General features: G+C 65.6%; 206 protein-coding genes, 3 tRNA genes and 8 pseudogenes (2 of these 217 running past the window's edge). 114 read left to right on the top strand and 103 right to left on the bottom strand.

Features of this window, described 5'->3' with window-relative positions; all coding sequences use genetic code 11:
* Window positions 1–62, top strand: partial view of a LuxR family transcriptional regulator gene (locus tag OVA06_RS17330; RefSeq protein WP_268160000.1) — the 3' portion only. It extends 274 nt beyond the left edge of the window; the window shows 62 of its 336 coding nt (coding positions 275–336); its start codon lies off the left edge, out of view; it ends in the stop codon at window positions 60–62.
* Between the two features lie 33 nt (window positions 63–95).
* On the opposite strand, the gene OVA06_RS17335 is transcribed toward OVA06_RS17330, so the two are convergent.
* The 5 genes from OVA06_RS17335 to OVA06_RS17355 form a co-directional block, all read right to left on the bottom strand.
* Window positions 96–1220 (bottom strand): glycerate kinase, encoded by a 1125-nt coding sequence (locus OVA06_RS17335; RefSeq protein WP_268160002.1) that lies wholly within the window; start codon window positions 1218–1220, stop codon window positions 96–98.
* Window positions 1221–1304: 84 nt separating this feature from the next.
* Window positions 1305–2114 (bottom strand): SDR family oxidoreductase, encoded by an 810-nt coding sequence (locus tag OVA06_RS17340; protein ID WP_268160004.1) that lies wholly within the window; start codon window positions 2112–2114, stop codon window positions 1305–1307.
* A 50-nt stretch (window positions 2115–2164) separates the two neighbouring features.
* Complete coding sequence (locus OVA06_RS17345) at window positions 2165–2617, bottom strand: hypothetical protein (RefSeq protein WP_268160006.1); 453 nt, start codon at window positions 2615–2617, stop codon at window positions 2165–2167.
* Window positions 2618–3121: 504 nt separating this feature from the next.
* A complete protein-coding gene (locus OVA06_RS17350) occupies window positions 3122–3922 on the bottom strand; it encodes a class I SAM-dependent methyltransferase (RefSeq protein WP_268160836.1) in 801 nt (266 codons plus the stop codon).
* A gap of 146 nt (window positions 3923–4068) precedes the next feature.
* Window positions 4069–4443: a DUF7793 family protein gene (locus tag OVA06_RS17355; RefSeq protein WP_056077110.1), complete on the bottom strand. Its 375-nt coding sequence runs from the start codon at window positions 4441–4443 to the stop codon at window positions 4069–4071.
* A 76-nt stretch (window positions 4444–4519) separates the two neighbouring features.
* Between OVA06_RS17355 and OVA06_RS17360 the strand changes: the two genes are divergently transcribed.
* The 3 genes from OVA06_RS17360 to OVA06_RS17370 all read left to right on the top strand — a co-directional run bounded on the left by OVA06_RS17360 (window position 4520) and on the right by OVA06_RS17370 (window position 8996).
* Window positions 4520–6211 carry an ATP-binding protein gene (locus OVA06_RS17360; RefSeq protein ID WP_442793565.1) on the top strand — a complete coding sequence of 564 codons (1692 nt, stop codon included), beginning with the start codon at window positions 4520–4522 and terminating at the stop codon, window positions 6209–6211.
* 20 nt (window positions 6212–6231) lie between these two features.
* Window positions 6232–7773 carry a putative bifunctional diguanylate cyclase/phosphodiesterase gene (locus tag OVA06_RS17365; RefSeq protein WP_268160011.1) on the top strand — a complete coding sequence of 514 codons (1542 nt, stop codon included), beginning with the start codon at window positions 6232–6234 and terminating at the stop codon, window positions 7771–7773.
* Window positions 7774–7937: 164 nt separating this feature from the next.
* Entirely contained in the window at window positions 7938–8996 is a 1059-nt protein-coding gene (locus OVA06_RS17370; protein WP_056077114.1) for an EAL domain-containing protein, read from the top strand.
* A 9-nt stretch (window positions 8997–9005) separates the two neighbouring features.
* Here OVA06_RS17370 and OVA06_RS17375 read toward each other — a convergent pair whose 3' ends face one another.
* Complete coding sequence (locus OVA06_RS17375) at window positions 9006–9251, bottom strand: DUF6480 family protein (RefSeq protein WP_268160014.1); 246 nt, start codon at window positions 9249–9251, stop codon at window positions 9006–9008.
* 135 nt (window positions 9252–9386) lie between these two features.
* Here OVA06_RS17375 and OVA06_RS17380 point away from each other — a divergent pair, with 135 nt between their 5' ends.
* Window positions 9387–9659: a hypothetical protein gene (locus tag OVA06_RS17380; protein ID WP_268160016.1), complete on the top strand. Its 273-nt coding sequence runs from the start codon at window positions 9387–9389 to the stop codon at window positions 9657–9659.
* Here OVA06_RS17380 and OVA06_RS17385 read toward each other — a convergent pair.
* The 7 genes from OVA06_RS17385 to OVA06_RS17415 form a co-directional block, all read right to left on the bottom strand.
* Complete coding sequence (locus tag OVA06_RS17385) at window positions 9656–10486, bottom strand: glycerophosphodiester phosphodiesterase (protein WP_268160018.1); 831 nt, start codon at window positions 10484–10486, stop codon at window positions 9656–9658. The genes OVA06_RS17380 and OVA06_RS17385 overlap by 4 nt on opposite strands.
* A 45-nt stretch (window positions 10487–10531) precedes the next feature.
* Entirely contained in the window at window positions 10532–10780 is a 249-nt protein-coding gene (locus tag OVA06_RS17390) for a hypothetical protein (RefSeq protein ID WP_261618894.1), read from the bottom strand.
* Between the two features lie 125 nt (window positions 10781–10905).
* Window positions 10906–11724, bottom strand: coding sequence for a Cof-type HAD-IIB family hydrolase (locus OVA06_RS17395; RefSeq protein WP_056077126.1), 819 nt, complete (start codon window positions 11722–11724; stop codon window positions 10906–10908).
* Window positions 11725–11733: 9 nt separating this feature from the next.
* Window positions 11734–13206: an FAD-dependent oxidoreductase gene (locus tag OVA06_RS17400; protein WP_268160021.1), complete on the bottom strand. Its 1473-nt coding sequence runs from the start codon at window positions 13204–13206 to the stop codon at window positions 11734–11736.
* Between the two features lie 54 nt (window positions 13207–13260).
* Window positions 13261–13671: an arsenate reductase ArsC gene (locus OVA06_RS17405; protein ID WP_056077134.1), complete on the bottom strand. Its 411-nt coding sequence runs from the start codon at window positions 13669–13671 to the stop codon at window positions 13261–13263.
* On the bottom strand, window positions 13668–14378 hold the full coding sequence (locus tag OVA06_RS17410) for an aquaporin (protein WP_268160023.1): 711 nt from the start codon (window positions 14376–14378) through the stop codon (window positions 13668–13670). Before OVA06_RS17410 ends, OVA06_RS17405 begins: the two co-directional genes overlap by 4 nt.
* Window positions 14375–14725, bottom strand: coding sequence for an ArsR/SmtB family transcription factor (locus OVA06_RS17415; protein ID WP_268160025.1), 351 nt, complete (start codon window positions 14723–14725; stop codon window positions 14375–14377). Before OVA06_RS17415 ends, OVA06_RS17410 begins: the two co-directional genes overlap by 4 nt.
* A 120-nt stretch (window positions 14726–14845) precedes the next feature.
* Between OVA06_RS17415 and OVA06_RS17420 the strand changes: the two genes are divergently transcribed.
* From OVA06_RS17420 to OVA06_RS17480, 13 genes are all read left to right on the top strand, one after another.
* Entirely contained in the window at window positions 14846–15277 is a 432-nt protein-coding gene (locus OVA06_RS17420) for a LexA family protein (RefSeq protein WP_056077140.1), read from the top strand.
* A gap of 26 nt (window positions 15278–15303) precedes the next feature.
* Window positions 15304–16584, top strand: a complete 1281-nt coding sequence (locus tag OVA06_RS17425; RefSeq protein WP_268160027.1) for a Y-family DNA polymerase — start codon at window positions 15304–15306, stop codon at window positions 16582–16584.
* Between the two features lie 70 nt (window positions 16585–16654).
* On the top strand, window positions 16655–17707 hold the full coding sequence (locus tag OVA06_RS17430) for a D-2-hydroxyacid dehydrogenase (RefSeq protein WP_091717259.1): 1053 nt from the start codon (window positions 16655–16657) through the stop codon (window positions 17705–17707).
* Between the two features lie 19 nt (window positions 17708–17726).
* Complete coding sequence (locus OVA06_RS17435; RefSeq protein ID WP_268160030.1) at window positions 17727–18464, top strand: fumarylacetoacetate hydrolase family protein; 738 nt, start codon at window positions 17727–17729, stop codon at window positions 18462–18464.
* A gap of 112 nt (window positions 18465–18576) precedes the next feature.
* A complete protein-coding gene (locus tag OVA06_RS17440; protein WP_056077148.1) occupies window positions 18577–19374 on the top strand; it encodes an IclR family transcriptional regulator in 798 nt (265 codons plus the stop codon).
* 171 nt (window positions 19375–19545) lie between these two features.
* The gene (locus OVA06_RS17445) at window positions 19546–20895 is read left to right on the top strand and encodes an MFS transporter (RefSeq protein ID WP_056077150.1); all 1350 of its coding nucleotides are present in this window, start codon (window positions 19546–19548) and stop codon (window positions 20893–20895) included.
* Window positions 20892–21806 carry an NAD(P)-dependent oxidoreductase gene (locus OVA06_RS17450; RefSeq protein ID WP_268160032.1) on the top strand — a complete coding sequence of 305 codons (915 nt, stop codon included), beginning with the start codon at window positions 20892–20894 and terminating at the stop codon, window positions 21804–21806. The genes OVA06_RS17445 and OVA06_RS17450 overlap by 4 nt, the downstream gene beginning before the upstream one ends.
* Window positions 21803–22573: an SDR family oxidoreductase gene (locus OVA06_RS17455; RefSeq protein ID WP_268160034.1), complete on the top strand. Its 771-nt coding sequence runs from the start codon at window positions 21803–21805 to the stop codon at window positions 22571–22573. The genes OVA06_RS17450 and OVA06_RS17455 overlap by 4 nt, the downstream gene beginning before the upstream one ends.
* Window positions 22574–22752: 179 nt before the next feature.
* Window positions 22753–23934: an ABC transporter substrate-binding protein gene (locus tag OVA06_RS17460; protein WP_268160036.1), complete on the top strand. Its 1182-nt coding sequence runs from the start codon at window positions 22753–22755 to the stop codon at window positions 23932–23934.
* A gap of 230 nt (window positions 23935–24164) precedes the next feature.
* Complete coding sequence (locus tag OVA06_RS17465) at window positions 24165–25112, top strand: matrixin family metalloprotease (RefSeq protein ID WP_268160038.1); 948 nt, start codon at window positions 24165–24167, stop codon at window positions 25110–25112.
* 92 nt (window positions 25113–25204) lie between these two features.
* On the top strand, window positions 25205–25927 hold the full coding sequence (locus OVA06_RS17470) for a VIT1/CCC1 transporter family protein (RefSeq protein ID WP_056077160.1): 723 nt from the start codon (window positions 25205–25207) through the stop codon (window positions 25925–25927).
* Window positions 25928–25976: 49 nt separating this feature from the next.
* Window positions 25977–26462: a hypothetical protein gene (locus OVA06_RS17475; protein WP_268160041.1), complete on the top strand. Its 486-nt coding sequence runs from the start codon at window positions 25977–25979 to the stop codon at window positions 26460–26462.
* A gap of 70 nt (window positions 26463–26532) precedes the next feature.
* A complete protein-coding gene (locus OVA06_RS17480) occupies window positions 26533–26790 on the top strand; it encodes a metal-sensitive transcriptional regulator (protein ID WP_056077164.1) in 258 nt (85 codons plus the stop codon).
* Between the two features lie 145 nt (window positions 26791–26935).
* On the opposite strand, the gene OVA06_RS17485 is transcribed toward OVA06_RS17480, so the two are convergent.
* The 4 genes from OVA06_RS17485 to OVA06_RS17500 all read right to left on the bottom strand — a co-directional run bounded on the left by OVA06_RS17485 (window position 26936) and on the right by OVA06_RS17500 (window position 29782).
* Window positions 26936–27331, bottom strand: coding sequence for a hypothetical protein (locus tag OVA06_RS17485; protein WP_268160044.1), 396 nt, complete (start codon window positions 27329–27331; stop codon window positions 26936–26938).
* Between the two features lie 85 nt (window positions 27332–27416).
* Window positions 27417–27914 (bottom strand): MarR family winged helix-turn-helix transcriptional regulator, encoded by a 498-nt coding sequence (locus tag OVA06_RS17490; RefSeq protein ID WP_056077167.1) that lies wholly within the window; start codon window positions 27912–27914, stop codon window positions 27417–27419.
* A gap of 92 nt (window positions 27915–28006) precedes the next feature.
* Window positions 28007–28945 carry a carbohydrate kinase family protein gene (locus tag OVA06_RS17495; RefSeq protein ID WP_261618880.1) on the bottom strand — a complete coding sequence of 313 codons (939 nt, stop codon included), beginning with the start codon at window positions 28943–28945 and terminating at the stop codon, window positions 28007–28009.
* Window positions 28946–28987: 42 nt separating this feature from the next.
* Window positions 28988–29782 (bottom strand): alpha/beta hydrolase family protein, encoded by a 795-nt coding sequence (locus OVA06_RS17500; protein WP_268160047.1) that lies wholly within the window; start codon window positions 29780–29782, stop codon window positions 28988–28990.
* Window positions 29783–29860: 78 nt separating this feature from the next.
* Between OVA06_RS17500 and OVA06_RS17505 the strand changes: the two genes are divergently transcribed.
* The 3 genes from OVA06_RS17505 to OVA06_RS17515 all read left to right on the top strand — a co-directional run bounded on the left by OVA06_RS17505 (window position 29861) and on the right by OVA06_RS17515 (window position 32382).
* The gene (locus OVA06_RS17505) at window positions 29861–30517 is read left to right on the top strand and encodes a cyclodeaminase/cyclohydrolase family protein (protein WP_056077169.1); all 657 of its coding nucleotides are present in this window, start codon (window positions 29861–29863) and stop codon (window positions 30515–30517) included.
* 133 nt (window positions 30518–30650) lie between these two features.
* Window positions 30651–31574 carry an AEC family transporter gene (locus tag OVA06_RS17510; protein ID WP_268160049.1) on the top strand — a complete coding sequence of 308 codons (924 nt, stop codon included), beginning with the start codon at window positions 30651–30653 and terminating at the stop codon, window positions 31572–31574.
* A 67-nt stretch (window positions 31575–31641) separates the two neighbouring features.
* The gene (locus tag OVA06_RS17515; RefSeq protein WP_268160051.1) at window positions 31642–32382 is read left to right on the top strand and encodes an SDR family NAD(P)-dependent oxidoreductase; all 741 of its coding nucleotides are present in this window, start codon (window positions 31642–31644) and stop codon (window positions 32380–32382) included.
* A gap of 118 nt (window positions 32383–32500) precedes the next feature.
* Here the strand turns inward: OVA06_RS17515 and OVA06_RS17520 are convergent, their stop codons facing one another.
* Genes OVA06_RS17520 through uriH form a run of 3 tightly spaced genes read right to left on the bottom strand, consistent with a single transcriptional unit; the run spans window position 32501 to window position 35982 of the window.
* On the bottom strand, window positions 32501–33490 hold the full coding sequence (locus tag OVA06_RS17520; RefSeq protein ID WP_268160053.1) for a ribokinase: 990 nt from the start codon (window positions 33488–33490) through the stop codon (window positions 32501–32503).
* Window positions 33487–34914: a uridine transporter UriT gene (gene uriT / locus OVA06_RS17525; protein ID WP_056077177.1), complete on the bottom strand. Its 1428-nt coding sequence runs from the start codon at window positions 34912–34914 to the stop codon at window positions 33487–33489. The genes OVA06_RS17520 and uriT overlap by 4 nt, the downstream gene beginning before the upstream one ends.
* On the bottom strand, window positions 34915–35982 hold the full coding sequence (gene uriH / locus OVA06_RS17530; protein ID WP_268160056.1) for a uridine-preferring nucleoside hydrolase UriH: 1068 nt from the start codon (window positions 35980–35982) through the stop codon (window positions 34915–34917).
* Between the two features lie 258 nt (window positions 35983–36240).
* Between uriH and OVA06_RS17535 the strand changes: the two genes are divergently transcribed.
* The gene (locus OVA06_RS17535; RefSeq protein ID WP_268160058.1) at window positions 36241–37278 is read left to right on the top strand and encodes a LacI family DNA-binding transcriptional regulator; all 1038 of its coding nucleotides are present in this window, start codon (window positions 36241–36243) and stop codon (window positions 37276–37278) included.
* On the opposite strand, the gene OVA06_RS17540 is transcribed toward OVA06_RS17535, so the two are convergent.
* Complete coding sequence (locus tag OVA06_RS17540) at window positions 37268–38743, bottom strand: M1 family metallopeptidase (RefSeq protein WP_268160060.1); 1476 nt, start codon at window positions 38741–38743, stop codon at window positions 37268–37270. The two genes, OVA06_RS17535 and OVA06_RS17540, sit on opposite strands and share 11 nt — an antisense overlap.
* A 312-nt stretch (window positions 38744–39055) precedes the next feature.
* Between OVA06_RS17540 and OVA06_RS17545 the strand changes: the two genes are divergently transcribed.
* The 3 genes from OVA06_RS17545 to OVA06_RS17555 all read left to right on the top strand — a co-directional run bounded on the left by OVA06_RS17545 (window position 39056) and on the right by OVA06_RS17555 (window position 41059).
* On the top strand, window positions 39056–40162 hold the full coding sequence (locus OVA06_RS17545) for a GTP pyrophosphokinase (RefSeq protein WP_056077185.1): 1107 nt from the start codon (window positions 39056–39058) through the stop codon (window positions 40160–40162).
* A 173-nt stretch (window positions 40163–40335) separates the two neighbouring features.
* Window positions 40336–40482, top strand: coding sequence for a lmo0937 family membrane protein (locus tag OVA06_RS17550; protein WP_156368333.1), 147 nt, complete (start codon window positions 40336–40338; stop codon window positions 40480–40482).
* Window positions 40483–40576: 94 nt separating this feature from the next.
* Window positions 40577–41059 (top strand): nucleoside deaminase, encoded by a 483-nt coding sequence (locus OVA06_RS17555; protein ID WP_268160063.1) that lies wholly within the window; start codon window positions 40577–40579, stop codon window positions 41057–41059.
* Between the two features lie 31 nt (window positions 41060–41090).
* Here OVA06_RS17555 and OVA06_RS17560 read toward each other — a convergent pair whose 3' ends face one another.
* Entirely contained in the window at window positions 41091–41768 is a 678-nt protein-coding gene (locus OVA06_RS17560; RefSeq protein WP_268160065.1) for a GntR family transcriptional regulator, read from the bottom strand.
* 107 nt (window positions 41769–41875) lie between these two features.
* On the opposite strand from OVA06_RS17560, the gene OVA06_RS17565 reads away from it, so the two are divergent.
* From OVA06_RS17565 to OVA06_RS17580, 4 genes are all read left to right on the top strand, one after another.
* Entirely contained in the window at window positions 41876–42634 is a 759-nt protein-coding gene (locus OVA06_RS17565) for a LamB/YcsF family protein (protein ID WP_268160067.1), read from the top strand.
* 74 nt (window positions 42635–42708) lie between these two features.
* On the top strand, window positions 42709–44058 hold the full coding sequence (locus tag OVA06_RS17570) for an MFS transporter (protein ID WP_268160069.1): 1350 nt from the start codon (window positions 42709–42711) through the stop codon (window positions 44056–44058).
* Between the two features lie 19 nt (window positions 44059–44077).
* Complete coding sequence (locus OVA06_RS17575) at window positions 44078–45763, top strand: carboxyltransferase domain-containing protein (protein ID WP_268160071.1); 1686 nt, start codon at window positions 44078–44080, stop codon at window positions 45761–45763.
* On the top strand, window positions 45763–47538 hold the full coding sequence (locus OVA06_RS17580; RefSeq protein WP_268160073.1) for an acetyl/propionyl/methylcrotonyl-CoA carboxylase subunit alpha: 1776 nt from the start codon (window positions 45763–45765) through the stop codon (window positions 47536–47538). The genes OVA06_RS17575 and OVA06_RS17580 overlap by 1 nt, the downstream gene beginning before the upstream one ends.
* Before the next feature lie 21 nt (window positions 47539–47559).
* Here the strand turns inward: OVA06_RS17580 and OVA06_RS17585 are convergent, their stop codons facing one another.
* A complete protein-coding gene (locus OVA06_RS17585) occupies window positions 47560–48546 on the bottom strand; it encodes an aldo/keto reductase (protein ID WP_268160075.1) in 987 nt (328 codons plus the stop codon).
* 109 nt (window positions 48547–48655) lie between these two features.
* Window positions 48656–49177, bottom strand: a complete 522-nt coding sequence (locus OVA06_RS17590; protein ID WP_268160077.1) for a hypothetical protein — start codon at window positions 49175–49177, stop codon at window positions 48656–48658.
* Between the two features lie 359 nt (window positions 49178–49536).
* On the opposite strand from OVA06_RS17590, the gene OVA06_RS17595 reads away from it, so the two are divergent.
* Entirely contained in the window at window positions 49537–50565 is a 1029-nt protein-coding gene (locus OVA06_RS17595; RefSeq protein ID WP_268160079.1) for a hypothetical protein, read from the top strand.
* Between the two features lie 93 nt (window positions 50566–50658).
* Window positions 50659–52071 carry a chaplin family protein gene (locus OVA06_RS17600; RefSeq protein WP_268160080.1) on the top strand — a complete coding sequence of 471 codons (1413 nt, stop codon included), beginning with the start codon at window positions 50659–50661 and terminating at the stop codon, window positions 52069–52071.
* A gap of 108 nt (window positions 52072–52179) precedes the next feature.
* Here the strand turns inward: OVA06_RS17600 and OVA06_RS17605 are convergent, their stop codons facing one another.
* Together OVA06_RS17605 and OVA06_RS17610 are read right to left on the bottom strand one after the other, a co-directional pair.
* A complete protein-coding gene (locus OVA06_RS17605) occupies window positions 52180–53076 on the bottom strand; it encodes an aldose 1-epimerase family protein (protein ID WP_268160082.1) in 897 nt (298 codons plus the stop codon).
* 31 nt (window positions 53077–53107) lie between these two features.
* Entirely contained in the window at window positions 53108–54730 is a 1623-nt protein-coding gene (locus tag OVA06_RS17610; RefSeq protein ID WP_268160084.1) for a xylulokinase, read from the bottom strand.
* A gap of 180 nt (window positions 54731–54910) precedes the next feature.
* Here OVA06_RS17610 and OVA06_RS17615 point away from each other — a divergent pair, with 180 nt between their 5' ends.
* The 4 genes from OVA06_RS17615 (at window position 54911) to OVA06_RS17630 (ending at window position 59387) form a co-directional block, all read left to right on the top strand.
* Window positions 54911–55888 (top strand): IS481 family transposase, encoded by a 978-nt coding sequence (locus OVA06_RS17615; RefSeq protein WP_268160086.1) that lies wholly within the window; start codon window positions 54911–54913, stop codon window positions 55886–55888.
* 505 nt (window positions 55889–56393) lie between these two features.
* Window positions 56394–57506, top strand: coding sequence for a tyrosine-type recombinase/integrase (locus OVA06_RS17620; protein ID WP_268160088.1), 1113 nt, complete (start codon window positions 56394–56396; stop codon window positions 57504–57506).
* A complete protein-coding gene (locus OVA06_RS17625) occupies window positions 57503–57841 on the top strand; it encodes a helix-turn-helix domain-containing protein (RefSeq protein ID WP_173160762.1) in 339 nt (112 codons plus the stop codon). The genes OVA06_RS17620 and OVA06_RS17625 overlap by 4 nt, the downstream gene beginning before the upstream one ends.
* Window positions 57842–57971: 130 nt before the next feature.
* Window positions 57972–59387, top strand: coding sequence for a site-specific recombinase (locus OVA06_RS17630; protein ID WP_268157586.1), 1416 nt, complete (start codon window positions 57972–57974; stop codon window positions 59385–59387).
* A 305-nt stretch (window positions 59388–59692) separates the two neighbouring features.
* Here OVA06_RS17630 and OVA06_RS17635 read toward each other — a convergent pair whose 3' ends face one another.
* Entirely contained in the window at window positions 59693–60400 is a 708-nt protein-coding gene (locus OVA06_RS17635) for a hypothetical protein (protein WP_268160090.1), read from the bottom strand.
* 127 nt (window positions 60401–60527) lie between these two features.
* Here OVA06_RS17635 and OVA06_RS17640 point away from each other — a divergent pair, with 127 nt between their 5' ends.
* From OVA06_RS17640 to OVA06_RS19815, 3 genes and pseudogenes are all read left to right on the top strand, one after another.
* Entirely contained in the window at window positions 60528–61613 is a 1086-nt protein-coding gene (locus OVA06_RS17640; protein ID WP_268160092.1) for an ATP-binding protein, read from the top strand.
* 320 nt (window positions 61614–61933) lie between these two features.
* Window positions 61934–63340, top strand: coding sequence for a plasmid pRiA4b ORF-3 family protein (locus tag OVA06_RS17645; RefSeq protein ID WP_268160094.1), 1407 nt, complete (start codon window positions 61934–61936; stop codon window positions 63338–63340).
* A gap of 488 nt (window positions 63341–63828) precedes the next feature.
* A pseudogene (locus tag OVA06_RS19815) lies at window positions 63829–64035 on the top strand (transposase family protein); the annotation flags it as partial.
* Window positions 64036–64040: 5 nt separating this feature from the next.
* Here the strand turns inward: OVA06_RS19815 and OVA06_RS17650 are convergent.
* The 4 genes and pseudogenes from OVA06_RS17650 to OVA06_RS17665 form a co-directional block, all read right to left on the bottom strand.
* Window positions 64041–65006 (bottom strand): annotated as a pseudogene (locus tag OVA06_RS17650) (IS481 family transposase); the annotation flags it as partial.
* A 233-nt stretch (window positions 65007–65239) separates the two neighbouring features.
* A complete protein-coding gene (locus tag OVA06_RS17655) occupies window positions 65240–65821 on the bottom strand; it encodes a HEPN domain-containing protein (protein WP_268160096.1) in 582 nt (193 codons plus the stop codon).
* A pseudogene (locus OVA06_RS17660) lies at window positions 65818–66804 on the bottom strand (DUF262 domain-containing protein); the annotation flags it as partial. The pseudogene OVA06_RS17660 and the gene OVA06_RS17655, both read right to left, overlap by 4 nt.
* Window positions 66805–67415: 611 nt before the next feature.
* Window positions 67416–67817, bottom strand: coding sequence for a MerR family transcriptional regulator (locus OVA06_RS17665; RefSeq protein ID WP_268160098.1), 402 nt, complete (start codon window positions 67815–67817; stop codon window positions 67416–67418).
* Between the two features lie 100 nt (window positions 67818–67917).
* Here OVA06_RS17665 and OVA06_RS17670 point away from each other — a divergent pair, with 100 nt between their 5' ends.
* The gene (locus OVA06_RS17670; RefSeq protein WP_268160101.1) at window positions 67918–68901 is read left to right on the top strand and encodes an aldo/keto reductase; all 984 of its coding nucleotides are present in this window, start codon (window positions 67918–67920) and stop codon (window positions 68899–68901) included.
* Between the two features lie 750 nt (window positions 68902–69651).
* Here OVA06_RS17670 and OVA06_RS17675 read toward each other — a convergent pair.
* The 4 genes and pseudogenes from OVA06_RS17675 to OVA06_RS17690 form a co-directional block, all read right to left on the bottom strand.
* Entirely contained in the window at window positions 69652–69954 is a 303-nt protein-coding gene (locus OVA06_RS17675) for a hypothetical protein (protein WP_268160869.1), read from the bottom strand.
* 53 nt (window positions 69955–70007) lie between these two features.
* A pseudogene (locus tag OVA06_RS19730) lies at window positions 70008–70268 on the bottom strand (transposase); the annotation flags it as partial.
* A gap of 1327 nt (window positions 70269–71595) precedes the next feature.
* Window positions 71596–72513: a patatin-like phospholipase family protein gene (locus OVA06_RS17685; RefSeq protein WP_268160103.1), complete on the bottom strand. Its 918-nt coding sequence runs from the start codon at window positions 72511–72513 to the stop codon at window positions 71596–71598.
* Window positions 72514–72587: 74 nt separating this feature from the next.
* Window positions 72588–73952, bottom strand: coding sequence for an MFS transporter (locus OVA06_RS17690; RefSeq protein WP_268160105.1), 1365 nt, complete (start codon window positions 73950–73952; stop codon window positions 72588–72590).
* A 43-nt stretch (window positions 73953–73995) separates the two neighbouring features.
* On the opposite strand from OVA06_RS17690, the gene OVA06_RS17695 reads away from it, so the two are divergent.
* Window positions 73996–74325 carry a hypothetical protein gene (locus OVA06_RS17695; RefSeq protein WP_268160107.1) on the top strand — a complete coding sequence of 110 codons (330 nt, stop codon included), beginning with the start codon at window positions 73996–73998 and terminating at the stop codon, window positions 74323–74325.
* Window positions 74303–76312 carry a flavin-containing monooxygenase gene (locus tag OVA06_RS17700; protein WP_268160109.1) on the top strand — a complete coding sequence of 670 codons (2010 nt, stop codon included), beginning with the start codon at window positions 74303–74305 and terminating at the stop codon, window positions 76310–76312. Before OVA06_RS17695 ends, OVA06_RS17700 begins: the two co-directional genes overlap by 23 nt.
* Before the next feature lie 403 nt (window positions 76313–76715).
* On the opposite strand, the pseudogene OVA06_RS17705 reads toward OVA06_RS17700, so the two are convergent.
* Window positions 76716–77059: pseudogene (locus OVA06_RS17705) on the bottom strand (transposase); the annotation flags it as partial.
* Between the two features lie 234 nt (window positions 77060–77293).
* Here OVA06_RS17705 and OVA06_RS19820 point away from each other — a divergent pair.
* Entirely contained in the window at window positions 77294–77743 is a 450-nt protein-coding gene (locus tag OVA06_RS19820; protein WP_442793566.1) for a transposase, read from the top strand.
* On the opposite strand, the gene OVA06_RS17710 is transcribed toward OVA06_RS19820, so the two are convergent.
* The gene (locus tag OVA06_RS17710; protein WP_268160113.1) at window positions 77631–78302 is read right to left on the bottom strand and encodes a GntR family transcriptional regulator; all 672 of its coding nucleotides are present in this window, start codon (window positions 78300–78302) and stop codon (window positions 77631–77633) included. The genes OVA06_RS19820 and OVA06_RS17710 overlap by 113 nt on opposite strands.
* Window positions 78303–79067: 765 nt before the next feature.
* Here OVA06_RS17710 and OVA06_RS17715 point away from each other — a divergent pair.
* Window positions 79068–79339: pseudogene (locus OVA06_RS17715) on the top strand (IS3 family transposase); the annotation flags it as partial.
* 521 nt (window positions 79340–79860) lie between these two features.
* Here OVA06_RS17715 and OVA06_RS17720 read toward each other — a convergent pair.
* Window positions 79861–81036: an acyl-CoA dehydrogenase family protein gene (locus tag OVA06_RS17720; protein WP_268160115.1), complete on the bottom strand. Its 1176-nt coding sequence runs from the start codon at window positions 81034–81036 to the stop codon at window positions 79861–79863.
* A 181-nt stretch (window positions 81037–81217) separates the two neighbouring features.
* Here OVA06_RS17720 and OVA06_RS17725 point away from each other — a divergent pair, with 181 nt between their 5' ends.
* From OVA06_RS17725 to OVA06_RS17740, 4 genes are all read left to right on the top strand, one after another.
* Window positions 81218–81784 carry a MaoC family dehydratase gene (locus OVA06_RS17725; RefSeq protein WP_268160117.1) on the top strand — a complete coding sequence of 189 codons (567 nt, stop codon included), beginning with the start codon at window positions 81218–81220 and terminating at the stop codon, window positions 81782–81784.
* On the top strand, window positions 81781–82668 hold the full coding sequence (locus OVA06_RS17730; RefSeq protein ID WP_268160119.1) for an HpcH/HpaI aldolase/citrate lyase family protein: 888 nt from the start codon (window positions 81781–81783) through the stop codon (window positions 82666–82668). The genes OVA06_RS17725 and OVA06_RS17730 overlap by 4 nt, the downstream gene beginning before the upstream one ends.
* Window positions 82665–83837 (top strand): CaiB/BaiF CoA transferase family protein, encoded by a 1173-nt coding sequence (locus OVA06_RS17735; RefSeq protein ID WP_268160121.1) that lies wholly within the window; start codon window positions 82665–82667, stop codon window positions 83835–83837. Before OVA06_RS17730 ends, OVA06_RS17735 begins: the two co-directional genes overlap by 4 nt.
* 105 nt (window positions 83838–83942) lie before the next feature.
* Window positions 83943–84647: a GntR family transcriptional regulator gene (locus OVA06_RS17740; protein ID WP_268160123.1), complete on the top strand. Its 705-nt coding sequence runs from the start codon at window positions 83943–83945 to the stop codon at window positions 84645–84647.
* Between the two features lie 259 nt (window positions 84648–84906).
* On the opposite strand, the gene OVA06_RS17745 is transcribed toward OVA06_RS17740, so the two are convergent.
* Complete coding sequence (locus tag OVA06_RS17745) at window positions 84907–85365, bottom strand: LytR C-terminal domain-containing protein (RefSeq protein ID WP_268160125.1); 459 nt, start codon at window positions 85363–85365, stop codon at window positions 84907–84909.
* Between the two features lie 233 nt (window positions 85366–85598).
* On the opposite strand from OVA06_RS17745, the gene OVA06_RS17750 reads away from it, so the two are divergent.
* Window positions 85599–86798 (top strand): IS110 family transposase, encoded by a 1200-nt coding sequence (locus OVA06_RS17750; RefSeq protein WP_268160126.1) that lies wholly within the window; start codon window positions 85599–85601, stop codon window positions 86796–86798.
* A 40-nt stretch (window positions 86799–86838) separates the two neighbouring features.
* On the opposite strand, the gene OVA06_RS17755 is transcribed toward OVA06_RS17750, so the two are convergent.
* From OVA06_RS17755 to OVA06_RS17780, 6 genes are all read right to left on the bottom strand, one after another.
* A complete protein-coding gene (locus OVA06_RS17755) occupies window positions 86839–87723 on the bottom strand; it encodes a helix-turn-helix transcriptional regulator (protein ID WP_268160127.1) in 885 nt (294 codons plus the stop codon).
* Window positions 87724–87774: 51 nt separating this feature from the next.
* On the bottom strand, window positions 87775–89124 hold the full coding sequence (locus tag OVA06_RS17760) for a cellulase-like family protein (RefSeq protein ID WP_268160129.1): 1350 nt from the start codon (window positions 89122–89124) through the stop codon (window positions 87775–87777).
* Window positions 89121–92420, bottom strand: coding sequence for a DUF5107 domain-containing protein (locus OVA06_RS17765; RefSeq protein ID WP_268160131.1), 3300 nt, complete (start codon window positions 92418–92420; stop codon window positions 89121–89123). The genes OVA06_RS17760 and OVA06_RS17765 overlap by 4 nt, the downstream gene beginning before the upstream one ends.
* 71 nt (window positions 92421–92491) lie before the next feature.
* Complete coding sequence (locus tag OVA06_RS17770; RefSeq protein ID WP_261618807.1) at window positions 92492–93343, bottom strand: pyruvate, water dikinase regulatory protein; 852 nt, start codon at window positions 93341–93343, stop codon at window positions 92492–92494.
* Window positions 93344–95746 (bottom strand): phosphoenolpyruvate synthase, encoded by a 2403-nt coding sequence (gene ppsA, locus OVA06_RS17775; protein WP_268160133.1) that lies wholly within the window; start codon window positions 95744–95746, stop codon window positions 93344–93346. It lies immediately after the preceding gene.
* A 158-nt stretch (window positions 95747–95904) separates the two neighbouring features.
* The gene (locus tag OVA06_RS17780) at window positions 95905–96294 is read right to left on the bottom strand and encodes a CBU_0592 family membrane protein (RefSeq protein ID WP_268160135.1); all 390 of its coding nucleotides are present in this window, start codon (window positions 96292–96294) and stop codon (window positions 95905–95907) included.
* A 217-nt stretch (window positions 96295–96511) separates the two neighbouring features.
* On the opposite strand from OVA06_RS17780, the gene OVA06_RS17785 reads away from it, so the two are divergent.
* The 3 genes from OVA06_RS17785 (at window position 96512) to OVA06_RS17795 (ending at window position 99841) form a co-directional block, all read left to right on the top strand.
* Window positions 96512–96958: a helix-turn-helix transcriptional regulator gene (locus OVA06_RS17785; RefSeq protein WP_268160137.1), complete on the top strand. Its 447-nt coding sequence runs from the start codon at window positions 96512–96514 to the stop codon at window positions 96956–96958.
* A complete protein-coding gene (locus OVA06_RS17790; protein ID WP_268160139.1) occupies window positions 96955–97374 on the top strand; it encodes a VOC family protein in 420 nt (139 codons plus the stop codon). The genes OVA06_RS17785 and OVA06_RS17790 overlap by 4 nt, the downstream gene beginning before the upstream one ends.
* 76 nt (window positions 97375–97450) lie before the next feature.
* On the top strand, window positions 97451–99841 hold the full coding sequence (locus OVA06_RS17795; protein ID WP_268160141.1) for an excinuclease ABC subunit UvrA: 2391 nt from the start codon (window positions 97451–97453) through the stop codon (window positions 99839–99841).
* A gap of 97 nt (window positions 99842–99938) precedes the next feature.
* On the opposite strand, the gene OVA06_RS17800 is transcribed toward OVA06_RS17795, so the two are convergent.
* Complete coding sequence (locus tag OVA06_RS17800) at window positions 99939–100904, bottom strand: alpha/beta hydrolase (RefSeq protein WP_268160143.1); 966 nt, start codon at window positions 100902–100904, stop codon at window positions 99939–99941.
* Between the two features lie 60 nt (window positions 100905–100964).
* Between OVA06_RS17800 and OVA06_RS17805 the strand changes: the two genes are divergently transcribed.
* The 4 genes from OVA06_RS17805 to OVA06_RS17820 all read left to right on the top strand — a co-directional run bounded on the left by OVA06_RS17805 (window position 100965) and on the right by OVA06_RS17820 (window position 103692).
* Window positions 100965–101537, top strand: a complete 573-nt coding sequence (locus tag OVA06_RS17805; protein ID WP_261618801.1) for an MOSC domain-containing protein — start codon at window positions 100965–100967, stop codon at window positions 101535–101537.
* A 243-nt stretch (window positions 101538–101780) separates the two neighbouring features.
* Complete coding sequence (locus OVA06_RS17810) at window positions 101781–102185, top strand: hypothetical protein (protein WP_268160145.1); 405 nt, start codon at window positions 101781–101783, stop codon at window positions 102183–102185.
* A gap of 159 nt (window positions 102186–102344) precedes the next feature.
* A complete protein-coding gene (locus tag OVA06_RS17815; RefSeq protein WP_268160147.1) occupies window positions 102345–103328 on the top strand; it encodes a trypsin-like serine peptidase in 984 nt (327 codons plus the stop codon).
* A gap of 142 nt (window positions 103329–103470) precedes the next feature.
* Window positions 103471–103692, top strand: coding sequence for a hypothetical protein (locus OVA06_RS17820; RefSeq protein ID WP_268160149.1), 222 nt, complete (start codon window positions 103471–103473; stop codon window positions 103690–103692).
* A gap of 234 nt (window positions 103693–103926) precedes the next feature.
* Here the strand turns inward: OVA06_RS17820 and OVA06_RS17825 are convergent, their stop codons facing one another.
* The 4 genes from OVA06_RS17825 to OVA06_RS17840 form a co-directional block, all read right to left on the bottom strand.
* A complete protein-coding gene (locus tag OVA06_RS17825; protein ID WP_268160151.1) occupies window positions 103927–105102 on the bottom strand; it encodes an MFS transporter in 1176 nt (391 codons plus the stop codon).
* Window positions 105099–105764, bottom strand: coding sequence for a GntR family transcriptional regulator (locus tag OVA06_RS17830; RefSeq protein WP_268160153.1), 666 nt, complete (start codon window positions 105762–105764; stop codon window positions 105099–105101). The genes OVA06_RS17825 and OVA06_RS17830 overlap by 4 nt, the downstream gene beginning before the upstream one ends.
* A 170-nt stretch (window positions 105765–105934) precedes the next feature.
* Window positions 105935–107212, bottom strand: coding sequence for an MFS transporter (locus OVA06_RS17835; RefSeq protein ID WP_442793586.1), 1278 nt, complete (start codon window positions 107210–107212; stop codon window positions 105935–105937).
* 194 nt (window positions 107213–107406) lie between these two features.
* On the bottom strand, window positions 107407–108264 hold the full coding sequence (locus OVA06_RS17840) for a LysR family transcriptional regulator (protein WP_268160157.1): 858 nt from the start codon (window positions 108262–108264) through the stop codon (window positions 107407–107409).
* A 69-nt stretch (window positions 108265–108333) separates the two neighbouring features.
* Here OVA06_RS17840 and OVA06_RS17845 point away from each other — a divergent pair, with 69 nt between their 5' ends.
* Window positions 108334–109284: an EamA family transporter gene (locus OVA06_RS17845; RefSeq protein WP_268160159.1), complete on the top strand. Its 951-nt coding sequence runs from the start codon at window positions 108334–108336 to the stop codon at window positions 109282–109284.
* Window positions 109285–109287: 3 nt separating this feature from the next.
* On the opposite strand, the gene OVA06_RS17850 is transcribed toward OVA06_RS17845, so the two are convergent.
* From OVA06_RS17850 to OVA06_RS17885, 8 genes are all read right to left on the bottom strand, one after another.
* Window positions 109288–110271 (bottom strand): cyclase family protein, encoded by a 984-nt coding sequence (locus OVA06_RS17850; protein WP_268160161.1) that lies wholly within the window; start codon window positions 110269–110271, stop codon window positions 109288–109290.
* A 14-nt stretch (window positions 110272–110285) separates the two neighbouring features.
* Window positions 110286–110522 (bottom strand): hypothetical protein, encoded by a 237-nt coding sequence (locus OVA06_RS17855; protein ID WP_268160163.1) that lies wholly within the window; start codon window positions 110520–110522, stop codon window positions 110286–110288.
* Between the two features lie 10 nt (window positions 110523–110532).
* Window positions 110533–111870: a TRAP transporter large permease subunit gene (locus tag OVA06_RS17860; RefSeq protein WP_268160165.1), complete on the bottom strand. Its 1338-nt coding sequence runs from the start codon at window positions 111868–111870 to the stop codon at window positions 110533–110535.
* Between the two features lie 77 nt (window positions 111871–111947).
* Window positions 111948–112727 carry an NAD(P)-dependent oxidoreductase gene (locus tag OVA06_RS17865; RefSeq protein ID WP_268160167.1) on the bottom strand — a complete coding sequence of 260 codons (780 nt, stop codon included), beginning with the start codon at window positions 112725–112727 and terminating at the stop codon, window positions 111948–111950.
* A gap of 44 nt (window positions 112728–112771) precedes the next feature.
* Window positions 112772–113401: an RraA family protein gene (locus OVA06_RS17870; protein ID WP_268160169.1), complete on the bottom strand. Its 630-nt coding sequence runs from the start codon at window positions 113399–113401 to the stop codon at window positions 112772–112774.
* 29 nt (window positions 113402–113430) lie between these two features.
* Window positions 113431–114441: a tripartite tricarboxylate transporter substrate binding protein gene (locus OVA06_RS17875; RefSeq protein WP_268160171.1), complete on the bottom strand. Its 1011-nt coding sequence runs from the start codon at window positions 114439–114441 to the stop codon at window positions 113431–113433.
* A 54-nt stretch (window positions 114442–114495) separates the two neighbouring features.
* Window positions 114496–115998 (bottom strand): tripartite tricarboxylate transporter permease, encoded by a 1503-nt coding sequence (locus OVA06_RS17880; RefSeq protein ID WP_268160172.1) that lies wholly within the window; start codon window positions 115996–115998, stop codon window positions 114496–114498.
* Between the two features lie 2 nt (window positions 115999–116000).
* A complete protein-coding gene (locus OVA06_RS17885) occupies window positions 116001–116510 on the bottom strand; it encodes a tripartite tricarboxylate transporter TctB family protein (protein WP_268160173.1) in 510 nt (169 codons plus the stop codon).
* A gap of 120 nt (window positions 116511–116630) precedes the next feature.
* On the opposite strand from OVA06_RS17885, the gene OVA06_RS17890 reads away from it, so the two are divergent.
* Window positions 116631–117431 (top strand): IclR family transcriptional regulator, encoded by an 801-nt coding sequence (locus OVA06_RS17890; protein WP_268160174.1) that lies wholly within the window; start codon window positions 116631–116633, stop codon window positions 117429–117431.
* A gap of 132 nt (window positions 117432–117563) precedes the next feature.
* Here OVA06_RS17890 and OVA06_RS17895 read toward each other — a convergent pair whose 3' ends face one another.
* Window positions 117564–119057, bottom strand: coding sequence for an FAD-dependent monooxygenase (locus OVA06_RS17895; RefSeq protein ID WP_268160175.1), 1494 nt, complete (start codon window positions 119055–119057; stop codon window positions 117564–117566).
* Between the two features lie 312 nt (window positions 119058–119369).
* Window positions 119370–119570 carry a hypothetical protein gene (locus tag OVA06_RS17900; protein ID WP_056077326.1) on the bottom strand — a complete coding sequence of 67 codons (201 nt, stop codon included), beginning with the start codon at window positions 119568–119570 and terminating at the stop codon, window positions 119370–119372.
* A gap of 291 nt (window positions 119571–119861) precedes the next feature.
* On the opposite strand from OVA06_RS17900, the gene OVA06_RS17905 reads away from it, so the two are divergent.
* Together OVA06_RS17905 and OVA06_RS17910 are read left to right on the top strand one after the other, a co-directional pair.
* Window positions 119862–121205: a glycosyltransferase family 87 protein gene (locus OVA06_RS17905; protein ID WP_268160177.1), complete on the top strand. Its 1344-nt coding sequence runs from the start codon at window positions 119862–119864 to the stop codon at window positions 121203–121205.
* 7 nt (window positions 121206–121212) lie between these two features.
* Window positions 121213–122490 carry a glycosyltransferase family 87 protein gene (locus tag OVA06_RS17910; RefSeq protein ID WP_268160178.1) on the top strand — a complete coding sequence of 426 codons (1278 nt, stop codon included), beginning with the start codon at window positions 121213–121215 and terminating at the stop codon, window positions 122488–122490.
* Here OVA06_RS17910 and mptB read toward each other — a convergent pair.
* Together mptB and OVA06_RS17920 are read right to left on the bottom strand one after the other, a co-directional pair.
* On the bottom strand, window positions 122487–124106 hold the full coding sequence (gene mptB / locus OVA06_RS17915) for a polyprenol phosphomannose-dependent alpha 1,6 mannosyltransferase MptB (protein WP_268160179.1): 1620 nt from the start codon (window positions 124104–124106) through the stop codon (window positions 122487–122489). The two genes, OVA06_RS17910 and mptB, sit on opposite strands and share 4 nt — an antisense overlap.
* Before the next feature lie 141 nt (window positions 124107–124247).
* Window positions 124248–124637, bottom strand: a complete 390-nt coding sequence (locus OVA06_RS17920; RefSeq protein ID WP_442793567.1) for a MerR family transcriptional regulator — start codon at window positions 124635–124637, stop codon at window positions 124248–124250.
* A 241-nt stretch (window positions 124638–124878) separates the two neighbouring features.
* Here OVA06_RS17920 and OVA06_RS17925 point away from each other — a divergent pair, with 241 nt between their 5' ends.
* Window positions 124879–126330, top strand: coding sequence for a SulP family inorganic anion transporter (locus OVA06_RS17925; RefSeq protein WP_268160840.1), 1452 nt, complete (start codon window positions 124879–124881; stop codon window positions 126328–126330).
* A 37-nt stretch (window positions 126331–126367) separates the two neighbouring features.
* Here the strand turns inward: OVA06_RS17925 and OVA06_RS17930 are convergent, their stop codons facing one another.
* Complete coding sequence (locus OVA06_RS17930) at window positions 126368–126784, bottom strand: hypothetical protein (protein ID WP_268160181.1); 417 nt, start codon at window positions 126782–126784, stop codon at window positions 126368–126370.
* Between the two features lie 98 nt (window positions 126785–126882).
* On the opposite strand from OVA06_RS17930, the gene OVA06_RS17935 reads away from it, so the two are divergent.
* On the top strand, window positions 126883–127623 hold the full coding sequence (locus tag OVA06_RS17935) for a hypothetical protein (RefSeq protein ID WP_268160183.1): 741 nt from the start codon (window positions 126883–126885) through the stop codon (window positions 127621–127623).
* An 87-nt stretch (window positions 127624–127710) separates the two neighbouring features.
* On the opposite strand, the gene OVA06_RS17940 is transcribed toward OVA06_RS17935, so the two are convergent.
* Window positions 127711–128739, bottom strand: a complete 1029-nt coding sequence (locus OVA06_RS17940) for a LacI family DNA-binding transcriptional regulator (protein ID WP_268160185.1) — start codon at window positions 128737–128739, stop codon at window positions 127711–127713.
* A 129-nt stretch (window positions 128740–128868) separates the two neighbouring features.
* On the opposite strand from OVA06_RS17940, the gene OVA06_RS17945 reads away from it, so the two are divergent.
* The 3 genes from OVA06_RS17945 to OVA06_RS17955 are packed head-to-tail and all read left to right on the top strand — an operon-like array spanning window position 128869 to window position 131920.
* Window positions 128869–130098 carry a Gfo/Idh/MocA family protein gene (locus OVA06_RS17945; RefSeq protein WP_268160186.1) on the top strand — a complete coding sequence of 410 codons (1230 nt, stop codon included), beginning with the start codon at window positions 128869–128871 and terminating at the stop codon, window positions 130096–130098.
* Window positions 130095–130793, top strand: coding sequence for a ThuA domain-containing protein (locus OVA06_RS17950; RefSeq protein ID WP_268160187.1), 699 nt, complete (start codon window positions 130095–130097; stop codon window positions 130791–130793). The genes OVA06_RS17945 and OVA06_RS17950 overlap by 4 nt, the downstream gene beginning before the upstream one ends.
* Window positions 130778–131920 carry a Gfo/Idh/MocA family protein gene (locus OVA06_RS17955; RefSeq protein WP_268160188.1) on the top strand — a complete coding sequence of 381 codons (1143 nt, stop codon included), beginning with the start codon at window positions 130778–130780 and terminating at the stop codon, window positions 131918–131920. The genes OVA06_RS17950 and OVA06_RS17955 overlap by 16 nt, the downstream gene beginning before the upstream one ends.
* Here the strand turns inward: OVA06_RS17955 and OVA06_RS17960 are convergent.
* Window positions 131917–133068: a GGDEF domain-containing protein gene (locus tag OVA06_RS17960; protein ID WP_268160189.1), complete on the bottom strand. Its 1152-nt coding sequence runs from the start codon at window positions 133066–133068 to the stop codon at window positions 131917–131919. The genes OVA06_RS17955 and OVA06_RS17960 overlap by 4 nt on opposite strands.
* A gap of 162 nt (window positions 133069–133230) precedes the next feature.
* Between OVA06_RS17960 and OVA06_RS17965 the strand changes: the two genes are divergently transcribed.
* From OVA06_RS17965 to OVA06_RS18010, 10 genes are all read left to right on the top strand, one after another.
* Window positions 133231–133467 carry a zinc-ribbon domain-containing protein gene (locus OVA06_RS17965; protein WP_056077355.1) on the top strand — a complete coding sequence of 79 codons (237 nt, stop codon included), beginning with the start codon at window positions 133231–133233 and terminating at the stop codon, window positions 133465–133467.
* Window positions 133468–133591: 124 nt separating this feature from the next.
* Window positions 133592–134950 carry a hemolysin family protein gene (locus OVA06_RS17970; RefSeq protein WP_268160191.1) on the top strand — a complete coding sequence of 453 codons (1359 nt, stop codon included), beginning with the start codon at window positions 133592–133594 and terminating at the stop codon, window positions 134948–134950.
* Window positions 134943–135983, top strand: a complete 1041-nt coding sequence (locus OVA06_RS17975; RefSeq protein ID WP_268160192.1) for a hemolysin family protein — start codon at window positions 134943–134945, stop codon at window positions 135981–135983. Before OVA06_RS17970 ends, OVA06_RS17975 begins: the two co-directional genes overlap by 8 nt.
* A gap of 283 nt (window positions 135984–136266) precedes the next feature.
* The gene (rsgA, locus tag OVA06_RS17980; protein WP_268160193.1) at window positions 136267–137424 is read left to right on the top strand and encodes a ribosome small subunit-dependent GTPase A; all 1158 of its coding nucleotides are present in this window, start codon (window positions 136267–136269) and stop codon (window positions 137422–137424) included.
* Between the two features lie 39 nt (window positions 137425–137463).
* A complete protein-coding gene (locus OVA06_RS17985; RefSeq protein WP_268160195.1) occupies window positions 137464–138171 on the top strand; it encodes an alpha/beta fold hydrolase in 708 nt (235 codons plus the stop codon).
* 115 nt (window positions 138172–138286) lie between these two features.
* Window positions 138287–139399, top strand: a complete 1113-nt coding sequence (locus OVA06_RS17990) for an agmatine deiminase family protein (protein WP_268160197.1) — start codon at window positions 138287–138289, stop codon at window positions 139397–139399.
* On the top strand, window positions 139396–141126 hold the full coding sequence (locus OVA06_RS17995) for an amidase (protein ID WP_268160199.1): 1731 nt from the start codon (window positions 139396–139398) through the stop codon (window positions 141124–141126). Before OVA06_RS17990 ends, OVA06_RS17995 begins: the two co-directional genes overlap by 4 nt.
* A gap of 204 nt (window positions 141127–141330) precedes the next feature.
* Window positions 141331–142182, top strand: coding sequence for a pentapeptide repeat-containing protein (locus OVA06_RS18000; RefSeq protein ID WP_268160201.1), 852 nt, complete (start codon window positions 141331–141333; stop codon window positions 142180–142182).
* Between the two features lie 151 nt (window positions 142183–142333).
* On the top strand, window positions 142334–143590 hold the full coding sequence (locus tag OVA06_RS18005; RefSeq protein WP_268160203.1) for an FAD-binding protein: 1257 nt from the start codon (window positions 142334–142336) through the stop codon (window positions 143588–143590).
* Between the two features lie 50 nt (window positions 143591–143640).
* Window positions 143641–143976, top strand: coding sequence for a hypothetical protein (locus OVA06_RS18010; RefSeq protein WP_268160205.1), 336 nt, complete (start codon window positions 143641–143643; stop codon window positions 143974–143976).
* A gap of 40 nt (window positions 143977–144016) precedes the next feature.
* On the opposite strand, the gene OVA06_RS18015 is transcribed toward OVA06_RS18010, so the two are convergent.
* Entirely contained in the window at window positions 144017–144613 is a 597-nt protein-coding gene (locus tag OVA06_RS18015) for a MarR family winged helix-turn-helix transcriptional regulator (protein ID WP_261618772.1), read from the bottom strand.
* A gap of 293 nt (window positions 144614–144906) precedes the next feature.
* On the opposite strand from OVA06_RS18015, the gene OVA06_RS18020 reads away from it, so the two are divergent.
* Genes OVA06_RS18020 through OVA06_RS18030 form a run of 3 tightly spaced genes read left to right on the top strand, consistent with a single transcriptional unit; the run spans window position 144907 to window position 146860 of the window.
* Entirely contained in the window at window positions 144907–145773 is an 867-nt protein-coding gene (locus OVA06_RS18020) for a hypothetical protein (RefSeq protein WP_268160208.1), read from the top strand.
* A complete protein-coding gene (locus tag OVA06_RS18025; RefSeq protein WP_268159574.1) occupies window positions 145773–146201 on the top strand; it encodes a phage holin family protein in 429 nt (142 codons plus the stop codon). Before OVA06_RS18020 ends, OVA06_RS18025 begins: the two co-directional genes overlap by 1 nt.
* Window positions 146198–146860: a DUF3618 domain-containing protein gene (locus OVA06_RS18030; protein WP_268159576.1), complete on the top strand. Its 663-nt coding sequence runs from the start codon at window positions 146198–146200 to the stop codon at window positions 146858–146860. Before OVA06_RS18025 ends, OVA06_RS18030 begins: the two co-directional genes overlap by 4 nt.
* 233 nt (window positions 146861–147093) lie before the next feature.
* Here the strand turns inward: OVA06_RS18030 and OVA06_RS18035 are convergent, their stop codons facing one another.
* Window positions 147094–147891 carry a LysR family substrate-binding domain-containing protein gene (locus OVA06_RS18035; protein ID WP_442793587.1) on the bottom strand — a complete coding sequence of 266 codons (798 nt, stop codon included), beginning with the start codon at window positions 147889–147891 and terminating at the stop codon, window positions 147094–147096.
* Between OVA06_RS18035 and OVA06_RS18040 the strand changes: the two genes are divergently transcribed.
* A complete protein-coding gene (locus OVA06_RS18040) occupies window positions 147890–148288 on the top strand; it encodes a DUF5997 family protein (protein WP_268160210.1) in 399 nt (132 codons plus the stop codon). The genes OVA06_RS18035 and OVA06_RS18040 overlap by 2 nt on opposite strands.
* Before the next feature lie 108 nt (window positions 148289–148396).
* Here OVA06_RS18040 and OVA06_RS18045 read toward each other — a convergent pair whose 3' ends face one another.
* From OVA06_RS18045 to OVA06_RS18055, 3 genes and pseudogenes are all read right to left on the bottom strand, one after another.
* Entirely contained in the window at window positions 148397–148777 is a 381-nt protein-coding gene (locus OVA06_RS18045) for a VOC family protein (RefSeq protein WP_056080143.1), read from the bottom strand.
* A 27-nt stretch (window positions 148778–148804) separates the two neighbouring features.
* Window positions 148805–149287 carry a hypothetical protein gene (locus tag OVA06_RS18050; protein WP_268160212.1) on the bottom strand — a complete coding sequence of 161 codons (483 nt, stop codon included), beginning with the start codon at window positions 149285–149287 and terminating at the stop codon, window positions 148805–148807.
* 2 nt (window positions 149288–149289) lie between these two features.
* A pseudogene (locus tag OVA06_RS18055) lies at window positions 149290–151801 on the bottom strand (molybdopterin oxidoreductase family protein).
* Between the two features lie 233 nt (window positions 151802–152034).
* Here OVA06_RS18055 and OVA06_RS18060 point away from each other — a divergent pair.
* Together OVA06_RS18060 and OVA06_RS18065 are read left to right on the top strand one after the other, a co-directional pair.
* Window positions 152035–152673: a hypothetical protein gene (locus OVA06_RS18060; protein WP_268160214.1), complete on the top strand. Its 639-nt coding sequence runs from the start codon at window positions 152035–152037 to the stop codon at window positions 152671–152673.
* Between the two features lie 54 nt (window positions 152674–152727).
* The gene (locus OVA06_RS18065) at window positions 152728–153330 is read left to right on the top strand and encodes a DUF6919 domain-containing protein (RefSeq protein WP_268160216.1); all 603 of its coding nucleotides are present in this window, start codon (window positions 152728–152730) and stop codon (window positions 153328–153330) included.
* A 185-nt stretch (window positions 153331–153515) separates the two neighbouring features.
* Here the strand turns inward: OVA06_RS18065 and OVA06_RS18070 are convergent, their stop codons facing one another.
* From OVA06_RS18070 to OVA06_RS18080, 3 genes are all read right to left on the bottom strand, one after another.
* Window positions 153516–154289: an SAM-dependent methyltransferase gene (locus OVA06_RS18070; RefSeq protein ID WP_268160218.1), complete on the bottom strand. Its 774-nt coding sequence runs from the start codon at window positions 154287–154289 to the stop codon at window positions 153516–153518.
* 95 nt (window positions 154290–154384) lie between these two features.
* Window positions 154385–154867: a pyridoxamine 5'-phosphate oxidase family protein gene (locus OVA06_RS18075; RefSeq protein ID WP_056080156.1), complete on the bottom strand. Its 483-nt coding sequence runs from the start codon at window positions 154865–154867 to the stop codon at window positions 154385–154387.
* Window positions 154868–154945: 78 nt separating this feature from the next.
* The gene (locus tag OVA06_RS18080; RefSeq protein ID WP_326493587.1) at window positions 154946–156391 is read right to left on the bottom strand and encodes a flavin monoamine oxidase family protein; all 1446 of its coding nucleotides are present in this window, start codon (window positions 156389–156391) and stop codon (window positions 154946–154948) included.
* Window positions 156392–156473: 82 nt separating this feature from the next.
* On the opposite strand from OVA06_RS18080, the gene OVA06_RS18085 reads away from it, so the two are divergent.
* From OVA06_RS18085 to OVA06_RS18095, 3 genes are all read left to right on the top strand, one after another.
* The gene (locus OVA06_RS18085; protein ID WP_268160220.1) at window positions 156474–157169 is read left to right on the top strand and encodes a TetR/AcrR family transcriptional regulator; all 696 of its coding nucleotides are present in this window, start codon (window positions 156474–156476) and stop codon (window positions 157167–157169) included.
* Window positions 157170–157282: 113 nt separating this feature from the next.
* On the top strand, window positions 157283–158410 hold the full coding sequence (locus OVA06_RS18090) for an L-talarate/galactarate dehydratase (protein ID WP_056080162.1): 1128 nt from the start codon (window positions 157283–157285) through the stop codon (window positions 158408–158410).
* 23 nt (window positions 158411–158433) lie between these two features.
* A complete protein-coding gene (locus OVA06_RS18095) occupies window positions 158434–159138 on the top strand; it encodes a FadR/GntR family transcriptional regulator (protein WP_268160223.1) in 705 nt (234 codons plus the stop codon).
* Here OVA06_RS18095 and OVA06_RS18100 read toward each other — a convergent pair.
* Window positions 159135–160055: a LysR family transcriptional regulator gene (locus OVA06_RS18100; protein WP_056080168.1), complete on the bottom strand. Its 921-nt coding sequence runs from the start codon at window positions 160053–160055 to the stop codon at window positions 159135–159137. The two genes, OVA06_RS18095 and OVA06_RS18100, sit on opposite strands and share 4 nt — an antisense overlap.
* A 131-nt stretch (window positions 160056–160186) precedes the next feature.
* On the opposite strand from OVA06_RS18100, the gene OVA06_RS18105 reads away from it, so the two are divergent.
* On the top strand, window positions 160187–161488 hold the full coding sequence (locus OVA06_RS18105) for a glucarate dehydratase family protein (protein ID WP_268160225.1): 1302 nt from the start codon (window positions 160187–160189) through the stop codon (window positions 161486–161488).
* A 41-nt stretch (window positions 161489–161529) separates the two neighbouring features.
* Window positions 161530–162513, top strand: coding sequence for a 2-hydroxyacid dehydrogenase (locus OVA06_RS18110; protein WP_268160227.1), 984 nt, complete (start codon window positions 161530–161532; stop codon window positions 162511–162513).
* On the opposite strand, the gene OVA06_RS18115 is transcribed toward OVA06_RS18110, so the two are convergent.
* From OVA06_RS18115 to OVA06_RS18140, 6 genes are read right to left on the bottom strand one after another with little or no spacing between them, the layout of a single operon-like run.
* Window positions 162485–163210 (bottom strand): sulfite exporter TauE/SafE family protein, encoded by a 726-nt coding sequence (locus OVA06_RS18115; RefSeq protein ID WP_268160229.1) that lies wholly within the window; start codon window positions 163208–163210, stop codon window positions 162485–162487. The genes OVA06_RS18110 and OVA06_RS18115 overlap by 29 nt on opposite strands.
* Complete coding sequence (locus OVA06_RS18120) at window positions 163207–164247, bottom strand: ABC transporter ATP-binding protein (protein ID WP_268160231.1); 1041 nt, start codon at window positions 164245–164247, stop codon at window positions 163207–163209. Before OVA06_RS18120 ends, OVA06_RS18115 begins: the two co-directional genes overlap by 4 nt.
* The gene (locus OVA06_RS18125; RefSeq protein ID WP_268160233.1) at window positions 164240–165382 is read right to left on the bottom strand and encodes an ABC transporter ATP-binding protein; all 1143 of its coding nucleotides are present in this window, start codon (window positions 165380–165382) and stop codon (window positions 164240–164242) included. Before OVA06_RS18125 ends, OVA06_RS18120 begins: the two co-directional genes overlap by 8 nt.
* Entirely contained in the window at window positions 165379–166386 is a 1008-nt protein-coding gene (locus OVA06_RS18130) for an ABC transporter permease (protein ID WP_268160235.1), read from the bottom strand. The genes OVA06_RS18125 and OVA06_RS18130 overlap by 4 nt, the downstream gene beginning before the upstream one ends.
* 8 nt (window positions 166387–166394) lie before the next feature.
* The gene (locus tag OVA06_RS18135) at window positions 166395–167324 is read right to left on the bottom strand and encodes an ABC transporter permease (protein WP_056080190.1); all 930 of its coding nucleotides are present in this window, start codon (window positions 167322–167324) and stop codon (window positions 166395–166397) included.
* Window positions 167325–167350: 26 nt separating this feature from the next.
* The gene (locus tag OVA06_RS18140; protein WP_268160238.1) at window positions 167351–168913 is read right to left on the bottom strand and encodes an ABC transporter substrate-binding protein; all 1563 of its coding nucleotides are present in this window, start codon (window positions 168911–168913) and stop codon (window positions 167351–167353) included.
* Between the two features lie 307 nt (window positions 168914–169220).
* Between OVA06_RS18140 and OVA06_RS18145 the strand changes: the two genes are divergently transcribed.
* The gene (locus OVA06_RS18145; protein WP_268160240.1) at window positions 169221–170171 is read left to right on the top strand and encodes a 2-hydroxyacid dehydrogenase; all 951 of its coding nucleotides are present in this window, start codon (window positions 169221–169223) and stop codon (window positions 170169–170171) included.
* A 154-nt stretch (window positions 170172–170325) separates the two neighbouring features.
* Here the strand turns inward: OVA06_RS18145 and OVA06_RS18150 are convergent.
* Window positions 170326–170408, bottom strand: a tRNA-Leu gene (locus OVA06_RS18150).
* A gap of 373 nt (window positions 170409–170781) precedes the next feature.
* Here OVA06_RS18150 and OVA06_RS18155 point away from each other — a divergent pair.
* Genes OVA06_RS18155 through pknB form a run of 7 tightly spaced genes read left to right on the top strand, consistent with a single transcriptional unit; the run spans window position 170782 to window position 180255 of the window.
* Window positions 170782–171525, top strand: coding sequence for an FhaA domain-containing protein (locus OVA06_RS18155; protein ID WP_268160242.1), 744 nt, complete (start codon window positions 170782–170784; stop codon window positions 171523–171525).
* Window positions 171522–172004 carry an FHA domain-containing protein FhaB/FipA gene (locus OVA06_RS18160; protein ID WP_268160244.1) on the top strand — a complete coding sequence of 161 codons (483 nt, stop codon included), beginning with the start codon at window positions 171522–171524 and terminating at the stop codon, window positions 172002–172004. Before OVA06_RS18155 ends, OVA06_RS18160 begins: the two co-directional genes overlap by 4 nt.
* 2 nt (window positions 172005–172006) lie before the next feature.
* The gene (locus OVA06_RS18165; protein WP_442793568.1) at window positions 172007–173710 is read left to right on the top strand and encodes a PP2C family protein-serine/threonine phosphatase; all 1704 of its coding nucleotides are present in this window, start codon (window positions 172007–172009) and stop codon (window positions 173708–173710) included.
* Window positions 173707–175095, top strand: coding sequence for an FtsW/RodA/SpoVE family cell cycle protein (locus OVA06_RS18170; RefSeq protein WP_268160246.1), 1389 nt, complete (start codon window positions 173707–173709; stop codon window positions 175093–175095). Before OVA06_RS18165 ends, OVA06_RS18170 begins: the two co-directional genes overlap by 4 nt.
* Window positions 175092–176552 (top strand): peptidoglycan D,D-transpeptidase FtsI family protein, encoded by a 1461-nt coding sequence (locus OVA06_RS18175; RefSeq protein WP_056080208.1) that lies wholly within the window; start codon window positions 175092–175094, stop codon window positions 176550–176552. Before OVA06_RS18170 ends, OVA06_RS18175 begins: the two co-directional genes overlap by 4 nt.
* Window positions 176549–178291 carry a protein kinase domain-containing protein gene (locus OVA06_RS18180; RefSeq protein WP_268160248.1) on the top strand — a complete coding sequence of 581 codons (1743 nt, stop codon included), beginning with the start codon at window positions 176549–176551 and terminating at the stop codon, window positions 178289–178291. The genes OVA06_RS18175 and OVA06_RS18180 overlap by 4 nt, the downstream gene beginning before the upstream one ends.
* An 11-nt stretch (window positions 178292–178302) precedes the next feature.
* Window positions 178303–180255: a Stk1 family PASTA domain-containing Ser/Thr kinase gene (gene pknB, locus OVA06_RS18185; RefSeq protein ID WP_326493588.1), complete on the top strand. Its 1953-nt coding sequence runs from the start codon at window positions 178303–178305 to the stop codon at window positions 180253–180255.
* A 34-nt stretch (window positions 180256–180289) separates the two neighbouring features.
* Here the strand turns inward: pknB and OVA06_RS18190 are convergent, their stop codons facing one another.
* From OVA06_RS18190 to OVA06_RS18200, 3 genes are read right to left on the bottom strand one after another with little or no spacing between them, the layout of a single operon-like run.
* On the bottom strand, window positions 180290–180931 hold the full coding sequence (locus OVA06_RS18190) for an aminodeoxychorismate/anthranilate synthase component II (RefSeq protein WP_012630758.1): 642 nt from the start codon (window positions 180929–180931) through the stop codon (window positions 180290–180292).
* Entirely contained in the window at window positions 180928–181098 is a 171-nt protein-coding gene (locus tag OVA06_RS18195; protein ID WP_012630757.1) for a hypothetical protein, read from the bottom strand. Before OVA06_RS18195 ends, OVA06_RS18190 begins: the two co-directional genes overlap by 4 nt.
* Window positions 181099–181100: 2 nt before the next feature.
* On the bottom strand, window positions 181101–181883 hold the full coding sequence (locus OVA06_RS18200; RefSeq protein WP_268160254.1) for a class E sortase: 783 nt from the start codon (window positions 181881–181883) through the stop codon (window positions 181101–181103).
* Between the two features lie 165 nt (window positions 181884–182048).
* On the opposite strand from OVA06_RS18200, the gene OVA06_RS18205 reads away from it, so the two are divergent.
* Together OVA06_RS18205 and OVA06_RS18210 are read left to right on the top strand one after the other, a co-directional pair.
* The gene (locus OVA06_RS18205) at window positions 182049–182300 is read left to right on the top strand and encodes a cell division protein CrgA (protein ID WP_268160256.1); all 252 of its coding nucleotides are present in this window, start codon (window positions 182049–182051) and stop codon (window positions 182298–182300) included.
* Between the two features lie 48 nt (window positions 182301–182348).
* On the top strand, window positions 182349–182957 hold the full coding sequence (locus OVA06_RS18210) for a DNA-3-methyladenine glycosylase I (protein ID WP_268160258.1): 609 nt from the start codon (window positions 182349–182351) through the stop codon (window positions 182955–182957).
* Between the two features lie 793 nt (window positions 182958–183750).
* On the opposite strand, the gene OVA06_RS18215 is transcribed toward OVA06_RS18210, so the two are convergent.
* On the bottom strand, window positions 183751–184629 hold the full coding sequence (locus tag OVA06_RS18215; RefSeq protein ID WP_268160260.1) for a rhomboid family intramembrane serine protease: 879 nt from the start codon (window positions 184627–184629) through the stop codon (window positions 183751–183753).
* Between the two features lie 9 nt (window positions 184630–184638).
* Entirely contained in the window at window positions 184639–185184 is a 546-nt protein-coding gene (locus tag OVA06_RS18220; RefSeq protein WP_261620472.1) for a peptidylprolyl isomerase, read from the bottom strand.
* Window positions 185185–185339: 155 nt separating this feature from the next.
* Here OVA06_RS18220 and OVA06_RS18225 point away from each other — a divergent pair, with 155 nt between their 5' ends.
* Window positions 185340–186326, top strand: a complete 987-nt coding sequence (locus OVA06_RS18225) for a hypothetical protein (protein WP_268160262.1) — start codon at window positions 185340–185342, stop codon at window positions 186324–186326.
* A 137-nt stretch (window positions 186327–186463) separates the two neighbouring features.
* Window positions 186464–187339 (top strand): glycosyltransferase, encoded by an 876-nt coding sequence (locus tag OVA06_RS18230; RefSeq protein WP_056080232.1) that lies wholly within the window; start codon window positions 186464–186466, stop codon window positions 187337–187339.
* Between the two features lie 19 nt (window positions 187340–187358).
* Here OVA06_RS18230 and OVA06_RS18235 read toward each other — a convergent pair whose 3' ends face one another.
* The 12 genes and pseudogenes from OVA06_RS18235 to dnaA all read right to left on the bottom strand — a co-directional run bounded on the left by OVA06_RS18235 (window position 187359) and on the right by dnaA (window position 200532).
* Window positions 187359–188297 (bottom strand): DMT family transporter, encoded by a 939-nt coding sequence (locus OVA06_RS18235; protein ID WP_268160265.1) that lies wholly within the window; start codon window positions 188295–188297, stop codon window positions 187359–187361.
* Window positions 188298–188389: 92 nt separating this feature from the next.
* Window positions 188390–188465 (bottom strand) — tRNA-Ala (locus OVA06_RS18240).
* A 72-nt stretch (window positions 188466–188537) separates the two neighbouring features.
* Window positions 188538–188654 (bottom strand): DLW-39 family protein, encoded by a 117-nt coding sequence (locus OVA06_RS18245; RefSeq protein ID WP_208858419.1) that lies wholly within the window; start codon window positions 188652–188654, stop codon window positions 188538–188540.
* Between the two features lie 68 nt (window positions 188655–188722).
* Window positions 188723–188796, bottom strand: a tRNA-Ile gene (locus OVA06_RS18250).
* A 98-nt stretch (window positions 188797–188894) separates the two neighbouring features.
* On the bottom strand, window positions 188895–189548 hold the full coding sequence (locus OVA06_RS18255; RefSeq protein WP_268160270.1) for a DUF3566 domain-containing protein: 654 nt from the start codon (window positions 189546–189548) through the stop codon (window positions 188895–188897).
* Window positions 189545–192175, bottom strand: a complete 2631-nt coding sequence (gene gyrA / locus OVA06_RS18260; protein ID WP_268160273.1) for a DNA gyrase subunit A — start codon at window positions 192173–192175, stop codon at window positions 189545–189547. Before gyrA ends, OVA06_RS18255 begins: the two co-directional genes overlap by 4 nt.
* Window positions 192176–192228: 53 nt before the next feature.
* Window positions 192229–194317: pseudogene (gyrB, locus tag OVA06_RS18265) on the bottom strand (DNA topoisomerase (ATP-hydrolyzing) subunit B).
* A 382-nt stretch (window positions 194318–194699) separates the two neighbouring features.
* A complete protein-coding gene (locus OVA06_RS18270; RefSeq protein ID WP_056080245.1) occupies window positions 194700–195257 on the bottom strand; it encodes a DUF721 domain-containing protein in 558 nt (185 codons plus the stop codon).
* On the bottom strand, window positions 195241–196449 hold the full coding sequence (recF, locus tag OVA06_RS18275) for a DNA replication/repair protein RecF (RefSeq protein ID WP_268160276.1): 1209 nt from the start codon (window positions 196447–196449) through the stop codon (window positions 195241–195243). Before recF ends, OVA06_RS18270 begins: the two co-directional genes overlap by 17 nt.
* Before the next feature lie 44 nt (window positions 196450–196493).
* The gene (gene gnd / locus OVA06_RS18280; RefSeq protein WP_268160278.1) at window positions 196494–197378 is read right to left on the bottom strand and encodes a phosphogluconate dehydrogenase (NAD(+)-dependent, decarboxylating); all 885 of its coding nucleotides are present in this window, start codon (window positions 197376–197378) and stop codon (window positions 196494–196496) included.
* A gap of 81 nt (window positions 197379–197459) precedes the next feature.
* Window positions 197460–198584 (bottom strand): DNA polymerase III subunit beta, encoded by a 1125-nt coding sequence (gene dnaN / locus OVA06_RS18285; RefSeq protein WP_056080255.1) that lies wholly within the window; start codon window positions 198582–198584, stop codon window positions 197460–197462.
* A 526-nt stretch (window positions 198585–199110) separates the two neighbouring features.
* Window positions 199111–200532, bottom strand: a complete 1422-nt coding sequence (gene dnaA / locus OVA06_RS18290) for a chromosomal replication initiator protein DnaA (protein ID WP_056080258.1) — start codon at window positions 200530–200532, stop codon at window positions 199111–199113.
* A gap of 470 nt (window positions 200533–201002) precedes the next feature.
* Between dnaA and rpmH the strand changes: the two genes are divergently transcribed.
* The 8 genes from rpmH (at window position 201003) to OVA06_RS18330 (ending at window position 206738) form a co-directional block, all read left to right on the top strand.
* On the top strand, window positions 201003–201140 hold the full coding sequence (rpmH, locus tag OVA06_RS18295; protein ID WP_003800212.1) for a 50S ribosomal protein L34: 138 nt from the start codon (window positions 201003–201005) through the stop codon (window positions 201138–201140).
* A gap of 41 nt (window positions 201141–201181) precedes the next feature.
* Entirely contained in the window at window positions 201182–201592 is a 411-nt protein-coding gene (rnpA, locus tag OVA06_RS18300; RefSeq protein ID WP_056080261.1) for a ribonuclease P protein component, read from the top strand.
* Window positions 201585–201977 (top strand): membrane protein insertion efficiency factor YidD, encoded by a 393-nt coding sequence (gene yidD / locus OVA06_RS18305; RefSeq protein WP_268160282.1) that lies wholly within the window; start codon window positions 201585–201587, stop codon window positions 201975–201977. Before rnpA ends, yidD begins: the two co-directional genes overlap by 8 nt.
* Before the next feature lie 15 nt (window positions 201978–201992).
* Complete coding sequence (gene yidC / locus OVA06_RS18310) at window positions 201993–202961, top strand: membrane protein insertase YidC (RefSeq protein WP_056080267.1); 969 nt, start codon at window positions 201993–201995, stop codon at window positions 202959–202961.
* On the top strand, window positions 202962–203528 hold the full coding sequence (locus OVA06_RS18315; protein ID WP_056080271.1) for a Jag family protein: 567 nt from the start codon (window positions 202962–202964) through the stop codon (window positions 203526–203528).
* A gap of 19 nt (window positions 203529–203547) precedes the next feature.
* Window positions 203548–204198: a 16S rRNA (guanine(527)-N(7))-methyltransferase RsmG gene (rsmG, locus tag OVA06_RS18320; RefSeq protein WP_268160285.1), complete on the top strand. Its 651-nt coding sequence runs from the start codon at window positions 203548–203550 to the stop codon at window positions 204196–204198.
* 89 nt (window positions 204199–204287) lie between these two features.
* A complete protein-coding gene (locus OVA06_RS18325) occupies window positions 204288–205355 on the top strand; it encodes a ParA family protein (protein WP_326493589.1) in 1068 nt (355 codons plus the stop codon).
* A 66-nt stretch (window positions 205356–205421) separates the two neighbouring features.
* On the top strand, window positions 205422–206738 hold the full coding sequence (locus tag OVA06_RS18330; RefSeq protein WP_268160289.1) for a ParB/RepB/Spo0J family partition protein: 1317 nt from the start codon (window positions 205422–205424) through the stop codon (window positions 206736–206738).
* Window positions 206739–212365: 5627 nt separating this feature from the next.
* Here OVA06_RS18330 and trxA read toward each other — a convergent pair.
* From trxA to OVA06_RS18355, 5 genes are all read right to left on the bottom strand, one after another.
* Entirely contained in the window at window positions 212366–212692 is a 327-nt protein-coding gene (gene trxA, locus OVA06_RS18335) for a thioredoxin (protein ID WP_015939073.1), read from the bottom strand.
* 37 nt (window positions 212693–212729) lie between these two features.
* Window positions 212730–213686 carry a thioredoxin-disulfide reductase gene (gene trxB, locus OVA06_RS18340; RefSeq protein ID WP_268160293.1) on the bottom strand — a complete coding sequence of 319 codons (957 nt, stop codon included), beginning with the start codon at window positions 213684–213686 and terminating at the stop codon, window positions 212730–212732.
* Window positions 213687–213884: 198 nt separating this feature from the next.
* A complete protein-coding gene (locus OVA06_RS18345) occupies window positions 213885–215522 on the bottom strand; it encodes an ABC transporter substrate-binding protein (protein WP_268160295.1) in 1638 nt (545 codons plus the stop codon).
* A 163-nt stretch (window positions 215523–215685) separates the two neighbouring features.
* Window positions 215686–217833 (bottom strand): murein biosynthesis integral membrane protein MurJ, encoded by a 2148-nt coding sequence (gene murJ, locus OVA06_RS18350; RefSeq protein ID WP_268160297.1) that lies wholly within the window; start codon window positions 217831–217833, stop codon window positions 215686–215688.
* Window positions 217834–217900: 67 nt separating this feature from the next.
* On the bottom strand, window positions 217901–218401 hold the full coding sequence (locus OVA06_RS18355) for an NUDIX hydrolase (RefSeq protein ID WP_056080292.1): 501 nt from the start codon (window positions 218399–218401) through the stop codon (window positions 217901–217903).
* Window positions 218402–218608: 207 nt separating this feature from the next.
* Here OVA06_RS18355 and OVA06_RS18360 point away from each other — a divergent pair, with 207 nt between their 5' ends.
* From OVA06_RS18360 to OVA06_RS18400, 9 genes are all read left to right on the top strand, one after another.
* Window positions 218609–220117, top strand: a complete 1509-nt coding sequence (locus OVA06_RS18360) for a CCA tRNA nucleotidyltransferase (RefSeq protein ID WP_268160299.1) — start codon at window positions 218609–218611, stop codon at window positions 220115–220117.
* Window positions 220114–220698 (top strand): histidine phosphatase family protein, encoded by a 585-nt coding sequence (locus tag OVA06_RS18365; RefSeq protein WP_045731238.1) that lies wholly within the window; start codon window positions 220114–220116, stop codon window positions 220696–220698. The genes OVA06_RS18360 and OVA06_RS18365 overlap by 4 nt, the downstream gene beginning before the upstream one ends.
* 605 nt (window positions 220699–221303) lie before the next feature.
* Entirely contained in the window at window positions 221304–221441 is a 138-nt protein-coding gene (locus OVA06_RS18370; protein ID WP_268160302.1) for a hypothetical protein, read from the top strand.
* Between the two features lie 50 nt (window positions 221442–221491).
* Complete coding sequence (locus OVA06_RS18375) at window positions 221492–222952, top strand: glycosyltransferase family 87 protein (RefSeq protein WP_268160304.1); 1461 nt, start codon at window positions 221492–221494, stop codon at window positions 222950–222952.
* Window positions 222945–224393 (top strand): phytoene desaturase family protein, encoded by a 1449-nt coding sequence (locus OVA06_RS18380; protein ID WP_268160306.1) that lies wholly within the window; start codon window positions 222945–222947, stop codon window positions 224391–224393. Before OVA06_RS18375 ends, OVA06_RS18380 begins: the two co-directional genes overlap by 8 nt.
* Window positions 224394–224494: 101 nt before the next feature.
* Complete coding sequence (locus tag OVA06_RS18385; RefSeq protein WP_268160308.1) at window positions 224495–226483, top strand: penicillin-binding transpeptidase domain-containing protein; 1989 nt, start codon at window positions 224495–224497, stop codon at window positions 226481–226483.
* Window positions 226484–226574: 91 nt separating this feature from the next.
* On the top strand, window positions 226575–228257 hold the full coding sequence (locus OVA06_RS18390; RefSeq protein ID WP_268160310.1) for an ABC-F family ATP-binding cassette domain-containing protein: 1683 nt from the start codon (window positions 226575–226577) through the stop codon (window positions 228255–228257).
* 92 nt (window positions 228258–228349) lie between these two features.
* The gene (locus OVA06_RS18395; RefSeq protein ID WP_268160312.1) at window positions 228350–229543 is read left to right on the top strand and encodes an MFS transporter; all 1194 of its coding nucleotides are present in this window, start codon (window positions 228350–228352) and stop codon (window positions 229541–229543) included.
* 27 nt (window positions 229544–229570) lie between these two features.
* On the top strand, window positions 229571–230686 hold the 5' portion of the coding sequence (locus OVA06_RS18400) for a bifunctional phosphatase PAP2/diacylglycerol kinase family protein (protein WP_268160314.1). The gene runs 381 nt beyond the window's last position; 1116 of the gene's 1497 nt are visible here — the first part of the coding sequence; the start codon lies at window positions 229571–229573; its stop codon lies off the right edge, out of view.

The following is a 230686-nucleotide window of genomic DNA, read 5'->3' on the forward strand; positions in this document are numbered from 1 at the left end:
TGGTGGTACTGATCGCGGTGCTGATCTGGAGCCGGCGCCGCAACAAGCCTTTCGTCGGCTGATCCACGCACCCGCCTGCGCTTGGCAGAGGGGGACTAAGCCCCTTCGAGGACCTGGCTGGTTGCCCAGGTGAGGTATTTGCCGGCGTTGGCAATGGCGTCTTCCGGGCTTGAGGCAACGTCCAGCAACTGGGCCGCCGCAACCACGCCGTGCCCGGTGAGGTCCTCGAGGGTCACCAGGATCCGTCCGGCCACCACAATGACGGGGATGCCACGTTCGCGGGCAGCCTCGGCAAGCGCGATGGGCGCCTTGCCGGTCAGCGACTGGGAATCCATGGACCCTTCGCCCGTGATCACCAGGTCTGCGCCGGCCAGCTCGCCTGCCAGGCCGGTCAGGCCGGCCACCAGCGCGAAGCCGCCTTCCAGCGTGGCGTCGGTGTAAGCGAGGAACGACGCCGGGAAGCCGCCGGCGGCGCCGGCGCCGGGGACGTTCACGTCCCGGCCTGTCGCCTCCCGCAGGACTGACGCCCAGTTGCGGAGGCCGGCGTCGAGCAGTTCAACGGCGTCATCGTCCGCGCCCTTCTGCGGTGAGAAGACGTGCGCGGCGCCGGTGGGCCCGTAGAGCGGGTTGCGGACATCCACGGCGATCCGGAAAGTGGTGGCAGGCAGCCGGGGATCGAGTCCGCTGGCGTCGAGCGAGACGACGTCGGCAAGCGAGCCGCCGCCGAGCGGCACCACGTTGCCGGCCGAGTCGAGCGGTTTGAGGCCCAGCGCACGCAGGGCGCCGCTGCCGCCGTCGCTCATGGCCGAGCCGCCCAGGCCGAGCACGATCTCGGTGGCACCTGCCTCCAGCGCTGCCGCGATGAGCTGGCCGCAGCCGTAGCTGTGGGCACGGAGCGCGTTTTCCGGCGTGGGCTCCATCTCCGCCAGGCCGGAGGCCTGTGCCGTCTCGATCACCGCGGTGACCTTGCCGGCGTCGTCCTTGCGGATGGCCCACGCGGCACCCAGCGGAGCGAGGATGGGACCCACCACGGCGTTGAGACGCTCTTCGTAGCCTGCTGCAACGGCCGCCTCCAGGGTTCCCTCGCCCCCGTCGGCAATGGGGAACTGGGTGGCCACGGCGTCCGGGTACACGCGGAGGGCGCCTTCCGCGATAGCCGCGGCCGCCTCAGCCGCGGTGAGTGAACCCTTGAACTTGTCCGGAGCGATCAGAATGCGCATCCGCCCATCATGCCAGCCCCGCGCCGGAAAGCGCTTGCCCAATCCGTCATACGGACAGTGGCGGCACTGCCACCGCGGGAAAGCTCAGCCCTGCCGCCAGTCGTGGCCGGTCAGATGGGACCCCGCCTGCGGCCCCATCTGCAGCATGCCGCCGTCCACCGCCCAGGAGGCACCGTTGACATAGCTGGCAGCAGGCGAGGCAAGGAAAGCGATGACCGCGGCAACCTCGCGGGCATCTCCGGGCCGGCCCAACGGAACTCCCGGCCGGTCCTTCGACGCCGGATCCTCGTTTTCCTGGCCTGTCATGGGGGTGGCAATCTCGCCGGGCGCCACGGAGTTGGCGGTGATGCCATGCTCGGCGAGCTCGAGGGCCAGCGTCTTCATGAGGCCGCCCAGCCCGTGCTTGGAGGCATCGTACGCGGCGGCGCCGACGCGCGGCTGGAATTCGTGCACGCTGGTGACGGCGATGAGGCGGCCACCCCTGCCGGCGCTGACCATGCGCCGGGCGGCCGCCTGCAGGCACACGAATGCTCCGTTGAGGTTGGTGTCCAGTGTCCGCATCCACGTGTCCACGTCCAGGTCAAGGAACTTGGTGCCATCACCGGCGCCGGCGTTGTTCACGAAGACGTCCACGCCGCCAAGCCCGTCAGCCAGTTCATTGACGGCCGCCGCGGCGCCCTGGAAGTCCGAGGTGTCGAGCTGCCGGACCAAGGCCTTTCGGCCCAGGGCACGGACCTCGTCGGCAGTGCCGTCGGCTCCGGCTTTGTCCGAGTGCCAGGTGACGCCGACGTCCAGCCCTGCCTGGGCCAGGGCCACCGCCGTGGCCTTGCCGATTCCGGAATCTGATCCGGTGACGATCGCGGTGGCGGGTATGAACAGGCTGGTGTCCTGCATGCGGCGGCCTTTCGGTGAGGGGTTGGCGGTCCTGCCGGACGGGCGCACTGTCAGGCGGGCCGGCGCAGTTCCTGCGGCGTGTACCCTTCGTCTGAGCGGCCGCCCGGAGCATCGGAGACGTCCGCTGTGTCGGCGTCGTCCCGGGTGTCCGGAACGGCCATCAGGGGGACGGCAAAGGTGACCACGGGGCGCGCTCCGGCGTCGTCAGCGGAGCGGATGGTAAGGCTCCTGGTGCCGGGCGGCACGGAGGGTGTGAAGATCTGGAGGTTCCGCGATCCCAGCGTGGCCGAGTCCTGAAGGGTGTATTCGGTTCCGAAGTGGTCCTGGAGGATGATGCGGGGCTGCGGGCCGCCGTCGGCAGCCATCTGGATGGTGACCACCAGGCCGGTGGCCCAGATCTCGACGGACAGGACGGTGAACGCCGTTGCGTCGGTGATGTGCCGGCCGTACGTGGGCGGCAGGAGCATCCCGAGGAGGGTGCCGGAGGGAATTATTTCTCGCATGGTTTTTTCCTGTGGGTCTTGCGTCCGCTGCCGCCGGATCGGCCCGGAAGGGTATCCCGGTGCTGCCTGTGCAGGGATGCGGGTGCGGCTTGGGCGCTTCCCGGGCCGGGTTTTCCGTCCTGGGAGTGGTTGCCTTTCGCTGCGCGGTTCCTGGTTGATGAAGGTGGGCCTGCCGTTTCGGTGGACTGGAAAGCCCCTCTAGGCAGGAATGGCGAGACTTTGCAATTCCGCCGCTGAAATCAATGCGGAGTGCTCCCGGCAGCCGCCGCGGCGTACTGTCCTGCATCTCCGCCACCTGTTGCGCATCGCGTTCCCCCTGCCATACGTTGGCCGCCCTTTCTTTGGGCCTCAACAGCCCCAGCTGCGTGATAAGTCTACTTACCATCAAGCCTCCGGTGGCTGGCGGCTGTCAAGGGGATGGCGGGGTTTCGGCGGGAACCCACAACTCCGGCGGCACGCACAGCGCTGGCACACCCGCGCGCGGAGGGCTATCTGTTGGCCCCGTCAGTGGCGCGTTTCCCCCGGGTGCTGCCGGGTCTCTCCGGATGGGCGCCGCGGGCGCAGGGCGGCCACATAGCCAGGCACCCGGCTTTGGCTCTCGACGCCGGTGACGGGGTTGATTTCGATGGCGGCGGAGCCCTCCTCCAGCAACTCCCAGGACGCAGGCGGCAGGGCGCGCGAGCGCTCCTTCGGGCCGAAGTGGCCGGGCATCGGCAGCCCGCGGATGGCCCGCTCCAGCGGAGCGGGGATGCTGCGCCGCGTGGCGCCCAGATGGGTCACGTACTCCACGGGGTTCCCCTGGAAATTGGTTTCCGCCAGGAACACCGTCCCCCGGTCCCCTGCCAGGACCCGCAGGTTTTCGGCCAGGGCCACTTGGTCTTCCGGCGACAGGACGTGCAGCACACCGCGGACAAAGACGTTGGCCGGCACGTCCACCAGGCCGGCACCGGCCCCGGGCGCCGTCATGTCGCGGACCTCAAAACGGACGTTGCCCGGGTTGCCGGGCTCCGCTGCAGCGCGGGCGGCCGCGTGCGCCGAAATGTCCACGCCGATGGCCTGCGGAAAATGCGCAGCGAGGGCACGCGTGAAGCTGCCGTGGCCGCATCCCACATCCACCACCGGCAGCCCGGTATCAAGGCGGCGGAGGATGAGGTCCCGGTAGCCACGGAACTCATGGTCGGTTCCGGCGTCCCAGAGCACCTCGCCGCCCGGCCCGGTAGCCGTGATCCCGGCCCAGTAGCGGTCCCAGGCGAGCGGCCGGTCCTTGGGTGCGGAACGGGACAGCCGGATAAGCCTGGGAAGCATCAGGTACTTCCGCCAGCTGGTCTTCACGGATTTTGCGGGGGTAGGCACGTGCCAAATATATGTCCTGAAGCCACTTCAGCCGCCGGACGTGCGGTGTCGGCGCGGCCGCATACCGGGCCGGACGCCGCCCAAGGCAGCGGTATGAGTCAGGCGTCGCGGACCAACCAGGCCATCGCTTCGGTCCGGGACGTGAAGAACCGCGTGGGGCACGGCAGCCTGCTCACGCCCAAGGCGAAGTTGGCCATGACCTTGTCCACGGGCGATGAGCCCAGGAGCGCAATCCGGGACGCCTGGCACGGCCGGCCAAACACGGCCCGGGCGCCGCGGCTGACCTTCTCGGTGGTGGCCATGTCCACCAGCATCGGACGCCGGGTGGACCCGCACATCTCATTGACCCGGCCCATGGCGCTCTCGGCGTCGGCCTCGCTGATCGATGCCCCGCGCGGCCATCGCAGCTGCAGGATCCCGCCCTCATCGAGGCTGAGGTCCCCTTTGACATGCTCCGCCGGCTGATGCGTCACTTTGTCCTCCCCCGCGATCTTTCTGGAGCCCCATGCCCCTCGTCCCCCTACAATGTACTCAACTGGGAGGGAAGGGGTGGTTGTGGCGTCTGACACGCCCGAAGTTTCGAGCGCGCCCCGCACCGTCGTCGTAGCGGACCCCGATGCCGCGAGGCTGGCTCAGAACACTTCGGCCCTCCGGAGTGCCGGCTACGCAGCGCACGCCGCCGGCGATGCCGCGAGCCTGGCCGGGCTTCTGGCGGAAGGCGAGCCGGCAGCCATCATCACGGACGCCACGCTGCTGCCCGGCCTCGAGACCGAGGCGCCCCTGCTGGTCATGGTCGACCTGGACGATCCCCTGCAAACATCCGTGCAGCCGCCGGGTATCCACGACTGCATCACCAAGCCAACCTCACAGCGGGAGCTGGTGCACCGCACCACGGCCCTGATCGACCAGGTGGCACGCCGCCGGGCGTCGAGGCAGGACGCCGAGGCCCTCCGCGAGCAGCTCCGCCTGGTGTCGGCCGCCGTACGCGCCACCAACGATCCCCGGGAAATTGCGCGCTGCGTGGTCGAGGGATTCGGCCGGACCTTCAAGGCGGACCACGTCCGGCTGGAAACCTTCGAGGACAACCGCGTTCCGCGCATCACCGCCGCGTGGGACAGCGACGGGCTGGAGCCATTGTCCGACGACGACCTGCCGGACGAGGATTCCGCGCGGCGGACCGCGGACCTGCTGTGGGCCGGCGCCGAGACCCTGTCCACGGATGCCGGGGACGCTGACGACGCCGAGCCCGCCCGGGTACGCGCCGACGGCGGGCACGCAGCGGACGGCGAGGCCCCGGCGTCGGGCATCTCAAACGCGGCATCAACGCTGGCGGTGCCCATGGGCGAGGGAAGCTCCTCACTGGGCATCATCTGGATTGCGTCGCTGGACAAACCGCGGAAATGGTCGCGTGCCGAACTCGGGCTCATCCAGCACGTTGCGGGCAACGCGGCCCACGGCCTGATCCAGAGCCACCTGATCAGCAGCCAGCAGCAGGTAGTGAAGCAGCTGCAGCAGCTGGACAAGGCGAAGACAGATTTCCTGGCCACCGTGAACCACGAGCTCCGGACACCGCTGACATCCATCATGGCCTACCTGGACATGATCCAGGAGAGCACCGAACAGCCCGGCTCGGCCGAGATCCACCAGATGCTGGACATTGTGGTCCGCAACACCGAGCGGCTGCGCACCCTCATCGAGGACATGCTCAGCGTCTCCCGCAACGGCCTCGACGACACCCTGATGCACCTGACCCCGGTCCGCCTCGGCCAGACCCTGGATTTGGTGGCCTCGGCGCTGCGGCCGCTGGCAAAACTGCAGAACGTGACCATCGCGCTGGATCCGGTTCCGGAGGACCCGGAGATCCTGGCCGACGAAATCCAGCTGCAGCAGGTCTTCACCAACCTGGTCTCCAACGCCATCAAGTTCACCCCCAGCGGCGGGCGCATCGAGGTGGGCAGTGAATCCCACGCAGCTGCGGACGGCAGCCGCTGGGCCACTGTCCGGGTTGCCGATAACGGCATCGGCATTTCCAGTGACGAGATCGACCATGTGTTCACCCGGTTCTACCGGGCGTCCAACGCCATGTCCGGTGCCATCCCGGGGACCGGACTGGGCCTGGCCATCACCAAGGACATCGTGGCCCGCCACGGTGGGACGATTGATGTGGCCTCCACTCTGGGCGCGGGGACCACTGTCACGGTCAGCCTCCCCCTCGATGCAGACCGCACCCAGTCCAACTGAGCAGGGGAAGGAAGAATCCGATGTTCGCGGATAACGATCCCCGGCTCAGCCAACTGCTGGACCACATAGTCCGGATCGCATCGGGTGACCTGGGCTCACGGGTTGAGGTCTCCCCTGCCCGCGATGAGCTGGACGCGATCATCATGGGCACCAATTTGCTGGCGGAAGACCTCCAGATCATTTACGAGGAACTGGAACAGCGCGTGCAGGTCCGCACCCAGATGCTGCACGAGGCACACCTCAAGATGCAGAAGATGGCCATGCAGGACCCGCTGACCGGGCTTGCCAACCGGTCGGCGCTGATCGACGCGCTCCGGGCCGCGCTGGATGCGGACACAGCAGCCGGGGAAGGGCCCGTGATCCTCCTGATGGACCTGGACGCGTTCAAGTCCATCAACGACTCCATGGGGCACACTGCCGGTGACCAGGTGCTCATCACGGTGGGCCAGCGGGTGCGGAACGCTGTGCGGGCCACTGACGTGGTGGCGAGGCTGGGCGGAGATGAATTCGCCATCGTGATGCCCGCCGTCGCCCCTGACCAGGCGGCCATCGTGGGGCACCGGATCCTGGCGGCGCTGGGCGAACCCATCGAACTGCCGGGCAAGAGCGTGCGCTGCGGGGCCAGCATCGGGTTGAGCGTCGGCTCGCCGGGCCAGACTCCGGAAGAGATGCTGATGGAAGCCGACGTGGCCATGTACGCCTCGAAGGCCGAAGGGCAAAACCGGCTGCACCGGTTCGAACCCGGGCTGCTGCTGGTCCGCCGGCTCCGCAGCCAGCTGGTGGAAGACCTGCGGGCGGCCATCAGGAACGATGGCCTGATGCTGTACTACCAGCCGGTGGTGGACCTGGTGTCCCGCCGGTTGGAGGGCGTGGAAGCCCTGGTCCGCTGGAACCACCCCACCCGGGGGTTCATCATGCCGGATGAGTTCATTCCGCTGGCCGAAGAAGCCGGCCTGATTTCGGAGCTGGGCAACTGGGTCCTCCGCACCGCCGTGCAGCAGCTGCGCGCCTGGATCGACGCTGCACTGGTGGACGGCGACTTCTCGGTCCGGATCAACATTTCCGCCACGGACCTGCAAAGCCTGCAGTTCATCGAGGACGTCAGGAACGTCCTCCGGGAGACGGGCGTCAAGCCTGAACAGGTGGTCCTCGAACTGACGGAAGTGGCCATCGTGAAAGGCAACGAGCTGGACCGCTACTCCCTGGCCGGGCTCCGCGGGCTTGGGGTGGGAATCGAGATTGACGATTTCGGCACGGGCTACTCGTCCATCAGCTACCTCCGGCGCCTGCCTGTGGACCGGGTCAAGGTGGACCGGTCGCTGATTTCCGGTTTGGGGACTGATCCGAGCCAGCCGGCACTGGTGGCAGCCGTCCTCCAGCTGGTCCGCGCCTGCGGCCTGGAGGCCGTCTGGGAAGGCGTTGAAACGGCAGAGCAGGCGGACATTCTGCGGGAACTCGGCTGCCTGAGTGCGCAGGGCTACTTCTTCAGCAGGCCCGTTCCGGCGGACGATATCCCCGCATTGCTCGCTGACCAGCAGGAAAGCGCTCACCGGCAGCCGTGAAAGTACTGCCTTTTTCACCCCACCCGATATACGATCATCGTGCGGGGGACGGTTTTCCGGCACCGCGGAAATCCGCCGTTGTCAGCACCAAACGTTAAGGCGTTCTAGAAATTGAACATAAATGGGCCAATGGGTCATTACTTCGTCAACTGGGGGCGTAGCTAATGTCGGTTCGTGTACAGGCATGGGGAATCATCGCCGCGGTCCTGGCGGACACCGATCCGTCCGGAGCCGCGGTCCGCCAGCGCCTCAGCAACAGCCTCGACGAGAATCCGGGCGTACCCGAGCGGGCGCTGCTGGAGTACCTGCTCGAGACCCGTCGCAGTGACGCCAACACCGAAGAGACGCTCGAGAGCGCGCGGCAGATGCGCCTGGCCCCGAACTCCATGCCGCCGAAGTTCGCGGAGCAGTTGGACGCCATCCGCAGCGTGTCCCGGATCAGCGCACTCCTGGAAAACCAGATGCTGATGACGGCGTTCCAGCCCATCTACGGGCTGGCCAACAAGAGCGTGGTGGGAGTGGAGGCGCTCTCGCGGTTCGTCAGCGACGACGGCGCCGCCGCCGAACTCTGGTTCGCGGAGGCAGCCGCAGTAGGCCTCGGCGCAAACCTTGAGTTCTCGGCGCTGGGTTCTGCTGCCGCCGCGGCGAGGGACCTTCCCACGGACCTGTACGTCTCCCTCAACATTTCGCCCACGTCCTGCCTGGACCCCCGGCTGCCGGAGCTGTTCGCGCACATCGACCTCCCCATCGACCGGGTGGTCCTCGAACTGACCGAAACCATCCCGGATGAGGAGTATGCGCAGTTCATCGCCGCCATTAATCCGCTCCGGGACAAGGGACTGCGAATCGCCATCGACGACACGCACTCCGGCGCCGGGGCACTGAGCCGCATGGTGCACCTGCGGCCGGACTTCCTCAAGGTTGGCCGGGACGTCTTCGGCAACGTGGACAATGACGGCCTCCAGCGGGCGCTGACCACCTGCCTGGTGGACTTCACGGACCAGATCGGCACCACCCTGGTGGCGGAGGGCATCGAAACCGTGGGCGAACTGAAGGTCCTGACGGAACTGGGCATCGACGCCGGGCAGGGGTACCTGCTGGGCAGGCCGTCCGTCCGCCCGCAGGACTGGGCGTCCTGGAACACCCGGCAGGACGCTGACGGCCTCAACCGCCAGCTGGCCGAGCCCGCCGGGCGCAGTCCGCAGGAAACCGAGCCCGCCTAGGCCACCTGCCTACTCGGAGTGGCCCTGGTCCCTGCTCATCTGGCCTTCGGCTGGCGGGGTCTCCCCCGGCGGCACTCCACCGCCGGGCTCAAGCCCGGTGATGTTGCCTTCGGCCGGGTCCGGGTTGGGCGAGTCCGCTGCTTCCGTGCTGCGCTGTTTCCCGAGGTCGTCCCGGGCCGCGCCGACGTCATTGGCACGGTCTTTGCCCGGCTTGTCCGGGTTGGCGGGGTCATTCTCCGGATGGTAGGTGCTCACGGTCCTTCGTCCTTCCGTTCGGGCTGCGGTCGGATGCCCCAGCTCTGGACTAATTGTAAGCATGCTGATAATTCTGGAAGGGTAGGGCCGGGCGGCCAGTGAGCGTTCCGGCACACGAAGGCAGAAGGAGCAGTCATGGGCATCGGCGACAGCATCGGCAAGGCAGCAGAGAACGCCATGGAGGATCTGGCCGGAACATCCGACCCCACGGAGAAGATGGACATTCCTGACCCTGCGGACCCCAATGATGACGTGGAGGTCCACTCCTCCCTCAGCGAGGGGTCCAACGCCATGGAAGCGGAAAAGCAGGAGGCGCCCGGCCTGAAGACTGGCGCCGCCCCTGATCCGGTGTCCAGCAGCCCGCTCGGCGGGGATTCCGGCGACACGGACCGCGAGGAGCGGGCTTAGCGGTTCGAGGCCTCGTCGGCGCCGCCCGGGCCGGGCCATTCGCCTCGCTCCACGAGCACCTGGCGCAGCAGGTCCGCCCGGTCGGTGACGATGCCTGCCACGCCGAGCTCCAGGAGCCGGCGCATTTCGGCGGGGTCGTTGATGGTCCAGACGTGGACCAGCAGCCCCAGGGACTCCGCGCGGCGCAGGAAACCGGGCGTAACCACCGGCACCGCGCCGTAGCGCACGGGCACCTGCAGCGCGTGCACGTCCCGCAGGACCCTCCGCATCAGCCAGCGGAACGCCGGACCGGGCAGCACGGGGCCCAGCAGCGCGAACAGGGCGTTGGATACGACGCCAGCGGACGAGGCAACCGGGCGGCTGAGCTGCTTCAGCACGGCCCGCCGCCGCCGGTCCGAAAAGCTGGCGATCAGTACCCGGTCGTGGGCAGCGTGGCGTTCGATGGCCTCGACGGTGCTGCGGACCGAGCCCCAGTCCTTGACGTCCAGGTTCAGCCGCGCGTCCGGCAGGGCCGTGATGAGTTCTTCGAAGGTGGGAATAGGTTCGCGCCCGCCGATCCGGGCACCGGCAACATCCTGGGCGGGAAGGTCGGCTACGCGTCCGCTGCCGTCCGTCACGCGGTCCAGGGTCCCGTCGTGGAAGAGGAGGAGCACGCCGTCGGACGTGGTGTGGACGTCCGTTTCGAGGTAGCGGCAGCCCAGCTCAGCGGCGGCGCGGAACGCCGCCATCGAGTTCTCGAGTCCGTCCACGGAAAAGCCGCGGTGGGCCATGGCGATGGGAAGCGGGGCGCCATCGGCGCCGGCGTGGTCGAAGAACGGCAGGCTCACAGAGTGAGCGTACCGGAGCCGGCCCACCCGCCCATGGCGGTGGCGTCAGTCCCCGTACGGAAGGATTTCCACGCCGTCGCTGCAGTGCAGCAGCGTCCGGCCGCGGCCACCATCGAGGTGGACCCACACGGCCGAATGGTCAGCCGTGATGGCATCCACCACGCCCGCGGCATCGAATCCGGGCGAGAGCTGGACGCGGACGCGGTCCCCCTGCCGGAGCTTCTTCCAGTGCGGCGCGGGCGTTGCCCTGCGCAGCGGTGCTTCAGCGGTCTGGTGTTTTGCGCTTCGTGCCATGTTGTCCCCTTTGCCGGCCGGAGAGGTGCCTGCCCTCCGCGCTTCACGCTACGGAACGAAGGTGAACGGCAAGTGAGCGCAACCTGTGAAAATGGCGGCAGGTGCACCACACGGGAACACCGGCGTCAGGAGTGCTGCACCCCAAGGGAAGCGAGGCGTTCCTCCAGGACCTGGGCCACGCCGTCGTCGTCAAAATGCGGTGCCTGCTGCCCCGCAGCACGGATGGCCTCGGGGTGGCCGCTGGCCATGGCGTAGCCGTGCCCGGCCCAGCGGAGCATCTCGATGTCATTGGGCATGTCGCCGAACGCCACGACGTCTGCCGCGCCGATTCCCAGCGCGGCCGCGTACTCGGCGAGGGTGACGGCCTTGTTGACGCCGGGGAGGGACAGTTCCAGCATGGCGACGCCGGGTGAGGAGTGCGTTGCTGCGGCAAGGTGCTCGACGGCGGGGGCCACCTCGGCGAGGAAGTCGTCGGGGGTGCCGTCGCGGACGATGGCAAGGAACTTGACGACGGCGTCATCCGCCGTGAGCGTCTCGCGCAGCGGCGCCGGGGTGAACTGGGTGAGCAGTTCGCTCGATTCGTTCTCGATGAAGCCGGGCTCAAGGTGGAATCCGCTGAGGGTTTCGGCGGCGAACAGCGCGGCGGGGCGGAGGTCCTTGATGATGCGGCGGATTTCCAGGACCGCGTCGATGGCCAGGGTGCGGGCGGACACCAGGCGGTCGGCTTCCAGGTCCCAGACCACCGCGCCGTTGGAGCAGATCACGCGGCCGGTGTGGCCCAGCTGTTCCTCGAGCGGGTGCAGCCAGCGGGGCGGCCGGCCGGTCACGAAGACGAGCTCCACACCGGCGGTGCGGCAGGCATGGAAGGCGCGGATGGTGCGGGGGCTGATTTTCCCGTCGTGCCCGAGGATCGTTCCGTCAATATCGCTTGCCACCAACCGCATGCTGCCAGTCTACGTGGGTTGACGGGAGGCGCCTGCGCTGGGGTTTGGCCGGGAGTCCCGCGGTTCCCCTACTACCGGCCCGTAGCGTAGCGCGGCGTTCCGGGGCAGGAGCATACTGGAAACGCCGCCCAATGAGAGGACGCTCGGCCTTGCGAGGCCGGTGGAAAATCCAACCGACACAGTGACAGGCTCCGGGGTTGCGCAGCAGGAGTCCGCCATTACCGCGTCGTTGTCCGGGATGCTGGTGGAGCAGACGCCGGTTTCGGGGAGTTCGAGTTCGATCGTGTCCGCGGCCATGCTGTCTCCGGCGAGGGCGGCGGCGATTGAGCGGACCTGTTCATAGCCGGTGGCCATCAGGAAGGTCGGGGCGCGGCCATAGGACTTCATGCCGGCCAGGTAGAAGTCCTTCTCCGGGTGGGTAAGGATCCTGGCACCGTGGGCCGGGACGGTGCCGCAGCTGTGAAAGTCCGGGTCGATCAGCGGGCCTAAGGCTTTGGGTGCGTCGACGGCGGGGTCGAGGTCGAGGCGCAGCTCGGTGAGAATGGACAGATCGGGGCGGAACCCGGTCGCCGGGATCACCCGGTCGGCCTCGACACGGCGGCCGTCAGCAGCGATGACCGTGACCGTGCCACCGTTCATGTCAATGCCGTTGGTGTGGAAGCCTGTGAGGAGTTGGACGGCCCGGGTATCGACGGCGGTGCGCAGCCGCGTGCCGAGCTGGCCGCGGGCGGGAAGCTGGTCAGCGTCTCCGCCGCCGTAGGCGCGGGCAGGGGTGTTGGCGCGGATGGCCCAGAAGACTTCGGTTCCGGGATTGGTCCGGGCGGTTCGGGCGAGGTCCAGGACCATGTTCGCGGCCGAGTGTCCGGAGCCGATGACCAGGGTGCGGCGTCCCGCGAACCCGTCACCGGAGACGTCAGGCAGCGGCCCGGTGATCAGCCCGGCGGCCCGGGCTTCGGCCTCACCGGGCGCGGGCAGCCCCCCTGATCCAAGGGGCGCAGGGGTGGTCCAGGTTCCGGAAGCGTCGATGACGGCGCGGGCCAGGATCTCTGTGGTGTCGCCGCTGGTGTGCCGGATGCGCAGGAGGAACGGAGCCTGGTCGCGGCCGGCGCTACGCCCTTTGTCCATGCCCTGCCGCGTGACGGCAACGACTCTGGCTCCGGTCCGGATCCGGTGTTTAAGTGCGGGGGTGGCGGCCAGGGGCTCGAGGTAACCGGTGACGATCTGGTGTCCGTAGGGCAGTGCGGTTGGACGGGGCGCTTCCCAACCAGTGGCCTCGAGCAGCCGGACGGCGGCGGCGTCGAGGTTGTACTGCCAGGTGGAGAACACCCGGACGTGGCCCCACGCGCGCACTGCGGCTCCGACGGTGGGGCCGGCTTCGAGGACGAGCGGTTCAAGGCCGCGTTCGAGCAGGTGCGCGGCCGCGGCCAGGCCGACGGGTCCGGCACCGATCACGGCGACCGGCAGGGAGTCCTGTGCTGTCATGCTGTCCTCATTTCAATCGTCGGCGCGCACTTACGGTGCCGTTCGGGTGGCGGGTTATGCGGTAGCCGGGGTCAGGGAGGCGATCAGCGCCTCGACCCGGGTCTTGATCTCGTCGCGGATGGGCCGGACGGAGTCGACGCCCTTGCCGGCGGGGTCTTCCAGGACCCAGTCTTCGTAGCGCTTCCCCGGGAAGTAGGGGCACTCGTCACCGCAGCCCATGGTGATGACGACGTCGGAACCTTTCACGGCCTCGGTGGTGAGGATCTTAGGGATCTCGGCGGACATGTCGATACCGACCTCGGCCATCGCCTCGACCGCGGCGGGGTTGACCTTGTCCACGGGCTGGGACCCGGCGGAGCGGACCTCAATCTCACCCTTGCCCAGGGTGGCGAGGAACGCGGCGGCCATCTGGGAACGGCCGGCGTTGTGGACGCAGACGAACAGGACGGAGGGCTTGTGGCTCACGAGAGCACCTTTCGATCAGCCGCGACCGCCGCGGCAGCGGTGGAAGCAGCAAGGGTGGGGTAAAGGAATCGGACCAGGGCGTAGCCGGCTGCCCCGCCTGCCAGCTGGGCGAGGATGAAAGCGGGAGCGGACGACGGGGAGATCCCGGCGAAGGTGTCCGTGATGGTCCGGGCGATCGTGACGGCGGGGTTGGCGAAGCTGGTGGAGGACGTGAACCAGTACGCTGCCGTGATGTAGCCGCCGACGGCGAACGCGACCCGGTCGGTCCTCCCGGAACGGACCGTGCCGAAGATGACCAGCAGCAGCCCGATGGTGGCTATAACCTCGCCGAACCAGAGGCCGGCCCCGGTTCTTTCCCGCGTGGAGAACGTGACGGCGTCCAGGCCGAACATCAGGTTCGCAGCAAGGGCGCCCACCAGGCCGCCCAGGAACTGGGCGCCGATCAGAGCCGCCGATGTTCTGGTGGCAATCATGCCCAAGGCGCGTTCGACCAGGGTGACGACGGGGTTGAACGAGGCGGAGACCGGCTGCAGGGCGACAATGAGCGCGACCAGGGCGGCGCCTGTGGCCACGCTGTTCTGCAGAAGCTGCAGCCCGACGTCGTCCGTGGACAACCGTGACGCCATAATCCCGGAGCCCACGATGGCTATCACGAGGAATGCCGTACCGACGAGCTCGGCACCGGCTCTGCGCGCCAGGACGCTCACTTCGCCTGTCCCCCGATCAGTGTGGCGAGGTTCTGAAGGGCCTCGGTGCGGGCCCGGTAGTAAACCCAGACGCCACGCTTCTCCCGGTCCAGCAGACCGGCCCCGTGCAGGATTTTCAGGTGGTGGCTGATCGTCGGCTGGGACAGCTCGAAGGCGTCGTTCAGGTCGCAGACACACGCCTCACCGCCCTCATGCGAGGCGACCAGGGACATCAGCCGCAACCGGACCGGATCCGCCAGGGCCTTCAACAGTGGCGCGATTCCCTCCGCCTCGGGCAGGGACAAGGGCTCCCGCGCCAGCGGGGAGCAGCAAGCAACCGTTTGGACCGCGGTCAATTCCAAAGACATAGACACACGTATATATTCACATTCATCTATGTCATAGCGCAATGACCCAACGTCGGGCTCATTGTCGGCATCCGGCGCTACACTGAACTTATCGAACAAATATTCGAATAAGGGTGTGTTGTGGGCGTTATTGTCGGGCCTCGCGTGATAGATGCAGGCGCGTCGCTGTTCTCGGTATTGATCTCTCCCGTGGCAGTCGCGGCCGGCTTTCCATCGCCGGCACAGGACTACTTCGACGGGCGGATCGACCTGAACGCACACCTGATCAAGGACATCACCAGCACCTTTGTTGTCAGGGTCACCGGAAACTCCATGGAGGGTGCCGGCATCAGCGACGGGGACGAGCTGATCGTCAACCGCGCGCTGGAACCCAAGGACGGGTCCGTCGTGATTGCCGTGCTGGACGGTGAACTCACCGTTAAGAGGCTGCGCATCACGGCCACCGGAATCGTCCTGCAGGCGGAAAATCCCCGGTACCAGGACATCAAGGTATCGGCGCTTTCCGAACTGACCATCTGGGGAGTCGCCACAAGGTGCCTGCACCATGTCTGAGGCCCGCCGTGGCTAAACCTGCCCTCATGCGCCACATGCCGCAGATCGCCCACGTGGACGTCAACTGTTTCTACGCGTCCGCGGAACGGGCCTTCGACCCCTCGCTGGAGGGCCGCCCACTGGTGGTCCTGTCCAATAACGACGGCTGCGCCGTTACCCGTTCCCCCGAGGCGAAGGCACTCGGCATCACCACCGGCGAACCCTGGTTCAAGCTCGCGCCGCGGGCAAAGGAGTGGGGCCTCGTGGCGAAATCCAGCAACTACGAACTCTACGGCGACATCAGCGCGCGGGTCATGGAGCTGCTCGGCAGGTACTCGGCCTGGTTGGAGGTCTACAGCATCGACGAGGCGTTCCTGGGGGTCAAGGGGGACGCCGGCACCTTGCTACCCCTCGGACGCACCATCAAGAACGCCGTCGGCAGGCATGTGGGCGTTCCCGTATGCGTGGGCATCGCACCCACCAAGACGCTCGCCAAGCTCTGCAACAAGTGGGCCAAGAACAACCCGGCCTTTGACGGGGTCTGTTTATGGGAGGCGGTCCCCCACGATGTCCGGGACAGCCTGCTGGCCCGGCTGCCCGTGGACGAGATCTGGGGCATCGCCGGAAGGCTGACCAAGCGGCTCAACGTCCTGGGGATCTTCACGGTCCAGGACCTGGTCCGCGCCGATGCGGTGATGATCCGGGACAGGTTTTCGGTGGTGCTGATGCGCACCGTCCTCGAGTTGCGGGGCACCCCCTGCATTCCCATGGAGGAGGAGCGAATCGGCCGGGACCAGCTGATCTTCTCGCGATCGTTCGCCACGCCGGTCGCCAGTGCGGACGGCCTGCGGCAGGTGCTGAGCATTTACGGGCAGCAGGCGAGCGCCAGGCTGTCCAAGCACGGCCTGCAGGCGAAAGTGCTCACGGCATTTGCCGCCACGTCACCCTTCCGCCAACAGGAGCAGGCGTACCCGTCCGTATGCGTTTCGCTGCCGATGCCGACGGCGGACCCGCTGCTGCTGACCAGGGCGGCACATGCCCTGCTCCCCCACATCCGGGACGGCCTCAAATATGCCAAGGCGGGGATCATGCTGACCGACCTGCGGCCCAGCGGCAACCAGTCGCCGCTCGAACTGTTCGAGAACCGGCATGAGGAACGCGGCATCGGCCCGCTGCTTGACGATGTGAGCCGGCGCTTCGGGCGCGGGGCCATCGGGCTGGGACATGCCGGCATCAAGTCCGGCCTCGACTGGACCATGAAGCGTGACATGCGCTCGCCCCGGTACACCACCCATTGGGACGAACTTCCGGTGGTCAAAGCCGCATGACCCGGCTGCAGTGACAGAAACATAGTCCAAACTGTTCAGCATGCTAGCCAGCAGACAGTATAGTGAACAGATGACTTCTCCCAAGACTGTGGCCATCGCCGTCCCGCTCGAAGCAGAGCTCGTGGACCAGATCCGTGCCGTCGATCCGTCTATCACCGTCCTGTACGAGCCCGGCCTCCTCCCGCCGGAGCGCTTTCCCGCGGACCACGCCGGCGATCCCGCTTTCGAGCGCACGCCCGGGCAGGAGGAACGCTACTGGGCCATGCTCGGCAGGGCCGAAGTGCTCTACGGCTTCCCCAATGAGAGCCCTGCGGGCCTGGCCCGCATCGCCCGGGACAACCCCGCACTCGAATGGATCCATGCCATGGCGGCGGGGGCAGGCGGAGCGGTCAAGGCATCCGGGCTCGGCCAGGACGTCCTGCAGAAATTCCGGATCACCACCTCCGCCGGAGTACACGCGCTTCCCCTCGCCGAATTTGCGGCGATGGGAATCCTGAACGGCTTCAAACGGAGCGCCGAGCTGGCCCAGGACCAAGCCGCCAAGGCCTGGCCCGACCTGCGGGTACCCACCCGCCTGGTCAACGGCTCAAACCTGGTGATCAGCGGCCTGGGCGAAATCGGGCTGGAAACGGCCCGGATCGCCAGGGCGCTCGGCATGAACGTCAGCGGCACCAAGCGGACCGTTGAGCCCATCGAGGGCATCCACCAGGTGGTGGACAACGCGGGCCTGCCCGGACTCCTCGCCACGGCAGACGCCGTCGTCAACACCCTGCCCGGAACCGAATACACAGAGAAACTCTTCAACCGGGAACTGTTCGCGGCCATGAAACCCGGCACCACCTTCGTCAACGTTGGCCGAGGCACCGTGGTGGATGAGGATGCGCTGCTGGAGGCGCTGGAGAACGGCCAGGTGGGCTACGCCTGCCTGGACGTCTTCGCCGTGGAGCCGCTGCCCCGGGACAGCCCCCTGTGGAGCCACCCCAGGGTTATGGTCTCGCCCCACACGTCAGCCCTCAGCGCCGCCGAAAACCGGCTGATCACCGAGCGGTTCTGCAGCAACCTCCGCACCTTCCTCGACGGCGGCGAGCTTCCCCACCTCGTGGACACCGTCCACTTCTACTAAGCCAGTACCGGGAGAACCAATGCGCATCGCCAGAATCAACACAGCGTCCGGGACCCGGCACGCGGTTGAACGGGCCGGATCATGGCACCACATCGTCGACCCGTTCGAGGCACCGCTCCGCTTCACGGGCGGCACCACCCCCGCAGGTGAGGCGGAGCTCCTCGCTCCCGTGGCCCCGGCGGTAGTGGTAGGCATCGGCCACAACCTGACCCTCAACGACCACCCACTGCCCATCCAGGCATGGCATAAGTCCGTCCACACCGTGGCCGGACCTGGCGACCGGATCGTCGCAGCACGCGGCCGCGGCACAGTAAACGTAGAAGGTGAACTCGCCGTGGTGATCGGCAAGCAGGCAGCTGACCTGACCGCGGAGAACGCCCTGGACCACGTCCTCGGCTACACCTGCGTCAACGACGTCACCAACGTGGATCAGAACGCGGTGGACGAGCGGAACTTCCAGGGCAAGGCCGGCGTCAACTACACGCCCCTCGGACCGTGGATAGAAACCGCCCTCCCGGATCCCGAGCGGGCTGGCATCGACGTCTTCGTCAACGGAGTGGCCAAGGCCAACTCCGGGACGTTCAACCTGCCCTCCTCTGTGGTGGACTGCCTTGTCTACGTCACCTCCTGGCTGACCCTTGAGCCCGGGGATGTCGTCATGACCGGCGCGCCCGGCACCGCGGTGCCCGTGGAGCCGGGCGACCGCGTGGACATCGTGGTGGAGGGCGTCGGAACCCTGACCAGCGCGGTCGGTTGACGGGCCGCTCCCGCATTCTTCGGGACCGCACATCCGCCGGGGCACTTATGATGGATAGCGTTCAGTTGACTGAACGGACACTGCAGTCAGTCCCGGCAACCTAAGGAGAATCATGGCCGATTCCCGCACCCCCGCTTCACCGGACAAGTCGGGAGCCGCCTCGCCGGCGCCGGCAGTCACGCGTGCGGCCGCCGTCCTGGATGCGCTGGCGGCTTCTGCAACGGGGCGGCTGACCCTCAGCGACCTTTCGCGCGAAGTGGGGATTCCCAAGTCCTCCACCTCCAATCTCCTGCTGGCGCTCGAAGAAGCCCGGCTGATCACCCGGCAGGGAGCGGAATTCACCCTGGGCCGCAAGCTGGTGGAACTCGGCGCTGCCTACTTGGGCCGGATGGACGAGGTCCAGGAGTTCTACCGCTACTGCGAACAGGCCTCCGTCCTCTCCGGGGAGACCGTCCGGATCGCCATGCTGGACGGAACCAACGTTATCTACCTCGCCCGCTACGAGGGCCACCCCGCAGTCCGCCTGACCTCCAATATCGGCGACAAGATGCCGGTATCCCTCTGCGCCGTAGGCAAGGCGCTGATCGCCCGGCTCAACGTGCACGACATCGAAGGGATGTTCCCTGATGACGCCGAACTGCCGGTCCTCACGCCCAAGTCGCTGCGCACCGGGGCGGAACTGAAGTCGCAGCTGCGCGAAATCCGCGAGCAGGGCTACGCCTTCGAGGACGAGGAAAGCACCACCGGAGTGGTGTGCCTGGCCGTGTCTGTTCCGACGCGCGGCGCCCACGGTCCCAGCCTGGGCCTGTCCGTCACCGCGCTGAAGGCCACCTACACTCCGGAGCAGGGCTCGCAGATGGTCAAGGAGCTCAAGGAGCTGGCACACTCGCTGGGCAACCCTATGGGCTAAACGCGGCCGCGGACTCCAAGCCGCAGAGGAACGCCACTTCTCAACAAAACAAAAAACTGTTGCCAGTTGTTCAGCTTGCTGTATTGTGTTCAGCATAGTGATCGACACAACAGGTGTTGTCGCTATCCCACCAGGCCAACGGGGGCCTGGAGTGCATTAGAGGGAGTTCTCGTGACAACTCGTACTAAATCACCGCAGACCGATGCGGACGGCGCCGTCGTCGATCCGGAGCAGCTGCGAAGGGCAACTCTTGCCAGCTCCGTGGGTTCGGCCCTGGAGTACTACGACTTCTACATTTACGGCCTCGCATCGGCCCTGATTTTCGGCCCGCTGTTCTTCGCCCCGCTGGGCGAGAGCGGCGCCGTCATCGCCTCCTTCGCCACCTACGGCGTCGGCTTCGCGGCCCGGCCTTTCGGCGGCGTGGTCTTCGGGTACATCGGGGACCGGTTTGGCCGCAAAATGGTGCTGATCCTGACCATCGGCCTGATGGGCATGGCCAGCTTCGCCATCGGGCTCCTCCCCACCTTTGAGCAGGCGGGGATGCTCGGGGCGGTGCTGCTGGTTGCCCTGCGCATCCTCCAGGGCCTGGGCGCCGGAGCCGAGCAGGCAGGCGCCACAACGCTGATCTCCGAGGTGGCCCCGCGCCGCCGTCGCGGTTTCTTCGCCTCACTGCCCTTCGTGGGCATCCAGCTGGGCACGCTCCTGGGCGCCGGCACCTTCGCCCTGATGGCCCTGGCGGACAAGGAAGTCCTGCAGGGCTGGCTCTGGCGCGTACCTTTCCTGGCCAGCGTCATCCTGATCATCATCGCCGTCTTCATTCGGCTCAAGCTCAAGGAAACCCCGGTCTTCCAGGAGCTCGAAAAACACAAGGCCGTGGTCAAGAACCCGGTGGGCCAGATCTGGAAGCACTCCAAGAAGAACGTGCTGGTGGGCATTGGCCTGCGGATGGGTGAGAACGGAAACTCATCGATCTACTCGGCGCTGCTGGTGTCCTTCATCAGCATGCCGGCCGGCGTCTTCGCCGGCGACAAGTTCATCGGCCCCACCGGTCTGCTGATCGCCGCCGGATTCGCGGCGGTCCTGGTGGTCACCTTCGGTGCGCTGTCCGACCGCTTCGGCCGGGTTCCCGTCTACCGCTACGGCGCCCTGTTCCAGGCCGTCATCGCCCTCCCGGCCTTCTACCTGGTCACACTGGGCAACGTCACCCTGGTCTGGGTGGTCATGGTAGTTGGCATCGCCCTGGGCGTCCAGTCCATGCTCGGCCCGCAGTGCGCCCTGCTGCCGGAACTCTTCGGCTCCCAGCACCGCTTCACCGGCGTCGCCCTCAGCCGCGAAATCTCCGCAGTGCTCGCCGGCGGCTTTGCACCGATGATCGGTGTGGCACTGCTCGCAGCTACCGGCCACTCCTGGCTGGTTCCCGCGATCTACTCCCTGGTGCTGGCGTCAATCTCTTTCGCCACCACCTTCTTCACCCCCGAAACGAACGGCCGCGACCTGCTGGTCGTGGAGGACGCCAAGTGACGCACGGCTCCGTCGGCTTCGTGGGGCTCGGCCTCATGGGCGCCCCGATGGCCGCCAACCTGCTCGGCGCCGGGTGGCAGGTCAGGGGTTGGAACCGCTCCCCCGCAGCCGTCCGGGACCTTGAACTCCGGGGCGGGTCCGGCGTCGACACCGTCGCCGACCTGCGCGGCGAGCCCGTCATCATCTTCATGCTCCCCGATCTTCCCTTCATCGAAGAGTCCGCGGCCGGCCTCCTGGCGGCATGGCGGACGGAGCCACCCGCGCCGGGGACGCTGGTGGTGGTCATGAGCAGCGTGTCACCGGTGGGGGTGCAGGCGTTCGGCCTCGCGGTGGCTGAGGCGAGCGCCGGGAACGCCTCCGTGCTCGATGCACCGGTCAGCGGCGGCACGGACGGCGCGCGCCGGGGAACCCTGGCCATCATGGCTGGCGGCTCCGAGACGGACTTCGCACGTGCGCTGCCGGTCCTGGAGGCCATGGGCGCGGCGGTCCGGCGGCTGGGCGGGCTGGGCGCCGGCTCCCTCGCCAAGGCATGCAACCAGCTGGTGGTGGGAACCACGACGGCGGCACTCGCCGAAGCCGCGGAGCTGGCCGAACGCTCGGGCCTGGACGTCCACGCCCTCTTCGAGGTGCTCGCCGGGGGCTTGGCGGGCAGCCGCGTGCTGGACCAGGTGGGACCCCGGCTGGCGGCCAAGGATTACACACCCACAGGGCCGGCCAAGTTCATGCGCAAGGACCTGTCCTTCGTACTGGACAGTGCACGCAGCGCGGGTACCGCCACACCCATGGCGTCCGCCGGAATCGAGCTGTACACGGAGCTGGTGGCGCAGGGCCTGGGAGACCAGGACCTTGCGGTGGTGCGGCAGGCCGTCGCAAACCTCAGCGCCGCCGGCGCCGGAGAGGCCCGGCGATGAGCCAGTTGTTTGACCTGACCGGACGCACCGCCCTGGTCACGGGTTCCAGCCGCGGCATCGGCAACGTACTCGCCCGGGCACTGGCGGAGGCCGGCGCCACGGTGGTCCTGAACGGGATCAATGCGGAGCGGCTCGCAGCGGCTGAGGCGTCGATGGCAGCGGATTTCGCCCCGGGCCCGATCCGCAGCTGCGCGTTCGACGTCACCCGGGACAGCGACGCCGAGCGGGGCGTTGCCTGGGTGGAGGAGAACGTTGGCCCCCTGGACATCCTGGTCAACAACGCCGGCATCCAGCACCGGGTGGCCATGCTGGACCTCGACGTCAGCGATTGGGAGCGGGTCATCAGCACCGACCTCACCAGCGCCTTCCTGGTGGGCCGCGCCGCAGCCCGCGTGATGGTGCCCCGGGGCCGCGGCAAGATCATCAACATCTGCTCCGTCCAGACGGACCTGGCCCGGCCCACCATCGCGCCCTACGTCGCCGCAAAGGGCGGGCTGCGGAACCTGACCCGTGCCATGACGGCTGAGTGGGCGTCATCAGGTCTGCAGATCAACGCCATCGCTCCGGGCTACATCCACACGGAGATGACGCAGAACCTGGTGGACGACGAGCAGTTCAACTCCTGGATCCTGGGAAGGACACCGGCCCGGCGCTGGGGTACCGCCAGCGACCTGGCCGGCCCTGCCGTCTGGCTGGCGTCGGACGGTTCGGCCTTCGTCAACGGGCAAACCATCTTTATCGACGGCGGCATGACGGTGGTGGTTTAACGGGGGACTGCACCCGGATGTCCGGGCGCGGGGAAGACGCCGTGCGACCTTCCGTGACGCTGGACGACGCCGCGTTGCGGCTGCGCGTCGTCCCGTTAACGCCTGCTACGGGAATCATTGTGGCCCTGCTGGGCGCTCCGTAATCTCGTCTCAGCACCCGCCCCAGCAAAGGAATCCCCATGGCAGACCCCCAGGACACGAGTCCGCAGAACCCCGGAAACTCCACCCGCATCGTCGCCGGCCAGGCCGCTCCCAAGCGCCCCTTGGGCCTGAAAATCGGCATCGCCGCCGCCATCCTCGCCCTCGTGGGAGGCGGCGCCGCCGTCGCCTCAGCCGTCAACGCGAACAACACCGCCACCGCACCAGAGGCCGCAGCAGCGCCCGCCGGAAACCCGGCGGCGGAACTGAAACTCGGCTACTTCGGCAACGTCACCCACGCCCCCGCACTGGTGGGCGTCAGCAAAGGCTTCATCAAGGACCAGCTCGGCGACACCAAGCTCAGCACCCAGGTCTTCAACGCCGGCCCCGCCGCCATTGAGGCGCTCAACGCCGGAGCCATCGACGCCACCTACATAGGCCCCAACCCGGCCATCAACTCGTTCGTGAAGAGCCAGGGCGAATCCATCAACATCATTGCCGGTGCCGCCGCCGGCGGAGCGCAGCTCGTGGTGAAGCCGGAGATCACCTCCGCCGCGGACCTCAAGGGCAAGACCCTCGCCTCCCCGCAACTTGGCGGCACCCAGGACGTGGCCCTCCGCGCCTGGCTGACCGCCCAGGGCTACAAGACAAACGTGGACGGCAGCGGCGACGTGGCCATCAACCCCACCGAGAACGCCCAGACCCTGAAACTGTTCCAGGACGGAAAGCTCGACGGCGCGTGGCTGCCCGAACCCTGGGCTTCTCGCCTGGTGCTGACCGCCGGCGCCAAGGTGCTGGTGGACGAGAAAGACCTGTGGGACGGTTCGCTGTCCGGCAAGCCCGGCGAATTCCCCACCACCATCCTGATCGTCAACCAGAAATTCGCCGCAGAACACCCGGACACCGTCAAGGCGCTCCTAAAGGGCCACGCCAAGTCCGTGGAGTGGCTGAACGGTGCCGCCGCGGATGAGAAGGCCACCGTCATCAACGCAGCACTCAAGGAAGCGGCCGGCGCCGAGCTCAAGGCCGATGTCATCGACCGGTCGCTCAAGAACATCGTGTTCACGGTGGATCCGCTGGCCGGAACGTACCAGAAGCTGCTGGCCGATGGCGTCACGGCCGGAACCACCAAGCAGGCCGACATCAACGGCATCTTCGACCTGCGGGCCCTCAACGAGGTCACCGGCGAGAAGACCTCCGCCGCCAACCTCGGCAAAGAATAGCCGCCAACCACCACAGGGCACCCGCCCGGCAGGAACGGCACCAGCGTTCCGGCCGGGCGGGCGCTTTTAACTTGTGGAAATCCTGCACTTAGCCGCCGGAAACGGGCGCCTCGCCGCCCCTAAGCTGAAGAGGATTCATCGGCAGGCGGCACGGGGGATGTTGGGTGGGCGGTTCAGGCAGGGATCAGGGCACATGGCCGGGAGCGCCCGACGGCGGCCCGTTGCCAAGGGTGCGCCGGTCACCGAGCGGAAGGATCCCGCAGTGGGCCATCGACGAGGCGTTCGGCCGGCAGGCACAGCAGGCTCCGTGGCGCGCACCGGAACCGGCGCCCGCAGGACGCCCGGCGTTTGGCGGTTTGCGCCGGCCGTACCGGCCCCGGCAGCGGAAGCGGAAGCGGCGGCTGCTCCCCGCGCTCGGCCTGGCGCTGGTCATCTGCCTGTACTTCACGCCGTCGTTCTTCAACCGCGTTGTCCTTCCCTTCGCGGCACCGTACCTGCCGGGGGCAACGGCTCCGCCGCCCGGGTTCGAGGCCGCGTCCTCGCCCCTGGGGACTCCCCCGGCCAGCACCGGCTCCACGGCTTTCGTCCTGCAGGACTCGCCCGATCCCGGCCAGCGGTTCGCCGCATACGATCCGTGCCGTCCGGTCCACTACGTAGTGCGTCCTGACTTCGCCGTGCCGGGTGGGGACGCGCTGATCCGGGACGCGGTAGCAGCGACCTCCGCGGCCACCGGCCTGCAGTTCATCTACGACGGCACCTCAACCGAAGCGCCGGCAGATGAGCGGGAGGCCTTCCAGCCGGACCGCTACGGCAAGCGCTGGGCCCCGGTGCTGATCGCATGGTCCACCCCGCAGGAGTCACCCGGCCTCGCCGGCGACATCGCGGGCGACGGCGGCAGCACCTTCGTCCAGGCACCCGGCCAGCCGATGGTCCTCGCCGCCGGCCAGATCCGGCTGGATGCGCCCGACCTCGCGGGCATCCTCGCCAGCCGCCCGGACGGAACGGACCAGGTGCGGGCCATCATCATGCACGAACTCGGCCACGTTGTGGGCCTGGACCACGTCAACGATCCGGGCCAGCTGATGCATGCGGCCAACATGGGCGTGGTGGATTTCGCCGCCGGGGACCGCGCCGGGCTGGCCCTCCTGGGCAGCGGCCCGTGCGTTCCCCAGCTCTGACCCCCGGCGCAAGACAGGGCGTGCCCGGGGGCGCGGATAGGGTATGCAAACCTGCGTAGCCGGGGACCGCTGCCGGTGTTTTACTTTCCCCTATGACTGAGTTGCTGAAGCAGCACCCAAACGAGCCGCACGACGACAGCATTGCAGCGCGCCTGAACTGGCTGCGCGCGGGCGTCCTTGGAGCCAATGACGGCATCGTGTCCGTGGCCGCAACGGTGGTGGGAGTCGCCGGTGTGACCAACGATGTCACCCCTATCCTGGTGGCCGGCGCGGCCGCCGTGGTGGGTGGCGCCGTCTCCATGGCGCTGGGCGAGTACGTGTCCGTCAGCAGCCAAAGCGACAGCCAGCGGGCCCTGATCGAGAAGGAACGCCAGGAACTCCGTGACGATCCCGACGGCGAACTGGAGGAGCTAGCCGCCATCTACCAGGCGAAGGGACTCACCGAAGCAACCGCGCGCACGGTGGCCCTCGAGCTCACCGAGCACGATGCGCTGGGCGCGCACCTGGAGGCCGAGCTGAAGATTGATGAGGCCAGCGTCGCCAGCGCCTGGCACGCAGCGTTTGCCTCGGCCATCGCCTTCACCGTCGGTGCGGTACTGCCGCTGCTGGCAATCCTGCTGCCACCGGCCGAAATCCGGATCCCCCTCACCTTCGTGGCGGTTGTCATCGCCTTGGCGATTACCGGCACGGTCAGCGCCAGGATCGGCGGCAGCTCGAAGCGGAAGGCCACCCTGCGCCTGGTCATTGGCGGCGCCCTTGCCATGGCTTTCACCTATGGCGTTGGCCTGCTGCTGGGCACCACGGGGATAGCCTGACTCCAGCACACCTGATCCGGCGTCACTGCCCAGTCCCTAGGAGCTTTGCATGGTGGAAATCGGCGGCCTTCCGGCCCACATCCTCCTGGTCCATGGAGTGGTTGTCCTGGCGCCGCTGGCGGGCCTGAGGGCGGTGGTCTTTGCACTCTGGCGCCGGAGCAGGGCCTACCTGGCCTGGCCCCTCGGCGTCCTGGCCTTTGGCCTGGTGCCGTTGTCCATCCTCACCGCGCAGGCCGGTGAACAGCTGGAGAAGGCCAGGCCTGCCTCGAACCTTATCCGGGAGCACGCCGAGCAGGGCGGCTTCTTCCGGTTCGTGGCGGTGATCTTCCTGGTGGTGGCGGCCGCGCAGATTCTTGCCGCCTTCCCCGCCGCAGTGAACCGCTGGCACGTGCTCCGCGGAGCCGGACGCCTCCTGGCCGCCCGCTGGCTTGTTCCGGCTACGTCAGTTCTCGGCGTCCTGGCGGGGCTGTTCCTGATCTACGAGGCCGTTGTGACCGGCCACTCCGGCTCGGCGTCGGTCTGGAGCGGAACCTAGGGCGCTGCACGGGGAATGGCCCGCTGGAAAGGTGGCTGGGATCATCAATCCCCCGTCACTGGAGTAGACCTTGGAACTGAACCCCGCCGAACTTACGCCCGTCATCAATCGCATGAAGCGCGCCCAGGGCCAACTTGCCGCTGTCACGCGCATGCTCGAGGAAGGCCGCGATTGCAAGGATGTGGTCACGCAGCTGGCGGCGGTATCGAAGGCCCTTGACCGGGCCGGATTCGCCATCATCGCCACCGGGCTGGAGCAGTGCATCGTCCAGAAGGACGAAACCCTGGACCGGAAAGAGCTGGAGAAGCTTTTCCTCTCCCTGGCCTAACAGTCGGGCGGGGCCAATACGCGCCGGACGCCAGGGGCGGACGACGCCGGCATGCGGCTGCGGCGCGTCAGCGAAACACCGGGGCGGGTGGCCGCAGGGCGGCGGCGGGGCAACAGCCCGCCAAAGTGGAGCTAAGTAGCTTGAGCTAGGCCTGCGCCTGCATGCCGAGCGACGGCATGGCCGGGCCGGCCAAACCGGGGACAGCGGCAACATCCATCAGTGCGGGCCGCTGCAGGTAAGCCTCGAGCTCGTCGGTTGTCAGGCCGGCCGTCCGGGCCAGGGCCGGCGCGCTGACACTGAAGGCAGAGGCGCCGCGGAGAGCCGCGCACAGGTCCTCTTCGGCGGCGTCCAGCTCCCACTGCAGCTGCTCCAGTTTGGCGGACGCCAAGGCAACTGCCTTCATCCATCCGCCGGCCTCCGGGGGCGCGTCGGACGCCTCCACGGGATCGGCGTTGAAGCCATAGCTGTCGGGCAGCGGAAGGGCGACGACATCGGCCAGGTGATTCCGGTTCCGGCTCTGTGGTTCTGCTACCGCTGTCATGTCGCCCTCGATCCCTCGTTTACCGAATTGCTAGTTTGCCTAGTATTTAGTACCTCTAGGCAATTGTCCAGCCCGGATTGGCGGATCAGTCCCTCGCCACCTCGTCCATGGCGTTGCGCATGCGGACCAGGAAGCCAAAAACTGTTCCAAGCTCGTCGCGGTCAAGGGATTCTATGAGGTTGGCGATGGGCCGCCGGGCGTCGTCCAGCGCCTGGACTTCCGCGGTCTCGCTCACCCCGGTACTCCGGAGGATGGAAGCCCGGCGGTCCGAGGGGTGGGGCTCCCGCACCACAACGCCGCCTGACACCAGCCGGTCAATCAGGGCAGTAATCGAGGCGGAGCTCAGCCCCAACAGGGCCGATAGTTCCGTGGGGCGCATGCCATCGCCGCGAAGTGTTGCCTCGCGGACGTAGCGCAGGGCGAGGACGTCGGTGGCACCGCGATCCATGATGGGGCGGGTGCGGCGGAGCATGGCTGTCTCCGCGGCACGGTACTCGCTCAGCGCATCAAGGACGTCGGTTGCACCGATCCGGCCAACCGCTTCCCGGGTGTCGACACTTCCCAATCCACCTAAAGGAGTCATGACCCTTCCTCGATAGCCTAGTAACACGCCCGTCAAGCTAAAGATACTAAGGCATTCACCCTGCAGTGTCGATGTGGGGGGCAGCTCCGGGGTCAGTCCTCCGGCAGGGCGTTCATCTCCGCCCGGGTGGGCGGGTTGGCGCCGGGCCGGGAAACGGTGACAGCAGCGGCGCGGGCAGCGTGGGCCAGCAGTTCCGCCAGCGCCTCCGCGGGCAGCTCGCGCAGGTCCTTCCGGTTTTGCGCGCCGTCCAGGCCCCGGTCCACGAGTCCGGAGAGCAGGGCCGCCATGAAGGAGTCGCCGGCACCAACGGTGTCCGCCACCTCGACGCGCGGGGCCGCCACTGCGGCCTCGCCTGCGGCCGTGATGCCCCATGGACCCTCGCCGCCCCGGGTCACCACCACCATCGCCGGCCCCTCGGAGCCTCCCAGTGCCAGCCACTGGCGGGCGGACTCCAGGACGTCCTGCCCCGGATACAGCCAGGCGAGGTCCTCATCCGAGGCCTTCACCACGTCGGCGAGGGAGACGAACTTTTCCGCGTGGCGGCGCGCGTAATCGACGTCGGTGATGATGCTCGGGCGGCAGTTGGGGTCGAAGCTGATGGTGGCATGCGGGTGTGCATATTCGACGGCGGCCAGCACCTCGGTGGCGCCGGGCGCCAACATCGTGGCGATCGATCCGGTGTGCAGCAGCGTGGTGCCCTGGAGCATGAAGCCGAGCCGGTCTGCGATGCCGGGAAGCTCCCAGGCGAGGTCGAACGTGTAGGTGGCGGCGCCGTCGTCGTCAATCAAGGCGGTGGCAACGCTGGTGGGCAACTCATCCGGGCCCAGCGGAAGCATCACCGAGCTGGCGCGGAGGTGCGCGGCCACGGAATCGCCGTAGGCGTCGCGCCCGTAGCGGCCGATGAACTGCACCGGGTGGTCCAGGCGTGCCAGGCCCACCGCAACGTTGAGCGGGCTGCCGCCTACGTGGGCTTCGATTCCCGAAGCGCGCTGGACAACGTCAACAAGGCCTTCGCCGATCACCGTGAGCATGGTCATACTCTGCCAGAGAAGCGGGCGGGGCCGAATTCCATGTCAGCGCAGCAGTTCACACACCAGTTCGCGGCACGCCAGGTAGGCCGGGGCGGTGATGTCGATCAGCGCGAAGTGGTCGCCGGGGACGCTGACGAACCGTGCGGGCACCGCCGATCCCCGGGCCGCGTCCACATAGCCTGTGGACATTTCCGGCGGCACGTCGTCGTCGGCTTCGGCGTGGACGGCGTACACGGGAACGTCCAGCGGCAGCGCCGCCATGGGGCTGGCCAGCCGGTGCCGGGCGGGGAATTCCGACGACGGTCCGCCCAGCAGGTTGGCTACGGCACCGTTGCTGAGGTTGAGGCGTTCAGCGCCGGCCAGGTCCAGGACCCCGGACTGGCTGACCACGCCGGTGAGCCGGACTCCCCGCCGGCCCGGAAGGCTGTCCGCGTTTCCTGTCCCCAGTTCCGGCACCCTGTCCCGCCCGGCGGCCCAGACTGCCAGGTGCCCTCCGGCCGAATGGCCCAGGGCCACCACCTTCCCCAGGTCCAGGGCATGGGGGTCCGCGAGCGCTGCCAGCTGGTCGATGCCCGCCAGGATGTCATCGAACGTGCCGGGCCAGCCGCCTCCGTTTCCGGCGCGCCGGTACTCCAGGTTCCAGGCGGCGATCCCGTGTTCCGCCAGGTCCCTGGCCAGAGGTTCGCCGAGCTCGGCGCCATACTTCGCACGCCAGTACCCGCCATGGATCACCACCACCACGCCCTGGTGCCGGGCGCCTACGGGAAGATCGGGGAGGAACAGTTCGCCCCACTGGCTGGGATCCTCGCCGTACGGGTAGCGGTGGCGTTGAATCATGTGCCGAGACTACATGGGGGACGGGACGGCAGGGACCGGACCCGTTTAGCCGGGCCTGTTCCTGGGCACCCTTCAACCATGGAAGAACGTGACGTGACCACCCGGAGTTCAACCGTTGAGGAGTGGACGCAGGCCCTGTCCGAATCCACCGGCTCACCGGGCGGCGGTGCCGGGACAGGCGTAATGCTGGCCGTTGCTGCGTCGTTGGCCTCGATGGTGGCCGGCTATACCGAACCGGGCGCGGACCATCAGCAAACCGTGGACGATCTGAGGGACCGTGCCCGGAAACTGCGGAGCGAGGCGCTGCACCTGGCCGACGAGGATTCGACGGCGTCCCGGGCCTTCGGCGCCGCCTTCCGGTTGGAGCCCGGCGCTGAACGGGACAACGCCATCCGCGAGGCCTCAGTTGACGCCGCGCACGCCTCCGCCGTGCTCGGCGCCCGGGCGGTGCAGGCCATAGACGATCTCGCTTGGCTGGCGGCGCACGGCAATAAGGCGCTGATCGCCGACGTCGTTGTCGCTTTCGGTGCCCTCCGCGCGGCCGTGGCGGGAGCCCGGACCAACGTCAGCTTCGACCTGGGATCCCTGCGCTCCACCGGGGCTTCCCTTGAAGAGATCCGTGAACAGCAGCCGGAACTGTGGGCTTCCGTGGAGCGCCTCACCGGCGCGCTGGAGCGGATTGACGCACTGACGGACCAAATTGATTCCCGCGCCGCCCCTACGGATAGCATCTGACAGGGCCTCCTGCCAGGGGCCAGCGGCCAACGGCAGCAGTCAAAGGCTCGGGTCAAAGGCTCGGGTCAAAGGCGCCGGTCAAAGGCTCCGCCAGGTACTGCCGCCCTAGGGCGATGAGATTGAGGACAGCGGTGTGGACGGAGTCCTAAAGGGATTTTTTGTGGTGGGCGTGGTCATGTTCGTCGGCTACGTGCTGGGCAAGACGAACGCGCTGGGCCCGCAGGGCACAAAGGTGCTTTCCAGCCTGACGTTCCTGGTGGGACTGCCCAGCCTGATGTTCTCGATGATCGCCACCCGGCACATCTCGGAGGTCCTGAGCGAGACGGGCCTGATCTCCGTGGTCACCGCCGTGGCCATGATGGCGGTGTTCGCCCTAGTGGGTGCGATCGCCCGCTGGGGAGTCCGCCGCACCACCATCGGCGCCCTGGCCACGGGCATCGTGAACTCCACCAACCTCGGCGTTCCGCTGTCGCAATACGTCATGGGGAGTGCCACCTACGTCACACCCATCATGCTGTTCCAGCTCGCCGTCATCACCCCGATCGCGCTGACCATCCTGGACCTGACCAACCCGGACGGGACCAAGCCTTCCCTGCGCCGCATCCTCGCCACCCCCTTCCGCAACCCCGTGACCGTGGCGGCCATCCTGGGCATCATCGTCAGCGCCGTCGGCATCGAAATCCCGCCCCTGGTGTTGGATCCCCTCAAGCTCATTGCGCAGGTGACGGTTCCGCTGATGCTGATCATCTTCGGCATGTCCCTCCATGGCCTCTCACCGCGGGCCAGCAGCAGCGACAGCGCGCCCACGTTCCTGGCCGTCGTCCTGAAATCAGCCATCCAGCCCGCTCTCGCGTGGACCCTGGCCAGATACGTCTTTCACCTGGACGACTTCAACACCTTCGTGGTGACCGCCTGCGCCATCCTGCCCACTGGCCAGAACGTGGTCCTCTACGCGGTGCGGTACCGCGTGGGCCAAAGCCTTGCGCAGACGACGGCGGTCATCACCTCGGCGCTGGCTGTTCCGTTGCTGCTCGGGGCGGCCTGGCTGCTGAACTGAGCTCCCGGGGCAGACTTGGGCGCGGGTATAACTGGGTACCAGGAGCACAAACAACGGAGGTTCTTCCATGGCACGGATTCTGGTGACCGGTTCAACGGACGGGCTGGGCCTGGCAACAGCGGAAACGCTGGCCCGCGAAGGCCACCACGTGTTGGTCCATGCCCGGACCGCCCGGCGAGTGCCCGCGGTACAGCACCTGGTGGACCAGGGCGCGCAGTGCCTCGTGGGAGACCTTGCAGACGACGCCGAGGTCCGCCAACTCGCTGACGAGGCCAACCGCATCGGTGGGATCGACGCCGTGATCCACAACGCCGGAGTCCTGGACGGCGCCGCGCTCCTGCCCGTCAACGTGGTGGCGCCGTACCTGCTCACCGCGCTGATCAGGGGGCCGCGCCGGCTGATCTACCTTAGCAGCGGCATGCACCGCGGCGGCAACACCCGGCTCGACGGCCTGGACTGGTCAGGCCGCTCCGCCACGGCGTCGTATTCCACTACCAAGCTGCACATCACGGCCTTCTCCGCCGCCCTGGCCCGCCTGGTGCCCGGAGTCACCAGCAACGCCGTGGACCCGGGCTGGGTGCCCACCCGGATGGGCGGACGTTCCGCCCCGGACGATCTTGATCTCGGCCACCGCACGCAGGAGTGGCTGGCCACCAGTGATGATCCGGACGCCAACGGCAGTGGCGGCTACTGGTACCACCAGCGCCGGCAGGCGCCGCATCCGGCTGCGGAAGATCGGGATTTCCAGGACGCCCTGCTCGCCCGGCTGGCAGGGCACACCGGCGTCACTCTGGACGCGCCCGGCTAAACGTCGATTGCTCCGTAAGCGCCGTTTTGACGCCTGAAAAGGGCGTTGGGCCCACGCCGGCGGGGTTCCTTGGCCGAGCTTGCGTGGCTAGGGTGCCGGTGGGGGGCAGTCGATGGGGTTAAGACTTGCGCAGGCGCCGTTCGACGTCGGCCGTTTCCGGGTACGCCGCCTGGGTGCCCTTGCGCGTGGTGGCCAGGGCCGCGGCCACGGAGGCGAACGCTGCGGCGTCGGCGAGCGCGTCGCCTAAAGCGAGCCGCACTGCCACGGCACCGGTGAAGGCATCCCCGGCGCCGGTAGTGTCCACCGCATCCACCCTGGTGGGCTCCACGAACACCACGGATCGGCCGGCCGGGGCGTCGGAATCCAGCACTACTGACCCGTGCGCCCCGAGTGTCACCAGCACCTGCCGGATCCCCCGTTCGGCGAAGCGTTCGCGGACGGCGTCCCATTGCGCGGCGTGGGCGTCGGCACCCGGAACAGAGGCCCCGGGGCCGAGGAACAGCGCGGCTTCGTGCGCGTTCACCAGCAGGACGTCCACCAACCCGGCCAGCGCTGCGGGGATGTGGGCGTAGGGCGAGAGGTTCAGCAGGACCTTGGCGCCGGCGTCGTGCCCTGCCTGCGCTGCAGCCAGGACCGTGGGCATGGCAACTTCCAGGCAGAGGCTGACGACGGCGGCGCCGTCCAGGACGTCCGCGGCCTCCGCCACGTCCGCCGGGGACAGTGTGCCGTTGGCACCTGCGGAGATGATGATGTTGTTTTCGCCGCCGGCATCGACGGTGATCACGGCGACGCCGGTGGGCTCACTGGAGGTACGCACCCGCCCTACGTCCACGCCTGCACCGGCTACCGAGGCCAGCAGCATGTGCCCGTTGGGGTCATCCCCCACGGCACCCACCAGGCTGACATGCCCGCCGAGTCGGCCGGCGGCGACGGCCTGGTTGGCGCTCTTGCCGCCGGGATTCACGGCGAAGCCGTTGCCGTGCACCGTTTCCCCGGGCTGCGGGAGCCGTTCACAGTAGATGGTGAGGTCGGCGTTGAGGGAGCCGACGACGACGATCCGGCCAGCGCCCAGGGAGTCAGCGCCCGCGGACCCGGCTGCGGCACTCATTCGGCCACCTCGGCCTCAACCGGCTTGGGGATCAGCAGCGACGCCGCGAACGCGGCCACCGTCAGCGCCAGGCCGACCACCACCACGGTGAGGTAGGAGGCAGTGGCATCGCCAAGGGAGGCGGTCGCCACCAGCACGGCGGGCAGGATGAGGAAGCTCAGGCCCGCACCGAGGTTGAAGGCACCGGCGTTCATGCCGGGCAGGAAGCCGGGGTTGCCGGCGGGCGAGAGGACAACGCCGAGTCCGTTGAGCATGATGTTGACCGTACCGGCGTACATGATGCCCAGCAAGACCGTTCCGGCAATCATCATCGGCAGGCTGTGCAGGCCCAGGAACCCGATGACGGCCAGCGCCGCGATGCTGCCGAGCAGGCCGATGCGCAGCACCTTGGTGTAGCCCAGGACTGGTGCGAGCTTGCCGCTGAGCGGGCCCACCACCCAGCCCAGCAGGGCGTACGGGGTGAGGATGATCAGTGACATCTCGGTGGGGCCCACGCCGAAGCCCGGGCTGGCGGCCTGGACGTAGGCAGGGACGATGCCGTTGATGACGGCGAAGATGCCGGTCATGGTCAGGGTGGTGGTGAGCAGCGGGGCCCAGGTGGCGCGCTGGCGCAGGTGCACGGTTTCCACCATGGGCTGCGCGGCGCGCTGTTCGGTACGCCAGAAGGCGAAGAACGCGACGGCGGACACGGCTACCAGCGCCAGGCTCAGGATGAGCGTGCCGGAGTTGAAGCCGCCCACCAGCTTGGAGCCTTCGTTCAGGGCGGTGAGCAGGGCACCGACGGCCACCACGATGAAGAACACGCCCAGCCAGTCCATCCGGGTACCGGCGGCGGGTTTGCTTTCGGCGGCCAGGAACACGATGAGGGCGGTGGCAGCGACAGCCAGGACCACCATCAGCCAGAAGATGCTGCGGAAGCCGAAGTGCTCGGCGAAGTAGCCGCCGACGAAGGAGTCCACGCCCGCCACTCCACCGTTGACGGCGGTGATCAGGCCCATGAGCGTGCCGTACTTGCGGGGGTTGCTGACGGCCGAGCGCAGCATGATGAGGCACAGCGGCACCGTGGGTCCGCTGACGCCCTGGATGATCCGGCCAACGAAGAGCCAGGTGATGTCCGGGGCGAGGGCGGCGATGACGGAGCCTACGGCCATCATCACCATCATGCCGACCAGGACTTTCTTGCGGCCCACGATGTCGCTCAGGCGCGGCAGGAACAGGGAGAACAGGGCGGCGGCGGTGAAGAACCAGGTCTGTGAGAGCCCGATGACGGCCTGGTCCGCCTTGAGTTCCTCGCCCATGGTCACCAGGGCGGGGCTCAGCATGGAGGCGTTGAGCTGGAACGCCACGCAGGCGGCCAGCAGCGCAGTCATGAGGGCTGCGATGTTGCCGCGGCCGGTCTTCGTTTCAGTCATGGTGGCGGCCATTTACTTGACCCCTCCGGCGGTGAGCTGGGCACCTTCGTTAAGTTCGACGTCGGACGCGTTGCCTTTGTTGTCCATGTCACCGGCGCCCGGCTCACCGATGCGGACCAGCGCGTCGGTGACGAGGTCCCAGAACCGTGCGTGGTCCAGGTCCACGGCCACACTGGTGTGGCAGTCGGCGGGGGCCGGGGCGCGGAAATCGGCCACGGTCATGCCGAGGGTAAGGGTGCCCTGCAGTTCGATGTTGACGGGCACCTTGCGGGTGCTGACGATGCTGGGGTCGATGACGTACGCCACGGCGCAGGGATCGTGGACGGGCGGGTAGTCGAAGCCCTGGGCGTCCTTGTAGGTGTGGGCGAAGAAGTCCATCAGTTCGGTGACGAACTTCGCCGGCCCGGTTCCGATGGCGGCGATCTTCTCCACTACGTCCGGGGTGGCCAGCGCCTGGTGGGTGAGGTCCAGGCCCACCATCACCACGGGCCACTTTTCATTGAAGACGATGTGCGCGGCCTCGGGGTCGATGATGATGTTGAATTCGGCCACGGCGCTCCAGTTCCCCACGTGGTAGCCGCCGCCCATGAGGACCACTTCCTTGACGCGTTCCACGATCCGCGGTTCCTTGCGGGCGGCCATGGCGATGTTGGTCAGGCCGGCGGTGGGAACCAGGGTGACGGTGCCGGGTTCGTGCGCCATGACGGTGTCGATGATGAGGTCGACGGCGTGGCGCGGGTCCAGCTCGATGGCCGACTGGGGCAGGGCGGGGCCGTCCATGCCGGACTCGCCGTGGATGTCCGGCGCGGTTTCGATGCTGCGGACCAGCGGGCGGTCACAGCCGGCAGCGAAGGGGACGCCGGTGATGCCGGCGATGGTGCCCACGGCGAGCGCGTTGCGGGTGACTTTTTCGAGGGTCTGGTTTCCCACCACCGTGGTGACGGCCAGCAGGTCGATGTCCGGGTTTCCGTGTGCGAGCAGCAACGCCACAGCGTCGTCATGCCCGGGGTCGCAGTCCAGGATGATTTTCCTGCGCTCGATGCCTTGGACCGGCTCAGGGTTCTGGAAGGTGGGTTCCATGGTGTTCTCCACGTCATTGGGGCCCGTGCCAGCTGCCTGGCGTCCGGGGAGTTGTAGCGTTCAGGAGTGATCATGGCAGCAGAATGTGGTGCACGTCAAACGCTTAACGTTGACGCAGGTCAAGCGCTTGACGCACGGCGGTTTCTGACGAGGGCCCTCTCTGGCATGTGCGTGCTAAATCCTCTCCCCAACCCGCCGGCCGATGCGCACGAAAGTCGCCAGCGTTCGGTGGGCTCCCCCGCCTACTACGATCAACATATGGAATCCGCGGAACAGAGGCAGCAGCACGCGCGCCCACGGCGGATCACGGCGGCCATGGTCGCCGCCCGGGCAGGAGTTTCGACGGCGACAGTGTCCCTGGTGGCCAACGGCAAGACGGCGGGCCGCGTCTCCGAGGACAACATCGCCCGCGTGCGCGATGCCATTGCCGAGCTCGGCTACGTGGTGGACGGAATCGGCAGCTCGCTGGCCAAAGGCGTAAGCTCCATCGTCATCCTGGTGGCGCCGGATATCTCCAACCCCTTCTTCGCCAAGGTCATCGACGGGGTCCGGGAATCACTCGGCCCGCAGTACCAACTGCTGTTGTCCGTCACTGAAGCGGGCGAGTTTCCGCAGGCCAGCGACGTCCGGCGGCTCATGTCACTGCGCCCGGCCGGGCTTCTGGTGGACGCACCCAACGCGGACTTCCTCGAGGACCTCGCTTCGCCGTCGCCCCTTGTCCTGCTGGACGCGCCCGGGCTGGAATCCTACGCACCGTCCGTCAACCTCGATGTGGCCAGCGGGGCACGCCAGCTGGCAGCACACCTGGCCGCCGCCGGACACACGGAAGCGGCCTATGTGGACAGCGTGACCGGCACCGACACGTTTGCCGTGCGGCGGGCGGCGTTCCTGGAAGAGGCCGCGGCACGCGGCATCTCCGTGAGCCCGGACAGGGTCATCAGCACCACCATCGACGTCGGGACAGCGGCTGCCGCATTCGCCGCCGCCTGGCCGGAATGGCAGCGCGCGGGGGTGACCGCCGTCGTCTGCGGAACCGACACACACGGTTACGGCGTGCTGCAGGAAGCTCGGGTGGCCGGAGTGCGGATCCCGGAGGAACTCGCGGTGGCCGGCTTCGACGACCTCCCCTACTCGGCAACCAGCAATCCGGGCCTGACCAGCGTCCACCTGCCCGCCACGTCCCTGGGCCAGAAAGCGGGCGAGCAGCTGCGCCGGCTGATGGAGGGCAAGTTCCTGAAGCCGGGCGGCGTCACGCTGGAAACGTCGCTGGTGGTTCGCGGCTCCACTAAGGCATAGCCGGGCGGTCGCCCTCCCGCAGCCAGTCATTAAAGAACGCGTCAAGCTGCTGCCCGGAGGCTTCCTCCATCACTGCCTCAAAATCCCCGGTTGTTGCCGAGGAATTGGCGTAGCGGTCCAGCCATTCGGTGGCCCCGGCAAAGAAGGCAGAGTCCCCGATCCTGGCCCGCAGTGCGTGGAGCGTGGCGGCTCCCCGCCGGTACACCTGCTCGGCGAAAAGGTTGTCCCGTCCCGGATTGGAGATGTCCAGCGCCCAGAGGTTCTTGCTGTCCAGTTCAGCCACGGCATCCGTGAACTGCTTTGCCAGCGTCGCCCTGCCCTGGTGCTCGGCCCACAGCCACTCGACATAGGTGGCCCAGCCCTCGTTGAGCCAGATGTCCTTCCAGTCCGCCGGGCTGACGCTGTTACCGAACCACTGGTGACCCAGTTCGTGGACAACGGTGTCCTCATCGGCAACCTCTGAATAGACCGGCCGGGTTTGCGTTTCCAGGGCGTAGTCCACCGAGTCGTCATCCACGATCGCCCCGAATGCCTCGAACGGATACGGCCCGAACAGGTCCGACAAGTAGCGGATCATCTCTGGCTGCAGCGCAAGGGCCGCATTGGTTTTCACCAGCGCGGGCCCGGTCACACCGTTGTCCACCGCATTGATGATCGGCAGGCCGCGGGGTCCCTCTCCGTACGACAGTGTGAAGTCTCCGACGCTTGCCGTGGCGAGGTAGCTGGCCATCGGGTCCGCCGCCTCCCAGGTCCAGGTTGTCCAGCCGGCCTGTGTTTCCGGGTCGTCGCCTGGCAGGCCGTTGGCCACTGCGGTTTTTCCTTCCGGGACGGTGATGCGGAAGGAGTACGCGGCTTTGTCCTCGGGGTCGTCATTCGCCGGAAACCAGGTGGGTGCGCCGTCGGGTTCGTTGACCACAATGGCTCCGTCAGGGGTGGTCACCCATCCGTACAGCGCCCCCGTGGTGTCCTGGGGCCGGCTGGTGGCACCGCCGTAGCTGATGGTGATGGTGGTTGTCCGGCCTTCCTTCAGTTTTGGCCGCAGTCCGACGGTGAGTTCCCACCGGCGGTTCGCATCGTCCTGCACCTGGGTCCATTCCGAGGGGTCCGCGCCGCGGTTGACGTCCCTGCCGTCGACGTCCACGGCCGTGGCGGTGAGTCCGCGCAGGTCGAAGTTGAGGGCGTCCAGGTCCTGGATGGCGCGCAGGGTGATGGTGGCCTCCGCGGTGAGGTTTCCCGCTGCGCCCGGGCCCGATGGCGGCGTGTAGCGGAGGTCGAGGCCGTAGTGCAGGACGTCGTACCCGCCGTTGCCCGCGTACGGGAAGTAGGGATCACCACTTCCCGCCGCACCTGGACCGTAGCGTGGGCCGCCTTGGGGTAGGGCCTGCGCCGGGGTGATCCCGGCGGCGGCCGTCAAGAGTGCTACTGCTGCCGCGGCGATGCGGCGGCCCTTCGTCAGGTTGGTCATGGTTGCAGTCCTGGAATGGTGCCGGGCGCCGGGCGGTTCCGGCCGTGGCAGTTCCGCCCACGCCCGCCGGAGGTAACAAGTTGTGTGCCTTCGCGGCGACGAGACCGGTACCGGCGGCCCGCGGGCCGCTGTTGCCCCACCAGATGAAATGAAAGCTAGGCCAGCCTGCGGGGCGTGTCAACACTTCCGCGCCCCCTTCATTCCCCTCTTCCGCCTCCGGGTCCGGGGCGGGGGCGCGTGTCCGGTGGCGGCCTGTGACTCGCAAAGATCGGCCGCCGCCGTTCTGTCAGGGCCCGGCCGTAAGCTGGGAACATGCCGAGTAACTGGGAGAATTTGGACGAGCCGCTGCGCGAATCCGTGCAGCACAACGTGGAGCTGTACGAGCGCGTCCGCCCTGCCCTGAAGCTGGTTACCCGGGATGTGCTGCTGGTCCTGCGGGACATGCTCAAGGACAGCGAGGTCACCCCGCTGTTTGTCACCGGCCGCACCAAGACGGTGGAGTCGTTCAAGGAGAAGATCTCCCGCACGGAGGAGCCGCTGGAACCGGGCGGGCGGCGGCTGCTGAAGTTCCCGGACCCGTTCCGGACCCTCAATGACATGGTGGGGATCCGGGTCATCACCAAGCTGCCGGCCGAGAATGCGGCGGTGGCCAACATCATCAAGCGGCAGCGCCAGCTGTTCGACTGCCGCGGGGACCGGGAAAAAGACATCGGCTCCATCGAGTCCGGCACCTACGGGTATTCGAGCCGGCACTTGATCCTGCGGACCATCCAGAACGAGGCCGTCAAGGAGTACCAGCAGGTCTTCAATCCGGAGGTCACGCCCAACGGCAGCTACTTCTTCGAGTGCCAGATCCGCACCATCTTTGCGCACGCGTGGAGCGAGATCGAGCACGATATCCGTTTCAAGGCCGAGGATCCCCGGGCCTGGACCCCGCACTTCGACCGGCAGTTCACCGCCACGGCGGCAATGCTGGAAACGGTGGAAACGGCGTTCGCTGACCTGCACGAACGGTACGAGGAAGTGCGCAGCTTCTGGGACACCGACGGGGAGGGCGCGGCACCGCTCACACCCAACCGGGTCAGGGATGTGTGGCGCACGCTGCTGCCGCACGTAGACCGCAAGGTGGATGACGACTGGGGCTGGGCCTCGGAACTGCTCGCAGCGCACGGACTCACCCGGACCATGGAGCTGGCCGGGCTGCTCCGCGCGGAGCAGATCACGGAGGTCCGCAAGGCCCTGGACCACCGCTACTCCCCCGGGCCGGACCGGCTGCTGGATGACCTCCTGCTGTGGCAATTCGGCACCAGGCACATTGACCTCACGGCGGAAGCGGCCGACGCCGTCCCGCACCCGCGGCGCGACAGCCTCCTGCGGCGTCTCCGGCAGATCGAACGGTACCGGGTCACCCAGAAGTAGGTCCCGGCGGTTGGGGAACGTCCCCCGGATGGTGGCCGGGGGTCGGCCCGTGGCGGGGTTCGGCAAATTAACAGCGCGGTGTTTGGCGTCCGGGGATTGTGCCGGGCGTAGGATGTGAAAATCCGCGGGCTGAAGCACAATTCCATCCGAAATGTACCCACAAGGAGAATTCCATGTTGCTTTGGATTGCCATCATCATCGCCGTTCTGTGGCTTCTCGGACTGCTCGCCAATATTGGCGGCGGCCTGATCCACATCCTGCTGGTTGTCGCCGTCGTCGTCCTGATCTTCCACTTCGTCCGCGGCAGGACCCGCGCCTAACGAAGCCCCCGAGTCCGGCATAACAGCCAGGAGGTCCCGGCTGCCCGGGGCCTCCGGCGGTCCGCCGGATAATCCCCCATGCGACAATGTCCGGATGACTTCCGAATCCCCGCTGACTGCCGCCGCATCGACTCCGCAGGCGACTTCTGACACTGCTTTCGAGGCCGCCTACGCGGCGGCCCGGAAAAGCTCCAGCGAAGGCGGCATCCCCATCGGCGCGGCGCTTGCCCGCAACGGGGTGGTCATCGCCAGCGGCCACAACGAGCGGGTCCAGAACGGCGATCCGATAGCGCACGGGGAAATGTCGGCGCTGCGGGCGGCCGGCCGGCAGCGCAGCTACAGGGATGCCACCCTGTACACCACCCTTGCCCCGTGCGCCATGTGCACCGGGACCATCATCCAGTTCAAGATCCCCCGGGTGGTGGTGGGCGAAGCGCGCACCTTCCCGGGCGAGTTCGACCTCCTGCGGTCCCGCGGCGTCGAAGTGATAGTCCTCGATGACCAGCGCTGCGTGGACATGATGCGCGATTTCCAGGACAACAACCCGGAACTCTGGGCAGAGGACATCGCCGAGTAGGCCCCGGACCCGTCGGCACGAAGCTGCCGGCCTACTCGCCGTGCACTGCCGCCAGGTTGTCCTCGGAGCGGTCCAGGTAGGCCAGCAGGAGATCGGCGGCCCGGTCTAGCTCGCCGGCTTCCAGTGCCTCGCAGATTGCTTCGTTGTCCGGCAGGTAGCGCTGGTAGAACAGCGCATCAGCGGTGGCTTTGTGGAAGAACAGGCGCATCTCGGCCAGCACCTGGGCCATGACCGTGTTCAGCCGCGGGCTCCGGGCCATGGCCACGATGGCCCCGTGGAAGTGCTGGTTGGCGGTTCCCCCGGCTTCATCGTCACCGGCTGCCGCAGCGCGCTTGCCTTCCTCCACCGCGGCCCGGACAGCGGCCACATCCTCGGGGCTGCCCCCGCCGCGCATCGCGCTGACCTCGACAAAACGCCGGACCGTGTAGACATCGTGGATGTCCTCAGCCCCCAGGCTTGCCACGAAGACGCCGCGGTTGGGGTGCCGGACCACCAGCCGCTCACTGGCCAGTTCCGCAAAAGCTTCCCGGACTGTGTTCCGTGAGACGCCCAAGTCCTCGGCAATGGTGGATTCGGTGAGCCTGGCCCCCGGGATCAGCGTGCCTTCGGCCAGCTGGCGGCGGAGTTCCTGGGCCACGCGTTCGGCCACGGACGGCACGGCCACCCGGAGGCGGCCTGCGGAAGCGGGAGCGGAATCGATGGTGGCCATACCCGAGAATTTACACGATCGTCACATCGTTGAATCGAAGGATTGTTGAACAATCCGTAGATTTGGTGCATCCTAGATATGACCAACCAATGAGACGGGGATCACAAATGACTTCCATCGACCTCAACAGCGACGTCGGCGAGTCCTTCGGCCGCTGGACCCTCGGCGATGATGCCGCCATGTTCAGCTCGGTGTCTAGCGCCAACGTGGCCTGCGGATTCCACGCCGGGGACCCCAGCGTGATCCGCCGGACCTGCCGAACCGCGGCGGAGGCCGGCGTCGTCATCGGCGCCCACGTGGGCTACCGCGACCTCGCAGGCTTCGGACGCCGCTTCCTGGACATCAGCCCAAGCGAACTGGCCGACGACGTGGTGTACCAGATCGGTGCGCTGCAGGCGTTGGCTGCTGCCGAGGGAACGACAGTCCGGTACGTGAAGCCGCACGGCGGCCTGTACAACGCGATTGTGTCGCACACCGCCCAGGCGCGTGCCGTCGTCGACGCCGTAAAGTCCGTGGACCCCGGCCTGCCCATCATGGGGCTGCCAGGTTCGGAAGTCCTGCGGCTGGCAGAGGAAGCGGGCCTGCGGGCAGTGACCGAAGCCTTCGCGGACCGCGCCTACAACCCGGACGGAACCCTCGTGTCCCGTGCCCAGCAGGGTGCAGTCCTTCACGATCCCGCCGAAGTGGCGGAGCATGTATTAAGGATGGCCACCGAACAGTCCGTCAGGACCATCGACGGGTCGATCCTGAAGATCCGCGCAGAAAGCATCTGCGTGCATGGTGACTCCCCAGGGGCCGTCGCAATGGCCACCGCCGTGAAGTCCGCCCTCGCCGACGCCGGCATCAGCATCGGCGCGTTCGCCTAGCCAGTCCGTCCGGCTACCCCCCCCCGTATCCATGGCCAGCAGGCCCCGCACCGCCCTCACCCACGGAGGAACCCATGACCAGCACCAACAAGGCAGCAAAGACGGCGGCAAGGAAGCCCCCGGCCGGCGCACTGAAGGCCTATGTCGCCAGCCTCACCGGCACCTCGCTCGAGTACTACGATTTCGCCATCTACTCGGTGGCCTCGGCCCTCGTCTTCCCCAAGATCTTCTTCCCCTCGGATGACGAATTCGTGGGACTGCTCCTGTCCTTCTCGGCCTTCGCGGTGGGCTACCTGGCCCGCCCCATCGGCGGCGTGGTGTTCGGCCGGCTCGGCGACAAGGTGGGCCGCAAGTACGTCCTCGTCTTCACCCTGGTGCTGATCGGCGCCGCCACCGTCCTCATCGGCGCCCTGCCCGACTACTCGGTCATCGGCGTCGCCGCCCCCATCATCCTCGTGCTGCTGCGCCTGGCCCAGGGCATCGGTGTCGGCGGCGAATGGGGCGGCGCGGTGCTGCTCTCCAGCGAGTTCGGCGATCCCAACAAGCGCGGTTTCTGGTCCTCCGCCGCACAGATCGGCCCGCCCGCCGGCAACCTGATGGCCAATGGCGTCCTCGCCGTCCTGGCCGCCTCGCTCAGCAACGAAGCATTCCTGTCCTGGGGCTGGCGCGTCGCCTTCCTGGCCTCCGCGCTCCTGGTGGCGTTTGGCCTGCTGATCCGCCTCAAGCTCGAGGAAACCCCGGTCTTCAAAGCCATCCAGGCCCACGGCGACCGCCCCAAGGCACCCATCAAGGAAGTCTTCACCAAGGAGCCCAAGGCCCTCGTTTCGGCAGCCCTGTCCCGCCTGTGCCCTGACGTCCTGTACGCCCTCTTCACCGTGTTCGTGGCCGTCTACGCCACCAAGCAACTCGGCATGACCACCGGCAACGTGCTGGCAGCCATCCTCATCGGCTCCGCGTTCCAGCTCTTCCTCATCCCGGCCGCCGGCGCCCTCACCGATCGGTTCAACCGCCGCTGGGTCTACGGGATCGCCGCCGCCGCAACCGCCATCTACATTCCGCTGTTCTTCCTGATGATCCAGGGCAAGTCCGTGCTGATGCTCACCATCGGCGTGGTGATCGGCCTGGCCCTGCACGCCTTCATGTACGGCCCGCAGGCCGCGTTCATCACCGAGCAATTCCCGGCCCGCCTCCGCTACGCCGGCAGCTCACTGGCCTACACCCTGGCCGGCGTGATCGGCGGCGCCGTGGCTCCGCTGATCTTCACCGCCCTCTACGGTGCAGCCAACGGCGGCTGGTACCTGATTGCCGGGTACATCGCACTGACCGCCATCGTCACCATCGTGGGCATGCGCCTGGGCCGCGATCCGCAGCCTGAGGAAGATGTCCGCCTGCTCAGCAACAGCGCAAAGGAGAGCCACGCCTGAGCGGCGCGGCCCGGCCCCCATGGAAACAGCCAGTAGCCCCGCCACGGCAGCCCGCGTTTTGTCCGTCAAGCCAGTAGGCACGACGGCGGTGCTCGCCGAGCTCTCCGGCCTCCACGACGTCCTCGCCCTGCAGGCCCTCCTGCTGGAGGCACCGCTGCCCGGCCAGGTGGACGTCCTGGCCGCTGCCGAAACCGTGATGGTGAAGGCGGACTCGCCAGCGGCGGCGCGCCGGATGGCTGCCCGTTTGCTGGCCATGGACCTGACGGTCCAGTCCCACGCCGAAGGCGCGCTGGTGACCATCGAAACCGTGTACGACGGCGAGGACCTCGCCGAGGTGGGAAGGCTCACCGGCCTGGGGGCTGACGGAGTGGTGGCCGCCCATACGGGGCAGGTCTGGACGGTGGCCTTCGGTGGCTTCGCCCCCGGGTTCGGCTACATGGTGGGGGAAAACCAGGCCTTGGAGGTCCCCCGCAGGAGTTCACCCCGCACGGCGGTCCCTGCCGGGTCCGTGGCGCTGGCCGGCAACTATTCGGCCGTCTACCCCCGGCAGTCGCCGGGCGGCTGGCAATTGATCGGCCGCACCGCGGCTCCCATGTGGGACCTCAGCAGGGAGCAGCCGGCACTGGCCGCTCCGGGGGACCGCGTGCAGTTCCGCGCCGTACGGGAACTCGTGGAGATCGCCGCTCCTGCGGCGGCCGGAACTTCCGGGCATGCCGGCGTGCAGTCCGGCCTCCGCGTCCTCTCCCCCGGACTCCAGAGCCTGGTCCAGGACCTCGGCCGGCCCGGGCATGCCGGACTCGGGGTGTCCTCAGCCGGTGCGCTGGACCGTGCCTCGGTGCGGCGCGCCAACCGCGTGCTGGGCAACGGCCCCTCCGCCGCCGTGATCGAGAGCGTCGCCGGCGGCCTGCGCGTCCAAGCCGTGGGCGACCAGGTGCTGGCCGTCACCGGGGCGCCGTCGGCACTGACTGTAGTGACGCCGTCGTCCGCTGCCGAAACCGACGCTGACGACGACGGCCGGCCCGACGAGGTGCGCACCGTGCCCATGGCCACCGCCTTCGCCCTGCTGGACGGCGAAACCCTGACCGTGGGCGCCCCGGAACGGGGCTTCCGCACCTACCTGGCCATCCGCGGCGGCGTGGAAGCGGAAACCGTGCTGGGCAGCCGGTCCACGGACACCATGTCCGGAATCGGGCCGGCACCGCTGGCCGCCGGACAGCTGCTCGGCGCCGGGGCCGCCACAACATCCAACGTGGTGGGCAACCCCGAGCTGCAGCCCGACTACCCGGACGCCGGGGTCACGGTGCTGGACATTGTGCCCGGTCCCCGCGACGACTGGTTTGACGCGGCGGCGCTGGAATCGTTGTGCAGCCAGGACTGGGCCGTAACCCCGCGGTCCAACCGGGTAGGCATGCGCCTTGCCGGCGAACCGCTCCGCCGCAGCCGGGACGGCGAACTGCCCAGTGAGGGGACCATGGCCGGCGCCCTGCAGATCCCGCCGGAAGGCCAGCCCGTGCTGTTCCTGGCGGACCACCCCATCACGGGCGGCTACCCGGTGATCGGCGTGGTGGCGGACTATCACCTGGATCTCGCCGCGCAGGTTCCGGTGGGCGGGTCCATCCGGTTCCGCTGGGCAGCCGGGCTGCCTGCTTCCGCTGACACCTCCCGCAACCGTTCCCAAGATTCCCAAGACGAAGTGAGCAACTGATGCGCAAGGTCCTCATCGCCAACCGAGGAGAAATCGCTGTCCGCATCGCCCGGGCCTGCGAGGACGCCGGGCTCGAATCCGTGGCGGTTTACGCGGACGTGGACGCCGATGCCATGCACGTGGATGCCGCCACCGAGGCGTACAGCCTGGGCGGCAACGCGCCGTCGGAGACGTACCTGGACGTCGCCAAACTGCTGGGCGTTGCCGCCGAGTCCGGAGCGGACGCAGTGCACCCCGGCTACGGCTTCCTGTCCGAGAACGCCGGTTTCGCGGAAGCGGTCATCGGCGCCGGGCTGACGTGGATCGGGCCCAGCCCGGAGGCCATCCGGCAGCTGGGCAACAAGATCACGGCGCGCGAGATCGCCGTGCGCGCCGGTGCGCCGCTCGTGGCCGGCAGCGACGGTCCGGTGGACTCGGCCGCTGAAGCCCGTGCCTTCGCCGAGGAACACGGCCTGCCCATCGCCATCAAGGCTGCCTTCGGGGGCGGCGGCCGCGGGCTGAAGGTGGTCCGGGAAATGGGCCAGGTGGAGGAAGCGTTCGACTCCGCAGTCCGCGAGGCCGTGGTGGCATTCGGCCGCGGCGAATGCTTCGTGGAGCGTTACCTGGACCGGCCCCGGCACGTGGAGGCGCAGGTCCTGGCAGACCAGCACGGCAACGTGGTGGTTGTAGGGACCCGGGACTGCTCGCTGCAGCGCCGGCACCAGAAACTCGTGGAAGAGGCCCCCGCCCCGTTCCTCACCGAGGGCCAGACCCGCCAGATTTACGACGCCGCCAAGGCAGTCTGCCGCGAAGCCTCCTATGCGGGGGCCGGGACCGTCGAATTCTTGGTGGCCGCCGACGGCACCGTCGCCTTCCTCGAGGTGAACACCCGCCTGCAGGTGGAGCACCCCATCACCGAGGAAACCACCGGCATCGACCTGGTCCAGGAGCAGTTCCGGATTGCCGCCGGCGAACCGCTCCGCTGGGACGCCGATCCGACCCCGCGGGGACATGCCTTTGAGTTCAGACTGAACGCTGAGGACGTGGGGCGCGGCTTCCTGCCGTCACCCGGGACGGTTACGGCCTTCAGCGGTCCCACCGGCCCGGGAATCCGCCTCGATTCCGGAGTCCGCGCAGGGTCCGTTGTGGCGCCGCAGTTCGATTCGCTGCTGGCCAAACTGATCGTCACCGGCGCGGACCGGCAGCAGGCCCTCCGCCGGGCACGCCGCGCCTTGGGCGAAATGCAGATCAGCGGCGTGGCCACCGTCCTGCCGTTCCACCGCGCCGTCGTGGAGGCGCCCGACTTCACGTCCGAAACGAAGCTCGGCATCCACACACGCTGGATCGAAACGGACTTCGCCGAAACCATCGGCGCGGACCCGGAGTTCGGCACGTCCGTCCCGGACGGTGAGCGGCGCACCATCACCGTTGACGTGGACGGCCGGCGCCTCGCCGTCGGGCTGCCCGCAGCGCTGCTGGACGGCTGGGCGCGTTCCGGCGGCCCGGTTCCCGCGGGCGTCACCCTGGCGGGCGGCCCCATGAGCGGAGAGCACGACGGCGGCACTGCCGCAGGTGCCGCGGCCCCCGGCGAGTTGCGCGCGGACATGGCGGGGACTGTGGTGAAGTGGCTGGTCGAACCGGGTGCCGAAGTGGCAGCCGGGGATCCCGTCGTCGTCCTTGAAGCGATGAAGATGGAAACCCAGGTCACCGCCCACCGCTCCGGCACCCTTGGCGACGTGCGGGTGGACGCCGGAGGCGTGGTTACCGCGGGTGGAGTGCTGGCGCTGATCGCCTGACGTCGCAGGCGGCCGGACGGGTCAGAGGTTGACCATTTTCATGCCGTTCTCGTCGTAGCGGTCCCCGGCGACGCCGAGCCTGCGGGCCAGGCCGTTGAGGTCCGCGACGTCGTCGGCGGAAAGCGCAACGGCGGTGGCGGCCGCGTTTTCGTCGATCCGTTCGCGGCGGCGGGTGCCTGGGATGGGGGCGATGAAGGGGTGCTGCGCCAGCAGCCACGCCAGGGCTACCTGGCCGGCGGTGGCGCCGCACGCATCGGCGAGCGCGCGGACGTGGTCCACGAGTGCCTGGTTCGCGGCGAGGTTGTCACCCTGGAACCGGGGGATGCGGGAGCGGATTTCGTCCGGGGCGAAGGTGCTGCCGGCCGGCACGGTTCCGGTGAGGAAGCCTTTGCCCAGCGGGCTGAACGGCACGAATCCGATTCCCAGCTCGGCCAGCGTGGGGAGGACCTCGGCTTCGGGGTCGCGGGTCCACAGCGAGTACTCGGACTGGACCGCTGTCACGGGGAACTCCGCGTGCGCGCGGCGGATGGTTCCGGCTCCTGCCTCGGAAAGCCCGAAATGCTTGACCTTGCCCTCGGCAACCAACTCACCCACGGCGCCGGCCACTTCCTCGATGGGCACCGCAGGGTCCACGCGGTGCTGGTAGAACAGGTCGATGGATTCGACGCCCAGGCGGCGCAGCGATCCTTCGGCGACCCGCCGGATCTGCTCGGGCCGGGAATCGGTGCCCTGCATCCGCCCGTCCACAATGTTCCAGCCGAACTTCGTGGCTACCTGCACCTTGTCGCGGATCGGCGCGATCGCCTCACCCACGAGTTCCTCGTTGACGTAGGGGCCATAGACCTCGGCGGTGTCGATGAATGTGACGCCCTGGTCCACGGCGTACCGGATCACGTCGATCATGTCGGCGCGGTCTCCCGGGTTGGGGCCGTAGCTCATGGACATCCCCATCGCGCCAAAGCCGATTGCGGATACCTCAAAGCCTTGCCCAAGTGTCCTGGTGTGCATGGTGGGTCCTTTCATTGCAGGTGATGGCTTTACGGCTTCCATGCAACACCGGTTCTTTGCTGGCCGGCAGTGACTGCCGTACAGGGTACTGCCAGTACCTCCCTGGGGTTCACCGGGGCCGGCGTTTGCCGGGGATCAGGCCGGCCAGCGATGACAGGCCAAGGATGGAGCACAGCATCCCTGTAAACCCGGCGAACCCGTCGCCTGCCGACCCCGTCAGAAGAAGGACGCCAAGGGCGAGCCCGGCTGCTCCCCCGCCAAGGCGCCATGCATGGCGTGCCTTGATATTCGGCTCATACCTCGACACCCCGTACGTCCGGGGCGTTCCCCTGAGATTCGCCTGCGGATCCGGGTTGGTGGCTGCTGGCCCCTCAACCACGCGGCCTGCCTCGTCCACCCATTGGCCCGTTCCAATCTCGGGGCAATGGGCGTGCACGCTCTCATCCACTGTGGCGAAGTCTGCCGGATGGCCCCGGTACATCATTGTGGAAAGGTCCACGCCGAAATCCACGTGCCCATCCGCCCAGAAAGCGTCGTAGCGGACCAGGCGCCTGGGGTGGTGCAGCCACCTTGAGGGCCGCAGAAAGGCCGTCGCCCGGACGGCCACCGGGTGTTCTGTGGGTTGGGGCATGGATCGATGGTTGCACAACCGAACCTCACTGTTCGCCATCCCCGCCGTTGCGCGTCATAGCCCTGCAGGCCGCCGTCGTAAGTGTAGAGATTGCGGGCGCGCTACGCGCTCCCAGCCAATCTCAAGGTTTCCCCTGCAGTCTTGATTCCGGAACTTCGGCCAACCGCTATTTGGCCGGAGTTTCGCCAGTTTCCGGACCTGCCGGGCGCTTGCTCCTCCGGCCACCGTGCCGCTTCGACAACCGCCGCTTTGCAAAGTCGCCTATCGTTTAGTTTCTCCAATTGCTGGACAGGCTTCGGTTTAGGTGGTTAGGGTTTTAACCATTGCTTGGCAATGATCTCTGGGGGGAGGCGATCTACGTGCAGTCACGGCATCACATCTGGATGTTTCTCCGCCCCGTCCTCCTCGCCGCAGCCGCGGCCACTTCCTGGATCGTTTTCTCCGCTCTTGGGGCATCTGCCGATCCCGGCTCTTCCCATAGCTCCCCGGCAGGCAAGTCCCTCGTAAGCACTGTCGGTTCCTCGCTTAATGCAGTCACCAGCCATGCCACCGGCCAGGCCAAGGATGTTCTGGCCCCGGTGAAGGCAGCAGTCAACGGCGGGCTGGCCGAATCCCCTTCTTCCTCCGTTGCTTCGCTTGTACCTGCACCGTCCCTGACTCCTGTGGTCCACGAGGTGGCGGGTCTTGCCGATGATGTGGTCCAGAACGTCCCGGTCGTGAAAGAGGTTGTGACCGCCGGCACCGTTGCGGCAGTCACAAATCCTGTTGTCCGCACGATTGACGGGGCCGCGAATTCAGCTGTTGGCACCGTCACCGACGTCGCAGCCACTGTCCTTGAACCACTGGACCCAGTCCTGGCACCGGTCACCGGGACCGTGCCGCTGCCTGTGATAACTCCAGAGCTTCCGCCGCTCCCAGCCGTTCCGGCTGCTGCCCAGCCGGTTGTTGCGGACCCCGCTACTTCGTCACTGCAGCCACCGGCGCTCCCGGCCGTCGACGACGTGTCCCCAGATGCGGAGCCTGTCCAGGACGCGGCCGGGCCGGTACCGGCAACGGCGGGTACACCCGTTGAAGAGTCCGGCTTCCTGGGCGCACCCCGTTACAGCCTTGTCCGTGGCCTGCCCGTGCAGCTGTCCACGCCGTCGGCGGCCAGCCCGGACAGTCCGGCTGGCCCCGCGCCGTTTGAAGCACCGGCTGAACCGCTGCCAGGAGCTCCGGCGACCACCACCGGCGGGGCGAGCGCGTCCAGCGGCAACGGACCGGTCCAGCCAGCCTGGGTTGATGCACACCACTTCTTCCTCCCTGCCCCCGGATCGGCCAGGATTCAGGGCATTCTGCTCCATGCCCCTGCGCCGGTGTCCTTTGACCCCGGATCTTCACCTGATTAGTTGCGGCCATCCCCGCGTCGTTTGACACGGGACACGAGCCAACGTTTTAGGGCCAAGCAGTATGCCCCAACCAACTTTCAGGAGAGAACTCCCATGACACACCGCAACATCCGCAGATGCCTTCTGGGCACCGCATTCGCAGGTGGCCTCTTGGCCTTTGGCGGCGTCGCCGCCAACGCTTCCGACACTACGTCCGGCACCGACGGGCTGCTGTCCGGCACCCAGGTGGTGGCGCCCATCAACATCCCCATCAACCTTGGTGCCACCTCCGTGGGTCTCCTGGGCGATTCGACCGCCAGCACACAAAACGCCGGTACCGGCACGTCAGGCACTACGCCCGCCCAGGCACCCGGCGCTGCAACGAGCGGTGCCGACGGCGTTGCCTCCGGAACCCAGGTCATTGCGCCAATCACCGTCCCGGTGAACGTCGGCGCCACATCCCTCGGGCTGGTGGGCGATTCAGCAGCAACTACCCAGACGGCGGGCGCGCCCGCACCGGCACCCGCGGTGGCGCCGGTTGCTTCGACGGACGGCAGCAACGGCATCGCGTCCGGAACCCAGATCGTCGCGCCGGTGACCATTCCGATCACTATCGGCGCCACTTCCGCGGGCGTCATCGGCGACTCGGCAGCGGGCATCCAAAACCCGGCTGCCGCGGCACCCAGCCCGGCTCCGGCGTCGTCCGCCCCCTCCGAGGTGAGCACAAGCGGCGATGACAGCGTCGCATCCGGGACCCAGGTCGTCGCGCCGGTCACGGCTCCGATCAACCTCGGTGCCACCTCGGCAGGCATCCTGGGCGACTCGGCAGCGGCGGTCGAGGGTCCGGGAGCCACGGGCAGCGCGCCAGCGGGCGGGCAGGCTCCGGCAACCACCAGCGGTGCGGAAGGTGTTCTTTCCGGAACGCAGGTTATTGCCCCGGTCACCGCACCCATCAGCCTGGGGGCCACGTCCTTGGGCCTGGTTGGGGACTCGGCAGCGGCAGTTGAAGGCTCCGGCCCCGCCGGCACCACCACGGCGCCTGCAGCGCCGATCACCACTACCGGAGCTGACGGAATCCTCTCCGGAACCCAGATTGTCACGCCGATCACCCTGCCCATCTCCCTGGGCGCCACCTCCGTTGGCGTGATCGGTGACTCCACTGCCACGGTGGTTACCCCTCCAGTGGTTACCCCGCCGGCGGTGACTCCCCCGGTTGTCACCCCGCCCGTGGTCACGCCGCCGGCAGTGACGCCTCCCGTGGTTACTCCGCCGGTTGTTACGCCGCCGGTGGTTACTCCCCCGGCAGTGACAACTCCGGTGGTGAACCCTCCGGCCACTGCAGGTCAGCCCGCGGCCGTTTCTGCTGAGACCCGAATCCCAGCGGCCGCACCGGCTGCCATGGGCAGCTCCTCCGCCCCGATGGCACTGGCACACACAGGCGCGAACACCGGCCTGCTGGCGACCGGAATACTGCTCCTGGCCTTCGGCGGGCTGGTGATGCTCGGGCTGCGCCGGAAGCGGGCCTGACCCTCAGCCGGTTAGCTGCAGCACCAGGAGTGAATCTCCGCTCCTGGTGCTGCAGCGGCGTGCCACCGACGTGGCTGTCTTACCGTCCGCGGGCGTTCGCAGCCAGGATCAGACCGCGAAAATACCCCACGATGCTGTACAGGCAGCTCCCGGCTCCAGCCGGATGAGGTCCACCCCGCTGTTGAAGGCATCGGGCGGGCAGGTCATGGGTTCCACAGCGAGACCCAGGCGGTTCGGGAACGGCGGCTTTTTGTCCGCAGTGTGAACCTGGAGCCACCGGCACGAACGGTCCCAGGACATTCCCACGCCGGTGCCGGTTGGGTCGTGGACCAGGACGCGGGCCTGTCCGCCGTCGTCGAATTCTATGTCCGTGAACGCGTGGTCGATCTCCGTCGTGCCAATGGCACGGGAGGTGCGGAAATCGAACTCGTGGCCATCCACGCTGAGCACTTCCTTCGGCAGGAGGCGGTCCGGCGTAACGTCCAGGAACGACCCCGCGGGGACCTCCAACGTCCACTCATTGAGCGGTGACGGGCCCGCCAGCAGGTAGGGGTGCGGACAAATCCCATACGGTGCCGTCGTGCTGCCAAGGTTCTCCGCTGAGACCGTGATGTGGAGCCCGTCTTCGCCGAGCCGGTATTCGACGGCGATACGCAGCTCGTGCGGGTATCCCGCCGTCCGCCCCAGCGAGCAGGAGAGTTTTACCGATGCTTCATCGTGCCGCTCCAGCGCCCACTCGAGTGGGAACACCAGTCCGTGCAGGGCACAGCCGCGGTCGGCTTCATTGACCGGCACCTCGTAGTCCGTACCATCAAACGAGTACCGGCCGTCGGCGATCCGGTTGGGCCACGGGGCCGCTATAACGCCGCGGTAATCCGGGATGGGGCCGCCTTCCGGGAACGGGACAATCAAGTCCCGTCCTCCGTGGCGGAGCTCCCGCAGGGCGCCCGCCTGTGCAGTAACTGCGGCGGTGTACTCCCCTGCCCGGATCCTGTACTCGGTCACAGTCTCCCTGCCAGTTTGTAGTCGGCGGCGTTCATCGGGTCGTTCCTTTTAGCGTGAGGCTGTCGATGGCTGCTCGCTGCACTGCCAACCCCGCGCTGTAACGGTCAAGGTAGGCGCTGAACCCGGCTGCGTCGTCGGGACGTGGGTCCGTGGTCTCGAATTCGGCGTCGCCGAAAACGGATGTGCGGAGGAAGTGGTCGAGATCGTCCGATGGGTCGGTGACGAAGGCTGAGAGTACGGCTATCCCCCACGCCCCGCCTTCGGAAGCGGATTCCGCCACCGAAACGGGCGCGTTCAGCGCGCCGGCCAGGAAGCGTTGGGCGATGCCGGCCGTGCGGAACACGCCTCCGTGGGCGAACATCCGGTCGATGGTGACATTTTCGCTGGCGAGAACCCGCATCCCGAGAGCAAGTGTGGCGAACACTCCGTAGACCTGCGCACGCATGAAATTCGCTAGTGTGAAGTCGCTGTCAGGGGTGCGGACAACGAGGGGACGTCCCCCGCTGAGGCCTGCGATGGGTTCGCCCGCAAGGTGGTTGTAAGCAAGAAGTCCGCCGGCATCCGCTTCCCCTTCCAGGGCCTCATGCAGGAGCGCACTGAACGCGGCGTCCGTGTCTACAGGAACACCTGCCGCCGCAGCAAAGCGGGTGAAAAGCTGGACCCACGCCGCGAGTTCACTGGCGCCATTGTTGCAGTGGACCATTGCTACCGGCGCACCCGCAGGTGTGGTGACGAGGTCGAGTTCGTGGTGCAGCCCGGCGAGCGGGCGCTCGAGCACGACCATCGCGAAGATGCTGGTCCCGGCGCTGACATTGCCCGTGCGCGGCGCTACCGAGCAGGTGGCAACCATGCCCGTTCCGGCGTCGCCCTCCGGCGGACAGAACACGGCCCCCGCCTGGAGCGCCCCTGTTGGGTCGAGCAGTGCGGCACCCGCTTCAGTCAGCAGCCCGGCGTTGGTACCCGCAACCAGGGCTTCAGGTAGCAGCCGCGCAACCTCCAGTCCGGGCGCGGTCCGCGCCACGAGCGTGTCGTAGCGTTTCAGCAGTTCCGCGTCATACGTGTTGGTGGCCGAATCGATGGGGAACATGCCCGATGCATCACCGATTCCGAGGACCTTCCGGCCGGTAAGACGCCAATGCACATACCCGGCGAGGGTGGTCATGAAGTCGATCTGGGAGACGTGCGGTTCTTGGTCAATAGCAGCCTGGTGCAGGTGGGCTATGGACCATCGCAGGGGGATGTTTGTCTCGAAAAGGGATGTGAGCTCCTGCGCCGCTGGTCCGGTATTCGTGTTCCGCCACGTCCGGAAAGGCACGAGCAGTTCATCGTCGGCGCCGAAGGCGAGATACCCGTGCATCATCGCAGAGATGCCAATCGATGCCAGGGCCTCGGGCCGCACGCCGTGCCTGCGCTCCGCGTCGTCCAGTAGATCCGCGTAGGCCGCCTGCAGACCGGACCACACCTCCTCGAGGGAGTAGGTCCACAAGCCATCCTCCAGGGCGTTCTCCCAGGTGAAACTTCCCACGGCAAGCACCGTCCGGGGATCATGGCCAATCAGGCAGGCCTTGATGCGGGTTGAGCCGAGCTCGATCCCCAGTCGTCCACGCCCGGAACGGATGACTTCGGCCGCGGTTTCGGCAACGGGAGTGCTCACTGAGGATCCTTCGCTTTGTTAGCGCTAACAGAATATATGCGTCCTAACGTACTCGATTTAGAAATGTACGTCTAGATGTAGTTCCCACGGAGGTTGTGAACAGCGTGGCGTGATGTAAAGAGCGAGAGCCTCCGGTATCGATTTGGGTTACCACACTCATCTCGACACCAGGAGGCTCTCGTGTCTTACGTTACCCATGCCAACGCGGACCTGACGCCCAAGGCCAGAGGAAAACTCGCCCGGCTGGTCATCGAACAGGGTTGGACGCTGCGCCGGGCCGCAGAACGGTTCCAGTGCTCGCCCGCCACCGCGAAGAAATGGACGGACCGGTACCGGGTCTTTGGCGAGGACGGTATGGCTGATATGTCGTCTCGACCGCGCCGGAGCCCCAACCGGACTGCCGTGCGTATCGAGCGGCGGATCATCGCGTTGCGGTTCACCCGCCGCTGGGGACCACACCGGATCGCGGCCCACCTGCATTTGGCGCGCTCGACCGTGGGCAAAGTCCTGGCCAGGTACCAGATGCCCAGGCTGGCGTGCTTGGACCACGGCACCGGACTGCCCGTCCGGAAGCCGGCACCCCGTCGCTATGAGCATGAGAACCCAGGGGACCTCGTCCATGTGGATATCAAGAAGCTCGGCCGCATCCCAGATGGCGGCGGACACCGCACTCTTGGACGAGCAAAGGGCAAGCGCAACCGCCACGCGGGAGTCGGCTACGCCTACCTCCACCACGCAGTCGATGACCACTCAAGGCTGGCCTACTCAGAGATCCTCGACGATGAGAAAAAGGAAACCGCCATAGCCTTCTGGCTCCGGGCAGCTGCCTTCTTCTCCGCGCACGGCATCACCGTCAAGGCCGTACTCACCGATAACGGGCCCTGTTACCGCTCCCGAGCCTTCGCCGCTGCCCTGGGCCTACACATCAAGCACCGCAGGACCCGCCCCTACCGACCTCAGACCAACGGCAAGGTAGAACGCTTCAACCGCACCCTCGCCACCGAATGGGCTTATGCCCGGCCTTATGCCTCAGAAGCCGAACGCGCCGCCACCTACACCGGATGGCTCCACCATTACAATCACCACAGAACCCATACCGGCATCGAAGGCAAAACCCCTATCAGCCGCGTTCAGAACCTCCGTGGGAATTACACCTAGAGGAGGCAGCCCTACTGGGGGCGGTGGCGACTGCCGGCCAACGCTGGCGTGTGGGCTACAGCTTCAGGGTTGCTTTCGCCGGTTCGGGGCAGCTGTTGGGTCTAATGGTGGATCCCAGGGGAATGGGATCCAAGGACTCTTCATAGATTGCAGTCTGGCCACCGTCCTCAAAGACGGCATGCGGGCGGAGGTCCCTTGCAGGCTTCTCGCCAGCCATCTCGAAACGCCGATAACGGGTCTTATGTAAAGCTGTAATGACTCTAAGTGCTATTCCTGCACATCGTGAGGATGTGGGAAACGCCTGCTGTACCTCCCCTAAAGCGGTGCTGACCAGCGATTTTGCCTTGACGGCAGGATTGCCGGGGTTCTGAAGGCGCGTACTGTTCCGTGCTCGTCGCGGATGCCGTATTCGGCATCCGAACTGCGGTTTCGTCGTTGACCGATTGCGTTTCTCGCAAACTGCGTGCGAAAATTGCAAAGGGTTCTTGATGATGCGAGGCGAACCATGGCACGGGATAACGGAAATGTTCTCTATGTTCCTTTCGGCGGTCAGACGCCGGATCCGGACTCGTTCCTAGCGCTCGTCCTGGATGGCTGGGAACGCCAGCAGCGTGCGAAGGATTTCTCGGCAGCGACAATCCGTACCAGGCGCAATGTAGTACTGAGCCTCGTGGACTTCTCGGGCAGGTATCCATGGGAATGGAGCCTCGTCGACGCCGACGATTATTTCTCCCACGCCCGTGCCGTGAGGAACCTGTCCCACGGCACTGTCAGGTCGTATCAGGGTGCGGTGAAACTGTTCTGCGACTACGCCTGCAGTCCGCGCTACGACTGGTGCGAGCAAAGCGCGAAGCTATTCGGCCGGGTCTTTGCCCAGGTCGTGACCGAACTGAACCGGGTCACACATTCGCAGCCGACGGAAGCACGACCGGGGAAGCGACCTTTCAGCCAGCGTGAACTGCAGGAACTCTTCGACCTTGCAGATCTCGAGGTCGAGCGGATCCTGGACTCGGGCCGCAAGGGCGCATTGTCTGCATGGCGTGACGCGATTGCCTTCAAGTCGGCCTACAGTTGGGGTCTGCGCTCCGAGGAATTTCGCCGCTTGCAGGTGTCTGATTTTTCCCGCAACGGCAAGGCACCCTTCCTCGGAAATCACGGCGTGGTCCTCGTGCGCTGGGGAAAGCCTCACAAGGGTTCAGCCAAGAAGGTCCGTTCAGTCCTCACCGTTTGGGAGTGGTCCGCGGAAATGGTGGCCGATTGGATCAAAAACGGGCTCCCCCGCTACGGCTATCCGGTCACTGACCTGTTCCCCACCAGCAGCGGCAAAATCGTGGGCGAGTCGCACCTGAACGGCCGGCTCCATGACTTCCTGGATGAGCTGGGATACCCGCCAGGACTGGACCTGCATTCCTTCCGCCGCTCCTATGCCACGCACCTGACCACAGGCGAAGGGTTTGACCTGACCTTCGTGCAGCTGCAACTCGGCCATGATCACGCCTACACGACGTCGCTATACACGCTGCCCTCCCCCGACTACCAGCGCCTCGCCCTGGAGCGGGTGCATGATCGGACCATCAAAGCGGCCCTGGCGCTGCCCTCAGAAAGGAAGCACCCATGAGCAGACGAGAAATCGCCTACACCTGGCGGGTCCGCGAGATCATGGCCCGACGAGGGGTCCACACGGCCAAGGAGCTCGCTGCCCTCCTGCACGATCGCGGCATCACCCTGACTGCCAACGCAATTTGGCGGATCGTGACCCAGGAACCCGAACGGATCTCCTTCAAGGTTCTCGTCGCGCTTTGTGATGCCTTGGACGTAACACCCAACGACCTCATCACCTACTCAGCCACCGAAGCCAAGACCATCCGGCACCGCAAAGCTGCGGGCGAAGACATCCCTGACCTGCACAACTACCGCCCAGTGCGTGCACGAATCGTGGAGGACGATGGCTAACCCGGGCCGACCTGGCACCGGAGGCAACGGATCCGTGCGGCCGCCCACACTCAACGACCTGCCGATCCCTAGGAAGCGTGGCCGGCCCCGCTCGAGCGGGGATTATCTCTGCAGCCGATGCAACCAGCTGGTGGCCAAAATCAGGGTGCGCTGGCCTGACGGGCCGGTCTGCGGAGCCTGCTTCACAGAGGCCACCCACACCCGCGGCAGATGCCCCCGCTGCCTCGAAACCCGCATGCTCCCCGGACGCTCACCCGACCACCAGCCCATCTGCCGCGACTGCGCAGGCATCACGACCACACTCACCTGCACCCGATGCAACCGGGAAGTCGAAAGGTTCCGGGGCGGCCTATGCATCCGCTGCGCTCTCAAGGACGACCTCACCGCAGCGCTCAAACCTGGTGACAACCTCAGCCTGCACCGCCTCATTGATCTCCTGGCGGAGGCCGGCAGGCCCGAAAGCATCTACACCTACATGCGCCCCGGCACCCAGGCCAGGGAACTCCTGAACGCCATCGGCGACCGAACACTCCCACTCACCCACGAAGCCTTCGACGCGCTCCCCCAGTCCACAGCAGCCGAACACCTGCGCTACCTGCTCATGCACCACCGCATCATGCCCGGACGCGGTAACGAAAGGCTCGTACGCTTCGAGCAATGGCTTGCCACCAAAATCAGCGGCCTCCCCGACGATGGAACAGCCAAGATCATCGAACGCTTCGCAGTATGGCATCACCTCAAACGCGTCCGCGACAGAGCCACGGACCCAACCGTGAACCTTGAAACCGTCACCCACGCGGCCAAACAGGAGATTACCGAAGCCGCCAAACTTCTCATCTGGCTCCGCGGCACCCATGCCATCGGAGCTGACGAACTCAGGCAGGCCCACATCGACGAATATCTCAGTAGCGGGCCCAGCACCCGCAAACACGTCCGCAACTTCGTACGCTGGCTCAACCAGCAAAACCGCAGACCGTACGGGCAGCTCGACGCGCCGTTCCGACCCGCACACTCCGTGCCGATGATCACCCAAAACGAACGTATCGAACTGGTTCGCAACTGCCTCGATTACAACCACGTCACCACGTCAACGCGCCTTGCAGGCCTCATCCTGCTGCTCTGGGCCCACCCCATAAACAAGATCGCCATGCTCACCCATGACGACATCGACAGCAGTCCCGAGGGCATGTTCCTCAAGCTGGGCACTATCCCCGCCGCAATACCCGAAGCCATCACCGAGATGTTTTGGCACCAACGCCAGGGAAGCGAAAACCGGAACACCACGAATACCAACACGAAATGGCTGTTCCCCGGAACCCGAGCAGGCCAGCACATCCACCCTGCGACCCTTTCCGGACGAATCAAAGTCCTCGGCATCGACAGCCAAAGAGCACGAAACGCCACCCTGCGCGATCTCACCCAGGAAGTGGACGCCCGAACACTGATGGATCTACTCGGCTACAGCCCCGCCATCATCGCCCAACACGCCGCGAGATCGGCCACGAGAATGGCTGACTACGTCAGCCTCAAGCAACAGCACACCTGAGCATCCTGACAAAACGGATAACGCATTTCGCCATCAGGAGCTGAGTGGGGCTCCCCTAAGACGTCCTCCGGCACTCTCGGATGGCCCTTCAGGACTACGTCAACCGCACTAATTGACCGTGTGTCCGGGCGGGGCCTCAACTCCGCCGGTCTGCAATTGGCGAAGCTCCAGTCAAATAGCGGTTGACCGGAGCTCCGGTCCATTATGTGCCGGTAAACCTGAGGATTACCTGTGAGTCTGGAGAGACGGAATCTCTATTATCGCCGCTTCGAAAACCGTGGCAGACGGTGGGGATTCGCGGGTCATTAGCGCACGTAAGGCGGGACGGACGCGTCGTTGAAGGGCTCGAACCAGTCCTCAATTTTCATGGGTGCCAAGCCGAGTTGCATGTTCAGCCCGATGTCGCCTTCGAAGCCGTCCATGGCATTTTGGTAGAGCATCTCGCTGTCGGTGTCTTCGAGCATGTTCTCTTCCAGCATGCCCCGCCAGCCGTCCGGAAGGTCCAGGTCGTACAGATCCTGGATGACCTCGACCTGATCAAAAAGGCAGCGGAGCGCCAGTTCCTGGGCGACACAGGACGGGCGGGTCCACCCGCGGCTCAAAGCCCCGGTCATGTCCGCAGCGATGACGAGGAACTGCTGGGTGAACCGGACGTCGTATTTATCGGCCTGCCGGGGTGGAAGTCCGGACAGGACGAAGGTGTTGGCGATGTCCTGTCGGTCGATCCGGTCAAGCTTCAGCAGACCGTCAAGATCCTCGAAGAGCTGGTCGATCAGGACGGCCGAGGCCTCCCAGAGGGCGCCGGCCAGCAGTTTTGCCTGGAACAGGCTCTGGTCGCGCTGCTCAGGCGTGATTGAACTGATCCATTCGAGGTCCTCAGCGTCCAGTCGGTTCCGCTGGTCCTCCGTCAGATCCTCCAGCCGGGGTTCGAAACCCAGCTGCTCCAGGCTGAGGCCGGTCAATTCCTCGCCGACGTGGAGCGCGTGCTCGATGTAGTTCTCTTCCCCGGTCATGGCCCCGATGCTACCGCCTCCCCCGGGCCCGTCTTGCTTCTGCTCGGGAGGCTGGCCTATCGTGGCAGGAGTTTCACCACTTTCACCAGTTTCACCCAGTTTCACCCAGTTGTACCCAGGAGGTGCGGTGCAGAATCCCTTCAAGCCGACGGCGGGAGCCACGCCTCCCGAACTGGTTGGGCGGGCCGGGCTGCTGGACGAGTTCGAGTACGGCCTGCAGCAGGGTTCCGGCGCGCCCGGGCTCTTGACCATCATCACCGGCTCCCGGGGCATCGGCAAGACGGTCATGTTGAGCGAAGCCGAAGGCATTGCCAGGAATCACGGGTGGGCCGTGATCTCCCGGACGGCCACACCAGGGTTCCTTGCCGGGGTCGGCGACGATATGCTCCGCCTCCTTGATGAACTCGGGGACGGGCCTCCATCCCGGAAGATCACCGCCTTTTCAGCAGGAGGGTTCGGACTGACAACCCAACTCCCGCCGGAACGGGCCGTGGACTGGCGCCGGACCGGGAACGAACTGCTGCGCCTGCTCGATTCAAAGGGCACAGGACTCGTTATCACCATCGACGAGATTCATGCCGTCGACAGGACAGAAATCGCCCAGCTGGCCGCCGATGTCCAGCACTTCATCCGCGACGGGCTGCCCATCGGACTGATCTTCGCCGGCCTGCCGTCGGCGGTGTCCGACCTCCTCAACGAAGGCGTTGCCACCTTCCTGCGCCGGGCTGACAGGATCAATCTCCACGAAGCAGCCATCGCCGAAGTCACCGCCTCGTACAGCGAACTCTTCAGCCAGGGAGGCCTCAGCATCTCCCCCGACCTCAATAACAAGGCCGCCGAAGCCACGGAAGGGTATCCCTTCCTGATCCAACTGGTGGGCTACTACCTCTGGCTCGAAGCCGACAAGGCAGGATGGAAACTGGACCAGACCAACGTTCAGCGTGGCATCGCTGCCGCCCAACGACGGAACACCTTAGTGGTCGTCGAGTCAGCACTGTCAGACATCTCGGACAGAGACCGCGAGTTCCTCGACGCCATGGCCACCCAGGACGGACCCTCGGCGGCAGGTCAGATCGGTGCCATCCTTAAAGCCAAGCCCAACGTCGTGTCCAAGTACCGGAACAGGCTCATCGCCGCGGGCCTGATCGAGTCCGCCGGCTACGGCAAAGTCGATTTCGCAATCCCCGGACTCCGCCAATACCTCCGCGAGTAGATTGACAGAAGGTCCATCCGTTCATGACGTATTCCGCGAGGTTGGAACTGCTCAGCCAGCGCCCGGTTCACGGCGGGGATGTCCAGGAAAGCAGGGTCAAAAAGGCGTATCGGAGCAGGTTAGGTCGGCCACCCATGCCGAGTGTTCGGCGTGGTCAGGACGCGACGGGTCAGCTCGCATCGGCCACTCAAGTCACTGGCCAGGATGCCAAACTAGCAGGCAACACGTGGGCCATCGACGCCTCTTACTGGCGCTGGCAGAGCGGACGCGGCGACCAGTGACAGGTCTCGCCCGAACACTGGGACTGGCAGGATAGTGCTGTGACGATACGAGCTGCAGATGAAGAACCCGGGTCGATGTTGCTGCAGCTACGTGTCTCGATCGTGGGCAGCGAGCCGGCCATCTGGCGGTTCCTCGAAATCGACCCCTTCCTGACCCTGGACAGGGTGCACGAGGTCCTCCAAACGGCCGTCGGCTGGCGGGATTCACACCTGCACTCCTTCACGGACACCGACCCCTATGTTCGTCTGCGCCCAGTCAACGGGCACGTTCGCGAACCCCGACGCTGGGTCCCTCTGGATTTGCTGGAAGACAACGACGACGACCTGCCAGAGACGGACTGGACCCTGGGCCAGGTCCTCACGCCGGAATCCGATCCCCTGTTCTACGAATATGACTTCGGCGACGGCTGGATCCACCGCCTCGAACTCACCGGGACCCTCCCCAGGCCAACCAACGCCCCAAGGGCGCGGCTCGTGGACGGCGCACGGCGGGCGCCGCTGGAAGATTCCGGCGGCATCTACGGCTACCACGACCTGCTCGACGCCCTCGCAGACCCGGGCCACGAAAAGCACACCGACCTTCAGGCCTGGGTCGCATGGACAGCCGGCCCATGGCAGGAATTCGACCCGGAACAGCTGGATATCAATGCCGTGAACAAGGAACTGGCCCTGCTGTTCACTGCTCCCACTGCTCCCACTGCCACCGAACACCGCCCCGGAAGCGAATCACTGACCCAGGAACTCACCAACCGGATGCCTCCCGGACTACGACGCGAATTCCGTTCATACCTGCATGCCGCCGGCCTCGACGGCCCCGCAACGGTCGAAGCAGACGTCGCCGCGGCGATGACCGTCCCGTATCTCTGGCTCACCCGCCGCATCGGGTCCGAGGGTCTGTCCCTCACCGCTGCCGGCTGGCTACCGCCGGCCGTGGTCCGCGAGGCCATGACCGAGCTCAACTGGGCCAAGGACTGGATCGGCAAAGCCAACCGCGAGGATCAGACCCTGCCCGTCCTTCAGCTGCGTGAAAGTGCTCAGCGACTCGGTCTGATCCGCAAAGTCAAAGGCAGGCTCGTCCTTACCTCCGCAGCCAAGCAGCTGCTAGATGATCCGGAAGGCCTGTGGCTTTTCCTGGCGCGCGCCGTTGCCCACCGGCACCGTCACGACTCCGAGCGTGACGCGACGCTGTTACTCCTGCTCGAGGTCGCGGCAGGGAAACGAACCAGCTGGGCCGACTACCTTGATGCCGTCTCCTTCGGCCTCGGCGCACTCGGCTGGAGGACCCGCGCCGGAGCCGAACTGGAACCGAACACCGTCCAAGCACTCCTCGTCGACTCCCGAGAAGTCCTGCTGAACCTCGGCATCTTCGACGACCGCTTCGGGCTCGAAGCAAACACCCTCAAGGCGCCAGGGCAAGCCTTCGCCCGCGCAGCTCTTCACGCATAGCCACTCAAGGCCCCCCAATCGCCGACGCCGCAACTTACCCCCATCTTCCCGGGCAGAGCTGAGCAATTGAAGCAGTGGTATCCGCATGTTCCTAATACGCCGTCCTCACCAGCAGTCACCGAACAACACGCTAGACAGGCCTGCCTTGGGAGGTTCTCGGTGAGGCCACAGGCCAGTTGTGTCGTCTCCCGGCGGGACCCTGTGCGCCTGCTGGATGTACTCGAAGTCAGGCTGCAGCAACTTCATGTGGCGTCCTCGGAGTCCAGCCCTTGACCAGTCTCTTGCCCGCCCCACGGCTGCCACATAGGCTCATGATGTGAGTGGCGGGGACGGCAATCCGAAAAGCGGATCCGGCCCGCGACCCGTGAAGGAAACAGGCTCTCCGTGGTTCGTGGTGAGACGGATTCCGTGTCTTGAAAGCTGAAGGGCTCGTAGCCCTGCTGTGATGGATGTTCTCTACGCATTCATCAAGTCAGGAGCTACGAGCCTTGATCGAGCCTACTTCCCCGCGCCCCGATGCTGCCACCGCCATTTTCAACCTGCCCGACTACCGCGTCACCGATACTGATGTCCTCACTTTCGGACAGCGGCGGGTCCGCATCGAAGCCACGGCCGAGGCCGGCTGCCCGTCCTGCGGAGTGATCAGCACCCGGGTGCATTCACGCCGGCCACAACGTCTGCGCGACATCCCTGTGTAATTCCCACGGAGGTTCTGAACGCGGCTGATAGGGGTTTTGCCTTCGATGCCGGTATGGGTTCTGTGGTGATTGTAATGGTGGAGCCATCCGGTGTAGGTGGCGGCGCGTTCGGCTTCTGAGGCATAAGGCCGGGCATAAGCCCATTCGGTGGCGAGGGTGCGGTTGAAGCGTTCTACCTTGCCGTTGGTCTGAGGTCGGTAGGGGCGGGTCCTGCGGTGCTTGATGTGTAGGCCCAGGGCAGCGGCGAAGGCTCGGGAGCGGTAACAGGGCCCGTTATCGGTGAGTACGGCCTTGACGGTGATGCCGTGCGCGGAGAAGAAGGCAGCTGCCCGGAGCCAGAAGGCTATGGCGGTTTCCTTTTTCTCATCGTCGAGGATCTCTGAGTAGGCCAGCCTTGAGTGGTCATCGACTGCGTGGTGGAGGTAGGCGTAGCCGACTCCCGCGTGGCGGTTGCGCTTGCCCTTTGCTCGTCCAAGAGTGCGGTGTCCGCCGCCATCTGGGATGCGGCCGAGCTTCTTGATATCCACATGGACGAGGTCCCCTGGGTTCTCATGCTCATAGCGACGGGGTGCCGGCTTCCGGACGGGCAGTCCGGTGCCCTGGTCCAAGCACGCCAGCCTGGGCATCTGGTACCTGGCCAGGACTTTGCCCACGGTCGAGCGCGCCAAATGCAGGTGGGCCGCGATCCGGTGTGGTCCCCAGCGGCGGGTGAACCGCAACGCGATGATCCGCCGCTCGATACGCACGGCAGTCCGGTTGGGGCTCCGGCGCGGTCGAGACGACATATCAGCCATACCGTCCTCGCCAAAGACCCGGTACCGGTCCGTCCATTTCTTCGCGGTGGCGGGCGAGCACTGGAACCGTTCTGCGGCCCGGCGCAGCGTCCAACCCTGTTCGATGACCAGCCGGGCGAGTTTTCCTCTGGCCTTGGGCGTCAGGTCCGCGTTGGCATGGGTAACGTAAGACACGAGAGCCTCCTGGTGTCGAGATGAGTGTGGTAACCCAAATCGATACCGGAGGCTCTCGCTCTTTACATCACGCCACGCTGTTCACAACCTCCGTGGGAACTACAGCTAGGGGCCGCCGGCAAAGTTGATCACGCAGTCGGACACCTGGCGCTCTGACACTCCCCCAGTGCCGACACCGTTCACTGATAGCCGACGTTATGCAAAGCAGTACTTTGCGCATCCCATCAGATGAATCACTTTGCCCCCGGATACGCAACGCTGGCTGGCGAGGAACTGCCTTCTTCTAAGGGCAATGCCTCTATCGTTCCTACTCTGATGATCTGCGGTATACATGATACGAACCTGCACGCAGACTCGTACTTCGCCTGAACCTCGCTGGGAGTCAACGAAAGAGAATGTGTGGCAAAATCGCCGTGAACGAGTTCGTTTCGTTGACGACCGAGCTGAAGGAAATCTCTCATAGATACTTCCAGCCACTCGAGGATATTCAGCTGTTGTTTAAAATTCTTTGTACAGTCTGGTCCGAAGTAGTTGGTAAAAACGTTCACGTTGTTATCATTCCAGCCAAAGAGCTGGTGATACTGCCTGTGAAGCCCCTTCTTCATTACAAAGGTAGCTGCAGATTCGTGCCGGGTTGTTTCCTTGTAAAATTCCTCTATATGACGTAGAACTTCTTTCTCAAAGCTGCTCGCGGCGGCAACGATCATTACTTTTGGCAAGTCCGTTTGGTAAACGTTGAGAAGTGAGGGCTCAATGACACGCTCCAATAGGGCTGCTATCTCATTGCGCTCATTGAAAAAGACCTTAAGAGTCAAGAGACATCTTCTCCGAACAGATACTTCTTGGCCGTGCGAACCCTAGCAATGACGTTCTTTGTGTCGGTTGTGTGCGTCTCGGTAGCACCTTTGAAGTTTTCATCCGCACTAAGTAGCCGCAAGGTTTCGTCATCTAAACGCGCTGTCTTCGACTCTCGCAACCCTTGGTAGTAGGCGGAATAGATTGCCTCAAACACCGGAACGCTAAACCTGTTAGAGATGAGGAAAGGCGTACGGTCGAGGTTGTCTGTCTGCTTGAGAAACCCCTTGAACGCATCAACACGAAATGACACTTCTTCAACGGCAAGAGAACGGGATGCGTCGGCATAAACGTCTAGGAATCGCACCATAGACGGCTTGTACGTGGCAAAATTGTCGGCCATGGCGAATGCCCGAAGTATCACTTCGATGTCCTTTAGCCGGGGATCCGGGGCGGCGACACCAAAGAGGCGACGCCACTCCCCTTGGTTGTTCATATCCACGATCTCCTCCATAAGCTGGGAGTCAGCCAGGCTTACTCGGATCTCCTGAGCTGTGAGGTTCACGCCGGTGGTGTTGAGGCGGTTGAAAATTTCATACACCGCTCCCCGACCCTCCGGATTTATTTGCTTGATAAGGACATTTCGCAGTGTTCGCATTCCCAACTGGATCTGCTTATCTTCAAGGGTCTCGTACTTCAAGCCGTGAAGAGGGTTCCGCGCCCCTCCCTCGGCACTGGGCAAATGCAGCTTGAAAGGCTCAAACAACGAGTCATCGTGGAGTATTTCACTCGGAATTGCACCTTTAGCCCCCCAGTACTCGCGTAGTTGAGGTTTTGCGGACTTTCGCGGAAACCTACCCACCATGAAGAAGTAGATCGACATGAGCCGCTGCTGGCCGTCAATAATTTGGAAGGAGTTTCTTGCCTCCTCGTACAGGAATACCTGCGGAACAGGCAGTCCCAGAATGAGTGACTCGATGAGCTTGGAGGCCCTGGGCCGATCCCAGACAAACCCGAGGGCTGTCCGTCAACCCGATGGCGTTTGTGACTCTCCGCCCGAGCGACGGCCCTTCCCCCGATCTGCTTCTTCTACAAGCCATGCCCACACGCTCTCAGCTCGAACTTGCGTGCGCAAGGGGTTCGAACATAGCGGTCCGCTCGCCTGCCCCCAATTCAATCCGCAACTCGTCCCAATTCAACACGTCCCGCTGCCAGTTCAAGAACCGTGAGGGAGTGGCTGAAAGAAGGTGCTGCTCCTGCATTTGGCGGCGCTGCCACAACGATCTGGCTACGACCAGCCTGGTCGGAGAGGTCTGATTGAGAGCCCGATAGATCTGACGCGTGATGTATCTCTTTAGGCTTCGGATGATTTCCTTTTTTGGGTCCGTCCTTGGCTTGTTCGTTTGGTGACGTATTCTCCGGTGGCCGGATCCCTGTTTTTTCGGATTAGGGTGATCGCGTAGGAAGGTGGCGTGATGATTATTCGCCAACACCGGGACAACGAGGACTAGGAAAGTTTGTCGAGTACAGTGAGACTGCTCGCGTAGTCAGCTGCGAAAATCGCGTAATGCTCCCCCGGCTACGTTGCCTTCTCGTTGGCACGGCTGACGGTAGCTATGGGCTCAGCACGTGATTGGCGGTGTGGATGGCTTCCCTATAGGCGCTGATCTTCCGTTCCAGGGCAGCGAGGTGCACATGTACTTCCGCGAGTCGGGCAAGAACCGCCTCGTGGTGCTGCTCAAGCAGTACCAGCCGGTCTTCGGCGGACGCACCGGCCTGGTATGCGGCGGCGTACTCGCGTATCTGTTGGATATTCATCCCGGTCCCGCGAAGCATCAGCACCCCGGCAAGCCAGCTCACGGCCGAAGCATCGTATCGGCGCCACCCGCTCGGGCCTCTCCCCGGCGCGGGGGCTATGCCTTCCTTCTCGTAATAGCGAATGGTGTCCACGGTGGTGCCAAGAACATCTGCCGCTTCACTGATAGTGAGGCCGGCATCGGCTCCAGGGGGCGTCATAGCAGGCATGCTCCCAGTCTCCCATTTGACATGGTGCGCACACCAGCACCGACGCTGGAAGCAACCGGACGCTCCGGAACTTGATGTGAAAGGGCAGCATATGAAACAGGTTCCACTGGGCTCGCAAGGCCTCACCAGCTCCGTCATGGGCCTTGGTTGCATGGGTATGAGCGCCTTCTACGGCGGTGCCACCGAGGACGAATCGATTAGTACCATCCGCCGTGCCCTGGACCTCGGGGTCACCATGTTCGACACCGCAGAGGCCTACGGCCCCTTCACCAACGAGCAACTGCTGGGGAAAGCGCTCGGTGGAGACCGTGATCGCGTGAGCATTGCCACGAAGTTCGCGATCGAGTTCGACGACGACGGGACACCGCATGGGCTGAACGGTTCCCCTGAGTACGCACGCCGGGCCCTCGATCGATCCCTTCGCCACTTGGGAACCGACCATATCGATCTCTGGTACCTGCACCGCGTCGACCCGGCAACACCGATCGAGGAAACGATCGGGGCGATGGGACAGGCGGTAGAGTCCGGCAAGGTCCGCTACATCGGCGTCTCCGAAACGTCAGCCCAAACACTGCGGAGAGCTCATGCAACGTTCCCGATCACAGCCATCCAGTCGGAGTACAGCCTGTTCGAGCGGGATGCGGAGCACAACGGAGTCCTTGATGCCGCCCGTGAACTCGGCATCGGGTTTGTTCCGTTCTCACCGCTGGGCCGGGGCTTCCTCAGCGGCACGATCACCAGAAAGGATGATCTGCCGGAAGGTGATGCCCGCAGGAACTTGCCCCGATTCTCCGATTCAGCCATCGAGGCCAACCTCCGGATCCTGGACGTGCTGCGGACGATCGCAAAGCGAAAGGGCATCACACCGGCGCAGCTCGCGCTGGCCTGGGTAATTCACAATGGCACCACCCCCATCCCAGGGACCACCAAGACCCATCGTGTGGAGGAGAACGCGGCCGCAGCCGACGTCGAGTTCACTCCGGATGACATCGCCCAGATCGAGAAAGCGTCACCCCATGGAGCAGCTACCGGCACCCGGAACACGGAAGCCGCTATGGCCCGGGACCGCGGCTAAACGCCGTGGCCGGGGGAAGCATAGGGAGTGGGGCTGGCACAGCGAAACATGGTGACCCAAGGTCCAGCGCAGGGCGGATGGTCCTGATGTATTGGTCCTCGCTGGCGCCGCCGTAGAAGGCGCTCGTTCTCCGACATCCAAGTCCCATGACCGAGCTGGTATGGCCCTGCGAGCCCAGTGCAGCCTGTTTCAGGTGCTGCCCTTGAGAGAAATCCGGAACATCCGCATGCTCCTGCGTCGCACCCGCTGCTATGAACCGTCGCGAGGGCGGCCGCACTCATCCCCGAAGCTGCCCCGTTGATGAGTGCGCCCTTCCCCTGGAGGCTGTTGTCCGCGCGCGTGGCCACGGCCTTAGAGCCTAGCTGTACTAAGTTAGGCGGGCATTATGGTGGGACATGAAGGCCTCTTGGTCGTTGGCTGTGTGTGGTTATCAAAAACTTAAGGGGTCTTCCCCTATTCACCATGCAGCCAACGTCCTGACTCAGTACAGCTGATAAGTAGTTCCGGGTTGTCAAGAGCATGGGGAAGCAGTCCCAGCGTTTGAGCCCCTTGGGACTGCTTCCTTTTGTGTTTCCGGAATGAGCGTGCGTGTTGGTTAGCGTGTCGTTGGCGACGGCACGGTCAGACTGATATGCCTGGTTGGTTACTCAGGACGAAGTGTCCGGCTGGAGGTTACCGCTGGTCGACATATCGGGCGTGGCCCCCTTGGGGGGGTGCCCATAGCTGTATCGCCGGTTTATTGCACGCGCTTCAGGAAAGCCATTCACCCGTTGCGTACCGGCTGTTTCCGTTCCTCTGAATCCAGTGGAAGTCAGTAGGCGCGTGTCGTGTTGCCAGGTTTCCGGTTGCCAGGGACCAGCAACAACCGGAGAGTTCGCGGGCGATGGCAACGATGGCGATGACGGGGTGCTTGCGGTGTCCGAGGTAACTGATCCAGCATTCGTGCAGGCGCCGGTTCCCGGCATGGCCGCGCATCCCTGCCTCCGAGGTAGCTTCTTCCCAGCGAGACAACACCAGCCGGGACGGGTGCTGTATGGTCTGCGGTGATGCCATCTTCCTTCACCGAGAAGCCGGCGGGCATAAACGTTCCCGGTCTCAGTGATGGAACCCTGGGACCGGGACGCGCCCGAGGAATGCTCCGTGGGAACCAGACCCAAATACGCGCCGATGGTTGAAGCGGTAAACCTTTCCCAATCACCAATCTCCACGGCGAGACCGAACGCGGTCAACGTGGACATCTCCCGGAGGCACTGCAGCGACCCGACCACCGGGGTGTATTCAGTCACACAAGCTATGACGGAGATCACCAGATGTGCGGCGGTCGCGGTGGTCAGAGTTCTCATACATCGCCTCCAACGATGACCCATACGTCAGCTGCCGCGCCGGTGCATCAAACCGCCGGCGGGCCAACCACAGTTCATGGGTCCCGGTCCATGCCTGCACCCCGGGGACCACCGAGTTTGAGCAACCGGGCCAGTTGCAGGGCATCCTTCGCATGGGTTTTGTTCACCCGGTCACCGGAAGGGCGCTGAACTTCGCCGGGGCCGCGACCACCGTTTCGATCCCGGCAGATAGCAGGAACCTGATCCAGCCAAAACCAGTCGGACCAGCTTGGTAAACGACTTTCACCGGGGGAGGCAGCGAGATGATCCAAGCAAGAATCTCATCCCGATCCGACGTCAAGGGTGCCGGAGAACTTCCCCGGTCACACCGTCCAATGCGCAGGCTACGACACACTTCGGGCATGGAGATCCAGGCCATCGCTTGTACGCTCGAACATAGCTGGAACTTACAAATTTCAAAGGTGACTCGACCTGTCCGCCAAGGGTGACAGGTCGAGTCAGGTCTTGCTTTGAAAAGGAGGTACCAGGCCACCGGAACACACTTCCAGGGCCCTTCTGATGAAGGCCATCCACACCTGGCAAGGACCCCGGACAGCCCCAGCCGCCACACAACATAACTGACCCAAGTCAAACAGGGCGCACCGGGCCCGGCCAGGTGACAATGGCCTTCAGAAGGGCCCGGACCGGTCCTCACGGCCGGCCAGGCTCCTCCTACCGATATCGTCTAGGGCGTCGCTCTGCTGGCGGCAGGATAACCTACACCCAAGGCCGACATGTGGTGCCTTGGTTGTTCCCCGGAACAACAGGAATGGATCTACTTCTGGAACGCGAAGTCACGTCCGTCCGCCCACAGTCGGGACAATTCTCATAGGTTATCAAGCGCTACTGCTGCCGCGGAGCCACCCCAACGGCTCACAGTTTCCAGCCGTTGATAACCTGATTTGACCCCAGTGGATCAGAGTTGCCATCTGTTTCGGTCGACTGTTCCACATGCCAGGGCCTGTCCGGCCGATGCAGGTTGACGGATTATCTATGTTCGGCTTCTGACAGAGGCAGGAGGGTGCCGGTTGCCAAGCGAGCGCGCGGATACTGTCCGTCTAACTTATGTCAAACTGCCAGTAGGTGAGTTGGTCCTAGGAGCTGATCAGAGTCCTGTCTTCTCTTCGGTCCAGCCATACGCAAAAACTCAAGGCATCTTCTGAAACAACGTTGATCGTGCCAGCCTTCGTGTATTCCATACCGTTGAACGACAATTGGTTGGCCTTGGTTGCGATCGACTCCATTCAGACACGCGCAGAGTGTCAGATATGAGTCCGGGAAGCAGGCACGAAGGTGCTCGCGGGCGGTTTCCCTAAAGGCTTCCGGACGCCTGCGGTACTTCCTCCTTTGTCTTATAGTCCTCGGCAAGCCATGCCTTCAATTGAGTTGCCACCGCCAGACCTTGTCGGCGGCCCGCGGTAGCTGCTGGGCGTCGTTTTGTCTGATCTAACGGGTTGTCGCCTATTGCTTCAATACTTTGATCGTCTGGAACGATGAGGAAGATATCAGTGTCATCCATGACAGACTTCACCTCCTCCTGGACTGTCAGTCCCGTCAAATTTCGAGGTGCGGGTGCTATTACAACGGAACGACTAAAAGCAGATGCCAGGGCCGTATTGGCGGCGGAAACCATCCCCCCGTCAATCCAGGAACGTCCCCCGGCTTCGACTAACGGCCACACACCAGCTATCGCGCCGGAGGCAGCGGTTGCCTCCTCGAGGGTGAGCCCCGATGTATGCCGTAGCTTTACGAGATCCCCTGTGTCCGCGTCAATGGCTGTGATCGATAGCCGCAGGTCGGGCCATTCAGCGTCGGGCCATTCAGCAATACCGAGTCGATCTCTGACGATGGCAAAGCGCATGGCAGGTTCGATGGTCTTAGCTTTTCGTGCGATCTGTCCGAGAAGTCTGCCCGCGAGTTTGGGGTTTCCTGTGGTCGCTTCAAATACGTTCTTGTATTGTTCCGCCAATTCAAGTGAGAAGGAGGCGCTGACCTCGGCGACCGCGTTGGCAAGCTGCAGCTGATAGTTGACGTCCATGGATGAGTGCCCTAGCCATGCAACTGCAGCGAATGCTCCCGCCGAGGTTCCGATGACCTCGCGCGCTTGACGAAGGTCTACTCCTGCCTCTTCGATACCAGTTAGTAGCCCAATTTCCCAAGCAAGTCCGGCGACTCCGCCGCCGCCCAGAATGACTCCCAAGTCATCGGCTGAAGGTATGTTCGTCTGCATGATTCACTCTCTCAATTTTGTAGGTATAGAGGGGGGCGACGCCACCCAGTGCTGGCTCGGTGGCGTCGCCGGGGTTATCCGTGCGAGATGTCCTCCAGACTCCGGCCAGTTGAGCGCGGCCCAAAGATGTGGACAATAACACCCATCAGGACAAACCCCGTGCCCACGATCAGGAAGGTTGGTCCGCTGCCCAGGGATCCCAGCATTGCGGCGACGGTGGCACCGGAGACGACGCCGGCGATGCGACCGATTCCGTTCACCGTTCCAGCGCCAACGCCTCGAATTGCTGTCGGAAATGCCTCCGGCAGGTACGTGTAAATGCTGGTGGTCATGGCGCAGGTCCCGGCGTAGACGATGAACCCGGACACTGCGGCAACAGTGGTATCTGTGGCGAAACCGAACACGATAACGGCGACGGCCGAAATGAGCCCCGAGATTAGCAGAGCCGTTTTGCGCTCGATACGGTCGGCAACGAAGAACAGAAGGGCCGGGCCCAGCAGGCAGCCCAGCGACATTACTCCTACAAGGCCTACGGCCTCACTGCGATCCAAGCCGCGGCTGACGAGCACCGTGGGTACGAAGGCACCGAAACCATAAAGGCAGTAGATCAATAAAGCGAAACTGATGGCGAACGAAATGAAGCGCCTCCGGTACTGTCTGCTGACCAGGTCGCTGAGCCTGCCCGCTTTGGCAGGCGGCGGTTCCGTCTCAATCGGACCGAGAGGACCTTTTCGCAGGGCCTGCAACTCCATCTCGGCAACCAGCCTTTCGGCTCGCTCGGCTTTGCCATGTGTAACAAGCCAGCGGACTGTTTCCGGCATACACAAGGCGACAACCGCGGCCACCACAACACCCACGGCCCCTATAGCGAAAGCAATCCGCCATGATCCGATACCGATGGGTGCCAGTGCCAGTACAAGAATCGAGGTGAGCGGCGCAATAACGTAACCGCCGAACGTCATGATGGTGACGAAGCGGCCTCGGGCAATCCGGGGGAACATCTCGGTGATGTAAACCATAATGACGCCGGTAGCTGCTTGAACGCCGATGCCCGTGAGGACGCGGCCGAGAAAAAGAACTTCAAAATTGGGCGCTAAAGCGGTGAGTAGGGAAGCTGCGGAATAGAAAATCGAGCTGTAGATCAGCACTGGTTTACGGCCCAGGCGATCTGAGAGTTTCCCGCCGACGACAGCCCCGACAAACATGCCAATGAATACTGCAGAAACAACAAACCCAACCTGGCCAACCGTGAGACCCCACTCGGCCATGATCGATGGGGCAACGAAGCTGAAAACTCCATTGTCGAAAGTCTCGATCATGTAGCCGAGCGCGAGGATCAGAATCCAAATCACGTGCTTGCCAAGGATGGGAAGGCGATCAAGGCGGGCGGTCGGTGTCCCTTGTCCTATCGACTCCATTGTCGAAGGTGTATTAGTCATGCTGAACCTTTCATGCCTGGCCGAGGGGGCTTAGGAGTATGGCGTGGATGATGAAGTCCGGCGGTGGTTCGAATCTTCGGCGGAGCTGTTGCTGCTCATAGTGCTCCGATACGACCGCCTGGGTGTAATCGACGGTAGGTCCTCACTGCGCGACAGTCAATATAATATTTTATTAATTTTTTTCGACGCACTTCAGGCGAACATCGCTACTGCGTCATACGAGAAGCCGGTATTAGGCCTTGGCACCCTTGAGGTGGATCTGATGCTTGTCAGACTCAATATATTGTGTATTAATCGTCCAAGCAGTTACTTGCTGGAACCAGAACTTCAAGGAAGAAGGGACTACAACCATGACGAGTGGACGAGTTCGTAGCCGATTTACTACCAACATCGCCCGGCCGGTACTCGACGAGGCCGAACTGCGGGAGAACCTTGCGGCAGCGCAAAGCTGGCTCCTACTCAATTGCGCTGTTCATGCGACTGGAGACACGAGCCTTTTGGATAAGTATGCGGACTCCATTGCGAGTCCGTCCGCGGCGGTCAGTTTATTGACAGTACAGACGGATGAGTGCAGCGAACGCACCGATCAGGAGGAGCGAAGGGAGCTCATAGATCTCCTGGTAGAGTCCTACAAAATCCCCAACGATGCTCCCCTTCTCGGGGTGGGCACAGAGGACGTCATGCAGAGGATGTCCTCGATTGCTGCAGGCTTCCCCGTGCCAGCGGACCAGCTGGAGATGAACCTGAATCAGGGAGGTTTTATACCTGACAGGATTCGTGAGACGAACTTGCCTCCCCAGAACTTGGACATCGCAATCATCGGTGCAGGTATGTCCGGAATTGATGCGGCCGTGAAAGCGCTGGACCGGGGTTTCGCGGTCACGGTCTATGACCTTGAAGACGGCCCCGGGGGTGTCTGGTGGTCTCAGCGGTACCCTGGTGTCGCCGTGGATACTCCGGCAACCTTCTACTCCCTCTCGTATGATGTGCGTGCGGAGTGGGGAAACTATTATCCGGACGGTGCCGATTACCAGCAGTATCTTGCATCCATCATCGAAAAATATGAGTTTACGGATCGGATGCGGTATAGCTCACGCGTCCGAAGTCTCACCTGGCTCGACGACGAGCAACGTTGGCAGATCGAGATTGAGTCGACGATTGACGGAGCGATTCGGTATGAAAGTGCCGGCATCGTGATTTCCGCCGCAGGGTTGCTGAACCGGGCCAAGTGGCCAGCGCTGAAAGGGCTGCACGACTTCCAAGGGGAGTCCATTCATACCGCAGAGTGGAAGGATGTGGACTTGTCTGGCAAGCGCGTCGCAGTGGTTGGCAACGGAGCGGCCGGTGTGCAGGTTATTTCGAGTTTGGCGCCGGTTGTGTCTGCGCTGACGGTTTTCCAGCGGCAGCCCACATATGTGACACCAAACGGTGCTGGGGATGGCGTGGTGGATGAGAAGGAACGCTGGTTGCGCACCAATGTTCCGTACTACCTGCAATGGACACGGCTTTCCTTGCTCGCGCAAACCAACGCCGCTTCAATAGAGGTCAATAAGGTGGACCTGGATTGGATGCACGAGCATGACGGTTTGTCGGTCTCGCATCTCAGCGCGCAGCTTCGCGAGAATGCACTGAAGTATATAAACAGCACCTTTGGAGAGGGATCGGAGCTCGCGAAGAAGCTGACGCCTGATTTCCCTTTTGCTGCCAAGCGCCCGGTCCGGGATCCTAAAGACCTTACCCCAGGTGGCTATTTTTGGGCCTTCCAACAGCCGCACGTTCGACTACTCGCTGAAGCGCCTGCCGAGGTCAGGCCTGAAGGTCTCGTTGCCAACAGCGGTGAAGTAGTGGAAGTGGATGCGATCATTTATGCCACCGGCATGACCCTCGATTATTTGTCAACCATGAAAATCCAGGGACGGGGCGATCTGTTGCTCACCGACATTTGGGGAGAAGACAACCCACGCACGTACCTCGGCGGCATGGTCCCCGGCTTCCCCAACCTGTTCATACAAGATGGTCCAAACAGTGGCGTAGCCAACGGAGGTGGTGGTCACAACTTTATGGCGGAAGTGACTAACAACTTCATCTTCGACGCACTCCAACACCTGATTGAAGAAGGCGGCCGCGCAGTCGAAGTCGACGAGACCGCTTGGTTGGAGCACAACGACGAGATCGATGAGACACTTCGCGGCATGCTTTGGAATCATGTACATCACGCCCACACCTACTACACCAACTCCGTTGGCCGCGCTGTTCTCCCGGGCCCGTTCCCTCCTGAGGAGCTGTTCCGCCGGTCACAAACGATAGACGAATCGAAGCTGTTGCTCGAACACGACGCACGCTTGGGCGCTTCTTCATAACAATTGCTGGGATGGAAAGCGAAACCCGGACCATAGTCATGGCCCGGGTTTCGCTTTCGGACCAAGGCTTCCCAAAACTCAGTCGTAGCGCGACGGATCCTCCCGGACTTTCTCCTGAGAAGATGCCTATAGGCCGCCCTGCGTAGGAATTCGCACGCACCTAGACACCGTCGTCCCATTCCGAGGAGGCCCCGGCCGCCTAAGACGCGGCAGGTTCAGTGAGGAAGTGGCAGATCTCCTGGCCCCCCGTGCGCGCTTCTACTGATCGTCAGGGGGCAATGACGTGGCCCCCTATGGGCAGTTTTTCATGGCCGCCAACACCTTTCCAATGACTAGTCACCTTCCGAGCGCCCTGGTACCAATCGGCTAATCACGTCATCGGCGGGTCGGTTCCGGACCACAACTATGGTTGAGGGGACTGTCCTATTTCCGGTGGATCCACACTTGGCAATTCGTCGAAGGCAATGGCAAAGGCGCTGGGCGCCAGCTTCCACCGTGGGTCCATCGTGCCCTGCCTTTGCCGGTCGGGTCTAATGGCCGGGTGGCGAGGTACAGACATTTCAGGGCCGAACTCGCTCCAGGCCTCTCCCACAGCCGGGTGATCGCCGGGTACTGCTTGCCCAACTTTCCCGAGGACTCGAAAAAGCGCTCTTTCGCCGCTGCCTCGGACGATACCGTGTGGACCGGGCGCAGGTCTCGGGACATCTCATCCCAGTACTGGCGGGCTGCATAACGGAAGGTGTTGCGGGTAAATTTACGCCACAGGTTCCGCCATGACCGAGACCCGGCAGAACCTCTCCCAGCAGGTCAAGGGCCGCTGCGGCCGTGCCATCGACACGGCTCGAGCTCATCGCATGCTCCTGCTGCGCGGCGGAGACAGACTTAGCTGCAGGGCGGCGCTTCGGTTGGAGGAGTTGTTCGCTGTGGATGATCCGCCCGGCCCCTCCAGTCGGTCTGCAAAGTTAAGGAACAGCTCCGGTCTTGCTGCGCACCGGCTCTCTGGACGACGCCGCGGCCGCGAAGAACGAACTCGAGCAACTCGTCAAGAAGGCAGCACTGCCCGAGACCAACAGGCCCTACCGCACTGTCTGCCGGGGGTGGAAAGAGATCGAGGTGCTGATCATTGCCGGCGCCACGACTGGCAAGGTCGAGGCCAACAACACCGCGATCAAGAACATCAAACGTACGGCGCGGCTACCGCAATGCTGCCAACCACAAATCGGTTGTTCTCTCGAGACGTGCCGCCCGGACAGCGGCATGATGCTGATTCCAAGGATCATTCCCCCACGAACCGTGAAGCCCCTTTACCGGCGGGCCTTCACGTTCCTGGTTTCTGGACGCGGCTATCAAAATGATCAGCCAGTAGTTCTCCCGAGTGGACGACATGAGATTCTATCGCCAACCTGGCCCGCTCGCTGTCCCGGGAGCTGAAAGCTTCAAGAATCACCTCGTGCTCTTCGGCAGTCGCTTCGGGCCACCCTTCAATGTCAGAGTAGAAGCCACGGGCTGAATACCGGGCAACAAGTCCAAGGACCCATTCAACTTTCGGAGACCTACCCAGAGAATACAAGAAAATGTGGAAAGCATAGTTTTGTTCTTCAAGACGTTGCATGTCTTTGCGCCGCCACGACGCGAGCATTTCGTGCTGCATTGCGTGAAGCTCAGCTATATCGGCGTCCGTCGCGATTGACGTCCCCCGCGCGACCAACTCGCCGGCAAGAAGGGCATGGACCCGGAACAGGTCGCGAATATCTTTGCCCGTCAACGGAGCGACCGAAAAGCCCTTGCGAGGAATGAGGTCGAGAAAACCTTCGGATCTCAGGGCTTGCAAAGCCTCACGGGCAGGCGTTGCCGAAATACCTAACGCCAGAGCTACGTCATCTGGTTTTACACGTTTGCCAGGTGGCCAAGTTCCAGAGGTGATCTGGTCCCGAATGTATGCCGCTGCCTCGTCACTAAGTTGCTGCCGTTCTCTAAGAAGCTCGGGCACTGCTAACCAACTCTCTCACTACGGCAGACTCATTCAAGAACAGTATATTGAATATTGGATTGAGGCGTTGCGTCAGGGAGTGACAAACGCGTCTGCCCGGGTTGTTGACTCCTTGGCCTTGCGCACTTGCGCGCGTGGAAGGATGTTGCGTATGTCCGGGGATTATGGGGCCAGAATGTATTTATGCGGGACCCGTATTTATGCGGGACCCGTAAGGGTCCGACTCCGCTGGCGAAGGTTGGGCGTGCGGTGGCATGCGTTGAAGCACGCGTTTGGCTGGCGCGGGCGAAGCGGATCACCGGGTCGGTACTGGTTGAAGTCCGGCGGGCGGCTATGGCGGCGATTTGTGCGTCCCGCAAGGAGGCCCGGGCGTCGCTTTCGAGAAATGTGCCGCGCAGAGGGCCGTAAGGGCGTTACGGTTCGCGGTGCGTTAATTAATCGAGGAGGGACCGTGAGGCAAGCAGTATCCTGATCGCAGCCCGGGTTTGTGCAGCGCCGGCTAGGTCACGTGATCGCGCGGTCGTCCCAGGACTGAACGGGCTGCGGCTTCGGCGTCGCTTTTCCTGCCGGTGCGTCGTCGAATCCAGTTGATCGCACGGTCCATGCCCGCAGAGGTGGCCGGGTGCCGCGGTTTCGACCACACGCCTATGGAGGCATAAATGGCAGTGAAAGTGTGTGCGCGGGCGGGGGTGTCGGTTCCGACGGACAAGTCGAACTCTTCGGCAATCATCGCCCATGGCGCGTTCTCCTCTTATTGGAGAAGCTCTACCTCTTTGCGGCGAAGCAGATGCTTGTTCCGAGAGCATCCTCGGGTACTCGATGGACGCCCCAATGAAGCCATCGCTGACTGTTGCTGCGCTGGATAATCCGGGCGTGCTCGCGTCCCGCTGGGACAGCGGTGCGTCCGGATCGAGGGTCCCCGGTTCCGGTCTTTCCAGTTCGTCGAATTGCTCCGCCAGTAAAGCCTCACAGGGTCAGTGGGCAGGGTCGGTGCGTGCGCAGAGGGCGCCGCGATGGAATCGATCTTCTCGCTGCTGCACACACCCGAGTCAACAAAGCCGGGGCAGCCCCGAGCACGGTTGAGTCATCTGATCAACCAGCCCTCATCGCCCGAAGCAGACGCGCAACCAGCACTCAGGCAGTAGTCGGGGCAGGCACGTAACTGACAAGCCACTGCTTCAGCCCAGCCAAGTCAGCCTACGCCCGACGTGAATGCCAGCGGCTTAGTCCGCGCGGGATACAATCTTGCCCCCGGCCGATTCGGTAGGGAGTAGCTGAGACGGAAATTGTGTATCCCACGCGTAGCGGCAGTAGATTGATTTCCCGCTGGCACGTTCGATCATTTCGCGGGGATGGATCCCATCGGCTGAAATCCACAGTATTGACTCATCTGGCATGACTGCGTCAACGAAACCAGTGCGAAGGATCTGCCCGTTGAGACGGATCTCTACATACTGGTGCAACGCCCGACGCCATTGGGTTTGTAGGTGAAGGCCCAAGATGCTCCGTTCTTCGCTAACCATGTGCGGCGACCGTCAGGCGCTCAGCGCGGACGGCATCAGTAGGAGCGGGGCAGGCCCAGGACCTTGGTAGCCACGAAGTTTTTGATCATGTTGTTGTTGACCGGGGCCACCTGGAACATGCGGGTTTCGCGGAACTTGCGTTCGACGTCGTATTCGTCGACGAAGCCGTAGCCGCCGTGGGTGTCGAGGCAGGCGTTGGCGGCGGCCCAGCTGGCTTCGGAGGCGAGGTGCTTGGCCATGTTTGCCTCGGCGCCGCAGGCTTCGCCGGCGTCAAAGAGCCGGGCGGCTTCGTAGCGCATCATGTCTGCGGCGCGGACTTTCATGTAGGCGTCGGTTATGGGGAACTGCACGCCTTGGTTGGTGCCGATTTTGCGGCCGAACACCTCGCGGCTGTTGGCGTAGTCCACGCCGCGCGTGGTGAACCAGTAGCCGTCGCCGATCGCTTCGGAGGCCAGGAGGATGCGTTCGGCGTTCCAGCCGTCGATGACGTACCGGAAGCCGTAGCCCACCTCACCGATCACGGCCGATGCCGGGACGCGCATGCCGTGGTAGTGGATCTGGTTGGTGGCGTAGTTGAACATGGTGCGGACCTTGACCACCTCGAGGGTGTCCGGCTGCTCGGCCCGGACCTGGCGCAGGTCCACCAGGAACAGGGTCAGGCCGTGGGTTTTGTCGGCGCCCCTGCCCTCAGGCTTATCCGAGGTGCGGGCCAGGACGAACAGCAGGTCCGATTCATCGATGCGGCTGGTCCAACTCTTGTGGCCGGTGATAACGAAATCGTCACCGTCGCGCACGGCCGCGGTTTCGATGCTGGTGGTGTCCGAGCCTGCCTTGTCCTCGGTGATGGAGAAGGCCTGCAGCCGCAGCGAGCCGGCGGCGATCTGTGGCAGGTACTCGCTCTTCTGGGCGGAGTTGCCGTGCCGGAGCAGGGCACCCATGGTGTACATCTGCGCGTGGCAGGCCGCCGAGTGGCCACCGGACTTGTTGATTTCCTCCATGATGACGCTGGCCTCAGTCAGGCCCAGGCCCAAGCCGCCGTACTCGGCCGGAATCAGTGCCGAGAGCAGGCCCGCATCAGTCAGCGTGTTCACGAACTCCTGCGGGTAGCGGCGGTTGCGGTCCGTCTCGCGCCAGTACTCGTCCGGGAAGCCTTCACAAAGAACGCGGGTCTGCTCGCGCAACTGGTCCAGTCCGGCAGTGAGAGTGGGCATCGGTGCTCCTTCGAAACGATCACGGCGACCTGCTGTCACCTCCGGGACATGACGATACGTCAATATATTAAGAACTGGCAAGAACGGCCTTGTGCATCATTGGTCAACAGCATCCTTGACATGTAGGGGCTGTGTGGCCAAACTTGTCACGAATGGCAATATATTGGCGAGGAGATCAATGATGACCGACGAAGCAACTCAGTCCGTGACAAGCGAAGGCCGCGTAGTACGGGGCTGGACAGGGCGCCTGTTTGAAGACTTCGCGCCCGGCGACATCTACTATCACCCGTTCGGGAAGACCGTGACGGAGGCGGACAACCAGTCCTTCACGCTCATGACGCAGAACGTGGCCAAGACCCACGTGGACCGCAACTTCGCCAAGGCCACAGAGTTCGGCCTGCCGCTGGTCAACTCCACCTTCACGCTCGCTCTGGTCACCGGCCAGTCCACCATCGACCTGTCCATGAACGTCTTCGCGAACATGGGATGGGACGAGGTCCGGATGCCGAACCCGGTCTATGAGGGCGACACCATCTACTCCCGCTCCAAGGTCCTCTCCGTTCGGGAGTCCAAGTCCCGCCCCAACCTCGGCCTGGTCACCGTCGCCACCGAGGGCTTCAACCAGGACAGCAAAATCGTGATCAGCTACCGCCGAACGTTCATGGTGTACCGGCAGGGCCACCTCCCCGGCGTCGAATCCGCCCGCCCGGATGCGTCCACGCTGCCCTCGGTTGGGGATTTCCAGTGAAGGCTGCCGCGGGAAGTCACACGGTACCCGGCTTAGCCGCCACGGAAATCGTCGCCAATGCCGTCACGGCCTTGTTCGTTCCAGGTGACCGCCGTGAACGGTTCGCCAAGGCCGCCATCGCAGGCGCCGGCGTCGTAATCATCGATCTGGAGGACGCCGTCGCCCCGGATGCAAGGTCCGCAGCGCTTGCTGCCGCGGTTGAGGCTGTGGCCCCGTCCGACGGCGACGCCCCCGTGCGTGCGCTGGTGCGCGTGAACCCGCAGGGCACGCGCCAGTACGACGCCGACACCACCATGCTGCTCTCGGCGGCCCGGACGCCGGGCTCGGGTCTGCTCGGCATCGTGGTGCCGAAGGCGGAAGACGCTGGCGCGCTGCGCCAGCTCCGCGCGGATATGCCAAAGCACCTGGCTCTGGTGCCGCTGGTCGAGTCCGCGCTCGGCGTGGTGAACGCGGTCGAGCTTGCCCGGGTGCCGGGTGTGACGCGGCTGGCGTTCGGCGCCATCGATTTCGCCCTGGACATTGACGCCGACGGCGGGGACCGGTTCCTGGACCATGCCCGGTCCCAGCTCGTCCTGGCCTGCCGGGCCGCCGGCATCGCCGCACCGCTGGATTCGCCCTCCACGGACATCAAAGACACCACCCGCGTGGCTGAGTCCGCCCGGCTGGCCCGGAACTTCGGCTTCGGCGGCAAGCTATGCATCCACCCCGCCCAGCTGGCAACGGTACATGGGGCCTTTACGCCCAGCGGGGCGGACGTCGAGTGGGCGTTGTCCGTGATCGGGGCCGAAGGTGGCGCCGCCCAGGTGGATGGCCATATGATCGACCGCCCCGTCACCGAGCGGGCCAAACGGATCCTTCAGCGCGCGGGAAGGAACAGTAAATGAGCAGGCTACCTTTGGCGGGTATCACCGTCATCTCCCTGGAACAGGCCGTCGCCGCCCCGTTCGCCACCCGGCAGCTCGCCGACCTCGGCGCTCGGGTCATCAAAGTGGAACGGGCCACCGGTGACTTCGCGCGCGGCTACGACACCAAGGTCCATGGCATGGCCAGCTACTTTGTCTGGCTGAACCGGTCCAAGGAAAGCATCGTCCTGGATCTGAAATCCGACGAAGGCATTGCCGTGTTGCGCAAGCTTATCTCCACCGCTGACGTGCTGGTCCAGAACCTCGCACCCGGTGCCATTGAACGTCTGGGCCTGGGGCCGGACGAGGCCCTGGCCCTGAACCCGCGGCTGATTCACACCTCGATCTCCGGGTACGGCCGCGGTGGGTCCTACGAGCAGAAGAAGGCCTACGACCTATTGGTCCAGTGCGAGGCAGGCCTGCTCAGCGTCACGGGCACACCGGATTCTCCCGCAAAGGTGGGCGTTTCCATCGCCGACGTCTCCGCGGGAATGTACGCCTACTCGGGCATCCTGACGTCACTGCTGCAGCGGGCCACCACCGGCCGCGGCGATGTCCTGGAAATCTCCATGCTCGAAGCCCTGGGCGAATGGATGGCGCAACCATACTTCTACGCCGAATACGGGGGAGCCCCTCCGCCACGCGCCGGCGCCCAGCACGCCAGCATCGCCCCCTACGGACCGTTCGCCGCCGTCGACGGTATCGTGTTCTTCGGCATCCAGAACGAGCGCGAATGGTCCAGGTTTTGCGACGACGTACTGCAGCAACCCGACCTTGCCCAGGACGCACAATTCGCCGGCAACGCGCTGCGTGTGGACAACCGCCCGGCACTTCACGAGGCCATCAACGCCGTCCTCGGGAGGCTGTCGGCAGCCGAGGTCCTGGCCCGGCTCGACGCCGCCGGGGTCGCGAATGCCCAGTTGCGGGACATGCACGAGTTCTCCGCGCACCCGCAGCTGGCCGAACGCAACCGCTGGCGGGACGTTGACTCTCCCGTAGGCCCGCTGCGCAGCCTGCTCCCGCCGGTCACGTCCCGGGAAACGCACGTCAGAATGGACCCGGTGCCTGAGGTCGGCGAGCACACCGTGAAAGTCCTGGCGGAACTGGGACTCCGCACGCCCGGCCTGCCCTCGCTCCAAGTTCCCAACTGAATCTCTCCCGGTTTTGCATCAGCCACGGCAGGCCAGTCCCCCGGGCCCGCCGTGGTTTATGCCGTATGTTTGGGTGGGAAATTGAGCAGAAAGAGCCCGCAGACCATGACTAGCCGCAGCCCCCGTAGCAGCGCACGCCCGCAATTGAGTGAGAAGGCCACAGCCCATATCCGCGGCCTCATTATGTCCGGTGAACTGCGGCCCGGGACCCTGGTCCGCCCCGAGATTATCGGCGAGGATCTGAGCATCTCCACTACGCCAGCCCGTGAGGCCCTACAGGCCCTCAGAGTGGAAGGCTTCCTCGAGCTCGTACCACGCTATGGATTCGTGGTGGCACCGCTGACCGGACAGGACATCCGCGACCTGTTCCAGGTCCAGGCCCTCATTAGCGGCGAACTTGCCGCCCGCGCCGCCGCCAACGCCAGCGAGCAGGACGTGGCAGAACTCGAAGCACTGCACCACGAGCTGATCGCTGCCGCGGCCCGGAACGATCATGACCGGCTCGAAGAGAAGAACCACGCCTTCCACCGCGAAATCAACCTGATGGCTGATTCCCGGAAAACCGTCTGGGTCCTGGGCCTAGTCACCCGATACGTTCCCCGGCAGTTCTACTCATCCATCCCCGGCTGGCCCCAGGCCACCATGAACGACCACGCCGAACTACTCAAGGGCATTCAGGCGCATGACCCGGAGGCAACCCGGGCCGCAATGCAACAACACATCGTACACTCCGGCGAGCTCCTGGCTGCCCACTTCGACGCCCGCATAGCGGCCGCAGAGGACGACTTGACTTCGCTTCCCCGGGCATAGGGCAGGGCGCCCGAGGGATCAGAGCAGCCGCACCAGCGATGGAACTTTTGTGTCCCATTCCTCGATCACGGCGTGGGTGTACTTTTGGGCAGCAAGCATAGTGAAGCCGTACATGTCTATCGCCGCGGAAGTGCTTGTAAAGCACTTCCACGGCAAAGAGACCAACGACGGGGACGTTCGCTCGGGGCCCTATGATATCCAATGACAGCTTGAGGCACACCCCAACCTGACGTCCGGCACCCACGGAAAAGACGTCAGATTAGGGCCCAATTCCGCTTTCCGGACGCCTTATCCGAAGGATCCTAGACCCTACTCGGGCACTCACACAGAAGGCAGCAGCTTCACCGCAGCCACTGACAGCCTGGCACTTCTGGTCCTCGGCGGTCTGCGCCACCACGTCCCGGGCGCTCGGCGCAGCAACCTCGGGCTTGGTGCCGGACGTGAAGTCGATGCTCAGGCAAAGCTGCACGCTGTAGCCCCCCGGCTCCGCCTGGACCTTGGACGCCGGGAGGCCGAAGTGTGCCGCCACGTCTGCGGCCACGTCCTCGAAATCCGGCCCGTAGTAGATGGTGGTCTCATCGGCGGGCTGTGCCTCAATCAAGCTGAGGTTGGCGAATCCGCCCTCTGTGAGGATGGGGGTGAGGTCGTGGCTGCGGCCCGGAACGGAGGCACCGGCAATCAGAAGCCACCGCGGCGCGCCTGCCCGAATACCGGCCACCCCGTTACATTTATTGGGTCCCCGAGGGTCGGGGATTTGGTCGCTGGATCCGGTATGACTTTCTTGCCCTGTCTTTGATGATCCGGGGGGTGTTGTCGCCGGGTTCGGAGGCACGCGTTGACTGCTGATAGGGACACGGCCGGCTCCTTCCGATGGGGCCAGGTCTCTTTGTAACGTGGGTGCCAGCATCGGGTGTCGTGACTGCGGCCATAAATGGTGCAAAGGAGCGCCGGATGGACGAACGATACGAGATTTTCTGCGGGCTTGATGTGGGCAAATCCGAGCACCACGCCGCGGCATTGAACGCAGCTGGCGAACGGGTCTTCGACCAGCCCCTGCCTCAGGACGAGGCGCGGCTGCGCGAGCTGTTCACCGGGCTGCAGCAGCACGGCCGCGTGCTCGTGATCGTCGACCAGCCCAACACCATCGGCGCTCTTCCGATAGCCGTGGCCAGGGACTGCGGCTGCACTGTTGCTTACCTGCCCGGCCTGGCGATGCGTAAAGCCGCTGACCTGTATCCGGGAAAGTCCAAGACGGATGCACGTGATGCGTTCATCATCGCCGAGACTGCACGTGCGATGCCGCACACGCTGCGGGCCGTTGACCGCGACAGCGAGGTGCTCGCGGCCCTAAAGGTGCTCTCCGGATTCGACGCGGACCTGACCCATGAGTGCACCAGGGCGATCAACCGGCTGCGGTCGCTGTTGCTGCAGATTTTCCCCGCCCTGGAGCGAGTCTTCCCGGGGACAGTGCTGACCCGGTCCCTGGTCCTGGAGCTGTTCATCAAATATGCCGGACCGACCGGCCTGCGGGCCGCGGGGCGATCCAACGTGTTGCGCTGGGCCAGGAACCACAGCCGCAAGGACCCTGTGAACCTGGTTGACGCCGTTTTCACGGCACTGGGCGAGCAGACGGTCACCGTGATCGGCACCGAAGCCGTCGAATTGGTCATCCCCCGCGTCGCCGCCCAGATCAAGGAACTCAAACACCAGCGAGCCATCGTGGCCGAAGAAGTCGAAAAGCTCCTCGATGACTTCCCTCTTTCCCAGGTCTTGATGTCCATGCCGGGAGTCGGCATCAAGACCGCAGCGACGATACTCCTGACCATCGGCGATGCCGGCACCTTCACCTCTCCCGGGCACCTCGCCGCCTACGCAGGCATCGCCCCTGTCACACGACGCTCCGGCACCTCGATACGCGGTGAATTCCCCGCACGATCAGGGAACAAACAACTCAAGAACGCCCTCTCCAGATCCGCCTGGATCGCCAGCTGCCACCACCCCGCGTCGAAGGCCTACTACCAAAAGAAACGGGCACAGGGGAAGCAGCACAACGCCGCCGTCATCTGCGTGGCCCGCCGGCGCTGCGACGTCATCTACGCAATGCTCAAACACGGCACCTTCTACGAGGAAAAACCCGCCCTGGCCGCTTGACCAAAAGCATAGGGACACCCCCCTCGGTCAGCTACAGGGGTCACCCTTTCCGCTCCGCCCGGTACGCGCTGGGGCTCACCCCATGCACGCGCCGGAACTGGCGGGAGAAGTAGAACTGGTCCTGCAACCCGATCTCGCGGCCCACCTCGGCGATGGGCAGGTCAGTGGTGTCCAGCAGCAGCCGCGCCCGCGCCATCTTCAACGCCGTGTGGTGCGCCAGCACTCCCCCGCCCGTCGCCTCCCGGAACAGCTTGCTCAGGTACGACGACGACACCCCCACCAGCGCCGCAAGATCGGCCAGGCGGACCGAGCCGTCCACCCGGTCCTCCAAATAGTTCATCGCCTGCTGCAGTGGCGTCCCCTTCTCCGGCAGCCGGCGGTCGATGGCCAGGGCGGTCAGCAGCCGCCACGCCATCCCGGCAGTGGCCACCAGCCTGGCCGGCGACTGGTCCTTCTCCAGCACGCTGATGATCTCGTCCAGCATCGCCGTCAGCCGGTCCGCCGCCACCAGCGGAATAACCTGCGCACCCCGCACGCCAGCTCCGTCCAGCAGGTCAGCCACATCGGCACCGCGCACATGGCACCACCAGATAGTCCACGGGTCGCCTTCCGCGGCACCGTACGCGTGGGCCTCACCTGTTCCGCCGGGAAGCACGACGGCGGTGGCCGCACCCACGGCGGTCCGCACCCCGCCGGTTTCCACCCACCCCGTGCCCGCGACGCACAGGATCACAATGGTTTCCGCCGCGCCGTCCGGCCGGTGCCGGCCGTGGTCGGCGGCTGCGGGGAAGACACCGGCGTCGGTGACCACCAGGTGCCGGGTGATGGGACGGCTGAGGGCATCGCGGACCAGCGGCCGGGGTACCACCACCAGCCGCTGGTTCTGGAACCCGGTGGCGCGCGCCAACCCGTCCCCTTCCGTCACGGAATGTCCATGATAGAACGGAAGCCCGGCAGCGGAACGGGACACCGGAGCTCAGCTCACAGGAAAGCCGAGGATCAGATCGTTCATGCGCCGCTGCCACCCGGCGTCAGCCCACATGGGGTGGTGCGGCGCCGCGTTGGAACACAAAACCATCCCCCACACGCCGTGAGCCAGTGCCGTGCGGATGCCGCGCTCGGCCAGCTCCCGCCCCGCAGGCCCTTCCTCGAACCCACCCTGCAGCGGCGTGTAGCCGATCCATCCTTCGCCCACTACCGCGGGCACGTCCTTCCACCGGGCCCACGCGGCGATAGCCACCACCCGCGATTCGATCTCGCGCCGCATCACCTCCCGGTACGGCCGGTATTCCTTGTCCAGCCACGTGTCCCAGGCCGCGGGATCGATCCAGTCGTAGCCGTAGAACATCTGGTCCGTGACCACGGTGGCCCGGTACTTCCAGGACGCCAGCCGCCCGTACTCAGCAAACGAGGGAGCATCGGCCCGCAACAGCGACCGCAGGGCAGCGTTGGGAAACCCGTCGGTCCCCTCGGACCGGATGTCGATCCGCTGCTGCAGGGCATCGAGTACCCCATAGCTGTAGACGTGAAACTGGGCGGCGCCCATGCCCTCGGGAACGGTGTGCATGGCCAGGTGCGGCGGCTTGCCGTAACTGGCCGACACCAGCAGGTCCGGGTGCAGCTTCCGCAGCCGCTGCACCTGCTCCGTGCCGCCGTCGGCAAGCGCCGGGAGGATGGAGAAATCCACCTCGTTGTGCAGTTCCACCATGGCGATCCGCTCCCGGTGCCCGGCCCCGGACACGGCGCGGATCAGCCGGTCCCAGGCATCGGCCAGGACCCGGTACCGGCCGGCCAGCGGGACGGCGTCGATGGCCTCGAACCACTGCGGGGAGGCGGCGAACACCGTGGACTGCTGGTATTCCCAGCTGGCCAGGAGGATCACCAGCCCGTGGCGTTCCGCGGCGTCGAAAAGCGCGATGAGGCGCTCCCGCAGGTTCAGCCGGTACCCGCCGGGGGCGTCGTACCAGCGGGTGCCGCGGCCGTAGATCCCGCCGTCGGGCGCCGTGCCGAGCCCCCCGATCTCCAGGTCCTCCGCGAGCGCGTCCAGGCCGAGCCCGCCGAAAAGCAGCAGCGGCGCCGCACAGATCCGGATGGCGTTGTATCCGAGCTCCGCCGCCCGCGCACACGCAGCGTCGAGGTCCGCGTACGGGCCGCCGTCCTCGGCGCGGGTGTACCAGGAAAAGTCCCAGAGGGTGATGGCCAGCCGGGGCGGAAGGTGCGACGGCGGCGCTCCCGTCAGGGAGCCCGTGTCACCTTCCACGGTTCCAGACCCCAGGTAGCGGGGTTCTTCACTCCCGGATGTTTCAGTCCCCAGGTTTTCGGTCACAGTGCCGCCCCTTCTTTCGTGCCGGCATGCGCGGCCAGCAGGCGCCCCTGACCGGCCAGTTGCCGGAGGTGCGCGGCTGCTGCGCCCCGGGAAGCTGCGGTATCAGTGTTAAAGAGGAGCAGCTCAGGCAGCGATGTCGCGAAATAGTCCGGCGCAGCGGGAGCGGAGTCCAGTTCATCAGCCCGGGCCTCCAGCTGCCGCCAGACGTCCTCGCCGCCGTCCGGCAATCCCAGCCGCACGAAGGCGATGCCCCGCCAGTAATCCGCCGAGCCTGCCGGACGCCGGTCCACCGCCAAGGGTCCGCCCGCCAGAAGGGCACGGTTCCACGCCTCCGCCGCGGCAGCAGCGTCGCCGGCAAGGTCCAGCGCGTCTCCCAAGGCCACGAACCGCTCAGCCATGCTGTCCGCGGGATGCCGGCCCTCGCCCAGGTTCGCCGGGGCCTCGATGCCGTCCCGCAGCAACGCTGCGGCCGCCGTCGGGCCCTCCGCCATCAGGACCCGGGCATGCCGGACCGCGGCCCGGTCGTAGGCCGCAAGCGCCAGGCCCTCACCGCCTTCGAAGGGCTGGAAACTGCGGGACGCCAGGAGCGCCAGCGCGTCCTCCGCCCGCCCGGCATCGGTCAGCAGGTTGGCGTAGAGGATGGCGAGGTCGTCCCGGTCCAGGACGGCGGGCCCGTGCTGCTCTATGGCGGCGATCCGCTCCCCGGCCGGCAACCCGCGGACCTCCGCCAGGACGGCACGCTCGAACACCAGCCGGGCATCGCCCGGGGCCAGTTCCAGGGCGCGGCCGAAGTACCGGTCAGCCGTGCCGGGGTCCCCGCCCGTATTCACCCTGGCAAGGGCGGCATTCCGCCACACCACGGGATCCTGCGAACCGTGCGCCATGGCCTTCTCCAGGTACGCCAAGGCGTCCTCGGTCCTGCCTGCGTCCAGCAGCCAGCACGCCAGCAGCCCGTGGGCCACCCGGTCCTTGGGATCGGCCTCCAGCGCCCGGTGCAGCGCATCGAAATCGTCCAGCCCGTAGGGGAACGCATACGTGGTGTCCGCGCGCCTTGCCCTGGCACGCTCCGCGGCGGCGGCCTCCGGGTCCAGCATTTCCTCGAGCCAGCCGGCCCGCAGGTAATGCCGCAGCGGGCCGGGGTTGCCGAAGGCCGGGCGGGCATCTGCGGGTTCCGCGGCGGTCATGTCAAGGGCACGCTGCCACTGCCCCGCCCGCGCCAGCCAGCAGGCCACCGCCAGGCCGGTCTTGGGATCCGCCACCTGCAGGGTTCCGGCGAGGGCCTGCGCCACCGGATCCAGGGGGTCGGCCGCCAGGATGTCCGCCAGCAGCGCGGTGCTCTCCGTCTGGCGCCCCAGCCGTTCCAGTGCGAGGTAGCTCAGGTGCCCGGCCTCCGGGCTGGTTGCCTCTGTCGCAAGCGCCAAAGCCGCCCGGCGGAGTGCTTCCGCCGCGTCACCGGACCGGAGGGCCAGCCGGGCGAGGGCCAGGTGCGCCGGGTGGGCCCATGCCCTGTCCCAGGCAGCCTTTCCGAAGCGTTCCCGGGCTTCCTCCAGATGCCCGGTCCGCTCCAGGACCAGGCCCAGCCGGTAGCTGGCTTCCCCGCTGGGCGGGTTCAGGTTCCGCCGGGTCAGCCGGGCAAGCGCGTTCTCCAGGAGGTCCCGGGCCTGGGCATAGTGCCCAGTGCGGTACTCCGCGGCCGCGAGCGCGGTGGAGGCGCCGGAGTCCAGCGGATCCCGGCGCAGCATCTCCTCGAAATACGGAAGAGGTGACCGGGTTGGGTGCCGGTTCTGTGCCAGGTGCGTTCCGGTGATGAACAACTCGTCCATGCTGTCCATGTCCTGCGGCTGCGCCGGTTCGGTGGCGGCCCACGGTTCGGGGTTCTCCGCGGGGTGCCGAAGGGTCCACGAGATCAGTTCCGTGGTCCCGTCCACGACCCGCAGCGTCAGGTCGGTGCCGGCGGCGGGCACGGGCAGATGAAGCGTGGCGGTAAACGGATGGGCGGGCGAGAGGACCGCGGCCCAGGTGTGGAGCGTCACGTCCCCGAGCCTGAGCTCAATCCGCGCGTCCCGGCGTGCGGTGGCGGAGACGCCCACGGTGACGGTGCGGCCCGCGTCATCCAGGGAAAGCGCGACGGGGGCGTCCAGGTTCGCCTGCTGCGCCGGGCCCATCTGCCGGATGGGGTACCAGTACTGGCTGAAGGTGCGCGTCTCACCCGGGGCGAGGTAACTGAAATCGGGCTGGTTGTCCGTGAAGACGCCGGCCATCAGCTCCACGTACGGGCCGTCGTCGTCCGTAAGATGCCGGTCCCAGGCGGTGCCCACCGGGCCGGTCCCCCACGTCCACTGCTTCTTGCCCGGGGCAATGCTGCGGTCCGCCCAATGGACGAACCCGGCCCCGGCGGCATGGTCGTACCCGCCGAAGAAGCTGTCCATCGTGTCCGTGACCATGTAGGAGGTGGGGACCGGGATGTTGGCGTAGAAGTCGAGCCGGTCCGCATCGCCGGCGCCTGATGCCGCGAGCGCGGGGTAATCCACGCCGTAGTACGGCCGGTCCGCGCGCGGAAAGGCGGTGACGGCGCGGCGGGCATGGTCCGCCACGTGGGTGACGTCCGTGGGGAAGAAGGACTGGTACTTGTCGTGCACCCGGGCCGCGACGTTGGCCCACCAGAGGAAGGTCTGCGGCTCGTCGGTCCGGTTGTGGAGCCGGGCCTCCACCTCGATGAGCGAACTGCCCGGAATGAGCCGGACGCCGTGGGTGCCGCGCATCCGCTGCAGCGGGTCCAGGTCGCTGTGCCACACGGTGACGCTGCCGTTCCCAAACCGTTCCACGGCGGTGTCCACGGGGAGGAAGGTGGCCGGCCGGTGGTGCTGGGGCCAGTTGAACTCCACCCCGCCAGAGATCCAGGGCCCGGCGAGGCCCACCAGTCCGGGCTTGATCACGTTGTTCCGGTAGAAGAAGTCATACCGGGCGGTCTTGTCATACCCGATGTGGATGCGGCCGCCGATCTCCGGGAGGAGCATCAGGCGGACATACTCGTTCTCCAGGTGGATGGCCTGCCACAGCCGGGGCTCCTTGTCCGCCACGATGCTGTCGATAAACGGCACCGGATAAACCTTGCCGCTGGAGCCCTGGTACACCCGCCGGTCCAGGAACAGCGGGTACCGGTCGGGCTGCCCGGGAGCGTAGGTATCGATCAGCACCGGTTCGCTCCAGCAGGCCACGCCGCCCGCATCCAGGATGTCCTGCTGGTCCTGCGGGGCATCGGGCAGGGCAATCGTGCTCTTTACGTCATTCGTCACCACTACAGGCTATGAAGGGCGGCCACTCATTCCCATGGCTTATTGAGGCGCGAATATGGACGATCGTGCACTCAGTGGTGCAATTCCATCCGCTGCAGGACGGTGGCGGAAATTTCCTCCACGGACATCGAGGCGGAGTTCACGAACGGAATCGAATTCACCCGGTACATGTCCTCGGCGTTGCGCAGCTCGAACGAGCACTGGTTCAGCGAGGCGTAGTTGCTGCCGGGGCGGCGCTCCTGGCGGATCTGGCTCAGCCGGACCGGCAGGGACGTCAGCCCGAAGCACTTCCGCGCGAACGGCAGCAGGGGTTTGGGCAGCGACAGGCTGGCGAAATCCTCCTCCACCAGAGGAAAGTTGGCCGCGAGGATGCCGTGCTGCAGCGCCAGGTACATGGTGGTGGGGGTCTTGCCGCAGCGCGAAGGGGCGATGAGGATCAGCTCGGCGCGTTCCAGCGCACGGAGCGACTGCCCGTCGTCGTGCTCTATGGCGTACTCGACGGCGGCCATGCGCGACTGGTAGCGCACGGCGTCGCCCACGCCGTGGGCCTGGCCGGGCTGGCCGCTGGCGGAGGCGTGCAGGGCCTGCTCCAGCTGGCCAAGATGCGTCCCGATCAGGTCGAAGAAATGCCCGTGGCTGCGGGCCAGGACGGCGCGGACGTCAAGGCTCACCGTGGTGGAAAAGACGAGGGGCCGGGGGCCGGCGGCGGCCATCTGGTCGATGACTGCCACCACCTCCTGCGCCTGCTCCACCGTGGTGATGAACGGGACGGTGCGGCGTTCCAGGTGCTGGGCGGGAAACTGCGTGAGCAGGGTGTTGCCCAGCGTCTCGGCGGTGATGCCGGTGCTGTCCGAAAGGAAGAACACCGTGGGGGCGGACGTGCTGCCCGCCCCCACGACGTCCCGCCATGGGGCGTCAGGCACTTAGACCGCTGTGTGGTTGCTGGTGCGGGCCAGGCGCAGCCAGGTTTCGGTCACGGCGTCCGGGTTCAGCGAAATGGAGCTGATGCCCTGGGCCAGCAGCCACTCGGCGAAGTCCGGGTGGTCGCTGGGACCCTGGCCGCAGATGCCCACGTACCGGCCCTTGGCGCGGCAGGCGGAGATGGCCATCTCCAGGAGCTTGGTGACCGCCGGGTTCCGCTCATCGAAGCCTTCGGCCACGAGGGCCGAATCACGGTCCAGGCCCAGGGTGAGCTGGGTCAGGTCGTTGGAGCCGATGGAGAATCCGTCAAAGTACTCCAGGAACTCGTCGGCGAGCAGGGCGTTGGCCGGGAGCTCGCACATCATCACGATTTCCAGGCCATTCTCGCCCCGGGTCAGCCCGTTGGCGGCGAGCAGTTCGGTCACTCCACGGGCCTCGGCCAGGGTGCGCACGAACGGGACCATGATCTTGATGTTGGTCAGGCCCATCTCGTTGCGGACGAACTTCAGGGCTTCGCATTCCAGCTCGAAAGCCTGGCGGAACGAGTCCGAAAGGTACCGGGACGCGCCGCGGTAGCCGATCATCGGGTTTTCCTCGGACGGCTCGAACGCGGGGCCGCCCAGCAGGTTGGCGTACTCGTTGGACTTGAAGTCCGAGAGCCGGATGATCACCGGTTCCGGAGCGAAGGCCGCGGCGATCGTGGAGATGCCTTCGGCCAGGCGCCGCACGTAGTAGTCCCGCGGGCCGTCGTAGGCTGCGGTCTTTTCACGGATCTGCCGGACGGTGAAGTCCGAGAGCGACGCCGGGCGTTCGATCTCGCCGGCCACGGCCAGCAGGGCGTTGGGGTGGATGCCGATCTGCCGGTTGATGATGAACTCCAGGCGGGCCAGGCCAACACCGTGGTTGGGCAGCTTGGAGAAGCTGAAGGCCTGCTCCGGGGTGCCCACGTTCATCATGATCTTGACCGGGGCCTCCGGCATGGTGTCCAGGCTGGTTTCCTGCAGGGTGTAGTCCAGCAGCCCCTCGTAGACGAAGCCTGCCTCGCCTTCGGCGCAGGACACGGTGACCGGGGTTCCGTCCTTGAGGACCTGGGATGCCTTGCCGGTACCCACGACGGCGGGGATGCCCAGTTCGCGGGCGATAATGGCCGCGTGGCAGGTGCGTCCGCCGCGGTCGGTGACGATGGCGGCAGCCTTCTTCATGATCGGTTCCCAGTCCGGGTCCGTCATGTTCGCCACCAGGACGTCGCCGGCCTGGAAGGAGGCCATCTGGTCGATGGAGGTCAGCACCCGCACCTGGCCGGCGCCGATGCGCTGGCCGATGGCGCGGCCCTCCGCCAGGACGGCGGAACGCTCGCTGAGGGTGTAGCGGGAGATGGTGCCGGAGGCCTTGCGGGACTCCACGGTCTCGGGGCGGGCCTGCAGGATGTACAGTTCACCGTCCACGCCGTCCTTGCCCCATTCGATGTCCATGGGGCGGCCGTAGTGCGCCTCGATGGCCAGGGCGTGGCGGGCCAGTTCCTGGACCTCGTCATCGGTCAGGCTGAAGCGGCGGCGCAGATCCGTCGGCACGGGCACGAAGTCCACGGTCCGGCCCACTTCGTGGGAGTCGGTGTAGATCATCTGGACGGCTTTTTCGCCGAGGCCGCGCTTGAGGACGGCGGGCCGCCCGGCTGCCAGGGCGGGCTTGTGGACGTAGAACTCGTCCGGGTTCACGGCGCCCTGGACCACGGCTTCGCCGAGGCCGTAGGACGAGGTGATGAACACGGCGTCGTTGAAGCCCGATTCGGTGTCCATCGTGAACATCACGCCGGAAGCGCCGACGTCGGAACGGACCATCCGCTGGATGCCCGCCGAGAGCGCCACCTCGGAGTGGGTGAAGCCGTGGTGCACGCGGTAGGCGATGGCGCGGTCGTTGTAGAGCGAGGCGAAGACGTCCTTGATGGCGAGCAGGACGTTGTCCACGCCGCGGATGTTCAGGAAGGTCTCCTGCTGCCCCGCGAATGAGGCGTCAGGCAGGTCCTCGGCCGTGGCGCTGGAGCGGACCGCCCAGGACACGTCGGCGCCGTGGCTGCCGGTGAGGCGCTCATAGGCGGAGCGGATCTGCTCTTCGAAACCGTCAGGGTACGGGGTCTCCCGGATCAGGTCCCGGATCTGCTTCCCGGCCACCGTCAAAGCGGCCACGTCGCCGCTGTCCAGGTCTTCGAGGATGCTTTCTATCCGGGCGTCGAGGCCCGTCCCGGCAAGGAATCTTCTGTAGGCGTCGGCTGTGGTGGCGAAACCGTCCGGTACTTTTACCCCTGCAGAGGCAAGGTTCCGGACCATTTCTCCGAGCGAGGCGTTCTTGCCGCCGACCTGGTCGAGGTCGGACAGGCCGAGGTCTGAAAACCAGAGAACGTCAGTCATAGGTGGTGTCCCTCCATTGGGCACGCGCTGACAAGCGCTGAGAAAAAGATGTGATGCAAGGTTTGTCAGGAGTGCGCCAAAGAAGCAAACGGATGTGACCCATACAACACCGGCGGAACGTAATGAAGGGTCACCCAGGTGTTCGGGCCATAGGCTTTTTAGGCCGCGAGCCGCGCGTCCGCCGCCGTGGGAACGGAAACCACGGGCAGCGCCTCGGTAAGAGCCTCGACTGCCTCGACGACGGCCATCTGGCCGGTCGAATCGGGAACGCCCGGATACTGCACGTGCGCCTCAACCGACTGGGCCGGAGCCTCCACCTCACGCATCCGGACCAGCGCCACTGCCGAGATCAGGAACCAGGCCACGTTGGTGACCACGGACGGCCACGCACCGTGCAGGGTGCCGTTGATGATGAAGGCCACGGAGCCGAAAAGGTTCGCCGTCTGGAAGCCCTTACCCGCCTTCAGCCAGCCCATGGAAACAGCGAGGTAAGCACTGAGAATCGCCACTGCGCCTGCCCAGCCGGCGAGTTCCCACAGCAGTTCCATGACGTCCTTTCGAGGTTCCCCGCGCAGAATCCAGGCAGGGCTGATGAGGGGTAAAACGGGGGTTGGTTTGCCGGCTGCTGGGTTCCTCAAGCCCGGTTCGGGCGAGGACCTCATGCTGGCCGGCGGGATAATCATACCCCGCACCGGAGGGCCAATTTGCCACCGCAGCGGATGCCCGGCTATGGACATCATCCGTGCCGCGTAGCACCATCTGAGAGTGACCTCCACGCCCGCCGATCCGTACCTCCGCGAACTCGCCCGGCTGCGGCGCGTCAAGGACCGGATGGACCGGGAATACGCCCAGCCGCTGGATGTCGAATCGCTCGCCAGGGACGTCCACATGTCCGCCGGCCACTTCAGCCGCCGCTTCAAGCTCGCCTACGGGGAGTCGCCCTACAGCTACCTCATGACCCGGCGCATCGAACGCGCCATGGCGCTGCTCCGCAAAGGCGACCTCAGCGTCACCGAGGTGTGTTTCGCCGTCGGCTGCTCCTCGCTGGGCACCTTCAGCACCCGCTTCAGCGAACTCGTGGGGATGCCGCCCAGCGTCTATAAACAGGAAGCGGAACACTCCACGGCCGGCATCCCTGCGTGCGTGGAAAAACAGGTCACCAGACCGGTCAGGAATCGAGAAGCGCCCGCGGTTGAGGCGTTACTAGCATGACTGGCATGGACATCACCATTTCCTCAACCTTCCTTCCCGCCACCGATCCCGACGCCTCACTGGCCTTCTACCGCGATGCGCTCGGCTTCGAGATCCGCAACGACGTGGGCCGCGGCACCATGCGCTGGATCACCGTGGGCCCCGCCGGCCAAAAGGACGTCTCCATCGTCCTGCACCCGCCGGCCGTGGACCCCGGCATCACGGAGGACGAACGCCGCACCATCGCCGAAATGATGGCCAAGGGCACCTACGCCACCATCGTCCTCTCCTCCCCCGATGTGGACGCCGCGTTCGCCAAGGTGGAGGCCAGCGGGGCGGACGTCGTCCAGGAACCCATCGACCAGCCCTACGGCATCCGGGACTGCGCCTTCCGCGACCCCGCCGGAAACACCGTCCGCATCAACCAGCAGCCGTAGGCTGATACCAACGACGCCGGAGGGAGGCTGCCCGGTGCAGCCTCCCTTCAGCGCCGCCCAACGAGATGGAGGCTCGATGAGCACGGATACCGGCACCGACAACCGGGCGGCAGCGGCGCACGTCGCCGACAGCCACGACACGATCAGCGTGCAGGGCGCACGGGAGAACAACCTCAAGGACGTCAGCCTGGACCTGCCCAAGCGCCGGCTGACGGTGTTCACCGGGGTGTCCGGTTCCGGCAAGAGCTCGCTGGTGTTCGCCACCATCGCCGCCGAATCCCAGCGCATGATCAACGAAACCTACAGCGCGTTCGTCCAGGGCTTCATGCCCAGCCTGGCCCGCCCGGACGTGGACCGGCTTGAGGGGCTGACCACGGCGATCATCGTGGACCAGGAGCGGATGGGCGCCAACCCGCGATCCACCGTGGGCACCGCTACCGACGCCAATGCCATGCTGCGGATCCTGTTCAGCCGCCTGGGCCAGCCGTACGTCGGCCCGCCCACCGCTTTCTCCTTCAACGTGCCCACCCGCAAGGCCAGCGGCGTAATGAGCACCGAGAAAGGCGGCCGGGTGGAAAAGAGCATCGTCCAGCAGGCCACCTACCTGGGCGGCATGTGCCCGCGCTGCGAGGGCATGGGCAACGTCAGCGACATCGACCGGACCGCGCTGTACGACGATTCCAAGACCCTCGCCGAAGGCGCCCTGACCGTTCCGGGCTACTCGATGGACGGCTGGTACGGCCGCCTGTTCGAGGGCATGGGTTTGCCGATGGACAAGCCGATCGCCAAGTTCACAGCCAAGCAGCTGGACACGATGCTGTTTGCCGAGCCCACCAAGATCAAGGTGGAGGGCGTGAACCTCACGTTCGAGGGCATCATCCCCAAGATCCAGAAGTCGATGCTGTCCAAGGATGTGGAGGCCATGCAGCCGCACGTCCGCCGGTTCGTGGAACGCGCGGTCACGTTCGCCGTCTGCCCCGAGTGCAAGGGCACGCGGCTCACGCCGGAGGCCCTGGCATCGAAGATCAAGGGCAAGAGCATCGCGGACCTGTGCACCATGCAGATCAGCGACCTCGCCGGATGGGTGCGGGACCTGGACGAGCCCGCCGTCCGGCCGCTGCTCACCGGGCTCCGGGGCCTGCTGGACTCCTTCACGGAAATCGGCCTGGGTTACCTTTCCCTGGACCGGCCGGCCGGCACGCTCTCCGGCGGCGAGGCGCAGCGCACCAAGATGATCCGCCACCTGGGCTCCTCGCTCACCGACATCACCTACGTCTTCGACGAGCCCACCATCGGCCTGCACCCGCATGACATCGAGCGGATGAACAATCTCCTGCTGCAGTTGCGGGACAAGGGCAACACCGTCCTGGTGGTGGAGCACAAACCGGAGACCATTGCCATAGCGGACCACGTCGTCGACCTCGGTCCGCTGGCCGGCACCGGCGGTGGCGAGATTGTCTTCGAGGGCGACGTCGAGGGGCTGCGTTCCAGCGATACCGTCACCGGCCGGCACATCGGCTACCGCGCCCGGCTCAAAGAATCCGTCCGCAAGGCCGCCGGGGCGCTGGAGATACGCGGTGCCGCCACAAACAACCTCCGCGACGTGAACGTTGACGTGCCGCTGGGCGTGCTGTGCGTGGTGACCGGCGTGGCCGGGTCCGGCAAGAGTTCGCTCATCCACGGCTCCCTGGCCAAGCGGGAGGGCGTGATCGTCATCGACCAGGGCGCCATCAAGGGCTCACGGCGCAGCAACCCCGCCACCTACACCGGCCTCCTTGAGCCGGTGCGCAAGGCGTTCGCCAAGGCCAACGGCGTCAAGCCGGCCCTCTTCAGCGCCAACTCCGAGGGCGCCTGCCCCACCTGCAACGGCGCCGGCGTGATCTTCACCGAGCTCGGCGTCATGGCCACAGTGGAATCCACCTGCGAGGATTGCGAGGGCCGCCGCTTCCAGGCCGCCGTGCTGGAATACACGCTGGGTGGCAGCAGCATCGCGGACGTGTTCGACATGTCCGTGGACGCCGCGCTGCAGTACTTCGCCGAAGGTGAAGCCAAGACCCCGGCCGCGCACAAGGTCCTGGAACGGCTTGCCGACGTGGGCTTGGGCTACATCACCCTCGGCCAGCCGCTCACCACGCTCTCCGGCGGCGAGCGCCAACGGCTGAAGCTGGCCACGCAGATGGCGGAAAAGGGCGACGTGTACATCCTGGACGAGCCCACCACAGGCCTGCACCTCGCCGACGTCGAACAACTCCTGGGCCTGCTGGACCGGCTGGTGAAGTCCGGGAAGTCGGTGATAGTCATCGAGCACCACCAGGCGGTCATGGCGCACGCGGACTGGATCATTGACATCGGGCCCGGGGCAGGGCACGACGGCGGGTCGATCGTCTTTGAGGGCACGCCAGCCGATCTCGTGGCGGCGAAGTCGACGCTGACCGGGCAGCACCTGGCAACGTACGTGGGCGCCTAGAGCTGGCCGCCGGTGGTTGAGCATGGGCCCACGGCCGCAGGATCCCTGGCCGAGCTTGCGAGGTTAGGGAGCGGTTGGGGAGCGAAACCTACTTCCGCTAGAGCTGCCCCAGGAAGTCGACTGTGGCGGCGGCGATCTGTTCCTGCGCGACCTCACGGCTGATGCCGGGGTCGCCGTCGCCGGGCTGCGCGCCGTAGTCGCCGAAGAAGGCGTGCACGCCGCCCTGGACGGCGGCGAACTCGGCGTCGGCGGGCAGCAGCTCCAGGGAGGCATCGATCTTCGCCGGGGTGCTAAGGCCGTCCTTGGTCCCGGACACGGACAGGACCTGCAGCCCTGACCGGCCGCGGAGCGAGTCCAGCGGGTAGGAGGCGTAGAGGACCAGGCCTTTGACGTCGGTGTTGTCCTGGGCAAATGAGGACGCGGCCACCCCACCGAGTGAGTGGCCGCCCACTGCCCAGGTGGTGATGTCCGGGTTGTCCGCCATCGCGCTGCGGGCCTGGTTGACATCCAGCAGGCTGAGACCCAGCGGCTCCTTCAGGATTACCACACGAACCCCTGCGCCGACGGCCGGGGCCAGGATGTCCTGGTAGGCACGCGCATCAACGCGGGCGCCCGGGTAGAACACCAGTCCCTTGGTGGGTGCCCGGCCGCCGTCGGGCGTCATGGTGATGGTGGTGGTCGTTTCGGTGACGATGAGATCGGATTTGGGCCCGGCCTCCGCGGCCGCGCCGGGCTGGTAGGCGAACGGATTGAGCCACGCCAGCGCGGCCACGAGTCCCAGTACGGCGGTCCGCCCCGCCCACGCACCGATGGCCCTCGGCAGCCGGCGGGGACGGGGTCTGTCCCGGCGGTGCCAGAGCAGGACAGCCCAGGCCACCCCGACGACGGCGGCCGCGATCAGCAGGCCCGGCAGCAGCGGGTGCCCGCCCAGGACAGCCGGATTCGCCACCAGCATCCAGGCCGGAACCGCGATGAGGGCGGCAGCGCACACCGCCGAGATCCAGAAGATCACAGTCCGGCCCCTGGCGGGGGCAGCTGTTGCCGCAGGGAAAGAGGAGTCCATGGTTCCTGATCATTCCACCGGCGGCCTGTTTTCGCGGCAGGGCTGGCCTACGCTGGCCGTATGGCCGAAAAATTCCGGTACGACGTCGAGATCCTGCACCTGCTGGTGTCCCCCGCGCACGCCTACTTCGGCCGGGCGCGGGACGGAGCCGCTGACGTGCCCACTGCTGATGCCGAGGTTGCCGAGGTGGTGGCCGGCAAGGGCATCGTGGGTGACAGGTTCTTTGGGAAGGCCGCGCACATGGACGCCGCGGTGACCCTGTTCGCCGTCGAATCGCTGGAGGCCATCGCGGCCGAGCTGGGAGCCGGCCCCTTCAATCCCCTGCTGACGCGCCGGAACGTGATCCTCCGCGGGGTGCAGCTGCCGCCTCTGCTGGGGCAGGACTTCACGCTGGAATCGGGTGGGTCCCGGGTGGATTTCCACGGCGGCCGGCACGCGCAGCCCTGTGCGTGGATGAATGAGGTGCTGGCCCGCGGGGCGCATCCGGCCATGCGGGGACGCGGCGGCATCCGCTGCCGCGCGCTTTCGGACGGACTGCTGCACCGGGGCCCGGCGGTGCTGGTAAGTCCGGTGCCGCTGGACCCGGCCCGAGCCGGGGAAGCAAGCCTGCTGCGGCCCTCGCGGCTGCCGTAATCCCCGCCTAGTAGCCGATCCCCATTTGACTTGCATTGTTTTGTTAAGGGTTTTAGGTTGAACCGGACCTGAGCCCATGACGCCGGGGACAAATATGGTTCGGGTAAAGCCCGATGAATTTGGGGGATTAATTCATGAAGTCTAGAAATATGGTGACAGCTGATCTGGGTTTGATGCTGGTCTGCGGGTTGCACCGCCGCGTGGCAGCGTTCTGGGCCTGATATGAACCGAGATGAAACAACGATGTCGACCAAATCAAAGTACTGGCTAACCCTTAGCGGCCTCCTGGCCGCGGTGGTCATAACCGTGGGGCTGGCGCCGGTCCCGCTGGTTTTTGTCCTCGGCGGAGCACTCGTAATCGGCTTCTTTGCCGCGGGAGTGCTCTATGGCCAATTCCAAAAGGACGCCGTCCGGAGCGGTGCCCTGGCCGCGCCCTTTCCACTGCTCTTAGCAATAGTTGCGTTCAACGTTGCACTCCTGCTTCGAGGCAGCGAACTGTCGCTCTTTCTGGTCCCAGTCCTGGCAGCTGCCCTGTTTGCCATCTGCTATCTGTGGTCCATCAAACATGGACCCTACGCCCCGCCGCGTTCTTCCGGGCCGGGCCTCACAGCCTTCGCTTCCCATCACCGCACGCCGGACGGTGGCTGATCTTTAGCACATCCCCTCCCGCATCCAACAGTGATTACAAATTCGTAGAGTCATTAACTGATTGAAGAATCTTATTTACAAGTTTGTCATACCGAGATAGGTTCTCTCCAGCGAACCACCCAACAGGTCCGCTTCACTTCGAACCTACCGAGGACAGCTATGACATCAACCAGGACTCTGGCCACAAGCCTCATGAGCCTCACCACCGCAGCACTGTTCGCCCTCTGCTCTGCCGGGCAGGCGACGGCAGCCCCCGCATCGCCGGACACCAAGGACGTTGCAGGTGTCAGCAGCGCGGCCGTCACCGACACCACCGGAGCCGACTACTGGACGCCGGAACGCATGCGTTCAGCCGTCCCGGCGGACGTCCTCGCGAAGAAGGCCGTGGACCGGCAGAAGGCCAACCCGGCAGTCCTCCCGGAGCAGGCAAAGGGCCCGGAAACCAAGATCCAGGGCTCCACACCCCAGATCCAGACGAAGACCAACGCCAGCGAAACTCCCGTGTCCCACATCGGCAAGGTGTTCTTCACCCTCGGCGGCACCAACTACGTCTGCTCAGCCAACTCGGTGGTGTCCACCAACCGCAACACCGTATCCACCGCCGGCCACTGCCTCAACGAAGGCCCCGGAGCCTTCGCCACCAAGTTCACGTTCGTTCCCGCCTACCTGAACGGCGCCGCACCCTACGGAAAGTGGACCGCCAAGGCGCTCTACGCCCCCACCCAGTGGAGTTCGTCCGGCAGCATGCAGTACGACACGGGCTTTGCCGTGATGAGCCAGCTCAACGGCCGCAACCTGGCTGACGTCGTCGGGGCCTCCGGCGTGAGCTTCAACGCCGCCCGCGGCCTGGCCTACAAGGCCTTCGGCTACCCGGCAGCCTCACCGTTCAATGGCGAATCACTGAAGAGCTGCTCCGGCACCGCCACCAACGATCCCTACAGCCCCGAGTTCAACACCCAGGGCATCCCCTGCAACATGACCGGCGGCTCCTCAGGCGGACCGTGGTTCATCGGCACCAGCTCCAGCGGCTACCAGAACTCCGTCAACAGCTACGGCTACGGCACCAACTCCACCAAGATGTACGGCCCGTACTGGGGTTCAGTGATCCAGCAGGCGTACAACTCCGCATCCTCAGCCTCCTAAGGGAAAGCGGCGGGTCCCGGCTCTTCCGGGACCCGCCGCTGTGCACTACCGTAGCGACCACGGGCGGGGTTTTCCCGGCCTGGATCCGGCAGCAGCGTGGGCCGGGTAGTCACCGTATGGTTTGTTCAAGCAAAGGATGACAATGGCCGTTTCAATTGAGCTTGGCAAGAAACTCGATAAAGAGTTCGAAAACCTTTCCCTCGAGGAAATCCTGGATGCCCCTCCGTCGGCCCTTGCCGGCCTGACAGAGAAGCACGCCGAACTCCTTGCCGGCATGGGCATCAAGACAATCCGTGACCTGGGCAGCAACAAGTACTTCGCAGTGGCCGGCGTCCTGGTGGCGCTGTCCAACCACACCGGCTAGTCCCGGGCTGCATTCCGCATAGTGCACCGAAAGGTCCGGCCGGTGGTCACCCCCGGCCGGACCCTTTTTGTGCCGACTTCCGGGAACGGACGACGGCGTCACGCGCGGCACGATTTCGGGCCGCCTCAGGTGGGGAAGCCCCGAAAACCCGGGGATCCGCCGTCGTCCGCCACCCAAAAGCATGCCCGGCGTGACAGTCACTGTCGTGGCGGTGCCCCGCGACGGACCCGCAGGTCAGTCCAGTTTGACCCCACGGAGCAGCACCATCGTTCCGCCCACCACCACGGCGGACGCGAGGAACACGCCTGCAGCCCCCAGGCCTGCCGCGACGACGCCGATGGCGCTCGGCAATATCACCTGCCCCACGCGGTTCCCGGCGAGGCGGAGGGCGAGTGCCCGCCCGCGCTGACCCGCCGGCGCCTGCGCCGACAGCCACGACATGGTGAGCGGCTGGCCGATGCCAAGGCCCAGCCCGAGTACAGCCATCACCACAAACAGCAGCCAGGCCGGCATGGGAATGGCCGCTGCAGCCAAGGCGGCAGTGGACAAAGCGAGGCTGGTGACCAGCAGCCGCATGCGCCCGATCTTCCGTGAGACCCGCCCCAGCAGGAGCCTGGACACCATGGAGAACACGGCGCGGACCGTGAGCATCGCACCGACGGTGGCCGCGGTGAGGCCGCGGTCTGTTCCCAGCGCGGGAAGGTAGACCATGGTCAGGTCCACCACGGCGAGGACGGTGGCGCTGGTGGCCAGCGCACGGGCGACGCCGGGGGCTTTGAGGAGTGAGACGGCGCTGCCCTTGGCTGCACTTTCGTCGCCGGCTTTCTTCCGGCCGCCGCTGACCTCGGCCGAGACGACGAAGGTGGTTCCGAAAAGCACCGCGCTCATGCACACGGCGAGCAGGAAGATCATCCGGGTGTCCGGCTGGACCGAGTTGCCGCCCACCAGGGAAATCGCCAGCGGCCCCAGGGCCTGGCCCAGCGAGGCAGCGAACGTCAGGTATCCAAAGGCAGAATCCATCCGGCTTGCCGCGGCGTTGTTGGCCACCACCGCCTGCTGTCCCACCACGCAGGCCAGCTGCCCGGCGCCCAGGAAGGCGGTTCCAATGACCAGGGTGGTGATGGAGGAGCCCCAGAACAGCAGGAACGCGGAGCAGGCGAGCACGACGCCGGACCCGATCGCCATGAGCCGGCGCTCACCCAGGCGGTCCACCAGGCCGCCCGTGGGAACGGCGAGGAGCAGTGGGAAGACGGCGTAGCTGGCCGCCAGGAGTCCAAGGGCGAAGCCTGGAACGTCCAGCTCCAGCGCCCGGTAGGTGGCGGCCGGCCGCACCAGGAACGTAACGGCCTGGATCAGTGCCGAGTGCAGGAGCAGGGCGGTGGCCGAGCGGCGGCCGAGTTCTCCGATCATGAGCCGGAGCCGTTCTTACCGGAAAGCGCCCTGACGGCGGCGTCGCGTGCGCCCATCACATGCTCGAAGGCCACCTTGGCTGCCCGCTCCGGATCACCGGCGGCGATCGCCTCAACCAGTGCCCGGTGCTGCGCCAGCGCCTGGTCCCGCCGCCTTTGGGTGCTGTTGGTGTAATGCCGGTACCGCTCCATCTGGCTGGCGACCTGCTCGTGGAACCGCCCGGCCCAGGAATTGCCGGCGATCAGTGCGATCCGGGCATGCAGGGCCATGCCCTGCTGCATGGCGTCGTCGGCAAACTCCACCAGCGCGGCGTTCCGCGCCAGGATCCCGTGGAGTTCGCCGAGGTCCGCGGGTGTTGCTTTCAGGCAGGCATTCCGCGCCATGAGGGACTCCACGGCCGCCCGGACCTCGTAGAGCTCCGAGATTTCGGCCTCGTCCAGCACCGGGACAACCACGCCCCCGGTGGGTTGCTGCTCCAGGAGGTTCTCCGAAATCAGCCGCCTGATGGCTTCCCGCAGCGGCGTCCGGCTCACCTGCAGGGCGGTGGCCATTGCCGGTTCGTAGATACGCTCACCCGGTTTCAGGTCAAGGCATAGGATGCGCCGCTTCAGTTCGGCGTAGACAACGTGGGCGCCCGTGTTCCGGGCTGGAATAGCTGGCATGGGTGGAACCTCCAACCATCAGCGTACTTGTATACAACTATGCAGGCGTGCTTTTGTGGGCGACACCACGCGGGTGACCGTGCATGCGGAGCGGCAACACGAAAAAAGGAAGGGACAGCACGTGCTGTCCCCTCCTCGTGGCCGTGCTGGCGCGCCGGCAGTCAGACCGCTCAGGCCTTGTGGGCCTCCAAATCCTCCAGCGACTTGCCCTTGGTGTCCGAGGACATGAGGGTGGCCACGGTGGCCACCAGGCAGATGACGAAGGTGGCCAGCCCGATGGTCAGCGGCACGTTGGCGGTGCCCGGAGGGGCGATGGCCGTAAAAATGCTGGGGAAGAAGGACGCGATCATCAGGCCGATGTTCTGCGAGACGGCAAACCCGGTGACGCGGATCCGCATGGGGAACTGCTCCTGGAAGAACGTGGCGAAAGTGGCGTTCCACATCTGGAAGAAGATGCCCTGCACGATCACCACGGAGACGAACACCAGCGGCAGGCTGCCCTGTTCGATCGCCCACAGGTAGCCGCCCACCATCACGCCGCCCAGCAGTCCGCCGCCTGCCATCAGCGTGCGCCGGCCGATCCGGTCGGACAGCGCGCCGAAGAGCGGAATGGTGACAACTGCGGCGATGTTGGCCACCAGCGTGACCCATAGGAACTCACTGCTGGAGAAGCCGTTGCCGTAGCCCTTCTGGGTGGCGTAGGAGACGCCGAAGATCAGGGTGGCCATGCCGATGACATTCGCGAAGGTCATCAGGATGCACCGGACCATGGCGCCGGGGCGGGTGCGCAGGAGCTCCACCAGCGGGAAGCGCTGCTTCTGCGCGGCCTCACCGGATTTCGCAGCGTAGGCGGGCGGTTCCTGGACCCGGCGGCGGATGAAGTAGCCGGCAAGGATCACCACGGCACTCAGCAGGAACGGGATGCGCCAGCCCCAGGACGCGAACTGGTCCGCCGGGAGTGCCGCGGACAGCGGGAGCAGGACGGCGGTGGCCAGGATGGAGCCCACCTGGGTGCCCTGCAGGCTGAAGCTGGCGAAGAAGCCGCGCCTGGCATCCGGCGAGTGCTCCACGATCATCGCACTGGCACCGCCCAGTTCACCGGCCACGGCGAAGCCCTGGATCAGGCGGAGGACCACCAGCAGTGCCGGAGCCAGGAGGCCCACCTGGCCGTAGGTGGGGAGAAGGCCGACGGCGAAGGTTGCGAAACCCATGAGCAGCATCGCGAAGACCAGCACGCTCTTGCGGCCCTTCCGGTCGCCGTAGGCACCAAGGACCACGGCACCGATGGGCCGGGACACGTACCCCACCGCGTAGGTGGCCAGCGAGGCGATGATGCCGACGGTGGGGTTTTCCGACGGGAAGAAGATGGTGGGGAAAACCAGGGTGGCGGCCAGCGAGTACAGCGCGAAGTCGTAGTACTCCAGGGCGCTTCCGATCCAGCCGCTCATCGCGGCCTTCCTGGGATCCCGCGGACCGGCTCCTGCTGCCCCGCCGGTACGGACGGCACCGGGATTGACGGCGCTGCTGTGGGTAGTGCTCATGTGCTTGTCCTTCGACTCCATTGGCAAAGAACCGGGAAACCGGCGCTTTGAATCGATTCACAATCTTAGGACGTGACCCTCGTTACGTCAATGGGCAAGCGCTATCCCGCCACGTAGGCTTCGCGCGCCAGGCGGATGAAATCAGCTACCGCGGGAGAGGGATCATCCCGCCAGGAGGCCAGGAAAACCTCAATCCGCGGAGCGTCCCGGACCGGCCGGTAGGCGATGCCCGGGCGGGGATTCTGTGCGGCTGTTGCCTCGGACGACATCCCCAGCGCCTTTCCCGTGGAAATCAGGGTCAGCCACTCGTCCACGCCCTGGACCAGCCGGAATCCGGCGGGGCGGGAGCCCTCCGGCCAGAGCTCTTCGCTGGTGGTTCCGGTGCGGCGGTCGACGGCGATAGTCCGGCCCGCGAAGTCGGCCAGCCGCAGGAAACGCCTGCGGGAGAGGGGATCGCCGCTGGCCACCGCGGCGAACCGCGCTTCGGTTCCGATCGGCGTCGAGGTGAACCGGGCGTCGGCAACGGAGCGGCGCAGGACGGCGATATCGGCGGAACCGTCGGCGAGGCCGCCGGACGGGGCATTGGACTGGACCCACACCAGGGATACCTCCGGATGGATCTCCTCCCACCGGCGCTGCAGCGCAATGGTGCGGCGGCCCAGCGCGGACCAGGCGTAGCTCACCCGCAGTTCGCTGCCGTGGTCCCGGGCCTCCCGCTCCAGCAGGGCCAGTTCGTCGAGGACACTGCGGGCGTGGGCGATGATCCGCTCGCCCACCGGCGTCGGGGAGAAGCTGCGGGTGGTCCGCTGCAGGATGCGGAGCCCCAGCGCCTGTTCCAGCGCCGCAATGGAACGTGAGACCGCAGCCTGCGAGGTTCCCAGCTCGATGGCGGCGTCCGTGAAAGTTTCGGCGTCCACGACGGCGACCAGAGCGCGGAGATAGCGCAGCTCAACATTCATACGCTCATCGTATAGAAGGCCCGGCGCATGCATTTCCTGCGGCACCCGCCGCAGCCTGACACTGTGGGGATGGACGCTACTTTGCTGCATGGCGCGGGGAAGACCCGCGGTGCGACGGGCACCCCGGGCGGGCCGCCGTCGTCGTTGGTGCGTGGCCTGCTGACCATGACCGGGGCGGGGGTCAGCAACCAGCTCGGCGCCGGAATCGGCGCGCATGCCTTCCCGGCGATCGGGCCGGCAGGGGTGGTGGCCGTGCGCCAACTCGTGGCAGCGGCCGTGCTGCTTCCCGCGGCGCGGCCGCCGTTGCACCGCTTTACCTGGCGGCAGTGGTGGCCGGTCCTCCTGCTGGGCGCGACCACGGCCCTGATGAACATCTGCCTGTACATGGCCATCGACCGGATCGGGCTGGGGCTGGCGGTTACTCTGGAATTCCTGGGTCCGCTGGCGGTGGCGCTGCTGTCCTCGCGAAGCCGCTGGGACCTGCTGTGCGGGATTGGCGCCGGGGTGGGCGTGTACGTCCTGGTGATGCCCGGGCCCGCGAGTGACCTGGTGGGGATCCTCATCGGCCTGGGCGGCGCGGCGGGCTGGGCGGCCTACATCCTGCTGAACCGCGTGGCCGGTCAGCGGCTGCCCGGCCTGCAGGCTCCGGCGGCCGCCAGCCTGGTTTCGCTGGTGCTTTACGTACCGGTGGCCATCCACCTGCTCGCCAATGGCCGCTTCACCGGACCCGCACTGCTGTACGCCGCCGCAGCCGGAATCCTGTGCTCGGTGGTTCCGTATGCCGCCGACCTGATCGCCCTCCGGTTTGTTCCTGCCGGCTTTTTCGGGGTGTTCATGAGCATTAACCCAATCCTCGCGGCACTCTCCGGCATTGTGGTGCTGGGCCAGGTGCTGATGCTCCATGAGTGGCTGGGCATCGCCCTGATTGTCGCGGCGAATGCCGCGGCGATCTGGCTCGCGGGACGGCGGCGGCGGATTCCCGGACGGGCCGGGCAGCTGGTCACTTCACGGCGGAGCTGACGCTCACAGCATAGCCGTGGCGTTGGCCGGCGAGCCTGTTCCGCCGGTGATGTTGAGCGGTTTGATGCTGATGAACGCATCCCAGTGACCGGCGTTGCGCATGTGCCGCGCCAGCGGGCCAAGGCGCCACAGCTCGCCCAGGGGCATGCCCAGCTTCGCGAGGAGTTGTTGGTGCATCATGCCGTGGTCGTTGGGGGCTGAGTCCCGGTACGGGCTCTCCGGAACGGCAGGCAGGCATTCGAGGGCGAAGTTGTCCGCAGCGAGCAGTGCCAGGCGCTGGTCCCAGGCCCACGCCACGAAGTCCTGCGACTGGGCAATGCCCGTAGCCCTCCTGCTGTCGCGCACCTGCTGCTTTTCCGCCGTCGGCAGGTCAAGGAACCATTCGCACCATCCCGTGTGCAGCAGCAGGATGTCCCCTTGGCGGAGGGTGGCATGCTGTGCTGTGAGGGCCGCTTCGATGAGGGCGAGGCCCAGCGGCTCCCCTGCCGCATGGTCAATAGGGACGCCCCGGGCGGCGCGGTAGCCGTCGAGGTCCACCAGCACCGCGCGGCCTACGATCGGTTCATCGGCCCATTCCTGGATGCCCAGGTCCGGGGTCCCCTCCACCACGCGGTCATCGGCCGTGCCGTTGTAGAACCCCACGTCGTCCGCCCGGCGGTGCCGGAGGCCGTCCACCTGGCTGGATCCCTGAAGGTAATAGCCGTCCAGGAAGTCATCGCGGTGTGCCGGGTGGGAGGAGTAGATGGTGTGCTTGGGTGCGCCGCGCTTCAGGGACATTCCGGGGTGGAACGCGTCGGCCGGGTAGTCGAGGCCGAAGACGGTGCCGGTGCGTATGCACTCCCGCGCATTGAGCACCACCTCGGGAGTGATGAACGACGGCGTCCCGCGGGTTGGGTGCGGAAACAGGCCCCAGGAAGTTCCGGCCAGGCAACCCTCCCGCTGCAGCAGCACGTCAAAGCCTGGATATATACCGTCAGTGGAATTCATCGGACTTCAGCCCCTTACGGCTGCTCCAGAGGCTGCCGGCGCTTGTAGCTGAGCAGGAACCCTGCCACGGCGCAGACGGAGGCGGCCATGCAGATGGGAGTCTTGAGGCTGTCATTGAGCGCCGTGAGCCACTGGCCCTGCCCCGCCACCAGGCCGATGGCCTGGCCGAGGACGAAGACGATGCCGCCGGCCAGCAGTACAGCCAGTGTGAGGACGAAGAGGACTTCGATGGCCCTTCGGAACGTGTGCATGGAATGTTCCCTAGATCGGCAGGATGCCGAGGATGATCAGGACCCCGATGCCCAGCAGCGGCACGGCGTAATGGGTCAGGAGGCGGAGGAAGGTCTTGAGCGGATCCACGTCCGCGATGCCGCAGGCCACGTACAGCGGGGCACCGCCGGGCGGGACGGCCGCTTCGCAGGACGAGAACACCAGGACGGCCACGGCCGCGGTGGTGGCCGGGACGCCGGCGGCGACGAGCGATGCCACACCTACCGTTCCCACGGCGGCCATGGTGGCGGTGGCGGACAGCGGTGCCGCCACCGCAATGATAATCAGGCCGATCAGGATGGCCAGCAGCCACAGCGGCAGGTTCATCCCGTTTAAGAGGGTGATCATCTGCTGGGGCAGCCCGGTGGCGGCCAGCGCGTTGGCCCCGGCGAAGGCGAACACCACGGTGACGCCCACAATGCCGAACCGCGGCGCGGACTCCTGCAGCAGCGTCCACCAGCCCCGCCCGCTGCCCGGCAGGTTTTTCCGGCCCAGGAGGAAGCCGGTAATGATCAGGACCACGGGGATCCACACGATGACGCTGACGGATTTGGTGACGTCCCCGCCGGTCCAGTCCGACAGGCCTTTGGCCAGGGCTCCCGTGGTGATCACCAGTGGGATGGCCACCACCACGAACAGCAGCAACGTGCCCCAGCCGCGGCCGAACGCCGAGCGCACCGTCAGCCGGTGCGCGGCATCGAGCGGGGTCATACCGCTCTTGCGGACCAGCAGCCACGTGACCACCAGCCGGTGCAGGAAGCACCAGAGCCCGCCGAAAAGCAGGGGCAGGACCAGCGCATTGATGTCCAGCAGCGGCCCCACCGTGGCGGAACCCACCAGGACGAACATCGAGGCGCTGAACGGGAACGTGATGCCCATGCCGGCATTGCCCGCCACCAGCGTTGCTGCGGACGGCTTGTCCAGCTTGGATTTTTCCATCCACGGAATGGTGACGGAGCCTACCGTGGCGGCAATGGCGGCCTGGTTGTGCACCACTCCGCCGAGACCCGCCGATGCCACCGTGGAAACCCAGGCGGGCCCGCCCTTGACGCCGCCGATGAGCGAGTTCAACAGGTCGATCAGCCGGTCCAGGACGCCGGCCTTGTCCAGCAAGTAGCCCATGAAGACGAACGCCATGGTGGCGTAGACAATCTCGTCGGTGATGGCGTCGTACAGGGCATCCCAGCCAATGGCCGCCGCCGCGGCGCCGGTGAAGGGCAGCACGGCCAGGAAACCGAGGATCATGGCCTCCCCCACGCTGCGCTTGATCAGGGTGGTCCAGAGCAGGATGACGGCAAGGTAGGCGCCGAGTGCCCAGATGCCGATCATGCTGCTGCTCCTGACGGCCGGATGCCGGTTGGTTTGGAAATCGTGTTGCCTGTTCCTGATTGTGCCTGACTGCGCGGTCAGCGCAAGGCCGGTTCCGTGGCCTGCGCCATGCGGGCCAGGGCGGTGGCCGACGCGGTGGTCATCTCGGCGGGGACGCCAAGGTCAGACAGGTAGCTGGCGGTGTCCTGCATTTCCTTCGACCGGCGAACGGCATGCTTGGCGCTGCCGGTAAGGAACCGGTCGATGACGGCCTGGCCGTCGCCGGCCAGCTGCCCGGCGATCTGGCCGCGGATCCAGGCCTCCAGGCCCGCTGCCTTTCCGGCCGTGACGGCTTCCACCACCACGGACGCCAGGCCCTTCATGAGGACGCTGCGCAGCAGTTTGTGGGCCATCGCCGCCCCGGGCTCACCGTCCGCGATTTCCACCTGCACGCCCAGGGGGGCCAGCAGGTCGGCAACGGCCCGGGCACCGGGACCGCTCACCATCAGTGGGGTCTTTTCGCCCAGCGCCGAGACCGGGCCGAGGATGGCGACGTCGGCGAAGCCGGCCTTGCTGGGCAACTGGCCGAGCTCCTGCATCACGCCCGGGGACGAGGACGTGAAGTCCGCGTAGACGCTGCCGGCGTCGAGTACCGGCAGGCATTCCTGAGCCACGCTGCGGGCGGCTGCGGCGCCGGTCATCACCAGGACGATGTCCGCTCCGGTGCATGCTTCGGCTGCGGTCGCGGCCCGGGTGACACCCGGCGGGGTGGTGGGGGCCACCGGGTCGAAGCCGGTGACGGTGTGGCCGGCCGCGGTCAGTGCCGCGGCGTAGGTGGCTCCGGCTTCGCCGAGGCCGATGACGGTGCACGCTGTCATGGTTTGCTCTGTTCCTTCTGGTGGCGTTCTGGTGGTGTTGGTGTTCAGTTGCGGGCTGTGACGATGGCCTGGCGGCGGTTCGTCTCGTCAGCGAAGACCGCTTCGGCAGCCTCGGCGACGGCGGCGGCCTGCTCCCGGGGGATGACCACCACGCCGTCCGAATCGCCCACGATCACGTCGCCCGGGAGAACGGGGACGCCGCCGAAGGCGACGGCGGTGCCCAGCCTGAACGGGCCGTCCTTGTAGGGACCGGCGGGCGAAGTAGCCCTGGCGAAGACGGGCATGCCAATCTCACCCAGCGCCTCGGCGTCGCGCGCTGCTCCGTCCAGGGCGAAGCCCGCCAGGCCGAGGTTGATGGCACGCTCACCGATCAGCTCGCCCAGGAGGGCGCGGGATTCGTCTCCGCCGCCGGCCACCACAATGACGTCTCCGGGACGGGCCTGCTGCAGCGCCTGGTGGATGCCCTTGTTGTCGCCCGGGCGGGTCCATACGGTGAAGGCCGGCCCGGCAAGCTTTGCGCCCGGCCAGACGGCCTGGATGGCCGAATCCGCGACCCCGAGCCGGTCCATGGCATCGCCGATGTTGGCTGCGGGCAGCTTGGCGAGCCGTTCAATGGTGGCCCGGTCGGGGCGGGCAAAGTCCGAGTCGGTGGCCTCAATTGCTGGAGTTGTCATGATGGATCTTTCCGTTCAGGCGGGCGGGGTCAGTCTTTTTTCTGGACCAGCGGCAGGACTTCCTTGAAGTCCTCTTCCTGGCCGGCCCAGAACGTCTTGTAGTCGGCGCCGTTGAGGTAGCTGGTCTGCAGGCCCAGGTCCTGCATCTTCTTCACCACGGCGGGGTCCTCGATGGCCTTCTGGATGGCGGCTTCGAGCTTCGTGGCAACGTCCTCGGGCAGGCCGGCGGGGGCGGAGTAGCCCCGGGCGGTGCCGGCGGTCAGGTCATAGCCGGATTCCTTGAACGTGGGGATGTCCGGCAGCGAGGGTGCACGCTCCGCGGACATGACGCCGAGGACGCGGGCTTTGCCCTGCTTGCTGAGGTCGTTCACGTCGCTGACGTTGGCCACCAGGACATCCACGTGCTTACCGAGGAACGCGGTGGTGGCCTGCGAAGCACCCTCCGAGAAGTGGACCGGAGCGAATTCCGAGCCGGTGGTTTCCTGCAGCTGGGCCAGGGCAAAGTGTTCGCCGGTCTGCAGGCCGGTGGTGCTGGCGGTCATGGACTTCGGGTTGGCCTTCGCGGCGTCCAGCAGGTCCTTGATGGTTTTGTACGGGCTGTCCGGCTGGACGGCGATGACGGTGGGGTCAATGACCTGCCGGCCCAGCGGCTGGAAGCTTTCGCGGGTGTACTTGGCGCCGCGGGACGGGTCCAGGGGTGACACCACTACCGACGGCGATCCCGTGGCGCCGATGGTGTAGCCGTCGGGCTTGGCGCTGGTGAGCTGGGTGTAGCCGATCTGGCCACCGGCGCCGGGTTTGTTGATGACCTCGACGTTGGTGCCGAGTTCCTTTTCGAGGACCGGCTGGATGAGCCGGGCGGCGGTGTCCACGGCGCCACCGGAGCCGAAGGCGACGATGATGTCGATCGATTTGCCCTTCTTCGGGAAGTCGCCGGCCGCACCGGCGGCGCCGGTGGCTCCGGGGTTGGCACCGCAGCCGGTGAGGCCGATCAGGGATGCCGCGGCAAGGGCAGCGGCGAGGCGCATACGGGTCTTCATGGTTCTTCTCCTTTGAAGGTGGGGATTTGGGTGCAAGGGGGAATGCGGCGGGGTTTAGGTTTCGGGGTCTTCGTTCAAGGCCTTGGGCTTGCGGAGCTTGAGCAGCGGGCTGAAGACGATCAGGACGCCCAGACCGATCAGCACCGCGGAGATGGGGCGGCTGGTGAAGATGCTGAAGTCGCCCTGGGAGATTTCGAGGGACTCGCGCAGTGACCGTTCCATCAGCGGGCCGAGGACCAGCGTGAGCACCATGGGTGCCAGCGGGATGTCCAGGTGCCGGAGGGCCAGGCCCAGGAGGCCGAAGCCGATCATCACGAAGACATCGAAGACGCTGAAGTTGATGGTGTAGGCGCCGATCACCATGAACAGCAGGATCAGGGCGGTGAGGATCGACGACGGGACGCGGAGGATGGAGGTCCAGAGCCCCACGAGCGGGACGTTGAGCAGGAGCAGGATCAGGTTCCCGATGAAGAGGCTGGCGATGATGGCCCAGGCGATCTCGGAGTTCTCGGTGAAGAGGGTGGGTCCCGGGGTGAGTCCCTGCTGCAGGAAGGCGCCCATCAGCACCGCGATGGTAGGTGAGGCCGGGATGCCGAGGGTGAACAGCGGGATGAGGGCTGCGTTGGCGTGGGCGTTGTTGGCCGTTTCCGGGCCGGCAACGCCTTCGATGGCGCCCTTGCCGAGTTCGTGGCGGTTGCGGGAGAACTTCTTTTCCGCACCGTAGGACAACAGTGAGGAGACGGAGCCGGTCATGCCGGGGATGAGGCCGAGGCCGAACCCGATGCCGGTGCCGCGGGCCATCGCTGGGGCACTGCGCAGCCATTCCTTTCCGGTGGGCAGCAGCGAGCGCAGGTTGGGTGCGTGCACCGCGGCGGGCTGGTCACCCTTGCGGTAGGACAGGAGTTCGGAGAGGCCGAAGACGCCCACGATCACGGCGACGAAGCTGACGCCGTCCAGGAGCCGGTCCATGCCGAAGGTGAAGCGCGGCGCGCCGGCCACGGGATCGATGCCCACCATGGAGATCAGCAGGCCCAGGGCGCCGGAGATGACGGCCTTGACCATGGATTTGCCGGCCAGGGCCACCAGGAGCGAGATGCCCACCACCATCAGGGCGAAGAATTCCGGCGGCCCCACCAGCAGGCCGAGTTCACCCAGTGGTTTGGCGGCGGCCACCAGGCCGAGGGTGGCTATGGTTCCGCCCACGAAGGACCCGACGGCGGCAATGGTCAGGGCGGCGCCTGCCTTGCCGATCTTGGTCATGGCGTAGCCGTCGATGGTGGTGATGGCGGAGGCTGCTTCCCCGGGGGTGTTCAGCAGCACGCTGGTGATGGTTCCCCCGTAAGCGGTGCCGTAGAAGATGGCACACAGCATGATGATGGCCCCGGTGGCGTCCATGTTCAGCGTGAGCGGGATGAGCAGGGCGACGCCGGCTACCGGGCCGATGCCCGGCAGCACGCCGATGATGGTGCCCAGCAGGCAGCCCAGGAAGGCGAACAGCAGGTTCTGCCAGGTCATGGCGGCCGCGAAGCCGTTGAGGAGTTCGTTGAGGGTATCCACGTCTAGAGTCCGATCGCATTAAGGAAGGGAAGGGCGGACACCGGCAGCGCGACGTTCAGGCCGTAATTGAAGGCGTAGAACGCCCCGAAGCTTCCGGCCACCGCGATGATCAGCGAGGACACCCAGGTCCTGCGCCCGCGAAGTTTCAGGTGGTACAGCAGGAACGCGAACATGCTCAGCTGGAACCCGAGCAGGTCCATGAGGGCCGCGAGGATCACCAGGCTGGCGACGACGGCGATCACGAGCCCGCGGTCAACGCCGGCTGCCGTTTCGCTGGGGTTGCGGAGTTCCTGGAGCAGCCAGAGGAGGGCCATGGCCGCGAGGACGGCGCCCATGGCGAAGGGGAAGAGGCCCGGACCCGGGCCGAGGGATGTCCACAGCCCGAGGCTGATGGAGCTGACGAGGACGTAGACACCGACGGCCGCGAAGGCGCCGATTCCTGCCAGCACGGAAGGGGCCACCCGGGTTGTGTTTTCACGCCCGGGGTTCGTCGTGACTGACTCCGTTGTCATGGGATTCCTTTTCACTGCGCGTCATTGCGTTTCACAGAATGAAACTATATTGCGTACTGAGAAATAGTGACAGGAGACACAGGGACTGTCAAGCGCAAGGAACTTACATAGAATGGAAGAATGACGACGACGACTTCCACCACGGCCGGGCCGGCAGAAGAGGGCCCCAAGTCCTCGAACATGCGCTCCCTTTCCCGGGCCCTGGAGGTCTTTGCGGAACTGCAGCGGGCAGAACGGCCGCAGCGGCTCAGCGACCTGGCAAGGAACTGCGGCATGAGCCTGCCCACCACCCTGCGGATTCTGCGGGTACTGCAGGATTTCGGGATGGTGAGCCAGACGGACAAGTCCTACCGGATCGGCCCCGCCGTCCTGCCGGCCGCCCGCAGCTTCCTGGAAAACGATCCCCTCGTGGTAGCGGCACGCCCCATCCTGCAGCAGGTCGCTTCGCAGACCGGGCTGACGGCGTCGTTGTATTCCCGGCTGGGCTTCGAGCGCATCCTGGTGGCGCGCGTGGACGGCGAGGCGCCGCTGCGCTACGACCTTCCGCTGGGCAAGCGGCTGCCGCTGACGCTCGGTGCCGCAGGGAAAATCCTGCTGGCATCGGCCTCCGACGACGAACTTCAGCAGGTGGTCACGGCGGCGGTGGCGTCCGGCCAGGAAGACGCGGACCTGACGGCAGAGGTCCTGCGCGGACGCCTCCCCGAACCCGGGACCGACTACGCCTATTCGGCGGATGAGCGGGCCACCGGTGTCCTCTCGGTGGCCATGGCCATCCAGAACCGGACCGGCCGGCCCACTGAATCCATCTCGCTGACCAGCCCCGTGGAGGCGGCCAGCGAAGCCACCCTGAAGGCCGGCGTCCCCGAGCTGCGCCGTGCCGCCGGCCGCCTCTCCGAGCTGCTCGAGGGCTCCGTCTACTAAGCAGAGTGACGCCGCCGCAAGAAGTACGACGGCGTCACGCACGGCACGCTTTCGCCTCGCCATCGGAGGGGAAACCCCGGAAACCCGGCCCTCCGCCGTCGGCCGTCCCCCAAAAGCGTGCCCGGCGTGACGCTACCGCGCCGCCGAAGGCCCGAACCAGGTGCGGAGCACCTCAGCGAGGCCGGACGCGGATCCCTCCCCCACCCACGCCACATAGCCGTCCGGACGGACCAGTACGGCCGACGGCGAAGCAACAGTTCCGAGGACCGGCATCACCCACTCGCCCCCGTAGTGCGCGTCCACCAGCTGAACCGCCGGCGGCAGGGGTGTGGAGTCAAAAGCGCCGGCGGTCCCCAGATTCAGCAGGACAGGGTGTGCGGTGTGCAGCAGCGCGTACAGCCTGAGGGGCCCGGCCTGCGTCTCGAGGTCCAGGTCCGGCATCCGGCGGCCGAGCAGCGGGTGGCCTTCGTCCAGGCCGTAGTGCACGTCCAGGCCCGACTGCATCCCGGCGAACCGGCGGCGCGGCTCCTCCATGCCCAGCAGCTCGGCCATCACCTCACCCACGGCGGCGATCCTGGGATCCGGGCGGCGGAGTGCACTCTGGGCCATGGTGTTCCGCAGGACCCGCGCCGCCACGGGATGGCGCTCTTCGCTGTACGTGTCCAGGAGGCTTTCCGGTGAGGTCCCGTGGAGCACCTGCGCCAGCTTCCAGCCCAGGTTCACGGCGTCCTGGACACCGATGTTCAGGCCCTGGCCGCCGTCGGGCGCATGGATGTGCGCCGCATCGCCGGCCAGCAGGATCCGACCCTTCCTATAGGTGGCAGCCTGCCGGGTGGCATCCGTGAACCGGGAGATCCAGGTGGGGCTGTGGGCGCCGTAGTCGGTGCCGCAGACAGCGGTGAGGGCCGCGCTCAGATCGGCCAGGCCCGGTTCACCGGTGCCCACGTGCTCCTCCGTGACCATGACCGCCACCGGGCCGCTGTCCGCGTACACCACCTGGCCGTCCTGGATGGTGTACTCGCGCCGCCCGAAGGAGTGGATGCCGAAGGGGTTCTGGTGGACGCCGAACTCCGGCTGCCCGGTCATCTCCACCTCGGCGATCAGCGCACTGGTGGTGGGATCCCAGCCGGGAAATTCGATGCCCGCAGCATTGCGGACCAGGCTGCGGCCGCCGTCGCACCCCACAACGAAGTCCGCTCGCAGCGTCCGGCCGTCCGCCAGGGAAACCTCGACGCCGGTGCCGTCCTGCGCAACGCCCGTCACCTCAGTGCCGCGGTGGAAAGTCACGGGCAGCCCGCCCACCCAGCCCGCCAGGATCCGCTCAATGTGGTTCTGCCACAGCCCCAGCCCGTACGGGTGGCGGGTGGGAAACCCGGTGAGGTCGAACCGGGTGCCGGCGAAGCCCGCCACCTGGGCAACCTGACCTTCGGCGAGGAACCGCTCCGCAATGCCCCGCTGGTCCAGCACCTCGATGGTGCGGGCGTGGAGGCCACCCGCCCGTGCGCCGGCGAGCTCCTGGCTGGGACGCCGCTCCACCACTGCCACATCGACCCCGGCGAGTGCCAGCTCGCCGGCCAGCATGAGCCCGGTGGGCCCGCTTCCCACAATCACTGCCTGGTGTTTCATCCCCGCGCTCCCCATCCTTCGAGGGACCGCGCTGATGGCACGGCCTCCGGCGAACGATTATCCGGCCCACCCGGGGCCTTGCCGCAAGCCCCACCCCAGGCGATACATTGGAATTACAGGAGCTCGCACGCTGGCCAGTAACCGCCAACGGAGTCGCACGCAAAAAGCGCCTGCCACCCCTTCTGAAAAGGGGCGGCAGGCGCTTTTGTTGCTCTCACTCATGGACGGATCAGAAGCTGGTTCGCAGATCAGAATCCGGAAGGCTGGGTTCCGTGAACCAGCTTCGGACGGGCCGGCCGGGGCGGGCGATTCCTACCAGGCCTGGTGTTCCCGCGTCGTGCCGAAGGGGACGGCGTCGCTGAGGGCCACGGTGAACTTGTCCACTCCGTGGCGGGTTACCAGGATGCCGTGCCGGCTGTCCATGGCATGCTTCCTGGCCACGGAGACGGCGGCGTCCAGTTGGCTGTCCATGCTCTGGCGGTCGGAGACGGTGAAGGTCAGGGGAAAATTCATTGGTAGTGCCTTAGGGGTGGTGTGGATGGGAGTGGAACTCTGCGCTCCCCAAGGCTGCAGTGCCTGGGCTCTATGGTGCATGACGCATCCGCCGCCAGCAACTTTAGAAAAATACCGCAGGTCAGGCAGAGGATTGCGCTTTCCGTGGCTTATTCAATTACGGCCGGTCAATGGCAGTGAATTAGAGTTGAAGCCGGGCGGAAACTGTTCCAGGCCCTTCGATGTTCCTGAACGACGCCGCTGTGCGCCTGCCGTGCGGCAGCGTCCAGCCACCCGCGCAACCACTTACGTGTGCCACGACCTGACAAGGATCCCGCCATTTCCACGGACGCTTTCTTCGGCAATCTCACCCGGATCCGCAACGTCATCATCCCCGGCAGGGCGCGTGCGGTGCTGAATACGCCGCGCGGACTGCTGGGCGGGTTCATCGTGGTGCACCTGGTCTTCCTCATCTTCGCGGCCTCTTTGTCCCTGCGCGGCGAGGCCTTCAGCGATACGTTCATCTACCGCGACTGGGCCATGGCCGGGTTCAACGACGCCAACCTGTCCGGTGGCCCCAGCCCCTGGGTATACCCGATCCTCGCGCTCATCCCCATGGCCATCGCCGGCGCCGCCGGACCCGGACCCTTCTTCTTCCTCTGGGTCCTGATGACCACCCTCCTCAACGGCTGGGCCCTGCTCAAACTGACCGAACGCGGCCGCAACACGGACGCCGTCCCCGCGGGCTGGTGGTGGCTGGCTTTCACCTTCCTGATGGGCTGGCTTGGCTTCGCCCGCGTGGACGGCCTCACCGCCCCCCTGGTCCTGGTGGCCCTGGCCTACGGCGTGGGCCGGCCCTTCATCGCCTCCGTCCTCCTGGCCATCGGCACCTGGGTGAAGGTGTGGCCGGCGGCCATCATGCTGGCCCTGTTCGCCGTGGTCAAGAACCGGCTCGTGGTGGTCCTGGCCGGGCTTGCGACGTCGGCGGCCGTCGTCGCGCTGGCAGCAGCGCTCGGCAGCGTCCCCAAGCTGCTGAACTTCCTCACCCAGCAGGGCGACCGCGGCATGCAGCTCGAAGCCACCTTCACCACCCCGTGGCTCTGGCTGTCCGTCCTGAATGCCGGCGGCTCCCGCATGTACATGAACACGGACATCAACTCCATGCAGGTGGACGGCCCGGGAACCGCCACCATGTCCGTGCTGATGCAGCCGCTGCTGATCCTGGCAGCCCTCCTGGTGGCCGGCATGACCTTCTGGGCACTCCACAACGGCAAGCAGCACAAGGTGGCGGGCGGCGTGGACCGCACCGAGCTGCTCCTGGCCGGCGCCCTCGCCCTCGCCGCAGCATTCGTGGTATTCAACAAGGTGGGCTCCCCGCAGTTCATGGTGTGGCTTGGCCCCGCCGTCGCCGTGGGCCTGGCGCACAGCTGGCGTGAATGGCGCGTCCCCGCGGTGATGCTCATTGCCATCGCCGTGGCCACGTACTTCATCTACCCGCTCTTCTACGACGCCCTCAGCCACAACAACCCGTGGATGGCGCTGGTGCTGACCATCCGCAACGTCCTGCTGGTGGTCCTGTTCCTATGGAGCGTCCGCCGGCTGTACCTGCTGGGCAAGAAAACGCCGGCATCTGCTCCTGCGCTGAAGGAGTCCTGACATTTCCATGACGTTCTTTGACCGCCTGGTCAGTGCCCGCACCCGGCTGCTCCCGGCGAAGGTGGTGGACTGGTTCGCCCGGCCGTCCAGCGTGTGGTGGGGTTTCGCCGTCGTGTACCTGTACTTCCTGGGCTGGATGGCCTCCTTCTTCCTGAACGGCGACACCTTCAGCGACACGGAGCAGTACCGCCAGTGGGCCACGGACGGCTACAACCCGCAGGACCTGGACGGCAAGATCAGCCCCTGGGTCTACCCGGTGCTGGCCCAGCTGCCCATCTTCCTGGCGAACATCGCCGGGCCCAGCCTGTACCTGCTCATGTGGTTCCTGATCATCACGGCCCTCAACGCCGTCGGGATCCTGTACCTGACGCGCGGGCCGCGCAAGGTCAGCGGCATCGCCCCCGCATGGTGGTGGCTTTTCTTCACCATCTTCATGGGCTACCTCAGCTTCGCCCGGGTTGAAGGCATCACCGCCCCGATCGTGCTCATCGCACTGCTGTACGCGGCGGAACGCCCCGTCGTTGCCGGCGTCCTGCTCAGCATCGCCACGTGGATCAAAGTATGGCCCGCGGCCGTCCTGGCGCCCATCGTGATCGCCAGCCACAAGCGCATCCAGGTGGTCCTGGCCGGCGCCGGAGTTACCGCCGTCGTGGCCCTGGGGACGTGGCTGTCCGGCGGCCTGCCGCACATCATGGACTTCCTCCTGAACCAGGGCGAACGCGGCATGCAGCTCGAAGCCACCTTCTCCACACCGTGGGTGTGGCTGAGCGTCTTCAACATCGCCGGGTCCAAAATGGCGGACAACACGGCCATCAACTCCACCGAGGTCTACGGCCCGGGCGCCAGCACCGCGGCGTTCCTGATGCAGCCGCTGCTGATCCTCGCGGCCGCGGTGGCCGCCGTCCTGCTGGTCCGCGCATTGAAACGCGGGGCCGAACGCGAGGAACTGTTCCTCGAGGGGTCCCTGATGATGGTCACCGCCTTCATCGTGTTCAACAAGGTGGGCTCGCCGCAGTTCATCATCTGGCTGGCTCCGGTGATCATCGCCGGCCTCGCGCACGACTGGGACCGCTGGAAGGTCCCGGCGGCGCTGCTGATGGGCATCGCCATGACCACGTTCGTGATCTACCCGCTGTTCTACACTCCACTGATCCACGCCCACCCGGTCATGGCGGCCATCCTGACCACCCGCAACGTTTTGCTGGTAGTGCTGCTGTGGTGGTCGGTGCAGCGGACGGCCGAGCTGGGCCGCAAGAATTCCACCCCGGTAACTGCCGGGGCCTAGCCCCGTCCGGCCTGGTCCAGGGACGACCGGTCCGCGTTGGCGCGGCGGGCCGCCCGGCGCTCCGCCACCCACTGCCAGCCCGTGCGGGCCAGGTCCAGCGGACGCCCTTCGATGAGCAGCTTGCGTGTATGCACGTCGAGGAATAGAAGGTAGAACGTAAAGGCCAGCGCGGTGACGAACGCCAGCGACGACGGCGGGATGGGCAATTCCACGAAGCCCCAGACGGAGAGCTGGTCCTGCGCGCCGAACACCACGAAGAACGTGACGCCCACGTACAGGGACCGGATCTGCCAGTCGTCGCGGATGCCGGTGACGGCCAGGAACGGCAGGAACCACAGGATGTACCAGGGCTGGATGATGGGCGAGAGCATCACGACGGCGGTGAACGCCAACGCCATCCGGCGCACCGCCCGCGAATAGTCGCCGCGGAACATGAGCAGCAGCACCAGCCCGATGGCGGTCCACTTCATGCCGGTCCGAAGCCACGTGGCCAAGGTTCCGCCCGGCAGGCCGAGGACGTTGGCGAGGAACTCCACCTGCTGCCCCAGGAACCCTGAGGGCGAGTAGCCGGTGTAGCCGGGGGTGGTGTCCAGGATGGCCCACGTCCAGCCCATACCAAGGTTGTACGGGATACCGCTCAGCAGCAGGACGGCCAGGCTGATGCCCGCCGTGGCACCCCACATCAGGAACTTCCGGAGCCACGACGCCGACGGCCCGGCCCACATCACACCAATGAACGGCAGCAGGAGCACGGTGATGGGCTTGATGCCGATCGAGGCGGTGACCAGCAGGATGCCGAGCAGGTAGCGCCGGGTGGCCGCGAAGTAGACGCCGGCCACGGCCAGGCCCACCATCAGGGCGTCATTGTGGGCGCTGGCGATGAAGCTGATCAGGAACAGCGGGTTGGCCACCGTGATCCACAGCGCCCGGGCACCGTTGATGCCGTGCAGTTCGGCGAGCTTGGGCACGTAGATGACGCAGAGCAGCACGCCGACGCCGGCAAGCAGGCGGAAGAGGAGGACGGACGCGTCAGGCTGGGCTCCGGTCAGCCCCACCACACCGCGCGCGAGCCAGAGGAAGTACGGTCCGTAGGGTGTCCGGTTTTCCGCCCAGGCGGGATCGGCGCCGAGCGCGAACCAGTTGTTAAGGGTGGAGATTCCCACCTCGTACGGGTTTTGGCCTTCCTGGACCAGCCGTCCCTGGCCTGTGTACGCGTAGACGTCGCGGGAAAACACGGGGACGCAGAAGATCAGCGGCAGCGACCACGCGGACACGGCAATGACCACGGACCGCAGGGATTTGCTGCCCCAGTCCGCGAGCCGTTGCCCCAGCCGCAGCCAGGAGCGCATGAGCAGCATGGCGCCGAGGGTGAGGAGGAAGGTGGAGACCGTGACGCCCCATCCTTCGGTGCGCAGGGCGATGACCACGGGCTGGCGGATCATGGGCGAGCCGTTGGCGATCCACCCAGTGCCGATAGAGCCCACGAACATCATCAGGGAGCCGATGAAGCCTTCGATGGTGGCGAGGTAGGCACGTCCTTTGGCCGGCGCGGACGCCGTTGCCGGTGTGCCCGGCCGGCTGTCCGAAGTCCGGAGGTGTGACCCGCCTGCCGTCATGATTGTGTCTGGTCCCCTACCTGGTTGCGGCGCTGGCTGGACCAGCGAGAATAGGCCGCCCTGCAACCCGGCCATTTTATCAGCCGGCTTTGCTGCTGCTCCGGTCCGCGGCCGGGAGACGCCCCACAGTTTCGTTAAGCCTTACTGCGCGTGGAGTAGCGCCAGGAACTCATCTGCCATGCCGAGTTGTTCCTCCAGCTTGGCACGGCGCCGCGCGGCCTCCTCAATAAAGGTGTTCAGCTCCGCTCTGATGGCGGTGTCATCCTGGCCTGCCTCGGACGCCTCCAGCGCGTCAATGACCCGCAGGAGTCCGGCCATGGCCTCGAGGGTGAATCCCAGTGGCTTCATCCGGCGGATCACCAGCAGGCGGGTGAAGTCGCGTTCGGTGTACAGGCGGAAGCCGCCCTCGGTCCGGCCTGACGGCTTGAGCAGGCCCACCTCGTCGTAGTGCCGGATGGTCCGCAACGACATCTGCGACCGGTCCGCGAGCTCGCCGATGTGCATCGTCGCCACCACTTCTTCGGCGGTCATTTCCTTCACCATCACGTCACCAACCCTGGTCAACCCTCACGTTAGGGTAGTGTTGCACACGCATCCGGACGTTGCCGGTGCATTCCTTCTCCACCCATTGTCTTCCATGACCGGGCTGGACCCGTGCGCAGCGTGGCGCAGAAACGTTCCCCACCGCTCTTCCCCAACAGAGCCGAGTCCCTGGAGCCGCTCCTTGGCCGTCGCCGACCGCCCCCGCCTTCTCCGGCAACCCATCACCGTCATGACCGCCCTCCGCTCTCCGCGGCAACTGTCCCGCGAGGTCCTCGCCGGGATGGTCACAACACTCGCCCTGGTCCCGGAGGTCATCTCCTTCTCGATTGTCGCGGGAGTCGATCCGATGGTGAGCCTTGTCGCCTCCATCGTGCTGGCCTTGGCGATGTCCATCCTTGGCGGCCGGCCGGGAGTGGTCACAGCCGCAGCCGGTTCCGTGGCCCTGGTCATTGCCCCACTGGTGCACGAGCACGGCGTGCAGTACGTCCTGCCGGCGGTGCTCCTCGCCGGCGTCGTCCAGGTGGTCTTTGGCCTGGCCGGCCTCGCCCGCCTGATGCGGTTCATTCCCCGCTCGGTGATGATCGGGTTCGTCAATGCCCTGGGTGTGCTGATCTTCATGGCGCAGGTTCCGCACGTCCTCAACGTCCCGTGGCTCGCCTATGCCCTGTTCGCCCTGACTTTCGCGATTATTTTCATCCTTCCGCGGTTCACGAAGGTGGTCCCGTCGCCGCTGGTGGCGATCGTCGTGGTGACCGCAATCGCGATTATTGCCGGCCTCGCGGTTCCAAACGTCTCTGACGAGGGGCCCCTGACGGGCAAGCTGCCCGGGTTTACGCCGTTCCTCTTCCCGGTGAGTGTTGAGACCTTCCAGCTGATCCTGCCCACCGCGCTGAGCGTGGCCTTCGTGGGGCTCATGGAAACGCTCCTCACTGCAAAACTCGTGGACGACATCACCGACACCCCGTCGCACAAAGGCCGCGAGTCCTGGGCACTGGGCGTCTCGAACATCCTTGCCGGTTTCTATGGCGGCATCGCCGGGTGCGCGATGATCGGGCAGACCGTGCTGAACGTAAAGACCGGGCAGGCCCGCACCCGCATCTCGACGGTGGTGGCCGGGGTGTTCCTGCTCGCACTGGTAACGGGGCTCAGCTCGATCATGGGCCAGATTCCCATGGTGGCCCTGGCCGCGGTGATGATGGTGGTGGCCGTTACCACTGTCGACTGGCACAGCGTCAAGCCGTCCACCCTGAAGCGCATGCCCCTGCCGGAGACGCTCGTCATGGGCGCGACGGTCGCCGTCGTGGTGTTCACCGGGAACCTCGCCTACGGCGTCCTGGTGGGCGTGGTCCTCGCCATGGTGCTGTTCGCACGCCGGGTGGCCCACGTCATCAGCGTGGACCGGAAACTGGCGGATGACGGTCAAAGCGTCCGCTACGACGTGGTGGGGCCGCTCTTCTTCGGCAGCAGCAACGACCTCGTGGAACACTTTGCGTACGCCGACGACCCGGCGTCAGTGACCATCAACCTCAGCCGTGCCCAGATTTGGGACGCCTCCACCGTCGCCGCCCTCGACTCCATCGAAACGAAATACGGCGACCACGGGGCAAAGGTGGCCATTGAGGGCCTCGATGAACGCAGCACCGGATTCCACCGCCGCCTCAGCGGGCATCTCGGTTCCTGACGCTTCCGGTCAGTTGAGGCCGGACCAGCGCGCAGGGTCAGCGCCGGACGAGGATGTTGTCCTGGATCAGGGCATAACCCTGGCCCACCAGGTCCCCGGTATCCCCGCCGTCGGCCACCACGGCCGCCTCGCTTCCGTACCCCAGAAGATTGGTGGTCAGCACCGGCCCGCCGTCCGTTGCGCACGCCGAACCCCACCGGTCCTTGCCTTCGTCCGCAACCTGGATCAGGCAGAATCCCGCCTTCTGGTCGGGGCGGGCAAGGTAGAACCGGAAGCCTCCGTGATCGGCAGCGAGCCTGACAGTGGAGGGGTCAGTGCCCTTGAGGTCCACGAACACGGGGACCTCATCTTCGGCTGAAGCTGCCCGGTCAAGAATTGCCATGCCCGGCTGCTGCGGCTCCGGGCTGCATGACACCATCGCCAGCATCCCCACGGCTGCAACTGCGGACGTCACTACAGAGCCTCGGACCGGCACGATTCCCCCACCTCAAAAGAAAATATCTACTTAGCAACGATATTGCCGGGGAACACGTACCGCAAAAGCGACTTGACTTGATCCATGCAGCAATTCGATGTTATGAAAATCGATGGACCGAACCATTTACCAGCACGCATCGTGGCCGTCAATTCATAAACAAGGGAAATTGCACCGGATATCCCTGCTACGCTCTATCCGCCATCGAAATCGTATGGATTTACAAATGGGGGAAAATGAATATCAGAAAAATTCTTTTGGCAGCCACAATCTCCGCAGGCCTAAGCCTCGGCCTCGCTGGGCCTGCCCACGCATCCGAAACGCCGCCGGCGGCGCCTTCCAGTGACAATGTCCAGGCCGCAGTAGACCACCACTTTGCGAACCTTAATGCGCCTGTCATGCCTTCCAAGGGAGAGATGGCCGGCACGGATGCCGTAGGGGACACCTACCGCGTCACCATCACCGGCCAGCAGTACGGAACCGAATCTCCGGACATTCTGACAAGCTGCAGGAATCCCGGCGCAACCTGCAGCCTGTCCCGTGCAGTGACCATGTCAGCCACAGTGTCGGGTGGGTTCGGATTGTCGGCGGGCGCCGTCAGCGCACAAGCGGGACTCAGCTATTCGGTATCCGTCTCCGATACTGTCTCCTGCACGTCGCCGGTCCTGGGCTATAACCAGCTTTACATCGCACGCCCATCTGGAACATTCGTTTTTTACAATGTTGACCGTTACAACCTTTTCGGTTTTCATACCGGCACCGAGCGTGGGACGGCATTCTTCCCCACTGGAGTTTCGTGCCGTGTGATTTACGGGTAAGGCAGTACGCGAACATGGGCACCCATTACCGGAATTGGCAATGGGTGCCCTTTCGTGCTCCAGGAAATTGAATGACCAAGGGCAGGACTATTCCCCGTGAGGGGCGGCTGTCGATTCCCGGACCACCAGCTTCGTGGCCAGTTCGACCCGTCGGGAATCCGGCACCTCCCCCTGGACCTGGCGCAGGATAATCCGGAGGGCCGCCCGGCCGATGTCCCGCAGCGGCTGCGCCACGGTGGTCAGGGCCGGAACGGATTCCTCTGCCTGCCGGATGCCGTCGAATCCCACCACGCTGAGTTCATTCGGGATCCGGACCTGCTGGCGGAGGGCTTCGGCGATAACGCCCAAGGCGATGGTGTCGCTGGCGGCAACCACTGCTGTGGGCGGGGGATCGAGCAGCAGCAGGTCGCGGAGCCGCCGCGCGCCGTCGTCGGACCTGAACTCCCCGGCCAGGACGTACCGGTCCTCCGCGGCGATTCCCTGCGAGCGCAACGCCGCAAGGTAGCCGTGCAGCCTGGCCTGGCTGCACTCCACCACTTCAGGACCGCCGAGGAAGGCTATGCGCCGATGCCCCAGTGACAGGAGATGCGCCGTGGCGTCCTTGGCGCCGGCCCAGTCGGTGCAGCCGACGCTCACCACCTGCTCCGACGGCGGATTCAGCGGATCGATGACCACCACGGGAACGCCGCGGCGGTGGAAGGCGTCCAGCGGCGCATCGCCGAAGGCCGAGGTCACCACGATCATTCCGCACCGCCCCTGGTCCACGATGCGCTGGGCACGTTGCTCCGGGTTGGGCGCTCCCCCGCGCGAACCCGTGCTGCTCAGCACCACCTCCACGCCGCCAGCCGCGGCCGAATCCATAATTCCGGCCAGCACCTCCGCCGTGTAGCCGGAGTTCAGGGAGTCGACCACCACCTCCACCACCGGGACTGCAGCGAGGGAGCGGCGGTGCTGCACCGGCGACCTGTAACCCGACTCCTCCAGGATGGCGAGGACCCGCTTCCGGGTTTCAGCGGCAACGTCCGGCCGGCCGTTGATCACCTTGGAGACGGTGGGAACCGAGACGCCGGCCTGCCGCGCCACCGCCGAGAGTGTCATCCTGCTGCGATTGGCCATCCGCATTCCCATCCCGTCGTCGAAAGTTTTCGGTGGCTGAAAGTCTTGACGCGGAAACAAAACCCAAACTAGCGTCAAGTCATCCCGAAATAGTACCGAAAACTTTCGAACAGCTGCAAAGAGGCACCTATGGCAAACCCCACCCCGCTGCGCATAGGCATGGCGGGCTACGCCTTCATGGGCGCCGCACATTCGCACGCCTGGCGGACGGCCCCGCGGTTCTTCGACCTCCCGCTGGTTCCGGAACTGACCGCGCTGGCCGGCAGGAACGCGGACGCCGCGGCAGCAGCGGCCGCCAAGCTGGGCTGGAGTTCCACCGAAACGGACTGGCGCCGACTCATCGAGCGGGATGACATCGACCTCATTGACATCTGCACTCCCGGCGACACGCACGCCCAGATTGCCATTGCCGCGCTGGAAGCCGGCAAGCACGTCCTCTGCGAAAAACCCCTGGCCAACACGGTGGAGGAGGCCGAACGCATGGCCGCCGCGGCACGGACCGCCGCCACGCGCGGCGTCTACGCCATGTGCGGCTACAGCTACCGCCGCACCCCGGCCCTGGCGTTGGCCAAGCGGATGGTGGACAGCGGCAGGCTGGGGACCATCCGCCACGTGCGCGCACAGTACCTCCAGGATTGGCTCAGCGACGCAAATGCCCCCATGACCTGGCGCCTGGACAGGTCCAGGTCCGGCTCCGGCGCGCTGGGCGACATCGGCGCCCACATCATCGACGCCGCCCAGTGGATCACCGGCCAGCAGATCTCCGGAGTGTCGGCGCTGATGGAGACGTTCGTCCGGGAACGGCCCCTGGCGGGCGACCTCGTGGGCCTCGGCGGCCATGGAAACCTCGACGCCGGTTCGCCCCGGGGTGCGGTTACGGTCGACGACGCGGCGATTTTCACGGCAAGGTTCGACGGCGGCCCGGTGGGGGTTTTCGAGGCCACGCGCTATGCGCTGGGGCGGCGGAACGCCATGCGGTTGGAGATCAACGGCAGCGAGGGTTCGCTCGCCTTCGACTTCGAGGACAACAATGTCCTGTCCTTCTATGACGCCGCCGACGGGCCCGACGCCGGCTTCCGGAGGATCATCGTCACGGAACCCGAGCACCCCTACGTAGGAAACTGGTGGCCCACCGGCCACGGCCTCGGCTACGAGCACGGCTTCACCCACCAGGTAGTGGATCTGGTGACCGCCCTCGCGGCCGGCCGCCAGCCTGAACCGTCCTTCGCTGACGCACTGCAGGTGCAGCGCGTCCTCGCAGCGGTGGAGACGAGTGCGGGCAATGCCTCCCGCTGGCAAGAGATCCGCCGTCCAGACCCAGCCTCCAGCTCCTATGCACATGAAGGAATTTCCCTATGACCGGCACGAAGAACGCCCTGGTGGTCCGCGGCGGCTGGGACGGGCACCAGCCCGTCGAAGCAACGGACCTGTTCATCCCCTTCCTCAAAGACCACGGCTACGACGTCCGGATCGAGGAGTCCCCCAAGATCTATGCCGATGCGGACTACATGGCGGGCGTGGACCTCATTGTCCAGTGCATGACCATGAGCACCATCGAAAAGGACGAGTTCGCAGGTTTGCGGGCCGCCGTGGAAAGCGGTACCGGCCTGGCCGGCTGGCACGGCGGCATCGCGGATTCGTACCGCAATACCTCCGACTACCTGCACCTGATCGGCGGGCAGTTCGCCTGCCACCCCGGCAAACACCCGGACGGGCGCCGCGGCGAACAGGCGGACAACTACGTTCCCTACACGGTGAACATGCTTCCCGCCGCCGCGGACCACCCCATCACCCGCGGCATTCCCGACTTCGACCTGGTCACCGAGCAGTACTGGGTGCTGGCCGATGACTACATCGACGTCCTGGCCACCACCACCCAGAAAGTAAGGTCCTGGGATCCGTGGCACCGCGAGGTCACGTCACCGGCCATCTGGACCCGCCAGTGGGGCGCGGGAAAGATCTTCGTCTGCACGCCCGGCCACCGCGTGGAAATCCTTCAGGACACCAACGTCCGCACCGTCATCGAGAGGGGGCTGCTGTGGGCCAGCCGCTGACCGCAGGCACCGCCATCACCGTCGGCATCATCGGCTGCGGCGCCATCAGCGCCCAGTACCTGGCCAGCTTCCACCGCCTGCCGAACATCCGGCTCACCGCCGTCGCGGATTTGGACCTGTCCCGCGCGCAGGCTGTCGCGGACTCCTGCGATGGCGTGCGCGCCGTGACGGTGGACGAACTGCTGGCTGATCCCGCCGTCGGCCTCGTCCTGAACCTCACCATTCCTGCCGCCCACGCGGACATCGCGCTCCAGACCATAGCCGCCGGGAAGGCCGTGTACGGCGAAAAGCCGCTGGCGGCGAGCACCAAGGAGGCCCGGGAGGTTCTGGACGCTGCGAAGGCGGCCGGCGTCGCCGTGGGATGCGCTCCGGACACGGTCCTGGGCACTGGAATCCAGACCGCGCGGAAGGCGATCGACGACGGCCTGATCGGCACCCCCATCGCCGCCGCCGCCGTCATGGCCACCCCGGGACACGAGCGCTGGCACCCCAACCCGGACTTCTACTACCAGCCCGGCGGCGGCCCGCTGCTGGACATGGGCCCGTACTACGTCACCGCGCTGGTAACCCTGCTGGGTCCTGTGGTTTCCGTGACCGGCGCCGCCAGCCACACCAGGGATCAGCGCACCATCGGCTCCGGCCCCCGCGCCGGCGAAACCGTACCCGTCCACGTGGACTCGCACGTGACCGGGACACTGACGCATGCCGGCGGCGCCATCTCCACGCTGGTGATGAGCTTCGACTCCGTCCGCACCAAGAGTCCCAACCTGGAGATCCACGGCGAGCGCGGCTCGCTGGTGGTTCCGGACCCCAACAGGTTCGACGGCGACGTGGAGCTATTCATGCCCGGTGCAGCGGACTGGGAGGTGCTTCCCGTTTCGGCCGGCTATGTGGGCGCGGGCCGCGGTTTCGGGATCGCGGACCTGGCGGCCACCGGTCCCGGCAGCGAGCCGCGGGCCGGGGGCGAGCTGGCGTTCCACATCCTGGATGTCATGGAATCGCTGCTGGAGGCTGCACGGACCGGCGCCGCCACAGCGGTGCGGAGCACCGCGGCCAGGCCAGCACCGGTCCCGCTGACTCCCGCCCGGCCTGAGGACAGCCCGGACGGCAGCCTGCCCCGCGCCTAAACGCGCCCGTCGCTGCGGGCGCTCCGGTTCCGGCCCAGGGACTTGGCCGTGTACAAAGCCGTGTCCGCTGCCGCGATGAGATCGTCCACCTGGGAGGTCCCGGCGTCGTACGTGGAAATCCCATAACTTGCCGTGGGCATCTCCACCCCGTCCAGGCGGGCGTCCGCGGCGAGGCGGCGGCTGATCTCGGAGGCCACCAGCTCTGCCCGCTCGGGGCTGGCCCCGGGCATCAGGAGGACGAATTCCTCGCCGCCGTAACGGCCCACCAGGTCGGTGGTCCGCACGGTGGCGGTGCAGGCATCCGCGAACCGGCGCAGTGCCACGTCCCCTGCCGCGTGGCCGTAGGTGTCGTTGACGGATTTGAAGTGGTCCAGGTCAGCCAGGATGAGGGCCCCGGAGGCACCGGTGATGGCCCGGTCCGCCAGCTGCTCGGCGGCCAGGTCCAGGAAGGCTTTCCGGTTCAGGAGCCCGGTGAGGTCATCTCGCGAGGCCACCACGCGCAGTGCCCGCGTCTGCTGCTCGCTGCTGAGGGCCGCCATGCTGAAGGACACCACCACAAGGAGCACCATGGTCACCAGCGTGGTGACGGCGGACCCGAACACTGTGACGAACGTGCGCCCGTCCTGGCCTTCCAGGACGAAGGCCAGCCAGCGGAAGAAATAGTAGACGGCCAGGCCACCGGCGGAGACCGCCATGGGGATACGGACCCGGGAGTACCCCGGCTCCAGGCGCCAGAGTTCGCGTGAGGCCAACCCGATGCTGATGCTCATGGCGGCAAGGAAAACGGTCCCGCCGGACCAGGTGTTGGTGGCCGGGCTGTCCAGGACCGACGCCACCAGGGTGGCCAGGGGAAGGCCCGCGAAGGCCCAGATGCGCGGCCGGACGGTACGCAGGGACCGGGCGCCTGCCCAGACGGCCACGCCACCGTTTACCAGCAGCACGTTGCCCACGGGGTTGGCCCAGATCTGGTGCGGCGTTCCGTCCAGCAGGAAGCAGCCGGAGCCGCCCAGGAAGAAGATCAGGGCCACGCACCACCAGCCGCTGTACGGCGAGCGGGTTACCCGGTACGCCGAGAAGTAGAACAGCACCACCAGGACCAGGGCCATGAGGCCGAAGGCGATCCGAAGGGTCGTCGTATCCAGAACCATGTCTCCGAAAGTCCCCCAAACGCCGAAACCCTAACTGCCCCCAAGTATCGCACCGCCCCGACGGGCCCGCACCCACCCGCAACGCCATGACGAACGTGTTCGGACCGCCTAGGGTGGAAGATGCTGCCGGATCACCGGCATAAGCCACCAGAAAGGCCCGCCATGCTCCTTCTCTTTGGCTTCAAGACGGTCGACAAAGCCCTCCCGGGCAGGCCCGGGACGTGCCAGCACTGCCGCGCCCACGTACACCACGCCCTGGTTGAGCGGGCCACCAAGTTCACGCTGTTCTTCATCCCGGTGTTCACCACGTCCCGGAAATTCCGCATCACCTGCACCAACTGCGGCTACGTCTCGTCCATCTCGGGACGCCAGAAGCGGGCGCTGGAAATGCGTGGATGACGCTGCGGGAACTTCCGGCCGTCCCGTAAAGTTGAATGCATTATGGACGACCCTCCTTCACATATGCCCTGGCCCCTCTGCCTTCTGACCGGATCACCGGCCACCACAGGAGAGGGGCGCCCCAATGTATGAATGGATCATGCTGGGCATCGGCCTGGTCCTGACCGTCGGCACCGGCTTCTTCGTCGCCTCCGAGTTCGCCCTGGTGAACCTTGACCGGCACGACCTCGAAGCCCGCCAGGCCCGCGGCGAGAAACGCCTCGCGCCCACGATCAAAGCGCTCAAGATCACGTCCACCCACCTTTCGGGTGCACAGCTGGGCATCACCCTCACCACGCTCCTCACCGGTTACACGTTCGAGCCGGCCATCAGCCGGATGCTCAACGGCCCGCTGACGTCCGCGGGCCTGCCGGAAACACTGGTGCCGGCCATCGGGTCCGTGACCGGTATTTTCCTGGCCACCATCTTCTCCATGGTGATCGGCGAACTGGTTCCCAAGAACTTCGCCCTGGCCCTGCCGCTGGCCACCGCCAAGGTGGTAGTGCCGTTCCAGGCGCTCTTCACCACGGTCTTCAAGCCCGTGATCCTGCTCTTCAACAACACCGCCAACAAGATTATCCGCGGCTTCGGCATCGAACCCAAGGAAGAACTGTCCGGCGCCCGGAGCGCGGAGGAGCTGAGCTCCCTGGTGCGCCGCTCCGCCGTCGAAGGCGTCCTTGATCTTGACCATGCCACGCTGCTGCACCGGACCCTCCGCTTCACCGAACACAGCGCGGTGGAAGTCATGACGCCGCGCGTCCGGATGACCGCGGTGGCTACCGCGGACACCGCGGAGGACATCGTCAGCCTGGCCAAGTCCACCGGCTACTCCCGCTTCCCGGTGATCGGCCGGGACCGTGATGACGTGGTGGGTGTGCTGCACGTCAAGCAGGCGTTCGCCGTCGCCCTGTCCGACCGCGCCGGCACCACCGCCGGCGATCTCATGATCGAACCTTTGCGCGTTCCCGAATCCATGGGCGTTGACACCCTCCTGAACCTGCTCCGCAAGCAGGGGCTGCAGGTGGCCATCGTCTCCGACGAGCACGGCGGCACCGCCGGGATCGTCACGCTGGAGGACCTGGTGGAAGAGATCGTGGGTGAACTGGAGGACGAGCATGACCGCGCCCGCGTGGGCGTGGTCCGCACCGGGCGCTCCATCACCTTCGACGCCGCGCTGCGCCCGGACGAACTCCTGGACCGCACCGGCATCCGCGTGCCGGACGGCGAGTACGACACCGTTGCCGGCTTCGTGACGGACCAGCTGGACCGGCTGCCCGAGCTCGGAGACGAAGTGGAGGTCGACGGCGGCACGCTCCGTGTGGAGCGCGCGCTGGAGACCCGTGTGGAGCGGCTCCGCTTCACGCCCGCCGAATCCGGTGAAGCACCGCAAAGCCCGCACGACAGGATCGTGGACAACATCACCCGGGAGCTGACCCATGAGTGAATATCTTCCCGGCATCATCTGGCTGGCCGTGCTCCTGGTGGTCAACGGCTTCTTCGTGGGCGCCGAGTTCGCGGTGATCTCGGCCCGCAGGTCGCAGATCGAACCCAAGGCGGAAGCGGGCAGCAAGGCGGCCAAAACCACGCTGTGGGCCATGGAGCACGCAACGCTGATGCTGGCCACCAGCCAGCTGGGCATCACCGTCTGTTCGCTGATCATCCTGAACGTCTCCGAGCCGGCCATCCACCACCTCCTGGAAATCCCGCTGGGCCTGACGTCCCTGTCCTACGAGGCCATCAGCATCATCGCGTTCATCGTGGCGCTGCTGCTGGTGACCTTCCTGCACGTGGTGCTGGGCGAGATGGTGCCCAAGAACATTTCGTTCTCGGTCCCCACACGCGCTGCGCTGATCCTGGCCCCGCCGCTGGTAGTCGTGGCACGGATCTTCAAGCCCGTCATCTGGACGCTGAACGGCATCGCCAACAGCATCCTGCGCCTGTTCAAGGTGGAACCCAAGGATGAGGCCACCAGCGCCTACACCCTGGACGAGGTGGCCAACATCGTGGAGCAGTCCACCCGCGACGGCATGCTGAAGGACACCACCGGCGCCCTGACCAATGCGTTCGAGTTCACCGCCAAGACGGTGGCCGACGTCCAGGTTCCGCTGGCGGACATCGTGCTGCTCCCGGAGACTGCCACCCCGGCCGACATCCAGCAGGCCGTGGCCCGGCACGGGTACTCGCGCTACATCCTCACGGACAGCAACGGCGAACCCGCAGGCTACCTCCACCTCAAGGACGTCATGGACCTCACCTCGCCGGAGAAGTTCGCCCGGCCGGTGCCCGCCAAGCGGATCCGGCGGCTCGCCTCGGCCTTCGCAGGCTCCGAACTTGAGGACGCCCTCGCAGCCATGCGCCGCACGGGCGCCCACGTGGCCCGGGTGTCCGACGCCGAGGGCGCCACCACCGGGATGCTGTTCCTCGAGGACATTATCGAAGAGCTGGTGGGCGAGGTGCAGGACGCCACCAGCGTCTGACCGGCGTTCCAGCACCAGGGTGCGGCCTCCTGCGGGAGGCCGCACCTTTTTTGCGCCGAAACCTAGCCCCCGACGGCGGACGCCGCTAGAGTGGGTCCCGGTTCCGCCCTGCCGTTCCCGGCAGGGACGACGGGAACCTTCGAGGGAATGGAGGTGGTTTTGATGACTGCAGTTGCCGCGCGCCCCGGGCGCCCCGCCCCAATCAACCCAACCCTTTTCCCCGCCTGCACCGCCAGCGCCTGACGCGCGCCGGTGCACCGGGACATTCTCCCGAGGAAACACCTTGAACACTTCTTCAGGCAACGCCCTGGACAGCAACATCATCAACCAACAAACTACTGACGGCCCCTCCGGTTTCGGCTACACGGCCGCCGTCGCCCGATATTTCGAGGACCATCCCTGCCCCGAGGGCACCGGACGAGGGCGGGTGGTCCGCGTGGACCGCAACCTGCTGCTCGTGGCAGTGGCCGACGGACTCCTTCACCTCCCCTATCCACTGAGCGGTGAGGCTGCCGTCACCGGCGACTGGGTCTGGATCGGGCCCAACCGGGCCGGTGACCGGCAGATCCTGGCCGTCCTTCCGCGCCGGTCCGAACTGAGCCGCAAACGCGCCTTCGAGGACTCGTCCGCCGAGCAGGTCCTGGCGGCGAACATGGACACGGTGGGGGTGGTGGTCCCCGTGGACCGGCCCCTCACGCACAACCGGCTTGAGCGGACGCTCGTGGCGGCCTGGGATTCCGGCGCCACTCCCCTGGTGATCATCACCAAGGCGGACCTTGCGCAAATAGCGGACGACGTCGTCGGGAAGGTCATCCTGCAGGCCGCGGGAGTGGAGGTGGTCACCACCTCGGCCGAAAACGGAGACGGGATCGACGAACTGCTGGCACACATCCCGGCCGGCGGCACCATCGTGCTGCTGGGCCCCTCCGGCGCCGGCAAGTCCACGCTCATCAACGCCCTGGTGGGCCGGGAAGTCCAGCACACCGGCGAGGTCCGGTCCGGGGACTTCAAGGGCAAGCACACCACCACCTCCCGGGAGCTGGTGCCGCTGGCCAACGGCACCGTGCTCATGGACACCCCGGGCGTTCGCGGGTTCGGGCTGTTCGACGCCGAGGACGGGCTGGGCGAAATGTTCGGCGACGTGGAAGAGCTGGCCGGGACGTGCCGGTTCAGTGATTGCGGGCACGGCAACGAGCCGGGTTGCGCCGTCCGGGAGGCCATCGACGACGGAGCCCTGCCGGAGCGCCGCTGGAAGTCCTACCTGAAGATGCAGCGGGAACTGGCGGCCCTGGCGCGCCGGTCCGACGTCGCGGCCCAGCGGGCCTACTACCGCGAGTGGCACCAGAAGGTGGTGTCCGTGGGCAAGTCCCAGCGGTGGGCGGAGCGGGAGGTTGCCGAGCAGCGGGAGAAGGCCGGGGGCAAACGCCGCAAAAGCCGGTGAAGGGGCGTCGCTGTCACCCCCAGGGAGTAGGGTGCGGTCATGGACATCATCCTCGTTCCCGGATTCTGGCTGGACGCTTCTTCCTGGGACGCGGTGGTGCCGGCGCTTGAAGCTGCCGGCCACCGCCCCGTTCCCCTTACCCTGCCCGGGCTGGAGTCGAAAGACGCCAACCGCGCAGGGATCGGCCTGCAGGACCACATCGATGCGGTGGTGGCTGCAGTGGATGGGCTCGACGGAAAGGCGGTGCTGGTGGGCCATTCCGGCGGTGGCGCCATCATCCACGGCGTCATCGATGCCCGGCCGGAGCGTGTGGCGCGGGCCATCTACGTGGACAGCGGCCCCCTTGGCGAGGGCGGGGTGATCAATGACGAACTTGAGGCGGACGGCCATGATATTCCGCTTCCGCCCTGGGAAGGATTCGAAGACGCAGACCTGGTGGACCTCGACGATGCGTTGCGGGAACAGTTCCGTGCCCGGGCCGTCCCGCAGCCCAAGGGCGTGGCCTTTGATCCGCAGCATCTCCATGACGAGCGGCGTTACCACGTACCGGCCACCGTCATTGCCTGCGAGTTTCCTTCCGCGATGCTGCGCGAGTGGATCGCGGGAGGGCACCCCTTCGTGGCTGAACTGGGCCGGATGAAGGACGTGGAGTACGTGGACCTGCCCACCGGCCACTGGCCGCAGTTCACCAAGCCGAACGAACTGGGCAGGGCCATCGTGGCCGCCGTGGGCACACCGCGAGGCTGAGTCCGCCAGGCTTCGGCCGGCACCGGCATACCCGGCCGCTGGACGCTTTTCCCAGCAGCCGTCATTTTGGGCAGGACCCCTTGCGCGGCCGGGCTGCACTCCGCATACTAAATGAATGACATTCATTTATGCCTCTCTTGACGGAGCCAGCGCCGCCCCCGTTCAAGCAACCCCGGCTTCCCGGGCCGCCGCCTCCGGTGTCATGCCGCCTGAGTGGGGCGCCCACCAGCAGACGTGGATGGCCTTCCCTCCACCCAACGACACCTTCGGGCCAGCGGGGAGCCCCACCCTGGACCGCGCACGCGCGGCATGGACCAACGTGGCCCGGACCATTGCCCGGTATGAACCCGTCACCGTAGTGGCCGATCCCCGGGATGCCACCGCAGCCCGCGAGTGGCTCGGCGGCGATGTCGCCGTGGTGGAGATTCCGCTGGACGACGCCTGGATCCGGGACAGCGGACCCAGCTTCGTGCACCAACCGGACGGTTCGCTGGCTGCCGTCGACTGGGTTTTCAACGGTTGGGGTGCGCAGGAGTGGGCTGCCTGGGACAAGGACCGGAAAGTCGCCTCCGCGGTGGCAGCACAATCCGGGGTCCCCGTCCGCTCCAGTTCGCTGGTCAACGAGGGCGGCGGCTTCCACGTGGATGGTGAAGGGACGGTACTGCTCACCGAAACAGTCCAGCTGGATCCCGGACGCAACCCCGGAGCTACGAAGGAATCCGTAGAGGCCGAAATCCACGCGGCCCTGGGCACCACCAAGGCCATCTGGCTTCCGCGCGGACTCACCCGCGACTACGGCGAATTCGGCACCCGCGGCCATGTGGACATCGTGGCCGCCTTCGCCGGGCCCGGCACCATCCTGCTGCACCGGCAGGACAACCCGGACCATCCGGACCATGCCGTATACCTTCAGTTGAAGGCTGTCCTGCAGGGCCAACTGGACGCCCAGGGCCGGCCCCTGCGCATCATTGACGTTCCGGCGCCCACCGTCCAATCGGATGAGGAGGGATACGTGGACTGGTCCTACATCAACCACTACGTCGCCAACAACGTGGTGGTGCTGTGCGCGTTCGGCGATCCCAATGACGCCATTGCCCAGGGCATCCTGGAACGCGCCTACCCGGGACGGACGGTTGAACTGGTGGACGCCCGGGACATCTTCGCCTTCGGCGGCGGCATCCACTGCATCACCCAGCAGCAGCCGGCACCCGGGGAAAGCGCCTCATGAGCCCGTTCAATGTAGTCGAAGCCGGCATTAACACGCTCCGTGCGGCCCTCGAGGGGGGCGGAACCACCAGCGAGGACCTGGTCCGGGCATACCTGGCGCGGATCGAGAAGTATGACTCAAATGGAATATGCCTGAACGCCCTGGTGGTGATGAATCCGGATGCGCTGGAAGAGGCCCGGGCATCGGACCGGCGGCGGGCTGACGGATCCCTGCTCGGCCCCCTGGACGGCATCCCCTACACCGCCAAGGACAGCTACCAGGCCCGCGGCCTCACGGTGGCCGCCGGGTCACCGGCATTCAAGGACCTGGTAGCACAGCGGGACGCCTTCACCATCGAGCGGCTCCGCGCCGGCGGTGCCGTGCTTATCGGCCTGACCAACATGCCGCCCATGGCCAACGGAGGTATGCAGCGCGGCGTATACGGCCGTGCCGAGAGCCCCTACAACGCGGACTACCTCACCGCGGCCTTCGCATCGGGTTCCTCCAACGGTTCCGGCACGGCCACGGCTGCAAGCTTCGCTGCATTCGGACTGGCGGAAGAGACCTGGTCTTCAGGCCGCGCCCCGGCATCCAACAACGCACTCTGCGCCTACACGCCCTCCCGCGGCGTCATCTCCGTGCGCGGCAACTGGCCCCTGGTGCCGACCATGGACGTGGTGGTCCCCCACGCCCGCTCCATGGCGGACCTGCTGGAGGTCCTGGACGTGGTGGTGGCTGACGACGCCGAAACCCGGGGTGACTTCTGGCGTGTCCAGCAGTGGATCCCGGTACCCAGGGCATCTGCTGTCCGGCCGCCGTCGTACATGGACCTGGCCGTTCCGGACGGCGCAGCCGCGGCAGGCGTGCTCACCGGCAAACGGTTCGGCGTCCCCAGGATGTACATCAACGCCGACCCGGACGCCGGCACGGCTCCGAACCCGGGAATTGGCGGACCCACCGGCAGGCGCATCGACACCCGCGGCTCCATCATCGACCTGTGGAACGCGGCCCGGCGCGACCTCGAAGCCGCCGGCGCGGAAGTGGTGGAGGTGGACTTCCCCGTGGTTTCCAACTACGAGGGCGACCGCCCCGGCGCCCCCACCATCGCCACCCGCGGCCTGGTGTCCGCTGACTACCTCCGCCGCGAAATCGTCGACCTCTCAGCCTGGGCCTGGAACGACTTCCTGGACGCCAACGGCGATCCCCGGTTGAACCGGCTGGCCGACGTCAAGGGCGCCGACATCTTCCCGGCACCCGACGGTTCCCTGCCGGACAGGTACGACGGTTTCGACGACGACATCAGCAACTATCCGGCGTGGATCCGCGAACACGGCGCCCCGGCCCTGGCGGAGATCCCGCACCTGCGCGCCGGGCTGGAGGGCCTGGAAGGGACCCGCCGCATGGACCTGGAGCAGTGGATGGACCGGCTTGGCCTGGATGCCGTGGTGTTTCCCGCCGCAGCGGACGTGGGCCCCGCGGACGCCGACACAAACAAGGACTCCGCCGATCAGGCCTGGCGCAACGGCGTCTGGGTGTCCAACGGCAACCTGGTCCCGCGCCACCTGGGCATTCCCACCGTCACGGTTCCCATGGGTTTGGCCGCGGACATCGGCATGCCGGTGGGACTGACCATCGCCGGCCGGGCCTACAGTGACACGGAACTGCTGCGCCTCGCGGCAGCCTTCGAAGCCACGGGAAACCGGCGCGTACCCCCGCCGCGCACCACGTCCGCAGGAGATATCGAATAGCCCTGCCTGGACCTGGGTGCAGCAGCTATTCTGGACGCAGTGATTTTCATATCTTGCCTGTGACCCACAGCTTCCGCAGTCTTCACCCGTCACTCCGGCCCCCGGTTACGAACGGGGCGGTGATTCCGCATGCCATGGAGGGGAACCCAGTTTTGGGTTCCCCTCCACCCGGCACCCTTATCGGAAACATCTTCGGGAGACCCCATGAACATCCATCCACACAGCACGCCCCTCCTCACGCAGGACACCCTCCGGCCTGACTGCGCCAACTGCTTCGCGCTCTGCTGTACCGCCTTCGGCTTTACCCGCTCGGCAGACTTCGCCATCGACAAACCGCCCGCTGCCGAATGCCCCAACCTTGCCACCGACTTCTCCTGCACCATCCACAACCGGCTCAGGCCCCGCGGATTCCGTGGCTGCACGGTCTTCGACTGCTTCGGCGCCGGCCAGTCGGTCAGCCAGGGCCTCTTTGGCGGGATCAGCTGGCGGGAGGACCCTGCGTCGCAGCCAGCCATGTTTGGGGCCTTCCGGGTGGTCAAGCAGCTCCACGAGATGCTCTGGCACCTGGCCGAGGCGCACCGGCGGACCTACAGCCCGGATACTGCCGCCGACGTGCAGCACCTTCGGATGACGCTCGAGGAGGCAGCGGCCAGCGGCGCGCAGGCAGTCCTGCAACTCGACGTGGAGGCCCTGCACCACAGCACCGCGCAGCTCCTGCGGACCGTCAGTGAGGAGGTCCGGGCCGGCTACTTTACGGACGACGCCGGACCGGCCACCCGCCTGCACGCCGGCGCGGACCTTGCCGGTGCCGGGTTGCGGGGGTTGCAGCTGTGCGGGGCGGACCTTCGCAACGCACTGCTGATAGGCGCCGACCTCCGCAGCACGGACCTCACAGCCGTGGACCTCCTTGGTGCCGACCTGCGGGATGCAAGGCTCGACGACGCCGACCTGGCCGGCGCGCTCTTCCTCACGCAGGCGCAGGTCACCTCGGCCCGGGGCAACGGGGGCACGCGGCTTCCGCCGGTGCTGGCACGGCCGGGGCACTGGACGGACTGAGACGCGCACCGCGGAGCGTGCGGCGGGCCGGGAGAACGTGTGGAAGCCGGCCCGCTGGCACGCCGTGCCACGCTATGGAAGTGCCTTGACACCCCTATTTGTTAGCGCTGACTGTTGATGAAGCCACGAACCCGACCGGAGAGCCACCTCAATGAAGAACTGGGCAGGAAACCTCGAATACGCATCGTCCGCCGTGCACCGGCCAGGATCGGTGGACGAGCTGGCAGCCCTGGTTGCGGCGGCGCCCCGGGTCAAAGCGCTGGGCTCGCGGCACTCCTTCAACCGGGTGGGCGACACTGAAGGACTGCACATCCTGCTGGACGGCCTGCCGCACAGCATCGAGCCGGACAGCGAACGGCAGACCGTCAGGGTCAGCGGGGGCGTCAGTTACGGCGAACTGTGCCGGGCGCTTGAACAGTCAGGCCTTGCCATCCACAACCTGGCGTCCCTCCCCCACATCTCGGTGGCAGGGGCCATCCAGACCGGGACGCACGGCTCCGGCGTCCACAACCAGTCCCTGGCGGGCGAGGTGCAGTCCATCGAGCTGGTCCGGCCGTCCGGGGAAGTCCGGACCCTGACCCGCGCTGACGGGGACGACTTCCTGGCCAGCGTGGTGGGCCTTGGCGCCCTGGGCGTCGTCACCGCCGTCGAACTCTCCACCCGGCCCAGCTTCCGCATGCGGCAACGCGTCCTCGAAAACCTGCCATGGGACGCCGCACTGGTGAACTTTAACGCCCTAGTGTCCGCCGCCTACAGCGTGAGCCTCTTCACCACCTACGTGGGTGATTCGGTCAGCCAGGTCTGGCTCAAGGCCCTCGACGGCGAACCTCCGCTGGCCGGGCTCTTCGGTGCCACCGCCGCAACCCGTCCGCGGCATCCGCTGCCGGACATGTCCGCCGAGAACTGCACGCAGCAGCTGGACGAGGCCGGTCCGTGGCTGGACAGGCTGCCGCACTTCCGGCACGAGTTCACGCCCAGCAAGGGCGAGGAGCTGCAGAGCGAGTACATCCTGCCGCTGGAACACGCACCGGCCGCCATCGAGGCCGTGCGCACCCTGGCGGACCGGTTGGCTCCGCTGCTGTTCATCTCGGAAATCCGGACTGGAGCAGCCGATGAATTCTGGCTCAGCCCGTTCTACCGGCAGCAAAGCGTGGCCCTGCACTTCACGTGGAAGCCGCTGCAGGCGGACGTCGAAGCGCTCCTCCCGGAACTCGAGGACCTGCTGCGCCCCTTCGGCGCCAGGCCCCACTGGGGGAAGCTCTTTGCGCCGTCGCGGTTCGACTGGGAGCAGCTCTACCCGCGCTTCGCCGGCTTCCGGTCGCTCGCCTCGGCCCATGATCCTGAGGGGAAGTTCCGGAACGTCCTGCTGGACGGCATCCTCGGCGTTCCCGCTGCCAGCGGACGGTGAAACCCCGGAATGCACCAGGCCATGATGGCGGCGGCGGTTAGGCTGGAGGCATGAAACGCCGCTTCGCAGCCCTGTCCGCCGCCCCGCTCCTGCTCCTGCTCGCCGGCTGCGGAGCCGTGGAGGAGGCCGCAACCGATGCGGCCAACAATGCCGCATCCAAGGTTGCCACAGCAGCGGCGGACGAGGTCAACAAGCAGATCTGCGCCGTGGTCCAGGACGGCCTGGTGAGCGTGCAGGATCAGCAGGTGCTGGCCGGGCTGGTTTCTGCTGCACGTACGGCCGGAGTCCCCACGGACATCACGACGCCGTTGGGCGAGATCGCGGAAGCCGGAGACCAGGTGCCGGCAGAGTCGGTACAGGCACTGCAGGACGCCTGCGCAGCCTAGCGGCACACGACGGCACCGAGCCAGGCAGGCCTCGGTCCTGTTATTGCGACTGGTCGAGTCCGTGCAGCCCGCCCGTGGCGGGAGGCCCGTGACCCTTCCGGTCGTGGACCGTCCGGTCCCGTGAGGACCGCTCAGAAGGCTGCGTCCCGTGCGTGGTCCGCTCGTGGCCGGCCCTGTGCTGGGGCGGGGCAAAGGGAACCACATCCGAGTTCCTGCCCGCCGGTGCCGCCCGGATGAACTTGGCCAGTTCTTCGCGCAGCACACTCCAGCCAATATCGGGGTCATCGGGGTAGGCGTCAACTTCCGCCTGCCGCGCTGCCTCCAGCGCCACAATGCCGGCGTCGGTCAGTTCGACCTTCAACTGGCGGCGGTCCGAGGCCTGCCGCGTCCTGGTGATCTGTCCCGCGGCTTCCAGCCGGGTGAGGACCCTGCCCAGCGTCTGGCTTTGCACGCGGATCGCATCAGCGAGCCGCTCCTGGTTCAAGGGTCCGCCGGACAGTCCTTCCAGGGCAATGACTGCGGCTCGGGTCAGCCCCAGCGGAGCCAGTGCTTCATCCTGCCTCCGTTGGACCAGGCGGGCCGCCAGGGTGATCAGTCGATAGCTGTTCCGGGCATCCGGATCAAGATTACTGGTCATCGGGCCGTGGCCTTCCTGTAGGTGGCAAAGCGGGGATCGCCCTTCATCGCTACATACCTACAATAAGCATGCTTAGCATCATCGTTGCAAGTGGGTCCATTGCCCTCCCTTATGAAAGCCCGGGCGAGCGCCCTGGCTGGCGTCTCCGTCAGGCCGTTTTTCAGAAAGTCCACGCCAGCCCCCTTGCGGAACAAAAGACAAGTGTGCTTACTATCTAATTAGTAACCCTGCTTACTAAACAGCCAGCTCTGCTGGTTCTTAATCGCCAGCTGAACTTCAGGAAAGAGAGCCCGATGACAGAGAACCAATGGCCCCAGACTCCCAACCCGGCCGTCACGGATCCTTACGGCGCCGCCACAGTCGAGGATGACTTCACTACCGCCTCGACGGCCGGTCCCGCCGGCGGTTCGAAGACCGACACGGCGAAGGCAGAGGCCTCTGATGTGGCAGGGCAGGCAACGTCTGCGGCCAAGGATGTGGCGCATACGGCGAAGGAAGAAGCCGCCAACGTCGCAGCCGAGGCAAAGACCAACGCCAAGGACCTGATGAACCAGGCGAAGACCGGCCTGACCAGCGAGGCGGGCGCGCAGCAGCAGAAGGCCGCGCAGGGGATCCGCAACATCTCCGACCAGCTGCACAGCATGGCCACCGCACCGGAACAGCAGGGTATGGCGAGTGACCTGATCCGCCAGGCAGCCGAACGCGGCGACTCCGTCGCGTCCTGGCTGGAGAACCGTGAACCGGGCGACCTGCTCGGCGAAGTGCAGCGGTTTGCCCGCAACAAGCCCGGAACGTTCCTGTTGCTTGCCGCCGGTGCCGGCCTGCTGGCCGGCCGCCTGACCCGAAGCCTCACCGCCGGCGCTCCTGAGCAGGCCTCCGGGGCCGCGGGGGCCGGCCAGGCGCAGTCGCCCTCTGCCACCCAGCGGGCGGCGCACTCCGCACCCGTCCAGCCGCTCCATCAGGAGACAGTGTACGCAGCGGGGACCGACGACCTGTTCGCCGAGCCCACAGTTGCAGGCACGCCATCCTCCACCTCAACCCTGCCAGGTGGCACGGCCGAGGACACGCCGCTGCGGTACGAGGATGACCCGTTCCGTGACGAGGACGGCTCCTACCGGTCCGCGGAAGGCGGCTACCGGTCGACTGAAGGACGCCCGTGATGAGTAGCCAGATTCCTGAGTCGCCCGGCGTGGCGCACCAGAAAGCGGAGACAGCGTCGCTGGGTGACTTGCTCGGCGATGTCACCCGGGACCTGTCCACCCTGATGCGCCAGGAAGTCGACCTCGCCAAAGCCGAACTCAAACAATCCGCCACCCGGGCCGGTAAAGGCGGCGGCATGCTCGCCGGCGCCGGCGTCGCAGGCCACTTCGTCCTGCTCTTCCTGTCCCTGGCCCTGATGTTCGGCCTCGGCGCCCTCATGCCACTGGGCTGGGCCGCCGTCATCGTCGCCGTCATCTGGGCCATCGCAGCCGCAGTCCTGGCCAGCATCGGCCGGAAGAACCTCAAAGAAATCAAAGGCCTGCCCCAAACCGGCGAAACCCTCGCCGAAATCCCCCCAACCCTCAAACCAGGTGAGGTAAACCGATGAGCGAGAACCCCGACGCAATCCGAGCAGACATCGAAGCCACCCGCGCACGCCTCGGCACCAACGTCGACGCCGTCGCGGACAAGGTCACACCGTCCAACATCGTCCACCGCCAAACCGACAAGGTTAAAGATGCGGTATCAGGCGTCAAGGAGAAAATCATGGGAGCAGCAGACCACACCACCAGCCGGGTCCAGGACGCCACCCATACCGGGGCCGGACGCACCTCCAACGCCCTGCACAACACCGGCGACACCCTCCACGACGCCAAAGACAACGTCGCCTCCACCCTCACCGACGCCGGCCACACCGTCGCCGCCGCACCGGACCGGGTCAAAGCCAAAACCCAGGGCAACCCCCTCGCCGCCGGCCTCATCGCCTTCGGCGCAGGCATGCTGATCTCCTCCCTGATCCCCGCCAGCGACAAAGAACGCCAGGCAGCAGACCAGCTCAAAACCGCCGCCGAACCCCTCACCACCGAACTCACCGACGCCGCCAAAGGCATGGTCCAAGACCTCAAAGAACCAGCCCAACACGCCATGGACAACGTCAAAACCACCGCCACCGACGGCATCGACCACGTCAAAACCGACAGCCAAGACGCCGCCACCGACGTAAAAGACCGCGCCACCAACGCCAAAGACACCATCCAAAACACCTAGGCAGGCGCAAAACCAGTAACAGAACGCCGGGGCCGTCTTTCCATTTCGGAAGGGCGGCCCTGGCATCTCCATCCGCTACAGCAAAGGAACTGCCATGAAGAAGTTGCTCTTCGCCTTTTTGCCCGCCATCATCGGGCGCATCCTGCGGGCCAGGAAAGCCCGGCAAACGGGCGCCGGCCAGGTCCCGCCGAGGAACCGGTACTGACTACAACAGGCCGTAGGGAAGGGTGCGCCTAGCGCTTGCCCTTCTTGCGGGAGCCCTTGCCCCTGCCCTTGTCCGGGTTGGGGGCATACCTCTGGGCCACCTTGGGTGCGGACTTCTTGGCGCCGGAACCGCCGCGGCGGTCGGGTTTCGGGGCCTTCTTTTCCTTGACTGGCTGCGCGGAGGGCTGCCGTGAACTCTGTGTCGTCCGGCCGCGGACGATGCCGATGAACTCTTCCAGGACCTCGTCGGTGCTGTCCGTGGCCCACACCAGGGCGATTTCAGTGCCGGGTGCATCGGTGGCGCGGCGGGCCACGGTGTCCCTGACGTTGAAGTGGCGGGCCACGGACATGGGAATGATCACCAGGCCGGCGCCGGAGGCCACCACCTGCAGGGCCGGCTCGGGGCCACCCAAAGCCACAACGTCCAGGAAGGATTCCTGGTCCAGATCCGCCAGGGCCACTTCCTCGAACACCGAAATTTCGTGGCCCTTGGGAGCGACCACCACGGCCTGCTCCTCGTACAGGGGAATGACGCTGAGGCCTTCGCGCCCGATCGGGAGCCGAACGAAAGCCATGTCAGCAGAACCACCGCGGACCGCCTCAACCGGCCCGCCGCCGTCGTGCATCTCCGCGTGAAGGGGAATGTGCGGCATGCGCTCTTCCCAGCGGCGGATCCATTTGCCCGGCGTCACGCCCGGAACATACGCGATGCGCAGCTCGCGCGGCGCTTCAGCGGGAATGTCGCCGGCGGAAACGGCGTCGTCTGGGGAGGAGGTTGTGGAGGGCACGTCTTCACAGTACCCGCCGCCCGGATACCCTTGAAGCATGACCTCTGCAAACTCCCAGTCCATGAAGCCGGCCACCGTTGCCAAGAAACTTGGCATCTACCTGCCCGCAACACCGCAGGAGTTCCAGGATTCGACCATCACCCGCGAGGAATTCGCCGAAATCCAGGCGAACCCGCCGGAGTGGCTCGCCGAGCTGCGCCGCAACGGTCCGCACCCCCGCCCCGTGGTGGCGCAGAAGCTGAACGTCTCCATCAGCGGCCTGGCCCGCGGCGGCGTCGAGGATGCGCTGACGACGGCGGAAATCACCGCTCTGCTGCAGGCTCCGCCGCAGTGGCTGGTCACCGAGCGCTCCACCCACGCAGCAGTCCGCGCGGAGGCGCAGCGGGTGAAGGACGAGGCCGCAAAGAAGGAAGCCAAGCGGGCCCGCGCCAACTGACGCCACCGCTCCATGCCAAGCAGAAGCTTGTCCGCAGATCCGAACCCTGAAGGCCGGATCTGCGGACAGGCTTCTGTTGTTTCCGCCTGCTCCCCTTTTTAGGGCGGCTCAGTCCTGGTGCAGCTGGATGTAGTTGCCGCAGCCGTCGTCGAAGACGGCACTGATGCCGGACGGGTCCTCGGCCGGCGGGCTCTTAAAGCTGACGCCCGCGGCCACCAGGCGGTCGTATTCCGCCTGGACATCCGGTACGCCAAAGACGATGGCCGGAAGCCCTGCCTCATGGACCGCGTTCATGTAGTCCGCCCCGATGGGGTTGTCGCTGGGCTCCAGGAGGAGTCCTGCTGAGTTGTCCGAGGCGCCCGGGTCCTTGATGATGTACAGGTTGTACTCCGGCATAGCCATGAGGGTGTCGAAGCCCAGGGTGCCGGTGTAAAAGGCGTGGGCGGTGGCAGGGTCCTTGACGTGGATGCTGCACATTTTGATTCGCATGGACCCCAACTTACCCTCGCCCGGCGCCTAGCTAACAAGGATCTGGGTTGCGGATTCTTTGAGCTTTCCGTTGGCCCATTTCATCTGCCGGAGGTTCTGTGCGTGGCAGCGCTGGGCGACCTCCAGCAGGTCCATGTGTTTGATGCCCTGGGCCGCCTGCGCCACGAGTTCCCAGTCCGCGGAGACGCCGCAGGCCTTGATGTAGGCCTCCCGGAGGTCGCGCAGGAGCAGCAGGCCCGCCTCGGCGTCACGGCCCACCAGTTCGCTGCACTTCTCGCGGATCTTCTCGAGGAGCGTGTTTTCGCCTTTGGGCTCGGGATCCAGTTCCCGGCCGTAGCGGCCAGCGATGGCGGCTATCTCGCGGACGTGCTGCTGGGACCATTTCGCCAGGTCGCGGGCCAGGTGGTAAATCTCGTGGTCCACTTTGTGCCGCTCCGAGACGCGCAAAAGGTGTTGGGCGAGGTCGTCCTCGTCCCTGTGCAGCTGTTCCAGTACCAGCCCGAGCTTCACAGCTATGCCTCCCTTTCGTCTGTGCCACTGCCGCCGTGGCCGTCCGCGGGGCCGTGAGTGCCTTGCCCTGAGATTTCCTCGTCGGCCAGGGCGGACGGAATGCCCCTGGTCCGGGCCTCTGCCGGGAAATCGCCAGCGGGGGCGGAGGCTGTGTTGGTGGGTGCGGGGGCGGGTCCGGCGCCGGACCGCACTTTGGAAATCCGGGCAGCCGCGGTCTTGAAGATGGGCTGCTTGGAGGCGGCGTCCCATTCTGTGATGGTCAGTTCGTTGGCGGCGCGTCCTGCGCCGTCAGGCTCGTGCCGGCCCGGCGTATCCCAGTAGCCGTAGTGGAAGGGCAGGAACACCACGCCGTCCCGGATGCCGCCGATCCGCACCTTCGCCTGCACGGACCCGCGCGGGGTGGCCACCTCCGCAAGGTCCCCTTCGGCAAAGCCGTACGTGCCGGCGTCGTGCGCGGACACCTCAACCCAGACGTCCGGCGCCGCTGCCTGGAGTTCCGGCGCCCGCGCCGTCTTGGTCCGGGTGTGGAAATGGAACAGGGTGCGGCCGGTGATCAGCTGCAGCGGGAACTCCTGGCTGGGGAGCTCGTGCGGCGGCACGTATTCGGCGGCTTTGATGATGGCGCGGCCCTCAGGGTTCAGTGCCTTGTACTCGGTGGGGTCCACGGGGGCGCCGGTGATGAGGTCCCGGCCGTAGGTCTCGCAGTACTCCGGGTGTGCCCAGAACTTCCCGTCAGCGTAAATGCGTTCGGTGCCGTCCGGGTTTTCCTCGTTGCACGGCCACTGGATGCCTGAGCCGCGGCGCAGCTTGCCATAGGTGATGCCGGTGTAGTCGCACGGACGCCCGCGGGTGCACTCCTTCCAGGCCTCGAACGCCGACTCGGGACTGTCCCACTTGATCAGGGGCTCGCCGTCCTTGTCCTTCAGCCCCATCCGGTGGGCGTAGTCGATGAAGATATCCAGGTCCGGGCGGGCCTCCCCCGGTGGGTCCACGGCCTTCTCGGACAGGTGCACGGTGCGGTCCGCATTGGTGAACGTCCCGGTCTTTTCACCCCACGTGGCGGCGGGGAGCACCACGTCGGCCAGTTGGGCCGTCTCCGTCAGGAAGATGTCCTGCACCACCAGGAAGAGCCGGTCCTGCGCCAGGATGGAGCGGATCCGCCGCAGCTCCGGGAGTGACACGGCAGGGTTGGTGCCGCTGACCCACAGCATCCGGATGGAGCCGTCCTCCGCGTAGCGCATCATCTGCATCAGGTGCGTGGGCGGGGAGTAGTGCGGGATGGACATGGGGTCCACGTTCCATACGCGCGCCAGATCCTTGATGTGGGCATCGTTGGACCAGTTGCGGAACGCTGCCAGGTCGCCGTCAGCCCCGCATTCGCGGGTGTTCTCGGCCGTCGGCTGGCCGTTCATCTGCAGGATCCCGCACCCCGGCTTGCCCAGCATGCCGCGGATGATGTTGATGTTGTTTACCTGAACGGCGGCGGCGGTGCCCTGGTTGGACTGGTAGAAGCCCTGCAGCACGGTGGACAGGAGCCGCTCCGCGTGGCCAAGGATCTGCGCCGCTTCCTCGATCTTTCCGGCCGGAACACCCGTAATTTCGGCAGCAAGGGCCGGCGGGTACTTTGCCGCCTCCTTCTCCAGGTCCTGGAAACCCACCGTGTGCGCCTGGATATAGTCCTGGTCCACCCAGCCGTTGGCGATGATGTGGTGGAGGATGGCGTTCATGAGGGCCACGTTGGTGCCGGGCCGGGGGCGCCAGGTGCACCGTTGCGGCCCGGGCAACTTCGGTGAGGCGCGGGTCCACGCAGATGATTATTGGTGGGTTAGGCCCGGCCAGCCGGTCCAGCATCCGGGTCCAGAGGACGGTCTGCGTTTCAGCCACGTTGTGGCCGTAGAGGGCGATGACATCCGCGTGGTCCACGTCCGTGTACGAGCCCGGCTGGCCGTCGCAGCCGAAGGATTCCTTCAGCGCTTCCGCCGCAGTGGCGGTGCAGAGCCGCGTGTTGCCGTCCACATGGTTGGTCCCGATCCCGCCGTGCGCAATAGTCCCCAGGGTGTAGTACTCCTCGGCGAACAGCTGGCCCGTGGTGTAGAAGCCAAGGGCGCTGGGGCCCTGCTCCGCCAGCAGCGCCTTGGACCGGGCCACCACGCGGTCCATGGCGGTTTCCCAGTCCGTCTCCACGAGTTTTCCGCCTTCCCGGATTAGCGGCCAGGTCAGCCTGTCCGGGGACGAGTTCGCCTGCCAGCCGTACAGGTCCTTGGGACCGAGGCGGCCGTGGTTCACGCGGTCGGAGGCGCGCCCTCGTACGCCCACCATCCGGTTGTCCTTGACGGCGATGTCCATGGCGTCGCCGTTCGAATGAAGGATGGAGGCGGTCTGGAGCCAGCAGTCCACGGACTCTGCGTCGACTCCCTCGGCCAGGTGCGTGTCCACCCGCACCGGCCACGTTTCGCCGCTGCCGTACGGAGTCCTGGTACCCCACGGTTCTGCGATCCGGTCAATCCGACCCATCGGTTCATCTCCCGTCCCAAAGCACCCGGCACCCCTGGGCGCGCATCAAGCGTGCGCACCCGTGCCGTGCCCAGGCGCCGCACCTGCAGTACAGGGGAAACGTACCCTTTCGCATGGCGGCAAAACGCCCACACGACGCCGGCATTGACCACGCTGCCGGAACAGGGTGCAATGGAATGACCAGCCCGGGATTCCGCGGCCCGGGCGCACGCGGGAGGTGCCAGGTGGCAGCCGTGACGGAAGGACTTGTGCAGGGACTCGTCGAGGGTGCCTGGGCGCTGGTGCTGTGCGCGCCGGTGCTGGTGGCCAGCGTTGCCGCCACGGTTTTCGTAGTGCGGCGCAGGACCCTCTTGGCGTCCGACGGCGGCGGGCAGCGTTCGGACCAGCTCTTCTGGGACCTTTTCCTTGGCTCGTGCGTGGCCGTTCCCGCGTTGCTAATCCCTACGCTGATTTCCCCATGGACCGGCCTGTTCCTGGCCGGTGCCGCGGTGGCATCGGGCATCGGTGTGTACCGTTGGGCTCCGCGCTACCTGGCCGGGCGCTCACGCCATCGCGATGATCTTGCCCGGGAGGCAGCGCACCAGGCTGCCCGCGCCCGGCACGATGAGCTCATGGCACGGTGGAGCCGGTACGAGCTGGATCCTGCGTGCAGCATCGACTACCCGGCCCTGACCGATGTCCGCCTTCCCGAAACGTCAGCGCTCATCAAGGCCATGCGGGCGGCGGAACAGCTTCGGAGCGGTCCCGGCCACGGCAGCGTCCCCGGCGGAGGAAACGAGTATCCCGACGCCGTCACCAGCCTGGCTGCCTCCCTCGCCGACGCCGAGCGGGCGGCGGGCATTCCCTCCGGCCAGGCCCGGCAGCCAGGTTAAGTGGTATGTCGGGAGCGGTGGAGCGCCCAACGCCGGCGGGGATAGCATCCCAGAATGAAGCCAGAGGAAATACCAGCCCGCGACCAGTACGGCCGGCTGCTGGAGGACCGCGGGGTCTGGCGGCAGGCCACCACCCTTGACGCTGCCGGTGAGCTGACCGCGCGCTGGCTGGAGGGTGGAAGTTCCTACCAGCCCGGGCACTTCGCGGCAGGCTATGACGACGAAACCAACCCGATCGCCGCCGCATTGGCGGAGCTGAACCGGAATGGACTGTTTACCAGGGAATCCCAGCCCGGCATCCTGGACGGCGGCGCAGCGCAACGGCAGTATGTCACCGGGTTCTGCAGTGGTGCCGCGGCCGGCGAACTGCTGGCGCTGTCCACCCGCACGGAGCTTGTGACCGTTGCCCACGCCCCGGGCGAGGCCAGCAGTGCTGCCATACCCGTCACCCTGGACGGGACGGAAGTGGTGACGGTCCTGGGCTCAAGCGAAAACCCGGTAAACGAGGAGCAGATCAAGGCCTGGGCCGACGAAACCAACGATTCCCTGGCCCTGCTGCTGGCAGACTCCTGGTACGTCGAAATCCTGGACCCGGTGTGGGGCCGCAACGACGTCCTCCTGCCAGCGGTGCTGGGTGCACTGACGGGGCAGGACTAGCGGGAGATTCTCCCTGTTTGCGCTCCGCATCCTCGATGCGACGCCTCGATTCCCAGGGTTCGCGACGATTTCATGTTCAGCGTCAGGGCGGGCCGGGCATTCTGCGGGTGGGGCATATGGGGCACCCAAAAAAGGCCGCCATGCAAAACCGCTGTCAGTTTCCGAAGTCGACTCGCAGGGGGCTCCTACCCCCTTAGGCAGAAATATGCCATCCCGAGCACGCCTCGGTAGCCCTCTTCATATGCAGCGCGTTGATCCTCATAGTGCCGGCGGACCTGCTCTGCGGCCGGATGGTCGGCATCATGTGCTTCTAGCCAACGGGTAAACCTGTCGCGATACCCGGCCTCGAAGACGTCCCACTCCTGAAGGCTTGCCTGGTCCTCGTCCACCACCTCGAAACCAACGGCGCGGATCTGCTCGCGTAACGCATCTTCTGTTAAGTACTCGTCATCACGTCCAGCCAGGGGGGCGGTGGCAGCCGGATGGGGTGTTGCGGACCAGATCGCCTCGCCGTAGACGAGTCGGCCGCCGGGAAGCACCAGGACTCGAAGGGCGCGCAGGGCTGCGGCGTAGTCGAGCGGCTGCGCGTCCTCCACCGGTGGCCCCCAAATCTGGCTCACACCAATGCAGATGACAGCGTCCGCGGGGCGATTCTGGGCTTCCAGCCCCAACATCGAAACAAACGTCGCTCTGTCGAGCAGCCCCCGGGTCAATGCTTGTTGCCTCGCTCGGTCGATGGACGCGGAAGCACTGTCCACGCCGCGTCCACGTGCGTGCGGGGCCGACATCAAAACCCGAAGTAGCAGTTCACCCCATCCGCACCCCATGTCCAGAACCTCAGCCGGCGCCGGGTCGGACAGGAACGCCACAAGGCGTGCAGCGCGTTCCTCGGAGAGCGGGGTAAGCCAGGTCAGGGACTCGTAGAGGGGCGGCAGTTCGAGCGAAGTGCTGTCGGTCACTCGTTGATGTTCTCACGGTCCCCAAATGGCGACACATACGAAAGGTGCGGGGCAGCGCCATCCGCTGCCCCGCACCTTAGCCGTACACAGTGGCTCTACAGCTCCACGGTGCCGCTCTCGCCGACGCTCATGCGGCTGTTCGTCACCTTGGACTTGACCCACTGCAGCACGGTAGCAGCGGTGCCGCCGGGGCTGGTCCAGTACTCTGCAGAGTCCGAGTCCACCCGAAGCAGGCATACCTCGGGGGTGTCCGGACCGTCCGGGAACCATGCCTCAACAACCTGGTTCCACATTTCGTGGATCTTGGCACGGTCCGTGACCACCTCTGCGGTCCCGGCGACGGAAACCCACTCAGTGTTCTTGCCGAAGGAGACGTTGACGCGGGAGTCCGCGCGGACGTGCGCAACCTGCGACGTGCCGAGCCCGGTGAAGAACCACATATCGCCGTCGTCCTTGACCTCCTGGACAGCCAGCGGCCGGCTGACGAGGGCGCCTTCTTCGTTGATGGTGGTGACCATTCCGATCTTGGAATCGTTGATGATCTCAGTAACCTTGCTGATGCTCTGGGCGTCAGTCATGCCTCACCTCGTTCGTCTGGAATCGGGGACGCTCCCCACCGCCAGCCTATTAGTAAGCATGCTTATTTGCCAGCGCAGTCAGGCTCCGGCCGGCACGGACACCCGCGCCACTTCCGCGATGCGCTCAGCGGTGCGGCGGCCCATCCGGATGGCACCGTCCACATGCTGGTAGCCTTCGGCGGCAAGGTCGGAGGAGGACCAGTAGATGGGGCCCACCGGGGCGTGCTGGTCCTTCCCGTACCGGTGCAGGCCGCCGAGATCGTAGCTGGCAGCGTAGGCGCCGCGGGTCCACTCCTCGGAGCCCCAGTCGGACTCGTAGTAGACCTCGGGGGTGAGCGCCTCGTCGCCGAGGTAACCGGCGACGGACGCAAGGATCGCTTCCCTGCGCTCTTCGACACTCAGCTCGAAGACGGCGTCGGCCTTCTCATCGGACACGAAGCCCACCAGGGTGCCGCGGGCATCGCCGTGGTTGGTGTTGTCATAGACCTCCTGGACCAGGGCATCGGCACCGAAGCCGGTGCCGGAGAGCCCCTTGTCGCGCCAGAACGGCGTGGCGTATACGGCGTGGACCTTGATGACCAGGCCCAGGGACTGGTGCTGGTGCATCTGGTGCTGGCGGCGCGGCAGCGGCGGGTTGAACGAGACACGGGAGTACAGGTTGGGCGGAACAGCCATGATGACGAAGCGGGCGTTGACGGTGGCGCGGTCTGATTCCACGGTCACGCGGTGCCCGCCCTCGGCGTCCGGCTCCCAGTTGATGGTTCGCACCGGGGTATTGAGCACAACATCGTCGCCCAGGTCCTGCGCCAGCAGCTGCGAGACCCGCTGCATGCCGCCCACCACACGGCGGTCCAGGATGAAGTCCTCGTCCGTGAGGTTGGTGAAGGATCCCGCGGACGCTGCCATGAGGACGGCCTGCAGGGCCGAGAAGGAGTGCGCGGGCTTGGTCAGCATGCCGCCGGCGATGAACAGTCCGATGTTCTTGCAGGCTTCCTCGCTGGCCGAGTTCTGCCGCAGCCAATGGTGGAACGAGATGGTGTCCAGCTCTCGGGCCTTCGGGTGCGCCCAAGGTTCGGCGGGCCCAATCTCGGCCGCGAGCTGGTCCAGGATGGCCACCAGGCGGTCCATTTCGACGGCGGTTTCCGGGTCCACGGGGAACGAGTCGCCGGTGTAACGCACTGGAACGCCGTCGGCACCGATGTAGACGGACTCACCGTCGCGGTAGCGCGGGTAGGTGTCCAGGTTCAGTTCTTGGAGCAGTTCCAGGAGCGCTTCCTGGTCCGGCGAGACCCACTGGCCGCCGATTTCCAGCATGGCGCCGTCCACAGTTCCGGTCCAGGTGCGCCCGCCCACCCGGTCACGGGCCTCGAGGACGGCGACACTGAGGCCGGCCTTCTTCAGTTCGCGGGCGGCCATGAGTCCGGACGGCCCGGCTCCAACAACAACGACGTCGCGGTTCAGGTTCAGCATGATGTCCTCTCTGCGGTCCCGGGTGATGGAAACCACTAAATGAATGGCATTCATTTATTAGAACTATAGCCCGTCCGGCCGGGCAGCGGAAGTACCTGGTGCAATAATGCGGAGGACACCGAGGAAAGGGCAGAAATTGCCGGCAGTACCAGCAGCACAGCAACGTCCGGCTCCCGACGGCGGCGTCCGGAGAAGGCGCGCCGGAAGGCCTTCCTCGGCGGTACTGGACAAGGCGGGCATCACCTCGGCCGCCCTGGAGCTCGTTAGCCGGAAGGGGTACGACGGGCTGACCATGGCTGCCCTGGCCAAACTCCTCGAGGTGGCGCCCTCCGCCCTCTATAACCACGTGTCGTCGAAGCAGGACGTCCTGCTTCTGGTGGAAGACCACCTGATGTCCCTGGTGGATGTGTCCTCTTTTGGCGCCGCGCCCTGGGATGACGCGGTCCGCACGTGGGCCTGGAGCTACCGCAATGTCTTCGCCGAGCACACGCCGCTGATTCCGGTCATCGCCGTCCTGCCGGTCACCGACGCGCCGCAGACACTGGCCATGTACGAGACGGTCAGCAAGGGATTCCTCGACGCCGGCTTCCCCCAGGAGCGCATCATTTCGGCCATCGTGGCGCTCGAGTCGTTTATTTTCGGCTCCGCATACGACGTCACCGCCCCGGAGGACATTTTCGATCCGGGCACCATGGCCGAATCCACGCCGTATTTCACCGCCGCCGTCCGAGGGGCTGCGGGCACCGCGCTGCGCGCCGCCGACGCCGCCTTCATGCTTGGCCTGGATGCCCTGATTGACGGGTTGGGTAGCCTTCGTCGTGAGGCGGACTGACGTTGGCGCAGACCTCGCACTCGGGATCGCAAAACGCTGCTTGTAGTACAAGTTTTAAACTTGTATCCTAAGAGTGTGGGCGAAGGAGCCCAGTCCCGCCCTTAGGAGAATCCATGAGCACCGTCGACCTGATCCGGCACGTCAAACTGTCCACCGCCCGCCTTCCCCTCGCCGTTCCCATCAGCGACGCCAAGGTCTTTACCGGCCGGCAGAAGCCCATGACCGAGGTAGTCTTCCTCTTCGCCGAAATCACCACCGAACTGGGCCACTCCGGCATCGGCTTCAGCTACTCCAAGCGCGCCGGCGGGCCGGCCCAGTACGCCCACGCCAAAGAAGTGGCCGAGGGCATCATCGGCGAGGACCCCAACGACATCGCCAAGATCTACACCAAGCTCCTGTGGGCCGGCGCCTCCGTGGGCCGCTCCGGCGTCGCCACCCAGGCCCTGGCGGCCATCGACATCGCCCTCTACGACCTCAAGGCCAAGCGCGCAGGCCTTTCCCTGGCCAAGTTCCTGGGTTCCCACCGCGACTCCGTGCAGACCTACAACACCTCCGGTGGTTTCCTCAACGCCTCCCTGGACGAGGTCAAGGCACGCGCCTCCCAGTCCATCGAGGAGGGCATTGGCGGCATCAAGATCAAGGTGGGCCTGCCGGACTCCGCAGAGGACCTGCGCCGCGTGGCCGGCATCCGTGAACACATCGGCTGGGACGTTCCGCTGATGGTGGATGCCAACCAGCAGTGGGACCGGGCCACGGCCCTGCGCATGGGCCGCCGCCTTGAGGAGTTCAACCTCATCTGGATCGAAGAGCCGCTGGATGCCTACGACTTCGAGGGCCACGCCCACCTGGCCCAGGTCCTGGACACTCCCATCGCCACCGGTGAAATGCTGGCCTCCGTGGCCGAGCACAAGGGCCTCATCGCCGCCAACGGCTGCGACATCATCCAGCCTGACGCCCCGCGCGTCGGCGGCATCACCCAGTTCCTCCGCCTCGCCGCCCTCGCGGACGAACGCGGCCTGGGCCTTGCACCGCACTTCGCCATGGAAATCCACCTGCACCTCGCAGCGGCCTACCCCCGCGAACCGTGGGTTGAGCACTTCGACTGGCTGGACCCGCTGTTCAACGAGCGCCTCGAAACCAAGGACGGCCGCATGATCGTTCCGGACCGCCCTGGCCTCGGCGTCACGCTTAGCGACCAGGCCCGCGCCTGGACCACCGACTCCGTGGAGTTCGGGGCATAACGCTGAAGCCGTAACCTTGAGCCATGAGCCGGAACCTCACCGCGGACCTCGCCGCCGACCTTCGCAACCGCATTGTTGACGGCATCATCCAACCGGGTGAGAAGCTTCCCAGCGAAAACACCCTGATCAGCGACTTCGGCGTGAGCCGGACCGTGGTCCGGGCCGCGCTGACGAGGCTCCAGGCCGAAGGGCTCGTGGAAACCGAACGCGGGCGCGGCAGCTTCGCCCTCACGCCGCCGTCGGACGGGCCCCAGGCTGTACCCGGGGCCCGGCCGGTGGCCACCACCGAGGACCGGCTGCACCTGCTGGAGTTCCGCATGGGCGTCGAGACGGAAGCCGCCGCCCTGGCCGCGCGCAACCACACCGAGCGGCAGTTGCGTGCGGTGGGCACTGCGCTGGAGGCCTTCACCGAGAGTGCGGGCCACCCGTCCCATGCCATGAAATCGGACTTCGACTTCCACCGGGCGGTGGCGGCGGCCTCCGGCAACCCGTATTACTCCGACTGCCTCGCGGCACTGGGCCAGACGATGATTGCCATGCCGCGCACCCGGCTGATGACCGGCCTCGAGCACTACGCCCGGGACCACTTCGACCAGGTGGTCCAGGAGCACCGGTCCATCCTGGACGCCATCGCTGACGGTGACGAGGCTGCCGCCGCTGCCGCGATGCGCAGCCACCTGGCCAACTCCCGACGCCGATTCAAGGCGTCCGCACGGCCGTCCAGCTAAGCGGACACAGACTCCCCTATCAACTCCAGGAGCCGCAGCACCGCAGGATTGGCCGTTTCCTCGTTCCAGGCCAGTTCCAGGTCCACCCGGTTCAGTTCCTTCATGCCGTGGCGGCCATCGATTTCGTGGAACTCCACTCCGGGCGGGGCGAAGGCCATTGCCGAGGCAGGAACCAGGGTCACTCCAAGCCCGGCCTGGACGAACGCCAGCAGCGCCGGGACCTGGCTGGCGTACTGGGTGATGTTGGCATGGGCGCCCGCGCTGGCGAACAGGCGGAGCACCAGGTCGTGGAAATACCGGGCCTCCTTGGTGGAGTACATCAGCAGGGGGCGCCGGTCCAGGGAGCCCAGCGGCAGCGGCTGGCCGTCGGCAATTCCGGTGTTGCCCAGGATCGGGTTTCCTTCCGGCACCGCCACGACCAGCCTGTCCTGCATCAGCGGCCGGAACACCACCCCTGGCCGGGCAACGATGGGCCGCAGCAGGCCGATGTCCACACTGCCCTTCACCAGCCCGTCCATCTGATCGGTGGACACCAGCTCCCGCAGCACAAAGGACACCCCCGGCATCCCTTCGGCCGCCTTCCGGAGCATCATGGGCAACGCGCTCTGGCCGGCAATCGCGGTGTAGCCCACAGTGATGGTCCCTGCCTGCCCGGAGGAAACCCGGCGGACGTCCATGTCCGTCTTGATGCACATGTCCAGGATCTGCCGGGCCCTGGGCAGCAGTGTGGCGCCGGCTGCTGTCAGTTCCACCTTGCGGCTGGTCCGGCTGAACAGTGTGGTGTTGAGCTTCTTTTCCAGCATCTGGATCTGCCGGCTGAGCGGCGGCTGGGTCATGTTGAGCCGTTCGGCAGCGGCACCGAAATGCAGCTCCTCGGCCACGGCCACGAAGGCCTCTAACTGGGGCAGCGAAAACATCAATACCTTTACTGGATTGTCGAGTGCAGAAATTGGCTTGGACCTGTATCGATCGCTTCCCATATCGTCTGTGAACAGGACCACACAAAGCAACCCCATCAGGAGCCCCGCACCATGAAGAGCACAGCGCTGTGACCCCTACCTTCGACCCCGCCCAGCACCTCGGCCAGGTCCGCATCACCGGCGTGACCATCACGCCCGTGGCGTTCAAGGACCCGCCGCTCCTTAATACTGTCGGCGTCCATGAACCCTTCGCCCTGCGCGCCATCATCGAGGTCCTCACGGACTCGGGTGTATCCGGCTTCGGCGAAACCTACGGCGACGCCGGCCACCTGGCCCGGTTGCAGCTGGCAGCCGCATCGCTGGAAGGCGTGGACGTCTTCAACATCAACACCCTCCGCGGCCGCATCGCGCAGGCCCTCAGTGTGGACACCATCGAGGGCGGCCACGGCATGAGCGGCATGGTCACGGGTTCGAGCACGGCGGACCGCGTCCTGTCCGCCTTCGACGTCGCGGCGCTGGATATCCAGGGACAGCTCCTGGGCCGTCCCGTCAGCGATCTGCTGGGCGGGGCGGTACGGGAGTCCGTGCAGTTCAGTGGCTACCTGTTCTACAAATGGGCCGGGCATCCCGGCCAGGAGGCGGACCGGTGGGGCGCCGCATTGGACCCGGAAGGCATTGTCCGGCAGGCCCGGGCGATGGTGGACGGCTACGGCTTCGGCGCCCTGAAGCTGAAGGCCGGCGTCTTCCCGCCCGAGGAGGAGATCGCCGCCATCCAGGCCCTCCGCGCGGAGTTCCCGGACCTGCCGCTCCGCATCGACCCCAACGCCGCCTGGACCGTGGAGACCTCCATCCGGGTGGGGAAGGAACTGGACGGCGTCCTGGAGTACCTGGAGGACCCCACGCCGGGGATCGGGGGCATGGCAGCAGTGCGCAGGGAAGTGGGCATGCCGCTGGCCACCAACATGTGCGTTGTCAGCTTCGCTGACGTGTCCCCCGCCGTTGCGGCCGGAGCCGTGGACGTCATTCTCTCCGACCACCACTTCTGGGGCGGGCTGCGCCGCAGCCAGTTCCTTGCCGGGATCACCGAAACCTTCGGGCTGGGCCTTTCGATGCACTCCAACTCCCACCTCGGCATCAGCCTGGCCGCCATGGTCCACCTTGCTGCGGCCACCCCCAACCTCGACTACGCCTGCGATACGCACTGGCCGTGGAAGGACCCGGAGGAGGACGTCATCGAGGACGGTGTCCTCCGGTTCACGGACGGCGCGGTGGGGGTCCCCACGGCACCCGGCCTGGGCATCACGGTGGACCGGGACGCCCTGGAGCGCCTGCACCGCCAGTACCTGGACTGCGGGCTGCGGAGCCGTGACGATACCGGTTACATGCAGCGCCTGCACCCCTCCTACCAGCTGCAGAGCCCCCGCTGGTGAGCGCGCCGGCGCAACCGGACAGTAGCCAATCCCTTCGGATCGTGGTCACCGATCCCATCATCAGCCGGTTCGAGGAGGCGTTAAGGTCCGACGGCGGCGCGCACCACTGGGACATGGCTGCGGCGTGGTCTCCGCAACGGCGGGCCGCGGCACTTGCCGCGGCCGACGTCGTCGTCTGTTCCGCCCTTCCCCCGTCTGAAGCGGAAGCCGCGGGCAACGTCCGGCTGGTCCATGTGACCGGGGCCGGCTACGACAAGATCTCTTTCCCGCACCTGTCTCCCGGGGCAACCGTGGCCAACACCTTCCATCACGCCCGGCCCATCGCCGAGCATGTCCTGATGGTCACCCTCATGTTGTCGCGGAACGTCGTCCGGGCGGACCGCGAGGTGCGGAACGGCCAGTGGCGGACCATCGCCACTGCCCCGGACGTTCCGTTCCATCCCGTGCTCAGCGACCTGGTGCTCGGCGTGGTGGGGCTGGGGTCCATTGGCGCGGAGGTGGCCCGGGTTGCCGCTGCCATGGGGATGAAGGTCCGGGCCGTGCGCCGCAATCCAGCCGGGCCGCTGCCCGCCGGGGTCAGGCTGGACTGGGTGGGCGGCAACGCCGATCTTCCGGCCCTCCTGGCGGGTTCCGACGTCGTGGTGGTCACCGTGCCCCTGGCGGAGGACACCCGCGGTATGATCGGCGCTGCGGAGCTGGGAGCGATGAAGTCCTCCGCGATCCTGGTCAACGTGGCGCGCGGCGCCGTGGTGGACCAGGCAGCGCTTTATGCCGCCCTCTCGGAGCGGCGGATTGCCGGGGCGGGCCTGGACGTCTGGTGGGGTACACCTGCCGAGGGCGTGGTGCCGCCGGCGCAATGGCCGTTCACGGACCTGGACAACACGGTCCTCACGCCGCACCACTCGGGCCATGCGCGGGTGACGTTCGAGCGCCGGGCCCAGGACATCGCCGCCAACATCGGGCGGCTGGCCACCGGACTGCCGCTGCACAATGTTGTCAGGACGGGCCCAGTATCAGCTGGGTGACCAGCAGCGCGCTCCCCAGTGCGGACGCGGCAAAGGCGAGCTTCTTCAGCCGGGCCGGGCTGAGGAAACGGTTGACGTAGCGGGACGCCGCATAACCGGCGATCACCGCCGGAACCATCCACAGGGCCAGGACCAGCATGTGCTCGGTGACAGTACCGGCCAGCCACAGCATGGTCATGGAAATGGCCGATCCCACCATGAAGAAGGCACTCATGGTGCCGCGCAGCCTCGGCCCCTCATGTCCCTGCCAGATCAGCGCCATGGGCGGGCCGCCGATGGACGTGGCGGTGCCCATGATGCCGGAAGCGGCCCCCGCCACCACCAGGTTGGTCCGCCGGGGCCGCGGCGCCCAGCCCCGGCCCGCCAGGACCAGGCCGGCGAGGACCACGGCCACCACCACCCAGGCCATCCCTTCCCTGGAGGAGGCCGCTACCAGCCAGGCGCCGGCCAGGCTGCCCGGTATCCTGCCCGCCAGCGCCCAGCCCGTGCCGCGCAGGTCCAGGCTTTGCCGCTCGGTCACCGTCACCATGACGGTGACCAGCAGGGCGAGCAGGATCAGGGTGGCGGGCAGCAGTTCGGGATCGATGATGGCAATCACCGGCGCCGCCAGCATCCCCATGCCGAAGCCACTGGAGGCCTGCAGGCAGGCTGCCAGGAAGATGGCTCCGGCGATGATGGCGTATTCGGCGCCGGTCACAAGGCGTTGGCGGTTGCCGCTGCGGCCGCGGCGCCGGTGAGGCCCTTGATGGTGTCGAGCGGGAAGTGGCATTCGGCCAGGTGCCGCCGGCCGTCCGGGGCTGTCAGGACCTGCGGCTCCGGGGCCACCTCGGCACAAATGTCCTGGGCCTTCCAGCACCGGGTGCGGAATCGGCAGCCCGACGGCGGATCCAGCGGGGAGGGCAGCTCGCCCTGGAGCACAATCCTGTCCCGCTTGGCACCGGTGACGTCGAGCTTGGGCGAAGCGGACATCAGCGCCGCCGTGTAGGGGTGCCGGGGATGGTCGAAGACCTCTTCGGTTTCCCCCGTCTCGATGATCCTGCCCAGGTACATGACGGCCACCCGGTCGGCGACGTGCCGGACCACAGTGAGGTCGTGGGAGATGAAGATATAGGAGACGCCCAGTTCCTTCTGCAGCTCGTTGAGCAGGTTGAGGACCTGGGCCTGGACGGACAGGTCAAGTGCGGATACCGGCTCGTCGAGGATGATCACGTCCGGTTTCAGGGCAAGCGCCCGGGCGATGCCGATGCGCTGGCGCTGCCCGCCGGAGAACTCCTGCGGCGACTTCCGCGCGTCGGACGCCCGCAGCCCCACCATCTGCAGCAGTTCCTGCACCCGTTCGTCCCGCTCCCGGGACGTGGGGTAGAGGCTCCGGTGCGTTGCCCAGGGTTCGGCGATGATGTCGCCCGCGCTCATCCGGGCGTTGAGCGATGCGAAAGGGTCCTGGAAGACCATCTGGACCCGCCGGCGCCATGACAGCAGCTCCTTGCCCTTCAGCCCGAACGGGTTGGTCCCCTCGAAGCTGACCGTCCCTTCATCCGGAGTTTCCAGCATCATCAGCGTGCGCGCCAGGGTGGATTTGCCGCAGCCGGACTCACCCACCAGGCCCAGGGTTTCCCCGCGGCCCACGCTGAGGCTGATGCCGTCCAGGGCCTTGAGCCTGGTGTTCCCGCTGGCACTTTTGGCAACGTGGAACGTCTTGGTCAGGCCCTCAATGCTCAGAAGCGGTTCAGGCATTGGTGATCTCCTCGCTGAAGTGGCACGCGGCCGTGCGCACGGGACGGACTGTTGCGCCGCCGTCGTTGGTTCCTGCGGACGTGGTCTGCTCCGGGTCGGCCGCAGCGGTTGCGGTACCGCTTGGCGTACGACGGCGGACTGCCGGGCGCAGTGCAGGGCGCTCGGCGCGGCAGATGTCCTGCACCATGGGGCAGCGCGACTGGTAGACGCAGCCGGACGGGATGTCGTGGAGCTCCGGCGGGCTGCCCGGGATGGATTTGAGCTGGTCGCCACGTTCCAGGTGCACGGGCACGGATTCCAGCAGGCCCTTGGTGTAGGGGTGGCGGGGATCGGCGAAGACCTCGGCCACCGGCCCGCTCTCCACTACGTTCCCGGCGTACATCACGGCCACCGAATCGGCCTCCTCAACCACCACTGCAAGGTCGTGGGTGATGAGGATGACGGCCATCTGGCCCTCTTCGCGGAGCTTGCGCAGCAACTGCATGATCTGCGCCTGGACTGTGACGTCCAGGGCTGTGGTGGGCTCATCGGCGATCAGCAGCCGCGGATTCAGCGCCACTGCCATGGCGATGAGGATGCGCTGGCGCATGCCGCCGGAGAACTGGTGGGGGTAGGAATTGACCCGCGATTCAGGTTCCGGGATCCCCACGCGCTTCATCAGGTCGATGGCTTCGGCACGGGCCTGCTTGGCGTTCAGGCCCCGGTGGATCCGGAATGCCTCCCCCAGTTGTGTGCCCACTGTATATACGGGGTTCAGGGCGGTCAGTGCGTCCTGGAAGACGATGCCCAGTTCCGGTCCGGCAAACTTCAGCCGCTCCTTCGGGGTCAGCGCGGCCAGGTCGGTCCCGTTCAGGACAATCCGCCCGTCGGCCAGGTCGCAGACCGGGTCCATGATGCCCGCGAGTGCCTTGGCCGTCATGGATTTTCCGCAACCGGATTCACCCAGCAGGGCCAGGGTCTCCCCTGCCCGGGCTTCGAAGCCCACGCTGTTGACGGCCCGGACGGTGCCGCGGTGGGTCCTGATGTCCACGGCGAGGTCGCTGACCTGCAGGACCACGTCATGTGCCTGGGCGCCGGCCGGGCCGGCGGAGCCCTGGGGGTTCTGGCGCGTAGATGGGTCGGCAGCTGTTTTCACGGCTGTGCCTCCTTGGCTGGGATACGGGCGATCAGCCGTTTGCGGGGAAGGGCCAGGCGCCAGCGCTGGGCGGGATCGGTGGCGATCCGGAGCCAGGCTGCCAGCACGTTGGCGGCGATGGTGGTGACCACAATGGCGACGCCCGGGAAGATGGACAGCCACCATGCGGTCTGAAGGTATTGCCGGCCCTGCGACACCATCAGGCCCCAGCTGACATCCGGCGGCTGGATACCGATGCCAAGGAAGCTCAGCGAGGATTCGGCCAGCATGACGTAGCAGAATTCCAGGGTGGCCAGGGTCAGCAGGGTGGGCAGCACCACCGGGATGACGTGCCGGAAGATGATGGCGTTGGGCTTGGCCCCGAAGGTCCGGGCAGCGTCCACAAAGGTGCGGCTTTGCAGTTCGGCCGATTCGGCGCGGGCGGTGCGCAGGTAGATCGGAATACGCGTCAACGCCAGGATCAGCACGATGTTGGCAGCGGAGGGGCTGAAGACGTAGAGGACCACTACGGCGAGCAGCAGTGAGGGGAAGCTCATGATCACATCGGCCACCCGCATGGAGACGTTCTCCCGCCAGCCGCGGTGGTACCCGGCCCAGACGCCCCACAGCGAGCCGATGAGCAGGGCCACGGCGACGGCGGGAAGCGCCACGGACAGGGTTGTCCTGCTGGCCACCACCAGGCGGGCCAGCATGCTGCGGCCCAGCGAATCGCTGCCCAGGAAGTACTCCCAGCCGTGCGTCATGGTGAACGGGGCCTTGTTGGCGAACAGCAGGTTCTGCTTGGTGGCGAGGTCGCCCATGAGCGCGGGCCCCACCAAAGCGGTCAGGCCAACCAGCAGCAGCACAAAAGCGGCGACGGCGGCGAATCGGTCTTTGAGGAGGAGGCGGAACAGGCCCGGCTGGCCGTCCCGGAGGTCCGGTGCGTTCCTGGTGGGCGGCTGTCCGGCCGGCTGCCGCTCTTCCTGCCCCTCTGGGGCGGCGCCGTCAGTCAATGAACTCGTCATGGTTCCTCCTAGGCCTTGACCGTCACGGGACGGACGCGCGCATCCAGCAGCGCGTACCCCATGTCGATAAGGATGTTCAGGGCAAAGATCGCGACGGCGGTCAGCAGCACCGCCGCCTGCAGGACGGCGAAGTCGCGCTGCAGGATCGAATCGATCATCAGCTTGCCGATGCCCGGCCAGCCGAAGATCGTCTCCACCACCACGGCGCCGTTGACGAGGCCCACGGTGAGGTCACCGGCGACAGTAAGGGCCGGCGCGGCAGCGTTCCGCAGGGCGTGGTGGGTGACCACCCGCAGCTCGCCGGCGCCGCGGCTGCGGGCCAGTTTGATGTATGGCTCGGAGAGCGCGGACACCATGGAGCCACGCACAATCTGCACCAGCACACCAAACGGCCGCAGGAGCAGCGTGGCGATGGGCAGCACCCAGGCACTGGCCCCCGACACCCCCGACGTGGGGACCCAGCCCAGGGTGATCGCGAAGATCCAGATCCCCACAATGGCCAGCCAGAAGTCCGGGATTGATGCCGCGGCCATGGAGATGAAGCTTGAGATCCTGTCCGCGACGCCATTCGGCTTCAGGGCAGCCCAGCAGCCCACGATGACCGCCAGCACCACGGCCAGCACCATGGTGGTGGCCGCGAGCTGGAGGGTGGCCGGGAAAGCACGCAGCGCCATGGCGGCCGCGTCCTGCCCGGTGCGCAGGGACTGCCCGAAGTCGAGCCGGAGCACCCCGCCGAAGTAGTCGGCCATCTGCACCAGGAGCGGCTGGTCCAGGCCGTTGCGGGCCGTGAAGTCGTCACGCATCTGCTGGGTGGCATTCAGCGGCAGGTACAGGCTGGCCGGGTTACCGGTCATTCTGGCCAGCGCGAAGACGCCCACCACTACCACCACCAGCGGCAGGGCGCTGGAAATGATGCGCTTTCTCAAGTAGGTCAGCATGGCCGTCCTTTCTGTGGGAGAGGCGGTTAGCTGGCCGGGGTCATCTCGGAGATGCGCAGCTCGTCACCGCTGGACGAGTTGGGCGTGTAGGAGACGGACTTGGCCTTGCCCAGAATGCCGGTCTGGTGCGAGATGTGCGCGAACTGGACCACCTTGTCGTTCTGGTAGGCGAAGATCTCCTCGAAGGCCTTCTGGCGGGCATCGCCGGAGGCAGCGTCCGCCTTCCGGATCATGGCGTCGAATTCCGGGGTTCCGAAGTAGCTCTGGGCTCCGGTGGAGAGCATGTACTGGTCCACCGTGAAGGCGGCGTCACCGGCCTGGTTGCCGTGCTGGGTCATCAGGGCAACGGCGCCTTCATCCTCGGCGAACGGGCGGACCTGATAGGTCAGGTGCTGGCTGGTTTCGAGCATCTTCAGCTTCACGTTCAGGCCTGCCTGGCTGAGCTGCTCCTGGAGTACCTGGGCCAGTTCGGTGATCTTGGGGAACTGGGCGCTGCGGACCACCAGGGAAATCTGCTTGGCGGTGTCCACGCCGTCGGCCTTGGCCTCTGCCACCAGCGACTTTGCCTTCTCAAGGTCGAACGGCCAGCCCTTCAGCTCGGAGTTGTGGCCCACGATGCCTTCGGGGACCAGCTGCGCAGCCACCTGGTGCTTGCCCTGGTAGAGCGAGTTGACGATCCCTTCCTTGTCGATGGCGTAGTTGACCGCCTGGCGGATCCGTATGTCGTTGAGCGGTGCTTCGTTCGCATCCATGCGCAGCGCCACTGTTTCGTTGTTGGGGTAGTCAACGCCGAGGTCGCCGATGTTGTCATCCGGGCTCAGCCCCATGGCAACGTCCGCTTCACCGCTGGTGATCATGGCGGCGCGCACCGAGCTTTCGGAGCGCCACTGGTACTCCGCCTTGGCGTAGGCAGGCTTGTCGCCCCAGTAGCCGTCCCAGCTGCTGAGCGAGATCTTCTGGCCGGCGTCCCAGGAATCGATCTTGTAGGGGCCGGTTCCGATGGGTTCGCGGACCTTCTCGGTGGTGCTGGTGGACGTCGGCACCACTTCGAGGAAGGAGAGCCGCAGCGGAAGGATGGGGTCCGGTTCCGGGGTTGTCACGGTCAGGGTGGTGGCGTCGACGGCCTTGACGTCGAGGTCGGCGTCTCCGAAGACGTAGCCCTCAACGTTGCACCCGAGTTTGGAGTTCACTGCCCGGTCGATGGTGAAGGCTGCCGCCTCGGCGTTGAAGGGTGTTCCGTCCTGGAAGGTGACTCCCTCCCGGAGCTTCAGGGTCCATTCCGTATCGCTGGTGGCCTTCCACTCGGTGGCGAGCTTGGGTTCGAGTTCACCGCTTTGCGGATTGCGTTCGATCAGGGGCTCGGTCACGTTGGAGCGAACCACAACGCCGGTTGAAGTCAGGTTGGACTCACAGGCCTCGAGCGTGGGCGGTTCCTGGCCCAGGACCACACGGACGGTGTCCGCCGCGCCGCCACCGGCGCTGTCCGAGTTGGCCACGCTGCAGGCGCTGAGGCCAAACACCGCGACGGCCGCGAGGGCTGGCCACCTCAGTGCGGTGGCCTGGAAGGGAAGCTTTGAAGAAGACGTCATTGGGTTCCTCCGGTTGGAAAACTTGGCGCGCAGTGCCCCGGCACCGTCAGACGCATCGGCGAAAGGATGCTTGGCGGGGCCGCGCTCGACTCAAGCTAATTGAGCTGATGGGAGCCCACAAGGGATTCGGCACAGTCCTCCGGTGCCGCTTCGGGGGCGTTGGGCCCTTTTGGCAGCTGTGATCCGCACCACTGATGCGCGAGATCCGCGTCATTCCGCCAGACCCGGACCATCAATGCAGTTCGGGCATGGATCCATGCCATTTACATGTTGGACCTGTATGGGTCCGAAACCTAGGGTGCTGGATATGAAGAACATCGCTGTCCTCCAGGTAGGGCCCCTCATGCCAGTCGTCCAGGAAACGATCATCAGCGACTACGGCGCGGTCCGGCTGCCCGATGCTCCGGCAGAACGGGCCGACTTCCTCCGCCAGCACGGCGGCACCTTCGACGTGGCGGTGACGTCGGGCAAGTTCGGGGTGGGGACTGACCTGATGCGCGCCCTGCCCAACCTTCGCGCAGTCATCAATTTCGGCGTCGGCTATGACACCACCGATGTGGCACAGGCGTTCGAGCGCGGCATCATCGTCAGCAACACCCCGGACGTCCTGAATGACTGCGTTGCCGACACTGCCCTTGCCCTCTACGTGGATGTCCTGCGCGGAATCAGTGCCGCAGACCGGTTCGTCCGGCGCGGTGACTGGCTCAGCAAGGGCAACTTCCCGCTCGCCACCAAAGCCAGCGGCCGCAAAGTGGGCATCCTTGGCCTGGGCCGGATCGGCAAAGTAATCGCCCGGCGCCTGGAAGGCTTCGACTGCGAGATCAGCTACCACAGCAGGAACCCGGTAGCAGGAGTCGATTACCGGTACGCGGCCTCACCGCGTGACCTCGCCGCAGGGTGCGAGGTGCTCATCGTGGCCGCGGCCGGCGGCCCGGGTTCAACGGGCCTGGTGGACGCGGGGGTCATTGAGGCGCTGGGCCCCCGCGGCTACCTCATTAACATTGCCCGCGGATCGGTAGTGGACCAGGACGCCCTGGTCGATGCGCTACTGTCCGGCAGGCTGGGCGGAGCGGGCCTGGACGTCTTCGTTGACGAGCCCAAGGTCCCCCAGGACCTGCTCGAGCTGGACAACGTGGTCCTCCTGCCGCACCTGGGAAGCGGCACCCACGAAACCCGGGCAGCGATGGCGGACCTGACCCTGGCCAACCTGCGCTCCTACGCCGAGACCGGTTCCGCGGTAACCCCCGTGCACCCGTAACGGCGGTATCCGCTGGCTCCCGGTTGCCCCATCAGTCAGGCCCCCTAAACCCGGGTTTTGGCGACGAAAACTGATGGGGCATCCGGGGAACCCACGAGCAGTGCTTAAAACAAGAAGAGCCCCGATCCTTAGATCGGGGCTCTTCTCAATTGCGTGCGCGAGGGGGGATTTGAACCCCCACGCCCTTTCGGACACTGGCACCTGAAGCCAGCGCGTCTGCCGTTCCGCCACTCGCGCGCAACTTCTTCCACGCCACTACGGCCGGTTTCCCGATTCGCAGTCTTGTAAAAGCAGCGAGATCAAGCATAACGGACACATGCCGCAAAACACCAATTGAGCAGCGGAGGCCAACCGGACCCGGCCGCAGCAGCCAATTATCGGAGCCCGGGCACCCGCCTTCAGCGCCTTTCCGCCAAGGACCGGAGGGCCCGGGGAACGAACTTTTGGAGGCGGCGGGCCGTTGTGGATTAAGGTCATTCGCAGGCCAGCCCAGTAGTATCGGATGTAGGAGTGGCTGCCGTGCGCAGCCATACCAGCGAGTGTCTACTGAACGCCGGGTGAAGTTCCGGACTGCGAACTGCCCCTCAGCCGGAGGGAAAGGAGGAGAACCATGGGTCTGCTGGACAAAGTGGAGCGCGGCATCGAAAAGGCCGTCCGTGGCGTCTTCTCCACCGGCTCAAAAGCGCAGGTTGAACCCGTAGAAATCGCCAGCAGGCTGCGCCGGGAAGTGGACCACAAGGCCCTCACCGTCGCCGCCGGACGCACCCTCGCCCCCAATGTTTTCGATGTCCAACTCAGCGACGACGACTTCAAGCGGGCCCAGGAATGGGGAACCCCGCTGGCGGAGGAACTCTGCGACGTCGTCATCAACCACGTCCGCAGCCAGGGTTACACGCTGCAGGGATCTGTCCGCATTTCCTTCCGGCGTGATTCCGAGCTCCGGGCCGGGGACTTCGAGATCGCTTCCTCCACAGAAAAGTCCAAGGGCAACGGCAGCACCCAGCCCTCGCGCCCCACGGTGCCGGCCGCTCCCAGCCGCCAGCCCGTCAGGCTGCAGCCGGTCCTGGACATCGACGGGCAGCGCTACTCACTGAACGCCCCCTCCATTGTGCTGGGCCGGTCCTCCGAGGCCGATATCCACGTCGAGGACACCGGAGTTTCCCGCCGGCACCTGGAAATCCGCACTGCCAACGGTGCCACCAGCGCCGTGGACCTGGGCTCCACGAACGGAAGCTACGTCAACGGGCAGCGGGTCTCGGGCAGCATCGAACTTACGGACGGCTCCACCATCACGATGGGACGGACAAAGATCATCTTCCGCCTGCTTCCTGCCAACCCTGGTGGCCACGCATGAGCGACCTGACCATCACCGCGCTGCGGTTCGGCTTCCTGCTGCTCCTGTGGGTGCTCATCTTCAGCATTGTTTCCGCCATGCGCCGGGACCTGATGGTGGGCCGCAAGGCCGCCTCCGGGGCCCCCACCGCCCGTGAGGTCCGCAAAAACCCGGATCTCGCCGAAGCTCCGCCGCAGCCCGTGAAGCAGCATGCCAGGCAACTGGTGGTGGTAGAGGGCCCGCTGAAGGGAACCACCCTTCCGCTGGCCGCCAGCCCGGTCCTGCTGGGCCGTGCCCAGGAAGCCACCCTGGTGCTCGAGGACGACTACGCCTCAGGCCGCCACGCGCGGCTGTTTCCGCAGGGCAGCCGCTGGTTCATCGAAGACCTTGGGTCCACCAACGGCACATACCTAGCGGACCAGCAACTTACCCGTGCCCTGCCCGTTGAGCCAGGCGTACCTGTGAGAATCGGCAAGACGGTCATCGAATTGAGGCCGTAGCTGTGGCCGTTTCCGAAAACTCCGCAACCGGGCCCCAGCCCGCGCCGCGGCCCCTCATCATGCGCTACGCGGCCCGGTCCGACGTCGGCAGGATCCGCTCCAAGAACGACGACTCCGCGTATGCGGGCCGGCACCTGGCCGTCGTAGCGGACGGCATGGGCGGCCATGCCGGCGGCGACGTCGCCTCGGCTGCAACAGTCCTGGACATGATCCACCTGGACCGAGCGGACTATGAGGGCGACGCCGGCACCATCCTCGCCGACGAGATCCAGACAGCCAATTCCCTGCTCTCCGAGCTGGTCCATATCAATCCCAAGCTTGCCGGGATGGGCACTACCGTGACAGCGCTGCTGCTCGCGGAAGGCCAGCTGCACTTCGCCCACATCGGCGATTCGCGCGCCTACCGGCTCCGGGACGGCGAATTCGAACAGATCAGTGTGGACCACACGTTCGTCCAGCGGCTGATCGATGAAGGCCGGCTCAAGCCTGAGGAAGCGGAAACGCATCCGCACAAGAACGTGCTCATGCGCGTGCTCGGTGACGTGGATGCCAGCCCCGAGCTGGACCTGGACACATTGGAGGCCCGGCCGGGCGACCGCTGGCTCCTCTGCTCCGATGGCCTCAACTACGTTGCCGGCCACGCCGTGGAGCGGACAGTCAAGGAAACCCCGAACCTCCGCGAATGCGTGGAAACCCTGGTGGACCTCACCCTGGAGGCCGGCTCCCCGGACAACGTCACGGTCATCATGCTGGAGATCGCGGAGGAAACGCCCGACGACGTCAGCACGGCCGCCGTCGACGTCATTCCCGCCGCCCAGGCCACGCAGTCCGCTGAAGCGCCGGCCGCTGCCGTCGCAGCTGCTGCGGGGACCGCGGATGCCTCCGTTTCCGACGCAATGGATGCCCGGGACCCGGAGGTCAAACCAGTGCCGGCGGACGCCGCTACGCCCAACGGAAGCGAACCGGATGCCGGGCCTTCGGAAGACAAGGCGCCGGACCCGGGATCCACCGACCCCCACCTCGGGGAGCACCTGTCCGCTGAAGTTCTGCGCGAAGAACTGTCCTCGCGTCCCCATGAACTGGTGGGGGCCGCGGCAACCGCCGCAGAGTCCGGTTCCATCCCCACCATCGCCGGACGTACCGTAGCGCGCAGGGCCGCCACAGTTCTCACACACAAGGCTGAACCGGCCGCGGGTGACGACGACGAAACGCTGGTGCCGCTGAAGCCGCGCCGCTGGATTACGTGGTCGGTGGCGGCCGCTGTTGTGGTGGTCCTGGGTGTGGGACTGTGGCTCGGTTATGCCTGGACCCAGACCCGCTATTACGTGGGCGAGTCCGATTCCCGCGTTGCCATCTTCAATGGGGTTTCCCAGCGGCTTGGCCCCATCCAGCTCTCCAGCCTGGAGACCGTGACGGACATCCGGATGGATTCGCTCCCGCAGTTTTCCCAGCAGCGGGTCCGCCAGACTGTCCCCGCCAGCGACCTTTACGACGCACAGCGGATCGTAAAGAACCTCGAACTCACCGGCACCACTTCGCCTGAAGAGGAGTGCCCTGCAGCTACGGCATCGCCGTCGCCCACCCCGGTTCCCACCACGCCGGCTCCGTCCGCGACGGCGTCGGCGGCTGCACCGTCCGCCGCCCCCGCGTCCGGCAGCCCCACTCCTTCGCCGAGCCCCACCGTCAACTGCGAGGGAGCCAAGTGAGCCAGCTCAGCACCGCCGTCAAGCCGCGCCGCAACGTTGAACTTGCGTTGCTGGTCCTCGCCCTTGCCGTTGGCATCGGCGCCAACATGATGGTTGGCGTTGATAAGGAAAAGGCGTTCGACTCCGATTTCTGGTTCCAGTCGAGCCTGCTCGCGGTGGCGGCCTTGGCCTTCCACGGCGTCCTGCGCTTCCGCGCAAAGTATGCCGATCCGGTTATGCTTCCCCTGGTGGTTGCCCTGAACGGACTCGGCCTGGCCATGATCCACCGCCTGGATCCTCCGGGCGCGGACACCGGCAACAACCAGCTCCGCTGGACGCTGATCGCCATGGCAGTGGCCATCGCCGTCATCTGGTTCCTGAAGGACCACCGGATCCTCCGCCGTTTCACATTCATTTCACTGGCCGCCAGCGCCCTACTGCTGGTTCTGCCGCTCGTTCCCGGCATCAGCGCCGGCGAGATTCTGGGTGCCAGGGTGTGGATCCGGCTCGGCCCCATGACGTTCCAGCCGGGCGAGGTCGCCAAGATTACCCTGGCCATATTCTTCGCAGGGTATCTTTCCTCGAACCGGGACCTGATCCTGCTGGCCGGCCGCAAGATCGGCCCCCTGCAGTTCCCCCGCTTCAAGGACATGGGACCCATGATCGCCGCGTGGCTGGTCAGCATTGGCGTGCTGATCTTCCAGCGCGACCTCGGTTCCTCCGTCCTGTTCTTCGGCCTGTTTATCGTCATGATCTACGTGGCCACCAGCCGGATCAGCTGGGTGGTCATTGGCCTGGCCCTGATCCTCGGCGGCGGCTTCGTGGCCTCCCGGGTGTTCTCCCACGTGGAGCAGCGCATCAACGGCTGGCTCAACGCCTTCACACCCGAGGTGTACGAGAACGGCAGCCGGCAGGTGATCCAGGGCCTCTTCGGGATGGCCAACGGCGGCCTGGTGGGTACCGGGCTGGGCCAGGGCCGGCCGGACCTGGTTCCCTTCGCCAACAGCGACATGATCATCGCGTCCCTCGGCGAGGAACTGGGACTCATCGGAATCTTCGCCATCGTCCTCATGTACCTGCTGCTGGTGACCCGCGGTTTCCGTGCGGCGCTTGGCACCCGGGACGCGTTCGGCAAGCTCCTTGCCTGCGGCCTCTCGTTTGCCGTGGCCCTCCAGTGCTTCGTGGTGATCGGCGGCGTTACCCGGCTGATTCCGCTGACCGGTCTCACCACGCCGTTCCTGGCGGCCGGCGGATCCTCCCTTCTGGCCAACTGGATCATCGTGGGGCTGCTGCTGCTGATTTCGCACACAGCCCGCGGCCCGGTGGACACCACTCCGTTGCCGCCGTCCAAGGGCGCAGACACTACTGGCATTGATACTCCAACCGAGGCGGTGAAGCAGGCATGAACCAGGCCATACGACATTCATGGATAGCGGCCGTCGCCATGTTCGCCCTGCTGTTCGGCGCCCTCAGTTTCGTCCAGGTGGTGGGGGCGGATGAACTGAAGGCCAACCCCCTGAACCAGCGCGCCATCCTGCAGAACTATTGCAGCGACCGCGGCGCCATCATCGTCGGCGGAACCCCGGTGGCCGAGTCCGTGGAAACAGGCTCCGAAACCTGCAAATTCCAGCGCACCTACCCGCAGCCGGAACTCTACGCCGGCATGACGGGCTATTTCTCCCAGAACTACGGTGCCACCGGACTGGAGCGGGCCATGGGTGAAGTCCTCACCGGTGACTCCGATCAGCTGTTCCTGGACCGGGTAGGCCAGCTGTTCCTCGGAAACCAGCCCAAGGGTGCCTCCGTTGAGCTGACCATCGATCCCGAGCTCCAGCAGCTCGCCTACAGCCTGATTCCAGACGGCCAGCGCGGTTCCATCGTGGTCACGAACCCCAAAACGGGGGCCATTCTGGCCATGGCATCCAAGCCGTCCTACGATCCCAACAAGGTAGCCGTCCAGGATCCCGAGGCCGAAAGCGCCAGCATCAACGAGTTCCTGAAGGTGCCCGGCATCAACCTGAACCAGAATGTCAGCGGCCCCACGGGTGAACTGCTGGCCCCCGGTTCGGTGTTCAAACTCGTGGACACGGCGGCAGCGCTTTCCTCCGGGAAGTACAACGCGGACAGTGTCCTGCCCAACCCGGCAGAAATGCCCTTCGACGGCATCTCCTACCGGCTTCCCAACTACGCCGGGGGCAACTGCTACACCAGGGACACCGCCAGTTTCGCCTTTGCGTTGCAGCAGTCCTGCAACACCCCCTTCGCGAGCATCGCCCTGGACCTGGGCCGTGACGCCATCGCTTCCCAGGCACAGAAGTTCGGTTTCGGCGAGGATCTGGGAGACCAGCTCAAGCTCGGTTACGCCCGCGGTGACGGCTTCCCGGACGAACTGGACGCACCTGGCCTCGCCCAGTCGGCGATTGGCCAGAAGGATGTCCGCGCCACCCCCCTGCAGGTGAATATGATGACGTCCGCCATAGCCAACGACGGCGTGCAGATGCGGCCAAGCCTTATCAAGACCCTCCGCTCTCCGGATCTGCGGGTCATCGATGAGCCGCAGCCCGAGCAGCTCCGGACCTCCACCACGCCGGAGATCGCCAACCAGATCACCGATTGGATGGTCAGCGCGGTCAGCGAAGGAATTGCGAACCGTGCAGGCGTCCCGGGCGTCCAGGTGGCGGGAAAGACCGGAACCGCGGAGCTGGGCGACGGCACCAACAACTCCTGGTTCACCGGCTTCGCCCCCGCAAACAACCCGCAGGTGAGCGTCACCATCGTCATGGAGGGCGTGGACATCACCACCGGAGCACAGCTGACCAGTCCGAACGCGAAGAAGATTTTTGAGGCGGTGTTGAATAAGTGAGGCCTACAACCGGAATCACCCTCGGCGGCAGATTCCAGCTGACCACGCGGATCGCGATCGGCGGCATGGGCGAAGTCTGGAAAGCAAAGGACCTCGTCCTCGGCCGCATCGTCGCGATCAAGGTGCTGAAGGAGGAGTACACCGGGGACCCCGGCTTCCTGCAGCGGTTCCGCGCGGAGGCCCGCCACACCGCACTCCTGAACCACGTGGGGATCGCCAACGTCTTCGATTACGGCGAGGAGGAGGGGTCCGCCTACCTGGTCATGGAGTTGGTGCCCGGCCAGCCCCTCAGCAGCATCATCGAGCATGAACACGTGCTGTCGCCGGACCGCACCCTGTCCATCATGGCCCAGACGGCCCGGGCGCTTTCTGTTGCGCATGCCCAGGGCCTGGTACACCGCGATATCAAGCCCGGCAACCTCCTGATTACGCCGGACGGACGCGTTAAGGTCACAGACTTCGGCATCGCCCGCCTGGCCGACCAGGTGCCGCTCACCCAGACCGGCCAGGTCATGGGCACCGCCCAGTACCTGGCGCCGGAACAGGCCACCGGACAGACCGCCACGGGATCTTCGGACATCTACTCCCTCGGCGTCATCGGGTACGAGTGCCTGACCGGCCACCGGCCGTTCTCCGGCGAATCCCAGATCGCGATCGCCCTGGCACAGGTCAACGACGCACCGCCGCCCCTGCCGGAGACCCTGCCCACACCGGTCCGCGCGCTCCTGATGTCCATGCTGGCCAAGGACCCCAAGAACCGGCCGGCTAACGCCATCAAACTCGCCGAGGCAGCTGAAGCCATCCGCAACGGAGACGTCGGGGCAGCCCGCGCTGCAGTACCCGGCATGCTGCTCTTCGACGCGCCGGACACCGGCCCCATCACAGCGCCGGTGGATACGGCCACAGCGCCCACCGGTGTGATCGGTGCGCAGCGGGATTCCTCACCGACAGCCACCTCCGCGCTCCCGGTGGTGGGAGCCGCCGCAGCCGGAGCCGCAGCCGGTGCTGCCGCAGCGAACGCTGCTGATGGCGACGCCGCGGACGGCAACGCACCCCAGGGACCGCTGGCCCGCGCCAACGCGCTGGCCGCCGAGCGGAACTGGGACCACGAAGAGACCACGTACGACGACGAACCGGCCGATGAGCCGCAGCGCAAGGGCCGCAGCCCGTGGACGTGGCCCCTGATCGCCTTGATCCTGCTCGTCCTGTTCGCCCTGGTGGGCTTCCTGCTCAACAACATGGGGGTGTTCTCGCCGTCCAACAGCCCAACGTCGGTTGCCACCTCAAGCAGCCCGAAGACCACCAGCGCCACGCCCACCAGGACATCGCAGGCACCCAGCCCGACGCCGACGCCCGATACCCCCACCCCGACGCCCACGCCCACCCAGGAAACCGTGAACGTGATCCCGGATGCGTACCTGGGCAAGGACTACAGGACGGTTCAGTCAGAGCTCTCTGCGTTGGGGCTGGTGGTTAACGGCGTCCAGCAGGAGAGCACCGAAGATCCCGGCACTGTCCTGGACCTGAACCCCACGGGCCCCGTCCCTGCGGGTTCAACCATCACTGTCACGTACGCCATCGCTCCGCCGTCAGCGCCGGCGCCCGCGCCGGCGCCCACCTCAGCTGCTCCCACACCGGTGCCCACAACGCCGTCGGCCGCTGGGCCCACCGCTGAGTCCGCGCTGCCTACCTGTTCCACCGGCCAGGAGCCGGGCATTCCGCCCACCTGCGCACGGTAAACGGACTGAACGTGAACGAGTCATCGCGCGCACCGCTCCACCGGGAGGACAATGTCCCGGTGGACAACAAGCGTGTCCTGAGCGGCCGCTATGAGCTGGGCGGCCTCATTGGACGCGGTGGCATGGCGGACGTATACAGCGGCACGGACGCCAGGCTCGGCCGGACGGTGGCCATCAAGATCCTGCGTCCTGATATGGCCCGGGATCCCCAGTTCCAGGCCCGCTTCAAGCGGGAAGCACAGTCCGTCGCCGCCCTGAACCATTCGTCCATCGTGGCCATCTACGACACCGGTGAACAGCAGGTCCACGACGGTTCGGAGGAATCCGTCCGGCTGCCCTACATCGTGATGGAATTCGTTGACGGCAGGACGCTTCGGGACCTGATCCGGGCCAAGGAAGTCAGCATCGGCCAGGCGATCGACTACTGCCTGGGAGTCCTCGGCGCCCTCGAATACAGCCACCGCGCCGGCATCGTCCACCGGGACATCAAGCCCGCCAACGTTATGTACTGCGAGGCAACCAACTCCATCAAAGTCATGGATTTCGGGATCGCCCGCGCCATGGCGGATTCCTCGGCCACCATGACCCAGACGCAGGCTGTGGTGGGCACGGCGCAGTACCTCTCGCCGGAACAGGCCCGGGGCGAAACCGTTGACGCCCGCAGCGATCTGTACTCGGCTGCCTGCCTGCTCTACGAAATGCTGACCTCGAGGCCTCCATTCATCGGAGACAGCCCCGTTTCCGTGGCATACCAGCACGTCCGGGAAATTCCGGCGCCACCCAGCAGCATCAACCCCGAGGTCTCACCGGCGCTCGACACGGTCATGGCCAAGGCGCTGCAGAAGAACCGTGACGACCGGTTCCAGGATGCGGCAGCTTTCCAACGTGCGCTCCGGGCAGCCCGTTCCGGCGTCGCTGTCCCCGCCTTACCGGCTTCCGAAGCTCCCACTGACCCCAACGACCATGTCCCGGCCCCGGACAGCCCGCCAACGGAGGCTTTCGCCGCCGCCGCGGGCGCCGGGTTCCGGGACCACACTCCCACCGGGCGCCTCGCCGTCACCGGCAGGGACGACGCCGGCGCCCGGACACCGCTGGGCGTGGCGGACGAACCCGGCGACGCTGAGCCGCTGCCGCTTGGCCTGTCCCAGGAACGGGACCCTTCCCCGCGGCAGAAGTCCCGGCGTCGGGCATGGATTGCAACCCTGGTGATCTTCACCGTACTCATCCTTGCCGGCGGCGGCCTGTGGGTCTACAGCGTGGTGAACCGGCCGGCACCGCCCCCGCCGAAGGTGGACATCCCGGTGGTGGCCTCCATGACCGAGTCGGCAGCACTGCAGGAGCTGTACAACGCGAACCTGAAGCCGAAGATTACGCGTTCACAGAACGACGCCGTACCCAAGGGCATCGCGATCGGCACCGACCCGGTGTCCGGCCAGAAACTTGATCCCGGCGCAGAGGTGATCCTGAACATTTCCGAGGGTCCCAGCGCCGTGAAGATCCCGGAGACCATCCCCGGCTCCACAGAGGCCGCGGCACGTGATGTCCTGCGTCAAGTGGGGTTGGTGGGTGCGCCGTCAACCACCACGGCCAACAGTGCCACCGTGCCGGCCGGTATCGTCATCACCACCAGTCCCGCACCGGGGCAAAGCGTAGGGGTGGGTACCACTGTTGAACTGGTGGTTTCCACCGGCAAGGTGGCGGTTCCCGAACTCCGCGGCCGCACCCGCGAGGAGGCCGAAGCTGCGCTCAAAGACCTGGGCCTGGTGCCGAACGTCGTTGAAGCGGAAAACGGCCAGGTTGAGGCGGGCCGGGTGACGGACCAGAGCGACGCCGTCAATGCCGCAGTGGAGCAGGGAAAGACCATCACCTTCGTGGTGGCCAAGGCTCCACCGCCGCCGCCTACCGCCACTCCCAGCCCGACACCAACCCCCACCTCAACCAAGGGCAACAGGGACCGGGACTAACCGGGCCCAACCGGGCCAGTCGAGGATCGGGTGCTCAGTGCTGGATCAGCGGGCTCAGCTTGGCTGCCCGCGCCGCTGCACCGGCCATCCCCAGCGATTCGAGCCAGTTGCCCAACATCTGGTAACCGCCCTCGGTGAGGACCGATTCGGGGTGGAACTGCACTCCGCAGAGCGGGGCCGTGCGGTGCTGCAGCCCCATGACCACGCCGGACGCCGTCTGTGCGGTGACTTCCAGGACGTCCGGGATGGACTCACGGACCGCAGCCAGGGAGTGGTAGCGCGTGGCGGTGATGGGGGAGGGGAGGCCGGCAAACACACTGGTTCCGATGTGTTCCACCTGCGAGGTCTTGCCGTGCATGAGCTCGGGGGCGTGCGTCACGGTCCCGCCGAAGGCCTCCGCCAGCGCCTGGTGGCCCAGGCATACGCCGAACATGGGAACGCTGTTTTCACCGCACCACTTGATCAGTTCAATGCAGATGCCCGCCTCGGCAGGGTTGCCGGGGCCCGGTGACACCAGGACGCCGTCGCGCGTGCCGGCAAGTTCGATCGCTTCGGCGAGGGTGACGTCGTCGTTGCGGACCACAGTGGTCTCGGCGCCGAGCTCCTGGAGGTAGCCCACCAGGGTGTAGACGAAGCTGTCGTAGTTATCCACCACGAGGATCTTGGTTGTGGTCATGGCTGGCTTGCTGCACCAATCGTTGAGTCAGTGAATTGGGTGTACTCGGACATCCAGGGAAACAGGAACTGGACCATCAATACCAGTGCGGCCGCCACCAGCACCACTGATGTGACGATCCGCAGCCAGAGCGGCCCCGGGAGATGGCGGAAAATCCAGCCGTACATGCTCAGCCCTTCCCGATCGCCGCGGCCACCTGCGCGGCGATTTCGGCGGGCGGTCCGGCCGAGCCGGGGCGCCAACTGTCCATCAGGGCGTAGGCGATGATCCGTTCCTCCGCGCCGAACCGCGGGTTGCAGCTGGTCATGGTGAGGAACCTTTCCGTGGGGGCCACGCCCTGCAGGGTGGGCACCGGGGCCAGGACATCGGTACGCGAGGGCATCACGATCTGGTTGTTCCGGAAAACGTACGTATAGTAGCCGTCCTTGGTCTGGACGTAGATCTTGTCGCCCGGCACCAGTGTGTGGATGTTGTCCAGCACAGCACCGTGGGTCTGCCGGTGGCCGGCCACGGCGAAGTTCCCTACGGCCCCTGGCATGGCAGTCGAGTCGTAGTGGCCCAGGCCAAGGGTGTCCAGGACATCCTGGCTGGTTCCCTGAACAATCGGCCGGGTGTAATTCGGGCCAAACCTCGGGATGTACATGATGCCGATGGTTCCGGCGTGGCCTGGGGCAGCACCCACCACGGGTTCACCGAAATCCCCGCCTTCCGCAGGCGGGGCTGTGGGAGCCGGAGCGGGCGCAGCTCCGAGGTCCTGGGCGAATTCCTTGATAACTTCACTCTGTTTGGCGTCGGATTCAACGTTGGTCCACCAAAGTTGCCATGCCACGAACAGCAGGAGGATCAGGCCGGCGGTGATGAGCAGCTCGCCGGCCACCTGTACAGCACCGCGAAGGATTACGACGCCGGCAGTGGGCGGGGCGGCGGGCCTCGCCTTCTCCTGCAATACCACGCGCTCTCCTCGGGGGCGGTTCCGCTGGGCACCGGCGGCCCGGGAACTCCGGCTAGAATTGGCTGCTAGTAAGAATTGACCAAGATCGAGCAGACCGCTGGCAATTTCCTTCTTGCAGGATATCAAGCCCGGGACGCCGCGCTTGACAGCCGCCAAGGAGAGCCAGTGCCCGAGTCAAAGCCCCGTAAGAAGACCGCCAGCACCACAGAAAAGGCCGCGCCGGACGCCTACAAGCCGAATCCGGTCTGGTTTAAGCCGGTCATGTTCGGGCTGATGATCATCGGCCTGTTCTGGATCATCACGTTCTACATCAGCGAGGGCCGCTTTCCCGTCCAGCCGTGGGGCTCCTGGAACATCGTGGCCGGCTTTGGCATCGCCATCGTGGGCTTCATGATGACGACACGCTGGCGCTCCTGAACCATGCCCGTCACGTATCGCTGCAATTGTTCCTGACAAGGGCCGGCCATGTCACCGAGTGCTGACCTCATAGTGGGCGACGACGGCCTGGCACGGCCCGCCTGGGCCTCTACGGATCCGCTGATGCGGACCTACTACGACCAGGAATGGGGCCTGCCCGTCCGGGATGAACATGGGCTGTACGAGCGGATCTGCCTTGAAGGCTTCCAGGCAGGCCTGTCCTGGGCCACGATCCTCCGGAAGCGGCCGGCGTTCCGCGCCGCTTTCGCTGACTTCAACCCCGATGCCGTGGCGTTGTACACGGACCGCGACGTGGACCGTCTCCTGCAGGATTCCGGCATTGTCCGGAACCGGCTGAAGATTGTTGCCACCATCAGGAATGCCCGCGCCACCATCGTGCTGCGGGAAGAGGGCGGCCTGGTGGATTTCGTCTGGGGATTCCAGCCTCCCACCACCCCTCAGCCCCTGGTGCACGGGGACATCCCCACGCAGTCCGTGGAATCGGTGGCACTGTCCAAAGCCCTTCGCCGGAAGGGGTTTGCCTTCGTGGGCCCTACCACCATGTTTGCCCTCATGGAGGCAATCGGCATGGTGGACACACACCTTGTGGACTCTCACCGCCGGGGTTCCTCGGGCGTGTGGCCGCGGCCTTCCTGAGACTGATCCAAAACCCCTGTTGCCTGGGACCGGCAGCGGGGGTTTTTTTCGTGTGTGGCGCCCCGGCCTGTGGGGAAAGTTATCCACAGTGTTGATAACCGTTGATCCGCCCTAGTTCGTCCCCGCTACCCCCGCGGAAGCCGGGCTTTCGCGGAAACCCGCGGCTTGGATGCAGTTATTAACACTGTGGAATACCCTGTGGATAAATGGCTGTTCGCGGAGTTACCCGCCGGTACCCACAGGACCGCGGGGTGCTATCCCCAACTTTGTGCACCGGAACCGGAAACATTGGCCGCCTCTGCGGGTCTTCCGCAGGACCGGAGGCTTTTCCACTTACCAACACTCCGATACCCACAACTTATCCACAACTGTGGATTGCGCAGCCGCGGAATTCCCCCAGTCGCCCCAAACCGCCCTGATTCTGGGGTTTACCACCGTGGACTTACAGGTCTGTGACTTATTAACAGTGTGCAAAAGGCTGTTGAAGGACCGCGTCCGGACGTTTCCAGGTGGCCTGCTGCGGCCTAATCCACCGGAGTTATCCACAGCAGTGTCCATATTCCGCGGTTTTGTCCACTTAAGCACAACCGTATCCCCAGCAGTTATCCACAGATGTGGAGAAAATCCGTCTCTGTACTGCCCCTGCCTTGTGAGCGGGCGGTTACACAGCGTCACGGGCCTGAACTACATGCTTGTAAGTTACCAACAATGTGGATAACGGCTGTGGATAAAGAAAACCCCCAGCCTCCGCAAGGAAGCTGGGGGTTTGGACGTCACGCCTGGGCGGACTACATCAGCTGGAGACGCGCACCCATACTGCTGCTGCGAGGAGCGCCAGAACCGCGAGCAGTCCCACGGCCTGAAGAAGCCCCCGCCGTGGCCCCCGCGGCGTGTACGCGATCACGGCGGCACACAAGGCGCCGGTGACCAGCCCACCGAGATGGGCCTGCCAGGCGATCTGCGGGACCAGGAAACCGATGGCGCCGTTGATGGCGATCAGGATCCACAGCTGGCGCGTATCCCCGCCGCGCTGGCGCTGCACCAGGAGCATGGCACCGAACAAGCCGAAGATGGCACCGGAGGCACCCACCACTCCGTAGAGGGGCTGGCCGGGAACGTAGAGGGGAGTGAGGAGCAGATACCCCACTGAACCGCCCAGGGCGGACAGCAGGTACACCGCAAGGAAACGGACACGGCCCAGGAGTGGCTCCAGTGCCTGCCCAAAGATCCAGAGCATGTACATGTTCAAGGCAATGTGCAGGATGAATCCCTGGGAATGCAGGAATGCTGCCGTGAGCATCCGCCACGGCTCAAACTCGCCATACCGGGGTTCGGCATAGATGTTGGCGAACCCCAGGCTCTGGTAGACAGCGTCGTTGGGGACGAGCCACTGCAGGACGTACAGCACCGCACAGGCGGCGATGATACCGAACGTCACCATGGGCTTGCCCGTGGCAACGGCGCCGCCATAGACGGACCGGACGTCCGGCGTCGTACGCCTCGTTTCGTTGACGCAGTCAACGCATTGGAATCCGACGGCGGCCGCCCGCTGGCAGTCGGGGCATGCCGGACGCCCGCACCGCTGGCAGCGCACGTAGGAGGGCCTGTCAGGGTGCCGGGGGCATACCGGGACCTGGGCGGAGGGCTCGGCCGACGGAATTCCGTAACTCATGGTGCGGGATTACAGCTGTTCGATATCAATGCTGTTGATGGTGACATCCTCCACCGGGCGGTCGCCCATGCCGGTGCGGACGCCCTCGATGGCGTCAACGACCTTCTTGGACTCGTCGTCGGCCACTTCACCGAAGATGCTGTGCTTGCCCTGCAGCCAGTCGGTGGGGATGGTTGTGATGAAGAACTGGGACCCGTTGGTGCCCTTGCCCATCTGGATGCCGGCGTTCGCCATGGCCAGCTTGTAGGGCTGGTTGAAGCTCAGTTCGGGGTGGATCTCGTCATCAAAACGGTAGCCGGGGCCGCCGGTGCCGCGGCCCAGCGGGTCGCCGGCCTGGATCATGAAGTCCTTGATGATGCGGTGGAAGATGGTTCCGTCGTAGAGCGGGGTGCCGGTCTTGGCCTCCCCGGTTTCCGGGTGGGTCCAGTCCTGCTCGCCGGTGGCGAGTCCAACGAAGTTCTTGACGGTCTTGGGCGCGTGGTTGCCGAAGAGGTTTACCACGATGTCGCCGAGGCTGGTGTGGATGGTTGCTTTTGCGGTTGCGATGGCAGTCATACGGCCCATTCTTCCATGGCGGACTATGACGTTGGCGGCCCCTATACCAGTTCCGCGCTGGGTGAAATCGCCCTAAAATCCGCAGAGTGAATAGCTCGTGAAGTCTCAGGCACGTAGGCTAACCACAGAACCGTCACATTAATCGGGAGGTAGTTGTGAAGAAGTCTGATCGTATTGCCCGTGACCTTGAGCAGTCGGTCACCCATGCCGTGGAAAATGCCAAGGACTGGGCAACCCCCCGCGTGGAAGCCGCTGTTGACTGGGCGGTTCCCCGCCTGCAGCACGGCCTGGACACAGCATCACCCAAAATCCAGGAGGGGCTGAAGTCCGCCGCCCACAACCTTGCCGACGGCGTGGCCACCGTGACCCCTCGCCTCCAGGACGGCCTGGCGCAGCTGGCGCCCAGGATCAATGACGTGGTCGAGAATGCATCACCCAAGCTCCACGAGGCGCTGGACAAGGCCACCCCAGTGGTCCTCAATGCCCGCGACCGCGTGGTGGTTGAATACCTGCCCAGGCTCTCGGACCAGATCGGCGTGGCTTCGGGTGCCGTGCACCGCACCCTCGAAGGCGCTCCGGCCCGCGTTGACGCCGTCGCCCAGCGGCTTGGTGACGCCGGAATCGTGCACACCCTCCAGGAGCAGGCGCAGGCCACCGGCACCCAGCTGAAGGCCGCGGCTGCCGAGGCCGGCCGCAGCGTAGGCATCCAGCTGGCCCAGCCGGAGCCGAAGAAGAAGCGCGGCTGGCTGGTGTTCGGCGTTATCGCCGCCGCAGTTGCTGCTGGAGTTGCCGCCTGGAAGGCTTCAAAGCCCGTAGAGGATCCGTGGAAGACGCCCTCCCCCGTGACCCCCACGCCCGCCCCGGTTCCGGCCACCACGGTCAACGAGGTCAAGGAAACCACCGCCGACGCCGCCGAAAAGGCATCGGATGCGGCAGGTTCCTTCGCTGCCGCCGGCGCGGACAAGGTATCCGAGTCCGCTGATGCGGCCAAGGAAAAGGCAGAGGACGCCGCCGACAAGGCCAAGCACGTTGCCGAAGATGCAGGCGACGCCGCTCCCAAGGTAGCCACCGATGCAAAGACGGCCACCCGCAACATCGCCAACAGCATCCACAACGGGGATAAGGGCGCCACACAGGCCTAATCCCGGCCCAGCAGGTCCACGGCAGGGGCCCCGTTCTTCGGAACGGGGCCCCTGCCGCTGTTTCCGGAGGTCCCCAAGCTGTTTGGGGGTTCCGGCCGCTCCCGGTTGGGGAGGGCAGCAATGCTAGATTTGGACTGATGTCAGCCGATCAATCCTCTGGGGATCCCTTGAACGACGCAGCCGAGTTGCCCCGCGTGTCCGTTGTGATCCCGGCCTACAACGAGGAGAGCGTTATCCGGCAGTGCCTCATCGCTGCCATCTACCAGTCCGTACCCGCCCACGAGATCATCGTGGTGGATAACCTCTCCACGGACCGGACCGCCGCCATTGTCCGGCAGATGCAGCTGGAATATCCGGAAAGTCCCATCCTGCTGCTGACCCAGGACAGGGAGCAGGGCCTCATCCCCACCCGGAACTTCGGCCTTGACCATGCCACGGGGGACGTCCTGGGCCGGATTGACGCGGACTCGGTGGTGGAGCCTGATTGGGTGGAGCAGGTCCAGAGGGCATTCCAGGACCACTCAGTGCAGGCGGCCACCGGTCCTGTGGTCTATTACGACATGCCCATGCGGCGCTTCGGGCTGAAGGCCGACGACAAGATGCGCCAGCTCATGCTGAAACTGGCGAAGCACCAGTACCACTTCCTGTTCGGTTCCAACATGGCGCTGCGGTCCACCGCGTGGAACACCATCCGTGCCGAAACGTGCCGGGATGAGAAGGACGAGATGCATGAGGACATCGACTTGTCACTGCATCTCGCCGAACACGACCTGAAGGTCCAATACTGCCCGCAGATGGTGTCCGGGATGTCCGCGCGCCGCCTCGAGGACTCGCCGCGCGACTACCGCTACTACGTCACCCGGTTCGACCGCACATACAAGGCCCACAACGTCAAGAAGATGGCTCTGAAGGCACCCATGGTGGTGTTCTTTTCGGTCTACTTTCCCGCCAAGCTGTTGCGGGCCATCCACACGGTCAACACGGCCCAGCCGGTCCGGCGCGGCGGCCAGTAGCTCCTGCCTTCACAGGCCCCTAGTCCGTACCCAGCTCGGCGATCCGGTCCGACGGCGGTTCGGCGACGGGTGCCTTGCTGCGGAGCCGTGCCCTTCCGGACCTTTGTCCGGCCACCACGACGGCGAGCCCCACCATGATCAGGCCCAGCCCGGCATAGGTACCCGCCGGGAGAGTCTCACTAAGGAACACGGACGCCAGGAGGGCCGCGCCCGGAATCTCCAGGAGGATGATCATCGAGACCAGCAGCGGGCTCATGGTCGCCAGGAGGTGGTTGAAGGCGGTATGCCCCACCAATTGGGCGCACACAGTGATGGCGAGGATCCCCAGCCAGCCTCCGGCGTCGAACCCGGAGAGCGGCTGCCCGGTGGCCAGGGCGAGCACCGCCACCAGGGCGGCACACATGCCGTAGCAGAGCGCTGTGTAGGTGCCGGTGGTCATGGACTGCCGGGCCTTGCCGCCAGCCAGCGTGTACAGACCGGCCAGAGCTCCGCCGGCCAGCGCCAGCATGTCACCGAGCAGCGCCTCAGGCGAGGACCCCATGTCGAATCCAGTGATGGCGACGACCCCACCAAACGCAATCCCCAGCCCTGCCAGCACCTGCCAGCGGTGCCGCGTGCCGCGCAGCAGCTGGAAGATGGCAATCCAGGCCGACTGCAGGCATACGAGCGCCGTAGCAGCGGCCACGGACGTGAGCTGGAGGGAGGTGATGAAGCAGGCGAAGTGCAGGGCGAGGGCGACGGCGGCAAGAAGGGACCAGCGGAACTCGCGTCCGGTGATGCTGCCGAACCTGCGCGGCTCGCGGACCAGGGTGGGACCGGCCATCACCACCGCTGCGATGGCGTTCCGCCAGAAGGCGATGGCCAGGGCACTGACGCTGGTAGCTCCGAGGGTGGCCGCGATCAGCGGCCCGGACGACGCAACGCCCAGGACACCCATGGCTGCAATGAACAGGGTCACCGCACTACCCCCTCACGCTATGGCCACCAACCGGGACAAGGCTCACAAAGCAAAAGTCCCGGTCCGCATTTCCGCGGACCGGGACTTTCTTATGGTGGAGGCACGGGGACTCGAACCCCGAACCCCCTGCTTGCAAAGCAGGTGCGCTACCAATTGCGCCATGCCCCCATAAGAAGCAACCCGTCAATCATACCCTAGAACCTTGGAGCCTTTGACCAGCTCCCGGACCGGGCGTCCGGCCTAGTTCACCGTATCGGTGGACTTGCTCCAGACATCTTTCCGGGCTTCGGATTCCTGTGCTTTCCGGTAAAGCAGGACGCCTGCGATCGCCGCTGCCAGTACAAGCAACTTCTTCACATGCTCCCCGTTCCGGCCTGCTGCAGTATTCCGCAGACAAACCTCAACTTGAACCTGCACAGGTTCCGTGGGCGTACCAGGACTTGAACCTGGGACCTCTTCGTTATCAGCGAAGCGCTCTAACCGCCTGAGCTATACGCCCCGATGCCTCATCGGGCCGAGACATGACTTTACAGCACATCCCGGCCCGATCTCAAATCGGGCGCTTCCACCGGCTTCAGGGCCGGTGGAAGCGGTGTCCTAATCGTCGGTGAGGGTCACGCCGATGCCGCCCACCAGGGTGGCAGAGATGTTGTAGAGAACAGCTGAGAGCATGGACAGCGCGGTCAGCAGGACCACGTTCACCACGGCGATAATTGTGGCGAAGGAGGCCACCTGGCCCAGCGATGCGACCTTCTTCAGTTCGAACCCGCCGCCCTCGGAACCGGCCAGCGTGCCCAGCAGGCTGTCCACCTGATCGAAGATGCCTGTGAGGTCCAGGACGGTCCACAGGACGATGGCCGCCACAACGGTGACGATGCCCAGGGCTACGGAGAGCAGGAACGCCATCTTCAGGACGGACCAGGGATCCACCTTGCTGATGAGGAGGCGGGCACGGCGGGCCTTGGCCTTCGGCGCCGGCTTCACGAGACCCGGGGCGCCCTGCGGGCGGGGTCCGGCAGGGGCGGGGCGTTGTCCCTGCGCCGGACGCTGGCCGGGCTGGCCCTGCTGGCTTCCCTGGCCGGGCTGGGACGGACGCTGTCCGGGAACCGAAGGGCGCTGTCCGGGCGCACCGGCGGGCGCGGAAGGCCGCTGCTGCGGACGGACAGGGGCATTCACCCGGGGCGCCGCCGAGGGGCGGTTTCCATCGGGAACGGTGCTGTTCGGCTTGGGAAATGAGTCGGAATTACTCACTCGGTTACCTCCGTGTTGTCGTCGTTCGGCTCAGCGTCGCCCGAGGCGTCCTCTGACTCAAAGGCCGGTGATTCTTCAGCCAACGTTACGTCATCCTCCGCTGATTCTTCGTCCTCGAGACCGCGTTCGCTGTTGCGGGCAACCTCGATGATGCGGTCGTTCTTGTCCGGCTTGGCAAAGATGACGCCCATGGTGTCGCGTCCCTTTGCAGGGACACCTGCGACCGAAGAACGGACTACCTTGCCGCCCTCCATGACCACCAGGACTTCATCCTCTTCCTGGACAATCAGGGCGCCCACAAGGTGTCCCCGATCCTCCTGGTACTTACCCACCTTGATGCCCAGGCCACCGCGGCCCTGCAGGCGGTATTCCTCCACGGCGGTGCGCTTGGCGTAGCCGCCTTCGGTCACGATAAACACGAAGGACCCGTCAGTGACCACATCGGCGGCCAGCAGTTCATCATCCTCGCGGAACTTCATGCCGGTCACGCCGGATGTGGCACGCCCCATGGGGCGCAGTGCATCGTCGGTGGCGGTGAAGCGGATCGACTGCCCCATGCGGGACACCAGGAACAGGTCGTCGGTTTCGGAGACCAGCTGGGCGGAGACCAGTTCGTCGCCGTCACGCAGGTTGATGGCAATAACGCCGGCGGAACGGTTGGTGTCGTAGTCCTCCAGCCTGGTCTTCTTCACCAGCCCCCGCTTGGTGGCCAGCACCAGGTACGGCGATTGCTGGTAGTCCTTCAGGTCCAGCACCTGGGCAATATGCTCATCGGGCTGGAACGCCAGCAGGTTGGCCACGTGCTGGCCCTTGGCATCGCGTCCGGCTTCCATCAGCTCATAGGCCTTGGCGCGGTAGACGCGGCCCAAATTGGTGAAGAACAGGAGCCAGTGGTGAGTGGTGGTGACGAAGAAGTGTTCCACCACATCGTCACCGCGCAGCTGGGCACCCTTGATGCCCTTGCCGCCACGCTGCTGGGAACGGTAGTTGTCGCTCCGCGTCCGCTTGACGTAGCCGCCGCGGGTGATGGTGACCACCATCTCCTCTTCGGGGATGAGGTCCTCCATGGACATGTCACCGTCAAAGCCCATGAGGATCTTGGTGCGGCGGTCATCGCCGTGCTTGTCCACGATTTCACCCAGCTCGGTGCTGATGATCCCGCGCTGGCGCTCTTCCGAAGCGAGGATCGCGTTGTATTCGGCAATCAGGGCTTCGAGCTCGGAGTGCCTGTCCTGGATCTTCTGGCGTTCGAGTGCTGCCAGGCGGCGCAGCTGCATGTCCAGGATGGCCCGTGCCTGCAGTTCATCGATGTCCAGCAGTTCCATCAGGCCGTCGCGGGCCGCTTCGGTGGTGTTGGATGCGCGGATCAGGGCGATGACCTCATCCAGCATGTCCAAGGCCTTCAGCAGCGCCCGCAGGATGTGCGCTTCTTCTTCCGCCTTGCGCAGGCGGTAGCGGGTCCGGCGTGCAATGACGTCCATCTGGTGGGTGACCCAGTGCCGGATGAAGGCATCCAGGCTCAGGGTGCGCGGAACGCCGTCCACGATGGCCAGCATGTTGGCCGAGAAGTTGCTCTGCAGTTCCGTGTGCTTGTAGAGGTTGTTCAGCACAACCTTCGCCACGGCGTCGCGCTTGAGGACAATGACCAGGCGCTGGCCGGTGCGGCCCGACGTCTCATCGCGGAGGTCGGCAATGCCCTGGATCTTGCCGTCCTTGACCAGTTCGGCGATTTTGATGGCGAGGTTGTCCGGGTTCGCCTGGTACGGCAGTTCGGTGACCACCAGGCAGGTGCGGTTCTGCAGTTCCTCGACATTGACCACGGCGCGCATGGTGACCGAGCCGCGGCCGGTGCGGTACGCATCCTCGATGCCCTTGTGGCCGAGGATGGTGGCGCCGGTGGGGAAATCGGGGCCCTTCACGCGGCGAAGAAGTTCTTCCAGCAGTTCCTCGCGGGTGGCCGCCGGATTGGCCAGGTACCACTGCACGCCGTCCGCCACTTCGCGCAGGTTGTGCGGCGGAATGTTGGTGGCCATGCCGACGGCGATGCCCGAGGATCCGTTGACCAGCAGGTTGGGGAACCGGGCCGGCAGGATGGTGGGCTCCTGGTTCTTGCCGTCGTAGTTGTCCTGGAAGTCGACGGTTTCCTCGTCGATGTCCCGCACCATCTCCATGGCCAGGGGGGCCATCTTGGTTTCGGTGTAACGGGGTGCAGCCGCGCCGTCGTTGCCCGGCGAGCCGAAGTTGCCCTGGCCGAGGGCCAACGGGTACCGCATGGTCCAGTCCTGGATAAGGCGGACCAGGGCGTCGTAAATCGCAGTGTCACCGTGCGGGTGGTACTGGCCCATGACCTCGCCCACCACGCGGGCACACTTGTTGAAGGAACGGTCAGGCCGGTAGCCGCCGTCGAACATCGCATAGAGCACGCGGCGGTGCACAGGCTTGAGCCCGTCGCGGACGTCCGGGAGGGCCCGTCCCACAATGACGGCCATGGCGTAGTCCAGGTAGGAGCGCTGCATTTCCGTCTGCAGGTCCACCTGCTCCACGCGGTCGATCAGCACATCGCCTTCAAGAACGGTTTCCGGATTCCCGGCGTCGGGTGCCGGGTTCTCGGGTGTTTCGTCGCTCATTTTTTATTTTCCGTTTCAGGTATATGTCGGTTGTCGAATGTAGGAACTATGTCCTAGATATCGAGGAACCTGACGTCCTTGGCGTTCTGCTGAATGAAGTTGCGCCGTGATTCCACGTCTTCGCCCATCAGGACCGAGAAGATCTGGTCGGCTGCGAGGGCGTCGTCCATGGTGACCTGGAGCAGGGTGCGGTTGTCCGGGTCCATGGTGGTGTCCCACAGCTCCGTGTAGTCCATTTCACCAAGGCCCTTGTAGCGCTGGATGCCGTTGTCCTTGGGAATGCGGCGGCCTGCTGCCTGGCCGGACACCAGTTTGGCGTCGCGTTCGCGGTCACTGTAGACGTAGTCGTGCGGAGCATTGGACCACTTGATGCGGTACAGCGGGGGCTGCGCGAGGTAGACGTAGCCGTTCTCGATCAACGGCCTCATGTAACGGAACAGCAGCGTCATCAGCAGCGTGGTGATGTGCTGGCCGTCAACATCGGCATCGGCCATCAGCACGATCTTGTGGTACCGCAGCTTGGCGAGGTCGAAGTCTTCGCCAATGCCCGTGCCGAAGGCTGTGATCATGGACTGCACTTCGGCGTTGCCAAGGGCCTTGTCCAGGCGCGCGCGTTCAACGTTGAGGATTTTTCCGCGCAACGGAAGGATGGCCTGGGTTTCGGGGTTGCGGCCGCGCTTGGCGGAACCGCCTGCGGAGTCACCCTCCACGATGTAGACCTCGCACTTTGCCGGGTCCTTGGACGAGCAGTCGGAGAGCTTTCCGGGCATGCCGAAGGATTCCAGCGGGCTCTTCCGGCGGGCGTTGTCGCGGGCCTTCCGTGCTGCCATGCGTGCCTGGGCGGCCGAAATGGCCTTCCGGATGACATCGCGGGCCGGGCCCGGGTTGCGTTCCAGCCAGTCACCCAGGCCGTCCGTGACTACGCGCTGGACGAAGCCCTTGACCTCGGAGTTGCCGAGCTTGGTCTTGGTCTGGCCTTCGAACTGGGGCTCGGAGAGCTTCACGGAAATGACGGCGGTAAGTCCCTCACGGATGTCGTCTCCGGTGAGGTTGTCGTCCTTTTCCTTGATGATGCCCTTTTCCCGGGCGTAGCGGTTGACCAAGGAGGTCATGGCCGCGCGGAAGCCCTCTTCGTGGGTGCCGCCTTCGTGGGTGTTGATGGTATTCGCGTAGGTGTGGACACTCTCGGAGTAGGCATTCGTCCACTGCATCGCCATTTCCAGCGCGATTTTGCGGTCCTTGTCCTCGGTTTCGAAGGCGATGACGTCCTCGTGGACCACATCAACCTTCTTGCCGGAGTTCAGGTGCTTGACGTAGTCCAGCAGGCCTTCGTCGTACTGGTACACCACCGTGCGGTGCTCGGCGCTGATCTCGCCTTCGGTGACCATGCCGTCCAGGTCCGGATCGGCGTCGGCCTCGTCTTCGGTGGCCGCGCGCTCATCGGTAAGGGTGATGCGCAGGCCCTTGTTGAGGAAGGCCATCTGCTGGAAGCGTGCGCGGAGCGTTTCGAAGTCGAACTCGGTGGACTCGAAGATCTCTGCGTCGGGGTAGAAGGTCTGCGTGGTGCCGGTCTGTTCCGTTTCCTCGCCCTGGACCAGGCTGCCCTGAGGCTTGCCGCCGTTGGCAAAGGACATTCGCCAAACATGCCCCTGGCGCCGGACTTCCGTATTTACCCGGCTGGACAGGGCGTTCACCACAGAGATGCCAACGCCGTGGAGGCCGCCGGACACTGCATAACCGCCGCCGCCGAACTTGCCGCCGGCGTGCAGGATGGTCATGACCACTTCAACCGTGGGTTTGTGCTCAGTGGGGTGCATGTCCACGGGAATGCCGCGGCCGTCATCCACTACCTTGACGCCGCCGTCGGGCCTGCAGGACTATCTCGATGTGGGTGCAGTAGCCGGCCAGCGCTTCATCGACCGAGTTGTCCACCACTTCGTACACTAGGTGGTGGAGGCCGCGCGGACCGGTGGAACCGATGTACATGCCGGGGCGTTTTCGCACCGCTTCGAGGCCTTCGAGGACAGTGATGTCACTGGCGCCGTACTCCCGTGGGGTGGCCGCTTCCGCCGTTGCGTCAGGACCGCCGGCGTCACCGGCTGCGGGGTCAACTGCCAGAATATCTGTATTGTCGTTAGCCACAGGCGCTGTCGACTCCTCGTTCTCGATGATGGCCGGCCGGTTCCTCCCTGGGTAAATACAGGAAGTCACCTGCCAACAGGCACAAACTTATGGCGCCGGTGACTTGTTGACGTTGTGGGGAGCCGCAGACCGCGGACCGGAGTGCGCGGAAAACGGACTCAGTCAACGTCTCACCCGCGCCCAGTTATCTGCAACAATTCTACCGCGAAGCGCCCCATATCCCCGCATTCCAGGGGCGTGGACGCGGTGCCGTGTGGCCGTGGCAGGCCGCTGGCCCCGCCTAGGGCGCCCTAACGGAACCGCCTCTTGGTGCCTATACAGGCCGCGGCCCTCGCAGGCGCCTACACGGCCGCAGGCCGATTATCAAGAGATTGGCGACGGACTATCCGTAGGTATCCCGCGGTCCGCGTCCGTTGACACTCCTGCCGCCCTTGCGCCAACTGGGCGCCGAAGGGCCCAGAACCTGGATGCTGGTGACCACGCCGTCTCCCAGTTCCACCCTGAATTTTTCCAGCAGGCTGGCGCTGAGGAGCCGCAGCTGGGTGGCCCAGGCGGTCGAATCGCACCGCACGTGCAGGGTGGTATCGGTAAAACTTTCCGGGGTGCAATGCGCTGAAATTTCCGGACCCACCAGGGTGGCCCATTCCGCCATGACGGAACCGACAGCCACGGGCGACGTCCAGCCCCGCTCGGCCACCAGCCGCCCCACCACCTTGCCGAGCCCCAACGGATCGCGGCCTGTGGCATGGAACTGGCTGAACCCGCGGGTGTCCCGGATGCTGCCCCTGGTCTTTTGTTGTCCGGGCCGTTGCGCCTTGCGGCGGATCTCGCCGCGGGCTGCGGCGGCTTCGCGCATCCGGTTGAGCGCGGCCTGCGGAGCATCGATCTGGTCAGGATCCCGTCCAGGCTGCAGCCCGCCGGCGTCACTCTCCCTGCTCATCAATGCCTCCCGGGACCACTTTCACCCGCCGTCCGGACAGTTCCTCCGGGATATCGGCGTCGACGGCGGCGGTCACCAGGACCTGTTCCGCGCCGGAAACTATAGCGGCCAGTTTACGCCGCCGCTGGACGTCAAGCTCGGCAAAAACGTCGTCAAGGATCAGGATGGGAGCGGAGCCGCCGGTACGCGCATCGTCAAGCATCACGTAGTAGGACGCCAGCCGCAGGGAGAGGCACATGGACCAGGTTTCACCATGGGATGCATAGCCCTTGGCGGGTGCCTGCCCCAGTACCAGTTCAAGATCGTCCCGGTGCGGACCCACCAGCGAGATGCCTCGCTCAAGCTCCTTCTTCCGTGATTCGCCGAACGCGCGGATATAGCGCTGGGTCAGCTCCTCGATGCTGAGGCCGCGCAGGTCTTCGGCAGCGGCCGTGTCCCCCGGCCCCGGCCGGCCTGTGGCACCCAACGATGCGCCGTCGTCGTCCATCTGGTTCTGCAGCGTGGACCGGTAGATCGCATCAGCCGGCTTGGACGCGTCGGTCAGCTCTGAATAGGCGCGGGAAAGGTGGGGCCGGAGAAGTTCCACCAGTTCGAGCCGTGCGCGCAGAAGCTCGGCCCCGGCCTTCGCCATGTGCTGGTCCCACACATCGAGGGTGGCTTGGTGGGCGGCGGTCACCCGCCCGGCACGGGCCGATTTCAGCAGGGCGTTGCGCTGTTTCAGCACGCGGTCGTAGTCGCTGCGGGTTGCGGCATGGTGCGGGACCAGGCTGGCCAGCAGTTCGTCCAGGAACCTGCGGCGGTTGGACGGATCACCCTTGACCAAGGCCAGGTCTTCCGGCGCAAAGAGCACCGTCTGGCAGATGCCCAGCAGGTCCCGCGCCCGGACCGGATTGCTGCGGTTGATGCGGCCGCGGTTGGCCCTGCCGGCATTGATCTCCAGCTCCAGTACGGTGGTCTGGCCGTTGCGCACCAGCCTGGCCCGGACCAGTGCGCGTTCGGTGCCGAACCGCAGGAGCGGGCCGTCCGAACTGACGCGGTGGGAGCTGAGGGTGGCCAGATAGCCGATAGCCTCCATCAGGTTGGTTTTGCCGATACCGTTGTAGCCCACCAGCACCGTGACGCCGGGGCTGAGGGCAAGGTCCACCTGGGCGTAGCTGCGGAAATCGGTCAGGGAGAGGTGTTCCAGATACACGCGGGTTTCGACAATTCTGGGGACAGCGGGGTCCCCGGTGAGTGCTACTTGGCGGGACGGGTGGCGTGCCCGCCAAACTGGTGCCGGAGTGCGGACACCATCTTCATGGCAGGTGAGCTGTCCTCGCGGGACTCAAAACGGGCGAAGAGCGCTGCCGTGATCGCGGGAGCCGGGATGGCGTTGGCGATGGCTTCCTCAACGGTCCAGCGGCCTTCGCCGGAGTCCTCCACGTAGTCATCGATGTTCTGCAGGCCGGGGTCCTCTTCCAAGGCCTTGACCAGGAGGTCGAGCAGCCACGACCGGACCACAGTACCTTTTTGCCAGGCGCGGAAAGTGCCGGGGAGGTCGCTGATGATGTCTTTCGAAGCGAGCAGCTGGTATCCCTCTGCGTATGCCTGCATCAGGCCGTATTCGATGCCGTTGTGGACCATCTTGGCGTAATGGCCCGCGCCGACGCCGCCCACATGGACGAAGCTGTCCGCACGGTCACCTTCCGGACGCAGCGCATCGAAGACCGGCAGGGCCAGTTCCACATCCGCAGCATCGCCGCCGGCCATCAGGCCATAGCCGTTCTGCAGGCCCCAGACGCCGCCGGAAACACCGCAATCCACGAACCGGATGCCTTTTCCGGCGAGGAGTTCACCATGTTTCTGGTCCTCGGTGAAACGGGAGTTTCCACCGTCAATCACCAGATCCCCCTGGTCCAGTTTGTCCGCGAGTTCGGTGATCACTGCATCCGTGACTGCGCCGGCGGGAACCATCACCCAGATCAGTCGCGGTGCGGGAACAGCGGCCAGGAGCTCATCGACAGTAGGCACGTCGGTCACATCGGGGTTCCGGTCGTAACCCGTGACCTCGATGCCGCCACTGCGCAGCCGCTCACGCATGTTGAATCCCATTTTGCCAAGGCCGATCAGTCCAATGTGCATGGTGGAACTCTTTTCTGAGCTAGGAATGGGTTGTCGTTTGGCACCAAGTGTCTGGGCGCACGGCCAGGGCGGTAGTGAGGCTTAGTTAGGGAGTCGGACCGGCATCACCAGGTACCGGTAATCGTCCTGGTCCTCGCCGTCGGCGTCAGCCTGGGCGGTGATCATGGCCGGCTTGGGGGCGGACGTGAATGAGAACCGCACGAACTTGGTTTCAATCACGCTGAGGCCTTCCACCAGGTAGTGGGGGTTGAACGCCACGGTGATGTCGTCTCCGGAGAGCTGCGCTTCGAGTTCCTCGGATGCCTGGGCGTCTTCGCCGGTGCCGGCATCCAGGTTCAGCAGCCCGGCAGTGAACGCCAGGCGAACCGGGGTGTTGCGTTCAGCCACCAGTGACACACGGCGGACGGCTTCCACCAGTTCCTGGGTCTGAACCGTGGCGTGGATGGGCGTGGACTCCGGGAAAAGCGACCGGATCTTGGGGTAATCGCCGTCCACCAGCAGGGATGTGGTGGTGCGTCCACCGCTTTCGAAGCCAATGAGGCGCGTGTCGTCATCGGACAGGGCGAGGCTGATGTCGCCGCTGTTGCCCAGTGTTTTGGCCACTTCATTGAGGGTTTTTGCCTTGACCAGCGCACTGGTGGAAATACCGGGAGTGACGGGCTTCCACGGTACCTCGCGCATGGCCAGGCGGTAGCGGTCCGTAGCCAGCAGGGTGATGAGGTCGTCTTCAATTTCCATGCGCACGCCGGTGAGGATGGGCAGGGTGTCGTCCTTGCTGGCGGCAATGATCACCTGGGAAACAGCCTGTGCAAACGCATCACCCGGAACAGTGCCGCTGATCGCGGGAAGCGCGGGAAGCGGTGGGTATTCGGCCTCCGGCATGGTGGCCAGGTGGAAGCTGCTTCGGCGGCAGGTGAGGGTGACCTTGTTGCCGTCGGTTTCGACGTCGACGGGCGCTGAGGGCAGGCTTCGGCAAATATCCGCAAGGAGGCGGCCCGATACCAGGATGGTGCCTTCGTCACGGATGTCGGCAGCGATCTCAAGGCGCGCAGACGTTTCGTAATCGAAGCTCGAAAGGCTGACTGTGCCGGCTTCTGCCTTGAGGAGCAGGCCGGAAAGAACTGGCACTGGCGGCCGCGGAGACAACGAGCGGGCTGTCCAGGTGACGGCTTCTGCCAGGACGTCCCGATCGACTCTGAACTTCACGGAGGGATGCCGCCTTTCATTGCTGCTGCCAAGTAGGCCGAAACCTCCGCAGGGGTGGTTCCGGAAAGTGATGCACCCGATTCCGGCAGGTGCATGGTCCGCGCTGAACGGAAACCACACAAAACCCGGGGATGGGAGCGCTGCTGACAGCTTAGCCGGAAGATCCGGGATTAACCCATCCCCCAAAACCTCCCCGGCCCCTCCAGGGGCCCGATGGTCCCTGCACGGTACGGGGGAAGGATCTTGTTGTTTGAGGGATTTTCAATTTTTTGGGATTCGTAGTGTTAATAACTGCTGTGGAAACTGTGGATAACCCTGTCTGGCGGCGGAGATCCGCGGTTAAGCCCTGTTCACGGACTGTGAGTTAACTGGGTTTTAAACAGGGTGTGGATGGGGACAACCCAGAAGCCGGTTTTTAACGATCCACAGACGCCTTAAGGGTTTTAAGCCCATTAAGCGCGCTTGTCCCCTTAACTATCCACAGGCTTATCCACATGCACCTGTTAATAAGGTATAGATGCGGGGATCAGGAGTCGCGCTGCTGCTGCTTGATGCGGTTGGTCAGCTCCGTGACCTGGTTGTAGATCACACGCCGCTCGGCCATCAGCTCACGGATTTTCCGGTCTGCATGGATCACCGTGGTGTGATCGCGGCCGCCGAGCTCCTGGCCGATCTTGGGGAGGGACATGTCCGTCAGTTCGCGGCAGAGGTACATGGCGATCTGCCGGGCGGTGACCAGTGTCCGGGTCCGGGACTTGCTGCAGAGCTCTTCCATGCTGAGCTTGAAGTAGTCAGCGGTCTGCTGCAGGATCTGGCCGGATGTGATTTCCTGGGCGCCGTCGTCGGTGATGAGGTCTTTCAGGACCATTTCGGCGAGGGCAACATCCACGGGCTGCCGGTTCAGGCTGGCGAATGCGGTGACGCGGATGAGCGCGCCCTCAAGTTCGCGGATGTTGCTGGAGATCTTGGATGCGATGTATTCCAGCGCGTCGTCCGGTGCGGACAGTCCCTCGCTGAGGGCCTTCTTGCGGAGGATGGCGATGCGGGTTTCAAGCTCGGGGGGCTGGATGTCCGTCAGCAGGCCCCACTCGAAGCGCGACTTCATCCGGTCCTCGAACCCGGCAAGCAGTTTGGGCGGCTGATCCGAAGTGATCACCACTTGCTTGTTGTTGTTGTGCAGCGAGTTGAAGGTGTGGAAGAACTCCTCCAGCGTCCGGTCCTTGCCGGCAAGGAACTGGATGTCGTCAATGAGCAGGACGTCCACGTTCCGGTAGGTGGTCTTGAAGCTGGCGCCCTCGTCATCGCGGATCGAGTTGATGAAGTCGTTGGTGAACTCCTCAGAATTCACATACCGCACCCGGATGCCGCTGTAGAGCCGGCGGGCATAGTGCCCGATCGCGTGCAGCAGGTGCGTCTTGCCCAGGCCGGAGTCGCCGTAGATGAACAGCGGGTTGTAAGCCTTGGCAGGGGCTTCGGCGACGGCGACCGCGGCAGCGTGGGCGAAACGGTTCGACGAACCGATCACGAACGTGTCGAAGACATATTTGGGGTTGAGCCGGCCAAATTCGTGGGAGGTGCTCGGCAGCATGGGCTGCGGCTTCTGCTCGATCAGCTGGTCCTGCGCGTAGGCAGGTTCAACCACGGGTTCAGGCTCTTTGTGGATGGGGACCAGATCGGTGTCGACGTCGATGGCGCACCTGATGTCCTCAGAAAAGACGTTGTGCAGGGCGTCGTCCAGGGCGTCCTTGACCTGCGTCTGCAGCACTTCGCGGGTGAGTTCGTTGGGAACGGCCACCAGGAGGGTGGATCCGATCAGGCCTTGGGCCTGGGCGAGGATGACAAAGCCACGCTGGCGGGGTGTTACCCGGTGGTCCTTCTCCAGCAGGCTGATAACTCGCCGCCAGGAACTTCCGACAGTATTGGCGTGGTTGGCTTCGTCTACTGTCATCAATCGGTTCCCTCAAAACTTGCTTTGCCCTGCATTACCTGCAGCCCCGGACCCGGAACCAAGATGCTGGCCCAGCTTCATCCACAGGGTTATGCACAGTCCGTGGATAATCGGCTACTGAGCCACTCTAGGGGATGAAAAGCCTAGAAGATAGCTGGGAAACTGCTTGTGGATAATTACACCGTTGTGGTTCCCTTTTGGCGGTTGTGAGCCACTTCATCCACAGGCGGGGACGGGTAGTTAGACACAGCTGGGGATAGTGGTGCGGACCCCACCCGGTTTGACTGGAGGGTCCAAATTGCCCTAACGTTGTGAAGTCCTTTGTGTCCGCTTTTTGGCCCCGACTGATTCTCCCAAGTGCACTGCGCCTGGGCAGCAGGGGGAAGCGTACATATACAAAACTTAGCGTCGGCCAGTTCTTCCCCATATTGATCGGGTGGACGCACCTTTGATCCACTGGAGTAACTAACGTGAGCAAGCGGACTTTTCAGCCGAATAACCGCCGTCGAGCCAAGAAGCACGGCTTCCGCCTTCGTATGCGTACCCGTGCCGGCCGCGCCATCCTGGCAGCCCGCCGTGGCAAGGGCCGCACCGAGCTGTCGGCTTAAATAACTGACTTGTCGGTAGATACCTTCCTTGCGAGTTTAAGGTGCTGGCCACCCGCAACCGCCTGAGGACTTCCACCGACTTTTCAACAACCGTACGTTCCGGTGTCCGCAATGGACGCCGGAACGTAGTGTTATATGCGGCAGCCATTGCTGCCGACGAACCCAGCCGGATCGGGTTCATCGTTTCCAAGAGTGTCGGGAACGCTGTGGTCAGGAACCTCGTTAAGAGGAGACTACGGGAAGCAGGTGCTGCCTCGCTGCGCGAACACGGCACCGGTCTCGCCATAGTGGTCAGGGCGCTGCCTGCGTCCGCTTCCGCCAGCTGGGACCAGCTGCTGGATGACTATAACGCTGCACTTGAGTCGACGCTGAACCGGTTGGCCGGCCGCCCCCAAAGGGCTGCCGCCAAGGGTTCGGCTGGTACAACACAGAAGGGGACACCGCGTGCCTAACGCCACCGCCGTCGTCGCCCATCTTCATCCTCTTCCCGCCGCCGTCGTGCTGTTTCTCTGGAACGTGCCCCGGAACATCCTCATTCTCCTGCTGAAGGCCTACCGCAAGGTGGTTTCACCCTTGTACGGCCAGGTCTGCCGGTTTTTTCCTTCATGCTCGGCTTACGCCCTTGAAGCTGTCACCGTCCATGGCGCTGTTAAAGGAACCTGGCTGGCCGTCCGCCGCCTGGGCCGCTGCCACCCATGGAACGCCGGCGGAGTGGACCACGTCCCCGCCGGCAAGCGGGAATGGCCTGAAAACCAGACCCCCACAATTGTTGTGCTGAACAACCCGGACAGGTACCTGGTTGCTCGGACTGATGAAGAAGGCCGCAGTGCGGCCTGACGAATAGGGATAAGTATGGACTTTTTCGGAACAATCATGGCCCCGTTCAAGTGGCTGGTTTCCATCATCATGATTGGATTCCACGATGGGCTGAGCACCATCGGGATGCCCGCGGCGAACGGCTGGACCTGGACGCTGTCCATCATTGGGCTGGTGCTGGTGATCCGTGCCGCCCTGATCCCTGTGTTCGTCAAGCAGATCAAGGCCCAGCGCGGTATGCAGCTGCTGCAGCCTGACCTGAAGAAGCTGCAGGACAAGTACAAGGGCAAGACCGATCAGCTCTCCCGCCAGGCCATGGCGCAGGAGCAGATGGCCATGTACAAGAAGCACGGGACCAACCCGTTCTCGGCCTGCCTTCCCATGCTGATCCAGATGCCCTTCTTCTTTGCACTCTTCCAGGTGCTGTCGGGTATTTCGGGAGCGAAGGAACAGGGCGAAGGCATTGGGGCCATGAGCCACGAGCAGGTTGTCGAGTTCGATGCGTCCAGCATTTTTGGAGCTCCGCTGTCGGCTGCGCTTCTCCACGGAGGCGCCACCAACGTAGCAGTTGTTGTTCTCTCCATTGTGATGATCCTGGCAATGACCGCCTCGCAGTTCATCACGCAGAAGCAGATCATGGCGAAGAACATGTCCGAAGAAGCCATGGCCAGCCCCTTCATGCGCCAGCAGAAGATGATGCTCTACATCCTCCCCATCGTGTTCGGTGTGGGTGGCATCAACTTCCCCATTGGTGTCCTCATCTACTGGACCACCACCAACCTTTGGACCATGGGCCAGCAGTTCTTCGTCATCCGCCGCATGCCCACGCCGGGTTCCCCCGCTGCCAAGGCCCTTGCTGAACGTCGGGCCGCCAAAGGCCTGCCCGCGCTGTCTATCCTGACCGGAAAGAAGGACGACAGCGCCGAGGCCGAAGCCGAGGCTGCGATCGCCGAAGCCAAGGGACAGCGCGTACAGCCACAACGCAAGAACAGGAAGAAGAAGTAGATGTCAGCCGAGAGCACCGAACACGCCCTTTCCGAAGACGTGGTCGAGGACCGCGACGAGTCCGGCACCGCGGACATTTCGTCTGTGAAACCTTCTGCTGCCAGTAGGCTTGAAGAAGAGGGCGACATCGCGGCCGACTACCTCGAGGAACTTCTGGACATCGCTGATATTGATGGCGATATCGACATCGAGGTCCGCAACGGCCGCACGTACATCTCCATCGTCGCCGAAGAGGAGACCGAAGGACTGGAGAGCCTGGTGGGTGATGACGGTGAAGTCCTCGAGGCCCTGCAGGAACTGACGCGTCTTGCAGTCCTGTCTGCCACTGAAAGCCGCTCGCGCCTGGTGCTGGACATCAACGGTTACCGGCAGGAACGTACCGGCCACCTGCAGAAGATTGCCGAAGACGCTGCTGCATTGGTCAAGGAGACCGGCAAGCCCGTCGCCCTCGAGCCCATGAGCGCCTACGAACGCAAGATTGTCCACGACGCCGTTGCCGACCTGGGACTCGTGAGCGAGTCCGAAGGCGAAGGTAACGGCCGCCATATCGTTGTATCCACTGACTAGAGAATTGCTGCCGCTAACCATGGTTGACATCACGGCTGCCGAACTTCGGGCTGCTGAGAAGATTTTCGGCGATCGGCTGGACCTGGCGAAGCGCTACGTTGAGCACTTGGCCACCTCCGGAACTGAACGGGGCCTTATCGGCCCTCGGGAAATCCCACGCCTCTGGAGCCGTCACGTCCTCAACTGTGCCGTCATCGAAAGTGAGATTCCGCTGGGAAGCCACGTGGCGGACGTTGGAAGCGGTGCCGGGCTTCCGGGGCTGTGCCTGGCGATAGCCCGGCCGGATCTTGAACTGACGCTCATTGAACCCCTGGAACGCCGGGTAATTTGGCTGCAGGAAGTGGTTGATGACCTCGGCCTGGACAACGTCACGATCATGCGCAGCCGGGCCGAGCTTGCCGTGGGCCATGTCGAAGCCGACGTCGTAACGGCCCGGGCCGTATCTGCCCTGACGAACCTTGCCGGGCTGACCATTCCCCTGCTTGCCGGCAAGGGCGAAGTGATCGCCATCAAAGGCCGCAGTGCCGGTGAAGAGATCGAGAAAGCCGCCAAAGCCATCCGGAAACTGGGTGGCGTTGAGACATCAGTCCTTACCGTGGGTGACAACCTCCTGGAGGAGCCCACCACGGTAGTACGCATCGTTGTAAGCAAGCCCCAAAAGAAGTCCTAGTAAGGGCCCGGCGACCTCGGTCTGCCGGGTGCAGCGGTTAGGCTAGACAACGGCAGCAAAATTGGCTGAACGAGAGTGAGTGTGCCCCAGTGACAAGTAGTGAAGCCTCCACACAACGGATACCACCGTTTGTGACGCTGGGGTCCGCACGTTCTGTCTCTGGCCCGGTCAGTATTCCCGGACGAGGCGGAAACCATCCGAAACCGGTTGCGAAAAACTCCTCTTCGGTCCTTGTTTCACGTGAAACAACCGCTACGGGTCGATCGAACGTTATCGACGCTATCGACGATTCCAGCCCCATTGCCCGCGAGCTCGCACACGAGACCAAGCGCCGCGAAAAGCTGTTGGGCCGCCGCCTTCCACGTCCCGAAAAGACCCGGATCTTCACTGTGTCGAACCAAAAGGGCGGTGTCGGCAAGACCACCACCACGGTGAATATCGCTGCCGCGTTGGCAGCGGCCGGGCTAAACGTGCTGGTCATCGACATCGACCCGCAGGGCAACGCTTCCACAGCCCTTGGCATCGAGCACCATGCCGACGTGGACAGCATCTACGACGTTCTCATCAATGACGTGGCGCTGGCAGACGTAGTGGCGCAGTGCCCCGACATGGAGAAGCTCATCTGCGCTCCTGCCACCATCCACCTCGCCGGGGCCGAAATCGAACTCGTGTCCCTCGTGGCACGCGAACAGCGGCTGCGCCGGGCCATCGATGTCTATGCCAAGACCCGGGAAAAGAACGGTGAGGAACGCCTCGACTACATCTTCATCGACTGCCCGCCCAGCCTGGGCCTCCTGACGGTCAACGCCTTCTGCGCGGCCAATGAGGTCCTCATCCCCATCCAGTGCGAATACTACGCACTGGAAGGACTGAGCCAGCTGCTCAAGAACATTGAGATGATCCAGAAGCACCTGAACGCCGACCTGGTTGTTTCCACAATCCTGCTCACCATGTATGACGGCCGTACCAACCTGGCTGCCCAGGTTGCGGCCGAGGTGCGGACGCATTTCCCTGATCAGGTGCTCTCCGCAGTCGTCCCCCGCTCCGTACGCATCTCCGAAGCGCCAAGCTACCAGCAGACCGTCATGACCTACGACCCTTCCTCCAGCGGTGCCCTGTCCTACCTGGAAGCCGCTGCTGAAATAGCAGAACGCTAAAATCTTCAATACTGCATCGACCGGAGCCGGGACTACGCCCGGTTCTACCACTGGAGGGATTTACCCATGAGCGAGAAGCGACGGGGCCTTGGCCGCGGTCTTGGCGCGCTGATTCCTAGTTCGGGCGCGTCCAACGGTCAGGGCAACGGTGCCGCTGCATCGCGTCCGGTGGATCTCTTCTTTCCCGAAGGCCGTAAGAAGGCAGAGCCCGCCGCCGCAGAAACCACGGCCAAGCCGGACGCTCCGGCAGCTGCTGTTCCACGTGAATCCACACCGGCCACGAAGAAGGTAGCCGCCGCGAAGGCTCCAGTGCCGAAAAAGTCCTCCGGTGCTGCACGGACCACAGGCAGTACCACGAAGAAGTCCACAGTAGCTGCTGATGTTCCTGCAGGCACCGGTAACGCAACACCTGCTGGGGGTGAAGTTCAGGCCACGCCGACGCCGGCCCTTCCGGCCGATGCTGCCGGTTCCGGAGAAACCCCCTCCTCTCTCTCAACGGACGGTGCTTCGTCCGTTGAGGTGGCCGATGTCCGAGCCTCTGATAACGGTGTGGACTTGGTGGAGGTCCCGGGTGCCCACTTCGCCGAGATTTCCGTCGCGGACATTCATCCCAACCGGAAACAGCCGCGTTCGGTCTTCGATGAAGACGACATGGCGGAGCTGGTTCACTCTGTTCGCGAAATAGGCGTCCTCCAGCCAATTGTTGTCCGTAAATCAACTGAAGACGGTATCGAGCCATATGAGCTCGTCATGGGCGAGCGCAGGTGGCGGGCAGTCCAGGCCGCCGGCCTGGATACTATCCCGGCAATTGTCCGTGAGACGACTGACGATGACCTCCTGCGCGATGCCCTGCTGGAGAACCTGCATCGCAGCCAGCTGAACCCGCTTGAAGAGGCAGCGGCCTACCAGCAGCTGCTGGAGGACTTCGGTACGACGCATGAGCAGCTGGCCGATAGGATTGGCCGTTCGCGACCGCAGGTATCCAACACTCTCCGCCTTCTGAAGCTTCCCCCGCTTGTACAGCGCCGAGTGGCGGCAGGTGTCCTCTCAGCTGGCCACGCGCGGGCACTGTTGGCCCTGCCAGACGCCGCTGCGATGGAGCGCCTGGCCCAGAAGATCGTTGCTGAGGGAATGTCCGTGCGGGCCACGGAAGAGGCTGTAACCCTGTACCAAGACCCGGCCACGCCGACCAAGAACAATGTCCCCCGCCCGGGTGCGCGGCATGAACGCTTGGATTATCTTGCGTCGTCTCTTTCCGACCGACTGGACACCAACGTCAAGATCTCATTGGGCGTCCGTAAAGGTAAAGTCAGCATCGAATTTGCCAGTGTTGAGGACTTGAACCGCATCATGGACGTCTTAGCTCCGGATTCGGCCAACTAGCTGTTGACGATAAACAGGAGGCTCGGTTCTTTTGAACCGGGCCTCTTGTTTTGTCCAATCTTGAGTACCGGGAGAAGGATACGCCCGGGCTGTACTTACCGAGCGCGAATTGCTCTAACGCACGGGCCGTGTGTTTGCGCTGACAATAGGACTGTCACCCTGCGGGTGGAAGCCGTGGCACAGCCTAAACATGGACAGACGGGGTGTCCTTAGCGTCCATCGTCAGTTCCACGAACTTGGCGCCGGTGTGTGCTGGACCTCTTGGAACGCGAGTGTTTCACGTGAAACTTCCCACTTGTCCCTAAACGCTGTGCGGTCACTCGATGCGCAGCTGGCGGCCTCCCATCGACTGCTAAGTGAGTGCTGCGACCTATGGCAGGTGCCGGTCGGGAATCCGCCATGCATTCGGGGAAACGGGCAACCTGACCGCCGGGGTCTTTGGACCATAATCCTGCGTTGTCGATAGGCCTGGTGTGCTCGCGGCCAAAAAGATGCAGGGTGTCGTCTGGCGGCGAACAAGCATAGGGATCCATCCGCACATGCATCTGTTCGCCCAGGAGGGCTGCGAACAATCTTCAAGAATCCCTTGATGGACAGGCGAATACTCCAGCTCCTCCCTCCGCTGCATCACCACCCGGTTCATCGGATGATGAGCTGCCGGTTTCGTAACAAGACTCCATATAGGTTCTGTAGGCGCCATCTTCTTCGAATCCCAGTACAGATCCAGTCCGCCAAAGGCGCGTCAGCCCCCAAAGTCATCCGCTCAGTACAGAGTTGCGTTGCGAGTCATTATGCATAGATCCTGATGCCGCCCCGAGTCTGGAAGCGGCGATAACGTTCTGATGGGTATCCGATTGTTTCAGGGGCTCCCCACAGTCGGTGATGAGCTGAAGATTCGATTCCGTAGACCTGGCTGAGCCAGCCTACTTGTGAATGTGTTGGCGGTCGCCAGGTTGATCAGGTTCGTAGTCTTACTTCTGACTCAAGTTCCCGTTGAGGCAACGTGCGGGTGCGTATGCCGCTAGGAGCGGACTACGTCAACGGGGAGAGCTTTCCGCATCCAGACCTGGTAGTTTCAGGTGTCCGATCAACACCTGCACCCATCCTCTGGCGGCGATCCCAGCCACATCCACGCTTGCTAATAATGTGTACGCGGGGATAGTCGATACAGAAGTCGTATGGAGCACCCCAAAGTGTTTCACGTGGAACATCCCTACCTAGACATGCAATGTATAGGAGTGCGCTAAGGTAACAGGTCAGGCCTGGCTCCGTGCCGGGACCCCCATTAAGCATGAGTTGGGGGCACTGCTGCGGCGACAATGTTTCACGTGAAACGCATAGTCTCAGAACAATTTTCGAGCATCATCACTGACGAGGCGCGTAAGACTCCTCGGCCACACCCCTCCCACCATGGAACCGGCAGTGTGCCTGACTTTCATGACCATGTTTCACGTGAAACGCTGAGCCTAGTGAGTTGGGTTCCAGCCATCGTGAGTGCCGGTAGCGCGGCAAGTCTTGTCGGCGGGGCTGTCCTTTCATGGCGCAGCCGAGGTGCCCAATGCGGTGCCATGTTTCACGTGAAACGCTAACCGAAGACGCAAGGCTGTCTCATGTCCGGTAGCCGGGCGTGGCCTCTCTGTCGATGCACTGATACGTCTACGAAAGTAGCGGACCGTCATGCCCATCGCAGTCTTGCCTCAGCGAATCCGCCAATCAGTGGGTCATAAAGCTCCTATGGTGCGTCGACGCCGGCGGCAGCGGGCGCTGACCAGCAGATGGCAGCAACGCGGCACCAAGTCCAGGGCAGCACCGTGACGGCCCCTACCCTACGCTTTCCCCTCCTGGGAAGCTTTGCCCTCAAGCTGGCCTCAGCGAGCTCCACAGGCCCTCCTAGCCCTTCTGGCAGTATGGCCTGCCGTGCACGGCGCCATGCAGTGAGCCTCGAGGGGTTCCCCGTCTGTCACTCGCTGGTTGATGAGCGAATCCGATGCTTTGCGGTGCTCCGGTTGTACAGGCACTGCCAGCAATAGAGGGACAGGATGCCCATGTTGGACAGCCCAGTAGAGATGGATAAGGTGCCGCCTAAGAATGCATCGAAGTCTAAGCCGAGGTGCTCTCCTGGTGGTCGGCCCATTGTCACTTTCACCACGGCTGTGTTGGGCCTTCCACTCCCCCTGCAGCCCAGCGCGTTCCACGAGCCGCTGGCTCCGGGATGTTGACGCTACGCTCCTGGCCGCGCATCTCACGAGTGCGTGGACCTTCCAAATGGGCGTCCCAGGGTCCTAGGGCTTCATTGAAGAACTAGGGCATGTTCGCGATCAATGCCGGGACCGTGGGCATTCCATTCAGGCAACCTGGCAGCAGGCGCCGGATCTTGGTGGAACCGTCACACGTCCGGCGATTGGGCACGTCGTGCCTCGTCCTCCGGCAGTGATTCGTCGGATGCCAGGGGTCTGCTGTGGCTGAATGCTGCAGCAGTGCAAATCTACTAACTCCCTATCGCGAGGTAGGCAGGAGTGGATAAACCTGTGGATAACAATGTGGATAGTTCTGTGGGCAAGACCAGCCTCCGGCGTCTCGTACGCGCACATGTCGCGAAGGACCGGAACGCTTCTCACGGGTATCCGGCGCCCACTAGCAGACTGTTTCACGTGAAACTGAGTACGGACTTCAGGCAGCCTCCGAAGTGCGGCATGAGACCACGGCTGCGCTGGGAAATAGCGTGAATCTGGCTGATTCACCGGACTCTAGGGCTGGATTGGCCTTCGTAGAGCGGCGGCTCGGGCGCAGTCAGAATCTCCGCTGAACTGCGCCGTTCCCGCTGACACGGCGGTCGGTATTTCGGACACCAGAAATGCCCTGTTTGGCCCAGACCTGCCTGTGGATAACTCTGTGGATAGTGAAGGCGGTGGCTGTGGATAAAGTTGTGGGAAAGAACACACACCCGGCCACGCTTTCCCGCCTTGCTGCACTGGCGTCCGCTCACTGGAGTCGAGGTGGCGGGTTACGCCCACGCGTCCTGGTGCCGGCTACAGTCCCTGGCGGGGGTCCTCGTCGGCTGACCAAGTATCAGTCTTCTACCAGTCGTTCGGGTCTTCTATGGTTCGCCCGGTGGGCGCTGTGCGCGCTTCCCCCTGCTCAATGAGATGTGTCGAGGACCTGCGTGCGCGATGGCCTACGGCATTTGCGCCTGTCTCCCGCGGGCCGCCCCTCCGGGTAGAAGTGGCGAGGTCTGATTTGGTGAACTGCTATTCACGAGGAAACGTGAACCTGCGGAGCCGCGGCGAACAGCCGCATGGCATGGAGTCCCAGCCGGCACCTGGAGAGCCGCCCTGGATCAGGCTAATGATGTCAACGGAGTCGCAGCATGGCCTGTTTCCCTGGACTGCATCACCCCCTATTGGGTCTTTCCTCGGTGGCATTCCTCATGCGGCAGTGTGTCGGCTGGCGGGTGCGGGAAGTCTGCTGAGGCGGTACACAGGAGCGTTCTTTGAGTTCGCGAGCTTGCACAGTACGGCGATTGCACTCCCGTACCCCTGTTCCGGTGATTGCTATATGGCGGGATGCTGGGAAGCAGGGATCGCCGGGTTTCCGACTGTAGTGCGGCAGAGTGGCTGTAAAGTGCATCGCCTAAGTGCTGTCGGTTTGCTCCCTCCCGCATGGAGGTAAAGCCCTGTACCACCGCTACTGGCGTCTTTCAGCTGGTAGGCAGTCTGTTGGAGCCCCTATTCGAAGAACTAGAAGATCGGCCGTCCTAACCTGCCTCATCGCCTTGCGTTGCGGTTCTCTGTGAACTCTGTGAGCGATTCGCCCACGGCGCCGTTGATCGCTTCTTTTGCCCCCAAGCAAGAAGGCTCAGCATGTTTTTGTCGGGTGGGCTTGAGACGATTCTGGTGCCAAGTGTGAATGCTCTCGTCTGTTAGCGTTCGTCCTGTCCGGGCTTTGCCGGCGGCGGAGCCATGTTTCACGTGAAACGAGCGGGTCGCAGGAATATGGAACTGGGATCGTAGGGGCGATGTGGATGGTGCTTCCGTTTCACGTGAAACATCCGACGACCTATCCACGTGCCCCACACGACTGTCGCAGTTGCTGACGACCTTGTGGCTCGAACAGCTTCACCTCTTTTGCACTTGCGAAGCTAGTATTCTGAGCAACTACCAGGAATCCCATTACCGGGGTGTACTGACTCATCACATCCATGCGCAGTAAAAGGTCGCAGTGGGTGGAAGGTACGGCCACAACATTCGTGCCGGCGTTTCACGTGAAACGGTCGCGTCTCAGGAACCCCGTACCGCGATCCTTGTGCTGATGTAGCGAGCTTCATGTCCCATGCGAAACGCACTCGATGGTACGGCTAACGTAGGTGGGAGAGACCAACTCTGGGAACTATGACAACGACTGACGGCAGCACCGTGACTGGTGCTAGCTCTGGTTGTCTTCAACCGCGGGTACGCTTCAACACTGAGAATGTGGGCTGAGTGTCAACGGTCTTGCGATAGCAGGCATCGACGGGTGCCGCCCACTCCTGCCTCACGGATGGTGGCGAAATAGTTGTCTCCGCATTAGTGCCAACTGTAATCGGATAAATGGCCGACCCTGGAAGTGACCATTGATCGGCTTTGATGCCAGCTGTCACATGAGCGGGTGCCTCTAGACGTACACCATCTGACGACTGCGCAGTAGCCAGCTCCGCTTGTTCTGCCAGCACAGCGACTGCCAGGCGGCGACTTATCTGGCAAGCGGCGCCTCTTCGCGTCAGCTCATGCAGAGGCCATACCCCTCCGGAAGTGGACAGATCTCGTGTGCACGCAAAGGATTTTCGTTTTGAGCCTCAGCTCGGGACCGGGCCTATTCACTGGCATGAGACGGCGAACCGCAAGTGTCGTTGTCATTGGTGTTCGTTGCGGGATCCCATTGCATGGGATCTGGACAGCTGGCTGGGAAAGGACGATCCGAGTGGTTCCTGCGAAGATTGTCTTCGATGGGCAGAGTACGGCTGGTGAGCTGATAGGTGTGCCATTGCCAAGAACCCAGAGGGGAAATCCGCTCCAATTTCCGGGTGCGGGGAAGATTATGGTCCAAACTATCCAGGGGTTGTGCAGATGTTTCACGTGAAACTTGACACCGCCACTTGCCGAGGACCTGCAGAGGCAAATCGTGCGGCTGTTCGGAGTTTAGGCAGACTCCTGACGCATATGTCCGCTGCAATTTGAGGTATCCCCGGTCGCGATGATGAACCAAATACGCCGACAGTCGGATTGGAAGCAACAGCCAACTATTCTGGGGTTATTATCGAGCCTACTTTGCTGCTCCAGCAAGGCCGTCGCTCTAGAGGTCGAGAATTTCCCCGTTTGGTATTCGTGCACCACCTCGTGAACCGGGGAGCCGCACTGTCGAACCTGAATCAGTCACGGCGATGTTTCACGTGAAACGCCATCCATCGGACGCGGCTTCTCTAGGTTGCCGGTAGCGCTCTACCCATGAAGACTACTGCGTGATGTAGCGAAGCGCTATTTCCGCTTACGTTGAAGCCGAAATGGGATGATTCGCCAAAAGAGAGTGGCCACCGCCAAAAGGCGATGGCCACTCAAACAGATATCAACTCCCATTAGCAGGGAGGAAACGGCCTAGGAAAGAACGTCAGCAAATTCTTTCTCGAAGAACTGCTTCGGCTTTGCGCCGATGACCGTGTTCTTGACTTCACCGCCCTGGAACAGGTAGACGGCGGGGATGGAGGTGATGCCGTACTCGGCAGCGATGGCGGGGTTGTCATCCACGTTCACCTTGACGACGTCAACCTTCTCGCCGTACTCCACGGAGATCTCATCGAGGATGGGACCCAGCTTGCGGCAGGGACCGCACCACTCTGCCCAGAAGTCCACGATAACCGGCTTCTCCGAAGACAGTACGTCGGTGCCGAAACTTGCGTCAGTTACGTCTTTAGCGTTGCTCATGGCCACTCTTTCTTCTCGGTATGTATTTCGTCGGTGATTAGGCGGGAAGTTCCGCCAGGTAGTGTTCAACGTCAATCGCGGCCACACAGCCCGAACCTGAAGCGGTGATCGCCTGCCGGTAGGTGGGGTCCACGACATCTCCGGCTGCGAAGACGCCAGGGATGCTGGTCTTGGAGCTCCTCCCCTGGACGGCGATGGTGCCTTCCGGGGTGAGGTCCAGGACGTCCTTCACCAGGTCGGTGCGGGGGTCATTGCCAATGGCAACGAAGACACCCGTGACAGCGAGGTCGGTGACGCTGCCGTCCACGAGGTTCTTCAACTTCAGGGAAGTGACTTTCGATTCGCCGATGACGTCTTCAACAGTGCTGTTCCAGATGAAATTGATCTTGTCGTGGGCCAGGGCGCGGTCCGCCATGATCTTCGATGCCTTCAGAGAATTGCGGCGGTGCACCACGGTTACGGACTTGGCGAATTTGGTGAGGAAGAGAGCTTCTTCCATGGCAGAATCACCACCGCCGATGACGGCAATGTCCTGATCCTTGAAAAAGAAACCGTCACAGGTTGCACACCAGCTAACACCGTGGCCTGACAGCCGCTTCTCATTGGGCAGGCCGAGTTCCCTGTAGGCGGAACCAGTGGACAGAATGATGGACCGTGCCTTGAACGTCTCTCCCGTTGCGATGGTGACGGTCTTGACGGCACTCTCGAGATCGAGGGCGGTGACGTCCTCAAACTGGATCTCGGTTCCGAAGCGGGTGGCCTGCTTCTCGAAGTTTTCCATCAGGTCAGGGCCCATGATGCCCTCGGGGAACCCCGGGTAATTTTCCACGTCTGTGGTGTTCATGAGCTCGCCGCCGGCGGTTACTGAGCCTGCGAACAGCAAGGGTTTGAGGTTGGCTCGGGCAGTGTAGACGGCTGCCGTGTACCCCGCCGGGCCCGAGCCGACAATGATGACATCACGTACTTCGGACGCGGTGGTTTCTGCGATGGTCACTGAACGGTGAACCTCTTCCTTGTTCGACGCGCCTCCGTGTGGAGGCCGGCCACATGGCACAACTGCTACTGGATGCTGAATATTCCGGCGTCCGGGCAGAGAAGATCGCAGACAGAAGGAATGGAGCTATCTCGGCAGGACGCTCTTTCCAGATTACAGGGCGTGCGCGGGCTGGCACGCAGAGGTTACCGAGATCTCCTACTGAACCTTGATTTCGGCGAGTCGGAGACCGTAGCCGTACCTGGTCTTCGGTGCTGCGAGCTTGGGAAGCGCATTGATTGCAACGATGACGTACTGGGCCTTGACAGGTTCAGCAAGCGGCATGTTCAGGTCACCGGAGGTGAAGCTGTTGGTTCCCACTGACTTTGCACCGTCAAGGGATGGCCGGTCGTTGGTGTAGACAGTCATGCTTCCGCCCGATCCCCCAAGCTGCGAGAGCGTGATGGAGGAAACGGTGGCCGCACTCTTCAGTTTGACGGCAAGGGTCACGCCATCGGGAGCGAGTCCGCCCCAGTTCTCGGTGGCGAATTCCATATCCGACCAGTAGCTGGCGGCGTTGCCGTCATAGGCCTTGACCAGGTCACCGTCGAAAGTGGCAGCAAAGTCGAAGTTACCCTGGCGGGTCACGCTTTCAATCGCCGGCGGAACTGCCGGTGGGGCGGACGTGGGCGCCTGCGTGGGAGCTGCCGAAGCCTCGGGAGCTCCAGTCGTAGCCGCGGGCGCGGGGCTTCCGGCCTGCGGCTGCGTGAAGAGGCTGCCCAGGTTTGTCACTGCAAAAATCAGTCCGGCGATGAGGACAACTGCCAAGAGTCCCCCAACAAGCCACCGCATGGACCGCGGCTCACGCCCTGCGTCGTCCTGATCGTCGTCGTAGTCATCGCGGTTATCGTCATCGTCGCCGCGACCGGCGAAGGTCGCGCCAGCGGCGGCAGGTGCTGCTGCCCTGGCGAAGAGTGCGCCCTTCTTGTTGGCCGGTGCGCGTTCCTCAACCGGCTCTTCTTCGTACTGGTAGTCGTAGTCGTCCTGGGTGTCCGCCTGGGCGTAGTCGTCGTCGGACCACAGGGAAACCTTCGGGCGCCCGGAGTCGGAGGCCCCGGCATGCCCGCTATCAGTGGTTTCGGGGGCGGATCGGCCTGCAGAGGGCTGAACGGGATGAGCGGCAGTGGCTTCGGGGTCGGCCGGCGCGGAAGCCGGAGCACGGCCAGCAGCGCCCGCACCCACGGCGGCGCCAGCCCCACCCGCAGCAATGCCAGCACCGGCGGCAGCGGCAGCACCGGCAGCACCGGAACCGCTGTTGCGGGCGGCGGCAGGTGCAGCACCCGGTGCCGCGGGGCGCACCGGAGGCTTGGGCGGCACAGCAGGAGCATCGCGGTAGGGATCCACCTGGCTGGGGTGTGTGTCGGAGTAATTGATGTAGCCGGCTTCGACGTTTTCTTCGTCGTCATACGGTTCCGGCTCGTACGAGCGGGCCTGGCCGAAGATCTCGCTGCCCAGCGTGTCGGTGAAGAACGGCTCCACGTAGGGCGGGTTGGAAGCCACCACGAGGTCCAGCAGGTCTGCTGCGGACGTGTGGTTGGTGATGAGGTACGTCGCGGCCTCGGTGACGCCAAGATCCAGCACCTGCACAGTGCCGGGACGTTCGCCCGTGGCTACTTCGCGTGCGCTCTGGGCCACCTGTTCGGTGTTCTGGGGGCCGGCAACCAGGATGCTAACCGGGCGGTTTAGGACCTGGTCCACACCATCCAGCACCAGATCGTGGTCATGCGAGGTCAATACCGTGGCTGTGACCTTGTAGCGGCCGCCCAGTACTGATCCGACATCGATCGGGTTGGACACGTGTTCCTCCTAGATTTTCCGGGATTTCCGGCATGGATGACCCAGCCGTCCGCGGACGGCAGGATGGCGGTCTCCCGGATACAACTTCCCCCTGTACCTCTCCGATCCTAGCCGATTGAGGGTGGGCGGCTGCGGAGAACGAAGGGCCGAAACGGCGTCAACGTCACTTTTTCCGGGGGCGCCGGTGGCTGAAATAGGGGTTCCGGCCTGCCTTGCCCTGGAAAGTGCGCCGGCCCGGCAGCGGAATCTGATCCCGGAGCAATCCGCCGCGCGCGGTGCTGGACTGGTCCTCTCCCGGCAGGTAGCCGCCGTCGTCCGGTCCCGAGGCGTCGTCGTCGTAATGCGCGCTGGAGGTTTCCCGCTCAGGCTCCGGACCTGCCCTGAACGACACGGCATCAAACTCACCCGAAATCCGGGGAATGAGGCCCGTATCCACCGAGGTGGTTGCACGGGCTGGACGTTCCGCTGCCGGCCCGGCTTCCACTGAGGGGGTACCCTCGGGAGCGGACGACGGCGGGACCCCGCCAGCCGCTGCGGGCGCTACCTGGCCGCCACGTCCAAGCCGTCCGAGCAGGGGCCGGAGCATGTCCGTCAGCTCGGAGACGCGGAACAGCCTCAGGAGCAGGAAGTACACAGCAAGCATCACTGGCCCCACGACCGCAAGCGTCACAAGTGCCTGGAGACGGCCGCTCCAAGCGAAACCGTCCGGGCTGTAACTGCCCATCAACCACAGGGCACCGGCGCCCGCGATCGCCGCGCCCAGGGCGGCGTAGCCCATACGGATGTAGGCATTGGCAATCCGCGGACCGTCCAGGTTGCCGAGGAGGCGCCGCAGGAAGAACGCGCTGATCACTACGGAGAGGATATTGCCTACCATGTACAGGACGGCGATCGCGTAGATGATCTGGCCCACCGGCATGAACTGGATGGCAAAGGCGCCCACCACGTACACCACGGCCAACAGCAGCTGGACGTGGAACGGCGTGCGCGCATCCTCGTTGGCGTAGAACACCCGGGACATCATGAAGTTGGCACTCATGAAAGGTGTGCTCAAAGCCAGGATGGTGAGCGTCTGGGCCAGCATCACGCCGTCCTGGCGGTCACCGCCCGAGAAGAACATGCCCAGCGGGCCGGCCAGGGCAAAGAGGGCCAGGGCGCCGAAGACGGTGGCCACGGCCATGGTCCGCAGGCCGTGCGAAAGGGCATCGCGCAGCTCGGCCCGGTTGCCATCCTGCGAAGCCCGGGTCATCCGGTTGAACAGCACCGTGGCCAGGGACAAGGCGATGATCGAGTGCGGGAGCAGGTACAGCTGGCTTGCCACCTCCAGTACGGCGTTGCCGGGCAGCATTTCCGCGGCGGGATCGCCGGCCTCTTTCAGCCGGATGCGTTCGGCGCCCGGAATGGTGGCGATGCGCATGACATAAAGGAAGGCGAGCTGCCCGACGGCGGCCGTCAGCAGGGTCCACACGCTCAGCTTGGCTGCCTGGCCCAGTCCCACGCCCCGCCAGCCGAACCGGGGGCGGAGGCCAAGCTTGAGCCGGAAGACCGGGATCATCAGGATGGCCGTCTGGGCCAGCACCCCAATGGTGGAGAACCCTGCCACGAACAACGTCTGGGTGGACCCCCAGTTGTCCAGGGTGTGCGGGCTCAACTCATTGGTGCCAAAAATCCAGATGAACATCCCCAGGCCGGTAATAGCCACCAGGTTGTTCAGGATAGGTGCCCACATGGCCGGCCCAAAAGCTCCGTTGGCATTGAGGACCTGGGTGAGGAGGGCATACAGGCCGTAGAAGAAGATCTGTGGCAGGCACCAGAACGCGAAGGTGACAGCCAGGGCCTTCTGCTGCGGACTGTATCCCTGCGTGGTGACGTCGATGACCAGCGGCGCAGCCAGCGTCACCAGTGCCGTCAGGCCCAGCAACAGCAGGACTGCAAGGGTCAGGAGGCGGCTGATGTAGTCCGCTCCCCTGTCCGGAGCCTTGCTGGCCTTGATGATCTGTGGCACCAGGACGGCGTTGAAGACACCGCCGGCCACCAGCAGGAAGATCAGGTTGGGCAGGTTGTTGGCGTTGATGAACGTGTCGTTGACCGTGGAGCCGAGGCCGAGGGCCGTTCCGAGCATCCAGGTCTTGCCGAAGCCCAGGAACCGGGACACCAGGGTGCCGGCGGCCATGATGGCGCTGGAGCGGGTTTCGCTGGCTCCTGAAGACGCTGGCGCGGTGGCCGGAGCCGCAGGTTCTTCGGGGAGGCCCTCCGGCGCGGCATCGCCGGTCCGGCCCGCTTTGTCGGAAGGAAAGTTGGTAGCTGACATCGAATTCATCGTCTCACCCGGAGGCGCTTAACACCGCAACGCCGCTGCGGGCTGAGCCGGCCCGGCGTCAGAGATGGCCGGGCAGGACCTCGCGTGCGAGGTCGGCGATGCGCCGCTCATTGGGGAACGAAAGCTTCCTGGCCAGCTCCTGGATGGGGACCCAGGCAACATCCACGGCCTCTTGGTCGGGATCGTTCTCGATGGTCAGTTCACCGCCCGTGGCACGCAGCAGATAGTGGTGCACTGTCTTGTGGACCCGGTGGCCGCTGACGGTAAACCAGTAGTCGATGCTGCCCAGGGGGGCCAGGATGCTGCCTTCGATGCCGGTTTCCTCGGCGATTTCGCGGACCGCTGCCTCTTCGTTGTTCTCTTTGCCCTCCGGGTGTCCCTTGGGCAGGCACCACTCCAGGCGTCCCCCGCGGTTAAGGCGGGCGATAATTGCAACCCGAAGCTCGGCGTCGGACGTGTCAACCACCACGCCGCCGGCGGAAATTTCCTCCACCGTTGGCAGCGACGCCGGCGCCGAGTGCTGGGCAGGGGCAACGTGCGCACCGATTGCCGATGGCAATGGTGCGTTTGTCCTCCTGCCTGGAGCGCTCGGTACTGGATGGGCCATGGAGTCCACTCTAACGACTGTTGCCCGTTCGTGATGACCGGAACATGACGCAAACATGGACGGCATATGACGCAGTTTCTTGGCGGCCCGCGAATCCCACGGATCTTGACGGACTTTTTGGCCTGCCGTGCCCCGGGTTTCTGCCAAGCTTAAGTAACTATGGCGCACGCACATCACAAGACTGATTCCCACACCGTCGATTTCCAGGTGGACCCGGTGGTCCTGGAGCTTGGCCAGCGCTTCGTCGACGCCGGCCACGAACTGTCGCTGGTGGGCGGTCCCGTACGTGACCTCTTCCTGGGCCGGACCTCGCCGGACCTGGACTTCACCACCGACGCCACCCCGGACCAGACGGTTGCCCTTATCAAGAAGTGGGCGGACAACTTCTGGGAAATCGGCCGCGCCTTCGGAACCATCGGCATGCGCAAGGCCGGATTCCAGATCGAGATCACCACCTACCGGGCCGAAGCCTACGATCCGGACTCCCGGAAGCCCGTGGTGGCCTTTGGCTCATCGCTGACTGACGACCTTCTGCGCCGCGACTTCACCATCAACGCCATGGCCCTGAAACTGCCCACCATGGAACTGGTGGACCCCTTCGGCGGGGTCCGCGACCTCCACGCCTCGGTACTCGCGACACCGGGGTCGCCGGAGGCGTCCTTCTCCGACGATCCGCTGCGGATGATGCGGGCCGCCCGGTTTGCATCCCAGCTGGGTGTTTCCGTCCACGACGACGTCCGCAAGGCCATGACCGGCATGGCTGAACGGATCACCATCATCTCGGCCGAGCGGATCCGCGATGAACTGGTCAAGCTGATTTGCGGCGCCCGCCCCCGCGTGGGTGTGGACCTGCTGGTGGACACGGGCCTGGCCGAGTTTGTGCTGCCCGAGGTGTCCGCGCTCCGGCTCGAGTCCGACGAGCACCACCGGCACAAGGACGTGTACCAGCATTCGCTGCAGGTCCTGGAACAGGCGGCGGCCCTTGAAACGGACGCGGAGGGACCCGTGCCCGGCCCCGACTTCGTCCTGCGGTTCGCGGCACTGATGCACGACGTCGGCAAGCCGGCTACGCGCCGCTTCGAACAGGGCGGCGCGGTGAGCTTCCGGCACCACGACATGGTGGGCGCCAAACTCACCACGAAGCGGATGAAGACGTTGCGCTTCGACAACGACACCATCAAGTCCGTGGCGCGCCTGGTGGAGCTGCACATGCGCTTCTACGGCTACGGGGACGCCGGGTGGAGCGATTCCGCCGTCCGCCGCTACGTCACCGATGCCGGGCCCCAGCTGGAGCGGCTGCACCGCCTCACCCGGTCCGACGTCACCACCCGCAACCAGCGCAAGGCAGACAGGCTGTCCTTCGCCTACGACGATCTCGAGGAACGGATCGCTGCGCTGCGTCAACAGGAGTCCCTGGAGGCGGTCCGCCCGGACCTGGACGGGGCGCAGATCATGTCCCTGCTGGGCCTCAAGCCCGGACCTGTGGTGGGAAGGGCCTACAAATTCCTCCTCAACGAGCGGATGGAGCATGGCCCCCTGCCCGCCGACGACGCGGAGGCCAGGCTCCTCCGCTGGTGGGCCGAACAGCCTGAAGCAGTACCTGCCGAACCGGCGGACGGAGAGTCCCCCGCCGGCGTCGAACCTTCCCATGTTGAGGAGTCCAAGTGACCAATCCCGCCCTCGCCCCGCGCCCCCAGCTTTGGATCCTCCGCCACGGGGAGACGGAGTGGTCCAAGAGCGGCCAGTACACCGGGCTCACGGACCTGCCGCTCACCGTTGAAGGTGAACAGCAGGCCGTTGAAGCCCGCAAGGTACTGGACGGCGTGGACTTCGACCTGGTCCTCACGTCCCCTTTGCGCCGTGCGCGCCGGACGGCTGAGCTGGCAGGTTTCCCCGATGCGCAGCACGAACCCCTCGCCGTCGAATGGAATTACGGCGACTACGAGGGCATCAGCTCCGACCTCATCCGCAAGGACAACCCGGACTACCTGATCTGGACCAACGGGGTGCCCAATGGTGAGAGCCTGGACGAGGTGGCGGCCAGGGCGGACAAGATCATCGGCCGCGTCCTCGAATCTGGAATGGACAACGTGCTGGTGGTTGCCCACGGGCATTTCTCCCGCATCCTGACCGCACGCTGGCTGGAATTGCCTCCCGTTGAGGGCCGGCATTTCGTCCTCGGTACAGCAAAAGTGTGCACGCTCGGGTGGGATAAGAAAACGCCCGCAATTGTCCGCTGGGGACTCTAAATAACAGTTCCTTAAGGAATTTCTCTTCTTTCACGCTCAAAGGATGGTCACCGCGTAATTCGTGGTGTACCTTTATTCCTAGCCCCAGGACTTTTCCGCCGGGGCATTGCCCGTGCTGCAGCATCCACACGATGCCGCGAATGAAAGAAAAGGAGGTTGGGAGAATGATGACTTTGACTGGCGAATGGAATGTGGCCGTCAATGCTGCCCCGGCCTCCGCGCACGAGGCTCACTTTCCGCAGGGCCGCACCGGCCACTAGCCCGTGATTCCGCCGCACAGGCGGCGGAATTTCTGATGCCGGGACTGCCGGACGCTTGAGTGCAATTTCGCTGAGTGCCGCCCAGAGCATGCCGCCATTGTCGGCCGGCAGGGTTTGCCTTGGCCTCCCTTGCACCGGTGCCCGTACCTCCCGCACCCACGTCCGGGCCGCCTCCTGCTGACGGTATTCCCGTTTATTCAGGCACGCAATTAATTGTTCGCCTGCCATCATCGAATTTTAGTGCGCCATTTTCCGATGATTCTTTATGCCCAAATCCCTTTTCGGCAACGGCTTTATTGGCCGTGCCCAAAATCTTCTTCACACCTTTCAAAGGGGGTGAGTACCTTGATCCGAATAATCCGCAGGCTCCTGACTCGAGTCCGCAGGCGGCCAGCCCAGGCCGGGTTCAACAGCCGGCTGCTGGAACAGCACCGCGACGACGCCTTCGCCGTGATGCACCAGCAAATGGGAGGCCTGCGCTGATACCCGCCCCCGTGGCTTCGTGCCCGGGGGCGGGCTGTAAGCTCGGGAACATGCAGGACGCCGAGCCCCGGGGGCACCGTGGACGGTCCAGGCTGGTTGTTCCCAGCCGCAGCGACGTGCTGCTCCGGAACTTCACCGAGCTGGTCGGCGGACCGCTGGGGCGCAGATCGGAGCCGGGAGTGGTGTCCCCCGGGCCGTTCACCGTGGACCGTGTGCTGATCCTGCTGACCCTCGCTGCTGCCCTCCTCGGAGTCCTTGTTAAGGGGTATTGCCGGGCGTACGGATGGGAATCCCCCACTCAGTTTTATGCCACCTGCTATTCCGACCTTCCCGAGCTGTTCCGCAACCGGGGCCTTGCCGAGGGCTCCTTCCCCATCGTCAGCAGCCCCTTCGAGTACCCCGTGGCGGTGGGCCTTGTTGCCGGCGTGACCTCACTGCTGGTTCCGGGCCAAGGTACTTCCGAGGCGCGGGTGCTGGCTTTCTTTGATATCAATGCCGTCCTGCTCGCCGTGGCGGCAATGATTGCCGTTCTTGCTACAGCCCGGATTTCTGCGCGCCGTCCATGGGACGCGGCCATGGTGGCCGTGGCGCCCGGCCTGGTCCTGGCGGGCACCATCAACTGGGACCTCTGGGCTGTCTGCCTGCTGGCCGTGGGCATGTACTTTTTTGCCGCCCAGCGTCCCGTCGCCGCCGGAATCCTGACCGGACTGGCGGTGGCAGCCAACGCCTATGCCCTCCTGTTCCCTGTTGCCGTCCTGCTGTTGGCGGTGCGGACCGGAAAATTCCGGCCGCTCCTTGCCACCGCATCCGCCGCGGCGGTCAGCTGGGCAGCGGTCAACCTGCCGTTCGCAGCCGCGAATCCCGGCGGCTGGGCCTATTACTTCGAGTTCAACGCCAGTCGGGACGCCGGATATGGGTCGCCGTGGTTCGCTTACAACCTTGTGGCGGCCAAGCTGCAACGGCCAGTCATCAGCGCGGAGGCAATTGACCTGCTTTCCATCGGGTTCTTCGCCCTGGCGTGCTTCCTGGTTGCCGTTGTTGCCCTGTCTGCTCCGCGCCGGCCGCGCCTGGCGCAGCTGGTGTTCCTGCTGGTGGCCGCTTTCGTCCTGACGGGGAAGGCCTATTCACCCCAGTTCGTGCTCTGGCTCATTCCGCTGCTCGCCTTGGCCCGTCCGAAGTGGCGGGATTTCCTGGTGTGGCAGGGAATCGAGGGCCTGCACTGGGGCGCGGTGTGGATGTACCTTGGACAGGTGACCAGCGCGGGCTCCTCCCAGCACAACCTGGACATGCCCTACTACGTCCTGGCGGTGGCAGCGCACATGCTCGCGGTGGCCTACCTGATGGCGCGGGTTACCTGGGACATCTACGACCCCCGCTACGACCCCATCCGCCGGCACAACCTTGATGATCCGCACGGCGGCCCCTTCAGCAACGCACCCGACCGGCTCCGCCTGGACTTCCGGCGGACGTCCGGGTCGCTGCTGCACTGGAAGGAATCCACCCATGCCTGATGTCAACGTGGTCGGCGCCGGACCCAATGGACTTGCGGCTGCGGCCATCATGGCGCGCGCCGGCCTGTCCGTGGAAGTCTTCGAGGCGGCCGGGTCAATCGGCGGCGGTACCCGCACCACCGAACTCATGCAGCCGGGCCACTTCCACGATGTCTGTTCGGCGGTGCACCCGATGGCACTCGCCTCCCCTTTCTTCCGTGCCTTCGAGCTCGCACGCCGGGTGGACCTGGTCACTCCTGAACTCTCCTACGCCTCACCGCTGGACGGCGGCCGGGCCGCCCTGGCATACCGGTCACTGGACAGGACGGCGTTCGAGCTGGGGAAAGACGGAGCTGCCTACCGGCACCTCATGGCGCCGCTGGTTGCCCGGACCGCGGACATTATGGATTTCACCCAGAACCAGCTGCTGCGGATCCCCAGGAATCCGGTGGCAGCAGGGATTTTCGGAGCGCGGACCGCAGAGCAGGGATCCCTCCTGTGGAACCTCAGGTTCCGGGAAGACAAGGCCCCGGCGCTCCTGAGCGGAGTGGCCGCCCATGCCATCTCCCACCAACCCTCACTGGCGGCCTCCGGCGCAGGCCTGATGCTGGGAGCCCTGGGACACTCGGGCGGCTGGCCCATTCCGGTGGGCGGTTCAGCGGCCATCGCGGCGGCGCTGGCACAGGACATCCGGGACCACGGCGGGCTCATCCACACGGACACCCCGGTGGACCGGCTCACCGACCTTCCCCCCGCGCGGGCAGCCCTGCTCAACGTGTCCCCACGCGGGTTCGCTGGTATGGCAGGCGACGCACTGCCGCATCGCTACCGGTCATCGCTGGAGTCCTTCCGGTACGGAAACGGCTCCTGCAAGGTGGACTTCATCCTGTCCGGTCCGGTTCCCTGGGAGGCTGCCGGGCTGACTGACGCGGGAACCGTGCACGTGGGCGGGACCCGCGAGGAACTGGCGCGCTCGGAAAACGAGGTAACCGCTGGCAGGCATCCGGAGCGCCCGTATGTCCTGGTGGCGCAGCCCTCACGCTTTGACGCCACCCGCGCCCCCGCAGGACGGCACACGCTGTGGACGTACTGCCACGTCCCTGCCGGATCCACCAAGGACATGACCGAGGCCGTGACAGCCCAACTGGAACGGTTCGCTCCCGGATTCCGCGACCTGATCGTCGAATCCAACACCGTCACCGCGGCGGAACTCGCCCGCTACAACCGGAACTACATCGGCGGGGATTTCAGCGTGGGGACCATGGACCTCAGGGGACTCATCCAGCGGCCGGTAGTGTCACCCGTGCCGTGGCGGACCCCGTTGCCCGGGGTGTACCTCTGCTCCTCTGCCACGCCTCCCGGACCCGGAGTTACCGGGATGCCCGGGATGCACGCCGCCAAGTATGCCCTCAAGGACGTGTTCGGCCTCGGGCTGCCGGCGCTCGGCCTGGGCGGTTCATAGCACCAGCAGGCTCCTGTTGTCCGGCCCGTCCGGCCCCTCCGGCCCGTCCGGCCTCGCCGTGGCGCGGGGAAAGCGCATCCAACTCGGTGGATAATGGCGCCATGGGGAAATCAACAAAACTTTCGCTTGCCGTAGCTGCGCTCATTCTCGGAACGTCGCTGGTGGCGTGCGACGACGGACGGGGCGGCGCGGAAGCCGCAGCCCGGCAGCTGGCATCAGCCGTTTCCGGACTGGATGTTGGCGGTGTCGCCTTTGACGGCAAGGACGCTGCGGCAGCAAACGAGCAGCTGAAGAACGTTTTCGCTGCCCTGGACCCGGCCAAGCCCACCGTCGAGGCGGGGGACATCACCCTGGACGGCGAGAATGCTTCCGTGCCGCTGACCTACAGCTGGAAGATCGCCGACAGCGACTGGAAGTACACCACGTCCGCTGCCTTCCGGAAATCCGGGGACAAGTGGCTGACGGTCTGGAACCCGGCCAGCCTGGTGCCGGACCTCAACGATTCGGAGATCCTCACTAAAGGCATCCGGTCGCCCCAGCGTGCCGACATCCTGGGAGCAGGAGACGCCCCGCTGGTCACCTACCGGCCGGTGGTGAACGTGGGGATCGACAAGCCGCAACTGGGCGCCGCGGATCCGGCCGACTCCGCAGCGAAACTTGCGGCCCTCGTGGGGGTGGACCCGGCGGGGTACACCCAGCAGGTGAAGGCCTCGGGTGCGGAAGCGTTCGTCCCCGCCATCACCCTGCGCGAAGAAGGCCGCACCGTCACCAATGAACAGATTGCTGCCATCCCCGGTGCCCGCGCCATTCCGGACTCGGTGCCGCTCGCGCCCAACAGGACCTTCGCCCGCGCCGTGCTCGGGTCAGTCGGCCAGGCAACGGCCGAGCAGATCGAAGCCTCGGAAGGCAAGCTGACCGCCGGAGATGCGACCGGCGTCGGCGGCCTGCAGCAGCAGTACGACGAGCAACTCAGGGGAACTGACGCCGTCGTGATCCGTGCCCAGCGCGCGGACCTGACGCGCGAACAGATCCAGTCCGCTGCGACGGACCCGCGACGGGTCCTCCTCGAAATCGCGCCACAGCCGGGCACTCCGCTCAAGACCACACTGGATCCGCGCCTGCAGACCCTTGCCGAGACCACCCTCCAGGACGTGAAGCCGGCCTCGGCGATCGTGGCGCTCCGTCCATCCAGCGGCGCCGTCCTCGCCGCCGCGTCCGGTCCCGGCAGCAACGGTTACAACACGGCGATGCTGGGTCAGTACGCGCCCGGTTCGACGTTCAAGATGGTTGATTCGCTGGCCATGTTCCGTAACGGACTGACGCCGGACTCGAAGGTGCAGTGCACCCCCACGCTGAATGTTGACGGACGCACGTTCAAGAATGCCGAGGGCTACCCGGAAGGCTCGCTCGGCTCGGTGACCCTGCGGGATGCCTTCGCACATTCCTGCAACACGGCGTTCATCGCCGCCCGGGATTCCGTGTCCCAGGGCCAGCTTGAGGCAGCGGCGATGGCCATGGGACTGGCCGTCGAGGCGCCGTCCCTGGGCGCCGACGCCTTCCTGGGATCCGTCCCCGCGGACGCCGCCGGAACGGAGCACGCCGCCTCCATGATTGGCCAGGGCAAAGTGCTGCTCTCCCCGCTGGCCGCGGCAATGATGGCCGGTGCGGTCGCCAAGGGAGCGCCGGTTTCGCCCCAGCTTGTCCTTAACCCCGACGGCGGTGCTGCCGCCGCCGGGACAGCCAGCGGATCCGCTGCGCCGTCCGCGCAACCCTCCGCGACGGCAAGTGCCGAAGCCCCGTCGTCGGCGTCGGACAAACCGATCACCGCCGCCGAGGCAGCTTCCCTTGCTGACATGATGCGCGCCGTGGTGACATCCGGCCACGCCGGGTTCCTGTCCAGCGTTCCGGGCCAGCCGGTGGGAGCCAAAACCGGAACCGCGGAATTCGGCAACGAAAACCCGCCCAAGACCCACGCCTGGATCGTGGCCGTCCACGGCGACCTCGCCGTGGCAGTCTTCGTGGAGGACGGCGGGCTCGGGGCCACCACCTCCGGCCCGCTGCTGAAGGCATTCCTCACCGCCGCCGGCTAGGGCCCATTGCCCGGACAGGCGCCCCTCCGGGCGGTCAGGCCTGCACATCCGGACAGAAACTCCGGGACGGGGGCGTGGGAAGATGGAGCCCGTGGCTCATATTGACGTTTCCGGCATCGACTACTTCCTCTCCGACGGCACCCAGCTGCTGAACGGGGTGACGTTCAAGGTTCCGGACGGCACCAAGACAGCCCTGATCGGGCCGAACGGCACGGGAAAAACTACACTGTTCCGGATCATCGCCGGCGATCTGGTCCCCGACGAGGGCGTTGTGGGTCGCTCCGGGACCATGGGCATCATGCGCCAGTTCGTGGGCCAGGTCCGCGATGACTCAACCGTCCGTGACCTGCTGGTCTCCGCAGCTCCCCCGGCCCTGGCCGTGGCCGCCCGTGAGGTGGACGAGGCGGAGTTCGCCATGATGGAGAACGACGACGAGCCCACCCAGATGCGGTACGCCCAGGCCATCGTGGACTGGGGCGACGCCGGCGGATACGACGTTGAGACTGTGTGGGACGAGGTGTGCATGGCCGCCCTGGGCCTGCCGTTCGACCGCGCGCAGCACCGCCCGGCGTCGAGCCTTTCCGGCGGCGAACAAAAGCGCCTGGTCCTGGAGGCCCTGTTTGCCGGCCCGGATGACCTGCTGCTGCTCGACGAACCGGACAACTACCTTGACGTGCCCGGAAAGCGCTGGCTTGAAGCCAAGCTCAATGAATCACGGAAGACCGTCTTCTTCATCAGCCACGACCGGGAGCTGCTGAACAACGCCGCCGGGCGCATCGTCACACTGGAACCCGGTATCAGCGGCGCAGGCGCGTGGATCCACGGCGGTGGGTTCGGCTCCTATGTGGAAGCCCGGGCAGACCGCAACGCCCGCTTTGAGGAGCTGCGCAAGCGCTGGGACGAGGAGCACGCGAAGCTCAAGGAACTCGTCAACATGTACAAGAACAAGGCGGCCTTCCGCTCGGATATGGCCAACAGGTACCACGCAGCCCAGACCCGGCTGGCCAAGTTCCTTGAGGCAGGCCCGCCCGAGGCCCTGCCGGTCGAGCAGAACGTGCAGATGAGGCTTAAGGGCGGCAGGACGGCCAAGCGCGCCATTGTGGCCGAGCGGCTGGAACTGACCGGGCTGATGAAGCCCTTCTCCACGGAAGTGTGGTTCGGTGACCGGGTGGGAGTCCTGGGCTCCAACGGGTCCGGCAAATCCCACTTCCTGCGGCTGCTCGCCACGGGCGGCACAGACCCGGAACGCGAACACGTGCCCGTATCCGACGTGGAGATCGCGGAGGTCCCGCATGAAGGGACCGTGAAACTGGGCGCGCGGATCAGGCCTGGCTTCTTCGCCCAGACCCACGTCAGGCCAGACCTCCTGGGCAAGACGCTGCTGGAGATCCTGCACCGGGGAGACGAGCACCGTTCCGGCCTCGGCCGTGAAGCGGCGGCGGGCGCCCTGGACGGGTACGGCCTGGCCGGCCAGTCGGAGCAGAAATACGAATCGCTCTCCGGCGGACAGCAGGCACGGTTCCAGATCCTGCTCCTGCAGCTGTCCGGCGCCACGCTGCTCCTGCTCGATGAGCCCACGGACAACCTGGACCTGCACTCGGCCGAAGCACTGGAACGGGCCATCGACCACTTTGAAGGCACCGTCCTTGCCGTAACGCACGACCGCTGGTTCGCGCGGACCTTTGACCGGTTCCTTGTCTTCGGTTCCGACGGCAAGGTCTACGAATCCGCGGAGCCGGTATGGGATGAAAAGCGCGTTGAACGCGCACGCTGAACCCTTACCGCAGGCAACAGCAGGCAGACGTAACAGCGGACAGATCAACCCGCGCCGCAACTCCGAAGGTATCCAGTGGAAGCAGTGAACGTATGAACACCAATACCGGGACGGCCCGGGAGGCCGGAGTGACGGCTGCCGCTGCTGCCACCTTCGTGGTTTTCGGCATCAACGGACTCGTCTTTGCCAGCTGGGCGGCCCGCATCCCGGCCGTAACGGAGATCCTGCAGATCACTTCGGGCCAGATGGGAACCCTGCTCCTGTGCACCGCAGTGGGATCCTTGCTTGCCCTGCCCACGGCCGGCCTGGTGGTGGGGCGGATCGGAACGGCCAACACCGTGCGCTTCGGCGGGATGCTGGCAGCTGCAGCCGGTGTGGGCATTGCCTTGTCCCTCTCCGCCGCGTCGATTCCGGGAACCGCAATTTCCCTGTTCTTCTTCGGGATCGCCATCGGACTCTGGGATGTCTCGCAGAACATCGAGGGCGCCGACGTCGAACACCGGCTCCGGCGCACCATCATGCCCCAGTTCCACGCGGCCTTCAGCGGCGGAGCCTTCGTGGGTGCGCTGGTGGGCGCCGGGTTGTCCAACACCGGCGTGGGCCTGCCGCTCCACCTGCTGGTCATTGCAGGTGTAGTCCTGCTGGCAACACTGGTTGCGCCGCGCTACTTCCTTCCCCATGTGGCAGCCGCACTTCCCGAGGGCGAAACCAAACCGGCCAAGGGTCCTTCCGCCTGGCGGGACAGCAGGACACTCCTCATCGGCGTGGTGGTACTGGGTGCCACCCTCACCGAGGGCGCCGGCAACGACTGGATTGCCAAAGCCTCCGTGGATGGGCTGGGAACCGCCGATTCAACCGGCGCGCTGATGTTCGCCCTCTTCGTTCTGGCCATGACGGCGATGCGGTTCCTGGGCGGCCGCGTCATCGACGCCTACGGCAGGGTAGCGGTGCTGCGCGCCAGCATGGCCGCGGCAGCTGCAGGCCTGGGCCTGTTCGTCCTCGCTGACACCGTCTGGATAGCAGCAGTGGGCGCAGCCCTCTGGGGCATCGGCGCGGCGCTGGCCTTCCCCATGGGCATGTCCGCCGCAGCTGACGACCCCGCCCGCGCAGCGGCTCGCGTCAGCGTTGTATCCACCTTGGGGTATATATCTTTCCTGGCCGGGCCGCCCCTGCTGGGATACCTCGGCGACGTGGTTGGCATCCATCAGGCACTGCTGGCCATCCTGGCGCCCATCCTCCTCGCCCTGCTGCTGGCCGGAGCCGCGCGGCCGCTCAAGACCGACTAGACGCGCGGGCGGCGGTAGGGTGTGGGAATGCACAGCACATGGCGGGGCAGCCACCGATGGATCAGCCGGATGGACAGGTACCTTGTCCGGCATGTTTCGGACCTGCCGGGTGGCAACCATGACGACTTCTTCCGCCGCCTCTCGGCTTCCGCCAACAACGGAAAACTCTGGATAGCGATCGCCGCCGGGATGGCAGCATTCCCCGGCAAGACCCGCCGGGCTGCCGTCCACGGCCTCCTGGCCCAGGCTGTGGCCTCCTCCGTTACCAACGTCATCTTCAAAACCCTGCTGCCCCGGACGCGGCCGCTGCCGGAACATCTTCCTGTGTTCCGCTTCGTGCATCCGCAACCCACCAGCTCATCAATGCCCTCCGGCCACTCCGCTTCCGCCGTGGCCTTTGCTGTGGGCGTGGGCCTGGTGCGGCCCGCCATCGGCGCCGCCCTCGCCCCGGCTGCGGCGGGGGTGGCGTACTCCCGGGTCCATACCGGGGCCCATTGGCCTTCCGACGTCCTGTTCGGCTCTGCCTTGGGTGCGGGTGCCGCCCTGGTCACCCGCCATTGGTGGCCCGTGCGTCCACCCATCCCCAAGACCCAGCGCACTGCGGCCCCAGCACCGGAGCTACCCGGCGGCAAAGGACTCAGCATTGTGGTGAACGCGCTGGGCGGTTCGTTCACCGATCAAACGGCTGATGCCCTGCGAGAAGTATTCCCTGAGGCACATATTGTGACGGTTCGTCCGGAGGACGACCTGGTGGAACAGATCGGCGCTACGGCGGACAGTCCCGGAACCAAAGCCCTGGGGGTGTGGGGCGGAGACGGCACGGTCGGGGCAGCGGCGGCTGCCGCCATCGAGCGGTCCCTGCCCCTGCTGGTGCTCCCTGGCGGCACCCTCAACCACTTTGCCCGGGATGCCGGAATTGGAAGCCTCCAGCAGGCGGTAACGGCGGCGTCCAACGGTGAGGCGGCGAAGGCGGACATCGGGTTTGTCACGGCAGAGCGCGGCCTCGCCGGATCGCCCGAAGTGTCCGAGCTGATCATGCTGAACACCTCAAGCATCGGCCTCTACCCCAACCTGGTGCGGCGGCGCGAACAGCTGCAGCCGGCGCTCGGAAAGCCACTGGCGGGAGTGGTGGCCATGTTCCGG

The sequence above is a fragment of the Pseudarthrobacter sp. SL88 genome, from assembly GCF_026672455.1.
In the GTDB taxonomy this organism is placed as follows: domain Bacteria; phylum Actinomycetota; class Actinomycetes; order Actinomycetales; family Micrococcaceae; genus Arthrobacter.

What these genes read in the sequence shown, in the direction of transcription:
- OVA06_RS17335 (WP_268160002.1), bottom strand. Translation starts at nt 1,220, where the DNA reads ATGCGCATTCTGATCGCTCCGGACAAGTTCAAGGGTTCACTCACCGCG.
- OVA06_RS17340 (WP_268160004.1), bottom strand. Translation starts at nt 2,114, where the DNA reads ATGCAGGACACCAGCCTGTTCATACCCGCCACCGCGATCGTCACCGGA.
- OVA06_RS17345 (WP_268160006.1), bottom strand. Translation starts at nt 2,617, where the DNA reads ATGCGAGAAATAATTCCCTCCGGCACCCTCCTCGGGATGCTCCTGCCG.
- OVA06_RS17350 (WP_268160836.1), bottom strand. Translation starts at nt 3,922, where the DNA reads ATGCTTCCCAGGCTTATCCGGCTGTCCCGTTCCGCACCCAAGGACCGG.
- OVA06_RS17365 (WP_268160011.1), top strand. Translation starts at nt 6,232, where the DNA reads ATGTTCGCGGATAACGATCCCCGGCTCAGCCAACTGCTGGACCACATA.
- OVA06_RS17370 (WP_056077114.1), top strand. Translation starts at nt 7,938, where the DNA reads ATGTCGGTTCGTGTACAGGCATGGGGAATCATCGCCGCGGTCCTGGCG.
- OVA06_RS17380 (WP_268160016.1), top strand. Translation starts at nt 9,387, where the DNA reads ATGGGCATCGGCGACAGCATCGGCAAGGCAGCAGAGAACGCCATGGAG.
- OVA06_RS17390 (WP_261618894.1), bottom strand. Translation starts at nt 10,780, where the DNA reads ATGGCACGAAGCGCAAAACACCAGACCGCTGAAGCACCGCTGCGCAGG.
- OVA06_RS17395 (WP_056077126.1), bottom strand. Translation starts at nt 11,724, where the DNA reads ATGCGGTTGGTGGCAAGCGATATTGACGGAACGATCCTCGGGCACGAC.
- OVA06_RS17400 (WP_268160021.1), bottom strand. Translation starts at nt 13,206, where the DNA reads ATGACAGCACAGGACTCCCTGCCGGTCGCCGTGATCGGTGCCGGACCC.
- OVA06_RS17415 (WP_268160025.1), bottom strand. Translation starts at nt 14,725, where the DNA reads ATGTCTTTGGAATTGACCGCGGTCCAAACGGTTGCTTGCTGCTCCCCG.
- OVA06_RS17425 (WP_268160027.1), top strand. Translation starts at nt 15,304, where the DNA reads ATGCGCCACATGCCGCAGATCGCCCACGTGGACGTCAACTGTTTCTAC.
- OVA06_RS17430 (WP_091717259.1), top strand. Translation starts at nt 16,655, where the DNA reads ATGACTTCTCCCAAGACTGTGGCCATCGCCGTCCCGCTCGAAGCAGAG.
- OVA06_RS17435 (WP_268160030.1), top strand. Translation starts at nt 17,727, where the DNA reads ATGCGCATCGCCAGAATCAACACAGCGTCCGGGACCCGGCACGCGGTT.
- OVA06_RS17440 (WP_056077148.1), top strand. Translation starts at nt 18,577, where the DNA reads ATGGCCGATTCCCGCACCCCCGCTTCACCGGACAAGTCGGGAGCCGCC.
- OVA06_RS17455 (WP_268160034.1), top strand. Translation starts at nt 21,803, where the DNA reads ATGAGCCAGTTGTTTGACCTGACCGGACGCACCGCCCTGGTCACGGGT.
- OVA06_RS17460 (WP_268160036.1), top strand. Translation starts at nt 22,753, where the DNA reads ATGGCAGACCCCCAGGACACGAGTCCGCAGAACCCCGGAAACTCCACC.
- OVA06_RS17470 (WP_056077160.1), top strand. Translation starts at nt 25,205, where the DNA reads ATGACTGAGTTGCTGAAGCAGCACCCAAACGAGCCGCACGACGACAGC.
- OVA06_RS17475 (WP_268160041.1), top strand. Translation starts at nt 25,977, where the DNA reads ATGGTGGAAATCGGCGGCCTTCCGGCCCACATCCTCCTGGTCCATGGA.
- OVA06_RS17485 (WP_268160044.1), bottom strand. Translation starts at nt 27,331, where the DNA reads ATGACAGCGGTAGCAGAACCACAGAGCCGGAACCGGAATCACCTGGCC.
- OVA06_RS17490 (WP_056077167.1), bottom strand. Translation starts at nt 27,914, where the DNA reads ATGACTCCTTTAGGTGGATTGGGAAGTGTCGACACCCGGGAAGCGGTT.
- OVA06_RS17495 (WP_261618880.1), bottom strand. Translation starts at nt 28,945, where the DNA reads ATGCTCACGGTGATCGGCGAAGGCCTTGTTGACGTTGTCCAGCGCGCT.
- OVA06_RS17500 (WP_268160047.1), bottom strand. Translation starts at nt 29,782, where the DNA reads ATGATTCAACGCCACCGCTACCCGTACGGCGAGGATCCCAGCCAGTGG.
- OVA06_RS17505 (WP_056077169.1), top strand. Translation starts at nt 29,861, where the DNA reads ATGGAAGAACGTGACGTGACCACCCGGAGTTCAACCGTTGAGGAGTGG.
- OVA06_RS17515 (WP_268160051.1), top strand. Translation starts at nt 31,642, where the DNA reads ATGGCACGGATTCTGGTGACCGGTTCAACGGACGGGCTGGGCCTGGCA.
- OVA06_RS17520 (WP_268160053.1), bottom strand. Translation starts at nt 33,490, where the DNA reads ATGAGTGCCGCAGCCGGGTCCGCGGGCGCTGACTCCCTGGGCGCTGGC.
- uriT (WP_056077177.1), bottom strand. Translation starts at nt 34,914, where the DNA reads ATGGCCGCCACCATGACTGAAACGAAGACCGGCCGCGGCAACATCGCA.
- uriH (WP_268160056.1), bottom strand. Translation starts at nt 35,982, where the DNA reads ATGGAACCCACCTTCCAGAACCCTGAGCCGGTCCAAGGCATCGAGCGC.
- OVA06_RS17535 (WP_268160058.1), top strand. Translation starts at nt 36,241, where the DNA reads ATGGAATCCGCGGAACAGAGGCAGCAGCACGCGCGCCCACGGCGGATC.
- OVA06_RS17540 (WP_268160060.1), bottom strand. Translation starts at nt 38,743, where the DNA reads ATGACCAACCTGACGAAGGGCCGCCGCATCGCCGCGGCAGCAGTAGCA.
- OVA06_RS17545 (WP_056077185.1), top strand. Translation starts at nt 39,056, where the DNA reads ATGCCGAGTAACTGGGAGAATTTGGACGAGCCGCTGCGCGAATCCGTG.
- OVA06_RS17550 (WP_156368333.1), top strand. Translation starts at nt 40,336, where the DNA reads ATGTTGCTTTGGATTGCCATCATCATCGCCGTTCTGTGGCTTCTCGGA.
- OVA06_RS17555 (WP_268160063.1), top strand. Translation starts at nt 40,577, where the DNA reads ATGACTTCCGAATCCCCGCTGACTGCCGCCGCATCGACTCCGCAGGCG.
- OVA06_RS17560 (WP_268160065.1), bottom strand. Translation starts at nt 41,768, where the DNA reads ATGGCCACCATCGATTCCGCTCCCGCTTCCGCAGGCCGCCTCCGGGTG.
- OVA06_RS17565 (WP_268160067.1), top strand. Translation starts at nt 41,876, where the DNA reads ATGACTTCCATCGACCTCAACAGCGACGTCGGCGAGTCCTTCGGCCGC.
- OVA06_RS17570 (WP_268160069.1), top strand. Translation starts at nt 42,709, where the DNA reads ATGACCAGCACCAACAAGGCAGCAAAGACGGCGGCAAGGAAGCCCCCG.
- OVA06_RS17575 (WP_268160071.1), top strand. Translation starts at nt 44,078, where the DNA reads ATGGAAACAGCCAGTAGCCCCGCCACGGCAGCCCGCGTTTTGTCCGTC.
- OVA06_RS17580 (WP_268160073.1), top strand. Translation starts at nt 45,763, where the DNA reads ATGCGCAAGGTCCTCATCGCCAACCGAGGAGAAATCGCTGTCCGCATC.
- OVA06_RS17585 (WP_268160075.1), bottom strand. Translation starts at nt 48,546, where the DNA reads ATGCACACCAGGACACTTGGGCAAGGCTTTGAGGTATCCGCAATCGGC.
- OVA06_RS17590 (WP_268160077.1), bottom strand. Translation starts at nt 49,177, where the DNA reads ATGCCCCAACCCACAGAACACCCGGTGGCCGTCCGGGCGACGGCCTTT.
- OVA06_RS17600 (WP_268160080.1), top strand. Translation starts at nt 50,659, where the DNA reads ATGACACACCGCAACATCCGCAGATGCCTTCTGGGCACCGCATTCGCA.
- OVA06_RS17620 (WP_268160088.1), top strand. Translation starts at nt 56,394, where the DNA reads ATGGCACGGGATAACGGAAATGTTCTCTATGTTCCTTTCGGCGGTCAG.
- OVA06_RS17625 (WP_173160762.1), top strand. Translation starts at nt 57,503, where the DNA reads ATGAGCAGACGAGAAATCGCCTACACCTGGCGGGTCCGCGAGATCATG.
- OVA06_RS17635 (WP_268160090.1), bottom strand. Translation starts at nt 60,400, where the DNA reads ATGACCGGGGAAGAGAACTACATCGAGCACGCGCTCCACGTCGGCGAG.
- OVA06_RS17665 (WP_268160098.1), bottom strand. Translation starts at nt 67,817, where the DNA reads ATGACGCCCCCTGGAGCCGATGCCGGCCTCACTATCAGTGAAGCGGCA.
- OVA06_RS17670 (WP_268160101.1), top strand. Translation starts at nt 67,918, where the DNA reads ATGAAACAGGTTCCACTGGGCTCGCAAGGCCTCACCAGCTCCGTCATG.
- OVA06_RS17675 (WP_268160869.1), bottom strand. Translation starts at nt 69,954, where the DNA reads ATGGCATCACCGCAGACCATACAGCACCCGTCCCGGCTGGTGTTGTCT.
- OVA06_RS17685 (WP_268160103.1), bottom strand. Translation starts at nt 72,513, where the DNA reads ATGCAGACGAACATACCTTCAGCCGATGACTTGGGAGTCATTCTGGGC.
- OVA06_RS17690 (WP_268160105.1), bottom strand. Translation starts at nt 73,952, where the DNA reads ATGACTAATACACCTTCGACAATGGAGTCGATAGGACAAGGGACACCG.
- OVA06_RS17700 (WP_268160109.1), top strand. Translation starts at nt 74,303, where the DNA reads ATGACGAGTGGACGAGTTCGTAGCCGATTTACTACCAACATCGCCCGG.
- OVA06_RS17720 (WP_268160115.1), bottom strand. Translation starts at nt 81,036, where the DNA reads ATGCCCACTCTCACTGCCGGACTGGACCAGTTGCGCGAGCAGACCCGC.
- OVA06_RS17725 (WP_268160117.1), top strand. Translation starts at nt 81,218, where the DNA reads ATGACCGACGAAGCAACTCAGTCCGTGACAAGCGAAGGCCGCGTAGTA.
- OVA06_RS17735 (WP_268160121.1), top strand. Translation starts at nt 82,665, where the DNA reads ATGAGCAGGCTACCTTTGGCGGGTATCACCGTCATCTCCCTGGAACAG.
- OVA06_RS17740 (WP_268160123.1), top strand. Translation starts at nt 83,943, where the DNA reads ATGACTAGCCGCAGCCCCCGTAGCAGCGCACGCCCGCAATTGAGTGAG.
- OVA06_RS17750 (WP_268160126.1), top strand. Translation starts at nt 85,599, where the DNA reads ATGGACGAACGATACGAGATTTTCTGCGGGCTTGATGTGGGCAAATCC.
- ppsA (WP_268160133.1), bottom strand. Translation starts at nt 95,746, where the DNA reads ATGACTGACGTTCTCTGGTTTTCAGACCTCGGCCTGTCCGACCTCGAC.
- OVA06_RS17780 (WP_268160135.1), bottom strand. Translation starts at nt 96,294, where the DNA reads ATGGAACTGCTGTGGGAACTCGCCGGCTGGGCAGGCGCAGTGGCGATT.
- OVA06_RS17790 (WP_268160139.1), top strand. Translation starts at nt 96,955, where the DNA reads ATGACTGGCATGGACATCACCATTTCCTCAACCTTCCTTCCCGCCACC.
- OVA06_RS17795 (WP_268160141.1), top strand. Translation starts at nt 97,451, where the DNA reads ATGAGCACGGATACCGGCACCGACAACCGGGCGGCAGCGGCGCACGTC.
- OVA06_RS17800 (WP_268160143.1), bottom strand. Translation starts at nt 100,904, where the DNA reads ATGGACTCCTCTTTCCCTGCGGCAACAGCTGCCCCCGCCAGGGGCCGG.
- OVA06_RS17805 (WP_261618801.1), top strand. Translation starts at nt 100,965, where the DNA reads ATGGCCGAAAAATTCCGGTACGACGTCGAGATCCTGCACCTGCTGGTG.
- OVA06_RS17810 (WP_268160145.1), top strand. Translation starts at nt 101,781, where the DNA reads ATGTCGACCAAATCAAAGTACTGGCTAACCCTTAGCGGCCTCCTGGCC.
- OVA06_RS17815 (WP_268160147.1), top strand. Translation starts at nt 102,345, where the DNA reads ATGACATCAACCAGGACTCTGGCCACAAGCCTCATGAGCCTCACCACC.
- OVA06_RS17820 (WP_268160149.1), top strand. Translation starts at nt 103,471, where the DNA reads ATGGCCGTTTCAATTGAGCTTGGCAAGAAACTCGATAAAGAGTTCGAA.
- OVA06_RS17825 (WP_268160151.1), bottom strand. Translation starts at nt 105,102, where the DNA reads ATGATCGGAGAACTCGGCCGCCGCTCGGCCACCGCCCTGCTCCTGCAC.
- OVA06_RS17830 (WP_268160153.1), bottom strand. Translation starts at nt 105,764, where the DNA reads ATGCCAGCTATTCCAGCCCGGAACACGGGCGCCCACGTTGTCTACGCC.
- OVA06_RS17835 (WP_442793586.1), bottom strand. Translation starts at nt 107,212, where the DNA reads ATGAGCGGCTGGATCGGAAGCGCCCTGGAGTACTACGACTTCGCGCTG.
- OVA06_RS17840 (WP_268160157.1), bottom strand. Translation starts at nt 108,264, where the DNA reads ATGAATGTTGAGCTGCGCTATCTCCGCGCTCTGGTCGCCGTCGTGGAC.
- OVA06_RS17845 (WP_268160159.1), top strand. Translation starts at nt 108,334, where the DNA reads ATGGACGCTACTTTGCTGCATGGCGCGGGGAAGACCCGCGGTGCGACG.
- OVA06_RS17850 (WP_268160161.1), bottom strand. Translation starts at nt 110,271, where the DNA reads ATGAATTCCACTGACGGTATATATCCAGGCTTTGACGTGCTGCTGCAG.
- OVA06_RS17855 (WP_268160163.1), bottom strand. Translation starts at nt 110,522, where the DNA reads ATGCACACGTTCCGAAGGGCCATCGAAGTCCTCTTCGTCCTCACACTG.
- OVA06_RS17860 (WP_268160165.1), bottom strand. Translation starts at nt 111,870, where the DNA reads ATGATCGGCATCTGGGCACTCGGCGCCTACCTTGCCGTCATCCTGCTC.
- OVA06_RS17865 (WP_268160167.1), bottom strand. Translation starts at nt 112,727, where the DNA reads ATGACAGCGTGCACCGTCATCGGCCTCGGCGAAGCCGGAGCCACCTAC.
- OVA06_RS17870 (WP_268160169.1), bottom strand. Translation starts at nt 113,401, where the DNA reads ATGACAACTCCAGCAATTGAGGCCACCGACTCGGACTTTGCCCGCCCC.
- OVA06_RS17875 (WP_268160171.1), bottom strand. Translation starts at nt 114,441, where the DNA reads ATGAAGACCCGTATGCGCCTCGCCGCTGCCCTTGCCGCGGCATCCCTG.
- OVA06_RS17885 (WP_268160173.1), bottom strand. Translation starts at nt 116,510, where the DNA reads ATGACAACGGAGTCAGTCACGACGAACCCCGGGCGTGAAAACACAACC.
- OVA06_RS17890 (WP_268160174.1), top strand. Translation starts at nt 116,631, where the DNA reads ATGACGACGACGACTTCCACCACGGCCGGGCCGGCAGAAGAGGGCCCC.
- OVA06_RS17895 (WP_268160175.1), bottom strand. Translation starts at nt 119,057, where the DNA reads ATGAAACACCAGGCAGTGATTGTGGGAAGCGGGCCCACCGGGCTCATG.
- OVA06_RS17900 (WP_056077326.1), bottom strand. Translation starts at nt 119,570, where the DNA reads ATGAATTTTCCCCTGACCTTCACCGTCTCCGACCGCCAGAGCATGGAC.
- OVA06_RS17910 (WP_268160178.1), top strand. Translation starts at nt 121,213, where the DNA reads ATGACGTTCTTTGACCGCCTGGTCAGTGCCCGCACCCGGCTGCTCCCG.
- mptB (WP_268160179.1), bottom strand. Translation starts at nt 124,106, where the DNA reads ATGACGGCAGGCGGGTCACACCTCCGGACTTCGGACAGCCGGCCGGGC.
- OVA06_RS17920 (WP_442793567.1), bottom strand. Translation starts at nt 124,637, where the DNA reads ATGACCGCCGAAGAAGTGGTGGCGACGATGCACATCGGCGAGCTCGCG.
- OVA06_RS17925 (WP_268160840.1), top strand. Translation starts at nt 124,879, where the DNA reads ATGACCGCCCTCCGCTCTCCGCGGCAACTGTCCCGCGAGGTCCTCGCC.
- OVA06_RS17940 (WP_268160185.1), bottom strand. Translation starts at nt 128,739, where the DNA reads ATGGCCAATCGCAGCAGGATGACACTCTCGGCGGTGGCGCGGCAGGCC.
- OVA06_RS17945 (WP_268160186.1), top strand. Translation starts at nt 128,869, where the DNA reads ATGGCAAACCCCACCCCGCTGCGCATAGGCATGGCGGGCTACGCCTTC.
- OVA06_RS17950 (WP_268160187.1), top strand. Translation starts at nt 130,095, where the DNA reads ATGACCGGCACGAAGAACGCCCTGGTGGTCCGCGGCGGCTGGGACGGG.
- OVA06_RS17960 (WP_268160189.1), bottom strand. Translation starts at nt 133,068, where the DNA reads ATGGTTCTGGATACGACGACCCTTCGGATCGCCTTCGGCCTCATGGCC.
- OVA06_RS17965 (WP_056077355.1), top strand. Translation starts at nt 133,231, where the DNA reads ATGCTCCTTCTCTTTGGCTTCAAGACGGTCGACAAAGCCCTCCCGGGC.
- OVA06_RS17970 (WP_268160191.1), top strand. Translation starts at nt 133,592, where the DNA reads ATGTATGAATGGATCATGCTGGGCATCGGCCTGGTCCTGACCGTCGGC.
- OVA06_RS17975 (WP_268160192.1), top strand. Translation starts at nt 134,943, where the DNA reads ATGAGTGAATATCTTCCCGGCATCATCTGGCTGGCCGTGCTCCTGGTG.
- OVA06_RS17985 (WP_268160195.1), top strand. Translation starts at nt 137,464, where the DNA reads ATGGACATCATCCTCGTTCCCGGATTCTGGCTGGACGCTTCTTCCTGG.
- OVA06_RS17990 (WP_268160197.1), top strand. Translation starts at nt 138,287, where the DNA reads ATGACATTCATTTATGCCTCTCTTGACGGAGCCAGCGCCGCCCCCGTT.
- OVA06_RS17995 (WP_268160199.1), top strand. Translation starts at nt 139,396, where the DNA reads ATGAGCCCGTTCAATGTAGTCGAAGCCGGCATTAACACGCTCCGTGCG.
- OVA06_RS18000 (WP_268160201.1), top strand. Translation starts at nt 141,331, where the DNA reads ATGAACATCCATCCACACAGCACGCCCCTCCTCACGCAGGACACCCTC.
- OVA06_RS18005 (WP_268160203.1), top strand. Translation starts at nt 142,334, where the DNA reads ATGAAGAACTGGGCAGGAAACCTCGAATACGCATCGTCCGCCGTGCAC.
- OVA06_RS18010 (WP_268160205.1), top strand. Translation starts at nt 143,641, where the DNA reads ATGAAACGCCGCTTCGCAGCCCTGTCCGCCGCCCCGCTCCTGCTCCTG.
- OVA06_RS18015 (WP_261618772.1), bottom strand. Translation starts at nt 144,613, where the DNA reads ATGACCAGTAATCTTGATCCGGATGCCCGGAACAGCTATCGACTGATC.
- OVA06_RS18020 (WP_268160208.1), top strand. Translation starts at nt 144,907, where the DNA reads ATGACAGAGAACCAATGGCCCCAGACTCCCAACCCGGCCGTCACGGAT.
- OVA06_RS18025 (WP_268159574.1), top strand. Translation starts at nt 145,773, where the DNA reads ATGAGTAGCCAGATTCCTGAGTCGCCCGGCGTGGCGCACCAGAAAGCG.
- OVA06_RS18030 (WP_268159576.1), top strand. Translation starts at nt 146,198, where the DNA reads ATGAGCGAGAACCCCGACGCAATCCGAGCAGACATCGAAGCCACCCGC.
- OVA06_RS18040 (WP_268160210.1), top strand. Translation starts at nt 147,890, where the DNA reads ATGACCTCTGCAAACTCCCAGTCCATGAAGCCGGCCACCGTTGCCAAG.
- OVA06_RS18035 (WP_442793587.1), bottom strand. Translation starts at nt 147,891, where the DNA reads ATGCTTCAAGGGTATCCGGGCGGCGGGTACTGTGAAGACGTGCCCTCC.
- OVA06_RS18045 (WP_056080143.1), bottom strand. Translation starts at nt 148,777, where the DNA reads ATGCGAATCAAAATGTGCAGCATCCACGTCAAGGACCCTGCCACCGCC.
- OVA06_RS18065 (WP_268160216.1), top strand. Translation starts at nt 152,728, where the DNA reads ATGAAGCCAGAGGAAATACCAGCCCGCGACCAGTACGGCCGGCTGCTG.
- OVA06_RS18075 (WP_056080156.1), bottom strand. Translation starts at nt 154,867, where the DNA reads ATGACTGACGCCCAGAGCATCAGCAAGGTTACTGAGATCATCAACGAT.
- OVA06_RS18080 (WP_326493587.1), bottom strand. Translation starts at nt 156,391, where the DNA reads ATGAATGCCATTCATTTAGTGGTTTCCATCACCCGGGACCGCAGAGAG.
- OVA06_RS18090 (WP_056080162.1), top strand. Translation starts at nt 157,283, where the DNA reads ATGAGCACCGTCGACCTGATCCGGCACGTCAAACTGTCCACCGCCCGC.
- OVA06_RS18095 (WP_268160223.1), top strand. Translation starts at nt 158,434, where the DNA reads ATGAGCCGGAACCTCACCGCGGACCTCGCCGCCGACCTTCGCAACCGC.
- OVA06_RS18100 (WP_056080168.1), bottom strand. Translation starts at nt 160,055, where the DNA reads ATGTTTTCGCTGCCCCAGTTAGAGGCCTTCGTGGCCGTGGCCGAGGAG.
- OVA06_RS18120 (WP_268160231.1), bottom strand. Translation starts at nt 164,247, where the DNA reads ATGCCTGAACCGCTTCTGAGCATTGAGGGCCTGACCAAGACGTTCCAC.
- OVA06_RS18130 (WP_268160235.1), bottom strand. Translation starts at nt 166,386, where the DNA reads ATGACGAGTTCATTGACTGACGGCGCCGCCCCAGAGGGGCAGGAAGAG.
- OVA06_RS18135 (WP_056080190.1), bottom strand. Translation starts at nt 167,324, where the DNA reads ATGCTGACCTACTTGAGAAAGCGCATCATTTCCAGCGCCCTGCCGCTG.
- OVA06_RS18140 (WP_268160238.1), bottom strand. Translation starts at nt 168,913, where the DNA reads ATGACGTCTTCTTCAAAGCTTCCCTTCCAGGCCACCGCACTGAGGTGG.
- OVA06_RS18145 (WP_268160240.1), top strand. Translation starts at nt 169,221, where the DNA reads ATGAAGAACATCGCTGTCCTCCAGGTAGGGCCCCTCATGCCAGTCGTC.
- OVA06_RS18155 (WP_268160242.1), top strand. Translation starts at nt 170,782, where the DNA reads ATGGGTCTGCTGGACAAAGTGGAGCGCGGCATCGAAAAGGCCGTCCGT.
- OVA06_RS18160 (WP_268160244.1), top strand. Translation starts at nt 171,522, where the DNA reads ATGAGCGACCTGACCATCACCGCGCTGCGGTTCGGCTTCCTGCTGCTC.
- OVA06_RS18175 (WP_056080208.1), top strand. Translation starts at nt 175,092, where the DNA reads ATGAACCAGGCCATACGACATTCATGGATAGCGGCCGTCGCCATGTTC.
- OVA06_RS18190 (WP_012630758.1), bottom strand. Translation starts at nt 180,931, where the DNA reads ATGACCACAACCAAGATCCTCGTGGTGGATAACTACGACAGCTTCGTC.
- OVA06_RS18195 (WP_012630757.1), bottom strand. Translation starts at nt 181,098, where the DNA reads ATGTACGGCTGGATTTTCCGCCATCTCCCGGGGCCGCTCTGGCTGCGG.
- OVA06_RS18210 (WP_268160258.1), top strand. Translation starts at nt 182,349, where the DNA reads ATGTCACCGAGTGCTGACCTCATAGTGGGCGACGACGGCCTGGCACGG.
- OVA06_RS18215 (WP_268160260.1), bottom strand. Translation starts at nt 184,629, where the DNA reads ATGAGTTACGGAATTCCGTCGGCCGAGCCCTCCGCCCAGGTCCCGGTA.
- OVA06_RS18220 (WP_261620472.1), bottom strand. Translation starts at nt 185,184, where the DNA reads ATGACTGCCATCGCAACCGCAAAAGCAACCATCCACACCAGCCTCGGC.
- OVA06_RS18230 (WP_056080232.1), top strand. Translation starts at nt 186,464, where the DNA reads ATGTCAGCCGATCAATCCTCTGGGGATCCCTTGAACGACGCAGCCGAG.
- gyrA (WP_268160273.1), bottom strand. Translation starts at nt 192,175, where the DNA reads ATGAGCGACGAAACACCCGAGAACCCGGCACCCGACGCCGGGAATCCG.
- OVA06_RS18270 (WP_056080245.1), bottom strand. Translation starts at nt 195,257, where the DNA reads ATGAGCAGGGAGAGTGACGCCGGCGGGCTGCAGCCTGGACGGGATCCT.
- gnd (WP_268160278.1), bottom strand. Translation starts at nt 197,378, where the DNA reads ATGCACATTGGACTGATCGGCCTTGGCAAAATGGGATTCAACATGCGT.
- dnaA (WP_056080258.1), bottom strand. Translation starts at nt 200,532, where the DNA reads ATGACAGTAGACGAAGCCAACCACGCCAATACTGTCGGAAGTTCCTGG.
- yidC (WP_056080267.1), top strand. Translation starts at nt 201,993, where the DNA reads ATGGACTTTTTCGGAACAATCATGGCCCCGTTCAAGTGGCTGGTTTCC.
- OVA06_RS18315 (WP_056080271.1), top strand. Translation starts at nt 202,962, where the DNA reads ATGTCAGCCGAGAGCACCGAACACGCCCTTTCCGAAGACGTGGTCGAG.
- rsmG (WP_268160285.1), top strand. Translation starts at nt 203,548, where the DNA reads ATGGTTGACATCACGGCTGCCGAACTTCGGGCTGCTGAGAAGATTTTC.
- OVA06_RS18330 (WP_268160289.1), top strand. Translation starts at nt 205,422, where the DNA reads ATGAGCGAGAAGCGACGGGGCCTTGGCCGCGGTCTTGGCGCGCTGATT.
- trxA (WP_015939073.1), bottom strand. Translation starts at nt 212,692, where the DNA reads ATGAGCAACGCTAAAGACGTAACTGACGCAAGTTTCGGCACCGACGTA.
- murJ (WP_268160297.1), bottom strand. Translation starts at nt 217,833, where the DNA reads ATGTCAGCTACCAACTTTCCTTCCGACAAAGCGGGCCGGACCGGCGAT.
- OVA06_RS18360 (WP_268160299.1), top strand. Translation starts at nt 218,609, where the DNA reads ATGGCGCACGCACATCACAAGACTGATTCCCACACCGTCGATTTCCAG.
- OVA06_RS18375 (WP_268160304.1), top strand. Translation starts at nt 221,492, where the DNA reads ATGCAGGACGCCGAGCCCCGGGGGCACCGTGGACGGTCCAGGCTGGTT.
- OVA06_RS18380 (WP_268160306.1), top strand. Translation starts at nt 222,945, where the DNA reads ATGCCTGATGTCAACGTGGTCGGCGCCGGACCCAATGGACTTGCGGCT.
- OVA06_RS18385 (WP_268160308.1), top strand. Translation starts at nt 224,495, where the DNA reads ATGGGGAAATCAACAAAACTTTCGCTTGCCGTAGCTGCGCTCATTCTC.
- OVA06_RS18395 (WP_268160312.1), top strand. Translation starts at nt 228,350, where the DNA reads ATGAACACCAATACCGGGACGGCCCGGGAGGCCGGAGTGACGGCTGCC.